Genomic DNA, 188,772 nt, shown 5'->3' with positions numbered 1-188,772 from the left:
TGGCAGTAAATGTTAACGATCCGGGTACACCAACCACAACATCAGCTACACAGGATTTCTGTTTAGAAGATGCGCCAACAGTTGCCGATATTGCAGTAACACCAGCTACAGCAGTTTGGTACAGCAGTGCTACAAGCACTACGCCATTACTTGCTACGGATGCTTTGGCAGATGGAAATTATTATGCTACCATTATAGACGCTGTTACAGGTTGTGAGAGCGCAGTAAGATTGGTTGTAGCAGTAAATGTCAACGATCCGGGTACACCAACTACGACATCAGCTACACAGGACTTCTGTTTAGAAGATGCTCCAACAGTTGCCGATATTGCAGTAACACCAGCTACAGCAGTTTGGTACAGCAGTGCTACAAGCACTACACCATTATTAGCTACAGATGCTTTGGCAGATGGAAATTATTATGCTACCATCATAGACGCCGTTACAGGTTGTGAGAGCGCCACTAGATTGGTTGTAGCAGTAAATGTCAACGATCCGGGTACACCAACTACGACATCAGCTACACAGGATTTCTGTTTAGAAGATGCTCCAACAGTTGCCGATATTGCAGTAACACCCGCTACAGCAGTTTGGTACAGCAGTGCTACAAGCACTACGCCATTACTTGCTACAGATGCTTTGGCAGATGGAAATTATTATGCTACCATTATAGACGCTGTTACAGGCTGTGAGAGCGCCACCAGATTGGTTGTAGCAGTAAATGTCAACGATCCGGGTACACCAACTACGACATCGGCTACACAGGATTTCTGTTTGGAAGATATGCCAACCGTTGGGGATATTGCGGTAAACGAAAGTAATGTAGTTTGGTATAGTACCGTTACAGGAGGAACACCAATTCCAGCTACAACAGCTTTGGTTGCTGGATCATATTTTGGGGAGTTAACTTCTTTAGGGTGTGTAAGTGCTACAAGATTGCAAGTAACAGTTAATATTACAAATCCAAATACACCAACAACACCTTCAGCAACGCAAAACTTCTGCGCAGGACTTGCGCCTACAGTATCTAGTATTATTGTTAATGAAACTAATGTAGTTTGGTACAATACAGCTACAGGAGGAACTGCTATTCCGGGTTCAGATCCATTAACAGCGGGTGTATATTACGGAGCAATTTTGGATCCGGCTACTGGATGCGAAAGTGCAACACGATTACAGGTAACAATCAATTTAGGAAGTTCAAATAATCCTACTACAAATGATGCTACACAGAGTTTCTGTTCAATAGATAATCCAACCGTTGCAGATATTCAGGTAATTGAAAGTAATGTTAGCTGGTTTGAAACAGCAACAAGTACTACACCAATACCTCCTACAACTGCATTAACTTCAGGAATGTATTATGGAGCCATTTTAGATCCTTTAACAGGTTGTCAGAGTTTAGTTCGTTTAGAGGTTACGGTTACCGTTGGTAATCCTAGTCCAACGCCAACGACTAATGATGCTACACAGGATTTCTGTTTAACAAATGCACCTACAGTTGCTGATATTCAGGTTAACGAGGCAAATGTAGTTTGGTACAGTACTCCAACAGGGGGAACCGTAATTCTAGGCACCACTGCTTTAACAACCGGTTTGTATTACGGAGCGATTATGAATAATGAAGGATGTGAAAATCCAGTTCGTTTAGAAGTAGATGTAAAAGTGAATACAGAAGGTATCATCACAACAGACAAACCTATTCAGACATTTTGTTTATCAGCAATTCCAACAATTGCAAATATTGAAGTGAACGAATTGGATGTTGCCTGGTACACTTCTCCTTCTGGTGGCACAATGTTAGCATCAAATACACCACTTACAGCCGGAATTTACTATGCAGGAGCATTGAATAATACAACAAACGGTTGTGGGGCAGCTCCAAGATTAGCCATAGAAATTAATTTTAGCAGTGATGATGCGGTACAGATAACTTCAAATGATGATACACCTTGTGTATTCCAGGGAGTAACGTATTCAATCGCAAATGGAAAATCAGATTATGTTTGGTCAATTACAAACGGAACAGTTGTTTCCGGCGGTGGATCAACAGATGGATCGGTTACGGTTTCATGGTCTGATATTGGCTCTGGTACTATTTCAGTAACCTATATTAATACTTGTAATGACCTTACAACTAAAACATTAAATGTTACGGTAGCTACTTGTTCAGATTTAACAATAACCAATACGGTAAGTAATCCTTCACCAAATTTTGGAGAAGAGGTAGTATTTACAGTTGAAGTTAATAATGTAGGGGAAGGTAATTTTGTAAATCTGTTGGTAAGTAATTTATTGCCAAATGGTTATGAATTGGTTGGAGCATCTGTTACAACAGGTGTATATGATCCTGCAACAGGAATTTGGAGCATTCCAGCTTTAGGAGCTGGTTTGAGTGAAACTCTGGAAATCACTGGAACGGTATTATCTCCTTCAACATCTGGATTTGTAACTCCTGATTATACGTCTGTAGCAACCATAGAAATATCAACTCCTTTAGATGTTGATGCTTCTAATAATACAGCTACTGCTACTATAGATCCAATATGTTTGACAGTTTATAACGAATTTACTCCAAATAATGATAATGCCAATGATCTTTTCAGAATTGACTGTATCGAAAATTATCCAAATAATGAACTGAAAGTTTATAACAGATACGGTGCTTTGGTTTACAGCAAAAACAATTATGAAAATGATTGGGACGGAACTGCAAATGTTTCAGGAACAATCAATAAAGGAGATATGTTACCAACAGGAACTTATTTTTACGTGATAGACATTGGTGATGGAACGGTTAAAAAAGGATGGTTATCTATCATGAGATAATCAGATTTATTAATCATCTAATTAATTAAACTAAATAAGTATCGTTATGAAACTATATATAAAATCATTAGAAACGTATTTCATCTTAATATGTTCTTTTATCACGTATTGCGCAAATGCGCAGCAAGACCCTCAATATACACAATATATGTATAATACGATGGCTGTTAATCCTGCCTATGCAGGTTCGACAGGAACTCTCGAAGCCACTCTTTTACACCGTTCGCAATGGATTGGTATCGATGGAGCACCTACAACACAATCGTTTAGTATTCATTCGCCTTTAAGAAACGAAAAAATTGGTTTAGGACTGAGTGTAGTAAACGATAAAATAGGCCCTTCAAACGAGTTGTATCTAGATGGTAACTTCTCTTATTCATTACCATTAGGGTATGAAAAAAGATTAGCCTTTGGTTTAAAAGCCGGAATGCGACTGCTAAATGTTGATTGGTCAAAAGGACGATTTTACGATCCAAATGATGTATTGTTAAATCAAAACATCGACAATCAGGCAAAAATTGCCATAGGAGCAGGGGTATATTATTATACTGAAAAATGGTATGTAGGGCTTTCAGTTCCAAGTTTTATTAAAAACAACTATTATGATGACGTAAAAGAATCTATAGATTACGAAAGTTTACATTATTATTTAATGGGAGGTTATGTTTTTGATTTGAACATGAATTTAAAATTCAAACCGGCATTTTTAGTAAAAGCAGTGAGTGGAGCGCCACTTACTGCTGATCTATCAGCGAATTTTATGATTCAGGAAAAATTTGTCCTTGGAGCTTCTTACAGAACAGATGATTCGTTAAGTGCCCTGGCGGGTTTTCAGATCTCCAAAAGCTTTTATATAGGCTACGCGTTTGATTATACGGTAAGTGAGTTGAATAAATACAATGATGGATCTCACGAAATCATCTTGCGTTATCAATTTAATAAAGATCAAAGTAAAATTAAATCACCTCGATTCTTCTAAAAAATAAACCTATGAAAAAGATATATATTCTAGTTTTGGTATTTAGTTTTGCAACGCTTTTTGCCCAGAAAACCAATTTAAAAAAGGCTGATGCGTTGTTTAAAAACTACTCCTATGTTGATGCAGCAATCGCTTATGAAGAAATTTTGCAAAACATAGACAGTCCTTCGGCACAAACTTTAAAAAATGCTGCCGACTCCTATTATTTCACTTCAGATGCCAGAAATGCCTTAAAATGGTATAAAAAACTATACGAAGTACAAGGCAATAATCTGACTGATATTTATTATCTAAGATATATCCAATGTATGAAAGCTGTTATGGATTATAGTGCGGCTGATAAAATGACAAAGGAATATCTTAATAAAAAAGGCGATCAGAATGAAATTAACCGTTATGTGGCTCAAAAGACCTATATGGATAGTATAGCCAAAACAAAATCGCTGTATGATATAAAAAATTTAGACATCAATACAACCAAATCTGATTTTGGAGCTACTTTTTTTCAGGACAGAATTGTATATACTTCGGCTAGAGATACTACAAATTTTGGCGAAAAATTATACAACTGGAACAATCAGCCGTTTCTTAATTTGTACGTTGCCGATAGAAATCCTGCTGACGGAACTTTGTTTAACGAAACACTTTTCCTGCCGAATGTCATGACGAAATACCACGAAGCTACCGCAACTTTTGATACAAAGGGGAGTACAATCTACTATTCGACCAATATTGTAAAGAAAAATAAATTGGTTATAGATGAAACAAAAACCAATAATTTTCAAATCATCAAAGGCGATATTGTAGCAGACAAACTTCAAAATCCTCAAAAAGTGTTTTTTGACAGTGATGATTATTCCGTTGGACATCCTTCATTAAGTGCAGATGGAAAATGGCTTTTCTTTGCATCAGATATGCCGGGTGGTTTTGGAGAAACAGATTTATATGCAGTAAAAATTGCAGATGATGGGACCATGGGAAGCCCTGTGAATCTGGGTTCTAAAATTAATACTATAGGTAATGATCTTTTTCCTTTTTTCAGAAATGGAATCCTTTATTTTTCTTCTGACGGACATTATGGATGGGGCGATTTGGATGTTTACGAGAGCACACTTCTGGCTGACGAAACCTTTTCAACTCCCCGAAATTTGGGAGCTCCAATCAATAGCAATAAAGATGATTTTGCTTTTATAATTGATGATTCAGATAGTTTTGGCTATATATCTTCAAACAGAGCATTGGGTAAAGGTGATGATGATATTTATTCCTTTAGAAAAGGCAGACCAATCTGTAACCAAAGTATTTCAGGTATTGCTGTTGACAGAAAAACAAAATTACCATTGACAGATGTAACCATTGTTGCTTACAACCCATACAATGAAGTGCTTGCTGAAACAAAAACGAATTATGACGGAAATTACGCTATAACCGTTCCTTGTGATAATATGGTTAAAGTAGTAGCATCTAAACTGAATTACAGCAACGACGATAAAACCGTTCAGACTACCAAGGAAAACGCAGGCGAAATCAAAGATGTTAATTTCGAATTGAGTAATTATGATGACTTGGTTGTGAAAAAGAAAGGTGTCGAAAAAGTGGATGTAAAACCAATTTATTTTGACTATGATGAATATTTCATAACTCCTTTAGCGATTGAAGAACTGACTAAAGTGGTATTTATCATGCAGAAATTCCCTAACATCCGAATCAAAATTGAGTCACATACAGATTCAAGAGGTAAAGATGCTTACAACTTAAAACTTTCGGATAACAGAGCAAAATCAACCCGCGATTATATAATTGCACAGGGAATTGATCCTTCAAGAATCGAAAGTGCGATAGGATATGGCGAAAGCCGATTAATAAACAACTGTAAAAACGGTGTGAAATGTACTGAAGAAGAACATTTGTTAAACAGACGTTCAGATTTCATCATTATTCAGAAATAGTCTATTTTTTAAGCTAATGATTTCATTATCAGTTATAAAATTTAGAACTTAAAAAACCATTTGGAAGTTGGTTTTGGTTAATTTTTGTTAGATTAATGGGAATGGAGGAAATCAGGTTGCATCTTTTTGTAACCTGATTTTTACTTTTCAAAACTTATTGGATTTTCATTAAAATGAATAAAAAATAATTCTAATTTTGGGTAATATTTACTAAATTTATAATTCGCACTATTCCACTATTTTATGAATATTCAAGATACTATCCAGTCACTACGAGAAGAACTTAATCAGCATAATTACAACTATTACGTTCTTGATAATGCAACTATTTCAGATTATGATTTTGATAGTAAATTAAAACAGCTGCAGGATTTAGAAAATCAGAATCCGGAGTTTTTTGATGAAAATTCCCCAACACAAAGAGTGGGTGGTACGGTGACCAAAAATTTTAAAACCATACCACATCAGTATCGTATGTATTCTTTGGATAACTCCTATTCAAAAGAAGATTTGGCAGATTGGGAAACCAGAATTCAAAAAGTACTCGGAAATGTTACCGTACAATATACCTGCGAATTAAAGTATGACGGAGCTTCTATAAGCATCACTTACGAAAACGGAAAATTGACACAGGCACTGACCAGAGGAGATGGTTTTCAGGGAGATGATGTGACCAATAATATCAAAACAATCAAATCGATACCTTTAAAGTTGAAAGGAAATTATCCGGAAAAATTTGATATTCGAGGAGAAATTATTTTGCCTTTTGCCGGTTTCGAAAAAATGAATCAGGAATTAATAGAAATAGGCGAAACGCCTTATTCAAACCCTAGAAATACAGCTTCCGGAAGCTTGAAGCTGCAAGATAGTACTGAAGTAGCAAAACGCCCATTAGAATGTTTATTGTATTTTGTTACCGGTAATGATTTGCCTTTTTCGTCTCAGTTTGAAGGATTGGAATCTGCCAGAAATTGGGGATTTAAAGTTCCAAAAGAAGCTAAACTGGCTAACAATCTGGACGAAGTATTTGAATTTATTGATTATTGGGACATACACCGTCATCATTTACCGTATGAAACAGATGGCGTTGTCGTAAAAGTAAACAGCATTCAGCATCAGGAAGAATTGGGTTATACGGCCAAATCTCCTCGTTGGGCAATGGCTTATAAATTCAAGTCAGAACAGGTTTCGACAACATTAGAATCAATTTCGTATCAGGTAGGAAGAACCGGCGCCATTACACCTGTTGCAAATTTAAAACCGGTGCAGTTAGCCGGAACTATTGTAAAACGCGCTTCTTTGCACAATGCCGATCAGATTCAGAAACTGGATATTCGCATAGGCGATGACGTTTTTGTAGAAAAAGGAGGCGAAATTATTCCTAAAATTATTGCTGTTGATCTTACCAAACGTTCTGAAGATTTACAGCCAACAGTTTACATTACACACTGTCCGGAATGCCAGACAGAATTAGTCAGAAACGAAGGTGAAGCCAATCATTATTGCCCTAATTTTTACGGATGTCCTCCGCAAATTATAGGCAGGATTCAGCATTATATTTCAAGAAAAGCAATGGATATTGAAGGTCTTGGAGGAGAAACGGTTGCACTTCTTTTTAAGAACGGATTGGTTCATAATTATGCCGATTTATACGAATTAAAAGTAGAAGATATTTTGCACTTAGAAAGAATGGCGCAAAAATCTGCTGAAAATCTGGTAAATGGTGTTCAAAAATCAAAAGAGATTCCTTTCGAAAGTGTTTTGTTTGCCTTAGGAATTCGATTTGTAGGCGAAACGGTTGCAAAAAAACTGGCGAAACATTACAAAAATATAGACGCACTAAGTCAGGCTTCGTTGTTGGATTTAGTTTTAGTGGATGAAATCGGAGACCGAATTGCCAGAAGTGTAATTGAATTTTTTGAAAATGCTGAAAATAAAATTATAATTGAAAGATTAAAAAACCAGGGAGTTCAATTTGAAATTGTAGAAAAAATAAATCCAAATGCTACCGAAAAATTCATCGGGAAAACATTTGTAGTTTCAGGTGTATTTACGCAATTTTCAAGAGATGATTTAAAGAAAACCATCGAGGATAACGGAGGTAAAGTAGGTAGTTCAATATCAGCAAAAACTGATTTTGTGGTGGCAGGAGATAATATGGGACCCGCAAAATTAGAAAAAGCGACCAAGCTGAATATACCGATACTTTCGGAACAGGATTTTATAAACAAATTAAATGAAAGCGAATAGGCCATCATTAATTCTTTACTTTACAGCATTACTGCTCACTATAATTTTTGATTGTACAAATCAGGAATTTTTAGCAGTCTATGCCAAAGCAATTGTGGTGCCTTCTATCTTCTTTTATTTTTTTGTCAGTAATAATAACAAAATTGATAAAGTCAAATTTTTGATATTTTTCTTCTGTTTTGTAGGTCAGGTTTTTGACCTGATGGATATTGAAATTTCGAATATTGGAGAGTTGTTTAGCTTTTTAATCGTCTATCTTTTGTTATTAAAATTAATTATTGTTGATTACGAAAAGATAAAAATTAAAAAAAGCGATTTTCTTCCGGTAACAATGGTCATTATTTTTATCGTTTATCTATTAATATCTGTCCTGAATTTACAGTTTGATAATGTAGATGAATTCCATTTTGCGTATATTTTCTACGGAATTGTTTTAAGTATTTTAGGTTTCGTGTCTTATGTAAGTTATATAACAAAAGGAACTTATGTATCGTTATTGCTAACCTTAATGTCGAGTTGCTTTATTTTTTCAGATATCTTCTATATTTTTATTCAATTTTTTTCAGATTCCATTGCGCTTGTTTTGATTCAGGACATTACACAAATTGGCTCTTACTTTTTTATGGTAAAATATTTTCTGGAGAAAAAAAGTAAAAATACTGTAGCATTACACTATAATTGATTTTCCTACTGATGATTTTGTTTTGTCATTATCAAAATAAAAATCAATTCGGCCTAAATTAATGCCATAACAACCTACCTGATTCACCAAAAGATCTTCTCCCGCTTTATTTTTTACAATAGTGGGTTTGTCTAAAAAAGTATGGGTATGTCCCCCAATAATCAAATCGATATCCTGAGTTAATTCCGCTAGTTTTAAATCACAAATTTTCGAATCATTATCTCTGTATTTGTAACCCAAATGCGAAAGACAAATTACTAAATCGCATTTTTGTTCTTTTTTTAATAATTGCGTCATATCCTGAGCAATTTCTACAGGATCATTATAAACAGTTTCCTGGTACATTTTTTTATCAACCAAACCTTGAAGTTCAATTCCGAGACCAAAAACACCAATTTTAATTCCGCTTTTATTAAAAATTTTATACGGTTTAACCAGACCATTCATAACCGTATTTTTAAAATCGTAGTTGGAATTGATAAATTCAAAACTCGCATGCGGCATTTGAGCATACAAACCATCAAGGCCATTATCAAAATCGTGATTTCCTATTGTAGAAGCATCATATTTCATCATGCTCATGAGCTTAAATTCAAGTTCACCTCCATAATAATTAAAGTAAGGAGTTCCCTGAAAAATATCACCTGCATCAAGCAAAAGTACATTCGGGTTTTCTTTACGAATAGTTTCTATAAGAGCAGCTCTGCGCGAAACACCGCCTTTGTTAGGATTACGCGGATCATCTGCAGGAAAAGGATCTATGTGGCTATGTACGTCATTAGTATGTAAAATGGTTAAGTGTTTAATATCAATTTCACTGGTTTTAAAACTACTCAACGATATACCTAAGCTTAATAATGCAGTGCTGGCAGCTGTTTTTTCGATGAATTCTCTTCTTTTCATGGGTATATTTTTGTTCTGAAACGTCTTCTTTTTTTAATAAGGTCAAAATGCAATTACTCTTCCGTAATTCGAATGTCTTTTTTTACAGGAATAGTATCTACTTCTTTAAAATAATCAATAAGCACATTTCGCAGTTTGTAATTCAGGTCATAAGTTTGAACATTATTTTTAAAAAACAGCATATTATCACCGCCATTAGCCAAATAATCATTTGTTGCGACATAATAAATTTTATTTAGTTCCAAAGGTTTTCCCTGAATCAGAATATTAGTGGCAGTATTGTTTTTTGTGATGGTAAAAGTCATTCCGGCTAAAGGATGTGGTTTTTTCTCCTTAATAATATAAGAAGTCATTTCCTGAATTTGTTCTCCTTTCAAAGCCAGAACCACTAGATTATTTTCAAAAGGCATAATTTCAAAAGCAGTTCTTGTGGTAACATTTCCTTTTGGTAAAATGGCTCTGATACCGCCATGATTCAAAAGACAAATGTCAATATCTTTGTTTTCAAGGGTTTTAAAAACCTTATTTCCTCTTTCTAGACATACATCTCCCATAAGGTTTCCAATGCTGGTTTGCCATTTTCCTGAGCTTTTATCTAACGTTTCGGGACAATACGCTAAAATATTGTCTAAATCTTTATTGATGTGCTCTCTGTAGGGTTTTATAAAGTTTTCAATTTCAAGGGTTTCGGATTGTTTTTCAGTTACAGAAAGCTGTTTTCCTTCTATCTTCGAGAGGTGATATTGTTGCTTGCTGCAGGAAAAAAATAAAAAAAGTGTTAAGAATATAACAAAAAGTTTTAAAACTTCGTTATACTTTTTTAGTTTTACCATCTTTAATGCGACTTAAATAATTAATTTTGTAATCTAGTAAAAGTACTATGTTTTTAAATTATATAAAGGAATTTTTTGTAAAAAAAACATTAAATAAAAATTTACATAAAGTAAAAAACGAAGTCTTTACCAGTAAGATACAAACTGTTGGTTTACTGATTGATGAAAGTGATTTTAGACATTCAGAAAAATTAAAAGAAGTTCTTGTTTTGAATGGTATTCATCCGGAAAACATCAGTATTGTAGCGTACAGAGATAAATTAAAGAAGAAAAAAGAGTACAGGTTGCCCACTTTTAGTAAAAAACAATTGAGTTGGAGAGGGCAGTTTTCTGAAGTTTTTCTAAATGAATTTATAGAAACAGAATTTGATCTTTTGATTAGTTATTATGATATCGAAAAGCCAATTTTGATGTTGATGACACAGAAATCGAAAGCGAAATTTAAAGTAGGATTTGCTTCAGTTGATAAACATTTTAACCGCTGGATGATTAATACTTCTTTAGAAAATTATAAACTTTTCATTTCGGAATTGTTTAGGTATTTAAAAAACATAAAATAATTATACATTAGAATATGCAATCATTAATAGGAACTGGTGTTGCGCTTGTCACTCCATTTAAAAAAGATTTCTCCATTGATATTGAAGCCCTACAGCGAATAGTTAATTTTTCTGTCGATGGAGGTGTTGATTATCTTGTTGTTATGGGTACAACAGCTGAAAATGCGACTTTAACACAAGATGAAAAAGAATTGGTTATCAAGACTATAGTTGATACTAACAAAGGAAGATTGCCTTTGGTTCTGGGTGTTGGAGGTAATAATACTATGCAAATAGTTGAGGAATTAAAAACACGAGATTTTTCTGCATTCGACGCCATACTTTCGGTTTCTCCCTATTATAACAAACCTACTCAGGAAGGAATTTATCAGCATTTTAAAGCAATTGCAGAGGCTTCTCCAGTACCTGTGATTTTATATAATGTTCCTGGCAGAACGGCTAGTAATATGTTGCCGTCAACGGTAATTCGTTTAGCAAATGATTTTGAGAATGTTGTCGCCATAAAAGAAGCGGCTGGCGATATGGCTCAGGCATTACAATTAATAAAAAATGCACCAAAAGATTTTCTGGTAATTTCCGGTGATGATATGATTGCCTTGCCGATTGTTTTGGCAGGTGGAGCAGGAGTAATCTCCGTAATTGGACAAGGTTTTCCAAAAGAATTTTCAGAAATGATCCGTTTAGGACTCAACAGAAAAGTAAACGAAGCATTCAAAACACAATATTTATTATCAGATTGTATCGATATGATTTTCGAACAAGGGAACCCGGCAGGTATCAAACAAGTCTTTCAGGCCCTTGGTATTGCTGATAACACAGTTCGTTTGCCATTGGTTTCTGTAGATGATTCCTTAGCAAACAGATTAAATGAATTTGTTAAAAACAGTATCAAATAAAAGCAAGATTCTCTGTATTTTATTATACAAAAAAAATATTTTGTAGTAGCTAAATTAATAACTAAATTTGCCACCGAAACTTCGGTGTGATTTTGCTTAGGCACAATTGTCGCAAGAATCATAATAAAAGTAATAAAATGAAAAAAATAGTTTCTCTATTAGTTGTAGTTGTCCTTTTTTGTTCTTGTAGTGATTACCAGAAAGCCTTAAAAAATGAAGATGTTGCAGCAAAGTTTGAAATTGCTACAAAAATGTATGAAGCAGGGAAATACAATAAGGCAATTAGACTTTTTGAACAATTAGCTCCTACCTACAGAGGAAAACCTCAGGCTGAAAAGTTGTTTTATATGTACTCTCAGTCTTATTATAAAACAGAACAATATTATTTAGCCGGATATCAATTCGAAAGTTTTGTTTCAGGTTACCCACGTAGCGAAAAAGTGCAGGAAGCTGCTTTTTTAGGTGCTTACAGTTATTCAAAATTAGCTCCTGTTTATAGTTTAGATCAGGTTGATACAGTAAAAGCATTGGATAAATTACAGGCATTTATTGATATGTACCCAAATTCAGAATATATCCCTCAGGCTAATGAAGCTGTACAAAAATTAAACGGAAAGCTAGAGAAAAAAGCGTATGAAGTTGCAAAAGGTTACAATACAATTTCAGATTATAAGTCAGCATTGATTGCTTTTGATAATTTTATTGCTGATTTTCCGGGAACACCATTCAAAGAAGACGCTTTGTTTTACAAATACGATTCGGCATACCAATTGGCAATCAATAGTGTGCAGTCTAAAATGGAAGAGCGTTTAAATGTTGCCAAAGTAGCCTACAATAACTTAATAAAGTTCAATAGTGCTACAAAATACAAAAAACAAGCAGACGAAATGAATGCTAGAGTTGAAACAGATTTACAAAAATTTACTAAATAAATAAAGTCATGGATTTAAAAAAGACGAATGCTCCTGTTAATACAATAACTTACAATAAAACAGTTATTGAAGAGCCAACAGGAAATGTGTATGAGGCAATTACCATTATGGCTAAAAGAGCAAATCAAATTAATTCTGAAATCAAAAAAGAATTAACTGAAAAATTAGAAGAGTTTGCTACTTATAATGACAGTCTTGAAGAAGTTTTTGAAAATAAAGAACAAATTGAAGTTTCTAAATTTTACGAAAAATTACCAAAACCACATGCTTTAGCAGTTCAGGAATGGTTAGATGGTAAAACTTACCACAGAGGTTCAAACAAATAATATAGTACAATGTCAGTTTTAAACGGGAAGAAAATTTTGCTGGGAGTTTCTGGTGGAATTGCAGCCTATAAAACAGCTTCATTAGTACGACTCTTTATCAAAGCAGGTGCACATGTCCAAGTGATCATGACACCTGCTTCTAAGGATTTTGTAACGCCACTTACGTTATCGACTTTGTCAAAAAATCCTGTATATTCTACATTTTATAATGAAGAGGATGCTGATGCACAATGGAACAACCATGTCGAACTTGGCCTTTGGGCTGATTTGATGGTCATTGCTCCGGCAACTGCTAATACCTTGTCTAAAATGACAAATGGCAATTGCGATAATCTTCTTATAGCTACTTATTTATCGGCAAAATGTCCTGTTTATTTCGCACCGGCAATGGATTTGGATATGTACAAACATCCTTCGACGATTGCTAGTTTTACAGCTTTAAATCAATATGGAAATATCATGATTCCTGCTGAAAGCGGAGAATTAGCAAGCGGTTTATCTGGCGAAGGCCGAATGGCAGAACCTGAAAATATTGTGGCTTTTCTGGAGGCTGATTTAGAAAGCAAATTACCCCTTAAAGGAAAAAAAATACTAATTACTGCAGGTCCTACATACGAAGCAATAGATCCGGTACGTTTTATAGGTAATCATTCTTCAGGAAAAATGGGGTTTGATATTGCAAATGAAGCCGCAAATCTGGGAGCACAGGTTGTTTTGGTTTCTGGACCAACTCATTTTAAAACAAAAAACAGTTCGATTGAGGTAATAAATGTTGTTTCGGCACAGGAAATGTATGATGCTTGTCATTTGTATTATGAAAGTGTAGATGTTGCGATTGCTGCTGCTGCTGTTGCGGATTATAAACCAAAAGTAGTTGCTGTTCAGAAAATTAAAAAAGCTCCGGATGAGTTTTCGATTGAACTCGAAAAGACAAAAGATATTCTATTATCTTTAGGAGTGGCTAAAAAAAATCAGTTTTTAATTGGCTTTGCTCTGGAAACTGAAAATGAAATTGAAAATGCTAAGTTGAAAATTCAGAAAAAAAACTTAGATTTGATTGTTCTAAATTCATTGCAGGATAAAGGTGCAGGTTTTCAAAAACCAACGAATAAAGTTACTTTTATCGACAAATCTTTTAAGGTTGAACCGATGGAATTGAAAACAAAAGAATCAGTTGCGGTTGATATTTTAAACAAAGTGATATCGCATTTTTATGAAATCGCCAAATAATACTTTTGTTGCTCACAAACAGCAATAAACTTACAGGCGATATCATATATGATTACTAAAAAGCTTCAGCATATATGAAAAACAAAATAGTTACTTTTCTTGTATTTTTAATTTTTGGCTTTGCACAGGCACAACAGTTAAATTGTGTAGTTACTATAAATACAGAACGATTACCAAATCCCAACCTGCAAGTTTATAAAACCTTACAAACAGCTTTGTCTGAATTTATAAACAAGACAGATTGGACAGGAACGGCTCTTAAACAAAATGAGCGCATCAATTGTTCAATGTATATCACACTAGCTACAGCTACTTCGGATCAGTTTTCTGGGACCATTCAGGTACAATCATCAAGACTGATTTATAATTCATCGTATTCTTCCCCGGTTTTTAATTTTAACGATAAAGACTTTAGTTTTAGATATACTGAATATGAAAACTTATTGTTTAATCCAACGGTTTATGAGTCGAATTTAGTTTCTGTGATTTCCTATTACTGTTATATGATTTTAGGATTAGATGCGGATACGTTTCAGTATGGTGCTGGAAATTCTTATTTCGAAACAGCTCAAAACATAACAAATGTTGCCCAGCAAGGCGGCTCAAGAGGCTGGACCCAGGCTGACGGACTTCAGAACAGGTATTTTTTGATTAATGATATTTTGTCACCAACGTATGCTGATTTGCGTCAGACCATGTATGGGTATCACGCGGGTTTGGATGTTATGAGTCAGGATTTAAAAAGTGCCAAAGAAAAAGTTAAATCATCTCTGTTATTAATAGGGAAACTAAATTCAGTAAAACCAAATGCTTTTCTGACCCGGGTTTTCTTTGATGCAAAATCAGACGAAATTGTTTCTATTTTTTCAGGAGGACCGAGTATTCCGGTTACTGATCTTTCTGATGTTTTAAATAGAGTATCACCATTAAATGCTACTAAATGGGCTCAGGTTAAGTTCTGAGTTTTAGTATTGTCTCCATAATCTTCATTTACAATTTATTACTATGATTACTTCGTTGTCAATTAAAAACTATGCTCTGATTGAAAAATTAGCCATTGATTTTTCAAAAGGTTTTTCTATTATTACTGGTGAAACGGGTGCAGGTAAATCTATTATATTAGGCGCTTTAGGATTAGTTTTAGGAAAAAGAGCCGATTTGACTTCGTTAAAAAATAAAGAAGAAAAATGTGTTATTGAGGCTCAGTTTGAAATTTCTAAATACAGTCTGAAAGCTTTTTTTGAGGCTAATGATCTCGATTATGAAGATGAAACCATTATCAGACGTGAAATTTTACCCTCTGGAAAGTCACGTGCTTTTATAAACGATAGTCCTGTAAACCTTCAGGAACTACAAGAATTGAGTGTTTTTTTGATTGATATTCATTCGCAGCAGCAAACTCAGGAATTGTCTGATGAGGGTGTGCAGTTTCAGATAATTGATGCGATTGCTAATAATGCAGAGGTAATTTCATCCTATCAAAAGCTTTTAAAAACATACAAATCCGAGAAATCAAAACTGAATGCGTTGCTTAAAAAACAAAGTGATGCAGGAAAAGAGCAGGAATACAATACTTTTTTATTAAATGAATTAGTTGTAGCAAAGCTAAAATCTGGTGAGCAGGAAGAACTGGAAGCTGATTTTGAAAAACTTAATAATGTTGAAATTATCAAGGAATCTATCGATAAATCTTTGGCGATTGCCAATGAAGAGCAGTTTGGTGTTTTTCATAATCTGAATGAAATCAAAACAGCGTTACAAAAAATTGCTCCATTTTCAACAGAATATCAGGGGTTGTTTGAAAGAATTACAAGTGTAGCTATTGAATTTGATGATGTTTCAAGAGAATTGCAAAATTGTTCAGAAAAGTTATTGAACGACCCAACGCAACTAGAATTTATCAGTCAGAAATTGCAATTAATTTATAATTTGCAGAAAAAACATCAGGTAACTACGGTTGATGAGTTATTGCAGATTCAGACTAATTTAGAAAATTCAGTTTTAGAATTAGGAAATATCGAAGAAGAAATAGCTTCGTTAAATCTTTCCATTGAACAAAAAACAGCAGAATTAGATGCTTTTTCGGCTACAATTCATCAAAATAGAAATACTGCAATTCCGGTTTTATCAAATAAATTAATTTCGATTTTAGAAACTTTAGGAATGCCAAATGTGCGTTTTAATATGGAATTATTACCATCAGAAACGTATTTTCAAAATGGAAAAGATGAATTACAATTTTTATTTTCTGCCAATAAAGGAACTGATTTTGGATTGTTGAAAAAAGTAGCTTCTGGAGGAGAAATGTCTCGTATCATGTTGGCTGTCAAAGCAATTTTGGCACAATATTCTAAATTGCCAACTTTAATATTTGATGAAATTGATACAGGAGTTTCAGGAGAAATCGCTATTAGAATGGGTGAAATCATGAAAGAGATGAGTCAGACGATGCAAATTTTTGCCATTACGCATTTGCCACAAATTGCGGCCAAAGGCGAATCACATTTCAAGGTTTTCAAATCTACAATCGATGACGACACACAATCAGAATTGAAACTGTTATCTCAGGAAGAACGAATTACTGAAATTGCGCAAATGCTCTCAGGTGCCAATATATCAGACTCGGCATTGAACCATGCAAAACAATTATTAAATTAAGAAACTTAGTTTAAAGATAAAATGTCTATTTTTGAAAAATTAAAATAAAGCTAAAACACAATTAATTTCATAAACATTACAAGATGATTATAGAACCTAGAATGAGAGGATTTATTTGTTTGACATCTCATCCAACAGGATGCGAACAAAACGTAAAAAATCAAATAGCATATATAAAATCAAAAGGTGCTATTGCAGGCGCTAAAAAAGTATTGGTAATTGGAGCATCAACAGGATTCGGACTGGCTTCAAGAATCACGAGTGCTTTTGGTTCTGATGCTGCTACTATTGGAGTTTTCTTCGAAAAACCACCAGTAGAAGGTAAAACAGCTTCGCCAGGATGGTACAATTCTGCAGCTTTCGAAAAAGAAGCTCATAAAGCAGGTTTGTACGCAAAAAGTATCAACGGAGATGCTTTTTCTAACGAAATAAAAAGAGAAACATTAGACTTGATCAAAGCTGATTTAGGTCAGGTTGATTTAGTAATTTATAGTTTGGCTTCGCCGGTGCGTACAAATCCTAACACAGGAATTTTACACCGTTCTACTTTGAAGCCAATCGGACAAACATTCACCAATAAAACTGTTGATTTTCATACAGGAAACGTTTCAGAAGTTTCTATTGCACCAGCAAACGATGAAGATATAGATAATACTGTTGCCGTTATGGGTGGAGAAGACTGGGCAATGTGGATGGATGCTTTAAAAGCGGAAGGACTATTGGCAGAAGGAGCTACAACTGTTGCTTATTCGTATATCGGGCCATCATTGACAGAAGCAGTTTACCGCAAAGGTACAATTGGTCGTGCAAAAGATCATCTGGAAGCAACCGCTTTTACCATAACTGATAGTCTTAAAGAGATAGGTGGAAAAGCCTATGTTTCTGTAAACAAAGCGTTGGTTACACAAGCAAGTTCTGCAATTCCGGTTATTCCATTATACATTTCTCTTTTATATAAAATTATGAAAGAAGAAGGTATTCATGAAGGATGTATCGAGCAAATTCAACGTTTATTTCAGGACAGATTGTATAATGGTGCTGAAGTTCCTGTTGACGAAAAAGGAAGAATCAGAATCGATGATTGGGAAATGCGTGATGATGTTCAGGCAAAAGTGGCTAAACTTTGGGAAGAGGCTACTACTGAAACATTACCGGCAATTGGAGATTTGGCAGGTTACAAAAATGACTTCTTAAACCTATTCGGTTTTGCATTCGACGGAGTAGATTATGATGCCGAAGCAAATGAGGTAGTGGGTATCGAAAGTATCAGGTAAAACCATCAAAATATTATTAAAACCATCAATCAAAAGTTGATGGTTTTTTTATGAATATAACATATCTTTGTTAAAATTTTTACATAAAAAATAATTGCCACTTAATACGCATATTCGATTATGATTTTTTCTCTAATTATACCCGTGTATAATCGACCAGACGAAGTTGATGAACTTTTAGAAAGTTTATCAAAATCTGATTTTAATGAAGCTTTTGAAATTGTTCTGGTAGAAGATGGTTCTTCGGTTCCTTGTAAAGATGTGGTCATGACCTATCAGGGAAAATTGAATATTTCGTATTATTTTAAACCCAATTCAGGACCAGGAGATTCGAGAAATTTTGGTATGCAAAAAGCAGTGGGGGATTATTTTATCATTTTTGATTCTGATTGTATCATTCCGCCTCATTATTTATCAGAAGTCAGAAAAGCTTTGAATGAAGAGTATGTGGATTGTTTTGGTGGGCCGGATAAAGCATTAGATAGTTTTTCTAACATTCAGAAAGCCATCAATTTTGCGATGACATCATTTTTAACAACAGGTGGGATTCGCGGTGGTTCCGAGAAAATAGGCAAATTTCAGCCAAGAAGTTTCAATATGGGAATTTCTAAAAAAGCCTTTGAAGCCTCAAAAGGATTTGGAAATATTCATCCCGGAGAAGATCCGGATTTATCCATTCGTTTATGGAATTTAGGTTTTGAAACGAGATTGTTTTCAAATGCTTATGTTTATCACAAAAGAAGAATTGACTGGGAGAAATTTTCGCTACAAGTTCATAAATTTGGAATCGCAAGACCAATCTTAAATAGTTGGTATCCAGAACATAATAAGCTTACTTTTTTCTTTCCAACCGTTTTTATCTTAGGATTATTATTAGCCTTTATACTGTTAATTTTTAATTTTGATCTATTATTACAATTATATTTTGTATATTTCGTTATAATTTTTCTTACATCAACAATTCAGAATAAAAGTATCAAAATTGGATATTTATCCGTAATCGCAGTCTGGAAGCAATTTTATGGCTACGGAACGGGTTTTTTAGAATCATTTGTAAAAATTATTCTTTTAAAGAAAAAACCACAAGAGGCTTTTCCTCGTATGTTTTTTAAAGTATAAGATGATAAAAGTAATAGGTCTGACAGGAGGTATTGGAAGTGGAAAATCGACAATAGCTAATTTTTTTAAAGAGTTTGGAGTACCTGTTTACATTGCGGATGACGAAGCTAAAAAAGTGATGCAGTCCAAAGAAATTATTGAGGCTATAAAAACGACTTTTGGACCAGAAATTTTTGAAAATGATATTTTAAACAGAGGAAAACTAGCCGAAATAGTATTTAATGATAAAGATAAATTAACACAACTAAATGCAATTGTGCATCCAGCTGTCAAAAAAGATTTTGATGTATGGTTAGCACAAAATAAAGATCACCAATATGTGGTTTATGAAGCTGCAATTTTATTTGAAAGCGGTCGTTATAAAGACTGCGACATAATTATAACTGTTACTGCCCCAGAAGAAGTTAGGATAAATAGGGTTTTAAAACGTGACAATACCACCAGAGAGCATGTTTTAAGCCGAATGCAAATGCAATGGAATGATGAAAAACGAATTTCCAGAAGTAATTTTGTAATTAATAACACTAATCTTAAAAATGCTAAAGAAGAAGTTGTTAAAATTCTTAAAATTTTAAATTTTAAACAAAAACAGTCTTAAATGTTAATATTTGGTTAATGTATTATTTAGTATATTGTTAAAATATTAATTTTGTTTTGATGAATAAATTATTTTTTAGAATACTTGTACTGCTGATGAGTCTGTCTCTTATAGGGATAATTCTTGTTCAGGTGTATTGGTTCAATTCTTCGTTCAAAAACAATGACGAACAATTCAAATATCACGTAACACAAGTAATAGGTAATGTTGCGGACAAATTAGAAAAGCAGGAAGAATATGGTTTTTATGAAAAAATCAACCGCATAAAAGATAGTACAGGTAAAATTCCACAAAAAGAAGATTTGTTAGAAATTTTATTTGTTCAAAGAAATACCAAAACAAATAAAACAATAGTTTACAAGAATAGTATCACTTCGGAGAACTACGATATAAGCGGTTCATTGTTTGATAAAAAATTCAATTCAGACCGATTTAAAAGTTTCAGTTCAAAGCGTTTAACTGAAGTGTATGATAATAACAACGGAATTGATAATAACACATTAAATCAAAGTGTTATTCCGGATTTAAAGGTTGAAAAATCTGGAAATTTAGATATTTTAGGAAAAGTTCAGATGGAAATTTCTATCAAAGATGCAGCAGCCGCTTTGTCTATTGATGAAAGAATTTCTAAAGAAAAATTGCAGGGAATATTAAAAAAAGAACTTGCAGAATATGGTGTAAAGACCAAATTTGAGTTTGGTATCCTAAATAATGGTTTTGCAACAAAAATAAAATCTGAAGGATTTCATTACGATAAAGATGCTAGTTATCATATTCCGGTTTATACCGATAATGAAGGAAACAGCAAATACGAATTGTATATCACTTTTCCGCATAAGAAAAAGTTTTTGTTATCTGAGTTACTGAGTATCACGATATTATCAATAATTTTTACACTTATTATTATTGTAGCCTATACCAGTGCACTGAACCAGTTAATTCGTCAGAAACATATATCAGAAATAAAAACTGATTTTATAAACAATATGACGCATGAGTTTAAGACTCCAATTGCTACCATAAATTTAGCGCTTGATGCGATCAAAAACCCTAAAATTATAGAAGATAAGGAAAAGGTTTTCCGATATCTTCAAATGATCAGGGATGAGAATAAGCGAATGCATGCTCAGGTAGAAAACGTTCTTCGAATTTCTAAATTAGAAAAAAGAGAATTGGATATCAGCAAAGAACCTACAGCAATTCATGATATCATAGATGATGCTATTGAGCACGTAAATCTAATTTTAGAGGATAGACAAGGTACGGTTGTAAAACACTTAAATGCCGCAAGAACAACCTGTTTGATAAATGAAGTGCATTTTACAAACGTATTGGTTAATATTTTAGAAAATGCCATAAAATATTCGCCTGATGTTCCTGAAATCGAAATTTTTACAGAAAATATCAAGGATATGATTCTGATAAAAGTAAAAGATAATGGATTAGGAATGAGTAAGATAGCTCAAAAACGGGTTTTTGAGAAATTTTACAGAGAACATACCGGAGATTTACACAACGTAAAAGGTCACGGTTTAGGTCTCGCTTATGTAAAGAGAATAGTAGAGGACCACAACGGTCAAGTATATGTTGAAAGCGAAAAAGGGAAAGGTAGCACCTTTATAATAAAAATACCATTAATAAATTAAAATATGGAAAATACTAACAAAAGAATACTTTTAGTAGAAGATGACCTTAATTTTGGGGCAGTTCTTAAAGATTATCTAATGTTAAATGACTTTGAAGTTACTTTAGCTAAAAACGGTATGGAAGGTTTCGAAAAATTCAAGAAAGATGTTTACGATTTATGTATTCTTGACGTCATGATGCCTTATAAAGATGGTTACACTTTAGCCAAAGAAATTAGAGAAAAAAATAGCGAAGTGCCAATTATATTCCTGACTGCAAAATCGATGAAAGAGGATGTATTGAAAGGGTACAAAGCAGGAGCTGATGATTACCTGAATAAACCTTTTGATTCAGAAGTTTTATTGATGAAAATTAAAGCAATTATTCAAAGAAAATCGGCTGATACAAAAGCAGAGCAAGTTCAGTTTGAATTTAACATTGGTAAATTTCACCTAAATTCTAAACTTAGATTTTTAACTTTCGAGAATGACGAAGCAATCAAATTGTCTCCAAAAGAGAATGAATTGCTAAAAATGTTAATCCTTCACGAAAATGACTTAATGCCAAGAGAACTTGCATTAACAAAAATCTGGAGAGATGACAACTATTTTACTTCAAGAAGTATGGACGTTTACATCGCCAAACTTAGAAAATACCTGAAATCAGACGAAGATGTGGAGATTTTAAACATCCACGGTGAAGGTTTCAGACTTGTTGTAAAAAGCAAAGTAGCAGAATAACATTTCACTTAATAATATATAAAGCTCTGAGAAATCAGGGCTTTTTTTTATATCTAAATTTGAGCGTTAACTTGTTAATCCCGAGGAATCCCAGCAAAGTAATTCATTAAAGAAAGCACACAATCTTGTCATTCCGGAGGAATCCTAGTAAAGTAATTCAAGAAAGATTAGAATTTGGAATTTCAAAATTTAGAATTTACTACTTAAAAGATTTTAATTTTTTAGAAGCTATTCCTGCTGTACGCTTCAATCTTTTGTTTTTTAAAGAAAAAAACAAAAGGATTTCCACTTCCATCAGGGCTAGGGGATTTGTTTTCAGATAGATAGTTTTGTTTTTAATAAGAAAATAAAATGTAGAATATTTTTTTACACGATTTTTATCTAAAATAATTTGGAAAATCAAAAAACAATTCTGAATATTTGCAGACGAAAAAATAATAACCCTTTAATAACGAAGAAAAATGTTTGTATTTACATCATCATCTCAAAGCTTCACACCAAACGGATTTGGTGCAGCACTTCTTCGTGGCTTATTTCAATCTTAGAAATTAATTTTTTAGATATATAAAAGCCCGAAGCCATTTAGTTTCGGGCTTTTTTAATTCTAGACCCTCAAATTTTCCCGAAAAACAGTTCCATTATTTATTCCGAAAAGGGATAAAATATTCCGCACGCTTATGTTTCATTCTGAATTATTTCAGTTTGAACAGGAAATAAGCTTGGACAAAAAAAAGAATAATTAAAAAATTTATGGGAAATAAATTATCCGGAAAAGACCTGATTAAATTAGGCTTTCCTAAAAACAATTCAATAAATATTGCCTTAGGGCAAATAAACAGATATAGAAAAAGAGAGAAAAAAGAAGCGATTCTAACAGAAGCCAAAGAAGTTTTGCTCTTTCCCGAAAAGTTTGAAGGCCACGGAACCTGGGGAAAAGTAGCCGAAGGTTTGATAAAGCCAGTTCAGGTAAGGATGCACCAATTGAAAACAACCCGCGCTCCGTTTACCATTTTTGGGGAAAACGAAATCGATGAACAGGCAAAATTTCAATTATATGATTCGTTAAAATTACCAATTTCGGTAGCTGGAGCTTTAATGCCGGACGCACATTCCGGTTACGGATTACCAATTGGCGGTGTTTTAGCGACTGATAATGCGGTTATTCCATACGGTGTTGGCGTTGATATTGGTTGTAGAATGAGCTTGTCAATTTTTGATTTGCCAGCTTCATATTTCAAAGGAAAAGAACATCAATTAGAAGCGATTTTGAAAGACCATACTAAGTTTGGAATGAACGAAACGCATACTGTCAAAGCAGATCACGAAGTTTTTTACAAAAGTGAATTTCAGGATATTCCTTTGTTAAAGAATCTTTTGCCAAAAGCGTACAAACAATTAGGAAGCTCTGGCGGAGGAAACCATTTTGTAGAATTTGGAGTGGCTAAAATCGATAATCCTGAAAATGAGTGGAAGTTAGGAGCAGGCGAATATTTCGCTGTATTATCACACAGTGGATCACGTGGTTTGGGTGCAAATATTGCGAAGCATTACACTTATTTGGCAACCAAGCAATGTCCGTTGCCTAGAAATGTGCAGCATCTGGCCTGGCTTGATTTGAATACACATGATGGTCAGGAATATTGGCTGGCGATGAATTTAGCCGGAGAATATGCCAAAGCCTGTCACGACGACATTCATAGAAGAATTGCGAAAGCCATCGGAAAAAGAGTAGTGGTTACGATTGAAAATCATCACAATTTTGCCTGGAAAGAAATGGTAAATGGTCAGGAATGTATTGTGCACAGAAAAGGAGCAACTCCTGCGGCTGAAGGCCAGTTAGGAATTATTCCGGGTTCGATGACGGCACCAGGTTATATTGTAAAAGGCAAAGGAAATACAGATAGTTTAAACTCTGCTTCGCACGGTGCAGGAAGATTGTTTTCGAGAGCCAAATGCAAAAGCACTTTTACGCAAAGTGAAATTAAAAAGGTTCTGAAAGCACATGATGTTTCATTAATTGGAGGAAATATTGATGAAGCTCCGATGGCCTACAAAGACATTACAAAAGTTATGGCAAATCAAACAGATTTGGTTGAAGTTCTGGGAACTTTTACGCCAAAAATTGTTCGAATGGACCGTTAAAAAGCATTAAAAATGGAAAAAATAATTCAGATAACGGCAGGTCGAGGACCTGCAGAATGCACTTGGGTGGTTGCCCAGGTGCTTAAAAAAGTTTTGGAAGAAGCGCAAGAACAACAATTAGAAACTGTTTTACTGCAAAGAGAAGTTGGTCAGGAAAATGGTACTGTTGAAACAGCTACAATTGCTGTAAAAGGCAGAGAAGCTGAAAGATTTGTCAATTCTTGGATAGGCTCGGTTCAATGGATTAGGCAAAGTCAGTTTAGAAAAATGCACAAACGTAAAAATTGGTTTATTGGCATTTTCGAGATTGTGCCACAAAAGAATAATTCGATTTCAGAAAATGATATTCAGTATCAGGCGATGCGTAGTTCAGGAGCAGGAGGACAACATGTTAATAAAGTGAGTTCAGCCATTCGTGCAACCCATATTCCAACAGGAATTGCGGTTGTAGCAATGGACAGTCGCTCGCAACACCAAAACAAAAAACTGGCAACAGAAAGATTATTAAAAAAACTAGCAAATGAGACTTTGCAACAGCTTAAAAATCATGTGGGCAAACAGTGGGAAAATCAACTGAATATTCAGCGTGGTAATCCTGTCCGAACGTTTACAGGGACAGATTTTAAGAAAAATAAAGTAACGAAAAGTTACAAAGGAGTCCGGCAGCAATTAAAAACAGATTTACGAAATGAAAACAATTGATAAATACCTTTTTCAGGCTTTGGATAATTATCCGTATTCGCTTGAAGAAACGATAGAATCTTTAGATTATGCTTTTTCGTATGATTCCAAAAACACAATGGTTTTGTGTTTGTACGGAAGAATTCAGGCAGAGCAGCTTTGGAATTATGAAGAAGCAAAAAATTACTTTCAACAAGCTTTAGGCGAAAATATCAACGCACTTGAAGTATATTCATATTACATTCAGACTTTGATTTTGAACGAAGATTATGAAGAAGCGGAAAAGCTGATTGATTTTGCACTGACCCTAAAAGGAATCAACAGAGCTGATATTTTGCTTAAAAAAGCCATTCTTTTTGAAGTGCAGCTGGAGTTTAAAAAAGCTTTGAAAGAAATCAAAAAGGCAAAACTTTACTCCATTCATTATATATCAGAAGGGGATTGTACTGAAATTGAAAAAAGAATTAAGGCTAAAATTGATTTGACGGAGAAGAAAAAGAAGTCTAAAAAGCCAAAGAAATCTTCAAAAAAGAAATCAAAATAATTTTTGATTAAAATGCAAAAACGATGCAATTCAACCTGAACAGCATCGTTTTTTTTATTTTTTGGAATGAATTTACTGATTGATCAAGTTATGAATTGAAATAATAAATCAGTGTAAACCCGTTTAATCATTTAAATCCGAAGGCGATTTATTTCCAGTTCAGTTGCAGGGCAAAACAGCTTTTATCACCTTTTGTAATACTGAAAGTTACGGCAGAGTTGTCATCGTTTTCGCTTTCATGAATGACAACAACATCTTTCAGGGATAATTCTTTCATGAAATTCATTTCGAAACTTTTGACTTCTTGTTTCAGAATTCGTTTTTCATCAACATGATCCAGACACCATTCCAGATATTTTACATTATTTACGTGATTGACAATATCCAGATCTGATAAATAAACGACTTTTTCGAAAACTGCTTCTTTCTCGTGATTGATATTTATTTTAGAGAAACCTTCTTCAGTGGCTCTAATTTCCGGAAATAATTCAAAGTGTTCATAGGGCAAAGCCAAAGCTTCTGGACGACGTAATTGAGTATTAAAAACTGCCCAAAAAGTTTCGCAGCCTACTATTTTTTTATCCTTTACATACATTTCCAAAGCACGTACAGAACGCGAATTTTCAAGGCTGTTAATCCAGGTTTTTACGGTTACGGTATCTCCCCATTTTGGCAAAGCACTAATCTCAACCCGCATTCTACTTAAAACCCAAGCCTGATGGAATTCCTGCATATCATAAAAGCTAATACCGCCAACTTCAGAATGCGCGGCGGCGGTTAGTTGCAAAATATTACATAAGTCTGTATATTTTAAGGAACCATTTGGCGTACATTGTGTAAAATTGATTTCCCAGTCTTTACTTAAAACCGAAGTGAAATTTGGAGATATTGGCATTTTGTAATTGTAGATTTATGTCCCGATAGCTATCGGGATTAGATTAAATTTTGATATTATTTTTTGAATATCAAAATTGATATTTTTTAGCTCTGATATAAAAAATAATATAGCACCTCTTGGTTTTTATAATCTTATTATTGACCTATTTTAGTTTCTATATATGTAATAATTTTTCTTCTGTCAACTGAAAAATCAAACCATTTAGTGTCTTCATTTCGTTTAAACCAAGTCAATTGGCGTTTCGAAAAACGTCTGGTGTTTTTCTTAATTTCTTCGATGGCAAAAGGTAATGTGATTTCTCCGGCAAAATAACTAAATAATTCTCTATAACCCACCGTTTGCAGTGCATTTAATTCCTTATTAGCATATAATGTTTGGGCTTCTTCGAGTAAACCTGCCTTCATCATAATATCCACACGTTGATTGATTCGGTCATAAATTACCGATCTTTCAGCATCTAAACCGATCAAAATAGGAGTAAAATTTCGATTGTTTTTCTTCTGATTTAAAAAAGAAGAATAAGGTTTTCCTGTTCCGATGCAAACTTCTACAAAACGCATCATTCGTTGTGGATTTTGTAAAGTTTGTGGATTTTCAAGCGTTATTTTTTCAAAATAATCTGAATCTAAAAGTTGTAATTGTTCCTGCAAATAAGTGATTCCGAGTTTTTCATAATTCGAATTTACATCAGTACGAACTTCTGGATTGATTTCCGGAAATTCGTCGAATCCTTTTAAAATCGCATCAACATATAAACCAGAACCACCAATAAGAATGACGAAATCATCTTTTTTGAATAAGTCTTCTACTTTAAGAAGTGCTTCTTTTTCGTAATCGCCAACGGTATAATTTTCGAAAATGGATTTATTTTGAATAAAATGATGCGTGGCAGCTTGTAATTCTTCTTTGCTTGGAACAGCGGTTCCTATGGTCATTTCTTTAAAAAATTGACGGCTGTCACACGAAATAATCTCGCAGTTGAAATGTTGTGCCAAAGCAATACTCAAGGCGGTTTTGCCTATGGCTGTTGGTCCGACGATGGTAATTAGGTATTTCATATTTTTTAGCCCAGATGGAAATGGAAACCCCGGACTTATAGTTGTTCGTTTTTTTTGGGATAAAAGAGCGACTTTAGAAGCTCCTTTTATGCCTTAAAAAAACAACAAATATAAGGAGGAGTTGTAATGTACAGCTGGAAATAGCTCCTTAAATTAATTATTGGGCAATTCTGTTCCGCATTCATGGCAATATTTGGCATTGTCAAAATGTAGTTGAGAATGGCACTTTTTACATATTTTGTTGGTGTTGACCGTGTTGTTTCTAAGGCTTTTCTTGGCGAATTCAGCCGTTACGATTCCGGTTGGAACCGCTATAATTCCGTAACCCAATATCATGACCAAAGCTGCAATGAATTGTCCTAAAGGAGTTTGTGGAGATATGTCGCCATAACCAACTGTTGTCAGGGTTACAATGGTCCAGTAAATACTCATTGGGATGCTGGTGAAGCCACTTTCTTTGCCTTCGACCAAATACATTACGGTACCAATGATGATGGTACTGATGAGTACAAAGTAGATGAAAACCATTATTTTTTCTTTGCTGGCTTCCATGGCTTCCTTGAGCTGAATGGATTGTTGTGAGATTTGCGGAATGTGTAATATTTTGAACAAACGTAGAAAACGCAACGCTCGAATGATAGATAAAATACTCGCTCCTGGGAAAAATAACGATAAGTACATGGGCATGATGGCCATTAAATCGATAATTCCGTAGAAACTGAATATATATTTTACAGGTTTTTGAATCGAAATTATTCGTAAAATATATTCGATTGTGAAGAATCCTGTGATAATCCACTCACATATAATAAGTAAGGAATGGTATTTTTGGTCGATTCCTTCGACGGTTTCCATCATAACCAACAGTACACTTAGCAGAATTAGACCAAGTAAAACCAAGTCGAACATGCGTCCTAAAACGGTGTTGGTGCCGTATAAAACGATTTTTATTTTCTCTCTGAAAACTTCGAATTGTGATTTTGATCTTGTCATATCTACGAAGATAATGAAAGTTAGTTGTTTAGAAATGAAGTATTTTTATCGTTTTGCTTTTTCGGATGTAGCTTTGGATAATATTCTTGACATCGCGGTTGTTCTGCATCGGAATCAAGATATTTTTTAGGATTTCGATGTTGGTAATTTGATAGTTCAAATCATAAAAAGCATAGCCTTTGTAAAGCCCGTTTTCGATTAAAACAGCACTTCGCTCGTTTACATTTCGCCCTTTGTCAATCAGGATCATGCTTTTGTTTTCGAAGCTATTCTCCGTTATTAATTGTTGTACTCTTAGGTTGTAAATTTCAGGTGTAATTTCGCCAATGCAAGCACCATCGCATTCCTTGATTTTATATTGAAAACATTCTTTCTTTGTTTGATACAAACCCGTTAGTTTTTGGCACAAATGATATTTAGAGGTAAGTCTGAAAAGTGCATTTTTACCCTCTTGCAAAGTAGCGTACGAAGTAATTTCTTTTTTACGGCCATCCGCTTTTTCTAGTTTTAAATTCATGTACCCGTTAGCATCTTTTTCGGCATACAAAGCATACTGAAAAATTGTTTTTCGCTGCGATCGGTTATATCTCGGACGGTTTATTTTTATTTCTTCACTTTCTTTCAAAAGTGCGATTAATTCGCTTCCGGTTTCATCATAGGTAATGGTAAAAACTTCGGCCTGAATTTTTTTGCTTTTGGTCGTGATGCCGGTAAAATGCTGATTGACACGTTTTTTTATGTTTTGGCTTTTGCCGATGTAAACTAAAGTTCCGCCTTCGTTATGAATGTAATAAACTCCGGTTTTGGTTGGTAATTGACTTAAAATATCAAGCAATTTTGGTGCAATTCCTTTTTCGACTTCTAGTTTTATAAAATCTTTTACGATTGTTTTTTCTAGGTCCTTTTCGAGAAGCATTTTGAACAACTTGGTAGTTGCCATTGCGTCTCCGCTGGCACGATGTCTGTCTGCCATTGGGATTCCGAGTGCGCGAACCAGTTTCCCTAAACTGTATGAAGGTTGTTCAGGAATTAATTTTTTTGCCAATTCTACCGTACAAAGTGTTTTAGCCTCAAAATCATAACCTAAACGTCTGAATTCGGTACGTAAAATTCGGTAATCGAAAGAAGCGTTGTGAGCTACAATAATACAATCAGAAGTAATTTCGATGATACGTTTGGCAACTTCAAAAAACTTAGGAGCAGAACGCAACATAGCATTATTGATTCCGGTTAATTTCACCACAAAAGGCTGAATCGGAATTTCTGGATTTACAAGGCTAATAAATTGGTCCACAACCTCATGACCATCAAATTTATAAATGGCGATTTCGGTAATTCCCTCCTCATTAAACTGTCCTCCAGTGGTTTCTATGTCTAGTATTGCGTACAAATTCTGTATTCAGTGTCAGTTTTTAGTATTCAGTAATAATCTACAATCTTCAATCTAAAATCTACAATAATATCAACGACCGCCAAAAATACTGCTTCCAATGCGAACCATTGTGCTTCCGCATTCTATGGCAAGCTGATAATCGCCAGACATTCCCATTGATATTATAGAAAAATGATTTTCTGTAGAAATACATTGTTGTGCGTCTCTACATTGTGCATCTTTATTTTGAATTGAATCAAAAATAGATTTCAAATGTGTGAATTCTTTTTTGATTTGGTTTTGATCTTCCGTAAAAGTGGCCATTCCCATCAATCCTAAGATACGAATGTTTTTTAATTCTTTATATTCTGAAGAAGATAAAAGTGCTGTTAATTCTTTTTCATCCAAACCAAATTTAGTTTCTTCTTCGGCAATGTATATTTGGAGCAAACAATCTATAATTCGATCATTTTTTAAAGCTTGTTTGTTGATTTCTTGTAATAATTTCAAACTATCAACCCCATGAATCAAACTTACAAACGGCGCCATAAATTTGACTTTATTCGTCTGAACATGACCAATCATGTGCCATTGAATGTCTTTTGGCATTTGCTCATGCTTATCAGCCATTTCCTGGATTTTATTTTCTCCAAAAATACGCTGACCAGCTTCATAAGCTTCCATTAAATCGACCACAGGTTTGGTTTTTGAGACCGCAACCAAAGTTACATTTTCAGGAAGAGTTGCTTTTATAGTATTTAAATTTGATGTTATTGACATGCTATTTTTCTTTTTTATGAAAGAATAAATTGCTTAGAGATTTTCTCTGCTTTTTTACTTTCACTATAATCATAAAACCCTTCACCAGATTTCACTCCTAATTTTCCAGCTCTCACCATATTTACTAAAAGTGGGCAAGGAGCATATTTAGGGTTTTTGAAACCTTCGTACATTACATTCAAAATGGCAAGACAAACATCAAGACCAATAAAATCAGCCAATTGAAGCGGTCCCATTGGGTGCCCCATCCCTAATTTCATTACGGTATCAATTTCGTAAACGCCCGCTACTTTATTGTATAACGTTTCAATTGCCTCATTTAGCATAGGCATCAAAATTCTATTGGCAACAAAACCAGGATAATCGTTTACTTCAACAGGAGTTTTACCTAATTTTTCAGATAAATCCATGATGATTTTCGTTACTTCGTCGCTCGTATTGTATCCACGAATAATTTCGACCAATTTCATAATGGGCACCGGATTCATAAAGTGCATTCCGATAACACGTTCAGGATGTGCAACAACAGCCCCGATTTGAGTAATAGAAATCGAAGAAGTATTGGTCGCCAAAATCGTATTATGGGGGCAAGCTTCGTTTAATTGTTTGAAGATATTAAGTTTTAGTTCAACGTTTTCGGTTGCAGCTTCTACTACTAAATCTACACCTACAACACCGTCTTTTATATCTGTATAGGTTATAATATTGGTAATGGTTTTAGCAACATCTTCCTGAGTAATTGTTCCTTTAGAAAGCATTCTGTCTAAGTTTGCGGCAATAGTTGCCATTCCTTTGTCTAATGATTTCTCCGAAACATCAATTAATTTTACGGTAAAACCACTTTGTGCAAAAGTATGAGCGATTCCGTTACCCATTGTTCCTGCACCAATTACAGCTATAGTTTTCATTTTTCTTTGAATATTATATTTATGATTTTAGCCACGAATTCACCAATTAATTTGTGAATTTGTGGCTAATCTTATTTTTTGAAGTTACTCGAATTTTATTTGTCGAAACAGTCAATAATTTGATAGGCAACCCGTAAAGCATCTGTAGCTTGTTCTAGCGTAACAACAGGTGTAGTGTTAGTGTTTATAGCATTTGCAAATGATTCTAGTTCGTCCAGAATGGCATTATTTTGTTCTACATCAGGATTTGTAAAATAGATTTGTTTTTTTACACCTTCGGCATTTTGCAAAATCATATCAAAATCTCCAGGAACTTCTGGAGCATCTTTCATACGAACTACTTCGCATCTTTTCTCTAAAAAGTCAACCGAAATATAAGCATCTTTCTGAAAAAAACGTGTTTTACGCATGTTTTTCATCGAAATTCTACTTGCTGTTAAGTTAGCAACACAGCCATTTTCAAATTCAATTCTGGCATTTGCAATATCCGGAGTTTCACTAATTACAGAGACTCCACTAGCATTTATATTTTTAACTTTTGATTTTACAACACTCAAAATAGCGTCGATATCATGAATCATCAAATCCAGAACTACAGGAACATCTGTACCACGCGGATTAAATTCTGCCAAACGATGCGTTTCGATAAACATTGGATTTTCGATCATGTTTTTGGTAGCAATAAAAGCAGGGTTAAAACGCTCCACATGACCAACCTGACCTTTTACGTTGTGTTCTTTTGCAAGAGCGATAATTTCCTCGGCTTCAGCAACAGTGTTCGAAATAGGTTTTTCTATAAAAATATGTTTACCTGATTTGATAGCTACTTTGGCACATTTATAATGTGAAAGAGTAGGCGTTACAATATCAATCACATCAACAGCGTGAATTAATTTTGCAATAGTGCTGAAGTTTTTATAGCCAAATTCTTTTGAAATTCGTTCGGCATTTTCCTGATTTTCGTCGTAAAATCCAACCAATTCGTATTTGTCAGATTGTTGCAATAAACGTAAATGTATTTTACCTAGATGACCAGCACCTAAAACTCCCACTTTTAACATGATAATGTATTTTAAACAAAAATATAATTTATTTGTTGAAAGTAAAAGTTAATGCAATAAAGATTTAGCGATTTAATAATTAAAAATCAATATTTGATTTACTATTTACTTTCTTATTTTTGCTGAAATTAAACCAGCCAATTTTGAAAGATACTGCCAAACATCAAGGACTTCGTAATCAGTTAGTAAGCACTTTACAACAAAAGGGAATTACTGATAAAGCAGTTTTAGATGCGATAAAAAAAATTCCGAGACACCTTTTTTTAAATTCTAGCTTTGAAGATTATGCCTATCAGGATAAAGCTTTTCCGATAGGAGCAGGGCAAACTATATCGCAACCTTACACGGTTGCTTTTCAATCACAATTGTTAGAGGTAAAAAAAGAGCATAAAATCCTGGAAATAGGAACGGGCTCTGGCTATCAAACCGCAGTATTGTGTATGTTGGGAGCTAAAGTATATAGCATAGAAAGACAAAATGAATTATTTAAGCAAACATCTAATTTGTTTCCGAAATTAAATATTAGACCCAAACACCTTTCATTTGGTGATGGTTACAAAGGGTTACCAAGTTATGCGCCTTTTGACAGTATTATTGTTACGGCAGGAGCTCCATTTATTCCGCAGCCTTTGATGGCACAATTAAAGATAGGTGGAAGGTTAGTAATTCCGCTAGGAGAAGAGGTTCAGATTATGACTTTATTAATTCGAAAAAACGAAACACAATTTGAAAAACATGAATTTGGTGAGTTTCGATTTGTTCCTTTATTAGAAGATAAAAACTAAAAAAAATCCGCTCAATTGAGCGGATTTTTTTTATTGTGCAATAATATCGATATAGCGCTCTAAACTTTGTTTCTCAATTTGAGCAATAAAAAGAATAAAATCTTCTTTATTGTTCTTAGTTTGAGCCGTTTCTAATGATTGATAATATTGCATTCGGGTTTCGTAATCTCCTTTTATATTAGTAATTAAATATCCTTTTTGCATTAAAATCAAGTTCATGACCAAGCGGGAAGTTCTTCCGTTGCCATCAATAAATGGATGAATGGTAACCAATCTTTCGTGCATTTCGGCAGCTAAAATTACAGGATGTAATTTGTTTTTGTTGATTTCGTACCAAATAAAATAATCTTCCATTTCTTTAGCAACCATAAATGGTTGTGGTGGCATGTGACTGCTTCCTTTAATCATGACTTGTACTTTTCTATAGCGTCCTGCATCTTCTGGGATAATTCCTCGAAGGATCAAGTTATGAATAGACAAAAGATCTCGCTCGTTTAACGAATTGTTTTTTTGCATTAAATCTTTAATAAAACCAATCGCTTCATGATGATTGATTGCTTCAAGATGTTCGCGCATACTTTTTCCAGAAATGGTCAAACCTTCATTAATAACCATATCAGTCTCACGCAATGTCATCGTATTTCCTTCGATTCTATTGCTTTCAAATGTATATTCTAACTCTAGTGCTTGTGTAATTCTATAACTATCAAACTGACGATAAGTGTCTAACTTTGCTTTTAAAACATCGATTTCCTGAAGTAATTTTTCCAGAGAAGTCGAAATTTTAAGATTTGAAATTGTTCTATTGTATTTAATTTCTTCTTCAGCTACCATCAAGGCTTTCAACGCAAACTCATCATCACCAATTTCATAAAGGATTTTCTCTTTTAGCCAGGCAATCATCAGGGTTTCGTAATCAATCTCTAATAATCGTGCTAGTTTCGAAATCTGTTCTTTAGTAGGTTTTCTTGTTCCTGACTCAAATTTACTTATCAATGCCTGATCAATACCAAGAATTTGTGCTACTTCACGAGTTTTTAATCCTTTTTGCTCTCTAGCATTTTTAAGAAGTGTTTTCATTTTAGATTATTTAGGTTTGAAGTTAGAAGTCATATATTTCAAGTTTCAAACTTCCGACTTCAAACTTCCGACTTCTGACTTCTGACTTCTGACTTCTGACTTCTGACTTCTGACTTCTGACTTCTGACTTCTGACTTCTGACTTAATTTTGTCTTGACAAATTTAGTCATAATTTTTTGAATAAAAAAAGCAATACTCTAAAATATTGCTTTTTTTATATTATTTCGGAGGTAAAGATCCGTCTTTTCTCATTTCTTTTACTACAGTTTGCATGATTGCATCTACAGTTTGTCCTAAGTCAGAAGCGTATTCTGATTTTGTAGTTCCTGTCCAGATTAATTTATTTTCTTTTAACGAAAAAACATTCGTTTCTACCATATATGACACAGTTTCCTGATAATATCCTGGTTCATAGAAATTTGGAGAATACATTCCGTACCAGTTTCCAAAACCGTATCCGTACATTCCACCATACATTCCGCCCATACCTCCATAATATAATCCGGTATTGGTTCCAGGAACATAGTTTGTCTCTTTATCTTTGCTTACTAAACGCATCGTAACAACTCCATCAAAATTTTCATCTTGTAAAATTTTAAGTTTTTGTTCTTTAGTTAAGTCTAGATTAGTTCCGTTTAAGTATTGATAGGATGTTTTGAAGATAGGATTACTTGCTGCAATTCTATTTTCAGCAGTTCTTCTTGAGGCTTCATCTTTAACCAAAGCTACTACTAACACTTTTTTAAAATTTTCCTGAGCAACGGTGACTTGTGGGTCTCTCCAACTGTTTACAATTGCTGTATTGCTGCCGCAACTCGCAAATATAAGGACAGTTAATAAAATTAAATACTTTTTCATAATTACAATTAATTTTTTATTGTAGTAAAATTAAGTATAAATTATGGAAAAATACATTCTTTAAAATAAATTTAAAGTTATTTTTGTTAGTTATAAGCTTTTTTAATTCTATCTAAGTCACGCTTTGTATCTTGTTCTTTTAGAGATTCTCGTTTATCGTAGTTTTTCTTTCCTTTGCAAAGACCGATTTGAAGTTTGGCAAGACCTTTTTCGTTAGTAAAAAGTTTAAGCGGAACAATGGTTAATCCTTTTGCCTGAACGTTCTTTTGAAGCGTTTTCAATTCTTTTCTGTTCAAAAGCAACTTTCTTTCGCTTCTTGATTTGTGGTTAAATTGATTTCCAAAGGCATATTCTTCAATATAGGTATTGATAGCAAAAAGCTCATTATTGCTAAATTCGCAAAAGCTTTCCGTAATATTTGCCTTTCCTAAACGGATAGATTTTATTTCGGTTCCGGCTAAAACAATTCCAGCGGTGTATGTGTCGATTATTTCATAATCGAATCGGGCTCTTTTATTAAGTATATTGACTGATTTTTGCATAGGTTGGCAAATTTAGCAACAAAAATATGAAAGCGCAATTGTTTTTGAATAAATGATATAAATTTGCATTATGGAAAAACAACAATCAAAAGATCCTTTGCACGGAATTACACTTCAGAAAATAGTAGAGCAATTAGCAGATTATTATGGTTTTGATACCTTAGGTGAATTAATACCGATAAAATGTTTTACTGCAAATCCTAGTGTAAAATCAAGTTTGACTTTCTTAAGAAAAACAGACTGGGCTCGTAAAAAGGTTGAAGATTTATATTTAAAAACGCTTCCTAAATTTACTAAGAGCTAATTTAGTTTGTACGAAATCATAATTCCTCCTCTGTAAGGAAGCCATTCACCGCTTTTATTATAATCTTTTTTACCTTCATAACGACCCGGAGTTCCATCGTTATAATAGCCTTTATAAAAACCCTGATGCCAGCCCCCGCCAGCAAAAATATCCAGTAAAAATTTATCGTTTAGCTTTATATTATATCCTAAAGTAGCGCCAAGTCTGTAACCAACTCCTTTTTCATATTTGTTAGATTCCCAATAATTCCATTTTTGTAATTCGTATAGATCTGGACCTGCATGAACTCCAGCATAAAAGCCATTGTATTTTTCTTTAAAATGATAGCGTATTTCTGGAGTTAAAGTGTAAAACTTCATTGGTTTGTGACCATCAAAAGATTGCCAAAAAGAAGCCATAATGTCAACGCTAAAAGTTGTTTTTTCTCCAATACTTGTTTCAATTCCAATGTTCGGAATTAGAACCGCTGCTGTTGCTGCGTTGAATTTTATATAGGTTTGACTTTGTGAGTGAACAGAACAAAAAAGAACAATTAGAAACAATATTTTTTTCATAAATATAAATTTTATCAGCAAAAAAATATTTTAGAATTGCTGATTTTGCTGCAAATATAACGCAATACATTAATTTCTATTGCAATAATTCAAATGGATTTACCTTTTATTTTGAAGTAAAGAATAAACTACTTTGTCTAAAAAACGACCTTCATAAAAATCGGATTCCTTAAAATGGGCTTCTTTTATAAAACCACATTTTTGCAATACTTTTTCTGAAGCAAAATTTTCCGGATCAATTACAGCTTCGATAGAATGTAGTTTTAGATCCTCAAAACCATATTCAATCAAACGATTTACAGCTTCTGGAACAATACCTTTTCCATGATAATCAGGTAGTAACATATAGCCAATTTCAGCGCGATAATTCTCGGGTTGCATTCTGTAGTAACCGATTATTCCAAGTAATTTAGAATCTCCTTTAAGTGTAATTCCCCAATTAATCCCTACATTGGTATCTATTTTTTCGTCAATCATCGCAATGTGTTCTAAAGCATCTTCAGTAGTTTTTACCAATGGCCTTGGGATGTATTTCATTGTTTCAGGATTCGAACGTAGTTCAAAAACTTCAGCAACATCATCATTTGTGATTCTTTTTAAAACCAAACGTTCGGTTTCTATAATAGGAAATGGGGAAAAATTAAATGCTAACATTTTTATAAAATTAAAAAATTGTAATAGTAAATTTTGAATCGAAAGTTTGATTTTTATCCAAAATAATAATGCCTTCTTTTTCGAATAAATCACCTGAATTTTCATGAGTATCCGAATAGCCCAACCAAGGCTCAATACATACAAAAGGTGCTTTATCTTTGGTCCAAAGTCCTAAACTCGGAAAATCTTCAAAAGCTACTTTTACATAAGGTTTAGAGTTTTCAAGAATAGTCAACGAATTTGATTCTAAAGTTTTAAAAATCAAAGCGTCATTTTTAAATAATTCGTAGTCAAGTTGAACTTGTCTGTTGTTTGTTTCTAAAATTTTAGTTTTATCCGAAATTAAATCATTTTCTAAAAGGAAAAATTCAGGATTTTCATCTTTTTCAAATTCAAAAGCATAACTTTCAAAGGCATTTGGCAAAGCAATTGCAGGATGTGCTCCGATAGAAAAAGGCATTTTTGAGCTTCCTTTGTTAATGACTTTATATGCAATAGTTAAAGTGGTATTTTCTAAAGTGTAAATCAATTGCAATTCAAATTCGAAAGGATATTTTAAAAGCGTTTCTTTATTTGATTGTAATGAAAAAGTAGCGCTGTTTTCGGTTTTTTCAATCAATTGAAAATCCATATCACGGGCAAAACCGTGTCTTGGCAATTGATATTCGTTTTCATCAATAGTATAGATGTTGTTTTTTAAAGTTCCCACAATCGGAAAAAGAACAGGGGAATGCTTTCCCCAAAAAGCAGGGTTTCCTTCCCAGATAAATTCTTTGTTTTGACTGTTTTTTAGCGAAAACAATTCGGCTCCGGCGTGATTTATAGAAGCTTTTGCTACTGAATTTGATATTGTTGTATTCAAAATTTTAAAATTGAAATAGGTTAGTTTTTAAGAGATGTAAATATATTTTATAAATTTTAGTTTTTGGAATAAAAAAGTCTCAAATTATTTAATTGCTAAAATTCCGCTAAAATTAAAATTCTACTTTAATTTTTCTCTGTAAATAGCTTTTTTTTTCATTAATTTGCTACATAAACAGCTAAAAAGTATGAAAAAACAATCCTCAAAAGCCCTTTTAACCATGGCTTTGTTTGTCGGAATGTCTTCTGTTTGGGCGCAACAAACCCCAGCTACAACAGCAGGAACTCCAGTTAATAATTACGATTATCATGATGCCTTTGCACCGCATTTTTACACCAAAAATGGTACACCAACACGTTCTGCAAGCGGTCAGCCAGGTGTTGAATACTGGCAAAACAGAGCCGATTATCAAATCAACGTAAGATTAGATGATGCTAAAAATGAAATTATTGGTACAGACGAAATTACTTATACTAATAATAGCCCGGATAAATTATCATTTGTTTGGTTAAATTTAGATCAGAATTTATTTAAAGAGGATTCCAGAGGAAATGCTGTTGTGCCTTTGTCTGGAAGCCGTAATGGTGCTCAGGGGCAGATTTTTGATGGAGGAAATAAAATAAAATCGGTTACAGTAATTTCCGGAGGAAAGAAAAAAAAGGAAACCGAGGCTAAATACATTATAACCGATACCAGAATGCAGATTTTTCTTCCGGAAGAATTGGCTTCAAAGGGAGGTTCTGTAAAAATTAAAATCGAATTTTCATTCATTGCTCCTTTTGAAGGATCAGACAGAATGGGAGTTTTAGAAACTAAAAACGGGAAAATTTTCACAATCGCGCAATGGTACCCACGTATGTGTGTGTATGATGATGTAAGAGGCTGGAATACAAATCCTTATTTAGGTGCTTCTGAGTTTTATTTAGAATACGGAGATTTTGACGTAAAAATCACAACGCCAGCTAATCATTATGTGGTAGGTTCAGGAGATTTGGTAAATGCTTCTCAGGTTTTTTCTGGAGAGCAGTTAAAGCGTTATAATGAGGCGAAACAAAGTGATAAAACAATCATGATTCGTTCTGCCGAAGAAGTTGCTGCTACTGCCAATACGAATGCTACTGCTGAGAAAACATGGCATTTTCAAATAAAAAGTTCCCGTGATTTTTCCTGGGCATCTTCACCAGCCTTTATTTTGGATGGAGCAAAAATCAATTTGCCAAGTGGTAAAAAAGCATTAGCATTATCAGCATATCCTGTAGAAAGTGCAGGAAATGACGCTTGGGGACGTTCTACAGAATATACCAAAGCTTCAATTGAGCATTATTCAAAAAGATGGTTCGAATATCCTTATCCGGCAGCGACAAATGTGGCAGGAAACGAGGGCGGGATGGAGTATCCAGGAATTGTTTTCTGTGGATGGAAATCTAAAGGTGATGATTTATGGGGTGTTACAGATCATGAGTTTGGGCACATTTGGTTTCCTATGATTGTAGGTTCAAACGAGCGTTTATTTGCCTGGATGGATGAAGGTTTTAATACCTTTATAAATTCGTTGAGCACAGCTGAATTTAATAATGGAGAATACAAACAAAAACCTGCAGATATGCACGAAGATTGGGAGTATTATACAAGTCCAGAGTTAGAAACAATCATGAGTTCGCCAGATAACATGAAAGAAGCTAATATTGGAGTTTTATGTTATGCTAAGCCAAGTGCAGGATTGACAATTTTAAGAGAACAGGTTTTAGGAGCGGAACGTTTTGATAAAGCGTTACGTACTTATGTAGAGCGTTGGGCTTTTAAACATCCGCAGCCTGATGACTTTTTCAGAACTATCGAAAATGTTGCTGGAGAAGATTTAAGCTGGTTCTGGAGAAGCTGGTTTGTAAATAACTGGCGTTTTGATCAAGGTATAAATGCTATCAAATATGTAAAAAATGATCCTGCTAAAGGAGTTGTAATTACAGTAGAAAACTTTGACAAAATGCCAATGCCAATTATTTTAGATGTAAAAACCAAAAGCGGAAAAGTAACCAGAGTTAGTTTGCCGGTAGAAATTTGGCAGCGTAATAATGACTGGTCTTTCAAACACAATTCGACAGAAGAAATTGAAAGCATTACTTTAGATCCGGATCATGCTTTTCCAGACTATAACGACAGTAATAATGTATGGACTGCGGGTAAAGGTAAAGTAGAAAAAGATGTTATATTGGATGGCTATCTGGGGACTTATAGTACTGCTAAATCACCTTTGAAAATTGAATTTACTGAAAAAAATAGTGTTTTAAGTGCTGAAATTACTAATTATCCTAAGTTTGGTTTGACTCCCGTAGCTAATGAAAAAGACACGTTTGAGTCTCAGAGAGCAGGATTAAAATTCAAATTTAATGAAGCAAAAAATGGTTTTGATATGACGATTTTAGGTAATGGACAAGTAATGTCATTTACTAAAAATTAAATTCAAGTTTTTATAACCTATTTAACCCGACAAGTTTAACAGAAACTTGTCGGGTTTTCTTTTGGTTTTAAATAACAATAAGTAAAAAAAATGTTAGAATTTTATTTTTTTGTTTTGCGAATAAAAAAATAGTGTATTTTTGCACCGATGAATAAAATAAGTTTACATATAACTTCTTTGTCACGGACAAACTCTCCCGCTACTTCTCCCGAAGTACGGATACTATCTCTATAGTATTCACCGAGTTTTTCGCCGCGTATTTATTTATATTCATTTTTCATTTTGAAATCACATCTTTTGTCCTTAGGACAAACATATCCTAACAGTATTTTCTATATTCATTTTTCTAAAAATCAACTTCTTGATTCAGAATCTGTTATGTCTATTTTGATTAATTTTGTTGGATTTATTTCTGGATTTCAAACTAAACAATACGTTTTAATTTTTAACTCTAACTTCAACTATTGAAATGAAGATCTCTATTGTTGTAACTCAAGAAGAACATTATAAGTATGCGCAGGAAATTTGCGATACGATAGAATCATCTGCCTTGTTAAGAGGTACAGGGATTGCTAAAAGAACTCCTGAGTACATTCAGAAAAAAATGGCGAATGGTGATGCGATGATTGCTTTAGCAGATGATAAATTTGCTGGTTTTTGTTATATCGAAAGTTGGCAGCACGGAAAATTCGTAGCACATTCGGGTTTAATTGTACATCCTGACTACAGAAGTTTAGGATTGGCAAAAAAGATAAAATCGAAAGTTTTTGATTATTCTTTGCAAAGATATCCAGATGCCAAAATATTTGGTATCACAACTGGTTTGGCTGTAATGAAAATCAATTCAGATTTAGGCTATAAACCGGTTCCGTTTTCTGAACTTACTACCGACCCAAGTTTCTGGTCTGGTTGTAAAACCTGCACGAATTACGAAATTTTGCAAAGCAAAGAAAACAAAATGTGTCTTTGTACCGGAATGTTGTATGATCCAAAAGAAAAACAAAAAGATCCGCCAAGACATCCTTTTAACGAGGCTGTTTTAAAAAGATTGAAAAAAATTAAACAAGCCTTATTTTTAAGTAAAATCCTTTCGTTTAGTTTTTTGTCTTAAGAATTTGAAATTAAAAAGAACTCTCAAACTTGCTCCTTACGAAAGTATGAGCCTAAATTATATAAAATGAAAAAAGTTGTATTAGCTTATAGTGGAGGATTGGATACCTCGTATTGTTTGAAATATTTAAAAAACGAAAAAGGATACGAAGTTCACACCGTACTTGTAGATACAGGAGGATTTAGTGCAGAAGAATTAGATGCAGTAGAAAAAAGAGCTTACGAATTAGGAAGTGCACAACACGCCAACCTAACAATCGTAGATAAATATTATGATAAAGCAATAAAATATTTGATTTTCGGAAATGTATTAAAAAACAATACCTATCCATTATCAGTGAGTGCAGAGCGTGTTTTTCAGGCTATTGAAGCTATAAAATATGCCAAAAAAGTAGGAGCAACCGCAATCGCACATGGAAGTACGGGTGCTGGAAATGACCAAATTCGTTTCGATTTGATTTTTCAAACCATTGCTCCGGAAATTGAAATCATTACTCCAATTAGAGATTTAAAATTGTCAAGACAAGAAGAAGTGGATTATTTGTCTAAAAACGGTGTTCATTATTCTTGGGAAAAAGCACAATATTCTATCAATAAAGGACTTTGGGGAACTAGTGTTGGAGGAAAAGAAACGCTAACTTCTGGACAACCTTTGCCAAGTGATGCATATCCTTCACAATTGCAAAAAGAAGGCGAAGAAAAAGTAAGATTGCATTTTGAAAAAGGAGAATTAGTTGGATTAAACGGACAATTTGATAAACCTTCAAACAATATTGTAGCGTTAGAAAAATTAGCTAATGCTTTTGCAATTGGTCGTGACATTCACGTAGGTGATACCATTATCGGAATAAAAGGAAGAGTTGGTTTTGAAGCTGCTGCGCCTTTAATTATTATTAAAGCACACCATTTATTAGAGAAACATACACTTGGAAAATGGCAGCAATACTGGAAAGAACAATTAGGAAACTGGTACGGAATGTTGTTTCACGAAGGTCAGTTTTTGGATCCAGTGATGCGTAATATTGAAACATTTTTGCAGGATACACAAGCAACTGTAAATGGAGTTGTAACGGTTTCATTAAAACCTTATCATTTTTCGCTTGACGGAATAGAATCGGATAATGATTTAATGAACACAGGTTTTGGTCAGTATGGAGAAATGAACAATGCTTGGACGTCTGACGATGCAAAAGGATTTATTAAGATTTTAGGAAATGCACAAAATATATTTTCATCTGTAAATCATTTAGATCATGATTAATGTCGGAATAATTGGTGGTTCGGGCTACACGGCCGGAGAACTTATCAGAATATTAATGTATCATCCCAATGTAAACATCGATTTTGTTTACAGTACGACCAATTCGGGTAAACCGCTTTCTGTGGCACACCACGACTTGATGGGTGATATCGAAATGAATTTTACTGACACTATTAATCCTGATGTAAATGTGGTTTTCTTGTGTTTAGGTCACGGAAAATCGATTTCTTTTTTACAGGAAAATAAATTCGGAAGTCATACCAAAATCATTGATTTAGGAAATGATTTTAGATTAACTAAAGACTCCAATTTTGAAGGAAAACAATTCGTTTACGGTTTACCAGAATTGAATAAATCCGATATTAAAAAGGCAAATTATATAGCGAATCCAGGTTGTTTTGCAACTGCGATTCAGTTAGCATTATTGCCTTTGGCGAAAGATAATCTTTTAAAAAATGACGTTCATATTAATGCCACAACTGGAAGTACCGGTGCTGGCGTAAGTCTTTCTGAAACTTCTCATTTTAGTTGGAGAAACAATAATATGTCGCATTATAAAGCTTTTGAACACCAACATTTGGGCGAAATCAATCAAAGTGTGAATCAATTGCAAGCGGATTATTCCAATGAGTTAATTTTTGTTCCGAATAGAGGCGATTTTACTCGTGGAATTTTTGCGACTTTGTACACAGATTCAGATGAAAGTCTAGATAATTTGGTAGCTAAATACCAAGATTTCTATAAAAACGAACCTTTTGTAACCGTTACAACGACCAACATCAATATGAAACAAGTCGTTCAAACCAACAAATGTATCATCAGTTTATTGAAAAAAGGAAACCGGATTTTAATCACTTCAATTATTGACAACTTAACCAAAGGTGCTTCAGGACAAGCGATTCAAAACATGAATTTAATGTTCGGATTAGAAGAAACCACAGGTTTACATTTGAAACCAAGCGGATTTTAGGAATAGTAAAATGTTTAGAAGTTAGATGTTAAACGTCTGTACTTAAACTTCTAACTTTTTACATATAACATTTAACTTAGAAAAAATGAATTTATTCAACGTTTACCCACTTTACGACATAACGCCTGTAAAAGCAGTAGATTGCACGATTACAGACATCAACGGAGTGGAATATTTAGACTTATATAGCGGACACGGCGTGATTTCGATTGGCCATACGCAACCAGATTATGTAGCCAAATTGAAAAACCAATTGGAACATTTAGGATTTTATTCGAATGCTATTCAGAATCCTTTGCAGGTAGAATTGGCTCAAAAATTAGGAAAACTTTCTGGATTAGAAGATTACGAATTGTTTTTGTGCAGTTCAGGTGCTGAAGCGAATGAAAATGCTTTGAAATTGGCTTCTTTCCATAACGGAAAATCGAGAATTGTAGCTTTTGATAATTCTTTCCACGGAAGGACTTCAGCAGCCGTTGCCGTTACAGACAACAAGAAAATTGTTGCGCCAATTAATGCACAGCAAGTAGTTACTTTTTTGCCTTTAAACCAAATCGAATTAGTAGAAACAGAACTAGCAAAAGGAGATGTTTCTGCTGTAATTATCGAAGGAATTCAGGGTGTTGGAGGTTTAGACGAAGGAACAACGGAATTTTTTCAGGCTTTAGAAAAAGCATGTAAAAAGCATGACGTGGTTTTGATTTTGGATGAAGTACAATCAGGATACGGAAGAAGCGGGAAATTCTTCGCTTTTCAACATCACGGAATCAATGCTGATATTATTTCAGTTGCGAAAGGAATGGGGAACGGTTTTCCGGTTGGAGCAATTTTAATTTCGCCAAAATTTGAAGCAAGTTTCGGATTATTAGGAACTACTTTCGGTGGAAGTCATTTGTCTTGTGCAGCAGGAATTGCAGTTCTGGATGTAATCGAAAAACTGGATTTGCAGAAAAATGTAAACGAAGTTTCGGCTTATTTCTCAGAACAAATCAAACAAGTTCCTGGAATCAAACAAGTAAAAGGAAAAGGTTTAATGCTTGGAGTTGAATTTGATTTTGATGTTGCAGCTTTAAGAAAAAAACTAATTATCGAAAAACACATTTTCACAGGAAGTGCGAATAATAAAAATTTGCTTAGAATTTTACCTCCATTAACAGTGAAAAAATCTGATATTGATACTTTTATTGTTGCTTTGAAAGAGAGCTTAGAAGAGCTTAAAAATTAAGATTTATGAAAACAAGGTTGTTTATCAGTACTTTAATTCTTTGGATAATAAATGTATTAGTTTACTATTTATTTAATTATCCAGAGCGTTTTACTTTGACTGATATTCTAACGCAACATGTTGAATGGAGGGAGCTTATATTGATTTACGGCGTATTACTTTTAGTAGCTGTTTTTTTTAGCATGGTATTTTATAAGAAAATAAGTTTTTTGCTAAAATTAATTCGTTCAATGATCTTTATTAATGTTTTGTGTACGATTTTGATGGTATCTTATGGTTTATACAGATTTAGTATTAATAAGCAAGATTTGAATAAATCTATTTTATCTTTTCAAAATGAAGCAAGAGAAGATATTAAAAAAGATAAAATAAAAGAATTTGGTGGCGGTCTAGCTTTACCTCCGCAAGATGAAATTGAATATAAAAAGTTTTTAATACGTGATTCTATAAGAAAGAATTATGGTTTGATTAGTGTAAGTTATTGTATGATTTCTGAAAGTCTAGACATTTCTAAAAAAGAATACAGAAAAATAACTGAACCATATCTTGAAAAAAGAAACGGAAAAAACTGGAGAGAAAGAATGAAACGAGAAATTGAAAGCATAAAATAAACAACCAAAAAACCAACCAACTATAAATTATGAATCCATTATCAATTGAAAAACGAAATCTGGTTTTGCGCGCTATGGCAAAACTGGTTGAGCAGGAGCGGAGTCAGATTATTGAAATTAATAAGCAAGATTTAGCAGCTTACAATGGTTCTGATTTAGCGATGGAAGAACGCCTGAAAGTAGATGATAAAAAGGTTGACGCGATGATTTTGTCATTAAACCAACTAGCTTCACAAGAAGATCCTGTTGGAGTAGAGCGTTTTCATTTTGTTCATGATAATGGAATAAAAGTTATTAATAAAACGGCAGCATTCGGAACGATATTGATTATTTACGAATCTCGCCCGGATGTTACGATTGAAGCTGGTGGAATTGCTTTTAAATCCGGAAATAAAATTTTATTAAAAGGAGGAAAAGAATCTTTACAATCAAATTTGAAAATTGTCGATTTATGGCATCAGGCTTTAGAAGAAAACGGAGTTTCGAAAGATTGGGTGGAGTATCTGAATTATAATCGAATTGAAACGCAAGCTTTTTTAGAAAAACCAACCCAAAAAGTAGATTTAATCGTACCAAGAGGCGGAGAAAAACTAATTGAATTTGTCAAACAACACGCCACTTGTCCGGTAATTGTTAGTGGTCGCGGAAATAATTTCGTGTACGTTCATAAAGATGCTGATACTGATCTAGCTTTGAAAGTTATTTTGAATGCCAAAACATCAAAAATTTCGGCTTGTAATGCTGTAGATAAAGTCTTAATAGATTCTAAATTGCCTAATTTTGAAGGTTTCGCAGCTATTTTAATCGAAACTTTGGTCGAATCTAATGTAGAAGTTATAGTTGATAAATCTTTGGAGAATTTCGAAAACACCGAAACACTTCAAAACGAAGATATCTGGTACGAAGAGTTTTTAGATTATAAAATTGTAATTGGAACGATTGATTCTGAAGAACATGCAATCGAAAAAATAAACAAATATTGCGGCGGACATTCGGCTTCGATTATCACAAAAGATAATAAAATTGCACAGGAATTTATGGAAGCGGTTGATGCTGCGGCTGTTTACCAAAATGCGTCAACCCGTTTTACAGACGGAGGACAATTTGGTTTAGGCGGAGAATTAGCTATAAGCACCGACAAATTACACCAAAGAGGACCAATTGGATTACAGCATTTGGTGACCAATAAATGGTACGTTTACGGAGAAGGGCAGGTTAGGTGATTTTAGATTTTAGTCCCGATAGCTATCGGGATTAGATTGATGATTAACGATTTTTGATTTCTGATTATTGGAATTTGGAATTTAAAAGTTGGAATTTATTTAAAGATAAAGCTTTGCGTCCCGATAGCTATCGGGATTGCGTTTGTAAACACAAAGAATATAAAAAAAAACGTTGCGCCCTTTACGGTATAAAGAAACTTAGTGTCTTCGAGTCTTCATGGCAAAACCAAAACAAAATGAGTAAAAAAAGGATTTTATTAAAAATAGGAAGTAATACCTTAACCAAGGAAACCAATCATATTTCGCGGGGAAAAATTGAAGATTTAGGAATGCAGATTGCCGCTTTAAATAAAGAGTACGAATTTGTAATCGTAAGTTCTGGAGCAATTGCAGCCGCAAAACAATTTGTAAAACTCGAAAGTAAAGGCAAAGAAATAGCTTTAAAGCAAGCTTTGGCTTCGATTGGTCAGCCACATTTAATGCGGATTTTCCATGAGAATTTCAGTGATTTAGGATTATTGACTTCGCAATGTTTATTGTCGTATTCGGATTTTGAAAAAGAACAATCGAAAGTGAATATTGTCAATACGATAAACGTTTTGGTAGAGAACAATTATATTCCGATTATTAATGAAAATGATACTGTTGCCACGGATGAGATTCAGTTTGGAGATAACGATAAGTTGGCAGCATTGGCGGCCGTTTTATTAAATGTTGATATTTTAATCATTGCGACAAACACCAACGGAATTTACACCAAAGCTTCTATCAACAATGAAATTCCAGAAACGATAGCTTTGGTAAATGATTTGAAACTTTTAGAAAAAGAAATCGGAGAGTCAAAATCATCACACGGAACAGGAGGAATGCAGTCAAAAATAGAAGCGGCAGCAATTGCAAAAGCAGCCAATATCGAAACCTGGATTATCAACGGCTTAGGAGATAATTTTATTTTGAAAGCTTTGCAAAACGAAATTGCGTTCACAAAGATCGTTTAATTTTGACGCGGATGAGACGGATTCGCTATCGCGAAGACGCGGATAAAAACGAATTTTTATTTGTATATGAGTTTATTATATAAAGATTTGACAGATATCATTATAAAGACTTTTTATGAAGTTTATAATGAATTAGGACATGGATTTCTAGAAAGAGTTTACCAGAATTCAATGTATTTTGAGCTAAAAAATAAAGGTTATAAAGTCGAAGCTCAAAAGAAAATTAAAGTTTATTATAAAGGAATGGAAGTTGGAGATTATTATGCCGATTTGATTGTGGAAGATTTAATAATTTTGGAATTAAAAGCGGCAACTTGTATAGTTGAAGAATTCGAAAATCAAATTTTGAATTATTTAAAAGGAACAGATTGTGAAGTTGGTTTACTTTTAAACTTTGGAACAAAACCAGAATTTAAACGGAAAATTTTTGAAAATAGCAGAAAAATAAGAAAATAGAAAGAAAGAAAAAAATCAGTTTTTATCCGCGTCTTCGCGATAGCGAATCAGTTTTATCCGCGTCTAAAAAACACAATACAAAAAAGAATGAATTATATTTCAATACAAGATATCAACTCATTATCAAAATGGGTAAAAAGTGCGTTAAAAATCAAGAAGAACCCACTTAAAAATCAAGACTTAGGAAAGAATAAAACCTTAGGGATGTTATTCTTCAATCCAAGTTTAAGAACGCGTTTGAGTACTCAAAAAGCGGCTTTAAACTTAGGGATGAATGTGATGGTAATGAATTTTACCAACGAAGGATGGACGTTAGAGTTCGAAGACGGAGCTGTAATGAACTCTGGTGCTTCAGAGCATATTAAGGAAGCAGCAGAAGTGGTTTCACAATATTGTGATATCATCGCAATCCGTGCTTTTGCAGGTTTGGAAAACAAAGAAAAAGATTATGCTGAAACAGTAATTTCAGGCTTTTTGAAACACGCAACCGTTCCAATCGTAAATATGGAAAGTGCAGTTCGTCATCCGTTACAATCTTTGGCAGATGCGATTACGATGGAAGAGCACAAAACGAAACACAGACCAAAAGTGGTTCTTTCGTGGGCGCCACATCCAAAAGCTTTGCCTCAGGCTGTTGCCAATTCTTTCGTAGAAATGATGCAAATGCAGAAAAACATGGATTTTGTAATCACACACCCTGAAGGTTATGAATTGAGTCCGGAAATTACTAAAGATTCACAAATTGAATACGACCAAAACAAAGCGTTTGAAAATGCCGATTTTGTTTACGTAAAAAACTGGAGTAACTTTAACGATTACGGAAAAGTAACCAATTCAGATTCAAATTGGACGGTTACAGCCGAAAAAATGGCATTAACCAATAAAGGAAAATTCATGCACTGCTTGCCAGTTCGTCGTAATGTAATTGTCAGTGACGAAGTGATTGATAGTGAAAATTCAATTGTAATTGAGCAGGCAAATAACAGAACGTACTCGGCACAATTGGTGTTGCAAAAGATTTTGAAGAAATTGTAACTAAAGTAACTAAGGTTCTAAGACTCTAAGTTTCTAAGAAATTAGAAAAAAAACTTAGCAACTTAGCAACTTAGTAGCTTAACAACTTAAAGAAAATGAATGTACAAGTAATAAAAATTGGCGGAAATATAATCGATAATCCAGTAGAATTAGAAAAGTTTTTAACCGATTTTTCTAAAATCGAAGGAAACAAATTTCTTGTTCACGGTGGAGGAAAATCAGCTACAAAAATGGCAGAAAGTATTGGTTTGGTTCCACAAATGATAGAAGGCCGCCGAATTACCGATGCTGCAATGCTTGACGTTGTGGTGATGATTTATGCAGGTCAAATAAATAAAGAGATTGTTGCAAAATTGCAGTCAAAAGACAACAATGCAATTGGTTTTTCGGGAGCTGACGGGAATTTGATTCAGTCAACAAAACGAAATCACCCCACAATCGATTATGGTTTTGTAGGCGATGTTAAGCAAGTCAATACAACTTTATTAAAAACCTTGTTAGAAAACGGAATTGTTCCTGTTTTTTGCGCCATTACTCACGATAAAAACGGTCAGTTATTGAACACCAATGCCGATACGATTGCGAGTGAATTAGCGATTGCCTTATCAGAAGTATTTGATGTTACGCTAACGTATTGCTTCGAAAAACAAGGCGTCTTGCAAGATTCAGAAGACGATTCTTCAGTAATTACAGAAATAAATGAAGTTTTATACAAAGAGTTAAAAGAACAAAAAGTGATTCATTCTGGCATGATTCCAAAACTGGATAATTGTTTTAATAGTTTGTCAAGAGGTGTTCAAAAGATTAAAATTGCGCACCATAGCATGCTGCAAAATCCAGATATTTCGCATACAACCATTACGTTGTAAAAGAGTATAGCCACAGATTAAAGGATTAAAAAGATTAAAAAATCTGTGAAAATTCTTTTAATCTGTGGCAAAAAAAACAAAATTGCCCAAGTCTTTTAAATATTATTTTAAGAAATTTGCGCAAATTAAACTTTACACAAAGTTCCCATAAGTAGAAAAGTAAACTTTGTGACTTAGCGCCTTCGTGGCAGAGAACCAAACAAAATGAAAAACATAGAAACGCTTACCCAAGAGGCCATTACATTGTTAAAAAATCTGATTGAAACACCTTCATTTTCAAGCGAAGAAGATCAAACAGCACTTCTGATCGAAAATTGGTTCAATCAAAACGAAATTCCTTTCAAAAGAGAAAATAATAATGTTTGGGCGTTCAATAAATATTTTGACCAAAGCAAACCAACACTTTTACTGAATTCGCACCACGACACCGTAAAACCTAATCAGGCGTACACCAATGATCCATTTAAAGCCATCGAAAAAGACGGTAAGCTATTCGGTTTAGGGAGTAATGATGCGGGAGGATGTTTGGTTTCGTTACTGGCTACTTTTGTTCACTTTTATGAGAATCAAAACTTATCTCATAATATTGTAATTGTGGCTTCCGCCGAAGAAGAAAGCAGCGGAAAAAACGGTTTAAACAGTGTTTTAAAACATTTACCGGAACTGGATTGCGCGATTGTTGGAGAACCAACTCTAATGCAATTGGCTGTGGCAGAAAAAGGTTTGTTGGTTCTGGATGTAAAAGTAAAAGGAACCGCGAGTCACGCTGCGCATCAAAACGATGATAATTCAATTTACAAATCAATTCCGGTAATGGAATGGTTTAAAAACTATAAATTCGATAAAATTTCTGAGGTTTTAGGTCCTGTAAAAATGACCGTAACGCAAATCAGTGCAGGAAAACAGCATAATGTGGTGCCATCAGAAACCGATTTGGTAATTGACATTCGTGTAAACGATTGTTACACAAATACAGAAATTCTGGAAACTGTAAAAGCCAATGTAAATGCCGAAGTTGCGCCAAGATCAATGCACTTAAATGCTTCGTCAATCCCTATTGCACACGGTTTGGTACAAGCCGGAATTGCTTTAGGAAGAACAACTTATGGTTCGCCAACGCTATCTGATCAATCGGTTTTAAGCTGTCAATCGTTAAAATTAGGACCAGGCGAAACCCTGCGGTCACACTCGGCAGATGAATTTATTTACATCAACGAAATCGAAGAAGGAGTAGATTTGTATATAAAAATACTAACCGATTTCTTTAAATTATAAGAAAAGAAAAACCGCCACGAATTCACGAATTTATATTTTCAAAGAATATAAAAAATAATTTGTGAATTGCTTCGCCAGTTCGCTTGCGCTCGAGTCGTGTCAATAAAAAATATAAGCTATGAAACTTTGGGAAAAAGGAATTGCAACAGACAAACAAATCGAACATTTTACGGTTGGAAACGATCGTGAATTGGATTTGGTTTTGGCAAAATACGATGCTTTAGGTTCAATCGCTCACGCAAAAATGTTGGGACAAATTGGGTTGTTAACTCAGAAAGAAACAACTTCTTTGGTTGACGCGCTGAACGAAATTATTGCTGACATTGTGATAGGAAATTTCGAAATCGAAGACAGTTTTGAAGATGTTCATTCGAAAATTGAATATTTACTGACCGTAAAACTCGGCGATGCCGGAAAAAAAATCCACACAGCGCGTTCTCGTAATGACCAGGTTTTAGTAGATGTTCATTTGTATCTTAAAGACGAATTAAAAGCGTTAAAAGAACAGGTAAAAACATTGTTTGACTTGTTAATGGAATCGGCAGAAAAGCATCAAAATGTGTTATTGCCAGGATATACGCATTTGCAAATCGCCATGCCATCATCATTCGGAATGTGGTTTTCTGCTTACGCCGAAAGTTTGATTGACGATGTAACGATGTTAAACGCAGCTTCTAAAATTGTAGACCAAAATCCGTTGGGTTCTGCAGCAGGTTACGGAAGTTCATTCCCGATTAATAGAACATTTACAACGCAGGAATTAGGTTTCGAAACCTTAAAATTCAATGCTGTAGCAGCACAAATGAGTCGTGGGAAAGCAGAAAAAACCGTAGCTTTTGCCATGAGTGGTGTTGCGGCTACCTTGTCGAAATTCGCAATGGACGTTTGTTTGTATATGAGTCAGAACTTTGATTTTATCAGTTTGCCGGCGCATCTTACAACAGGTTCGAGCATTATGCCCCATAAAAAAAACCCTGATGTTTTCGAATTAATTCGCGGAAAATGCAATAAGATTCAGGCACTTCCTTACGAAATCACTTTAATTACAAATAATCTCCCAAGCGGTTATCACAGAGATTTACAATTATTAAAAGAAGGTTTGTTTCCAGCGCTTCAAAACCTGAAAGCCTGTCTGGACATTGCGATTTTCTCTGTAAAAGATATTACGGTAAAAGAGAATATTTTAAAAGATAAAAAATACGATTACCTGTTTACGGTTGACACTTTAAACGAAATGGTTGTGGCTGGAATGCCATTTAGAGACGCTTACAAAGCCGTTGCAGAACAATTGGAAGCTGGAACGTACCAATCTCCAAAAGAAACCAAACACACGCATGAAGGAAGTATCAATAATTTGTGTCTGGATGCGATAAAAGATAAAATGAAAGCTGCTTTTTAAAGATTTTATATTTTACAGAAAAGCCGATTTGAACTTTCAAATCGGCTTTTTTTATAAACTTTTTAGCTTTTTCATAAAGACAGGAAAGACTTCGTTTAATTCATCAAAAAGAGGATTATTGCGATGCTTTAATTTCATTTCGCTAAACAATTTCAATCCAATTACAAACTGAGTGGCTTCATTGGTATCTTCAAAAATGTTTTTGTCTTTTATTCTTTCTATGATACCAAAAATTTCATCATGATTGCTAAATTCTATTCCGAGTTCTTTTGCAGGAGCAGTTTCGCCATTTGCATATTCTTTTAGACTTAAAGTCAGGTAGTATTTATTTGATTTTTTTTCCATAAAATTTTATTTAAATTATTTCAACCATTTTTCAACGATGGTTTTAAAGGTTTCTTTATATTGTTCGCCAACCGTTATTTCGGTTTTGTTAATAAAAATGGAGTTTTTGCTAATCGAATTTATTTTATCTAATGGAACAATAAAAGAACGATTGATTCTCATAAATTTTGATGATGGCAATTTTTCTTCTAACGCTTTAAGCGAGATAAGCGACATTACAGATTTTTGATTGTCTTCAAGATGAACTTTTACATAATCTTTTAGACTTTCGACGTATAAAATATCTTTTAGGGAAATGCGAACCCATTGATACTCGACTTTCAAAAAGATAAATTCATCATCTAAAGTAAAAGATTGAGGTTGATTAGAAGATTCTTCAGATATATGTAAAACCTTATTTGCTGCACGCAGAAACTCTTCGTAACTAAAAGGTTTCAAAAGATAATCGACTGCATTTACCCGATAACCTTCAATTGCATAATGATTATATGCGGTTGTAAAAATAATTTTTGGTAGAGGCCCAGGTTGTTCATTAAGCAATCTTGCCAATTCCATGCCTGTTAGATTGGGCATGTTGATATCCAGAAAAACCACATCGGGTTGCTGTTCACGTATTAAGCCCATTGCTTCTACGGCATTGTCACAGCTGCATGATAATTGTAAAAAAGGGGTCTGTGCAATAAAGGTTTCTACCAATTTTAATGCAAGAGGTTCATCATCTACGGCTATACATTTTAATACGGTCATTGTTCTAAAGTTATTTTCAGATTTACGATGTAATTTCCATTTGGAGCAATCCCCGAAGTCATAATGTGTTTATTCGGGTAAATCAAATGCAATCTGCGTTTGGTATTCGTTAGTCCAATTCCTCCTTCGTTTGGAGTTGTATTGGTTTTTTCGAAAAAAGTATTTTCAACCTCAAATTCAAGATTGGTTTCCTCTTGTCTCAGTTTAATATGTATTTCACTTTTATCGGTAGCATTTACGCCATGTTTAAAAGCATTTTCTACTAAAGGTAATAACAACATCGGAACAATTGGATAATCGTTTAATTTTTCTGGAATATCTGTTGTAATGGTCAGTTTGCTGTTGGCACGAAGTTTCATCAAAGCGATAAAATCCTTCATGAATTCAACTTCTTTCAAAACAGTTGTTCGCTCGCCTTCGGTACTGTAAAGCAGATAGCGCATCATCCGGCTTAAAGTATGCAGTGCTCCACGGGAATCCTCGATATTAGTATAGGTAAGCGAATAAATACTATTTAGCGAATTGAAGAAAAAGTGCGGGTTAATTTGTGCCTTCAGCATGGCTAATTCCGCCATTGTCTTATCCTGTTCTAGTTTTTGTTTGTGTTGTGCTGCTTTTTGCCAATGATGCAACATAGCCCAACTCGTACTAATGCCTAATACCAATAAAGTTAACATTAAAACATAATTGTCAAAATAAGGATTTCTATATTTTTTAAATCCGAGTACTAATCTGACTTTGGTATGAAGATCGGTTTGCGACGTATAAAAATAGGCTATAAGCTGCATCGCAAAAATCGTGAGAAAAGCCCAAAATAAAAAAGGAGAAAGTTCATCTTTTATAATGGTCTTTGGCACTATGATTTTAGCATTAGAATAAAAAATAATAATTAGTAATACTAATACAATAATCTGCCATAACCAAAAGACAGATGGCAAAATTACATTCCAGGTTATCGGAATATAAAACAACATTATAAATCCTAATAATAACCAGGCAAGGATGTGTAATCCTGTGAACATGTATGGTTTAAAGAAATTTGTTGTCATTATAAGTATTAATTTTTGACAATATTACATTATATTTGAATAGGTTTTAAAATCAATCGCCCAAAATGGAATCACATCCCCTGAAAACCATTTGAGAGTCGATAAAAAAGTTTTAGAATCCCTATTCTCAAATCCTACTACTCAATCGGCTGTAAACGTAGCTTTGTCGATTCTTTTACACGTTACGTCTATCGCATCTTTTTGGTAAGCTACATTTTAGTTCTTTTGCACACTTATAATTAGATAATCTCACATTTGATCTTATGAATAAACAATCCTTTTTAAGTATTCTGGCTGCATCACTACTCATCGCATCGTGCGGTAAAAATGATAAATCGGCTCAGGCCGGAGGTGCACCACCCGTAAAAGAGTATAAAACACTGACTTTAGAGCTAAAGTCGGCGACTTTAAATACCGATTTTCCAGCCAGTATTCAGGGACAGGAAAATATAGAAATCCGACCGAGGGTAGAAGGTTATATTGATAAAATTTTTGTTGACGAAGGTGCCGTTGTAAAAGTAGGACAGCCTCTTTTTAAAATTAGTGCGCCAGAATATGAGCAGCAAGTTCGTACAGCAGCTGCCAGCATAAAAAGCGCTCAGGCTGCTGTAAGCTCGGCAAAATTAGCTGTTAACAAAGTAAAACCATTGGTCGAAAAAGAAATTATTAGCAAATACGATTTAGAATCGGCGCAATATTCTTATGAATCGGCTTTGGCTACGTTAGCGCAGGCAAATGCAGCTTTGGTGAATGCTAAAACTAATTTAGGTTATACTACCGTTACAAGTCCTGTGAATGGAGTTGTGGGGTCGATTCCGTTTCGATTAGGAAGTTTAGTAAGTTCTAACACAGCAGAACCTTTAACTACGGTTTCAAGTATCGGAAATGTCTATGCTTATTTTGCTGTTAACGAAAAGATGCTTTTAAATTTTCAAAGCACTGGTTCGGCAGGTACTTTAGCTCAGAAAATCAAGCAAATTCCAGCAGTTTCTTTATTGTTATCGGATGGTTCTGAGTATCCTGAAAAAGGGCGTATCGAAACCGTAAACGGATTGATTAATACCGAAACAGGATCGGTAAATATTAGGGCTCGTTTTCCTAATCCAAGAGGAATTATCAGAAGCGGAAGCAGTACCACTGTTCGAATTCCAAATGCGGTAAAAGACGCTATTATAGTTCCTCAAAGCGCAACATTCGAACTTCAGGATAAGATTTTTGCGGTTACTGTTGGAAAAGACGGTAAGACAAAAAATGTGAGTATCACTAAAATGGAAAGTACCGCAGGAAATTATTACGTTGTCACGGAAGGTTTAAAAGCAGGCGACCAAATTGTATTAGAAGGAGTAGCTTCTTTAAAAGACGGAAGCGAAATTAAAACTCAGAATCAGAGCCAGGAAACCGTTTATGCTGACTTAAAATAAGAAAAAAACATGTTTAAAAAATTCATACAAAGACCTGTACTTTCGACAGTAATTTCGGTTATTATCGTGATTTTGGGTGTCTTAGGTTTGGTTGAGCTACCAATTTCCCAATACCCAGATATTGCGCCTCCAACCGTAAACGTTTCAGCTAGTTATACTGGAGCCAACGCAGATGTAGTACTTAAAAGTATCGTAATTCCGCTTGAAGAGCAAATTAATGGTGTAGAAAACATGACCTACATGACTTCTACAGCAACTAATGATGGAAATGCTTCTATAAAAATATTCTTTAAAGTAGGAACAAATCCTGATTTAGCAGCGGTAAATGTTCAAAACAGGGTTTCCAGAGCCACCAGTTTATTGCCTGTAGAGGTAACACAGGCGGGGGTAACAGTAACCAAAAGTCAGAGTAGTAACTTGCTGATTTTCTCTTTATATAGTGAAGACAAGGCATACGACCAGACTTTTCTTCAAAATTATGCAAAAATCAATCTTGTTCCACAAATCCAGCGTGTTGTTGGGGTAGGAGATGTTACGGTTTTTGGAGCAAAAGATTACTCGATGAGAATCTGGCTAAAACCAGATATCATGCAGCAGTATAAATTGATTCCGAGTGATATTTCGGCTGCTTTGGCAGAACAAAATATCGAAGCCGCACCAGGTAAATTTGGTGAGAATGGCGATCAGGCTTTTCAATATGTAATCAAATACAAAGGACGTTTAACAAGCGCTCAGGAATTTGAAAATATTGTAATAAAATCGGTCGGTAACGGACAAATGTTACGATTAAAAGATATTGCCAAAGTAGAATTAGGATCATTAAGTTATGCTTCAACCATTAAAACAAATGGTGTAGAATCTGCGGCAATGGCGATTAGTCAAACTCCGGGATCAAACGCCCGCGATGTAATTAATAATTCGAAAGCCTTAATTGAAGAAGCGGCCAAAAACTTCCCAAAAGGAGTAAAATATACTATTCTGGTTGATGTTAATGAAAATCTGGATGCTTCTATCGAGAAAGTAATTCATACTTTGATTGAAGCTTTTATATTGGTTTTTATTGTTGTATTTATCTTTCTTCAGGATTTTAGATCGACATTAATTCCGGCAATTGCGGTTCCGGTGGCTATTGTAGGAACGTTTTTCTTCCTGAATTTATTCGGATTTACGATTAACTTACTAACACTTTTTGCGATGGTTCTTGCCATTGGAATTGTCGTCGATGATGCGATTGTCGTTGTCGAGGCAGTGCATGCCAAACTCGATCATGGTTACAAATCGTCTAAAAAAGCTACGATTGATGCCATGGATGAAATTTCGGGAGCGATTATTTCGATTACACTTGTAATGGCGGCCGTATTTATTCCGGTTACTTTTATTACGGGTTCTACTGGGGTTTTCTATAAACAATTTGGTATCACGTTGGCGGTTGCGATTATCCTTTCGGCAATTAATGCCTTGACTTTGAGTCCTGCATTATGTGCTTTGCTTTTAAAACCACATGCTGACGATCATAAACATAAAAGTTTTATTCAGAGATTTTATACTTCGTTTAACGTTGCTTTTGATAATGTTACGAATAAATATAAAAGATCCGTTCAGTTTCTTTCGGTTAAAAAATGGATAGTTTTAGCATCTATTATCATCGCTGGAGGAGCTTTATTTTACATGATGAAAACCACGCCTTCCGCTTTCGTTCCTGCGGAAGATCAGGGAACTGTTTTCGCTAATATTAGTTTGCCGCCATCGGCATCTATGGAGCGTTCTGATATTATTGCCAAGAAAGTAGATAGTATTGCCAAAACGATTCCGGGTGTTAAAAATACGCTTCGTATTGTGGGGCAAAACTTTACGGCAGGAGCGGGAAGTGCTTACAGTATGGTTATTGTAAAATTGTTGCCTTGGGATGAACGTGAACTAAATGTTAATGAAGTAATTGGTCAGCTTTTTGCCAAAACAAGCGGTATTCGAGAAGCCAATATTTTCTTTATTTCTCCGCCAACGATTCAGGGTTTTGGACAAAGTGGAGGATTCGAATTTCAATTACAGGACAAAGGAGGTCACACGACCGCAGAATTCTTTAAGGTCAATACTGATTTTCTGGAGAAATTGTCAAAACGTCCTGAAATTCAATATGCAACAACACCTTTTAATCCAGGTTTCCCTCAATATATGATGGATATTAATCTGGCAAAAGCAAAAGATGCAGGAGTTCCGGTAAACACGATTTTGTCAACCATGCAAGGGTATTACGGAGGATTGTACGCTTCGAATTTCAATAAATTTGGGAAACAATATCGTGTTATGATTCAGGCTTCACCAGAATTCAGAACGAATACGGAAGGTTTGAATAAAATTTTTGTTCGAAATAGTGCCGGAAATATGGCGCCAATAACGGAATTTGTAAAAATGACCAGAGTTTTCGGGCCAGAGTCTATTTCGAGATTCAATCTTTTTACTTCTATTTCAATCACAGGAGCACCAAATGCAGGGTATAGTTCTGGAGATGCGATAAAAGCAATTCAGGAAGTAGCAGCAGAAAATCTTCCTGCAGGTTACGGTTATGAATTTTCAGGATTAACACGTGAAGAATTAGCTTCAGGAAGCGAAACTATTTTTATTTTCATCTTGTGTCTGGTGTTTGTTTATTTCTTGTTAAGTGCGCAATACGAAAGTTATATTTTGCCTTTTGCAGTATTATTTTCAATTCCGTTTGGATTGGCTGGGGCGTATTTATTTTCGATTATTTTTAAATTGAATAGTAATATTTATCTGCAGATTTCCTTAATCATGTTGATTGGATTACTGGCCAAGAACGGTATTTTGATTGTTGAATTTGCTTTAGACCGAAGACGAAAAGGAATGCCAATTGTACAATCAGCTGTCGAAGGAGCTGTGGCACGTTTACGACCAATTTTAATGACGTCTTTTGCCTTTATTTTAGGACTTGTTCCTTTGATGTTTGCTTCAGGAGCTGGAGCGGTGGGTAATAAATCTATCGGTACCGGAGCGGTTGGCGGAATGTTAATCGGAACCATATTAGGAGTATTTGTTATTCCGGTATTGTTTATCATTTTCCAAACATTACAGGAAAAAGTAAGTGGGCCGGCTAAAGACGGTTATGATGAAGATGAGGACGAAGTGCCACAAATAGAAGCTCATAAGGAGTAGTAATTTAATTTAGAAGAAAATGACTCAAAGTTCAAATAAATATATTCTCGTACTCATAACGGCAGCATTCCTTAGTGCGTGCTCCGTGACCAAAAAGTACGAGCGCCCTGACACAATTTCGACAGATAAATTATACAGAGATCAGGCTTCCGCCGATTCTACTACGATCGCCACTATGCCCTGGCAGAGTGTTTTTAAGGATGATAAATTGAATGCATTAGTACAAAAAGGACTTGATCAGAATTTAAATCTGAAAAATGCTATTGAAAACATTGTTCAGGCTCGTGCGACTTTACAACAAAAGAAATTGGCGTATTATCCAACACTGAATATTGACGCCAATGCTACACATAATAAGCAATCAGAAGCGGGACTTAATTTTCCTGCCGGAATCAATATCAATACGCTTACAACTACTTATAAATTAGGTTTAAGCAGCTCCTGGGAAATTGATGTTTGGGGAAAATTAAGCAGTTCAAAGAGAGCTGCTTTGGCCAGTTATCTTGCAACAGATGCGGCCAAACAAGCCATTCAGACACAACTTATTGCTGATATTGCAAATAATTATTTTCAATTGCTATCTTTTGATAAACAATTAGAAATTACCGAAGCAACCTTAGCAAGCCGTATCAAAAACGTAGAAACGATAAAGTTGCTAAAAGAAGGTGCCGTAGTAACGGGAGCAGCTGTTGTGCAAAGTGAAGCCAACCAGCATGCAGCCGAAGTCTTGATTCCGGATTTGAAAAGAAGTATCCGTGAAACCGAAAATGTCTTAAATATTCTGATGGGACAGGCTCCAGGACCAATTGAAAGAGGAAAATTAGGCGATCAGAATATTCCAGAAAATATTGCTTTAGGAGTACCTTCTCAATTGTTGAACAATCGTCCGGATGTTCGTCAGGCGGAATTTAATTTCAGAACTGCTTTCGAAACGACAAATATGGCCAAAACCTATTTCTATCCAAGTCTGACATTGACGGCAAGTACTGGTTTTTCGAACCTTGAATTGAAAGATTTTTTCGTGAATTCTGTTTTTTATTCGATTATAGGCGGATTGACACAGCCAATTTTTAATCAGGGACTGAATAAAGCAAGACTTACAACGGCGCAATCCCAACAATTGCAGGCTATGAATAATTTTCAGCAAACTCTTTTGGTCGCAGGACAAGAAGTTTCGAATTCTTTGTACTCATTTCAGATGGCAGTCGAAAAAGAAGATTCGAGAGCAAAACAAATTGCAGCTCTGGAAAAAGCAGTCGATTTTACACAACAGCTTCTGGAGTACAGCTCAGCGACCAATTATACAGATGTATTGACATCGCAGCAAAATTTGCTTTCAGCACAATTGAGTGGGATAAATGATGAATTGCAAAAATTGCAGGCACTTGTCGATTTATACCGCGCTTTAGGTGGCGGTTGGAAATAATATTCGTTTCTTATACCGTCATTGAGAATGGCCCACAGGTGAAACTGATTTAACTGATTAACGCGGATTATATTATAGAAAGACCTATAAAAATCTGTTTTTATCGCTTCAATCAGTTCCATCTGTGGGCTATTTTTTTATTCATTTTGTATTAAAAATTTAAAACAACAAATAGCTTACAAATAATAAGATTTGTACTTCAAAAACACTATTTTTGGAATATAACTTTTAAAATCGACTATGAATAAATTTGACGAAGAATCTGTAAAATCGCTTCTGGAGAGAAATTTTATAACTGAAAATCAGTTCAATGAAATTAAAGCCTACCGCAGTCTGAATATCTTTTCGTTAAATGCCGAACTGAAATTATTTCTCTATCTGTCTGTTTTGATGTTTACGTCCGGAATCGGAATTTTAATTTATCAAAATATCGATACTATTGGGCATATCGCCATTCTTTCGATATTGCTGATTGCTATTGTAGTTTGTTTTTTCTATTGTTTTAAACATTCAAAAGGTTTTCAAAAAAACGAAACTATTTTTGAAAATCCTGTTATCGAATATTTGGTTTTGGCGGGGAGTATTTTGTCTTGTATTTTTATGGGTTACCTGCAATTTCAATACAAACCTTTTGGAGAACACTATGGTTTGGCAACACTTGTGCCCACCATTTTTAGTTTTTTTGTTGCTTATTATTTTGATAACAGAAGCGTATTAAGTATTGCAATTACGGGTTTGGCAGCTTATATCGGGATTTCAGTTACGCCACAGGATTTAGTAAATAATGATTTTCATACAACCCAAAATTTAAGTTATTCCGCCATTGCGTTAGGAGGTTTACTTGTTTTATGGACAATTTATAGTTCAAGAATAGCGTTGAAAACACATTTCAATTTTATCTATCTCACTTTTGCTTTGCATATTATAAGTATTGCGGCAATCAGTAATTTGCTGGATTCTTATGATTTAACCTGGGTTATATTTGCTGCGGTTTTGGCGTTGTCTTCTTTTTATTTTTATAAAATCAGTTACGAACTAAAATCAATTTCATTGTATGTTTTCATGATTATTTATGCCTATATTGGTGTGAATATTGTATTGGTTAAGTTTTTAAATTTTATTGAATTCTTCGATTTTTGGGAATTGTTTATTTTGATATTGCCAGCTTATTTTATTGGTTCGATCGTACTTTTTATCAAACTGATTAAAAAATTTAATAAAGAGAAATTATGATGGTACACGATACGAAATTATTAGAGGATTTGGCTTTACTTGAAGAAGCAAATTCATTGTTAAATGCTGGATTTATTAATAAAGAACAATTCAATTCAATAAAAAAGGAACTGCCAGACTTTAAGCAAAATTCTATTCTGGTACAAATAGGATTCTTTTTTTTAGGTGTTTTTTTATATTCCTCGATTTGTTGTGCAATTTCATTATTAGGAATTGATGGCAGTGAAGTTTTCTGGAAAATATGCTTTTATATTTTTACCATAATTGGAATTACTGGTGCTGAATTTTTAGCAAAAGAAAAATATTACCAACACGGTTTAGATGATGCTTTTATAGTAGGAACCATATTAAATTTCGGAATTGCAGTTGGTATAACCTCAGACGGATACGAATTGGTGATTGCTATTTTTGTAGCCTTGATTTCTTTTTTAATGTACAGAAGATACTTGTATACACCAGCGATGCTGATTTTTTGCTGCGCTTTTACGGCAGTTTTATTTTATGGTTTATTCGAATTTGGAGAAATCGGAAAGACAATTTTGCCTTTTGTAGCCATGTTGACTTCACTAGGATTTTACTTTTTTTCTAAAAAAGCAATTAAAGATTTAAAAGAAAAATATTATTACAATGGTCTTTTGTTAATAAATAGTTTCTGCCTGATTTTATTTTACTTGTCCTGTAATTATCTGGTGGTAAGAGAGCTTTCTGTAATGCTTTTAGATAATGAAATTCGTCCGGGAGAAGATATACCGTTTGCCTTTTTCTTTTGGAGTTTCACGGCAATTGTTCCATTGGTTTATTTATATCAGGCGATTAAAATCCATGATCGAATTATGTTGTGGATTAGTTTTTTGGCAATCGCTTTTTCAATTTTTACAATCCGTACTTATCATTCAGTTTTGCCAATAGAAATAGCTTTGGCTTTGGGCGGAGTGGCTTTATTTGCAGTCGCTTATCTTTCGATTCAAAAATTAAAGTACAAAGAAACAGGATTAACTTTTAAACCTGATAGAATCAATAATTCGAATGCAATTAATGCCGAAGCTTTAATTGTTGCTTCCACTTTCGGAATGAAACCTGAAGTAAAACCACAAAATTCTCCAATGGAATTTGGAGGAGGAGGTTTTAGCGGAGGTGGTTCTGATGGAAGCTTCTGAAATGTAAAATGTAAAATGTGAAATGTGAGTTGTAAAAAGTAAAATGTTTTTGGTGTATTTCACATTTCACAAATTACATTTCACTTTTTACAACTCACATTTCACAAAAAAATTATATTTTCTCTTTCAAAGCTACAGCATCAATATCGCTGTGCGAAACATCGTAAACTGCTTTTCCGTTTTTGATCAAGATTAGCTGTGGTGATTCGTGATAAACATTAAAACGATTCGCAATTTCGTTCGAAACATCACGGTGTGCTATTAAATCCAGAAAATAAGCATCAACAGTTTCATTCAAATCAAACTCGCGTTCAAATTGTTTCAGGGCCATACGGCTAATACTGCATCTTGTACTGTGTTTGAAAATCACTACTGGCTTTTCATTAGATATAGCTTCGATTTCCATTAATTGGGCTAAATCGGTCAATTCAGTCCAATTTATAGTGCTTTTTGAAGAATCTGTATTCTCTGAACTTCCGAAGATTGAATTAAAAAAACTCATATTTGGCTTGTTTTATGACTTTTTGACGTTTAAAAAGAGCTGAAAAGCGGTTTAAAACGCCATTTTGTCTGTATTTTTATAATGGAATATATTTTGTCTATTCATCTGCAAAGTTATTCATTTAATAATAAAAATTTAATTCAATAAATTCTAAATTTAATGGAATCGAGTTTTAAATAAAAAAAGCAAACCTAAATCGTATAAAGATGAACATAAATAAATTTACAACTAAATCGCAGGAAGCCATTCAGCTATCACAGCAACTGGCACAGCGATTCGGACAGCAACAAATTGAAAACGAGCACATTTTTAAAGCTATTTTTGAAGTAGATGAAAATGTAGCACCCTTTATTCTGAAGAAACTCAACGTAAATGTGCCGTTGTTTTTACAGATATTAGATTCGACTATCCAAAGCTTTCCTAAAGTTTCTGGTGGCGACATTACACTTTCAAGAGATGCCAATAAAGCACTGAATGAAGCCGAAATCATCGCACAAAAAATGAACGATGAATACGTTTCTATCGAGCATTTGATTTTGGCGATTTTCGATTCGAAAAGTAAAGTGGCACAAATTCTAAAAGATCAGGGAGTTACCGGAAAAGGGCTGAAAGCAACCATTCAGGAACTTCGTAAAGGCGAAAGAGTGACATCAGCTTCAGCTGAAGAAAACTACAATTCGCTGAATAAATATGCTAAAAACTTAAATGAACTAGCACGTACAGGAAAGCTGGATCCCGTTATTGGACGTGACGAAGAAATTCGTCGTGTGTTGCAGATTCTGACAAGAAGAACCAAAAATAACCCGATGCTGGTCGGTGAACCAGGAGTTGGTAAAACCGCCATTGCAGAAGGATTAGCGCATAGAATTGTTGATGGCGATGTGCCTGAAAACCTTAAAGATAAAATCGTTTTCTCGCTGGATATGGGAGCGCTGATTGCGGGTGCGAAGTACAAAGGAGAATTCGAAGAAAGATTAAAATCGGTTGTAAAAGAAGTGACAGCCGCAGAAGGTGATATCGTATTGTTTATTGATGAAATTCACACACTGGTAGGCGCGGGTGGAGGAGAAGGCGCTATGGACGCAGCAAATATCCTGAAACCAGCGTTGGCTCGTGGAGAACTGAGAGCTATTGGAGCCACGACTTTAGATGAATATCAAAAATATTTTGAGAAAGACAAAGCTTTAGAACGTCGTTTCCAGAAAGTATTAATTGATGAGCCGGACACCGAAAGTGCGATTTCTATTTTGCGTGGAATCAAAGAAAAATACGAAACACACCATAAAGTTCAGATTAAAGACGAGGCAATTATTGCTGCAGTTGAACTTTCGCAAAGATATATTACGAATCGTTTTTTGCCAGACAAAGCCATTGATTTAATGGATGAAGCGGCTTCGAAATTGCGTATGGAAATTAATTCAAAACCAGAAGAATTAGATGTTTTGGATCGAAAAATCATGCAGCTCGAAATCGAAATTGAAGCCATCAAACGCGAAAAAGAAGAGAACAAACTCAAACTTTTACGCATGGATCTGGCGAATCTTAAAGAAGAGCGCAACATTATCTACACCAAATGGAAAACGGAAAAAGATGTTGTAGATGGCGTTCAGGCTGTAAAATTAGAAATAGAAGATTTCAAACACGAAGCAGAGCGTGCAGAACGTGATGGCGATTACGGAAAAGTTGCTGAAATTCGTTACGGAAAAATCAAAGAAGCGCAAGAGCGTCTGGATGTTTTGCTGAAACAATTACAAGAATACCAATCGGGCAATTCTTTGATAAAAGAAGAAGTTACTCGTGAAGATATTGCAGAAGTGGTAGCCAAATGGACCGGAATTCCGGTAATGAAAATGCTTCAGACCGAAAGAGAAAAATTATTGCATCTGGAAGACGAATTACACAAACGTGTGGTAGGTCAGGAAGAAGCGATCGAAGCGGTAAGTGATGCTGTTCGCAGAAGCCGTGCCGGATTGCAGGACATGAAAAAACCTGTTGGAACCTTCTTGTTTTTAGGAACAACGGGAGTGGGTAAAACCGAGCTGGCAAAGGCATTAGCCGAATATCTTTTTGATGATGAAAGTGCCATGACGCGTATCGATATGAGTGAGTATCAGGAACGTCACAGTGTGAGCCGTTTAGTAGGTGCGCCTCCGGGATATGTGGGGTATGACGAAGGTGGTCAATTGACAGAAGCCGTTCGTAGAAAACCATATTCTGTGATTTTGTTAGACGAGATCGAGAAAGCGCATCCCGATACCTTCAATATTTTATTGCAGGTTTTAGACGAAGGACGTTTGACGGATAACAAAGGACGTCTGGCTGATTTCAAGAACACGATTATCATCATGACCTCGAATATGGGAAGCCAGATTATTCAGGAAAAATTTGATAATCTTAAAGGCAGTATCGAAGCGGCAACAGAGGCTGCAAAAGTCGAAGTTTTAGGATTACTAAAACAAACCGTTCGCCCGGAATTTATCAACCGTATTGATGAAATTGTAATGTTTACGCCATTAACTGTCGAAAATATTTCGCGAATCGTGAGTCTGCAATTAAAGAGCGTAACCAAAATGTTAGCGCTTCAGGGTATCACGATGGATGCAACTCCGGAAGCAATCAAATATCTTTCAGAGAAAGGTTATGATACACAATTTGGTGCAAGACCTGTAAAACGTGTGATACAGAGAGAGGTTTTGAATCAGCTTTCAAAAGAAATTCTGGCTGGCAAAATTACAACAGACAGCATTATTTTGATTGATGCTTTTGATGGTCATCTGGTTTTCAGAAACCAATCAGAAGAGTTAGTAAATTAAGTTTTTTCATTTTATATTAGTTAGAAAACACCAGTTTTAGCGCTGGTGTTTTTTTTGTTCAAAAGAATTCAGAATCAGTAAATAATGAAACTATTTCAGAAAGTAATATAAAACTTCCTTAAAATTAAATGTTGAATTTTACATTACAATAAATAATTAAATAACAACTTAAAAACCAAAAACATGAACAACATTTTTAGAGGATTAATAGCAGGTTACGGTGCCAAAAAATTAGGAGGAGGCTGCTTCGGAACTATTTTAGTTTTTGTAATTATCTGGGTGCTTTTAGGACAATGCAGCTAAAAAATAATATTATTTTTGCCGAAATTCAGTACTAAAATTCAATCAAAAAGTAGTAGCTTCGCATAAATTAAAAACAATAAAATGGCATCAGGTTTTTTTATACTATTAGATGATATAGCGGCAATTATGGATGATGTTGCTGTAATGAGTAAAGTTGCAGCAAAAAAAACAGCGGGAATTTTGGGCGATGATTTGGCAGTAAATGCAGAGAAAGCCTCAGGATTTATTTCTTCAAGAGAATTACCCGTTTTATGGGCCATAGGAAAAGGATCTTTTGTAAATAAATTAATTATTTTACCAATTGCCTTTTTATTAAGTTATTATTTGCCGACTGCTATTATTATAATTTTAGTATTGGGAGGTCTGTTTTTAGCCTATGAAGGTGCCGAAAAAATTTACGAATATTTCTTTCCGCACGAGCATCATGACGAAAACGAAATGATCGACAAACCTTTCTCTGAAGAAGAAATTTTAGCAGCCGAAAAAGGTAAAATAAAATCAGCCATTTTAACCGATTTTATATTATCTGTCGAAATTGTAATCATTGCCATGAGTACCGTAATCGGCAAGTCACTATCATCTCAAATTATGGTAGTTTCTATCATAGCCATAATTGCAACTGTAGGTGTTTACGGCATCGTAGCCTTAATTGTCAGAATGGACGAATTTGGAGTAAGACTAATTCAGTTAAGCAAAAAAGAAAGCGGATTTTTATATACTATCGGAAATATACTGGTACAGGCACTTCCAAAAGTCATCAAAGCTTTGACCGTTATCGGTACATTGGCTTTAATCTCGGTATCTGGCGGTATCTTTGTTCATCAGATCCCTTTCTTACATCATTTATTTCCACAAATTCCATCTTTCATCAAAGAGTTTTTAGCAGGACTTATATTTGGCTTCGTGGTTTTATTACTCGTAAATTTGGTCAAGAAGATTTTCGCAAAAAAGAAATAATAAATACAAACACCAGTTTTACAGCTGGTGTTTTTTTTTGGAGCAGAACAATCGTTTTCATCAGAAACAGTTGTCCCGCTATCCGCTTCAATCTTTTACTTTTTAAAGAAAAAAGTAAAAGGATTTCCACTATTATCGGGGCTAGTTTAGGAAGATTCTTTTCTATAAAGAACACTTTTTTCTAAAAAATTATAGCGATTTTATTTATTTGACTGTCAATAGTTTAAAGATTTTATAAAAACATTTAACATTTCTTATAAGCAACTATATCGGTTCAAGGCTGTCTTCATTATAATTAACAATAAATAATTTTTTATGAAAACATTCAAATTAAAATCGGTTTTAGTAGTTTTATTTTTAGCAGCAGCTTTTGTATCATGTGATAATGATGACGATGATGAAGTTTTTGAACCCATCATAAAAGTAGCCTTCGCCACAGAAGTAAAAGGGCTGGACAAAGGACAAGTAAATCAAGATGTCGATATCGAAGTATTTTTTAATGTAGATAATCCTTGCGGAAAGTTCGACAAATTTGTTGAAACCACCATCGGAACCGATAAAGGTTTTCAAATACAAACCAAATACGAATCTGAAGTTTGTATCGAGATGGTTCCTGAAGTACAAAAAGCCATCTACAAATTCAAATCTGCTGATAAAGGAACTTTTAATCTAAAGTTTAAAAAATCAGAGACCGAGTTTATCACCAAAACAGTTATTATAGAATAAAGTAAAATAATGCGTTGGTAACAATTCATTAAAAAAATGATTTTATAGATAGAAAAACAAAAGCTGAAGTGCAAACTTCAGCTTTTGATAATACATTCTAACCTGCCGTTTTTTATTGGCTGTTAAGTTTTCCTCTATTATATTTCAAAAACTTTCTCCAAATGTTTCGGATAATTTTCTAAATCGCCCACAATGTTTCCATCTTTAAATATGTCGAAGCAATTATAGTCAGCGACAATTTCAACACCACAAAAACGATAGTTGTTTGTTATGTGCATTAAAAAATTTGCGGAACTTATGCCTTGAAATAATATTTGTTCGGGATTTCCAAAAGCTTCTTTTGGTGCGTTCCAAGTTGAAGAGACCATAAACTTTTTGCCTTGCATTTTTCCACCAGTTCCATATTGTCGACTTGAGTCTTCACGAGTTCTACCATCGCCTGCAAGAAATTTGGCACTGTGAAGTCCGCTGTTAAAAACTTCGTCCACATATTTTTTGTAAATCCAGGGAGCCCCAAACCAATTAATCGGTGTCTGTAAAATGATGATATCTGCTTTCAAATGTTTTTCTACTTCTTCGTCTGCGTTATAGCCGTCTTCCACTTTTGTTTCTAAAACTTCAAAGTTTTTGGCTGTAAAAAAATCTTTTGCTTTTTGATGAAATGCATCATTTAATAATCCTTCTGACCAGTTTGGATAGGTTAGATGCGTATTGATTAAGAGTACTTTTTGAGTTGAATTCATTTTGATCCTATTAAATATTTTTATTTGATGTTAAACATTTTTTGTAAATAAGCAGGGTAATTTTCTAAATCTTCTTTAATATGTCTGTTATGATACACATCGTAGCAATAATGTCCAGGAATGACTTCAAAACCCGTAAACAAGTAATTCGCAGCTATATTAAATAAAGCATCATCGGCTGTTTTTCCTTTCCAAAGCGGATTTTCAGGATTGTTGAAACTTTCTTCTGGTGCATTCCAAGTGGCAGAAATCATGAATCTTTTGCCCTGCATTTTTCCGCCCATTCCATATTGCTTAAATCCTTCTGCTTCCGAACGTCCATCGCCAGCAAGAAATTTTTTGCTTTTCAATGCGCTGTTAAAAACTTCATCTACATATTTTTTGTAAATCCAAGGTGTATTTTCCCAATTTACAGGTGTTTGCAAAATGACAATATCTGCTTGAAGATGTTTTTCAACCTCTTCATCGGCATCATAGCCATCTTCTACTTTTGTTTCAATGACCTTGTAGTTTTTGGAGATAAAAAAATCCTTTGCTACATTGTAAAACGAGGCGTTCAATTTTCCTTCCGACCAGCCAGGATAGGTCAAATGTGTATTGATAAGTAAAACAGTTTTAGTTTCAGAACTATCTTTTTTTGATGGGTTTTGTGCCGTTACTCTATTGCCAAATGATAACATCATTAGTAGGGTCATCAAAGTTATTTTTGCTTTCATTGTTTTGTTTTAAAATGATAAGACAAAATTAGAACCTTGAATTGCAACCAATTGAAACAGACTACTATTTAAAAAGAAACAAATTACTGATTACAAAAAAACGCCTTGAAAAAGGCGTTTTGTATCATTAATTTAATTGTTGACGATATTCTTTCGGACTTAAGCCTACTTGTTTTTTAAAGAATTTTGAAAAGTAGTTAGGGTATTCAAATCCCAATTCATACGCTACTTCTGTTGTATTGAGTTTTTGGTTTTCTACAAGCAATTGTTTCGCTCTTTTGATAACAAAATCATGAATGTTTTCGAGTGCAGATTTTTGGGTAAAATGTTTTACAATGTCGCCCAAATAATTGGCCGTCAAACCCAATTTATCAGCAAAGTATTGCACGCTTGGAAGTTGAGAAACAGGTTGGTTGTAATAATCAATGATGCTTTGTTGAAAATCACGAACGATATGATTGTACTGTTTTGGGTCAGTTAAAAACTGTCTTTTGTAAAACGCTTCCACCAAAGAAACGATCACATTTACATACGATAAAAGCACATTGAAATTTCGTTTTTCGCTTTCGTAATACTTCATCATCAACTTAAAAACAGCAGAAATTTCTTCGATTTCTTCCTCTGTCAAATACAATGCTTCGTGTTGTCCGTAATCTAAATACGTTTTGAATAAATATCTGTTTTCTTCGATGAATTTCTTTGAAAGTTGTAGATACATTCCTTTGTAAGTCGGTTCAATATCCCAACCAGCAGGAACAATTAAATTAGGACTGTTAAAAAACACTGCAGTAATTGGTTTTCTTTTTGGGGTCGTTTTATTGACAAAATTTATTTTGATAGAAATTCTGTAAAAGTCAACCGAAATAGGTTCAGATTTCGACAACATATTTGGCGGATCATAAAAACCAACGTCAATGTTGTTGTCCAGAGGTTTGTCCAGGCCTAGGTATTCGTTATAGGATTTAAAGTCTGTAAAATGTATCATTTATTCGTCTGTTCTTTGTTGTGATGGTCGATTCGGTAAAAGGAATTTAACGTACTCTGTGAAAAACTTTCGTTTGATTAGAAACAAATAGTATAAAGCGGTTTTATATTTTCATAGTTTTTTAGAGTAGCATTTTTAAGGCAATATAAAACGGAAGAATAATCAATCCGATATAAAAAATGTTTTTTCCGTGGTTTCTATCTTTCTCATTATAAGAATATACGCTTTGACCATTAGGCAATGATTTTTTGGATGTCCATAAAGAATATCCAATAAGAATTCCTAAAAAACCACCCAGTAAAGCAAAAATATAACCTGCAATAATCCAGGGTTTTTGATTCTCTTCTGGTTTAGCCAAGGATTCCAGACGTTGTTTTTTCAAAGCTTTGATTAAGTCTTCATCAATGGGTTTACCTCTTTTAATCAATATTTTTTGTGCCAGTTTATAATCAAATTCGTTCCATTCATCTGCTTTCAGAAGAATATCGTACAATTCCTCATCCGAAAATTCAAATAAGTAATGGTCTTTAGAAACTTCTTCAATTAAGTTTTCGGCATTTTCATCCAGGATTTTTTCAGCTTTTTCAAAATCCGAAAATTGAATTTTTACTTCATATTGATTTTGCAACGTACTTCCTGAAAACGAAGAATCAACAGGCGGAATATTATCCGTTAGTATCGTTTCAATAGCATGCTGTTGTAATAAACCTTTCAGTTCTTTGGCTTGTGCTAATGTGGGATATTTTCTAAAAACAGAAAAGGTTTCGCTCATATTTGAGGTATTTTTAATTGGATTTTAAAACTAAATGATTACTTTTTAAATTGGAATATTAAACACAATCTTGTTGTTTGTGTACCAATTAGTACTGTAATAATATTTACAAAAAGGTTAATCCAATCCTTTTATTTAATCCTAATTCAAAAATTCTGATTAATGTTGAAAGTTGAATATTTCCTTTTCCGTTTTCAATTCTCGAAATGTAGCTTTTTTTTGTTCCAGTTTTTTCCGCCAATTGCTCTTGAGTTATATTAGCTTCTTTTCGAGCGTGTTTAAGCATTTCGCTTATGATAAACATCTGTGATTTTTCTTCGTAGCTATTTCTACTTTCTGTGCCGATTTTTCCGTGTTCAACCTCAATAAGTTGATCGAAAGTTTTTATGGTTTTATAATCTTTCATTTTAAATGTTTTTTTGTTGAAAATACTCGTTCATTAAATTCAATGCTTTTTCTAATTCGTTTTTTGGTGTCTTTTGTGATTTTTTCTGAAAACCATTAAAAAGAACGACTAATTTTCCTTTATCAAAACAGCAAAATATTCTGTAAATATTTGACTGATATTCAATTCTTATTTCATAAAGCCCATTTGTTCCAGTTAAATGTTTTAAAAATTTCTCGGGAACTTTATCGACTTGTTTTATTAATTCAAGAACATATTTAATTTTTTCTTTTACCTTTTCGTCTTGGTTTTGGTAAAACTCAATAAAATGATTTTCATAAAATATAATTTCTCTACCCATTCGGCAAAGTTATCTTAAAAGTTAACAATGTGCAAGTTTTTATAAAGTAATTTTGGGTTGTTATGTAGGATTATACGGTATTATAGTACACAACGTTCTGGTATTACATCTGGTTTGGGACTAAATTAAGCCCATTCTTGGATTTGCCACCCGAGCGATAGCGAACAGGCGAAGCAAATCATCCAAATGCAAAAACAACTTTTCATTAAAGCATATTGCCCAAATCCGTTGTATTAGCTGTTATGTGCTGTGTTTTTTGCTTCGAAGAATATTTAAACTACTTGGGATTAATATAACTAAGATAAATAATTGTAAGGTTCTGAAAGTAATATAACCATTAGTGAAATTTTCCGTTTTGTATATCATTGTATCTTTTTTTATTGTAAGTTGATATGAGTGACTATTATGGGAAAATATATTGAAGTAAAACATAAGTATTAGACCAAGAATAATTAAAATTAGATTTGGGTAATAACTTCTAAATTTCAGTTTTATTTGTCTACTTAGTGTGATTAAAAACATAAAAATAAGCCAAAAATATATTAGGCTTTGATTATTTGACATTTTAGTATAAGAGAGTTTTAGTGATAATTCTTGGAGTGAAAAAGCCAAGCCATAAAATAAAATAAACACGAATAGAAGAATAAATGATAATATAAAATAATATATTTCAGTGATTTTGGATTTATTCATAATCATTTAGTTTGTTTGGTAGCATAGCACATAACCTTCCTGCGCTTGGCGAGGTTGCGAGCTTCGGAACCAATTATTTTCTGTTAAAGATAAAAATTCTTGCTAAACGTAAACGTAAATTTATTACAAAATTCGCAATCTTGCCAAGCTGTTAGCAGTAGGTTTTATTTCAAACCTTCACCTTCAACTAATTGATATTCTTCTCGACTTCTATTTCCGTTTATCAAGCTTTTTGACTTTAACTTTAAAATCCCTTGGCTTGTTAAACGTCCACAATATTTAACTGTTCCTATCGGACTTGTTGTCGAGAATTTTATTCTTTTACCTTTAATTTTATAATCTCCGATGGATTTATTCTCCATTTCCATGTTGAACCAACTTTTTAAATCATTAACGGTTGCGTCACATTCTGTTCCAACACTCAATACTTTCTGATTTGAATAAAATCTTAGAAATGATTTTTCTCCTTCTTTGTCATCGTCTATGAATTCACATTTGGTTTCATAGATACCTTCAAGGCTTAATTTTCCATTTTCTTTTTTCTGTCCACAAGCAAATGAATAAACAAATAGTAATAAAATTATAGTTTTCATGTAGTTTATAAGGGTTTTAAACTTGCTGCCAACTTGTATATATGTATGATAAAGTCATACATACCCACCCCTATAAGTATAGATATGTATGACAAAATAATGGTATAGTATCTAAAAACAAATATCAACAATTATTTATTATTTCCCTTACGGAAAACCAAAATCGTCAAATATTTGTACAGGGCAAGTATAGCTATAATCTAAGATCTAAATACAAGTAGTTTTACGGTATTTCAGAAAAGTTTTTAAATAGTATCACAGAACTTTTAGGTTATATCATAAAATGTTTGGGAGTTGTCATTATCGGTTAAAACAAATTGCTAACAATCGTAATCCTGCATTTTTTGGTTGCCACAAAATGAAAATAAAAATAATTTTGCGCCGTTTCTTGTGACAAAAAAATAATTTTAAAATAAAATCACAATAGTTGCAACAAAATAAAATTTTAGAAAAAATTGCCACGCATTTTGTGGCAAAATGAAACTAAAAATATAATTTGCCACACTTTCTGTGGCAAAAAATAAATAAAAATAAATTTGCCACAGAAAGCGTGGTAAAATAAAAAATCAAATATAATTTGCCACAACAATAAAAATAATGACTAAATGAAGTGTGAGTAATAAAAAAAAAGGCGCAATAGCCTCTTGAAATTCCTGTAATTCTTCTGGTGTTGTTAGAATTTTCATAGGTTAAGTGTGCAGGTAACGTTTTGGCACTACAGCGGGTTTAGGATTATAAATGCGTAATCTTTCGGTTATGCAAATCATCCCAAATACAAAACCAACTTGCCAATAAGCCTTTTGCCCAAATTCATAGGAGTAGCTGTTGGCGGTAGTACTTTCTATTTATTGTCTTTAACTTTGTTTATAAATTCAATATAGTTTTCTAAATATTCGGTGTTGATTTCTGCTTTCCAATTTGGTTTATTTTGAATAAACTTTAGCCAATTTGTTTTGTGCCTGTCAATTAAGTTACTGTTATTTATTTTGTCGATGTAAGCTAAAGCTTCCATAGCTTCACTTTGGTCAAACCAAAGCTCGCTTTTGGATAAATAATAATCTAAATAATCATCTAAATATTCTGTTGATTTTTTGTCGTTTAAACTAGCAAACATATAAGCGTAAATTCGTCCAGCGTAACAAACTTCACTTTTTAGGAAGTGTATACCAATAATGTCTATTAAATCTGTATAGTTATTGATTATCGCAAAGAATGCTCCAGTTTGTCTTGTTCTCCAATTAAAATCTCCAAGCAATTTTATAACATCTTCTTTGGTTATTTTCTTTTTTGCATCTAATAATAATTCAAACCATTCTTGATTAGTTTCTTCAAGATTCATATAAAAAGGAACAGCCCACTCTTTAATAAATTCAGGGGTTAATTTTTCTTCGTTTTGGAAAGAAATTAAGTTTTCAAAAGTAGATTTATGCCTTACAGTTGCACCAAGTGAATGAAGTCTGATTTGTTGGTTTAGATTTTCCATTGATTATTTCAATTTTGTTGGATTTTTCATTTGGATATTTTGGGCTAATATTACCGCCAACGTGTCTTGGCGCTACAGTAGGTTTGTGACTAAATTAAGCTCTATTTTCGGATTTGCCACCCGAGATAGCGAACAGGCGAAGCAATTCTTCCAAATACAAAACCAACTTTCAATTAAGCCAGTTGTCCAAATCCGTTGTAGCTGTTAGTGGTTGTTTTTTTGTGTTATATATTCGTAAATATATATGATAAAGGGAAAAGTCACAAACACAATCCAAATCGCAATATGTTTTGGAACAATTTTGTAGTGAAAATTTAAATAGAAAATCCCACTAGTGAAGATAATACAGTATAAAGAATGTAAAATATCAATTTGTTGCATAGAATATCTTTTTATATGATCACTTTTCAACTCTTTTAAATCTTTGTAGTATTGTTTATTGAAGAAAGTTCCTTTTCCGGGTAAAAAACCAATTAACATAAAATAGTTTTGAACAATATAGACGCTAGATACTCCTAAAAGAAAATATTGAAGTCCAATATAAAATCCACTGGTTATATTTTCAGTGTTTTCGATTTGTTCATTTTGAAAAATTCGAATTATATTTTCAGTAGCAAGTAAAACAAATATAATTGTACTCCAAATACTCAACGTTAATCTGCTTGTTCGTGTCAATTCTGTGCCTGTGAATGCATGAAAAAAAGAAAAAAATGAGAAAAGTAAACCTAAACACAATAAAATAATTAAAAATAAATTATCCGTTGTAATTAAGCCAAAATCTACAACCCAATATATAATAACTATCGACTGAAGTAATGTAATTCCTTCGGTTAATTTTGGAATTATTTTGTCTTTGTTAAAAGCAATTGTAAATATTAAAAAGAAAATAAGAAAACAGTATGGCCAAATTTGAATATGATTTTCAAAATCATAATGATGTTCTCGCTTACCTGGAAGAAAGGCTAAGAAACTGAAGAAAAATGAACCAAGAGCTGTTGATATAACAATCCACCATTTTTTCGTTAAGCGTTTTGTTTCAAAAACTGCTCCTGCAATTAAAGCAAATATACTTACTGGAATTAAATTTCGTTCGGTAACATACATTCTATATGAAATGTACAAAAGTAAAATCAGTGATAAAACTCCAACAGCAACCATGTATGGTTTCAAATCAGTCCCTTTACTTTTTGGTTTTATTTTTTTTGGTTTCTTTTCTGTTGTCAACTATATGTGCTTTGATTAGTTCAAAATTACCGCTAACGTTCCGCCTCTTCACGACAGTTACGAACTTCGGAACCAATTATTTTCTGTTAAAGATAAAAATTCTTGCGAAACGTAAGCGTGAACTTACCACAAAATGAGCAATTGCGTGAAACGACTGTGAGCTGTTGTTAATATACGTATTCAGATATTCGTTCTTCAAATACATTTCCACTTTCTGCATCGACTGATATTGAATTGCAATGGTTACATTCTTTGGTTATTTCCCAATAATAAAGAATAGAATTTTTTGATTTGTATTTCGGACTTGATTTGGGATATTTATAAATCTTAAAGAATATATTTATATTTTCTCCTGAAATTTCATATTTTCTTGCGATCTCTAGAGCCGTTTGTCTATTTATTTTAATTTTATTGTCTGCAAACCGACGTAAACCTTTCAGTAAATCTGTATTTATATTAATTTGCCTATTCAAAGAATCAAAATCAATTTCGATTGTTTCTTGGAAGTTATTTTCAAAACTAAAATCATAGGAAATTCTATAAAAGTTTGGTTTGCAATTTACAGAATCATTTAATCGAAATTTATTTTCTCCACATCGTAAATAAGTTTCTTTAGAGTTAAGTTTAAAATATTTTTCGAATTCTTTTTCTGAAAAACTTTTAAGAAATAACTCTTCACATTTTTGATTTAGCAAACTAACATTATTTAAAATATTTCGATCTTTTGTTTTAAATTCAAATTCTGTTGCACTTTTTTTACAACTAATAAACATAATCATTATAATCAAAAATGTCTTTTTCATACGAGTTCGAAATTAATGGTTGCTAACGTTCCGGCGCTTGGTGAGGTTGGGGAATAAAGAGGCGAGATTTTTCGGTTAAACACAAATTTTCCAAACACAAAACCATCTTTAAATTCAGCCTAAAACCCCAATCACGCCAAACGGCTGTTAGCAGTAGTTCTTGGGTGTTTAATCTTTTTTTGGTGGTTCGTAATTCCAAAAATCATTTCTATTTAGAGCACCTAACAATTTTCCTATTCTACCAATTCCTAGTTTTTCAGCAGGGATACTTTTTTCGATTCCTCCACCTTCAGGTCTCGCTTTTAAAAAAAAACCACCGTCTTTCAAAATTTCAGGTTTTTTTTGAATTGCATTTTCACCAAAAAAATAATCATCACTTAAAACAACGATAACACTATCCATTCCATTTCTAATAACTTCATAGGCATAGAAATTATCAATTTGAATAGATTTAACTTCCTTAACTACATGATGATGCTTAAGTGCATTTTCAATAAATGGTCTTATTGAGTAGTGTAAATCTTTTCCCATTACTTTTTTATTTTTAGCGGATTTTTCTCTGAGAAACTTATAAAATCTAGTACTTCTGTATTTTCGAATATTGATACATGAAGGTCTTTTTTAAATTTGATTTTGAAATCAAATTTGAGTCCCTCAATATACGTACTAAGTTGGTCAAAGTCATTTTCTTCATGCATTAATATTGCTAAGTCAAGATCACTTGCTTTTTCAGGTGTAAAAACTATGGATCCAAAAATTATCCAATCTAAAACGTATTTTTCATTAATATTCTTTCTTATCCATTCATGCTTTTTTACTAAATTCTTATTAGTTTTTGCGTACTCAAAACTCTCGGCAAATATAACTTCGGCAAATTGTTTTGGAAATTGAAATTCAGAATAGTCAAAATTAGGATTTTTGACGTGTTTCTTAAAAGCATCTATATGTAACAACATTTTATTAAAAAGCGCTCCATATTTTTCAGGTACTAATTGAAAATTATTTTTTATTAATTTTTTTATTGCCTTATTATTTGGGAGTATTGCTTTCTTTTTTAATTTTTCCCAAACGGTTAAATCTGTTCTTAACGGCCCTAAGTCGTTTGAGCAAGTTGGGCCAGTATTCAAAAAAATATATTCGTTATCTTTTAATATTGGAAGTATCTCTTGACATAGATTTCCAAAATAAGTAAACTTAATGTACTGCACCTCTTGGAATGCAGGCTTACTTTTAGATTCATGTTCTAAATCAAGTTTTCTGTGATATGTGTTGTAAATTAAGGCTATTATAATAATTACTAACCCTAATAACCAGTCAAATTCTCCAATGATTGATAATTTTAATCCACCAAGAAAAAGATTCAGTATGTCAAGCCATACAGGTTTTGAGAGTAAAGCAATTCCACTGACAACCAGTAATCGCGTCAGTCTATTATAATACTTTGGTCTAATTAATTTTATAAAATCTTCTATTGTCAAAGTTCTTGTTTACTTAAATGTTGTTTTAGAATTACTGCTAACTTATATATATGTATCATAAAGTCATACATACCCACCTCTATAAGTATAGATACGTATAACAAAATCATCTAAACAAATATCAACAATTATTTATTATTTCCCTTACGGAAAACCATAATCGTCAAATAGTTGTACAGGGCAAGAATAGCTATAATTTAAGACCTAAGTACAAGTAGTTTTACGGTATTTCAGAAATTTTTTTAAATGGTTCGGCTACTATAACAAAATTAGTAATTTAAAATTCCAGACTCTTACTTATGAAACCAATGGCCCTAGCCCAGATGGTAGCGGCATCCTTTTGTGCTGGGGTTCGGCACAAAAGATATAGCGGACAGCTGGACACGAGCGATAGCGAACTGACGAAGTAAATAGCTCCTTATCAAAAAACAAACTTATAGCAACAAAAAAAGCTGTCCGAAAATTACTTTCGGACAGCCTTTTTAGCTTTCTTATCTCAGTTGAATCAGATTTTAGACAGCGGCAAACGATCTGGATTATCTAATTCGGTTACTGGGATATTACCAGTTTTTACTCCATGGACCATAGTTTTTGTATGCCGGTCCAGTTAATTTTTGTTTTTCAGAACCACCTATTTTTACCTGAACCAGGTTTTCTTTTGGAGTAACCACGGGTTGTTGGTTTTTAAATGCCGGTCCTTGCAGCGCTGTTTTATTCTCTTCAGAATATATTTTGACAGCCACTGTTTCGTGCTCCCAATGTTTATAATTTTTAAATGCCGGACCTTTTAAATCACTCTGTTTTACATTCGGCTTCTCTTCTTGTGCAAATGCACCAAAAGAAAATAATAAAACGCCTAAAACCAATACTATATTTTTCATGACTGTTACTTTTTATTGTTTTTTCAAAGTTACAATCAGTAATAGGGTTTCGGGATTATGTGAATCTACCCAATCTGCATCCGTATTTATACGGATAGCGTTGTTTATAATTTCGCTATATTAAATTCATTTTGGTTGCTTTTTTTATGAGTTCGGCGGTATTTTTTACTTCTAATTTTTTTAAAATATTGGCGCGATGAGTTTCTATGGTGCGTGAACTCACAAATAGTTTAGCCGCAATTTCTTTGGTGGTTAACCCTTTAGAAATTAATCCTAAAACTTCGGTTTCCTTATTAGACAAAATATCTTCGCTGATACTTTGTGTGGACATGAAGTTGATCATTTTTTCGGAAATTTCAGCACTAAAATATTTTTTTCCGCTATTAACGCTTCTTACGGCAAGGATTAATTCCGCTTCGTCTGTGTTTTTTAAGAGGTATCCGTAAGCACCCATTTTGGCACATTTTGCGATGTAATTGCCATCATTGTGCATCGAAATCACAATAGGTTTTATAGCAGAATTTGCAGCTTTTAATTCTTTCAAAACCTGAAAGCCATCCATATTGGGCATCGTAATGTCCAGCAATACAATATCGGCCTCAAATTGGTTTTTGATAAGCTCCATAAACTGTAAACCATCACCAACACTTTTAACTACTTTTATATCTTCATGCTTTCTTAGCAGTTCAGCAAGTCCGTTTCGAAAAAGCTCGTGATCATCAGCTATTATTAATTTAATTTCGTTCATAATTCTATGGGTAATTCGATTTCAAAAGTGGTATTTCCGGGCACTGCATGGATGGTAATGGTACCATTGCAAATCTCTACCCGTTCTTTGATGTTGATAATTCCTAAACCTAATTTTACAGTCCTGATATCAAACCCAATTCCATCATCAAAATAAAAAAGAGAAATAAATTCATCAAATTCTGAAAGTGTAATTCGGATATTTTTGGCATCAGCATGTTTTAAGGAGTTATTTATTAGCTCCTGCGTTATTCTAAAAAGATTAATAGCCTGATGGTTGGTAATATTAGAACGTTCCTGTTGGGTCAAATCTTCATATTCAATAGTTACGGTGGTCGATTTTTTCAGGCTTTCGATAAAGTTGGTTAGGGTAACTCCAATTCCAAAATCATCTATCGAAGCAGGCATCAGGGCATTCGACATCAATCTGATTTCAGAAATGGTGTCGTCCACTATTTTTTTCATTTCTGCTTTCTTTAATTCATTTTTAACCCGGTTTTCAATATAATGTTTTAAAGAGGTTAAATAGGGGCCAACACCATCATGAAGCTCTCGCGAAAGTCTGCGTCTCTCATCTTCCAAACCGTTAACCAGCATCCTTTTGGATTGTATTCTGGTATTTTCTTCATTATTTCTAAACTCTATCAGTTTGTCTCTCATCGCCAAAAGGCTTTTTCCCAGGAGATCATTGGAACTTTTAGGTTTAAAATCGGTCTGTAAATTCATTTTACCAATATCATCAGAGAATTTTACGGCACCCTGCAAAGAAGCTTTCAGATTGGCCAAAGCATCAAACATTTCCTTTATTTCCTTAGAATTTTTTATAAATTCATTGGTTTGGTTATAGTCTCCTTCAGCCATAATCCGGAGACTTTTTTGCATATTCTTAATGGGGTTGGTAATAAATCTGGTTAGAAAAAGAGAAAGCATAACAGCCAGTAAAAAAATACCCAGCGTTAATCCTACCAATCTTTCCTTCAATTGTTTTAAGGGAATAGTTACCTCCTCAACATCTATTTCAGACAGAATAACCATCTTCATTTTTCCAACTATTATGAGACTGTACACGCTATATACCTCAATACCTCTGTAATCCTCAAAAACACCTCTGCCATTTATGCCTTTAAAAGCATTGGTCACGCCTTTGGTTTTAACATATAAGGTGTAAGGGGTTTTATTGGGATAAAAACGGGATTGGGAACGCATGTGGAAATCTTCGCCCACCAGATAGGATTCGCCGCTGTCACCCATTCCGGTACGTTCAAGGAGTATTTTTTTAATTTTATTGTAATCGAAGATTTTAATTCGTGTGCCCTTTGTAGAATTGGAGATAAAACCTATTGTTGTTTTTTTATCCACATGGTACGCGGTAAAATCGTGAATTCCGTTACTTTTTTTAATACTATCCGGAAGTATTAATACGGTAGTGTCAATGTTTTGGCTGTACAATTCGGAAGCCTCAAACCGCTCCCAGTCTGATTTTAATATATGTTCAATCTGGTTTTGCTTGAGTGTTTTAATAGAATTTAACTGCAGTAAAATACGATCGTTTAAAACGTTTGAAAACTGCTTGTATGAAGAAAAAGATAATAAAGCAATTACCAGTGCAATTAAACTATTAATTATAATGAGTATTAATGTTTTGATGTTCATTACAATCTATTTTAAAGATAAAGTGGTTGAGCAGGACTGATTCAAGTTATAAATATAACTTTTTTTCAGGTTTCTTATTGATGTAAATATACTGGGTTTGGAGTTTGGTTGCCACAAAATGAAAATAAAAATAATTTTATAGTATTTGGTGTGACATAAAAATAGTTTTAAAAAAAATCACAGCAGTTGCAACAAAATAAAATTTTAAAAAAAATTGCTACACTTTCTGTGGCAAAATGAAAAGCAAAAAAAAATTGCTGCACTTTCTGTAGCAAAAAATTAAATTAGAATAATTTTGCTACGTTTTTTGTAGCAAAATTATAATTAAATAAAAACTTGCTACAACAATGAAGCTAATGACTAAATAAAGTGTGATTGATAAAAAAAGAGGCATAATAGCCTCTTGAAATTCCTGTAATTATTTATCGAAAAACCTATAAGGGTTGGATGTAGAGCGGTTTGTTCAACTGGAGTTTCATTGTTTTTGTTATGTACACAACGAAATTTTAGCTGTTAGGAGAAGCTTTTTTCTAAATCTATTTTGGCTAATTTTATAGTTGGTTTATTTATTTTTAATAGTGATGCTTTAATTTTAGTTCTATCTTTTTGAGGTATAATTGTAGGAATTAGATTTTCAAGTTTAATTTGAAATAAGCGATGAATAATTATTAAATCTCTATTGTTAAAAGGGCTAATTCCATTCATAAGTTCTGACATATAAGATTTACTATGGCCTAAAATTATACCTAAATCTTGTTGATTTATACCATGTTCTGAAATCTTATCTTTAATTACATTTTTTCGGTTTTCAACAAATCTTCTTTCTTGTTCCGCTATAAACTCTGCAAAATCACTTTCTTGTATTTTTTCATCAGAAATAATGGAATCTTTACTCCAATGTTTATTTTCATATTCTTTGATAATTGCTCGAAGTTGTTTTCTCTCGTCAGCTAATTCAGGGTTTTCTTTAATGAGTAGTCGAAGTTTTCTATCTAGAATCATTGCTCTTTCAAGACCAATTTCATCAGAAATATGTCCTTTTTTTAATATCTGTTTTAAATCTATTTGTGTTTTCATTTTTTTTTTTAAAGTTGTTTATAAAAGAATTTATAAAATGTATCCTTTATTTTTTAACCATTTCTTGATAGTACTTTTATTGTTTTTAAATGTGGTTTCATAATCATCATGATTTCCACACCATATTATTGTTGCTTCATCGTCTTCAAATTCTATTAATATAAAAACTCTATGAATATTAATGTCAAAAAAATAAAAATCATCATAAACGCAATCAGCATCTGGTCTTTCATTAATAACATCTAATTTATTGTCCCAATTGCTATCCTTTAAATCATCAAATAATTTATCTATTGCATGGTGTAATAAGATGTTTCCCTTGTTTTTACTTTTCAGCTTTTCTAAATGCTTTTTTCCTATTATTTCCATTACGAGTACAAATATATGTATAAAAGTTCTGATTATTTCAGAACTTTTAAGTTCTGTTATTTTATATTGACGAGTTTTTTTTGAGTTAGACTAAAGTTCTGTCTAGTGTTAGTCTGTGAAAAAAACTCTGTTTTGTTGTAAACAAATATAGGAAAGTATTGTTTTTAAAATAAGATTTTTCGTATTTTAAGAATGCAACTTTGCATAGGTGTTTCTTGTCAGTAAATGTGTTTTTCAGGTTTAGAAGACGTCTCTCCAAAAAAAAGAGGCGTAATAGCCTCTTGAAATTTCTGCAATCATTTATCGAAAAACCTATAAGGGTTGGATGTAGAGCGGTTTTGTCGTGCTACCCACGAAACGAAACTTTAGATGTAAGTGGTAGTATTTATTTCAATTTGTTTAAATGCATTTCATAATTTCCGGGGGATTTTGAATCTGTTTTTGGTGCATAGACCATTTTTCCATTTTCAATAGATTTAATTACGCCGATTACATTTTCATTTTCTATCAGTTCGATAATTTTTTTTTGTCTGTCATATTTCCAAGTACCTTTTGCTGACTTTTCAGTTTTTGGAGTTTCGAAAAATGTACCATCATTATGAAATTTGAGACGATTAGTTGAAAATGTTTTTGTAAGTTCATTATTTTCTCCATCTAACATGACTTTTTCAACTTGCCAAGTTCCTTCTAATATTCCATAAATTTCAATGTCTTCAAAATTTACTATTTGTATATATGCTTTTTTAAATTGAATGTTATTGCATTTATTTTCTTCGTACCATTTAATCCAAAGTTTTTTATCATTTTCGAAAATGCCACCTGGATATGTTCTTGAATAATTAGCCATTGATTCGTAAGAAACATGAGAATATTGTGAAATGAATTTTAGCGAATTATGGAATGATTCATTTTGTTCTTTATAAATCAAATTTTCTACATTTTTGATATTCTCAAAGTAGGTGTTTTTAAAAGCTATATTTTCATTACAATCTTTAATTTTTGACTGTGAATAGCCAAAATTTATTTCAATTAAAGTCAACAATAAAATTGAATATTTTATAAAATTTATTTTCCTCATTTTTGGTTGGATATTTTTTGGGAGAACACAAATTTACAAATACAAAACTAATTTTAAATTAAGCATAAAACCCAAATCTTGCCAAATCTGTGTTAGCGGCTATTTCTATTGTAACCGAACATATCCGTTTTTGAAATACTTAAATTGGGGATATCTAACAGCAATTTTTTTATATTCATCATTTGAAAGTATTAAACCATCATAATACCTTTTTGCGACGTAATATTCTTCTTCGAAATATGGAGAATTTGGATCGGACATTTTGATTTCTCCTAAACCTAATGTCAATATATCTTCAACAATGTCATCGTGCTCTAAGTAATCCGCAGCTTCGAATTCAAAGAAAGCTATATTAAAGTCTGTTTCCAAATTCAAAACGATGTCATTCAATTGGACTTTAATATCTTGAAAAAATGGATGAGAAAACAACTTTTTTCCGTCACCAAATTCCATCCCTTCTGGATAAATTGTCAGAACATGAGTTTTTAATTTTGCATTAAAAACTATATGTTTTTTCAAAGCAACGAATGTATTATCGCTTAGTATTAAATTTCCAATGTTTGAATTAGCTTGTTCAGCAAGTTCTATGTTTTTAAAGCTAATACCCATTGACCAAAAATATCCCATATTGTCTCGATTTGTTTTTAGTGAAAAAGCCGCTAACATCCCGCTAATACAGCGGGTTTTGGACTAAATTAAGCTCTCTTCGGATTTACCACCAAAGCAATAGCAAAAAGGTGAAGCAAACCATTATAAATTCAATCAGTAGCTCTTATTAGGTAGTTCTTATTTTGCCTTGCCTAAAAGTCGCTGTGCACAGTCTGATGCACAAATAAGCCCGGCAGTCATCATTATGACGTCTTTTAATACTAATCTGCCTGCACCTGATAAATATGGAAAACCAAATTCTGGTGTTGGGAAGTCTCCGCCCAGATCTGGCACATAAACTTCTGGAGTAGTAATTAAAAATGTCAATGTAACGAGTGACATTCCAAATGTTAATAGTCCGCCAAATAGTCCAATCTTAGAATACCAAATTCCAAGTAATGTTAAAACCCCTATAATTACAATCACCGTTCCCAAACCATAAGCAAAAATATATGTTTTGTTTTCCTTGTGCCAGTCAATGTTTTTTTGAACTACTTTCCCTTCGGGGTTTTTATAATCGTTATATTCAGGTGCTTCATTCGCATAAAAGAAAGACATAAATGGACTATTTGCCACAAACGGAACAATTCCGTCTGCTTCATATTGATAGGCTTTTAGTCCACCAATCCAAGTCATTACTATAAATATTGATATGCGTGCCAGATTGATAAAATGCCTCTGACTATTTCCTAAAATATTAATTAATGTGTTCATTGTCTTTTTATTTTATTTTTTTCTGTTTGTTTAGAATTACTAATATTTAGCAGTTACACGCAGGTGGAGGTTTTTTGCACTGAACTTCATTAAAAGAAAAGATATTGGATTAAGCACTAAACTTTCATAGAAAAGTGAATCCTAACTTGCGTATAGTTGCTGTTATGCCCAGTTTTATTTTTCTGTCCAATATTTTTCTTTTAAATATTCTGTCTTTTTAATCTCGCAACCTAATACAAACACTCTATAAACAGGTCTGTCTATTCCGTAATATGGTATTTTGTCTTCAAAGAAATCTGTTTCGTTTGTCTGTAATATGTTTTTCAAATTATTGATTTTATTTAAGTCAGTCGAAAAACCAATGCAATGTGTCTTTGCCCATTTGTCAGACTTAATTTGATTAAAAGCATATTCAACAATTTCAGTTTCTGACTTGAAATATTTCAAATTGTCTTTTTGTCCACGTTCTGTATAATACCAAATATAAAGTTCACCTGATTTGTCAATTCCAAAACCTTCATAAATACTGCTTCCATTTATGGAATAACTATTGAAGTTGAAGCAGTTTTCTTTCATCCAATTTTCAAGTTCGATTTCTGTCTTGGGTATATAAAAGTTATCCATTTGTCAGTTTCTTGTATGTAAATTGTCTCAACTCAATTTGTGCCTTTAATTTTTCAAATTCGTTGTCAAAATATAATTTAAAGAAGTGTTTTACGTCATCCCAATTGTCAAGTTTAGTTTGAATTTGCTCATCTTGATTTTCTCCATAAACAAAAAATAGGTCAAGGTTTTTGTTGACCTCAAGGATAAATTCGTTCTCCATGTGTCCAACCTAAAAAACTCCGTGTTCTTTGTCCATTCGTATTGTTTCTTCAATTGCGGATTTTATGTCGTCAAATGTTGCGTGCTCAACTGAGTCGCCCCAACCTTTTTCTATCCAAATGTTTGTTGTCATACGTGTCGTTCTAAAAATGGGCATAACTTGTATATACAAGCCATTAAACAGCTCCCATCTACCACATATTAGCTAGCATTGTGCCATAAAGCTGTATTTTAATACTGTTTGTTTATATACTAATTCTAAGGCTCCAGAGTGCTCATTTTCTTTCTGAAAAAAGCAATTTGTACAAACAGCGATAGTAAAATCGTTAACATTGCACCAATAAAATTCAGCCACAAATACCCCAGTTTTTCCTGACCGCTTGGGTAAATGTAAATCATGAAATAATAGATGACGAAAATGGTTAACTGACTTACAATGGCACTATAAAACATGGCTTTTGCCTGAACGCGTCGCAAATAAAATCCAACCAAAAAGATACCCAAAACGGTTCCGTAGAAAATAGAACCAATGATGTTTACCAGCTGAATCAGGTTCTCGAACAATGTTCCTACGCAGGCGAAAAGGATTGCGATGATTCCCCAGAAAAGCGTGAAAAACTTAGTGGCATTCAGATAATGTTTATCTGATTTTTCGGTTTTGAGATTTCGTTTATAAATATCAATTGCCGTTGTCGAAGCCAAAGCATTCAATCCGGAAGCAGTAGATGACATGGCTGCGGATAGAATTACAGCCAATAATAATCCGATAAGTCCTTTGGGTAAATAATGCAAAATAAAGTGAAAAAATACATAATCTTTATCGTTCGTCTCGCTGTTGCTATCGGCTTTTGAGATAATTTCTTTAGCACGGTCGCGCAGGTCTTTTTCTTTATTCGATAAAGCTACCAGTTCTTTTCGTAAAATAGGATTATCATAATCGAGATTCAGCTGTTCGATATACAATAAATTAATTACTTTTTTATCTTCGGATAGTTTCTCTAGTTTGGTTTCTAAAGCGTGATATTCCTCTTTGTAAGCCGATTTTTCAATGACAATTTTATTATTCGGATTGAAGTTCAGCGGAACAGGATTGAACTGAAAAAACACAAATACCATTACACCGGTCAACAGTATAAAAAACTGCATAGGAACTTTTAAAAGACCGTTCATAATCAATCCCATTTGGCTTTCTTTCACCGACTTTCCGGACAAATAACGGCCAACTTGTGATTGATCGGTTCCAAAATAGGCGAGAGCCAGGAAAAAACCTCCTGTAATTCCACTCCAAATAGTGTATTTTTCTTCAGGATCAAAAGAAAAATCTACGATATTCATTTTATCATTGGCTCCTGCGATATGCATGGCACTCGAAATGGTCATGTCTTGCGGTAAATAATGTAAAATCAGAAAAAACGTGATAAACATTCCGGACATGATGACAAACATTTGCTGCTTTTGGGTTACGTTTACCGCTTTGGTTCCACCAGAAAAGGTATAAACGATTACCAAAAGACCAATTATAATATTCATAAAAGTAAGGTTCCATCCCAAAAGTGCCGACAAAATAATTGCTGGCGCATAAATGGTCAATCCGGTTCCTAAACCTCTTTGTACCAAAAATAAAATGGCTGCTAAAGAACGTGTTTTTACATCAAAACGTTTTTCTAAAAACTCGTAAGCCGTATATACTTTGGCTTTATGATACATCGGAATAAAAGTCACGCAAATGACAATCATGGCAATCGGCAATCCGAAATAAAATTGTACAAAACCCATTCCGTCGTGATACGCTTGCCCTGGTGTTGACAAAAAAGTAATCGCACTCGCCTGAGTTGCCATTACCGAAAGTCCAACAGTGTACCAAGGAGTTTCGTTATTTCCTAAAATAAAGTCTTCGACACTTTTACTTCCTTTCGTTTTCCAGGAGCCGTAAACTACAATGAATAAAAGGGTTACGATAAGAACAATCCAATCAAATAATTGCATAGGTTATGAGTATAATTGCATGATTAAGAAAAAAATCAGAATATAAATGGCATTGGCTACCAACACATAGGTGTAGCTCTTTTTCCATTTTTTAGTTTTTTTGGGTTCCATTTTTTTTGTGATTTAGCGCTTAATTTCTGGTTTAGGAGCTTCTAGAGGTTGTTTCAACGAAATCATATTAGATAATAATCGGTAAGCTCCGGAAACACCTTCGGGTAATTCCCTGAAGAAACTCAGCCCTGTGTAAATGTAGTATCCTTTTCCGTAGGGAGCCACTAATAAAGCACCTTTTTTAGCCGATTCGCCTTTGTCATGCGAGGAAATAATAGGAGTGAAGGCTTCGTCATAATCATTAGGATAATACAAACCCTGCTCTTGTGTCCAGCCCTGAAAATCTTTCTCGCTAATTTTGTTTGGCGAATTCAAAATCGGGTGATTGGGTGCCAGAAAAGTAATTTTTGCATTTTCTTCGGTCACACGATCATTAGAAAGTTTTAGAGCATAAGGCGCAATATGATCGGTTATCAGTCTTCCGTTTGTATTGTATTGTACAATCATATTTTTGCCGCTTTTTACAAAATCAAACAAAATATTTTGCTTGTTTGCCAATGCGTTTACGGTGTTGTAAGCACGGACTCCCGTAATTACTACGTTGAACGCATCTAATCTTTCAGGCGTAATTTCTTCAGGTTTCAAAATCGTAACTTTATAGCCCATTTGGGTGAGACTTTCAGGAACTTCATCGCCGGCTCCCATAATGTAGGCAATGGCATCACCATTGGTTTTTAAATCTAGTTTGATACATTTTGACTCGGCTGGTTTCAGAACCATTTGTTTGGTAATGTGGCTGTAATCAATGATAGTCAGGTCTTTGTCAAAACGTTTTCCATCAACAATAGCAATCGATTTGGCAACCGTTTCTTCGGGTTGTGATGGCGCAATTACTTCAAAATAAAAGGTTTGTTCTGTACCTTTTTTATCTAAAACAAACGGAATTTGTTTTGGCGAAACCATCCAGCTATTAGGCAATTCGAGTTGCAGATTTCCTTTGATATTATCTTTCCCGGCACGAACTTTTACCGGAATCATTTTGGTTCGATTGCCATTAAAAATTAAAACTTTCTCTAAAATAGAAGTGGTAACTTCAGGAACAATATCCAGAAAATTATACATTTCGCCTTTTACACCGTCATTGTATTTGTAAACAACGGTGCGTTCAAACGGAATTTCAATACCATTAATTTTAATATTAAAGATCACTTTTACTTCCCTTATAATATCTGGAATCCCAATATTTTCCTGATTCGAAACAGTGTACATTCCCACAGAGGCTTTTTCTTTCAGCCAATACGGTTGTGTATATTCTAAATTAGAAGGAAGTTGTATGGATAGCTTTGTTTTCTGGTCGCTGTTATTGTTTAAATCACTATTTTGAACAGTAGTTTTGTTGTCAGGCAATGAAGTTACACTGACTAACTGCATCTCAATTGCACTACGATTGATGGTTTCTAATGTAAGCTGAATAGTACTTCCAGGCGTTGCTTCCTGTTCCTGAGCAACCGCTTCAAGATACAAACCAGCACTAGCTGCAATAATATTTTTTATAGCTGTAGATTTTAAAGTTTTCCAATGATCATCTTCTAAAGACTGCATCATCGAATAGGCTTTTACCAAATCAGGAATACTTGCAGATGGGTTATTAAAATCATATTTTTCGATAATTTTAGAGATTAATTCGCCAACAGGTTTTCCGTTTTTCACACGGTTCCAGGAGGTGTCAATTCCGTCAAATAAATGATCTCTTTCTTTTGGATCTTCTCCTTTTATCAATTCTAAATATTCGGTATCATCACCACGGCTTCCGGTACTGCCAAAACCTTGCGATTGATGGCGACTGCGGCTTAACGCTGCGATTTCCTGATTCGATTTTCCAATTCCATTATAATAAACGCCTGTTTCCAGTTTGGTGAATTTAGATTTATTGGCAGCATCGAATTTTTCCTGACTGCCGTAAAACCACCAGGATGGATTAAAAAATTCCCGTTTTACCTGCCAGGGTTTTACATATTTTAATTGTTCCGGAAATACTTTTGGATCATTGGTTAAATCAAAAATTTCTACACTCAGCATGGCCGAAGAGGTGTGATGTCCGTGTGTGGTTCCAGGCGAGCGATGATCAAAACGATTGATAATGATGTCGGGTTGAAATTTTCGAATCGTCCAGATCATATCAGCCAAAACTTTGTCTTTATCCCAGATTTGTAACGTTTCATCCGGATTTTTTGAAAAACCAAAATCATTGGCACGAGAGAAAAACTGTTCTCCACCGTCTATTTTTCTGGCTTCTATTAATTCCTGCGTACGAATTACGCCCAACAATTCTCTCAGTTGCGGTCCAATTAAATTTTGCCCTCCATCACCACGGGTTAGCGATAAATAACCAGTTCGTGCGTTCATTTCACTAGACAAATACGAAATCAAACGGGTATTTTCGTCATCAGGATGTGCCGCCACATACAAAACAGAACCCAGAAAATTTAATTTTTTGATTTGATTGTAAATTTCTACGGAACTTGGTTTTTGAGGTTGCTGCGCAAAGGAAAAGGAGAGTCCTATTAAAAAAATAAAGAAAGATTGTATGGCAATTTTTCGCATAATTTGGTTTATAGTTTTTGAAAGTGCTTCAAAAATACTAATTATATTCTTGAAGCGTATTTAAACAATATGTTAATGTTTAGCTTTTATTTCTTAATGAAATTATTTTTTAACCACAGATTTATAGGATTTAAAAGATTTTTAAATTTTTCTTTTGTGAAAACCCGTGATCTAAATTTACTTCTTACTAGAGAATGGATTCAAAAGTTGTCATTGTCATTAACGTTTAGTTTGTCATTCCGCAGGAATCTCTAAACTTGCTAATAAGCATAGGCAGAGATTTCTACGGATGACAAGATTGTGTTTGAAATAAGAAGAAAAATCAATCTGTAAAACCCCGTTTCATCTGTAAAATCGGTGGTCCATAAAAAAAGCCACTAGAATTTCTAGCGGCTTCATCAAGAATGATTTGTAAACAAACCTTGTGGTATTCTTAGGATATAAAATTTATTTTAACTTGTTTTCCGTATCGGTATAGTTTCCTGTAATGGTAATATTGCTTCCTTTGGTTACTTTTCCGTAAATTGTGATGGAAGAATTATTTCCTATAAAATTAATTTTCGCACCGCTATTCAATCGTAAATCTCCCCAAATCACAACTGTTCCTTCAACTTGCAAAATAGCATTGCTGTTGATGATAAGTTCTGTCGGGTTTGACTGTTGGTATTTACCTTGTGCCAAAGTTCCTCTCATATTAAAAGTTCCTCCGCTATTCAAAATCAAATTATTTTGAACTGTAATTGAACCACAATGATTTAAAATTCCACCCGAATTTACAATTATCGAATTGATTGCTGTTGAGCCTGAAAAAGATTTTACTTCGTTAGAATTTAGGATCAAATCCTGTCCTTGATTGTAGGCAGGGTATGATTCACAATTTAAAAAATTACTGTCTGGTTTTTCCATTTTGATGATTTTCAAACCACCTTTTCCACTGGCAACATAAATAAAGTCGCCACTAGATTTTACGTAGTTTGAAGAACCTTCGATAGCGACAGTTCCTAATAAATTAAGCTGAGTACCTGTTTCGTAAACATTTAAACCCGCTGCACCATTGGCTACAAAAACATAACCTTCGTTTACAGAAACAGCATTGGTTACATTATCTCCTCCAGCATTTACTAACGGAATGGCCTGCAATTTTGAACCACTGTTGATATCATACGCACCTAAACCATTATAGCCTTCAGCTACCAAAAGTTTTTGTCCGTCAAAATCAATCGTTCTTTTCGCACCGCTAACATCGGTAGAAGTAGTGAAGCTTTTTTGTAAATTAAGTGTTGTTGAGTTGTAAATATTAATTCCTTTGGTACCACTTAAAGTCACGATTTTATCTCCATTAATTGCTAACGAACGTAAATCTTCAAGAGTTGTTTTTCCAATAACTTGTTTCGAATTAGCATCGATTTTAAACAAACTTCCAGCATCTCCGGTTACCGCAAAATACGAAGTAGAATTAGCAGCAACATCAGTAGTTACCTGGCCTTCCAGCTGATTTACAGTATAATTTTCTGTTAATACACCAGAACTCAATTGCATATTAATTACAATTGAAGGGCTCGTTAATGTTGGATTTTTATCCATACTTGTCGCGCCAGCAATAATTAGTTTTCCGTTTGAATAGGTTAGTGAAGTGATATCAGTATCAGTAATCAAAGCTGAAGTGATTAATTTGGGTTTGTAAGGATCTGAAACATCGATAACATCTATTGCTCCAGAATACACATTTCCTTTCATGGTGTAGGCAACATAGGCAAAGTTTCCGTTTACAGCTACGTGATTGGCTTGCAGCGTTCGGCCGTTGCTATCTGTGGGAGGATTTACTTCGGCAATTTGAACTAACGGAAAATCGTTTGCCGTTGCTGAAGCCATTTTTCTTGTTGAAGAAGAATTTACTATCGAGATTACTCCTGAATTTGTATAATCAAGTCTTTTATTCAAAGTGGTAACATCGTTACTAATTTCGATATTGTTATCAGTTTGTGATTGATTGTCATCCGTAAGGTCATCATTTTTTTCACAAAATGTAAATAATGATAATGATAAAAATGATAATAAGTAAATTCTCTTCTTCATAATTCTTCTCTCTTTTATTAAGCGTGCAAATTTACGTAATTCTTATCTTTGTTTCTTGTTGGTTATCATTATTTTAACACTGATTGTCTTAAAAGGATGATTTTTGTTAAAACAGTAAATAATTGACTTTTTTTAATTGGTTTGATCCATAAAAAAAATCGAGTATCATATTGAATGAGTACTCGATTTTATCTAATTTTTAGAAAATTATAATTTATCTTCTACCAGGATTGTAAGGTCCGTCATGTTTATGCCCTTTTCCATGTCCTTTTCCATGTCCTCTGTCGTGGTCATGATGATCGTCATGATGATGTTTATGACCTTTTGGTTTATAAGGTCTTTGTGGTGCACCATGATACCCTTTATAATATTTTACTCTATGTCTGTCAAAATATGCGTAAGGTGTTCTACCATGATAATCGTTTAGTACCACTTTGTATCCACCATACAAATCATAATTTCTGTATTGTCTTGGCAAACGGCTGGAACGAATCCATTTTCCACCGCCAAAATAAATAAACTGAGTAGCACGAACATCATAATACGCCTCGATATCCGGCAAATAATAATATTCCATTTTTGTGTATCCAACAGGTCCCCATTCAGGAGGCGAACCAATATTTACATTAATAGAAACCTGAGCTTGTGTGGCATTTGCAACCAAAAGAAATATTCCGAGGATTGTTAATTTTAGCGTTTTCATTTTAATTGTTTTTTTATGTTAATCTGGATATGAATATTCATATACTGTGCCAAAAATAAAAAAACAAATACCGTTCCTCTGTAAAAAAATGCACTTTGTCGATTTTTATTTTTGTAGTTAAAAATAAAATCATTGATTTTCAGAATATTATGTAAAGTGTACGGTTGAATATTTTTTAATAAAAAAAATCAAAAAACTACTCGCAAAAAGTTATCGGTATTCTACAATTCGGGGTTTTGCTAATTCAAAATTAGGTAAACCAAAGTCGGTTGTCTGAAAAGTATTGGTTTTAAAAGCACTATCGCCTTCAAACGGAATAGAAGGATAGTAAGAAAGCGATAACTGAAAGGAACTAAAAACCAAATAGTCATTGCTAATCAAAAGTCCGAGACTAATTTTAGAATAGTATTTGTTTTGAAGCAATCCAGACTCACTATTTCCTAAAACGGCTATGGCATAATTAAAAAACGGATTTATCCTAAAACCAATAATTTCTTTAGGGCTATAGGTTTGGGTTTGCAACGTCAGGACCATTTTGCTCTTTCCGTATAGAGCTTCATTGAATCCCTGAATCCCATAATTTTCATTTATCGTTAATTGATCTCCTATAGATTTGGCTCTATTAATCCCGATAATCATTTCTGGTTTTATAAATTGTCTTATTTTCCAGTTTCCCACTTCTAGCAAATTGGTAAAGTAAGTCGCCTCAAAGGCAAATGAGGTCTGATAGGTTTTGGATTGATGAAAAAACGTACCCGCTTCAAAATTGGCACTCAGATATCCCCAGTCAAAATATTCTCCAAACGAAGCCTGAGCTCCTGCATAAGGCCGCCAGATTTTGTTTTTGTATTGATAACCAAGTGTGATTCCGTATATTTTTCCGATTGGAACGTCTTCCGTATTCCCGTTCCGAAAAATATAGCTGTCCTTGATAAATTCGCGGGTATTGACACCAAAGCCGGCTAGCATTAACTTTTCATCTGAAAAAAAATGAATAGAATCAAATTCGGCTGTTGGGCTTTCTGTATAATCAATATCGAGGAATCTTCCAGAAGCAATAAAATTGGTTACTCTTTCTTTTTTAGGATTACTACTGGTTATATTAAAGGCTTTTGCTCCCCAAAAATCATGTGTATTATATTTGAAATTTTGAAATTCGTATCGTAAATCGGGTGCCTGCAAACTATCACTTCTAAAATCCTGCCCTAATACAACGCCTCCGGCCCATTTAGTCAATGGAGAATAAAAAGGACGTTCTACGGCAATACTTTTACTGTAATTGTTATCTAAATCGATTCGGTAATTTAATCGTGTACTAATAAAAGTGTTTAGTATATTCGGAACAGTATAAGTTCCATCATGACCATCTCTGCCATCTTCAAAGCGATTTGTGAAGCGGTATTCTAATTGCTGTCCGGTTCCTAAAATGTTTCGGTCATTAAACCCAGCTGTAACTTTTGAACTCGAAATTGCAAACCTCGGCAGTAAGCTCCAGGCATCTAAAACACGTACAGAGACATCGATAGAATCTGATTCGGGAGCTATTTCCTGAGGCCTGATGATGACTCTGCTAACAAATCGCTGCGATCTGATAATACGTTCTGACTCCTGAATTTTAAAACCATCATAAATACCGTTTCTTCGGAATAATAGTAAATTTTTTATAGCAAACCTCTTGGTTTTAAGGTGCAGTTTGTTTCCGGTGCGTTCTCCCCAGTTTTTAGGAACAACGGTTGTATCTGTATCAGACTGACCAAAAGGATCTAAAGTGGTAATATTAATATTTCGGATTATTTTTCCGTCGTATTTATTAATGTCTTTCGGTGTTTGCTGTACTTGTCTGTCTCTGGTTCTTTTGGATCTAAAAAAAGCTTTCTGAAAAAGATTTCCTGCTTTACTTCTTTTTGCGGCTTCTTTTATACCTGAATATACTTCGGTACTATCCTTTTTAGTGTTTTTATCTTGCGACAATACCTTGTTCTGGCTTATGCAAAGCAAAATGAAAAACAGTATTTTTAGATTTCGAAACATTCAAATAATTTATTTTGGTAAAAGAAGCAATTCTTTAATTAAATATAAGTCAAATAATACAAAAAATCATCAAAAGAATCTTTTTTAATTTTCAGTTTTAACTTTTCGAATTCGCCAGATAAATCTTTTGGGAACATGATTACCCATGAAATATCCCCAGGGCTCTAAAGATTCTATTCGGTCAAAAATAATCTTTAGAATTGCTAAGAGAGGTATAGCTAAAAACATTCCTGAAATCCCTGCTACAGCACCACCTATAATGATTCCGATGATAGAAACCATTGCGTTAATTTCTACTTTAGAATTAATAATTAAAGGTACCAAAATATTATTATCGATCAATTGTACAATAAGGTTTACTATTAGAATACTTAAAATCACGGAAGTTTCAGGAGTTCCGGTAAGAGATGCAAAAATCGTAATAATACCAGCAATCAGAATACCTATATAGGGAATAAGATTCAGGATTCCGGTAATTAAGCCTAATAAGATGAAATATTTTACACCAACAATCCAAAGTCCTAAACTGGTTAGTACCGAAACCACAATCATTTCGAAAATAAGACTTACGATATAATTGTTGATCGAAACTTTTATTTGAGATAAAATATCCTTTAGAACAGCATGATTTTCCTTGTTTATTAATTTTGCAAAGAAAAGAATAAAATGATTTTTGTAAAGTAAAAACAAAAAGGTATAAATAGGGATGATGGTACAATCTAGTAACAAATCGGTAACGGATATAAGGGCAGAACCTATATTAGCATTGCCATTTTTAACAGAATCCTTAGCTACATTATCAATGTATTTTTTTTGTTCTCCAATGCTAATATGAAAATTTTCACGAATAAATTTCTGAATGTCTAATATAAAAGCATTCGCATTCTTTTTGATAGTTGGAAAGTCGTTGGCAATATCGGTTACCTGATAGGAAATAAAAACTAAAATACCGATTATGAACAAAGCGAAAATCAGCACACTTATAATAGCAGCCAAATGGCGCGGAAATTTTAATTTTAAGTTTAAAAAAGTAAAAACCGGCATTAGTAAAACCGCAAATAAGAAGGCCATCAGAACCGGTGTGATAACATCCTTGCCAATGCAAAAAATAAATCCTATAGCAAGAAAAGTGACCAAAATAAAAGCTATTTTGGCATAAAAGGGCAATTCAATTGGCTTAATCATGTTTCTGGATTTAGTGTAACTAAAAAATGGTTAAGCAAATTTGATTCTTTATTTAGAGTTTATTGTTTTAAATTTTGAGGATTAGTTTATAAAATTCCCATTATCATTTTAATCAAAAAAATCTTTTTCTTCATGAAAATGAGCCGGAATAATCGAAATACCCTTTTGCAGTAAAAGGTTATTGGGAAAAATGATTTTTTCGCCTTCTTTGGTTTTTAAATTGACATGGAAAGCACTAATATCTTCGATTTCGGCTTCGATAGGAAAGTCTTTGTCGTGTATTTTGATGGTATCTCCAATTTTAAAAGGAAAATTAAAAAACAAAATCATTCCTGAAGTGATATTACTCAGAATAGACCATTGGGCAAACATCGCCACACCAATGACAGTTGCAATCGACGAAATGGTAATAAAAAGGTCTTTAGTATCAACACCCCAAATAACAATGAGGGAAATTAAGACCAAAATATTCATCAGTATATGAACATATTTAATAATTAAATTAGTTCTGTGTTCGAGTCTTTCGCTCGTTTTAGCAAATTTCCGAATGAGTTTGGCCACGATAACTCTGAGTAACATTAGTATTATAAAAAGTACTATTGTGACTACTATTTCCCGTGAATATTCTTTGAAAGAAAACATAATTTTAATTTTATTCTAAAGTACTGAAATATTCGTAAACTTTTGCAGTAGGAAGTCCCATAACATTCGTATAAGAGCCTTCGACTTTGGCAACAGCCATAAAACCAAACCATTCCTGAATACCATAAGCACCGGCTTTGTCGTAAGGTTTGTAATTTTCGATATAATATAAAATCGCTTCGTCTGATAAAGCATTGAAAGTTACCTTTGTAATATCATGCAAAAGGGTAGAAGCAGTGCTTGTTTTAAAACAAACCGAAGTAATTACTTCGTGCGTTGCATTCGACATTGATTTAATCATGTCAAAAGCTTCTTCGGCATTTTTTGGTTTCCCCAAAGCTTTATTTTGATGCCAGACAATAGTGTCACTGGTTACTAAAATTTCGTTGGGTTGCAATTCTCCTTCAAAAGCACCTGCTTTTAATTCTGCCAGAAAATCAGTAATTGCTACGGCTTTTAGTTCCGGCGGATAGATTTCTTCGACATCTTTTAATCGGATTTCGAAATCCAAATCCAAATCTTTGAAAAACTGTTGTCTTCTGGGTGAGCCCGAAGCCAGTATTATTTTGTATTTTTTTAATTTTTCTTTAAGCATTGTACTGAATATTTAAGGCAATAACCACAATTGATAAAATTCCGAAAAGCAAAATCAGTTTTAGAACTGTACTCAAATGATGGAAATCTTTTTGAGATTTTGCGCCATATATTTTAACTATGAAATATAATAATGGAGCTAATACAAAAGCAAAAGCATAAAAGGTAACGATAAAAAGATTGTTTTCTACAAAATAGGCATTGATGTATAAAAGCAATAAAATAAAAGCAATTATGGCAATGACTAAAGCAATTATAGCCGCGCGGCTTTTTCCTATTGCAATGGGTAAGGTATTCATGCCCTGATTATAGTCGCCATCTACATCTTCGATATCTTTGATGATTTCGCGAATAAAATTAATCATAAAAGCAAACAAAGCATAATCTGTCAGAATAGAAAAAAAGCTCGCCATTTGCGCTCGATTTTGAGAATCAGTAGCCGGAAATAAATCAAAAACACCAATAATTAAGACACTTGCCGAAAGTAATAAAGCTACGGCAATATTCCCTAAAACCATAATTTGTTTTAAAGTTGTACTGTAAAAATAAAGCAACGAAGCAATCAAAATAAAAAGAACTGCAAAACCAGGTCGCATGATCACATTTGATAAATAAAATCCAATGGCGACACCGGTAATATTAAGTGCAATATAAATATTGTAAGCAGCGGCCTCAGTGATTCCTTTGCCCACTACAACATCCTGAGGTTTATTGATCGTATCTGTTGCAACATCAAAAACATTATTGATTGCATAACCTGCCGCTGCTATCAGAACGGTGCTTAAAACCAATAATCCGTATTGCCAATCGGTTAAAGCTAATGGAATATTTTGCTGTTTTAAAAAAGCATAACGAAACAAAACCTGCATAAAAGCAAGCATCAGTAGGTTTTGATATCGAATGAGTTTGAGGTATTTCATTTTTTTATGAGGTTCTGAGGAACTAAGTTATTAAGGTTCTAAGATTTTATATTGTAAAAGTTTTTTTACCACAAAGTGCGCAAAGCAAAATCTAAAATCTGCAATCTACAGTCTAAAATCTAGAATTTTCTAATCCAGTTTTCCGTTAAAATCCTGCATCCATTTCCCTTGTACTTTCATGATTTGTTCGATTACATCACGAACGGCACCTTTTCCACCTTTAATGTGCGACACATAACGGCAAAGCGTCTTGATTTCAGGACTTGCATCTTGCGGACAGGTTGGTAATCCTACCAATTTCATGACATGATAATCCGGGATATCGTCTCCCATATACAACACTTGTTCGGGTTTGATATTGTAAGTTTCAGTATATTCTTTAAAAGTTTTAACTTTATCAGGAGTTCCTAAATGAATGTCGGTAACGCCCAGATTTTGAAGTCTAATGCGAACACCTTCGTTGCTTCCGCCAGAAATAATACAAACATTGTAACCGCTCTCTACCGCCGCTTTCAGGGCATAACCATCACGAATATTCATGGTGCGAAGCATTTCTCCTTCATTGGTTACAAAAACTGATCCGTCTGTAAGTACGCCATCTACATCAAAAATAAAAGTGGTGATGTCGTTCATTATTTCTTTAAAATGTTTTGCCATTATGCTGTATAGATTGTGTTAGGAGTTTATAGATATTTTTTTGATTTTCGTTGGTTAAATATTCCAAATGTGTTTCGATTGTATTGGAATCATTGCGTTTTGCAGGTCCGGTTTGTGCCTCAGCAGGATTTAGAATATTTATTTTTTGGGCAGTTTCCTGAATTAAAGGTTTCAGAATTTCGAAAGGAACCTGATGTTCATCACAAATTTCCTGACCAATCTGATACAAATGATTGGTAAAATTATTCACAAAAACGGCCGAAACATGCAAAGCTTTTCGCTGTTCTGAACTAATCGGGAAAACCGAATTCGAAATACTTTTGGCAACAGTTTCTAAAATTGCATAATCAGACTCATTTTCAGTTTCCAGACAAAACGGAATCCCTGAAAAATCGACTTCCTTATTTTTAGAAAAAGTTTGCAAAGGATAAAAAACACCACGTCGATTTTTACTGTCTAAAGTATCCAAAGAAGCAGTTCCCGAAGTATGAACAACTAATCTATTCTGAAAAGGAAATTGTTTTGAAACTTCTGCAATAGCATTGTCAGAAACTGCAATGATATACAAATCGGTTTCTTTTAAATTAGAAAAATCAGTGGTAATTGTATCCGAATCGAGTAGGTGAGTTAATGCTTCTTTTTGTCTGGAAAAAGCTTGTACCATTTCGATACTTTCACTTTTAGCGAAAGCTTTTATCAAATGCTGCGCGACATTTCCGGAACCAATTAGCGTTATTCGAATCATATCGCAAAATTAGCATTATTTTTTATATGAAACCAAGAATAGCAATACGTCTTTGTGTTTTAAGAAACTTTTGATTGAAAAGGAAATCGTAAGGATTTCATAAAATTTGTCATTCCGTAGGAAAGTTAACAGAGTAGTTCTACGAAGTAAATCTCAGCTAGTGTACATCAACACATTCAGTGATTCCTACGGAATGACAAAAATGAGGTTGTTTTTAGAACTTCACCACTCCTTTAGAAACGGTTTCTCCAATAGTTGTTTTTTTAGATAAATCGAAATTTTTAGAAGAATTTAATTCAATCTTTTTACTTTCAGCACCGTCAATTGTGATCGCTTTTTCCGATGTAGAGTTGAATTCGATGTTTTTGAAAGACATATTTTTACCGTTATAAATTTGAAATACCGTTGGACTTTCGATGTCTAATTTTGCATTAGTGATTTTAATTCCGTTGGCGTCAATGATTGAAAATCCTTTTTCGGCTTTAGCAATCAAATTCGAAATTTCGATATTTTCCAGATTCATTTCAGGCAAACCTTGTAAAAATACGGCCTGATAAGCGCCTTTAATGGTAATGTTTTTTATCGAAATATTTTTAAACTGAGGCGTTTCTTCGTTTACGGGAACCGCTTTGGTACTAATTTTATTTCCGCCTTCGGCCAAAGTTTCAGCTATTGATTTTCCTCCATAATAAAGGTCAAAAGAAATTGCCTGTGATGGAATATCTGTCATATAAACATCAGAAATAAAGATGTTTTCTACGATTCCGCCACGTCCTCGTGTGCTTTTGAAACGCAAACCAACATCAGTTCCCATAAAAGTACAATTCGAAACATGCAGATTTTTTACGCCACCAGACATTTCGCTTCCCACTGTAACGCCACCGTGTCCGTGATAGACAATATTGTTTTTTACTATAATATTTTCGCAAGGAACACCGCGCTCACGGCCATCTTTATCTTTTCCAGATTTAATACAAATCGCATCGTCACCCACATCAAAACTAGAATTTTCGATAATAACATTTTTGCAGGATTCTACATCAAGACCGTCACCATTCTGAGAATACCAAGGATTACGAACGGTTACATTACGCACAATCAAATCTTCAACCATCAAAGGATGAATGTTCCAGGCTGGGGAATTTTGAAAAACCGGACCATCAAAAAGGACCCGTTTACTATTCTGAATACTCACTAAAACCGGACGAAGAAAATCATGATTTTTTTCAAATTCTTCTTTGGTTTTCAAATCCAAACGTACATTTTGATCGGCTCCAACAGAAGCTTTCATAAATGTTTCAGACGGATACCAGCTTTCTTTTTTTTCGTTTAAAACACCACCCGAAGCAATAACTTTTTTCCATTGGCTTTCGGTTAATTTGCTCTTTTTTACTTGTCTCCAAACTTCGCCAGAACCATCCCAAACACCATTTCCTGTAAAGGCAATATTTTCTAAATTTTTCCCATAAATAGGAGAGATGCAACGCCAGGTATTCAGACCCTCAAAACTGGTTTCGATAATCGGATACAAACTTTTGTCAGTCGAAAATTTAATTAAAGCACCCGTTTCAGCATGCAATTCTAAGTTACTTTTTAGGATAATGGGACCCGTAAGCCAGATTCCTGGAGGGATTATCAATTTTCCACCGCCTTTTTTAGATAAAGCATCAATGGCATCGGCAAATGCTTTTGTATTTAAGACGTAACCACTATTTACAGCGCCAAAATCTTTAAGATTTACACTATTATTCGGGATTACAGGTTCCTGTACTTTTGGCATTTTAAATTCGATATTGGCATACGTATCATAACTATTCGAATTTTGAGCTGCAATTTGATTTGAAAAGCCAGTAGCCAAAATGGCAAAAGCGAGGCATAAAAGGTTCGTTGGTTTTGTTTTCATTCTTTTAAATTATATTCGGTTGGATAGTAAAGTTTTAAATAGGTATCGTGATTTATTATTTAAAGCATAAAATTAGCTCTTTTTAATTTTTAAATCAATAATGTAATCGATTACACAAATCTATAAAAAATTAATTAGAATTCGAAAAATAATACACTTTCTGCTTTTGTAAATTTATACTGATAATTTAAGCCGTTCTCGTAAAACCGAATGCCCTTTTTTAGTTTTTATTAACAAATATCAAATATTGGAACTCAACATTTTTAAGTACTTTTGTGCCACTTTTATACAATGTAATTCCTCAGAAATGGATAAAAAAATATTCTCTTTTTTGTTTTCTACACGATTAATGGCCGTTCTTTTTTTAACATTTGCAATCGCAATGGGTGTCGGAACTTTTATAGAAAGCAAGTACAATACAGATACAGCCCGAATTTTAATTTATAATACCTGGTGGTTCGAGGCAATAATGGTTTTCTTTTTAATTAATTTCTTCGGAAACATTAAACGTTATCAACTATTAAAAAAAGAAAAATGGGCAACGTTTATACTGCACATTGCCTTTATTTTTATTCTGTTAGGCGCTTTTATTACACGCTATATTAGTTATGAAGGTGTAATGCCAATTCGAGAAGGAGCGGCAGAAAACCAGATTCTTTCTGAAAAAACATACTTAACCGTTTTTGCTGATGGGGAATATCAAGGTCAAATGAGAAGAAGATCTTTCGAGAAAAGTCTTTTGTTATCTCCAGTTACCAATAATGATTTTTCCATGTCTGGAAAATTTGACGAAACGCCTTTCGAAGTAAGTTACTCAAACTATATCATGGGTGCCAAAGAAATAGTAAAACCAGACCCAAACGGAATTTTATACATCAAATTGGTAGAAGCAGGTTCTGGCGGACGTGAAGAACATTTCCTGAAAGAAGGAGAAGTTCAGAATATTCACAATGTTTTATTCGCTTTGAATAAACCAACTGCGGGTGCTATCAACATTAATACAACGGGTGAAAAATACACCATTCAAACTCCTTTTGAAGGAACTTTTATGCGAATGGCAGACAAACTTCAAGGTGATGTAACCAAAGATAATATTCAGCCTCTGATGATGCGTTCGTTATACAGTATTGGCGATATCCGAATCGTTTTTCCTGATCCAGCCATGCGCGGAACTATTACTTACGAATCGGATAATGATTTTAAAGCAAAAAACCATAATGATGCTTTGATTGTAAAATTGAAAGCGGGCGGAGAAGAAAAAGAAATTACACTTTTGGGTTCTAAAGGAAGACAAGGAGAACCAAAATCGGTAAAAATTGGTAATATCGATTATACTTTATTCTTTGGAAGTAAAGCTTATACAACGCCTTTTAAAATCAGATTAAACGATTTTATTGCGACCAAATACCCGGGAACAGAGAAAAGTTATTCGGCTTTCGAAAGTAAAGTTACCGTTCAGGATTCTACTGAAACTTTTGATGCTGATATTTACATGAATCACGTTTTAGATCACAAAGGATACCGCTTTTTTCAGTCAGGATTTGATCCGGACGAAAAAGGAACAATTCTATCCGTAAACCATGATTTCTGGGGAACTTCAATCACATATTTTGGATATTTTATGTTATACTTGGGATTGATGGCCATTATGTTTACCAAACATTCTCGTTTTGCCGATTTGAAACGTAAATTAGAAAAAACTAAAATCAAAAAGGAAAAACTGATTACGATTTTGGTTCTAATGTTCAGTTTGAGTGGTTTTGCGCAATCACCTCACGTACACGAACATGACCACAAACACAACGAAGACCCGAACGATCACGCCAATCACGTGACGCGTCCGCCAAGTCAAAAACAAATCGATTCTTTATTAAATGTTTACAAAGCACCGGAAGCACATGCGGCTAAATTTGGCCGTTTGATTATTCAGGATGCGGGCGGTAGAATGAAGCCTGTTAATACTTTTTCGTCGGAATTGCTTCGAAAAGTAAGCCACAGTGATACCTATAACGGAATGAATTCTGATCAGGTATTTTTGTCGATGACACAATACGGAGATATCTGGATTCAGGTTCCAATTATTCATTTGCGATCAGGAAATGATAGTATTCGTAAAATTGTTGGAGTAGATAAAAAAGCAAAATTTGCTCCTTTTGTAAAGTTTTTTGACAGCAACGGAAACTATAAATTAACGAAATATCTGGAAGAAGCTTACAAAGCGGCAAATCCAAATCAGTTTGAAAAAGACTTTATCGAAACCGATAAAAAAGTAAACCTGATGGAATCTGCCCTGAGCGGAAGCATCCTGAAAATATTCCCGGTCCCGAACGATCCAAACAACAAATGGATTTCGTATCTGGAAAGAGGAAATGTTAACTTAAAAGGAATGGATTCTACCTATGTAAAGCAAATTCTGCCTTTGTACTTTAGTGCACTCAACAGCGGTTCTATCGAAAAAGATTTCAAAAATGCTGATGAATTAGTAGAAAGTATCAACGGTTTCCAAAAGAAATTCGGAGCTAAAGTGCGTCCAAGCGAAGATAAAATAGATCTTGAGATTGCTTATAATACCTATGATATTTTACCAAAAATGACGTATTGGTATTCAATGGCGGGGATTTTAATGTTGATTTTTACAATATTTACTATTTTCTTCGATAAAAAATTTTTACGCATTATAGTAAATGGTTTCCATATTTTAATCGGATTAATATTTGCACTTCATACACTTGATTTAATTGCCCGTTGGTACATTTCAGGTCACGCACCCTGGAGTAATGCCTACGAATCTATTGTTTATGTAGCTTGGGCAACCATGTTCTTTGGTTTAGCATTTGATAGAAAATCAAAACTAACTGTAGCTTCAGCGGCTTTTGTAACTTCAATGATTTTTATGGCTGCAAATCTAAACTGGATCGACCCGGAAATTGCCAATTTACAACCTGTTCTTAATTCGTATTGGTTAATGATTCACGTTGCGGTAATCGTTGCGAGTTACGGACCGTTTGCACTTAGTTTTATTCTTGGTTTTGTGGCTCTGTTGTTGATTTTCTTTACCAATAAAAACAACAAAACCAAAATGGATTTGAACATCAAAGAAATCACCTATATCAACGAAATGTCACTTACCATTGGTTTAATCATGTTAACCATCGGAAACTTCCTTGGAGGACAATGGGCCAACGAAAGCTGGGGGCGTTACTGGGGTTGGGATCCAAAAGAAACCTGGGCATTAATCTCGATTATGATTTATGCGTTCGTAATTCACGCACGTTTTGTACCGGCATTGCGCAACAAATGGGTTTTTAATCTAATGAGTATGTTTGCCTTTATTTCAATTTTATTTACATATTACGGAGTAAACTTTCACTTAGTAGGATTACACTCTTACGCAAGCGGTGAAGCACATTCATTAGACTGGATTTATTATTCACTTGGAACCATTGCCGTAATTGGTGCTATAACATATCCAGGTTATCGCAAGCATTTCAAAAAATAAAAAACATATTATTAATTCACATCAAAAGGTTCAGCTTTACAGTTGGACCTTTTTTTATTTTAGAGTTTAGAATCTAAAAAATGTAATTTTAATTAGGAGCTATTTCCCGCTATCCGCTTCAATCTTTTGTGCCGAACCCCGGCACAAAAGGATTTTCGCTTCTATCGGGGCTAGGGCTTTTATTTTTATAAGAAACAACTTCGGTGTAATTTGACTGTTGTCATTCCTTTAAAAAATTACTATTTTTGCACTCTAAATTTTATGTCATGCCGAATAGAAAATACAAAATAGCCGTTATTCAGTTGAATCTTAACGACGTTGCCGAAAATAACCTTAAAAAATGTATCAGTTGGGTAAAAGATGCCGCTGCCAAAGGTGCAGAAGTAATCTTATTACCGGAATTGTACAGCAGTCATTATTTTTGTCAAAGCGAAGATGTAGATAATTTTGCATTAGCAGAACCGCTTTACAGTACTTCATTTATTGCTTTTAGTGCATTGGCAAAAGAATTAGGAGTAGTAATCATCGTTCCTTTCTTCGAAAAAAGAATGGCAGGAATTTACCACAATAGCGCCTATATCATTGATACAGACGGAACAGAAGCTGGATTATACCGCAAAATGCACATTCCGGACGATCCGCATTTCTACGAAAAATTCTATTTTACACCGGGAGATTTAGGTTTTAAAGCTATCGAAACTAAAAAAGGAAAAGTAGGAACGCTTATTTGCTGGGATCAATGGTATCCGGAAGCAGCTCGTATTACTGCCCTAAAAGGTGCTGAAGTATTGTTTTACCCAACCGCAATTGGATGGCATCCTAAAGAAAAAGAACAATACGGAGAAAATCAATACGGTGCCTGGATGAATGTTATGAAAGGACACGCTGTAGCCAACGGAGTTTTCGTGGCTGCTGCTAACCGAATTGGTTTAGAAAAATATATCGAAGGAACTGAGGGGATTCAGTTTTGGGGAGCTTCGTTTATCGCAGGACCTCAGGGTGAGATTTTAGCACAGGCTTCTCACGATCAGGAAGAAATTCTAATTGCCGAAGTAGATTTGGATCTACAGGAAAATGTACGTCAGAACTGGCCATTTTTCAGAGACAGAAGAATCGATTTCTTCGGAGATATTACCAAAAGAGCTATTGACTAATTCAGTCGATTTTTTATAAAAACAAAAAAGGACAAAATGTACATTTTGTCCTTTTTTTATTGATAGTATTCAGAATTTTTATTTCACCTGAAAAGTAACTCTTCTCACGATTTGACGTGCTTCTTTCGAATTTTTATTCACAGAAGTATCTTCACCGTTAGCAATTACATTCAGTCTTGAAGCATCAATTCCTGCATTTATAGCTACGTTTTTAACCGCTTCAGCTCTTTTTCTTGATAATTCAGTATTATAACCCGAACCTCCAATTTCATCAGAATAACCAATAATATCAGCAGATTTACCAGGATTGTTTTTCAAATATTTAACTAAGAAGTCAACACCTGACAAAGAAGCATTCGTTGGTTTCGAAGAATTAAAATCGAAATACACATTTACATATCCACCGTTAATTAATTCTTCAACAGTATTGTTTGTTGCACCTTTACCATTTTGTCCGTATGTTTTTTCAAGGTAGCTTTCTAACTCATCCGGAACACCATTTTGGTTGGTATCAACTGCTTGTCCTTTCGTATTTACAGCAACTCCGCCCACAGTATTTGGCTCTAAGTCATACAAATCGGCTACACCGTCTTTATCAGTATCGATAAGATTGGTTTCGATTGTTGTCACTCTGTCTTCTAAGTTATTCAGTCTTTCATTTTCTTCTGAAAACCAGTCAGCATGTTTTTCGTTTTTACCTAAGTAGAAAGTCAGACCAACAGAAGCGTTTAATAATACTCCATCAAATGAACCGGTAGTTGTTGGTGCCATTCCATCAAAGTTGTGGTTTTGTTTTCCGTTAACAATTCCGGTTAAATCTCCAGTCAAAGCAACACTGTTACTTAATTTGATTTGTCCTGTTAAACCAAGAATTCCATGTCCCATATAATCTTTTCCATCAAAACCATTTTCAGCTGTTAATTGAGAAACTCCAAATCCACCATGTGCCAAAAGACCGATCGTATTAGTCCAGGTTTCAAAATTTAATGCTCTTCCAATATTTACAACACCTTGCAAACTTGTTCTAAGCATTCTGCTTTCAAATTCTGGAGTGTCATCTCTTTCCTTGAATTGATCATATCCAAAATCCATTTTTAAACCAAATTTAGGATTGAACATATAACGTACACCTAAATCAGCGTGGAAAGGGTTAAATGTTGCAGTAGCGTAACCAGGAGTCATTGTTTTGGTAGGTTTGTTGATACCGCCATTCAATTCAATAGACCATTTGTCGTATGTAGGTTTTTCAATAGTAGTTTTAGTAGAGGTAGTGGTCATGTTTTGTGCATTTGCAGCAAATGTAAATAATAAAAATGATAGGGATGCTAATTTCTTTTTCATGATATCTGTTTAATTAAAGTTTGGTTTTAAGTTGTTTTAAACTTGATACAAACTTACTTTAATGATTTAGCAGAAATGTTCCATCTATTTGGTGATATATTATATAATTGCCATGTAATTACTGTTTTTTATGGTGTTTGTGTAAATAACTGTTATAGGTGTAATAAAAAAAGGACCAAATTTACATTTGATCCCTTTTTGCAAAAAAAATAAAAAAAAACACACTATTTTAAATCCGGCTGATAGATTTTTATAACACCATCACCTTCGCTGCTTACCACAATCAAACTTCTTTTGGTTGGACTTTTAGAAGCAGGAATAAACAATAATCCTTCTGGTGCATCACCCGTTTTTACGGTTTGTAAATATTGTGGAGAAGCTGGATTTGTAACATCATAAGTCATGAAAGCATCAGTTCTTTCTAAACCAACAAACAGGATATTTTGATTCCCCATTTTAGCCACTACAACCGCTTCTGGCTCAGCACCTTTATCATCACTACGTTTGTCATCATACGTTCCGAAATCCTGCGATTTTTTGTCTAAGTCATTTTTGCTATCGTAAACAATTTTTCCGGTAGTCCCGTTCCAGATTGTGAAAGAACGTGCGCCAAAACTCACCATTTCGTCTAAATCTCCATCTCCATCTTTGTCGCCCATATCAGCCACAAGATTCAATCTTCCTAAATTAGTTTCTAATTTTAATGTAGCTGCATCAGGAAACACAGTTGCATCCAGCGTATAATCTTTCATTCTCTCAATGTCTGTGTACGCGTCGTATTCTCTGGCATCACCTTCATTTGCAGTAACAAAATAAGCTGTACTATTTGAAGAAAATTGACTGATCGCATCTGGCATAAACATTCCTTTAACTTTCCATGGTGTAAAGGCAACTTTGTCATCTTTATCACTTACATCAATTCCGTTTTCAGCCGTATTGAAATCTTTAAATCCTAAAGGAAAGATTTCAGTAATTTTTTTAGTTACTAAATCTACTTTGGCAACACCATTGTTTTCTTGCAGGGTTACCCAGGCTGTTTTCGAGTCATCAGAAATCGTTACATATTCTGGTTCAACATCCTGAGCGAAAGATTTTGCAAAGCTTGAAATTCTAAAACCATCTTTTTTCAGAGTCGCTGCCTGACCGCTGAAAGAAGCGAAATCCAAAGTAGTAACAGCATAATTATTAGCTACTTCAATAATAGAAATCGTTCCGTTTGGATCTTGCGAATAATCGGTATTGGGTTCACCTTCGTTAGCTGTCATAATATATTTTCCGTCAGGAGAAAAAGTAACCATATCCGGTAGCGCACCAACCGTGATTTGTTTGATTAGACTATAATCTGTAGTATTAAAAACAACAACTTTTCCGTTTGCTTGTTTGTTAACTGTAGATTCTAAAGCCACAGCTAATTTTCCATCAAAAATTGAAACACTGTTTGAAGCTCCTTCGTACGGAGTTAAATCGATTTTTCCAATTTTGGTTGGTTTTGTTGGATCAGTCAAATCAATAACATCAATTTGGTTTGTTCCGCTGTTATTTACTGTAAAAAGTTTTTTTGTTTTTTCGTCATAAGCTGTTATTTCAGCTGCAGCTTCACCACCAATTGTGATGGATCCGATTTCTTTAAAAGTGGCAGGATTTTCATTAACAACAACTTCTGGTTCTTCGTTGTTTGAATTTTCATCATTATTGCAACTTGCAAAAAGCATCATTAAGGTTAATAACGAAATACTTAATTTTTTCATTTTCTTTTAGTTTTTAGTTTTGCCAAAAGTAATTCGTGGATTTGGAGCGAATATTAAGTAGGTATTATTTAATCTTTAACTTAATTTTTAGAAGTTAATCTTTATAAATTATGATTTTGAAGGCGTTAAGCTATTTTATAATCCTATTCGAATGATTATCTTTGTGCTCTTTCTAAATTTAGAACCTTTTTATGACAACAAATAATAGAAGATTTCCGGCAGAATGGGAGAAACAACAAGGAATTGTATTGTGTTTTCCGCATAATGGTAATGACTGGCCGGGAAAATACGAGGCTGTGCAATGGGCTTTTGTAGAATTCATTAAAAAAGTAGCCACTTTTGAAACGGTTTTTTTGGTTGTAGCCGATGAAAAACTAAAAGAAAAAGTAGCAGGAATGCTTGAAAATGCTCGTGTAAATCTTGCAAACATTTCTTTTATCGTACATAAAACCAATAGAAGCTGGATGCGTGATTCGGGACCTATTATTGTAAAAAATGGTGATAAAAGAGAAGCCTTGAATTTTAATTTTAATGGCTGGGCGAAATATAAAAACTATCAATTAGATAAATTTGTTCCGTCTAAAATTGCCGATTTTATTAATGTTCCCTTAACACAAGTGATCTATAAAGGAAAACCTGTTATTGTTGAAGGTGGCGCCATTGATGTAAACGGAAGAGGAACTTTACTGACTTCTGAAGAGTGTTTAATGCACCCAACGATTCAGGTTCGAAATAAAAATTTTACCAAAGAAGATTACGAAGCAGTTTTTAAAGAATATTTGGGTGTTACCAATGTAATTTGGTTAGGCGACGGAATAGAAGGCGATGATACGCATGGCCATATCGACGATTTATGCCGATTTGTAAACGAAGATACCATCGTTACCATTGTGGAGACCGATAAAAACGACTCCAACTATAAACCGTTGCAAGACAACTTGAAACGTTTGCAAAATGCAAAATTAGAAGATGGAAAATCGCCTACAATTGTAGCGTTGCCAATGCCAAAACGTGTCGATTTTGAAGATTTAAGATTGCCAGCAAGTTATGCTAATTTCCTGATTCTGAATAATTGTGTTTTGGTTCCTACTTTTAATGATAGCAACGATAGAGTTGCCTTAAATATATTATCAGAGTGCTTTCCAGACAGAGAAGTAATCGGTATTAGTTGTATCGATTTTATCTGGGGATTCGGAACTTTACATTGCTTGAGTCAGCAGATTCCGGCTTAAAGTTTTTGCCACGAAGTCGCGAAGTCGCAAAGTTTTATTAAAGCGAATAAGTAATAATACGAAATGATAAAAAATCATTTTAATCCTTTTAATCTGTGGCAAAAAAAACATAAAAAAAAACCTTGGCGATAAACCAAGGTTTTGTGTTTTTATATCTGTTAAGCTATTTTATCTTCTCTTCAAGCTCTCACAAAAGGAGGTAATAATTGGCTGGAAACTTCTCCAAAACCAATACGAACTTCTTTGCTTTCGCAGAAACCTCTAATAATAACAGTATCATTATCTTCGATAAATTTACGTTCGCTGCCATCTTTTAGTTTAACTGGGTTTTTTCCGCCCCAGGTAAGTTCCAGCATCGAACCAAAACTATCAGGAGTAGGCCCAGAAATCGTTCCGGAACCCATCATGTCACCAGAATTTACACGGCATCCGTTTGAGGTATGGTGTGCCAATTGCTGTGCCATTGACCAGTATAAATATTTAAAATTAGATCGGGAAACAACCGTTTCTTCTTTGTTTTCAGGCTGAATCGAAACTTCTAAATGAATATCGAATGCTTTTTTTCCTTTTGTTTGAAGGTATGGAAGTGGAGACGGATCTTGTTTTGGTCCTTTTGTTCTAAAAGGTTCCAAAGCATCCATCGTTACAATCCATGGAGAAATTGAAGTTGCAAAATTTTTGGCTAAGAATGGCCCAAGTGGTACGTATTCCCATTTCTGAATATCGCGAGCACTCCAGTCATTCAATAAAACCATCCCGAAAATATAATCTTCTGCTTCATGATTTGGGATGTTTTCTCCCATTACGTTTACATCTGTTGTGATAAAAGCAGTTTCTAACTCAAAATCAACTGAACGCGAAGCACCAAAAACAGGTAACTTTTCACCATTTGGTAAGGTTTGTCCCATTGGTCTGTGAACCGGAATCCCAGACGGAACTATGGTAGAACTTCTACCGTGATACCCAACCGGAATGTGTAACCAGTTTGGTAACAAAGCATTTTCAGGATCACGGAACATCTTTCCTACATTAGTTGCATGTTCTTTACTGGAGTAAAAATCTGTATAATCACCAATTAATACGGGTAATTGCATCTCGACATCATCTATCCTAAAAATAACAATATCGCGATCTTTTGTGGAATCTCTAAGTTGCGGGTTGGTGGCATCGAATATATCAGCGATACGATTTCGAACTAAACGCCACGTTTTTTTTCCATCAGAAATAAAATCATTTAGCGTGTCTTGCATGAACATATCATCAGTTAAATCTATTCCTTCAAAATAGTTTAATTGTTGTAAAGCACCTAAATCAATGGCGAAATCACCAATTCGTGTTCCAACGGTAACGACATTTTCTTTGGTAAGAAAAACACCGAAAGGAATATTCTGAATAGGGAAATCACTATTTTCTGGTACTTCTAACCATGATTTTCTTTTGGTATCGTTAGCGGTTATTGGCATGTGGATGTTAATTATTTGTTGAAAAATTCTATGTCAAATATATCATAATCTTACAGTATGACAAACGTTTTTTTGTATTTTTGCAGGAAATTAACGAAAAACGAAAAAATGCAACGCGACGAACAAATTTTTGACCTTATACTAGAGGAACAAGACAGACAAATTCACGGATTAGAACTTATTGCTTCGGAGAACTTCGTAAGTGATGAAGTAATGGAAGCAGCTGGTTCTGTTTTAACTAATAAATATGCTGAAGGATATCCTGGCAAAAGATACTACGGCGGTTGCGAAGTAGTTGACGTTATTGAACAAATTGCAATTGACAGAGCCAAAGAATTATTTGGTGCTGAATATGCAAACGTACAGCCTCACTCAGGTTCTCAGGCAAACACTGCTGTATATCACGCTTGTTTAAATCCTGGTGATACTATTTTAGGTTTCGATTTATCTCACGGTGGTCACCTGACTCACGGTTCTCCGGTAAACTTTTCTGGTCGTTTATACCGCCCGGTTTTTTATGGTGTAGATGCTGAAACTGGTCGTTTAGACTATGATAAAATTCAGGAAATTGCAACAAAAGAACAGCCAAAATTAATCATCGCTGGAGCTTCGGCTTATTCTCGTGATATGGATTTTGCACGTTTCAGACAAATTGCTGATAGCGTAGGGGCCATTTTATTTGCTGATATTTCTCACCCAGCTGGTTTGATTGCAAAAGGATTATTGAGTGACCCAATTCCACATTGTCATATAGTTTCTACAACAACACACAAAACATTGCGTGGACCACGTGGAGGTTTGATTTTGATGGGGAAAGATTTTGAAAACCCAATGGGATTAAAAACACCAAAAGGAGAAATCAGAATGATGTCTTCATTGTTAGACTTAGCTGTTTTCCCTGGAAACCAAGGTGGACCATTAATGCACATTATTGCTGCTAAAGCGGTTGCTTTTGGTGAAGCGTTAAAAGATGAGTTCTTTACTTATGCCATGCAATTGCAAAAAAATGCTACTGCTATGGCAGATGCTTTCGTAAAAAGAGGATACAACATTATCTCTGGCGGAACTGATAATCACATGATGCTTATTGACTTAAGAAATAAAAATATTTCTGGTAAAGAAGCTGAGAATGCGTTGGTAAAAGCGGAGATTACTGTAAATAAAAATATGGTTCCATTTGATGATAAATCACCATTTGTAACTTCAGGAATTCGTGTTGGAACAGCTGCAATCACAACTCGTGGTTTAGTTGAAGAAGATATGGAAACGATCGTAGCACTTATCGATAAAGTTTTAACTGATCACACAAATGAAGCAGTTATCGAAGAAGTAGCTAACGAAGTAAACGAAATGATGAGCGAAAGACCGATTTTCGTATATTAAAAATATGATTTGAAACTTAATTGTTTCAAGTTTAAAGTTTCAAGTTTAAAGTTTTGTAACGCGTAAAAAATACGTAGAACAGAACTTTAAACTTTTTTCGTTCCTAAAAGAACGCAATACAGAAACTTGAAACCTGAAACTTGAAACAAAACAAACAAAACAAAAAGACCATGGGTGTACTAAGATTACAACTGCCAACCGATCCGCGATGGGTAAATATCGTTGAGAAAAATATTGAAGAAATCCTGACGGATCACGCCTGGTGTGAGCAAAAAGCCGCTACAAATGCGATTACCATTATCACCAACAACTCAGAACATCAGGATTTGGTGAAGGATTTATTGGCTTTAGCCAAAGAAGAAATCGACCATTTTGAGCAGGTTCACAATATCATCATCAAGCGTGGACTTAAATTAGGACGTGAGCGCAAAGACGATTATGTAAATGAGTTGTACATGTACATGAAAAAAAGCATTGACGGAAGCCGTGTTTCTGGTTTGGTCGAAAGATTACTTTTTTCAGCGATGATTGAAGCCAGAAGCTGTGAACGTTTTAAAGTGTTATCTGAAAACATTCAGGACGAGGAATTAGCAGTTTTCTACAGAGAATTGATGGAAAGCGAAGCTGGACATTACACCACTTTCATAACCTACGCTCGTAAATATGGAGTGGGGATTGACGTGGAGAAACGTTGGAGAGAATGGCTTGCTTATGAAGAATCTATTATAGCCAATTACGGAAAAGGAGAAACGATTCACGGGTAATGTTATTAAATTCCAATTCTGAAATTCCAAATTCCAAAAAGTAGTGTAAACTTTGTGAATCTTCGCGCAACTTTTGTGAATCTCTGTGAAACAAAAAAAATCCGTATAAATCCGCGTTTTCGCGATAGCGAATCAGTGTCATCCGCGTTCAAATTTACCCGCAAAGTTTTAATAATCTAAAATCTGCAATCTAAAATCTAAAATTCTTACATTTGAAAGTAACCAAAAACAATTACCATGAGAATAGAAACTGATTTGAAATTAGGGTTTAAAGATGTTATGATTCGTCCTAAAAGATCCACTTTAAAAAGTAGGTCTGAGGTTTCTCTGGAACAGAATTTTAAGTTTTTGCACAGTACTTCAAACTGGACAGGTATTCCCATCATGGCAGCCAATATGGATACCGTGGGTACTTTTGAAATGGCTCAGGTTTTAGCAAAAGAAAAACTTTTTACCGCCATTCATAAACATTATTCTCTTCAGGAATGGAATGATTTTTTAGTCAAAGTTACGCCTGATTTCTACGATTATATTGCGATAAGCACAGGAACAGGAAAAGAAGATTTTGCTAAAATTGGTCAAATTATAACCGCCAATCCTTTACTAAAATTTATTTGTATTGATGTTGCTAATGGGTACTCAGAACATTTTGTTCAGTTTTTGAAACAAACCCGCAAACAATATCCTGACAAAGTAATTATTGCCGGAAATGTAGTGACTGGCGAAATGGTCGAAGAATTACTTTTGGCTGGTGCCGATATTGTAAAAGTCGGAATTGGACCTGGTTCTGTATGTACGACCCGTGTAAAAACCGGTGTTGGTTATCCGCAGCTTTCTGCGATTATCGAATGTGCCGATGCTGCTCACGGTTTGGGCGGTCACATCATTAGCGATGGCGGCTGTTCGACTCCGGGTGATGTGGCAAAAGCTTTTGGTGCAGGTTCTGATTTTGTCATGTTGGGCGGAATGTTAGCAGGACACACAGAAAGTGGAGGAGAACTGATCGAAATCAATGGTGAAAAATTCAAACAGTTTTACGGAATGAGCTCTACAACTGCCATGGAGAAACACGTTGGTGGAGTTGCAGAATATCGTGCCAGCGAAGGAAAAAACAGTTCAGGTTCCGTTTAAGGGAAAAGTCATCAATACGGTTTTGGATATTTTAGGAGGTTTACGCAGTACGTGCACCTATGTTGGCGCTTCACGACTAAAAGAACTTACCAAACGCACGACTTTTATCCGCGTAAGCGAGCAGGAAAATCAAATTTTTACAAAATAAAATAGCATACATTAAATGATTACCATTTCAGAAGCTTCTTTGAATGATATTCAATCTATTCAGAGTATTGTAAATATTACCTGGCCCATTACTTATGGTGCAATTTTATCGAAAGAACAATTGGATTATATGTTGGGGCTTTTTTATTCTACTGAAGCTTTAACGGAACAATACGACAAAAAAGTTCAGTTGTTTTATATGATTTATGAAGAAGAAACTATTATAGGTTTTATCGGAATTGAGCATCATTATAATAGTAAAGCTTTAACTAAAATTCACAAAATATATCTTTTGCCTGAAACACAAGGAAAAGGAATTGGTAAAAAAGTAATTGATAAAATTGAAAAATTAGCTTTGGCAAATAATTCAAAAGCATTGTTATTAAACGTAAACCGATTCAATTCGGCTTTAGGGTTTTATAAAAAAATAGGTTTTGAAATCGTTGATGAAGTTAATATCGATATTGGAAATGGATATTTGATGGAAGATTATGTGATGGAGAAGAAGTTAATATTATAATTTTCATCGTAATCTTGTCAATGACAAAATAAACGAAAACGCTCTTAATGGAAAAGATTGCCCTAGCCCCGATAGGAGTGGAAATCCTTTTGTGGCGGGGTTCGCCACAAAAGATTGAAACGGATAGCGGGATTAGCTCCTGAAAAAAAAGATTTGTTTTATCATAGAAATCGGAATGACAAACTATATGATTACTCAACTCACCAAAACATCATGCTTAAACAATAATCCTTTTACTTCTCTTAAAGAAAAAATAGCTTTCTTCAGTTTGGTTTTGGAGGGATCGATGGTGTAATTGAAACTGGTTTTAAAATCGGCTTTGTTGGCGATGGCTTTGTCGAATTCTGATCGGTATAAATCGCAATTATCGAAGAGGACACTGGTGAGATCTGTTGCCATAAAATCGACGGCAACTAAACTGCAATTGGTAAACGTTGTTCCTTTTATTTTTAAGGTGTAAAACTTCGAAAAATCCAGGATGCAATCCTTAAAATGTACTTCGAAAATCAGTTTATCACACATAGCAAAATTCACTTCCTTAATGGCACAACGGTTAAAACTGACCGTTCTAAAAGCCACATAATTTATTTTGGCTTCGCTAAAAATACAATCATTAAAAACACAATCGATAAAAGTAACGGCCAGAAAAGTACAGGCCGAAAAATTACAATTATTGAACGTACAACATTCGAAATCCTTAAAGTTCACATCGTCCCGACCATATACAATGGTATCGTATTCTTTATCAAGGAAATATTCAGACTCTTTTTTCAAGGTGATAGCTGCTGTTTTTTGCGAGGCAAAAGATAATCATTACGCTTTATATTTCAGTGTTTTCAGCTCGACTTTTTATTAATTGGCACAATAAAAAGCAGCAAAACACTCAGGAAATCTTCTTGCGCTTTCTTGTCATTCTTGTGGATTTAGTATTTTAAAATGATTTGGGTGTCGTTTTATCAAACATTTAATTAAATCATTGCAGTATCTGTTAGCTTTTTAACTTTCAATATTTTATTGTCATCTTAAATTGATGTAGCTTTACGTGACCAATTTAGATTTTACCCAACACTTTTAATCGTATGGAATCAACAAGAAAAGAACATGATTTTTTAGGAGAATTAGATATTCCTAATCATTTATATTACGGAATTCAGACCTTCAGAGCCGTAGAAAATTTTAATATTACCGGAATACCCATTTCAAAAGAACCTTTGTTTATCAAGGCTTTGGGCTATGTAAAGAAAGCTGCTGCATTGGCCAATAAAGATTGTGGCGCGCTTGATCCTAAAATTACGGAAGCCATTTGCTATGGCAGCGATCAGGTTATTGCTGGTAAGTATGATCAGGAGTTTGTAAGCGATTTGATTCAGGGTGGTGCGGGAACCTCAGTCAATATGAATGCCAATGAGGTTATTGCCAATATTGGTCTGGAATATCTAGGACATAAAAAAGGAGAATATAACTATCTGCATCCTAATAATCATGTCAACTGCTCGCAATCTACGAATGATGCTTACCCATCTGCGTTTCGAATTGCGCTTTATATGAAAATGGAAAGCTTTATTACCACTTTGGCAGGCTTAGAAGTTGCTTTTGCTAAAAAAGGTGTAGAGTTTAATGAGGTCTTAAAGATGGGAAGAACGCAATTGCAGGATGCGGTTCCGATGACTCTGGGACAGGAGTTTAAATCTTATGCGACTACAATAGGAGAAGACATCATAAGATTGAAAAATGCGCAGGAGCTGTTGCTCGAAATCAATATGGGAGCCACCGCTATCGGAACGAAAGTGAATGCTCCGCATGGGTATCCTGAAATATGCGTGGCGTATCTTGCAAAAGAGGTAGGGATTCCGCTTACGCTTTCTCCGGACTTAATAGAAGCAACGGTTGATACGGGTGCTTACGTACAAATTATGGGCACCCTGAAACGCTCTGCGGTTAAGATTTCGAAAATCTGTAATGATTTGCGTTTGTTGAGCTCCGGACCAAGAACGGGTTTCAACGAAATCAATTTGCCTGCGCGTCAGCCTGGTTCTTCGATTATGCCTGGTAAAGTAAATCCGGTAATTCCGGAGGTGGTTAACCAGACTTGTTTTTATGTAATTGGTCAGGACTTAACGGTTACGATGGCTGCAGAAGCCGGACAATTGCAACTGAATGTTATGGAACCCGTAATTGCTTTTGCGATGTTTACTTCGCTGGATTATCTGGCAAATGCCATTCAGACACTGATTGATAAATGTATCAACGGAATCACTGCGAACGTTGACCATTGTTATCAGATGGTGATGAACAGTATTGGTATCGTAACACAATTGAATCCTATTTTGGGGTACGAAGAAAGTGCGAGCATTGCCGGTGAAGCCTTAAAAATGAATAAAAGTGTTCATCAGATTGCGGTGGTTGAGCGAAAGTTGATCACTCAGGAAAAATGGGATGAGATTTATTCGTTAGAGAACTTAATCAATCCTAAGTTTATTACTAAATAATTTATTTTCGATAGTAAAAAAAGAAGATTGTGAAACCCTTTTTCTTTTATTAAATTACAATCTATCTGTTTTATACAAAGGCCATTCTGTTTTAGAGTGGCTTTTTCTTTGGATACTTATTCTCTTTCTTAAATGTAGAAGGGCGATGCTTCTACAACTGCCGCAGTTTTTTAAATGAATATACTTCTTTCATTAGATACAATAACAGTTTTGCAAATGCAGAAGCATCATTTTGAAAATACATCATCAGTTTCAGAAGTACAACTGCTTCATACTATAAGCACATTGCCAGTTTCCTAAATGGAGGAAGGCTAACGCCAAATGTTTTTGCCTGTTTCCTAAACGGAGGAGGTCTAACGCCAAATGTTCTCGCCTGTTTCCTAAACAGAGGAGGTCTAACGCCAAGTGTTTTCGCTTGTTTACTAAACGGAGGTGGTCTAACGCCAAATGTTTTCGCTTGTTTCCTAAACGGAGGAGGTCTAACGCCAAGTGTTCTCGCTTGTTTACTAAACAGAGGAGGTCTAACGCCAAGTGTTTTCGCCAGTTTACTAAACGGAGGAGGTCTAACGCCAAATGTTTTCACCTGTTTACTAAACGGAGGAGGTCTAACGCCAAAATACATAGTGAGTTTTTACTTTGCAGACGCTTCCTTTTAAAAATACATAGCTAGATTTCTAAAGTCAGTAACTAGTTTTTTAAATGTGATAGCGAGTTTTTAAAATGCAGAAGCTTCATTTTAAAATCATACCGCTGGTTTTATAAATGCAGTAGCGAATTTCTTAAATCATACAGCAAGTTTTTATAAGGCAGAGGCTTCATTTTTAAAATTGGTCAGGTGTTTTTTAGATGGAGAAGGTATAACACAAAAAGAGGTTACGAGTTCTATAAATGTACAAAGAAGCGTAGTAGGTGCTATTTGTAATTTTATGTTTAATTAGTGAATGTGCTAAAGTGATATTATTAAATTTATATCTAATAAAATAATATCTCTTTGTTGTATGAATGTTGTTTTGGTTTGAGAAGGCTTGTTATAAAAGGCTTCCGTGATTTTTTGGAAGTAAAAAAAGACTTTATATGAGGTAAAATTTAATACACTAAAGGCATTTTAGCGAAAGCGAAAAAATTTTAATTCTTCGGGTATATGATTCAGGTTTTATGCTACAGCTTTGAGCCAAAATAAAAACGATTGCCTGTGAAGCAATCGTTTTTTGGGTTGTGGTATTATTTGTTTTTGGAATTGTATGGCTTTGGTTTTATTGTAACTATTATAAAAAAGTGTAAGTATGCTGTATGCTGCTTTTATGATGAATTATGGAGGCTGTGTTTAGGAATTTTCCGGATACTGCATCATATTGCAGCGCAATAGTATGTTGCTTTTTGCTACATTTTATTTGTGTTACGGGCGAACTAATAGGGGTAAGTACCGTGTTGCCCATAACCTGAGATGCTAACCAAATATGAATAGTATCAGGAGGTTTGATATACAATGTTTCTGACATTGAAACGGCTGTAGCCGAAATGGCATTTCCGGTACATTCAGATTGGTTTATAACTGCATTCAGATACAATCCAAAAGTTAAAAAATCTTTTGACGTTATATGATTGGCAATTGCAAAACTGCCAGACTGCCCTCCGGTTATGGGGCCTAAAATAGCAGAGCTGTTTTGTAAACTATATAAATTGCCTACGGGAATTCCAGCAGGAGTAGCTGCCAACTGGTTTAATACAGTCCCGTTTGTTATAGGAGAATGGGAGGCATAAATACCATACTGGTCATTCCAGGAAATTAAATTATTTTGCTGTGGCAGAAAAGCCTGCCATACTACATTAGGATTTGACCCTTGTGAAGTTTTTGCAAGTACTACTTTTGTTTCAGATGCTAAAAGAGTTTTTAACTGATCGCTTGTAAATGTAATTTTTAGAGTATAATTTGGCATATTATCCTGGCTTTTAGCTTTTAAATTACTGTATTTTCTTTTTGTTGTTTCAGCTGTTATGATTTTTTAAGGAGCTTCAATATGCTCAATAGTACCTTCAGACAAATTGCTGCTACCTGCATTGATGAAACGCCCTGTATAAGAATCATATACTACTGAAATTCTAAATAAACTACTGCTAAAACTTAACCTAGTTACAGGTGATGTAATACGGGTTATAATGCTATTACTTTGTACTTGCGATTGGATCCAGATATAAATATCGGTAGCAGGATCCATCAAAGCTGTTGACTGAAATAAAACAGGAATAGCCGAAATCGCATTTCCACTTCTATAATTTCCATTTATAATGGCATTCTGAAACAAACCTGTTGTCAGGTAAGGGGCGTTTGAATAGTTATTCCGTAGTGCAAATGTATTACGCTGACCGCCAGTTGTTGGGCCTAAAATTACCCCATTGTTTTCTAAGGTATAAAGCGTATTGGTATCTATCCCAATAGGAGTATCTGAAAATGGAATTATTTGGGCATGATTTACTAATTTGGTATTCGAACAATAAATACCATATTCATCATCCCAGGAAATCTGATTGCTTTGAAATGGCCTGAAAACCTGCCAGGCCACATTAGAGTTTTGTCCTCTTGTACCTTTTGCCAACACTACATTTGATTCGGTAAAGTGTAAAATTTGTAATTGTTCCGTTGTAAAACCAACTTTTAAATCATAATTTGCCATGATGTTTACATTTTAAAATTTCTTCGGATAGTTTTCGTAACCTTCAGAACCGATAAACTTTCCGGTGTTTTATTTTGATAGCTTCTCAAAATAACAAAATAATGTCCTACAGTTTTAGCGTATAAATACGCATTTTTGTGTTGCAAAGCTGTTTATTGATTTTTTGTAAAACCATATAAGTGATGTTATTAAGAACTGTTTTATTGCTTTGAAAAAGGTTTTCGATCCTAAAACAATTGATAATAATATCATAATTTGAGGGGTTGTAATTTATATTTAGATTGCAATGCTTATTTTTGTTACTTATACACTTATATACATGAAGTTATTAATAGTCGAAGACGAGCCTAATTTGTTATCTATCCTCAGAAAAGGATTTGCCGAGAACAACAACGATGTGAGTGTTGCTCTTGATGGCAAGACTGCACTCGAAATGCTGCTTAATTATAATTTTGATGTAGTTATCTTAGATGTAATGCTGCCGGATATCAACGGAATTGAAGTGTGCAGACGTGTTCGGGCGGCTAAAAATTTTGTCCCGATTTTGCTGTTAACAGCATTGGGAACCTCAGAGAATATTGTTACAGGGCTTAATGCCGGGGCCGATGATTATCTGGTAAAACCTTTTAAGTTTGGCGAATTAGAGGCACGTGTAAATGCCTTAAACCGTCGTGCCCATCAGGAAACAGAAAAGGTTGACATTATTACGATTAGTGATTTAGAGATTAATGCCAAAGCCAAGACCGTTAAAAGAAACGGTGAATCTATTGTACTCACGGCCAAAGAGTTTAAACTATTGTATTATCTGGCTAAAAATAAAGATATTATTGTGTCACGCGACCAGATTCTGGATAATGTCTGGGATATTAACTTTGATATGAATACTAATGTCGTGGATGTTTATATTAATTATCTGCGAAAAAAGATAGACAAACCTTTCGATACAAAATTAATTCACACTATAAAAGGCTTAGGGTATGTTATTAAATAGTAAAATGAACATAAGAAAAAGAATTGCTTTTACTTATGTAGAGCTTTCTACTCTTAGCACTTTGTTGTTATGTGTTGTCGTATTTGTATTGTTTAGGGATAACAACCGCTATCATTTCCTGAAAAGATTAGAAGACAGGGCAAAAATTGTGTCTTCGATACATTTTCAGAATGATCCTGAAAAAAGTAAATATTATAGTGAACTTAAAAAAAATGGTTTAGAAGAACTGATTGAAGAAGAAGAATATGTTCTTAAAATAAACAGCGCCAATAGTTTTGAGTATAATACCAATTTGAATCTTCCGAATGATTTTTACACCAATGTTTTAAATACCGGAAAAGATTATTTTGAAGTAGATAGCAAATATTATTTAGGTCAGGTTTTTACAGAAAACAAACAAAAATATATTGTAATCGTTGGTGCGAGAGACAGACGTGGTAAAACAACAACTGTTTATATTGTCAAAATATTATTGTTTGGAGGTATCGGATTTGTTCTGTTGGCTTTCTTTTTGGGTAGGTTTTTAGCAAAACGCGTTATAGATCCGGTGGCCAGAATTACCAAAGAAGTAAAAAGAATTAGTGCTTCTAATCTTCATAATAGATTGCCAGAAGTAAAAAACTCTGATGAAATATCCGATCTTACGGCTACTTTTAATGATATGCTGGATCGTTTGGAAACCTCTTTTGAGATTCAGGCCAACTTTATCAATAACGCTTCGCACGAACTGAAAACCCCTATAACCACTATTATTGCCGAGGCCGAAATTATGCTTCTGAAAGAAAGAGAAGTGTATGAGTATAAGGAGTCGCTTGCCAATATTTATAGTCAGGCCTCCAGATTAGGAAACTTAACCGAGAGTTTGCTCAAGCTCACGCAAACTGGTTATGACGGCCAAAAACAAGTACTGGATATTGCCCGAATAGACGAACTGTTGATGGATGTAAAATCAGACCTTGACAAGATTTTTCCGGACAACAGGGTGAGTGTTAAGCTTAATTTTGCACCAAACGACTCAAACTTATTATTGCTTCCGTGCAACAAGCCCTTACTGGAGCTTGCCATCAATAATATTATTACCAATGGAGTAAAATACTCTGATAATAATGAAGTATTTGTGACCCTTTCGGCAAGTTCAGAGGCGATTAAGATTTCTATTAACGATATCGGGATTGGTATTCCGCCAGAGGATATTCCGCATTTGTATGAACCCTTCTTCAGAGGAAAAATTGCTACTAAATATATAGGTTATGGATTGGGGCTTCCTTTGGCTTCCAAAATAATCCGCATGCACGGGGGAGAATTACAAGTACAATCGGAACAAAATAAAGGAACTATTGTAACGATTATTTTTAAGAAGACAGAAATTAAAAAGTAATATTAGAAATTCTAATATTGAATCTTAGAAAATTCTAATTTTAAATTAAGACCCTTCTAATATACAGGATGTTACTTTGTAAGTATAAATTAAACAATTATACTTATGAAAAATTTCCTTATACCTACGACTTTAAAAGAAGATACAATTAGTGCAGTAAAATCTGCAGTTCATCAGGCCAAAGAAACGCCATGCGAGATTATTTTGATGATGGCTGCCGAAACGCCGGACAGCTTTTCTTCGTCACAATTTTTGCGCGAAATGCGAGTTGGACTTACTACAAGCCAACAGGAAGTTCTGGAAACCTGCCGTTATATAGTGGATCATACGGCTAATTGCAAAATTAAAATTCACAATCAATACGGACTTTCGTCTCCAATTTTCAAACACATCATCGATACTTTTTCGGTAAAACTGGTTATCCTGACACCTTCTTATAAACAGGAAACCAAACGAATTCATCAATATGCAGTACAATTAGTAGGGAACCAAAGATGTCCTATCCTGCATTTAGGTACAGAGCAATTTAAAGAGGATTTTAATAAAGCACTTTATATCGAAAACGCGAGTGCCAATATGCACGTAAAAGATATTCAGCAGTTTTTAAGCAATAATTTTTCGTTTGAAATCGTGAGCCAAACATCAAAAAACGAAGACAATTACGAAGCGATGGCACCTTATCTTAATGAAGCCATTACGAAATACGACATCGATCTGCTGGTAGAAACCCGTAAAGGCGAAAAGATCAAATTCAAAAAAAATAAAAAAGAAAATATCAACGACAAATTAGGACTACCGGTTTTGTCGCTATACGAAGAGTTGGTTTAAGACCAATTGCTTCCAGAAAAATAAGTTTAATCTAAAACGAAAAGTATGTTATTAAAGAAAAGGATTCCGATGAAATATGTTCTCGGAAAAATTAAAGTAGAGTTGGGGCTGGTGTTGGCTTATACCATATTGTTCGAGATTTTTCATCATTTCTTCATCAATGTATCTGTAGATATTCCGATTGCGATACCTACAATGATTGGTACAATCATCTCCTTGTTATTAGCCTTCAAATCGAATCAGGCGTATGACAGATGGTGGGAAGCCAGAATTGTCTGGGGTGCCATCGTAAATGATTCCAGAACCTTGGTAAGACAGATGATTACCTTTTATAAAGACCCTGATTTTTCGGTACAGGCCAATGATTTTAAAGAAAAATTTGCCAAAAGACAGATTGCATGGTGTTATAGTTTAGGACAGTCTTTGCGAAACAGAGATCCTCTAAAACCGATAAAACATTTGTTGAGCGAGGATGAATTGCGATTTGTAAAAAACCATCAAAATGTTCCCAATGCGATATTGATGCTCCATGCAAAAGATTTAAGCATAGCTAAAAAAGATAAGCGTATCAACATGTATCAGCAGGTAGAAATAGACAATACCATTACGAGATTATGTGATGCTATGGGGAAATGCGAGCGTATTAAAAACACTATTTTTCCGACTACTTATAGTATGTACATAAGATTTACGCTTTGTTTGTTTATTTTATTATTGCCTTTTGGAGTGATTAGTTTGTTGAGTTGGTTTGCGGTTCCGTTGATTACGACGATTGCTGCGGCTTTCTTTCTGATCGAAAAAATGGCGATTCATTTGCAGGATCCTTTCGAAAACAGACCAACAGATACTCCGGTTACGGCAATTTCGAATACAGTAGAAAAGAATTTAATGCAAATGGTAAACGAATACAGAAATGAGTTTGCTGTTGTTAACGAGCCAGTGATGAAACCAGAAATGGTGAAAGCTGAAAAAGATGCTTACTTTGTTTTGTAAGTAAGCATATTAATTAGTTATGAAAAGCCAGATCTATGTGTCTGGCTTTTTTATGAAATTAATTTGCCTAAAGTCTGTATGGATTGTCGCAATTCATTGGTCCAGGGTAAACCAAAACTCAAACGCATACAGTTTGAAAACTGATCCTGTAACGAAAAGATACGTCCAGGAGCAATGCTAATCTGGTGTTTCATGGCCAAGTGATATAAATCGGCAGTGTCAATTTTAGAATCGAGTTCTACCCAAAGAAAAAATCCGCCCTGAGGCTGGCTCACTTTTGTTCCCTTAGGAAATGATTCTAATACCGTATTGATATAATTATTGCAGTTATGATTCAGTATCTGGCGTATTTTGCGAAGATGGTTTTCGTAGCGTCCGTTTTTAAGAAAATCACCAACCACTTCGTGTGTAATAGTAGGAGAGGAGATGGTATGATATAATTTGGTACGCAAGATCTCTTTTTTGAATTTCCCCGGAGAAACCCATCCCACGCGATAACCCGGAGCCAATGATTTCGAAACCGAACTGCAGCACAACACTATACCGCTTTCGTCATAGGTTTTGCAATTGGTTGGCCGGCTGGAGCCAAAGTACAAATCGCCGTGAATATCATCTTCGATAAGCGGAATGTTGTAAAACTCCATTAACCGAACGACTTCTATTTTATGTTCATTAGGCATCATACTTCCCGAAGGATTACTAAAATTGCTCATCAATACACAAGCTTTTACTTTTTTGGTAGAAAGAGCTTTTTTCAGCGCGTCTAATTCTATACCGGTTGTCATATTGGTGGGCAGTTCCATGACATATAAACCTAATGATTTTGCCAATTGCAGAACACCAAAATATACAGGGCTCTCGGTAATAATGGTGTCTCCGGGCTTGGTTAAAGTCATTAAACAATGAGAGATCGCAGTAATGCAGCCCGGAGTGGTAATAATATCCTCTTCGGTAAGAGCACCGCCCCAGGTAAAAGACCAGCGGGCAATTTCTTTTCTTAAATTGGTATTCCCCTGTATTTCTTCATAACTGGTTCCGCTATTGGGCAGCTGCCGCATGGCCTGAATCATTCCTTTATTCAGTTTGGCAATCGGGAGCAATTCATTTGACGGAAAACCCAAGGAGAGCATGGTGACGTCTTTGGCTCTCATATCTCCATACACTAAATCGATCAGATCTTCGCGTTCGATATTCGCGCTGCTTAAAATAGGACTACTAGCTGAAGGTTCACTAATCGTTCTTGCCGAAATATTACTTACATAATACCCGGATTGCGGTCTTGATTCTATAAGCGAACGGCTTTCTATTTCGTAGTAGGCTTTACTTACCGTACTCATGCTGTAACCCGTCTCGGCACAAACTTCACGAATAGACGGAAGCTTATCACCAACGTTTAAAACGCCTGACTTTATTTGTTTCTCGATTCTATCGGCAAATTGCAGGTAGAGGTAGCTGGAATTTTTCATGTAAAAAATAAACTGTTGCGGTGCAATTTACAAAAACTGTATCTGTATTGCTGTTTTATTTTTATGAAATTTGCCCTATCAAATTATAATACACAAAGCTACTTTGAAAACAACAAAATATTATCTCGCCGCTATTTCAGCCTATACTATTTGGGGATTTTTTAGCCTTGCGCTAAAACCTTTACACGATTATAATTCGTTAGATATTTTATTCTTTCGTGTTTTTAGCTGTAGTATTTTGATGTTGCTGATTGCTTTTGCTTTTAAAAGAAAAATGATTAAGGAAACGATAGCCACTTTTAAGGCACTGCCTGCAGCTAAAAAAAAGAAAACCATTTTGCTGAATATAGGAGGAAGTGTTTTTTTAACCTCAAACTGGTTTATTTTTATTTATGTAATGAATCATGTGAGCGTTAAGGCAACTTCACTGGCATATTTGGTTTGTCCGATACTTACGACGCTGCTGGCGTATTTTCTGTTGCATGAAAAGCTTTCAAAAACACAATGGATGGCAGTTGGACTAAGTATTTTTGGATGTTTACTGCTGTCGTACGCTGATATTATGGATATGTTTTTTAGTATCATTATTGGTTTTACCTATGCTTGTTATCTGGTGAGTCAGCGTGAGAATAAAGGTTTTGATAAATTCCTGGTGCTTACTTTTCATATTACTTTAGCCGCTTTGTTTTTATTGCCTTTTTATCCAGCTTACAGCGGACCATTTCCTACGGAGTTTAAGTTTTATTTTTGTATTGAAACCATCGCGATAGTCTTTACGATTATCCCTTTGTTTCTAAATTTATATGCGTTATCAGGAATCAATTCCTCTACGGTAGGAATGTTATTAAACATCAATCCTATGATTGCTTTTGTACTGGCTAATTTTGTTTATCACGAAAAAATAAGTCCTTTGCAAATTGCGGCTTACGGTATTATATTTATGGCCGTTTTAGTGTTTAATTCGCATCATATTTTTGCTATAAGAAAAAGAATGATAGGAGAAACTATTGCCAAATAATAGTCTTTTTTGTTTCAAAATTGTATTACAGCCAATACATTATTTATTGGCTGCAATATAATCTGAAGGAGACATAGAAAAGTGTTTTAAGAAATTGCGGCCAAAGCTGGTTTGCGATTTATAACCTACCATTTCGGCAATTTCATACATTTTATAATTTTCGTTTAATAGCAGTTCAGCAGCTCTTTTGAGACGCACAATATTTATTAACTCGTTTGGACTTAAATTTGAAATATCCTTTATTTTTCGGTATAAAGTCGATCGGCTCATGTTCATTATCTCGGCCAGCGATTCTACACTTAAATCCGGATCGGTAATGTTTTTTAATATTTCTTCATCCAGTTTTTTGAGAAACTTTTCATCTGTCTTATTGTGTGCGATACTTTTGATGTGCGAAAGCGGAGAGCTCGCATAATAATTCATGATTTGTTTTCGGTTTTCGATTAAATTATTCGCCTGAACTTTTAAATAATCCATCGAAAATGGTTTTGCAATATAAGCGTCCGCACCCACTTCCAGTCCGTCAATCTGAGATTTAAGCGAATTTTTTGCTGTTAATAAAATAACCGGAATATGACTGGTTTCTAAATTAGTTTTGATTTGTTTGCAAAGCGTAATACCATCCATAATGGGCATTTGTACATCGCTAATAACCAATTGAATATTTTCGTTATGGATGATTTTTAACGCTTCTTCGCCATTTTTGGCCTTTAGTATAGTATAAGTAGCCGTCAGCTCAGAAGTAATAAAATTCAGTAAATCTTCATTGTCTTCCACGACCAGAACCTGCGTTTTCTCGTTTTTGATTTCTATTTCGATTTTTTCTGTTTCTTTCAGGTCTTTTTCGCCTTCAGCATCGATATAAAACATAAATTCTTCTTCCTGATGCAAAGGCACAATAAGCTCGAAAATATTCAATTGTTCATCTGCAACCAGCTGTAAACTTCCGTTGTGTAATTGTGTTAAAGAATGAGCCAAAGAAAGCCCAATTCCGGTACCAGAAGTCGAATCCATATTGTCAACTCTGAAAAAAGGCTCAAAAATTTTATCTTTTAATGGATACGGAATTAAATTTCCATCATTTTTGACTACTATCGTTAGCTTTTTTTCATCACGAAATAAGGCTATCGAAACTTTATCTTTAGAATATTTAATGGCATTATTAATCAGATTACTTAAAATTTTCTTGAAAGCTTCTTTATCTACAAAGGCAAAAATATCTTTTTCGCCTAATTCCAGTTCAAATTCAATTCCTCTTTCTTCAATCAGCTGGCTGAATCTCAAATGTAAATTCCGAACCTGAGAAGAAATATTGGCCTCTACGAAAGTAAGTTTTAAACCTCCAATTTCTGATTTTCTAAAATCCAGCAATTCGTTGACCAGTTTTAGTAGTCTCGAAGTGTTTTTTTTCATAATCGAAAGATTCTGAGGCACTTCAGGAGATACGTGTTCGATGGTTAAGAGCTTTTCTAAAGGACCTTTGATTAGCGTCAGCGGTGTTCTGATTTCGTGTGCAACATTGGTAAAAAAGTCAATTTTGGCCTGATAGATTTCTTTTTCTTTTTCGTCGTTAAGATGTTTTATTTTGCGGTTATTTTTAATCTGAGTCAGATTTTGCGAATACCGAATGATGTAATAAAACGCCCCGCAAATCAAAAGAAAATAAAAAATATAAGCGTAAGAACTTGCCCAGAAAGGAGGCAATATTTTAATTTTTAATTTCACTTCTTTGCTCCAGACACCAAAGCTATTTAATGATTTTACTTTAAAAACATAATCTCCGGGAGCCAGTTCTGTAAAGAAAACTTTGTTGTTGCGTTCCAGATACACCCAATCCTTATTTACGTTTTCGAGTTTGTACCAATATTCTGTTAGTTCCGGAGCGGTAAAATTTAAAGAAGCAAATTCCAGATTAAACGAGGACTGATTATTGGTTAATTCCAGTTCGTCGAGATGCGAAATAGATTGTTTAATAGGGGAGTTGGTTTCGTTTGCATCTACCTCTTTATTGTTGATTTGCAGACTTGTAATATAAATAGAAGGCGTGTATTTATTTTTGGTAAAATTCTTCGGATTGAAACTGATCATTCCGTTTAAATTTCCAAAATACATATCACCATTTGAGTCTTTAAAAGCAGAACTGTAATTAAACTGATCGCTTAGTAAACCATTGGCAGTCGTAAAAATTTTAACGTTTTTATGATCTGGACTGAACTTTACAAGTCCTTTAGAAGTCGTTAACCATAAATTTTTAGTGTCATCTTCTAAAATAGAATAGACAACATTGCTTGGTAATCCTTTTTTGGTTGTGAATTTAATGAAGCTCCTGTTTTTCTTATCAAAGAGATTCAGGCCATTTTCGGTAGCAATCCAAAGGTTTTTGTGACTGTCTTCGAAAATAGAGTTGATAGAGTTATTGCTGATTCCGTTTTTGTTTTTATAATCAAAGAGAAAAACTTCCTTTTTTCTGGTTTTTGGATTATAAAAAAACAAACCATCCCGATAACTTCCGGCCCAGTAATTTCCGTTGCTATCTTCTTTAAAATAGGTGTAATGTACCGTTTCCGGAAACATTTTTAGTATTTTGAAATTGTCATTTTGTTCATCATAGCGATAAATTCCTAATGTAGTAATCACCAGAAGCTCCTTTGCTTTTGTTTCATAAAACGAAAAGATGAAATTACTATGCAAGCCGCTGGAAGGATCATTAGCACTATAATGTTTGATGACATTTCCGGTTTTTTGGTCCAGGACATCCAGCCCATGTTCAAAAGTACCTACCCAAATTTTATTTTTTCGGGGTAATAAAGCATGAATATTATAGTAAGAAACAGCACTTTTGCTTCCGTTTGGCAAATACGAAGTGAATTTTTGTGTTTTAGGGTTAAATCTGTTCAGGCCTGCATCTTCGGTACCAATCCAGAAATCACCATAATCATCTTTGTGAATTTCCCTGATGGCACTACCGCTAATCGAATTTTGATTTTTTTGCGGAAAATATTTTTTAACCTGCGTGTATTGTTTCTGATGGTAATTGATACCGCCAAAATACGTTCCGATCCAGATTCCGTTTTCTTTATCAATGGTTATCGAATAGGCTGCATTATCAGAAATCGCATACGGATCATTATAATTTTTTTTAAGATTGATGCTGTTTTTTGTCTTTAAATTATAAACGTAAACACCGGATTCACTGGCAATCCAGAGTTCTTCGTTTCCTTTTTTCTTGAACTGGCGAATAAAAACAGGTTCTTTTATAGTAAATTCTAATGTTGAGGTTTGTTTTGTTACTTTATTATAGACCAATACACCATGATCTTGCGTGCCTATTAAAATGGTTTTTTGATCTAAAGCATAAATGATGGTTATTCTAAAGTTGGTTTTATTCGCTGGCGGATTTAGCGTTAGGTTTTCAAAGGATTGGCTTTCTTCAGAATAATGGTATAATTTGTTTAAGGAGGAAGCCCAGATTTCACCTTTAGCATCCTTTGTAATAGATGTCGCTATAAAATATTTATTGGGATTAAAAGTGGTCGTTTCTTTTTTTGCAGTAGCATATTTATATAAAATATTGCCTGAAATAAACCAGATATTTCCTTTTTTATCATGGTTGATATCGTTTATTCGGTCATTAATAGCTTCATTTAATATAGTAAACTGGTCCCGTTTTTTATCGTAGTGATACAAGCCTTTATCAGTACCTACCCAAATTGTTCCTTTGTATTCGTGCAGAGACTGAATATAATTGCTTCCTAAGCTATGAATGGGGTCGGTATTGCTTCTGTAGGTTTTAAATCGGTATCCGTCGAACCTGTTCAAACCATCTTTGGTGCCAAACCACATAAAACCATCTGCATCCTGAATTGAGGTGATAACGGTATTGTTCGACAGTCCTTCTTCGACCTGAAAATGCTTGAAATAATATTCCTGAGCCTGAATAAAATTTACAGAAAAAATTAAAAAAATATTAAAAAGAAAGAATTTACGCATTGTTAAAAATTTTATAGTAAAAATGAGTTTCTACAAATCGTCTCAATTTTGTTCATAATGTTGCAAGCCTTTGTTTTTAAGCTGAAATTAATACAATTTGAATCATTTGCGAGACATATTGACACAAATGAATCATTTTATTTTGAATTAAAATCGCCTACTTTGAATTTTCAAATAAATGATATTGATAATTTTTAGCACAAAAAAATAATGTATCAATAAAATAAACTTTGAAAAAATACACCTTTTATAATTTTGAATTAAAATGAACACATTATTATTAAAGAGCAATATTAATTATTTTTTTGTTCGAATTCCGGATGACTGAATTTTTTGTATTGTATTTACAAACCAACCAAAAAAAAATAAAACTATCTAAAAATGAAAACTCAATGAAAACAAAATTCACTCAAATTTTAAAGCAGAGATATTACCTCTTGTTTTTCTTTAGTTTATTACTTCAGCAATCGTATGCGCAGCAGCAAATTACGGTTAAGGGAAAGGTAACTTCGGCAATAGGAGAATCGATTCCTTTTGCAAATGTGATTATTAAAGGTACAACCAATGGTGCTGTAACCGATTTCGATGGAGGTTATACTATTGCGGCCAAATCGAATCAGGTTTTGGTGTACAGTTCACAAGGCTACAAATCAAAAGAAGTATCGATTAACAATCAAACCACCATTAATGTTACACTAGAAGAGGATATTAAGTCACTGAATGAAGTGGTTGTGGTAGGATACGGTTCGCAACAAAAGAAAGATTTAACAGGAGCCATCTCTGTTGTAAAAGCAGAGCAAATCCAGAAAAGAACAGTAACCACTGTTGCGGAGGGAATGCAAGGGCTTGTTACCGGTGTTAAGGTTCGTGGTGGCGGAAGACCGGGTCAGGAAGCGAATATTGAAATTCGTGGACTTAAAAACCTTCAAAGTGCCAATCCGCTTTATGTAATTGATGGTTTGGTAACTACTGCCAATAGAGATTTTAACCCGAATGATATCGAAAGTATTCAGGTATTAAAAGATGCTTCGGCAGCGGCAATTTACGGATCCAGAGCCGCGAATGGTGTTGTCATTATTACAACTAAAAAAGGTAAAAAAGGGCCACTTCAGGTAGAAGTTTCTGCAAAAACCAGTTTTACAAGCATGCCTACTTATGATTTAATGGGAACCGAAGAGTTTGCCAAACTGAATAATCAGGCGTATGATAATGCTGGACTGCCTAGACAAAACTTAAACATGGCCGTAGATACAGACTGGCAGAAAGCGGTTTTTAAATCGGGTTTAATAAGAGATTATAATGCCAGTGTTTCTGGAGGAGGTGATAATTCGACCTTTTTTATGTCTGGAAATTATTTTGGAAACGAAGGAACCGTTGTAGGAACTGATTTTGACAGAGTTTCATTCCGAGTAAATTCAAGTGGCTCAAAAGGAATTTTCAGTATTGGAGAAAATCTGGCCATCAGTAATGCAAAAACAGATGAAATGGCTGGAAATCCAATTATAGATGTGTACAGAATGACACCTACAATTCCGCTTTATGATGCCGCTAATCCAGGTGGTTATGGCTACGGAAAACAAGGAGTTGCAGATACTTTTGGTACCAACCCGCTAGCAATTTCTGATTTTGCCAATACCATCAACGAGAATTTCAGAATAAGAGGAAATATCTGGTCTGAATTGAAATTTGCTTCCTGGTTAAAATACCGTTTCAATTTTGGATATGAAACCAGTGTTGACTCGTATAGCTTTTTAAGAAAAGTGGGTAACTGGAGTTTAAATCAGCCAATAGATCCTTCAAGAATAAATCAAAACAAAGGAAGATCGCAAACCAAATTATTTGAAAACACTTTGACTTTCAAAAAAGAATTTGGTAAACATGATCTAACAATTTTAGTGGGTCAGACTTTTCAAAAAGACAATTATGACCAGATTTATGGTGAAAAACTAAATGTTCCAATTAATTCAGGAACGGGAGATTATTATGATGTTTTAAATCAGGGAAATAATCCAGTTGTTGGAGGTTTTAGAAACGAAGCAACTTTGGCTTCTTATCTAGGAAGATTAGAGTACAATTATGATAACCGTTATTTGTTTAATGCTGTTATGAGACGTGACGGATCATCAAAATTTAGCGATGCTAATAAATGGGGGAATTTCCCTTCTGTTTCTGCTGGATGGAGAATTAGCAACGAATCTTTCTTTAAGTCAGAATTTATTAATGATTTAAAATTAAGAGCAAGTTACGGAGAGTTAGGCTCAGGAAATATTGGAAACTACGAATACAAAAGTTTCATCAATAATTTTGGACAAATTGTTTTAGGAAATACACAATCCTTATATCCATCTGCTACAGTAGTACGATTATCAAATGAGGATTTGAGATGGGAAAAATTAAAACAAACCAATATCGGACTGGATTTCGCAGTGCTTAACAATGATTTGCGCTTAACTGCCGATTATTTTATTGCGCGTACGGAAGATGTATTGTTTGGTTTTCCTCTTTTATTAACGACAGGTAGCGATGGTGGTGAACCTATTTCTAACGCTGCAACGGTAGAAAATAAAGGTTTTGAGTTAGAATTAGCCTACAGCAAAAAAATTAATGATTTTTCTTTTAATGCTTCCATCAATTTTACAAAAATCAACAACAAATTAGTAGAATTGGGTAATGGTCAAAACGAGTTTTTTTCTGGTAATACAATCACCAGAGAAGGTTCTGCAGTAGGAATGTGGTACGTTTTGCAAACAGATGGTTTGTTTCAGAACCAACAGGAAATTGACAATTATAAAAATGCTGATGGAAAAGTAATTATGCCAAATGCAGTGCCAGGAGATATTCGTTTTAAAGATATTAATGGTGACGGAGATATTAATAACAATGATAAAGAGATTGTAAGTAGTCCATGGCCAGAATTTGAAATGGGTCTTAACGCAGGAGCAGAATATAAAGGTTTTGATTTTTCTATGAACTGGATTGCTTCTCATGGTGCTACTGTTTATAACGGTTTTAGAAGTACTGTAGATCGTTTTGATGACAACAGTAATTACAGAGCTGGAATACAGCCCTGGACACCAGAAAATCCAAATACAGATTTCCCTAGAATTACAAAAGGTTCCAATTTAAACTCCAGAGGAGACAGCGATCGTTTCTTAGAAAGCGGTGATTTTATCCGACTTAAATACATTGGATTTGGATATAATATTCCAAGAAGTGTTTTAGAAAAAGCTGGAATAGCAAGAGCGAGATTAAGTTTGTCCGCACAAAACGTAATTACTATTACCAAATACCAAGGTTTAGATCCGGAGTTCAGCAACGGTAATATTTTCGAAAGAGGTGCTGATATTGGTGCATTCCCGAATCTTAAAACCTATTCATTTGGTGTTGAATTTGCCTTTTAATTTTAAAAAATAGCATAATGAAAAAAATAATCATAATAACCGTAGTTTTTCTAGGTCTCTTTTTTGCATCATCTTGCGAAAATGAATTGGATCAGAACAGCCCAAATGATTTAACAGAAGATCAATATTGGAAAACAGAAAGTGATGCACAAGCAGGTGTAAACTCCATTTATGCCATGTTTTATAAAGATGGTTTGTGGGCAAGATGGATTTATTTCCGTCTGGACTTAACTTCTGACGAAGGATATAGTGTGAGCCCATGGACAGAATTGGCAGACTGGACAAGATTCAATTATGTCAATTATAATTTCTGGGAAGGAAACGTAGTAACCTGGAGAGATACTTATAAAGCCATTTTTAGATGTAATCAGGTTTTGGCAAATGTTCCGAATATTACTTTTCAGAATGAAGAGGATAAAAAGAAAATTATAGCGCAGGCTAAGTTTTTTAGAGCATTACATTACTACTATGCAGCGATTCTTTGGGAAGATATTCCATTGGTTTTAGAACCATCAAAAACAACAGATAATCCTGCTCAGGTAAATGTTACCGAAGTTTATGCTCAAATCGAGAAAGATTTGAACGAAGCGTTTACTGATTTACCTCCATCATGGGGAGATGATCAGACAGGAAGGCCAGATAAAGGGGCAGCAAAAGCGTTTTTAGCAAAATTATACATGCAGCAACACAAATGGCCTGAAGCCAAAACTGCTTTAGAATATTTAATCACAGGTCCAGGTGCAAAATATAGTTTAGTGTCTAATTACAGAGACAATTTTACTGATACGAATGAAAATAATAACGAATCCGTTTTCGAAATTCAGTTTGGAGATCAAAGAAAAGGAGGGACAGGAGAAGATCAAAACGCTGCGGTTTCTAGTAATCGTGGTCAGTTTTTTGCTCCAAGAGGAATTGGATGGTCTGATGGTCAAGCACGTTTTTGGTTAATCGATGCTTTTAAACAAGAAAAAAATAAAGATGGAAACCTGGATACCCGTTTAAGATGGACTTTGTATTATCCTGATTTATTGGCTGATTTTGGAGATAAAACCTACGGAAGAAACTGGGAATGGAATAATAACGAAGCCTGGTTCAGAAAAGGAAGCCGTGATTATTACAGAGATAACGAAGATTATTACAGCCAGGTAAACTACAGACTAATTCGTTATGCTGATATTTTATTGCGTTACGCTGAGGTTTTAAACGAAACAGGAAATACTGCCGCAGCTTATCAATATGTAGATATGGTGAGAGCGCGTGTCAATATGAATACTTTGGCAACAGCGCATCCTGAAATAGGAAACGACCACGATAAATTTTTAGAGCGTCTAAAAACAGAAAGAGTTTTAGAATTAGCTGGAGAAAGCGTTCGTTGGGAAGATTTGAAGCGTTGGGGAGATTTAAATTCTCAGGCAGCTGTTGATAAAATAGCACTTCGTGATCCTGATTTCAACAACTTTGTAGTAGGTAAAAATCACAGATTGCCTATTCCTCAAAATGATGCGAATAATAATCCAAACTTAGAGCAGCACCCAGAATATTAAAATAATTTTTTTAAGGGAATTAGTTGAAGACTAATTCCCTTAATCACCAGGAACCTTTGTTCTATTTAAGAAAACCGATAAATGAAAAAGATAAAATTATGCCTGACATTCGTGTTAGCAGGAATGTTATTGTTAAGTTGTAATAAAACAAAAAACAACGCTGAAGAAAATAAAAAAGAGACAACAGTAGTCGAAAAAAGAGAAATCTGGACAAAAGACGAAGCCAATCAATGGTACGCTAATCAACCGTGGATGGTAGGAGCCAATTACAATCCGAGCACTGCTATCAATCAGTTGGAAATGTGGCAGGCAGAAAGTTTTGATCCAAAAAGAATCGATCAGGAGCTAGGCTGGGCCGAAGGTATCGGAATGAATGTAATGCGTGTTTACCTTCACGATTTGTTGCACAAGCAGGATGCAGCAGGACTTTACGAACGTATGGATACTTTTTTAGGCATAGCCGAAAAACACCATATCAAAATTCTTTTTGTATTGTTTGATTCTTGTTGGGATCCTTTTCCGGCATTAGGAAAACAGCGTGCGCCAAAACCACATACGCATAATTCGGGCTGGGTACAAAGTCCGGGACAAAAAGTATTACAAGATGAGAAAGAATATCCTCGTTTAGAGAAATATGTTCGCGAAACGGTTTCGAAATTCAAAGATGATCAACGTGTTTTAGGTTGGGATGTTTGGAATGAGCCGGATAATATGACAGGTCCTTCTTATGAAGCGATAGAAATTAAAAACAAAGTAGATTTAGTTTTGTCACTTCTTCCTAAAGTTTTTGTTTGGGCGAGAGAAAGTAATCCTTCGCAGCCATTGACTTCTGGAGTCTGGATGGGAGATTGGAGCGATGAAGCCAAAATGCAGCCGATGCACAAATTGCAAATTGCACAATCAGATGTTATTTCGTTTCATAACTACAACACACCGCAGGATTTCGAAAAAGTAATCAAACAATTGCAGCGCTACGGAAAACCGTTATTGTGTACCGAATACATGGCCAGACCAAACGGAAGTACTTTCGAAGGCTTTTTGCCAGTGGCCAGAAAATACAACGTAGCCATGATCAACTGGGGATTAGTTGACGGAAAATCCCAAACGAAATATGCCTGGGATAGCTGGACTAAAAAGTATGACGCGGCACCAAAAGTATGGTTTCACGAAGTATTTAACAATGATGGAACGCCTTACATAAAAGCTGAAACAGATTTGATTAAGAAACTGACTTCAGAAGCAAATAAGAAGAATTAGATAATTAGATAATTAGAGAATTAGATAATTAGAAAATTAGAAAATTAGAAAATTATTTTTTGTCACAGATTTCACAGGTTTAAGGGATTTGTTTACTTATAAAATAGCCACGAATTCACGAATTTTCATGAATTATTATGCGCAATTATTCGTGAATTCGTGGCGAAAAAAAATCATTTTTAATCCTTTAATCTGTGGCAAAAAAAATTTGATAACTATTTATAAGTTTTAAGGCATTATCTAATTATCTAATTGACAAATTATCTAATTGAGGCACATTACATTAATTTAAAACCAATAAACATGATAAGACAACTTGTTTTTCTAGGAATATTGTGGGTTGGGTTTTCAGCAAATGCACAGCAGCCAGATCCACCAGGACAGGTAAAAGGCAACGCAAAAGCCACCAATGAGGCCTATTTATTTGCCCACATGACCCATAACGACTACGGAAGATTATATTATTCTGTTAGTCTTGATGGGTTGCATTGGAACAATTTAAACGATGGTAAAAGGGTTTTTGAGGATTATAAAGGTCATCCGGACATTTGCAAAGGGCCTGACGGAAAATATTACATTGCCGGAAATACGGGCGACGATGCAAAAGCCATTAATATTTGGGTTTCGGATGATTTAATCAGCTGGAAAAAACACTCCGATTACACACCTGATTTAAAAAGCACTCCGGATTATAGTAACGCTTTGCAACGAATTGGCGCACCAAAATTATACTACGATAAAGATTCGGAAAAGTTTATTATGACCTGGCATACACCGCATCAGGAAGGTTCTAAGGAAGATCCGGAGCGTTATTGGGCGAGCCAGCGAACGTTGTATGTTTTATCAAAAGATTTAAAAACTTTCGAAGGAACTCCAAAACGCCTTTTTGATTGGGATATGGGGACTATTGATGTTTTTATCCGAAAAATTGACGATTCATATTATGCCATTATAAAAGATGAAACCTATCCAACATTATACTGGACAACAGGAAAAACCATCCGTATTGCCAAATCGAAATCACTTTTAGGACCTTATTCTTTACCCCAGCAATCTATCAGTCCCAATTTTAGGGAAGCACCAATGTTAGTGCCTTCGCCAGATGACAAAATCTGGTATATGTATTACGAACAATATCCGGGAGTTTCGTATGGTTTATCAATTGCTGATAATTTAAACGGGCCTTGGTATCAGGCTTCTGGTTATACTTTTTTCAGCGATTGGGATAAATACAGTTTTCCTGAAAAAGTGCGCCACGGCTGTATGATTACGATTTCTAAAAAAGAGTATGACAGTTTGGTAAATAAATTTGGTTTAACCAAAACTGAAGCTAATCCAAAAAAACAATAATGAAAAATATACACTATTTGTTTCTGGGAGCAATCCTCATTCCATTGCTATCCTGCAGCGATTCATCAGACGATGCGGTAGAGCAGGAAGACCCAATTGAACAGGAAATTGCATCCAAACCTGCAATAGAAGGCATCAGAATTGCGTGGGATTATAGTTCTTTAACTCAAATTTCGGATAAAAACAGCACAGCGTATAATGGATATGCGAGAATCATTCAATTAAATGATAAAAAATTAATTTGTACGTATGAATCTGCAGGCTCTATTTTGATTAAAATAAGTACTGATTTCGGCAGTACCTGGGGCAACCCCATACAGGTTGTTTCAGGAAAAACGGGGGTGAATATGACAACTCCGGATATTATTCAATTAAAAGACAATTCCATTTTGATATGCTACAATCCAAGACCTGGAGCTGGTACAGCAGATAAATTTTCGATAAATACCATCAAAAGTTACGATGGAGGAACAACATGGAAAGAAAATCAAATAATCTATGAAGCAGCTTCAGAGTTCGAAAATGGCTGTTGGGAGCCTTCGGCAATCCAGCTTCCAGGTGGAGAAATACAATTATTTTTTTCTAATGAAAATGTATATCGCAACTCAAACGAGCAGAATATTTCACTTCTTCGTTCATCAGATAATGGATTAACATGGTCAGCGACTCCTGAAATTGCAAGTTTCAGAGCGGGACAAAGAGACGGAATGGCATCGCCGATTTTATTGAAAAATCAGTCAGATATCGTTTTTTCTATTGAAGATAATGGTACCAACAATCAATTTAAGCCTTATACAATTCGCAACTCAATTGCAGAGAACTGGCAGCAAACGGTTTCAGGAAGCAGTCCTAACAGGGCTTATGCGTTGCAGGAACAAATAAATAATGCTGTTTATGCCGGTGCTCCGTATTTAGCGCAATTAAGCACAGGTGAAGTTTTGATGTCGTATCAGGGAACAGAAAACAGAGGTACAAACGATCTTGATAATGCAGATATGAAAGTGGTTATAGGTAACGATCAGGCGCGGGATTTCAACAGAAAATCGACACCATTTATTCTTTCTAATGGAAAATCTGCTTTATGGAATAGTATTTCGGTCTTAGATGATGATACCGTTATTGCTGTTGCAACAACCAATCAGTTTGCGAATGCCTCTCAAGTCTGGATGATAAAAGGTCATGTTATACCTGAAATCAATGCTTCGAAAGAAACTGCAATTATTGACGGTCAAGCAAATGAAACGGCCTGGAAAAGCGATTTACCCATTTTTATTGGTCAAAAAACGGCCACGAAATTACAGGCAAATTTCTCTTACGATGCTGAATTTTTGTATGTTTTTGCTAAGGTGAAAGACAATCAAATTGTTAATAGCAACAATGTTGCAGAAAGCGACGGGATGAATTTATATTTGGATCCAAAGAATAAAAATCTGGTAGCACCGGGGAAATCAATTTTTAAAATGGAACTAGGGCAATCCGCTTTCACTATGTATGAAGGCCAAAATAGTAGTTGGAAGAAAATCGAAAATCCAAAAGATGCTTTGGTGAAAACCATAAAAACTGCTGACGGTTATTTGATAGAAGCTAAAATTTCATGGACTTCTCTGGGCGGAATGCCGGCAAAGCAAACCAGAATTGGGTATCAGGCAGAACTTAGGGAAAGAGGAACAAGCACTTATCTGGAAGGTATCGCACCAAATGCTTCAGATAAACCTTACTCATGGTCAACATTAAGATTAAAAAATTAAAAATATAAACAAATATGAGTCTCTAAGCTCATGAAAAGTGGTTAGTTAAGTTAGTTTTGCAATTACCAGGCTGTATGGGCGTACAGTCTGGTAATTTATTTAGGAAGCTGAACTCGATTTGCTTTTTTTTGGATTAAAATCTCTTCTAATCACTAACTAATGAAGGATTAGATAAAAACTAATAAACATTATTTCAAATGAAAAAATACTTCATATTGTTTTTACTGGTTGCAGTAAGTTACGCACAGGAAAAAACATTCTCAAATCCGATTTTACCTTCTGGTGCAGATCCGTACAGTACCTACTACAAAGGCTATTATTACTACACGAACACCCTGCAAAACCGATTGGTATTATGGAAAACCAAAAGTCTGGCCGATTTAAAAAATGCCGAAAGCAAAGTAATCTGGGAAGCTCCAAAAGGAACCGATTATTCGTCAGGTATCTGGGCTCCGGAGTTTCATTTTATTAGAGGAAAATGGTACGCTTATTTTGCAGCTGATAATGGTAATAACAGCACACATCGTATGTATGCACTTGAAAATAAATCGAAAGATCCTTTTAAAGGCAATTGGGAATTTAAAGGAAAAATAGCCGCAAAAACCGATAAATGGGCTATTGACGGAAATGTTTTCGAATACAAAAAGCAATTGTACATGATTTGGGCCGGATGGGAAGGAGATGCAAACGGACAGCAAAATATTTATATCGCCAAAATGAAAAATCCACTGGAAATTGAAGGCGACAGAGTACAGATTTCTGCTCCAACACACGATTGGGAAACACATGGGGCTTTATTTGATGCGAATAACCCGCCACAGGTTAATGTGAATGAGGGACCACAGTTTTTGGCCAATGGCGATAAAATTTTTATTGTATTTTCAGCAAGCGGCTGCTGGACAGATTATTATGCTTTGGGATTGCTGACTTTTCAGGGAAGAGATGATTTATTGGATGCAAATTCGTGGCAAAAAGCAGATTTGCCTTTGTTTAAACAATCTGCTGAAAATAGAGTTTATGCGCCTGGACACAATTCGTTTTTTAAATCTCCTAACGGAAAAGAAGACTGGATTTTGTATCACGCCAATTCGAATCCGGGTGAAGGCTGCGGCAATAAAAGGTCACCAAGGATGCAAAGAATTACTTGGGATGCCAATGGTTTGCCTGTTCTGGGGGAGCCAGTTAGCGAATCGGAAAAACTTGCCATTCCTGCGGAATAAATAAAATTTAAATCTTAAAAATAGAGTAATGAAAAACATACAAATGGGAGCAGTTGTGTTGCTGGCTCTTTTTCAATTTAGCTGTAAAGAAAACAAGAAAGAAGCCGTCTCTTCAAAAGAAGCTGTTTCGGAAATTAGTAAAGATTCTGTTCAAACGTATTTGGAAACTAAAAATTTTGATACGATTATTGATGGTAAAAAAGTCAATTTGTACTGGATTCAGAACAAAGGCATCAAAGCAGCTTTTACCAATTATGGCGGAAGGCTTGTTGGGCTGTGGGTTGCCGATAAAAACGGAAAAGAAACAGATGTAGTAGTCGGCATGAACAGCGCGAAAGGATTTAAGACTTCAACAGAGCCTTACTTTGGTGCTACCATCGGAAGAGTTGGAAATCGAATCGCTAAGGGACAATTTTCTTTGGAAGGTAAAGAATATCAAATTCCGATAAATAATGGCAAAAACGCCTTGCATGGAGGTGTAAAAGGATTTCAGGATGTAGTTTGGGATGCAAATAAAACAAATGACAATACTTTGGTGTTGACTTATACTTCGCCAGACGGAGAACAGGGCTTTCCAGGAAACTTAAAAGTTAAAGTAACCTACACGTTAACCGATAATCAAACGGTTAAAATGGAATACGAGGCCACTACAGATAAAACGACTGTTGTGAATTTAACCAATCATGCTTTTTTTAATCTGAATGGAGAAGGAAGCGGTTCGATTTTAAATCATCAATTACAATTGTACGCAGATCAGTTTACACCGGTTGATGAAGGTTTGATTCCTTCAGGAGAATTAAAAGCCGTAAAAAATACCCCTTTCGATTTTACATCAAAACACACCATTGGAGAACGTATTGAAGCCAACGATCAACAGTTGAAATTTGGTAAAGGATACGATCATAATTATGTACTTAGCGGACCGAAAAAAGACGGTATGACTCATGCTGCTACTATCTCGGGTGACTTATCAGGTATTACTTTAGATATTTATACGCAAGAACCTGGTGTGCAATTTTATAGTGGTAATTTTATGCAGGGTAAAAATGTGTTTAAATCAGGAGCAAGAGATGATTTCAGAACCGCATTTGCTTTAGAAACACAACATTTTCCAGATGCTCCAAATCAGCCAAAATTTGCTTCTATTATTTTGAAAAAAGGGCAAAAATACCATACCGTTTCACTATATCAATTCTCGGTAAAGTAGTATAATTTAATATTTTTACAAGATGAAAAACGTTTTTATTATAATGAGTTCGTTCTGTTTGTTTACTTGTTGTTCGCAGGAAAAGGAAAAGGATTCAAGTGTTCCTGAAGAAGTAAAGCCACAAGCTCTTTTATTAGCTGATCCTACTATTTTTTATGATAAAGGAAATTATTATCTCTATGGTACTACCGGCGGAGATACGCCTTTAAACGGGCAGGGATTTATGGTGTATACGTCTTCTGATCTGAAAAAATGGACAGGGCCTGCCGGAACTCAAAACGGACTGGCTTTAAAAAAAGGAGATTCTTTTGGCGATAAAGGGTTTTGGGCACCCCAAATTATAGCCTACAACAAGAAGTTTTATATGATTTATACAGCCAATGAAAACATTGCGGTTGCTACAAGTAATAGTCCGTTAGGGCCATTTAAAAACGATTCGAAAGAGCCGATTATTAAAACAGGAAATCAAATCGATCCGTTTGTTTTTATTGATGATGATGGAAAAAAATACCTGTATTACGTGAGATTGACCAATGGAAACCGAATTTTCGTAGCCGAAATAAATGATGATCTTTTGAGTATAAAACCGGAAACCTTAACAGAATGTATTTCAGGTACATTGCCTTGGGAAAACACAGAAAACACAAATTGGCCTGTTACGGAAGGTCCAACTGTTATAAAACACAATGGTTTGTATTATCTGATTTATTCCGCAAATGATTTTAGAAATCCGGATTATGCGGTTGGGTATGCAACCAGTACCAGTCCGTTAGGGCCTTGGGAAAAGTCAAAAACCAGTCCGATAATTAGTCGTAATAATGTTCCTCAAAACGGAATAGGGCATGGGGATGTGTTTTTTGATAAAAATAATAAAATGCATTATGTGCTGCATACGCACTACAGCAGTTCAACAGTTGCTCCCAGAAAAACCGGAATTATTGATATCAGTTTTGAAGGGAATGAGATCAAAGCCGATCCAAAAAGCTTTCATTTTTTAGTGAATTAGTTTTAAATAATACGCATAAAAAAAATCCATTTTACACAATCGTAAAATGGATTTTTTATGTTTTTTAGAATAAGAATTAATTTATATAACTAATTCTCCCAGAGCTTCTTTGCTGAATCCAATTAACTGATCAGTTTTACCTTCTTTTATTTTAGAAACCCAGTTTGGATCTGATAATAAAGGTCTTCCAACAGCAACTAAATCAAAATCACCTCTGTCGAAACGTCTGTTCAATTCGTCTAACGAAGTGGGCTGTGAACTCTCACCTGCAAAAGCACCAAAGAAATCGCTAGAAAGACCAACAGAACCTACGGTAATCGTTGGAGCTCCTGTAACTTTTTTAGCCCAACCCGCGAAGTTTAAATCAGAATCTTCAAATTCAGGTTCCCAGAAACGACGTTGCGAGCAGTGCAGAATATCGACACCTGCATCAACAAGAGGCGTAAGCCATGCTTCAAGTTCCTGTGGATTTTTAGCCAGTTTATAATTGTAATCAGATGGTTTGAATTGAGAGAAACGCATAATTACTGCGAAATCATTACCTACCTGTCTTCTGATTTCCTTCACTACTTCAATAGCAAAGCGATTGCGTTCCGGCAGTGTTTTTCCGCCATAAATATCAGTACGTAAATTCGTTTCGGCTCTAAAGAACTGATCGATTAAATAACCGTGGGCACCGTGAATTTCAATAGTATCAAAACCTAATCTTTTAGCATCTGCAGCAGCTTTACCAAAAGCAATAATAGTATCCTGAATATCTTTTTCAGTCATCGTGTTACCATTACTGAAATCAGGACGGTTTAGTCCGGACGGTCCTTCAAAAGGAACAGGAGGAACCCAGCCCGAGTGATGATTGTCCATAATTCCCATATGCCAGATCTGCGGTCCCATTGAACCTCCGGCAGCATGAACTTCATTAATTACTTTTTGCCATCCTTGCAGGGATTCATTTCCATAAAAATGAGGCACATTTGCATCATTGGAAGAAGAAGGTCTGTCGATAACAGTTCCTTCGGATAAAATTAATCCCACTTCACCTTCTGCTCTTTTTTGATAATAAGAGGCTACAGCGTCAGTTGGGATTCCGTTTGGAGAGAATGAACGCGTCATTGGCGCCATTACAATTCTATTTTTTAGATTTAACGTCTTTAGGTTAAATGGCGAAAATAAGTTGTTTGTACTCATAGTAATTTACAAATTAGATTGAATTAATTTACTGAGTGCTTCAAAGGCACCTTCGTTGCGTTTGTAGTATGTCCATTGTCCAACGCGGGTTGCTTCGATAAAACCGGCACGTTGTAAAATAGATAGATATTCAGAAACAGTCGATTGGGTAAGGCCTGCTTTGGCTTGTATTTGCCCTACACAAACTCCATGTTCAAATCCTGCATGCTGGAGTTGTTCCGGAAAGTTTATTTCGGGTTCTTTTAACCATTCCAGCATTTGTAATCTGGACTTATTGGATAAGGCTTTAAATATTTCGATCTGTTCCATGGTGCAAATATATCGACTTTTCCCGATATACCAATTTAATTAAAAATATTTAGGTTTTTTTTAAGAGATACTAAGCTTTTAAGAGGGTAAGTTGCTGAGATATTATGGAAAATCATTTAGTGATTAAATATCCTTGATTTGCTTTATAAACTTGATTTTTGTCTTTGATTTTGATGCTATTATTGAAGTTTTGTATTTCCCATTCAGGCATAAAAAAGCCTTTCAAAAGCAATGACTTTGAAAGGTTTTTAGCTCATTAGGTAAAAAAACCTCTCATACTGGTGGCTGATGAGAGGTTTAACTAAAAGCAGTAGGTGAATTTAGATTTGGTAACTGCTTATTTTTTGAGATCTATTACTTTTTTGGGCTATCAACAGCAAAAGACCATACAAATGGCCTGCCTATCAAAAAGTAAAGAGTATGTTTTACGAGTTTTCTTCGATGATGTTTTCGACAGTTTGGATAAACGTTTCCGTATCTCTGATGACATGCTTGATAGCCTCGTCATGTTCTGACAGTTTAAACTGTTCCATCATGTCTTTTTTCAGGTATTTGATCATCGATTCAATACTTCGGGTATCGCTATCGCTGTTTCTTTTCAATTCACGCTGTTTGCTTTCCAGATACTTTAAAGTCTCCTTTAATCTTTGAATGTTTATCTTTTCCAATTTGCTGTCTTTTTAAAGATTGATAAAAAAAAACGATAATCAGGAATCTGAAGTAACTCAAGATGCTCCAAAAACTTATTTTCATTCGAATTATTCTCATTCGAGACCATCGTTTTTTGCATATACGATGAAAAAGAGATTGTGGTTTTATTGTTTTAAAAAAAAATGAAAAAAGAATGTTTTTTATATCATCAAAAAAAATAAAATCCATTTTAGAAGCAAACAGAAAAGTTTATATTTGCTCTTATTCCAATAAACGAACTAACTATATGAAGAAATTATTTTTTGCCCTAATCGTAATCCTTTATTCGTTAACGAGTGCGCATGCACAAAGAGTAGGTGTTGAAATAGGAGATATTGCTCCAGATATTGAACTTCCGGATGCTAAAGGCAACGAGGTATCACTGTCTTCCCTGACCGGAATGGTGGTTTTAGTAGATTTTTGGGCTTCCTGGTGCCCTCCCTGTATGAAAGAACAGCCTGAACTGGTGAAATTATACAAAATGTACCCGGATAAATTTTCTATTTACGGAGTTTCTTTGGATACAAAAAAAAATTTATGGCTGGGAACTATTGCCAAATACAAACAACCGTGGATTCAGGTAAATAATCTTAATTTCTGGAAGTCGCCTGTTCCTGAAAACTATAAAATGGAAGCGGTTCCTTTTAATGTACTGATTGATGCCAACGGAATTATCATTGCCAAGAATGTTCATGGCAGCGCTTTGAACGAACTGGTGAAAAATGCTGTTGCTCAATAAGGGAAATCTTTTTATAAAATAAAATGACTATCCGTTGCTTATACCCATCATTAATAATGACAACACTGATGACACTGATTTTAGCGGATTAGCGCTGGTTTTGATTTAAAAAGAGCTAAATAAAAATCAGTTTTTATCTGTTCAATCGGTGTAGCCTGTGGTCTGTCTTTTTATTTAGTTCACTAGCTTAGCGGACAGTTCTGTAAAACAATATGCTTTCAGGTCCAATTCAAACGAATTGGGCTTTTTTTTTTTTGTCAGTCTTATTAAGTCTGAATGTCTTTTGCAGCTGAAACTGCGTATATTTTGATAAAATATTATTGATTTGCTTTCTACAAAATGAATATTTTTATCGCCATTAAAATTACTACTATCTATCAACCACTATTACTTATGAAAATTATTTCCTATCCAAAAGCTTTATGGTTTGCCGCATTACTGATTTCGAGTTGTTTGTTTGCTCAAAACAAAACCGGAAGAGATTTGGTTTTGCTCGACAAAGGCTGGCATTTTTCATTTGGTCATTTATATGATACCAATAAGGACTTTGGTCATGCCACCGGATATTTTTCGTATTTGGCCAAAACAGGTTATGGAGACGGCCCTGCGGCAGCGTCATTTGATGATCGTGCCTGGAGACAGCTGGATCTTCCGCATGATTGGGCAGTTGAGCAGGGATTTAGCGAAAAGGCAAGTTTTAGTCACGGCTTTAAAGCAGCCGGTAAAGGGTTTCCGGAAAAGAGTATTGGCTGGTACCGAAAAAAAATAACCATTGATAAGGAGGATTTAGGCAGGGTGATTTCGATTAAGTTCGATGGAGTTTTCAGAAACTCGAAAGTATGGTTTAACGGACACTTTTTAGGTACAGAAGAGAGCGGCTATAACGGTTTTGAATATGATGTAACAGCCTATGTAAACTATGGAGGCGAAAATACCATAGCAGTACGAGTAGATGCCTCGATGGAAGAAGGCTGGTTTTATGAAGGAGCCGGAATTTACAGACATGTGTACCAGCAAAAGACAAATCCGTTGCATGTAATTGAAAATGGTACTTATGTTACCTCTGTAATCGAAAACAATACTGCACAGGTAACCGCCGAAGTAACGATTGAAAACAAAGGAAACTACAAAGGAGCTATAGAAATAGTGCAAACGATAGTAGATGCTTCAGGAAAAACAATCACTACAGCAAGTGAAAAAGCTACAGCACCCAACTTTTATAAAACGGGTTTATATCAATCAGTATTACAAGTAAATAATCCTTTGCTTTGGGATGTTGATGCGCCTAATTTGTACCGTTTACTAACCGATATCAAACAAGAAGGCAAGGTTGTGGACCGTTATGAAACCACTTTCGGAATCAGAACAATCAAATTTGATGCAGAGCGAGGGTTTATTCTGAATGGTAAAATTTTAAAACTAAAAGGAACCAACAATCACCAGGATCATGCAGGCGTAGGAGCTGCTCTTCCGGATGAATTGCAGTATTTTAGAATAAAAAAACTAAAAGAGATGGGGTCTAATGCCTATCGCTGTTCGCATAACCCGCCAACACCAGAGTTATTAGAAGCTTGTGATAAGCTGGGCATGCTTGTAATTGATGAAACCCGATTGATGGGAATCAATAAGCTGCATCTGGGTAACGTACAATATTTGATAGAAAGAGACCGTAATCATCCGAGTATCATTTGCTGGTCTGTAGGAAATGAAGAATGGAATATTGAAGGCAATATCACCGGAGAGCGTATCACCAATACTATGCAGGACTTTGCAAAAAGCATTGATCCTACACGTCCTGTTACGGTAGCGATCAGCAGCGGTTTTAGAAGTGGTATCTCCTCTGTAGTAGAAATCATGGGCTATAATTATTTAGGAAATGGTGATGTTGATGCCCATAGAAACGAGTTTAAGCAACAGCCAGGTATGGGTACTGAAGAAGGATCGACGTTTGCCACACGTGGTATTTATTTTACGGATGATGCTAAACACTACCAAAGTGCTTATGATAAAAAACCACGCCCTTCTTTTTATAGTATTGAAGAAGGCTGGAAGTTTTATGGTACACGACCTTATATGGCGGGAATGTTTATCTGGACCGGTTTTGATTATCGCGGCGAGCCAACACCTTATGGATGGCCATCGGTTACGTCTTATTTTGGGATGATGGATAACTGCGGTTTTGCGAAAGACAATGTATATTATCTTAAATCATGGTGGGGTAAGGAACCCGTGCTTCATATTTTGCCACACTGGAACTGGGAAGGTATGGAAGGGAAAGAAATGGATGTATGGGTGTATTCGAATTGTGATGAAGTAGAACTCTTTTTGAACAAAAAAAGTCTTGGCAAAAAGAAAATGGAAACCTTAGGCCATCTGGAATGGAAAGTGGTTTATACTCCCGGAACTCTTGAGGCGATAGGATATAAGGACGGTAAAAAGATCCTGACCGAGGTTCAGAAAACAACAGCCAAGGCTGAAAAGATACAGCTTACCGCACACAAACCATCATTAGACAAAGACAATGATGCTGTCGTGATAACGGTAGAAACAACCGATAAAAAAGGACTGCATGTTCCTACTGTAAATGACGAAATTACCTTTGCAATAAAAGGAGGCGGCAAGATAATAGGAGTTGGTAACGGTGATCCGACCTCCTTAGAAAAAGATGTTTTTCTTGACGAGATGGCTTTTGCCGCTATCACTAATCTGGAAGAGCAGGCACTTACTGCAACAGCGTTACCTTCTGCATTACCAGCCTATCCCGAGGCTGACTGGCAGGAAGCTTTTAAAAATAGAGATTATAAAAAACAAGCGGCATCGTATGTGTATCGTGGGGTGTTTGATTTAGAAAAAGTTTCACCAAATGATGTAGTAAGTTTCTTTTATCAGAAGATTGGAACTACTTCTGCTGTGTTTGTAAACGGAACTAAAGTAACTGCAAGTGCTGAAGATGCTCAAAAATACGTGTTTGATTCGGTTATTCTAAAACCAGGAAAAAATACGATTACGATTGTTACCACGCCATTAGTACGATTACGCGACTGGGATGCCATGAATACCAATCCGGGAACGATTCAGATTGTTACAAAAGCAGAAGCATGGAAACGTAAGCTGTTTAACGGTTATGCGCAGGTGATTGTACAGGCTGACGGCAGTAATAGTGATATTGTTTTAGAAGCTTCGGGGAAAGATTTAAAGGCATGTACATTAACGGTTAAAGCAACAGCTCCTAAAAAGTAGTAAATACTTACTGAATAAAGAATAGTAGGGTTTGTTGAACTTTATTATGGCTTTTGTCTGAGTTTTGTTTGATTTTCTTAATTTTGCGTTATGGAAAATCAAACAGTTACCGGAACAATCGATTTCAATACCAGCGAATTAAAGCTAAAAGGCTTTAAGGTTTATGAGATTAATAATGATCTTAGTACCATTCCTACCTATAACCGCAGGGATTTTTATAAAATTTGCATGCATACAGGCCAAAGCTTTATACATTATGCTGATAGAGGAATAGAGGTTGATGGTACAATTTTGTTTTTCGGAAATCCTTATATTCCCTATTCTTGGGAGAAAAATTCACCTGAGTTTTCAGGATTTGCCTGTGTCTTTACAGAAGAGTTTTTGAGGGTTAATGATCGTTCTGAGAGCCTTCATGAATGTCCTTTGTTTAAAATAGGAGGAACTCCTGTATTTTATTTATCGGCTGAACAAAAGCAGTTTATCTCAGGGCTTTTTCGGAAAATGATTGAAGAGCAGGAAACCGATTATGTTTTTAAGGATGATTTGCTTCGGAACTACATCAACCTGATTATTCATGAATCGATGAAGATGCAGCCGTCTGAGAATTTTTTTAAACATAAAAATGCTTCATCAAGAATCACTTCTTTATTTCTTGATTTGCTGGAAAGACAGTTTCCGATAGAGGCAAAAGACAATCCGCTCAAATTAAAAACCGCTCAGGATTATGCACAAAGCCTTTCGGTACATGTAAACCACTTAAACCGTTCGGTAAAAGAAGTAACCGGTAAGTCAACAACAGCTCATATTACAGACCGAATTATCAGCGAAGCAAAAGCTCTCTTGCAGCACACTGACTGGAGTGTTGCCGATATTGGGTACTCGCTTGGCTTTGAATACCCGAGTTATTTTAATAATTACTTTAAAAGACTTACCGGAACGATTCCGAAATTGCTCAGAACGTAAATTGTTTGATATTCATACTTTTTTGTTTGATATTCATTATTTGCAATGGTTTAAACTAAGGTACATTTGCAGTGCAATACGGTTTATTCTTTTCTGAAGAATAGTTTTAGTGATGTGTTTGTCACCATTTTGCACAAGTACAGAAACCTCAATCCGCTACTTTACTCTTTATTTTGTAGCATTGTTTTATGAGGTTTTTTAGAAATAACAAAAAGCAAAATAAAAAGTTGCCTTTACCTTTACTATCACTAACAAACTTTAGTGATACTCTATAAAAATTAAATCGAATCAGTAACTTAATAAATAATCATTTTATGAAGACATTCAACAGTACCGTAATCGAAGAAGGAAAAATCCCGAATACTTATATGACAGGAGATGTTTCTTATAAAAAACAAACCAGTATCATTCATCCGGATAATACGGTTGTTAAAGAAGTGGTTTTTGAACCCGGTTCGAGATGTAACTGGCACATTAATCCGAGTCTGCAATTATTTGTTGTAACAGCCGGTGTAGGTTACTTTCAGGAAAAAGGACAACCGATACAACTCATCCAAAAAGATCAGGTGCTTACCATATTACCCGGGATTGAACATTGGTATGGCGCAACACCTTTCAGCCGATTTTCGCATATCAGTATCATAACCGAAATTGATAAAGGAAAAGGTATCTGGCTGGAAAGCGTTACGGATGAAGAATATAATGGTTATGGGGGTTAAATTTTAATCTCCAAATTCCAAATTCCAAACTCCAAACTTCAAACTCCAAACTTCAAGCTCCCAACTTCCAACTTCCAACTTTCAAATTCCAAATTTCAACTCCATGCTTTTTTTTTGAGTCTTTAAGATTTAAATTAAAAATTTGTGCCTTAGTGTCTTTGTGGCAAAAAAACATACAGCCACTTCGTTACTCCCAACTCCCAACTTCCTGGCATAACAAGTCGCTATAACTTGGTGTAAATTATACATTTTTAATTGATTTTTAACGGCCAAATTTTCTAATTGATAATTTATTATAAATTATAATAGCAAATCTCTAAAATATTTTTTTATATATTTGAATTTGCTAATTGTTTTTTTGTGACCTTAAAACGCTGATTTTTATTGATTAGATATTATAAGAAAACAAGTTATCCGACCTAAAACTAACGCCCCAAGCCGTTGTTTTAGGATTGAATTTTAACCTACAGCCCCGATACAAAATGATGAAATTTATAGTCCGACTAATTTTTATATCCATTTTATTTACCCATACGCTCCTTAACGCCCAAATTAAGAAAGTAGGAGTTCCTTTTATCACCAATTATACTCCAAAAACCTATCAGGCAGCATCAGAAAACTGGGATGTACTGCAGAATTCGAAAGGCATGCTGTTTTTTGCGAATCATTTTGGTGTCATGCAATTTGATGGTGTGCGCTGGAGCATTGTGACGCAGCCCGCCAACAAAAGTATGGTTCGTTCTCTGGCGATTGATCAGAAAGACAAAATTTATCTGGGCGCCCAGGGTGATTTTGGTTATACCGAACAACAGCAAAACGGACAATATCACTATACTTCTCTGGTCAACTTACTTCCGAAAGGGGCAAAAAACTTTGGCGATGTTCTGCATACAGTGGTTCTTAAAAACGAAGTTATCTTTTTCTCGAATGAAGGCGTTTTTCTTTACAAAAACAATAAAATCAAGGTTTTAAAGCCAAGTTCTAATTTTGATAATTTTTATGAAGTGAATAAGGAATACTTTGTATTAGACCGTCAAAAAGGATTGATGCAAATAAAGAATGAAAGTTTAGTTTCTGTGGCCAATACTAATAAGTTTGCGGGAATAAATATCAGGAAAATCTTTAAAACAAAAGAAGGTTTGTTGTTACTGACTCAAAAAGAAGGTTTGTTTATCTATAAAAACAATCAATTAATGCCTTTTGTAACCGAAGCGGATTATCTTTTAAAGCAAAATCAGATTTCAGTAGGTATTTCACTTTCGGGTGGTTATTATGCGATAGGGACACGTCAGACTGGAATAATTATTATTGATAAAAAGGGGCAGTTGATTCAGCATATCGACAAACAAATGGGTTTGCAGAATGAATATGTAACCAACCTAAAAGTAGATAAAGAAGGTAATTTGTGGGTAACCCTGAAAGAAGGTATAGCACTTATACAGATTTCATCAGCCTTATCGAGAATACTGGACAGCAGCAATGCCGAGACTAAAATATACTGCAGTAAAATATACCAGGATAAATTGTATATCGCGACCGATAACGGCTTGTATTGGCTAAACTGGCAAACGTACAAACAAGGACATCAGAAAGTACATTTTAAATACATTTCAGGCATGTCTGAAAACGTTTGGAATTTAGGTGTTTATGATGGTGTACTGCTGGCTTTTGAAAAAAACGGCATCTTTGAAATCAATGGAGATACTGCTAAGATGATTGCCAAAACAGATGGTGCGTGGCAAGGCGTGGTTTTGCCCAATCATCCGGATTTGTTATTGGTAGGAAGTTATTCCGGTTTGTATTTGTTAAAGAAAATCAATCAGTCCTGGGTATATCAATATAAAATTAAAGGGTTTCGCGAAAGCAGCCGCGTGATTACCATTGATAAAAATGAAAATATCTGGGTGGCTCACGGTTATAAAGGTATTTTTAAATTAAAACTGAATAAAAACTTTCAAAGTGTTTCTAGCATTGAGTTTTACGATCAGGAAAAAGGTTTTCCGTCGAGTTTGTTTCTGAATACCTTTAAAATAAAAGACCAAATATTTTTTGGTACAACAAAAGGAGTTTACAAACAGGACGTTTCATCCAAAAAAATGGTTTCAGACCCATTCTTTAAGAAATATTTAGGGATGCAAAATCATATACGCTTACTGAAATCGGATGATAAAAATACGATTTGGTATGTTTCCGGAGAGAATACAGGGAAAATCAATTCGACTAAAGACGGAAAATTCAGAACAGAAGAATTGCCCTTTAGAAAACTCCGTTATATGTATATTCCGGGTTTCGAAAACATTCAGACCACAGCGGAAGGCGATGTTCTTTTTGGAACTCAGGACGGGTTGATACATTATAACAGTTCGAAAAAGAAAAATTACCAATCGAAATACAAAGCCGTTATTTCAGAAGTTAAAGCTATTTTTCCAAAAGACAGTTTGTTGTTTTCGAGCCGGTACGATGTGCTGCCTTCAGATTTAGAACCCGCAGAAGAGGGACTCTATCCTGTATTATCACATTCGAATAACGCTTTGCATTTTTCTTTCTCCTCTTTATGGTATGATGATGCCGATGCTACCAAATACGAATACTGGCTGGAAGGTTTCGAACCTACATGGTCTGACTGGACTATTCAGACAGAGAAAGAATATACGAATTTACCGGAGAATGAATACGTTTTTCACATAAGAGCCAAGAATATATATGATGTAGTAAGTGAGGAGGCTGTCTTTAGATTTGAAATCCTGCCACCCTGGTACCGAACCAAATGGGCTTTTTTATTGTATTTGATGCTTTTTGGGGTTTTGATTTATGCGATTATCAAATACCAAAAAAATCTTGCCGAACAAGAGCGTGATCAATTGATATTGAAACAGGAAAAAGAACTTTTGCGAAGCCGCGCCGAACTAAACGAGCAAAAATTAGTACTGGAGCAGCAGAATATGGCTATTGTACGCGAAAATCTGGAAGCAACCATTAATCTTAAAAATGCCAAAGTAGCTTCGAATACCGTCAATCTGATTCATTTGAATGAAATACTATTATCCATAAAAGAACTCATCAGTCAGATTGATAAAAAGAATGATCCCAATACTAATTTTGGTTTACTGACCAAAATTAACCGCATTATCGATCACGAATTGCAGGGTGATAAACACTGGAATGAGTTTGAAGAAATTTTCAATCAGCTTCATGATAATTTCATGCAGCGACTCAAAGCAAGCTTCCCGGAACTGACTCCGAGAGATATGCGATTGTGTGCTTATTTGCGAATGAATTTTAATACCAAAGAAATTGCACCACTTTTAGGAATTTCTGTTCGTGGCGTCGAAGATACCCGTTACCGCATACGAAAAAAACTTCAGCTTTCATCAGAAGCAAACATTACCGAATTTATTCTTAATTTTTAGTTTTTAATTATTAAGTAAAATCGCATCCCGTATTTAGGGGTTTGTCTATGGTTTACTACATAAATTTACGAACACCGTAGTCAAACCGTATTGATAAATAGGGGTCTCGCATAGTTTATTTGTTAATATTGTATGTTATTAATAAAATGATATACTGTTTTGTAAGGATAGTATTTTTATTCTGTTAATAATTCTTTACTAACAAAAAAACACAAAAAAAATGAAACAAAAAGACTCTTTTTCCGATCAACCAACGGAAAGAAATTACTTATTTTTAAAGAGGTGCGTTATTCTGATGATTTTAATGCTTTCGCCTTTTTTGAAAATGTATTCCCAATGCAATACGCTCGTTTGGGCAGATGAGTTTAACGGTACTACAATTGATGGTGTGAAATGGCAGAGTATTACCGGAAACGGCTGTCCTAATTTATGTGGTTTTGGTAATGCCGAAGCCCAGCGTTACGATCCTAATCAGGCAACGATTGTCAAACAGGGAGCAGACAGTTATTTGAGTATTGTGGCTAAATATGAGCCAAGTACACAATTTCCGCAACAGCCGTACTCTTCGGCTAAACTTACAACAGAAGGAAAATATGCAGTAAAATACGGAAGAATCGAAGCCCGTATGAAGTTGTCAACCGGAATGGGAGCCTGGCCGGCCTTTTGGATGTTACCCGATGGTGGCGCAGGAACCTGGCCATATACCGGAGAGATTGATATCATGGAAACCAAGCATAGAAACCCAAAATCTGTAGATGGAACGATTCATTATGACGCAGGAGGTTATCATTATACCGGAAGAAGTTATACATCACCAACCGATTTATCTACAGAATTTCATGTGTATGCTGTAGAATGGGGACCAAATATCATAAAATGGTTTATCGATGGCAATTTATTTCATACTGCGACACCTAATACTACCGCAAATGGAGGATGGCCTTTTAATGACAGACAATTTTATATTATTTTAAACTTGGCTGTTGGTAGCTTAGGAACTCCATATACCAGTGTAAACGGAGCAGGAGTAGAACCTATTCCTGGTGATTTTCCGGCAAGTTTATTAGTAGATTATGTTAGGGTTTATAGTGGTAGTTTTAGTTATGGTGTAACCGGTGATGCGAAAGTATATACTAATGAAACCAATAAAACTTATTCTGTAAATACTATAGCAGGCGCTACTTACAACTGGACAGTGCCAGCAGGTGCTACGATAACTTCTGGACAAGGAACCAATACGATTACTGTAAACTGGGGAACAACCGGTGGTGATGTAAGCGTAGCAGCTGTTGTAACAGGTTGTGCAGATAAAACATATAAACTAGCAGTAACGACTGAGCCGCCTTTGCCGGTAGAAAGAATATATGAAGATTTTCAGACGAACCGAAATATTGTATATCTGAATAAAACAGGTGTTCTGACCGAAGCTGTTGCAAATCCTTCGGCTACGGGAGTAAATACTTCCGCTCTTGTCGGAAGGTATGTTCGTAATGCTTCGGAGTTGTATGATGTTATGAATATCAAAAATGTAGTCATCAGCAATGCAAATGATTATGTGTATGGAAGGAAAAAAATCTCTTTTGATATTTATACTTCAGCACCCGTTGGAACCAAAATTTCGATGCAATTAGAAAACAGCCTGGTAACAACTGCTATCAATTATCCTTTAGGAAGACACAGTTCTTATAAAGCAGCAACAACGGTTCAGAACAAATGGGAAACTATTGAATTTGAATTCGAAAAAGTGATAGACGCCAATACCAGTGCTTTGGCAATTAATAATGTTGTGTTTTTGTTTGAATCCAATTCGAATTCGAATGCCACGTATTACTTCGATAATTTACTGACCAAAGCAGCTCCTGAAAAACCAGTTATTTCGACTACGGTTTTAGAAAACTATGACGGTACAAGCAAAATTATTAAAGGAACAACTACAGGAACCTATTCTGTGGTAGCCAATCCTGGAGCAAATTCGGTAAACGGATCTGCTAATGTGGCACGTTATGTACGTAACGTTACCGAACAATATGATGTATTGTTTTTTAATACCCAAAATAATATTGAGGACGCCGGTTTGTTGAAAAACCAAACCAATAAAATCATGATTGATGTTTATACTACGGCACCAATAGGAACTGTAGTGAGCATGAATTTAGAAAATAGTGCAACGTCGCTTCCAACGAATTTTCCAACAGGAAGAAACAGTAATTATGTAGCAATTACCACCAAACAAAATCAGTGGGAGACGCTTACTTTTTATTACAATTCCAGTCCAGATGGCGGAACTTCGAATTTAGCAATCAATCAGATGGTATTGTTATTTAATTCAGGTTCTTATACTAGTGATACTTATTATTTTGATAATGTTAGAATTGGTGCTACAAAACTTCCTGACACTTTTACGCCAGGCGTAGTATATGAGGATTACCAAACGATACATAATATTACGTTTAGAGATGCTATTGGAACCTATACTGCCAATGCAGCGAATCCTAATGCGAGCGGAATCAATACTTCGGCAAACGTTGGAAGATACGTTAGAAAAGCAACAGAATTATACGATAACTTCTCGTTCAATTCGACTATAACGAATATTGGAGATTTCAAAAACGGAACAAAAAAGTTTGCGATGGATGTTTATACTTCAGCACCTGTTGGGTCTATCATTTCATGGCAGGCAGAAAGCAGTGCTTCGATTCCGTCTAATTTTCCTGCCGGAAGACATAGTGTGTATCAGGGCGTTGTAAAACAGTCGAATGCCTGGCATACGGTTACGTTTACCTATGCAAGTTCTCCGGATGCTTCAACTTTGGATAGCGAAGTAAACCGTTTTGTGTTTTTATTCGAACCAGGAACCAGTTCAGGGAATACCTATTATTTTGATAATATCAGAAGCTTAAATTTAGTTGGAACAGAAGAACCTACAGGTACTTTACCAGCTCCCTGGGTAAGTGCTGATTTAGGTGCTGCTACACCAGCAGGATCCGCTACTTATTTAAGCGGAACCTTTACGGTAAAAGGAGCAGGAAACGATATTTGGGAATCTTCGGATCAATTTCAATATGTGTATCAGCCTATTACAGGAAATGCTGAAATTATAGCCAAAGTTAATTCATTAACCAATACCAATACGTACGCTAAAGCAGGTGTTATGTTCCGTGAGACACTTACACCAACATCTAAACACGCGATGACAGATGCCAGTGCAGGAGCAGGGATTGAGTTTTTATCAAGAGATGCTACTTCAGGAATAACCATTTTTGAAGGTCTTGGCGGAGCAGCTCCAAAATGGGTTCGTTTGGTACGTTCAGGAAATGTATTTACGTCTTATGCTTCGGATAACGGAACAACATGGACACAAATTGGAACACCAAGAACAATTGCAATGGCCAATACTATTTATGTAGGTATGGCAGTTACTTCTCACGCAAACGGAACCCTGACTACAGGAGTTTTTAGTGATGTTATTGTTCGAAATATTACAGTGAATACAAATGTGAATTTGGCTTTATCCAAACCAGCTGTAGCTTCTACAGAAGAAAACGCAACCTACTCTCCAACAAAAGCAACTGATGGTGATATCGCAACAAGATGGGCGAGCAGTTTTGCTAACACAAGCGAATGGATTTATGTGGATTTGCAAAGTAACTACAATATCAACAGAGTCGTTTTAAAATGGGAAGCCGCTTTTGCTACACAATATAAAGTGCAAATTTCTACAGATGCTACGTTTACAGAAAATGAAACCGTAAACACACAAACTGCCAGCGATGGTGGTACCGATGACCTTACTGTAAGCGGAACAGGAAGATACATCAGAATCTTATGTACTACCAAAGCTCTAGCACCTTACGGATATTCATTGTTCGAAATAGAAGCTTACGGATCTCCATCGACTGCTAAATCAGCATCGGCTAAAAAAGAGATATCCGAAGAAGGAAGCGCTGAAATCGCGATGTATCCTAACCCTGCAAGCAGTTTTGTTCAGCTTTCATTACCGGGTAAATTAGATAATAAAGTCGTTACGATTTATGATTTATCAGGAAAAGCAGTTCTGCAAACGAAACTGGACGCAACAACTCAGGAAAGCCTTGTTGATGTGAGCCAGTTAGCCAAAGGAGTTTACATCATCAGTGTAAATTCTGATCAGAAAAACTGGACTAAAAAATTGGTTAAAGAATAATATAAGCCGCTGGGTGTAGCTGAATTTAAAAATAAATTTTCATGGTTTGTAAAATTTAGATTTAAAAAAGGATAGCTCTAAATAGTTACACCTGGCGGATTAGTATCATCATGGTCTATTAGAAGAATGTTTTTTAAGAATCTATTTAATAACAAAACGGGTTTATCCGCTAAACGGGCTAAATATAGAAATGGGCCACAGATGACACCGATTGAACAGATATAACAGATTTTTCATAGCCTTTATATCACAATCAGCGTTAATCAGTTAAATCAGTTTAACCTGTGTGCCATTCTTAATGGTTGTCATAAGAAGCGGATAGTCAAATAACAAAATAAAATTAGATATGAAAAAAATGAAGTTTACCAGAATTTACTTTCTGACAGGATTACTGTTAGTGTTATCAAATTTAATGTACGGACAAGGAGCCATTCCTTTTACGATAAGCAATACTTCGACCTTTAATGACAACGAATTGTATGTTGCCATTGTAGGTATCGATTATACCACAGGAAACCACGTTTGGGTAAATGCCAAAACAAGTCAGGTGTTGCCAATGAGTTCTTCTTATAATACGGTTACAGGACCAACAATTGGTGGAAACACAGGTCCGGGACAAAACTCAAAATATGCCAATTGCTTTACGAAATTAAGCGAAATTCCAAATAAGACTTTCACCTTGCCGCTTATTGCAGGCTGTAGAGTTTTTATAGCTAAAGGGCAACAGTTGTATTTTTACTTTTTTGGTGCCAATGGCGCTCCGTCAGGATATACTTCGCCAAATCCTTTGAATGCAACCGATCCGAATCAGGGAATTTTATATGAAATTATAGAATTAACGAACAATCAATACGGATTCTTCGGAAACCCTTCAAGAGTTGATTCATACAAATACCCAATGGGACTTGAATTGTTTGGAGCCAATGGGTATCAAAAACGTGTAGGTGAATTGAAAAAACACGCTGATATTGTGGCGGCTTTTAAAGCCAATGTACCATCAGAATTTCAGGGATGCGTAAACGATGCGACAGGAGAAATTACAGCACCATCAAAAACACCAGCTTTTGCAGATGGAACAGGCGGAACTTCAGTAGGGCCTCATGCTAATTATCTAAAATCATATATTGATGCCATCTGGAATAAATATAAAAACGAAGATTTGATATTCTACGCAGGTGATGCGGGAGTTTTTAAAGGAAGAGTAATTGGAGAACAACTGGAAGTTGTAGGACAATCAGGAGGTTTTACTGGTCGTACCGGAAGAGTACAAAGCAGACCTTCGACTCAGGAAGCTTTGGAAGGAAAAGGTGTTTTAGACCGAAGATTAGTTGACGGCGATCTGGATCTTGTCGTTCAGGCACAATTAACAGCTGCAATCAACAGACACATGGTAAATGTTACAACCACTAATCCTGGACAGCAAAACTGGTACAATGCTTCGCAATTCTATCAGGCGAATCCAACGAATCACTACTCAAAATTCTGGCATTTACCAGGAATCAGTGTTGATAATCTGGCTTACGGATTTGCTTACGATGATGTGGCCGATCAGTCACCATCATTACATTCACCTCAACCAACTAAAGTAATTGCTGTTTTTGGAGGTTATGCAGGAACAGTTCCTTCAGTACCGGCTTCTACAGATGTAATTACGGTGTATAAAGATTGTAATTATGGAGGTTTTTCAGGTGGATTAACGATTGGCGATTATAATTTGGCACGTTTAAATACTTTAGGGGTTTTAAATGATGATATTTCGTCACTTAAAGTAGCACAGGGTTTTCAGGCGATTTTATATCAGGATGATAACTTCACTGGAGCTTCTACAGTAATCAATTCGGATAATACCTGTCTGAATACGACATGGAATGATAAAGTTTCGTCTATTCGTATTCTTGCTAATGGAACAACGACTTTAGGAAATGTAACGTACTATCTGCAAAACAGAAACAGCGGATTAAACATGGATGTCTGGAATGCCAGTTCAGCCAATGGTGCGAATGTGGCGCAGGGAACTCCTAATACCAATAACAATCAGAAATTTGCATTTACCCATTTAGGTGATGGTTTGTATAAAATCGTTGTGAATCACAGCGGACAATCATTAGATGTAAATAATTTCAATAAAGCTAATGGTGCTAACGTAGAGCAATATCCATACAATGCAACGACTAACCAACAATTTATTCTGGTTTCTACAGGAGATGGTTTTTACAAAATTATCGCCAGACACAGTGGTAAATTAGTTGAGGTAACAAATGCCAGTATGGCAAATGGAGCGAATGTACAGCAATGGGAAAATGTAAACCAGACTTGTGGTCAATGGAAACTGATTCCGGTTACAACAACTCCTGTTTCTACTTTAATTCAGGCAGAAAACTACTCAGCTATGAGCGGAATTCAGGTTGAAGCAACTACCGATACTGGTGGTGGATCGAATGTAGGTTATACCGAAACGGGCGACTGGATGGCTTATAACGCTATTAATTTCCCAACTTCTGGTTCTTATACAATCGAATATAGAGTAGCAACTGCAGTATCTGGTGCCAAAATATCATCAGACTTAAACGGAGGAGCGATTGTATTAGGAAATGTAGATATACCAAACACAGGAGGATGGCAAAACTGGCAAACCGTAACACAAACGGTAAATGTTACAGCTGGAACTTATAATTTTGGGATATTCATCCAAAATACGGGTTTAAATATCAATTGGATAAGAATTACCAAATCTGGTGCAGCAAAAACGGCTAGTGAATTAAAATCAGAAAATGCAATGGTGACAGAAGATCAGGCCATTGTTGATGATAGCGCTTTTACTATTTATCCAAACCCGGTTGAAAGTACTCTTTTATTTTCAAAAGATATAACAGGATCAGTAGTATCGATTGTGGACTCTCAAAGTGGCGCTTTTGTTTCGCAGAAAAAAATCAATAACAACAGTCTGGATGTTTCCCAACTAAAAGGAGGTATTTACTTTGTTGTTTTGGAGAAAGATGGTTCCAAAATAATAAGACGTTTTATAAAAAAATAATTTTTAACTAATAAAAGCCTTGAACATTCTAATAAAACGGAATTGTTTGAGGCTTTTTGAATTTCGCCCCATTTATTAACCTTTTAAATTATTAAAAAAAAAATCTACTATGAAAAAAAACTATCAGAAATTAAATCTAAAATGGACCCTCATTTTAGTACTGGGTATTTTTAATCTTTCGATTTCGATGGCACAAAAAAAAGTCATCGCTTACATACCCAACTGGATTGACCTGAATGCGTTTTCAGGCAGCATTCAATATGGCAAATTAACGCATATCAATATTGCGTTCGAAAATCCGGATGCCAATGGGTATTTGACCTTTAATTCAGGATCGAATGCGATTATTCAGGCGGCTCATGCTCAAAATGTAAAAGTTTTTGTATCACTTGGAGGAGGTTCCGTTTCTGAAGGAGGCGCCATCAGAGATAATTATTTTAATCTGATTACGGCTGGAAACAGAACCGCTTTTATTCAGAAAATATACGACTATGTTGTGGCTCATAACTTCGATGGTGTCGATATGGATTTAGAAGGTCCGGCTATCAACGGAGATTATGGCGGTTTCATCAATGAATTAGGGATTAAATTGCATGCGAATGGTAAATTGCTTTCGGCAGCTCTTTCAGAAGGATATGGTGGAGGAAATGTTCCTTCTTCTACTTTTTCTACTTTTGACTGGATTAATATTATGGCGTATGATGCTACAGGACCTTGGGCACCAGGAAATCCGGGGCAGCATTCTCCTTATACGATGGCGGTAAATCAATTTAATTACTGGACAGGAAGAGGTTTGCCTGCAGCTAAAGCCATTATTGGTGTACCTTTTTACGGATATGGTTTTGGAGCTTCTGCCAATCAGGGAATTTCGTTTGCCAATATCGTAAATCAATATCCGGGTGCAGAAAATGTAGATCAGGTAGGAAGTACGATTTATTATAATGGAATCCCAACCATCAAACAAAAAGCCACTTTTGCAAATCAGAATGCAGGCGGAATTATGATTTGGGAGTTGTCGCAGGATGCTACAGGTTCTAAATCATTGTTGAACGCCATTAGCGAAGTAATCAGTGTAAATCAGCCACAGGTTCCTGCTTCTACAGATGTAATTACAGTGTATAAAGATTGTAATTATACTGGTTTTTCAGGAGGTTTAACGATTGGGGATTATAATTTGGCGCGATTAACTTCTTTAGGAATTCAGTCAGATGTTATTTCGTCGCTTAAAGTAGCACAAGGCTTTCAGGCGATTTTATATCAGGATGATAATTTCGGAGGAGGTTCAACAGTAATCAATTCAGATAATACCTGTTTAAATACTACGTGGAATGATAAAGTAACTTCTGTAAGAGTAATTGCGAACGGAACCACTACTTTAGGAAACGCTACGTATTATTTGCAAAACCGAAACAGTTCTCTAAACATGGATGTCTGGAATGCCAGTATGTCTAACGGTGCCAATGTTGCGCAGGGAACTGCTAATACTAATAATAACCAAAAATTCACATTCACTCATTTAGGTGATGGTTTGTATAAAATTATCGCCAATCATAGCGGGCAATCCTTAGATGTAAATAATTTTAGCAAAGCCAATGGTGCCAATGTAGAGCAATATCCATACAATGCTACAACCAATCAGCAATTTATTCTGGTTTCAACAGGAGATGGTTTTTATAAAATTATCGCCCGACACAGTGGTAAATTAGTTGAGGTGACCAATGCTAGTACTGCAAACGGTGCGAATGTACAACAATGGGAAAATGTAAATCAGACTTGTGGCCAATGGAAGTTAGTTCCGGTTACAGGAACACCGCCACCGGTTTCAACGTTAATTCAGGCAGAGAGTTATTCTTCTATGAGTGGCATTCAAACCGAAGCAACAACAGACACAGGAGGAGGTTTGAATGTAGGATATGCTGATACAGGTGACTGGATGGCGTATTTCAATATCAATTTTCCAACTTCAGGCTCTTATCTGATCGAATACAGAGTAGCAAGTGCGATGTCAGGTGCCAAGATATCATCAGATTTAAACGCAGGAACGATTCAGTTAGGATCTGTTGATATTCCGAATACAGGTGGATGGCAAAACTGGCAAACGGTATCTCAGACTGTAAATGTAAATGCAGGTACGTATAATTTTGGTGTTTTTATTCAAAATACAGGCGTAAACCTAAACTGGATCAAAATTACAAAATCGGGTACTGCTAAAACGGCTTCAGCAGATGCTAAAAAAACAATTGCTTTGCCTTCGATTACCATTTATCCAAATCCGGTTGAAAACACCCTTTCGTTTTCTACTGAAGTATCAGGAACTAAAGTTTCTATTGTAAATTCTCAATCAGGTGCTGTGGTTTCGGAACAAAATATAAGCGCTAATAGTCTGGATGTTTCGCGTTTGAAAGCGGGTATTTATTTTATCGTTTTTGATAAAGAAGGTACGCAGACAGTAAGACGTTTTATTAAAAAATAAGTTTTTAAAAGAGTGCTGTTTCTTCTTTTGTTTAAAGAAGAAATAGTGCTCTTTTTTTATGGAATAGTAACTTATCAACCCCCAAATAAATATGAAAAATAATTACAGATTTAAGTTAAGTGTATTGGTATTTCTGGCGTTTAGTGGTTTTGCAATAGCACAAACGTCATTAGGTTCAAGTAGAGCTTTTTTGAGTAAATTAAAAACCGAAGCCAACAAAAGTACCGGAAAGAGTACTGAGAAAACAGTTTTGCTTCAGGTTTCGGAAGCTAAAAACTTCAACGGAAAAATCAATTACAAAAAATCAGATGTGACAAGTGAGTTTTTGATTGGAGAAATTAAAAACATTTCAGAATCTTCTTTTTTTATTAAAGTTGAAGAAAATTCACTGGAAGGGCACATTATCCTGAAAGCAACTAAAGAAGCGTATAAATACTATTCCGATAAACTAGGAAATGCTTACGTTTCAAAAGTTGATATCAATACATTAGTATGTCTTGATTATCGAAATGTACCCACCAAAAAAGCCAGTACAGCAAAAAGTGCAGCAGCTGCGATTGCGCCGGCGTTGCTAAACCTGCAAAGTTTACCGGGAGCAGCTGGTTGTGTACTATTGGATTTTGATGGTTATTATATGGCTCCTGGAAATTTATGGAACAATGGTAATGCCATCAACGCGGCGCCATCCGGAATGAGCGATGCCGATGTACAGCAGCATTGGGAGGTTGTATCAGAAGATTACAGACCTTTTAACCTGAATGTGACTACTAGCGAAGCAGTTTTTAATTCTTACCCAAGAACCCGCAGAATGCGCGTTGTTGTTACGCCAACCAATACAGCTGCTCCGGGAGCTGGAGGTGTGGCTTATATTGGTTCTTTTAATTGGGATAATGATGTGCCATGCTGGGTGTTTATCACTTCGGGTAAATCGGGTGGTGATGCGTCGTCACATGAAGTAGGACATACTTTTGACTTAGGTCACGACGGAAGAACGACACCTAACGAAGGTTACTTTTTAGGAATTGACGGTACATCCTGGGCACCAATTATGGGAGCAGGGTATTACAGACCTGTTGTGCAATGGAGTAAAGGAGATTATAATTTTGCCAATAACCTACAGGACGATGTGGCGATTATAGCCAGTGCTAAATTTGGAGTAGGGTACAGAGGTGATGATCACGGAAATAACACGGCTTCTGCTACCAATCTGGATTACAATGCAGGCGGAGCCATCAATCAGAAAAATGGTATCATCGCCAGCGAAGCAGATTATGATTTTTTTACGTTTACAACAGGCGGAGGAAATGTTTCGATCAATGCCAATACGGTGGGCAGAGACGGGAACTTACACCTTTTGTTAAGGCTTTATAATGCCGCAGGTGCTGAAATGGGTACGTATTGGAATTCAGATCCTTTTGCTCTGAATGCTTCGATGAATGTAAACTTGCCAGCCGGTAAATATTTTGTTGGCGTTGATGGTAATGGAGCAGGAAATGCAGGTTATGGAGGATATCCGGCGTACGGATCTATCGGAAGTTATAGTATCACAGGTACTATTCCGCCAGGTGGAGCCATAAATTCTTCTACAGATGTGATTACGGTTTATAAAGATTGTAATTATACTGGTTTTTCAGGAGGGCTGACCATAGGTGATTACAATATGGCACGTTTGAATTCTCTTGGTGTATTAAATGATGATATTTCGTCACTTCGGGTTGCGCAAGGCTATCAGGCTATTTTGTATCAGGATGATAATTTTGGAGGAGCTTCAACGGTTATCAATTCTGATAATAGCTGTTTGAATGGCACCTGGAATGACAAAGTAACTTCTATCCGTATTTTGGCTAATGGAACGACTACTTTAGGAAACTTTACGTACTTTTTGCAAAACCGAAACAGTGGACTCAATATGGATGTCTGGGGAGCCAGTTCAACTAATGGTGCCAATGTAGCCCAAGGAACGCCAAATACAAATAATAACCAAAAATTTACTTTTACGCACTTAGGTGATGGTATGTATAAAATTATTGCCAATCATAGCGGGCAATCTTTAGATGTAAATAATTTTAGCAAAGCTAATGGTGCCAATGTAGAGCAATATCCGTACAACGCAACCACTAATCAGCAATTTATATTGTTTTCAACAGGAGATGGTTTTTATAAAATTATCGCCAGACATAGTGGTAAATTAGTTGAGGTGACCAATGCAAGTACGGCCAATGGCGCTAATGTACAGCAATGGGATAACAACAATCAGACTTGTGGACAGTGGAAATTAATTTCGACTACATCATCCGTAACATCAACATTTATTGAAGCTGAAAATTACTCGGCGATGAGCGGAATTCAAACCGAAGCGACTACTGATGCCGGTGGCGGATTGAATGTAGGATATACGGAAACAGGTGACTGGATGGCGTATAACAGTATTAATTTTCCAACTTCAGGATCGTATGTAATCGAATATCGTGTAGCCAGTGCTGTAACAGGTGCTAAAATATCCTCGGATTTGAATGGAGGAACTATTTTATTAGGAGCAGTTGATATTCCGAATACAGGAGGATGGCAGAATTGGCAAACGGTATCACAAACCGTAAGTGTTACTGCCGGAACCTATAATTTTGGGATATTTATTCAAAATACGGGTGTAAACATCAACTGGTTCCGAATTACTAAAGTTGGCGCCGCAGCAGCAATCCCGCAAACTGCAACAGCTTCTTTAGAAAAAGAAAATCAGGAAGATGTTACCCTTACTGTTTATCCTAATCCGGTAGAGAGCACACTTTCGTTTTCAAAAGATGTAACAGGTTCTCAGGTGAGTATTGTTGATTCGCAGTCAGGAACGTTTATTTCGCAGAAAAAAATCAGCGAAAACAGTCTGGATGTTTCACAATTAAAACAGGGTATTTATTTTGTAATCTTCGAAAAAGAAGGCAAAAGAACGATACGACGTTTTATCAAAAAATAATTTTAAACATTAAAAAGGCCGTCTCAAAAAGACGGCTTTTTTGTTGAATTTAGTAAGCAATTTAGAATTTTAATAAAAAATTCCAGTTCATTTAGAATTGGATTTTTTTATGAGTTTAAACTAAACTGTATAGATTTAGTAATATGACTGTCTGCAGCTAAGAAAATAGACCTCAGATGACACTGATTGAACAGGTAAAAGCAGATTTTTTATTGAAACACAATGAGATTAATCCGTTAAAATCAGTTTTGTCTGTGTGCCATTCTCAATGATTGTTATAAAAACGGATAGTCATATTTAGTAAAATTTTGAGTTTGGTAATGTAATAAGCAAGTAATCGTTATTTTTTTGGCGAATTTGATTTCTCAAAAAAGCCATTAAAGAACCCTTTTTTAACCTTTTGTTTGTCGTCTTTTCCGGTTGCTACAAGATGATCTACATATTCCATATAGGTTTTATTGCGCTCTTCCAAAAAACCAATCAGATATTCTTCTGATGCTCTAAGTCCACTGGCTTCTTCTATGTGTAATAGTTTTTTGTACAGCGGCTCAATAAATTTGGTTATTATTTCTTCAGGAACTGATTTTCTGGTTCCAAAGAATCCTGCAATTTCACCATCAGAATCAGCGATTATTTTAAAGTCGGTAATAACCCAGTAATAGCGGCCTGTTTTAGACATGTTTTTTATAATTGCATGAATGTTTTTATTGGCCTTGATGCTGTCCCATAGGAATTTGAAAATCACTTTTGGCATATCAGGATGTCTAATGATATTATGAGGCTGACCAATCAGTTCAAACTCATCATAACCGGATACGTCAATAAAAGCTTCATTAGCATATAAAATAGTTCCTTTAGTGTCTGTCTTACTTAATAACACTTTACTTTTATTCCAATCGACTTCTCTGTCGGATGGAGTAGGGCGAGTAATTCGTATGTCCATAAATATTTTATTTTAAATTAATAAGTAAGTTTAAATTTGTTCTGTTTGTAAAGAGGTGTTTAATTCAATGTTTTTTCCAGAGATGCCAGTAAGTCTTTTATTTTCAGAAAAACTGTTTCTAATTCATCTTCCAGCCAGTCCGGCAAAGTTTCATCGTTTATTGATTTTAAATGGTGAATGTCATTGGCAATCTGAATCATTTTAAGATATTGAAAATTCAGGTTTTTTATATTTGAGTCCGTATTGTTTTCTTCATGGATCTTCGTTATTATCTGACCAATGGCGGTATCAGCAGCTATCAAATGTTTAGGATTCAGCGCGGCATTGCTCTTTAAATAATCATCGAAAGAATTTTTCCAGGTCACCAGCATTTCTGTTGCTAATTGAAAATCGTATTTTGACATATAGTGAGGTTAAGTTTAGTACTAGATTTGGAGCTACGTGATGGTAAACTTTCTAATTAGAAACTCTGGCTGCTGATTTTCCGTGGATGTCATTAATCAGATCATCAATTTTTTGGGTATTCTCTCTCATCATTTCAAAATAGTTTAATAATTTTTCATTATCGGTATTCTCTTTCGAAACATCAATTAATTTTAGTACTGAGTTTAAAGGCATTTTTAAATCCTGAGCCGTTCTGTAAACAAAAACATTGAACTCTTTATTAGAAGCTAATGAACTGTATTTTGCCGATGCCAGTTTCATGTTCTCTAATTCATATTCGCCAGAAATTTTAGAAATATGATTTTCGCTATGTTCCTTAAAATAGTACGACCAGTAACCATTCATAAAAAACACAACAGCGGCTAAAACCACGTGTATGATTAGGGTTTCCAGATCAATGTTTACCTGCGAAAAATAGATTTGAAGTCCTGTTGGATTGGTATAAATGAAGTTTTGTACATAAGCTAATCCAATGTGATGTAAAACCACTAAAAGAGTAAGCGGAATTTGCAGTTTCCAGTTTTGATAAATAATCAGGATCGTGCTGGCGATAAAAACGGTAAAGTGCATTTCGAACAAACCGTGCATCTGATAGATGTACTGCGCCATAAATATGGCTAAAACCACAGCCAGCATATACTGGTAAAACTTAGAATTTTTCAGGAAAAATTTAGCCGAATAATAAAGAATCAGATTCAAAGATCCAACACCAATTCCGATCTCCCAGGTATCGTATTTAAAGGCTAATGCAATTCCGAGAAGGAAATAAACCGCAAGAACATAATTGATAATCGTATCCGATTTTTGAGTCATTGTTGACATAAAACTGTGCAAGTAATCTTGCTCATTCAAACTCGCTTTTGTTTTCATAATAGGTAGGTTTTGGTTAGGTTTTTGGTTTTATTTAGTACATTTTGGTAAAGAACATCCGTATGCCTGCAAGGCCAAAGCATCAAATAAGGGTTTGTTGTGGTTTTTACTAAGTAAAGAATCTATTGCCATTTCAGCATAATTGCTGTCAGGATTGGTGCAGTATCTTGTTTTATTGTAGTTGCCTCTAAAGTATAATTTTTGTGAGCCGTCAATCAAAACGGCTTGCGGAGTAGAGAAAACGCCACATTTTTCAGCAATACTCTCATCGAAGAATACAGGAATTTTAGCGTCGAATTTATCCTGAATTTCGGCTTCTGTAAAGTCTTTGTCTTTATTAATAACGACTACTTTAAAACTTATTTTATCACCATATTTTCGGATTAAATCATTTACATGAGGAATATTAAACCGCGAACATGGACAATCGGGATTAAAAAAATGAATGAAAACCGGTTTGTCTTTAATGGTGTAAATTTTTCCTAAATCTAAAGGAGTTCCCATTGCAACAGCTTGATAATCTTTTGGAACCGGAGTCGGGAGGGTGTATTTATATTCGTTTTGCCAAAACAAATAGGAAATAGCAAAAAAGAGCAAAGAAATCCATAAACAAAGTAGTAGTTTTTTCTTCATAATTTTAAATTATTTTAAACTGTGTTAAAATGATTAACAATTGTTAATTATTTAGATAAAAATAAAAAAATGATGTTTTATAATAAAAATAAATCTATTTTGTATTGTTTAATGTGTTATATATTTATTATAGAGTTTCGTTTTTTGTTATTTTTGTTGAATCAATATTACAAAATAAATCGATAAAACGAAAAATAAATCGGATAAAATACTCTTTTGTTGTATTTATTTAGGAATTAACTTTGATTTTTACCCTGTATTTAATTATTATACCATATTTGAGTGTTTTTTCTTTCTTTTATTGAATTTTATTTAAAATTAATTAATAAACAAATGTTAAATAAAATATAAAAAAGAAGTTCAGACTTTTAATTTTTTTATCAGTTCCAAATCGGAAAGGCTTTAGTAAAATGGATGATTTTTGTTTTTAGAAGTTTTTGTTTGTTAAAAAAAACGTTTGTTGAAATTTAATGTATTACAAATATTTAAAATTTAGGAAACATTATGCTAAGTATAAATACCTGTTTTATAATTAATATTATTTTTAAAGTGCTGATAAAATTGTAGTTGCAGAAAATGTTTCTCAGTAAATAAGAAGAAGAAGGTAGGAATTGTAGGAAATTGTTAATTGTATTTTTAACAACCACAATTGTTTTAATTATATTCAAATTTAGTTTATAATTGTACTTTTTACACACAACAAAAGGTTCTAATCCTCTAAATATTTTTGCCTTGAAATTTTACATACAGAATTTCTTATTATTTATTTTTCTTTCGGGTTATTCACAGGAATATCCTGTAAAGTTTCTTGATATCTCTAACGGATTGTCGAATAATTCGGTGACAACAATTTTTCAGGACCGCGATGGTTATATGTGGTTTGGTACTTATGATGGTTTAAATAGATACGACGGGTATAGTTTTAAAGTATTTCGTAACCGTATTAATGATAAAAAATCCCTGGCTTTTAATACCATATATAATATTGAGGGCGATGCTAAAAACAATATCTGGATAGGAGGTACAAAAGGGGTATGTATTTATGATAAAACTACTGCTGCATTCCATAGTGTAGCGTATGTCTCTGTTCCGAATCGCAAGCCTAAGGTATTAAAGGATATTATCCATCAAATTAAGTCGGTTTCGGATAGTCTGGTAATAGTAGCTTCGCAAAATTCAGGCTTGTTGATTTTTGAAAATGGTTCTTTTGTTGGGAAGCATATAGTATTACAATCAAAAAGCAATCTGGTTACTATTACTAATTATGATGCTTCCGTTTTGCAGGAAGATGCTAAAAATGCCCGCTGTTGGGTATATGTCAGAAATATTGGTTTATGCAGTTATAGCTACAGGACGAAAAGCCTAAAACTGATTTATCCCTTGTTTATGGCGGTAAAATGTATGGCGCTTTCTAATAATGGTAATGTTTGGCTTGGAACTGATGAAGGGGTTTATTTGTTTAATCCTAAAACAAATCTGCTGTCTGCTAATTATTTTATAAACAAATGCAGTGTTACGGATATTTTGATTGATAATAAAAACGAAATCTGGCTAACAACGGATGGTTGTGGTATTTACAAAATTTCCGAAAACACCAAAACAGCCATTCCTTATACTTTTGCAAAAGAAAAACAATTGGTCAAAAGTAACTCGATTATGAGTTTATACGAAGACGTATCAGGCAATAAATGGATTGGAACTTTGCGTGGCGGAATTAGTATGCTTAGCAATACGCCAAAATACTTTAAAAACATTAAATACCAGGCAAAAGATAATGATCCTGCAGAAAATTTTATTCTGTCTTTTTGCGAAGACGAAAAGAAAAATGTATGGGTCGGTACTGATGGTGCTGGCTTAAAATATTGGGACAGAAAAAACAATACTTATACAACTTATGGTAATACAGGTACTGCCGGTAAAAAACTTACCAGTAACTTTATTACCAGTATTGTACGGGATACAAATAACGAAATCTGGCTTTCTACCTGGGCTGGTGGTGTTAATCGTATTGATCCTCAAAACAATACAATACGTTATTTTTCGTGTTATAATCCGTTTACGAAACAAGTCGAAAAGAATATATGGTTTGTTTACAGAGATTCTAAAAACAACATTTGGGCCAGTGCTACAAACGAAGGAACCTTGTATGTTTTTAACAGAGCAAAAAACAGCTTTACTCTTTTTGATAAATCAATCAGTAACTTACAGTGTCTTACCGAAACAAGTGACGGGAAATTATGGGGAGGTAACTATAATGCGTTGTATTCTATAGAAAAAGAAGGTAAAAAAATCAATAAAATAAATATCGGAAATCCTGTTAGGTGTATTCATGAGGATAAGGATAAAACACTTTGGTTGGGGACTCAGGAGGGAGGTTTGTTGTTGTTGGATCGTAAAACCAATAAATTCAAAAGGCTTACGACAGATGACGGCTTACCATCCAATACCATTTTAAGATTACTGGAAGACAAAGAGGGAAATTTATGGATGAGTACCTATAATGGTATTTGTCGTTTTGATAAAAAGCGCAAAACCTTCCGTAATTTCTCGGTAAATGATGGTTTGCAAAGTAATCAGTTTAGTTTTAATGCGGGTGTCGAATTAGCTTCAGGGGAATTTCTTTTTGGTGGAATAAATGGGTTCAATTTGTTTTTTCCGGAAGCCATTAAAGGATTCAATCAGGATAATAACTTATTGCTGACGGATTTTTATGTAAATAATCTTCCGATAGAAGAAAATAAAAACGAACTGATTGCACAATGGGATGCCAGTAAAATCAAAATAGTCCGACTGCCTTATGATCAGACTACTTTATCGTTAGAATTTGTGGCAGTAGATTATAATAATGCGGATAAAATAAACTACGCTTATTATTTAGAAGGCTGGGATGAACAATGGAATTACGTTGGGCAGGCCCGAAGAGCGAATTACGCCAGATTAGCCGAAGGGAAATATGTGTTTAAAGTAAAAACAACAAATTTTAAAGGAGGCTGGAACAAAGAGGTTGATCTGGTTACGATTGTCGTTTTGCCGCCCTGGTACAGAACATGGTGGGCTTATACCTTGTATTTGTTAGGCGGTATCGCGGCTATATTTGCTTATATTCAATACAGTAAAAACAAGGAACAGCTTAAATATAAAGTAAAAATTGCCGAATTAGAAAGCAAGAAAGAAAAGGAAATTGCAGAGAAACAATCTTCCATGTTTACCTATATTTCGCATGAGTTCCGTACACCGCTTTCGCTGATTATAAATCCGTTAAAAAAAGCCGTTCGGGAAGAAAGTGTACAAAATGGTTCTTCGGGCAGTGATTTGGCCATTGCGCACCGTAATGCCAGAAGGTTGCTGAGTCTGGTAGATCAGTTATTGCTTTTTCGCAAGGCTGAAAATGACGCTGATATACTGCGACTGTCAACTATTAATGTAAACAGTCTTTGCAATGAAGTCTATCAGTGTTTTGTGAGTCAGGCAAAAGAAAAAAATATCACGTACAATTTTGATATTCCCTCACACCATGTTGAGATAATTGGAGATTATGAAAAAATCGAGATTTCGTTATTCAATTTAATGTCGAATGCTTTCAAATACACCCCTGTTGGAGGCGAAGTCACACTTAAACTAACCGAAACGGAGCACGATATTCTCTTAGAAATATCAGACAGCGGTACCGGAATCAAAAAGAGTGATATCGATTTTATTTTTGAAAAATTCAAACAAGTCAATTCGAAAGCTTCAGTAGGGACGGGTTTCGGAATCGGACTTTTTATTGTGAAATATTTTGTCGATAAACATAAAGGAACCGTAAGCTGTGAGAGCGAAATTGGAGAAGGAAGTATCTTTAAACTCACTTTTCTCAAAGGAAATACTCATTTTGAAGATATTGAAATTTCAAACGCGGTACCGCAAAGAAGCCAATTGTTTGATGAGCTTATAATTGAGGATTCCGAAGAGAATTTACAGCTTTCCAGTACTAGTCTTGCTGAGGATGATTTTAATAAATTACTACTGACAGAGAAACGCAGTGTGTTGATAATTGATGATAATGCGGATATACGAGGGTATTTGATTAAATTATTTTCGAATGCTTATATCGTGTACAGCGCCGAAAATGCTGAAGAAGGTTTAAAACTAACGAAAAAGCACCTGCCGGATTTGGTCATCAGTGATATTACCATGGAAGGAATGGATGGTATAGAATTGTGCCGAAGAATAAAAGAAAACAACAGCCTGTCGCATATTCCGGTCATCTTATTAACCGCATCCAAAAATCCGGAAACGCACCTTCAGGGTATCAGTGATGGGGCTGATGATTATATCACGAAACCATTTGACGATGACATTCTGGTAGCCCGTGTAGATTCGCTGCTAAAAAACCGAAGCAATTTGCGTAAATACTTTCTGGATAGTATTACACTTAAAGAAAACACCCATAAAGTTCCCTTAGAATACCAGGAAATCCTGAAAAAGTGTATCGCTATTGTCGAATCGAATATTCATAAAAGAGATTTTACAATCAAAAACTTTGCTCTGGAAATGGGTATGAGTCACAGAACACTTTATACCAAAATTAAAATCATATCCGGGCAGACCTTAAACGCTTTTATTCGTTCGGTTCGGATAAGAAGGGCGGCCATGCTCATGCTTACCGAAGAAATGAATATTGCTCAGGCAAGTGCAGAGGTAGGATTTGAGGACCCGAAATATTTCAGACAGCAATTTGTGAAATTATTTGGTATGACACCTTCGGAGTACATCAAAAAATACAAAAGTTCCTTTAACGCCGACCTGAATATTATTAAATAAAAACAATCAATTTGATTCAGTATATTTTTCTCAAAATCACTTTTTTTTAAATAATAAAGAAGGTGATTTTGAAGAGCTACATCGATATATTGATTTATAATGCTGTTAAATAGAAATTGTGTTATGTGTAAAAAAAAGATGTTATTTTTTTATAGTATTCATTTTTAAGCTTAAAATAACCTGTAATTGCAAATTTGACCTCCTTTTTTTTCCATTTTACCCCTCATTGAAAATTCAAACTAGACATTACTTTGCATATCTGATAACATTTGAGTGGTGTTACAGTATCATTATTAAGTGTTTATTTTTTTGATGAGTTTTAGAATCTGTTTGCAGGAGTGGTTTCCTTAAACAGAAGAATTGTGAGAGTTGGTTTTACACATTACTTATCAGACCCGCAGTTTTCATACGCTGCGGGTTTAAATAAAATTAAAAAGGATTTACAGCTGAGAATCAAAATAAAAAATAGCTAACCAAAAAAAAGAAAAACATGATAAATAACCACAAAAGGAAAAGCGGTATTGCAGTTCAATAATGACTAACTATCGCTGTAACCAAATCTAAATTATTTTAGATACTATCTTAAAAACAATCAAACTAACTAACCTAACCTTAAAATTAAAGAAATGAAAAAAAATGTATTTTTATTTTTTCTTGCCCTCTTTGCTGTCCTTTTTTCAGGATGTCAAAACGATGAATCTGATTTTCCAAGTTCAGATGACCCAACAATTGCAATAGCAACCAAAGAAATTTACGGAGCGCCTAATCGTAAATTTGAAATTAAAGCTGCTTTAGAAGATGATTTAGGACTAAAATCGGTACGAATCCAGATACCGGAATTGTCTTTGGATAAAATCATTACATTCAGTACAGATCCGCTACTAACTGCTTACGATTTAAGTTATTTCTTTGAAGTACCTGCTGACAGAGGTACATCTGAAGCTTTAAAAATAAAATTAACCATAACAGATGTTTCTGAAAACGCTATCGAAGACGAAATTAATTTGCGTTTGGACGGTGAATTTGCTGCGCCTTTAATAAGCATGATAACTCCTAAAGAAGGTGCTGTTATTTTGTTGTCATCAAGTAATGAAATGCCTGTGAATTTTGTCGTAAATGACGATTCCGGAATTGATTATATTCAGATTCAGTGTGCCGCTCTGGGCATTGATGAAATGGTTCAGTTGCCAGATGCACCACAATCTTATACGTTCAATAAAACCTATACATTACCGGTTACGGCTGCGAATTATGTATTGACCATTACAGCAAAAGACAAATTTGCAATCCCTAATACAGGTACTTTAAATATAAATGTGGTGGCTACCAATGAATATCCGGCCATTTATTTATGCGATCAGCCAAAAGGAACAAGTCTTACTACAGATGCTGTTGGGGTTCCTATGTATTTCCATGACAAAAACGGACAGGATTTTGAGTTTAAATACTATGCAGACAAAGACAATAAAGAACTTTATTTCTTAGGTCAGGAATCAGACTTTGCCCCACATTGTTTCGGATTGGATGCTTCAGGAAATTTAATTGATGATGTAACCTCTACACCAATTATTCTGCCTACAAAAGGATATTACACTATAAAAATAAACCCGAATACATTAAGTTATAGCGTTGCAAAATATACACCTTCAAGCAAAGTCTGGGCTGATATTGCAAATGGTTTATGGCATGATGATGAAGCGCAGCGAAGACCTTTTGTAAGTGTTTGCGGAGGCGGTATTCAGGGAGCGGATTGGGATACCTGGACAGCATGGGTTCAAACCGGATTGCATTTGGCCAATAACCCTGAAAATCCGTATCAGTTAGTGGGCGAATACACCCTTACCGGAACTTTGGAAGCCACTTTTACAGGCCAATGGTGGAGCCCGTCATGGAGATTAATTCAAAACGGTATCGGAACAATGTCACCGGGAGAAAATGGCAATGCTAAATATCCAGCTGCTCCGGGAGTTTATAAAGTGATTCTGGATACCGAATTAGAAAGAGTCTTTATCACAAAAAAATAGTTTGTTGTAGCGCTGGTTATAACATTTAATTAAAAAACATCATAAAATGAAATATAGATTTATATGGTTATGTATTGCCATGTTGTGCACCGTTGCAACATTTGGGCAGCTAACAGTAAAAGGAACTGTTAAGGATAAAGGCGCTGTGCCAATTCCCGGAGTAAACGTAATTGTAAAAGGAACAACAGTTTCTACAGCAACAGATTTCGACGGAAATTTTTCGATAACAGTACCCAATAAAGAGTCACAAATCGAATTTTCCTTCATTGGTTTTACCAATAAAACGGTAAAAGTTGACGGACAAACCACATTAAATATTGTTTTGCAGGAAGCCAATCAAACTTTAGACGAAGTAGTGGTAGTAGGTTACGCAACCGTTAAAAAGAGCGACGTAACGAGTTCTATAGCTTCAGTAAAAGGAAAAGAACTGCAAACCATGACGGTAGGTAACGTAACCGAATCTTTGCAGGGTAAAGTGGCCGGAGTTCAGGTAACTGGAGCCGGAGGGCCTGGAGCTCAGCCAAGAGTATTGATTCGTGGTATTTCTACAGTCAATCTGGATACGGATCCTCTTTATGTAGTAGATGGTATTCCGATGGGTACCAGTATCAACTTTTTAAGTACCAACGAAATCGAATCTATGGATGTTCTTAAAGATGCTTCTGCAAGTGCTATTTACGGTTCACGTGCTTCGAATGGAGTTATCCTTATTACAACCAAAAAAGGAAAAGTAGGCAAAACAAGATTCACTTTTGATTTAAGTACAGGGATTCAGGTAATGAATAATCCTTATAATATGGCTGATGCCGAAAGCTATGCCACGATTATGAATAAGGCTTACACGAATTCCGGTTATACCGAATATTTGCCTAATCCAGAGCAATACCGAGGAAAAACTACCGATTGGTGGAGAGCAGGAATTAAACAAAGCGCAACGATACAAAATGCTTCATTAGGAATTTCCGGAGGTTCAGAAAAACATACGTTTGCCGTAAGTCTTAACTATTACAATTCTGACTCGTTTTATGGTATTGGAGGATGGGAAAGAATTACGATGAGAATCGCGAATGATTTTAAGTTTTCTGATAAATTCTCAGCTGGTGTTACTTTAAACCCTCGTTATGAAACCTGGGGTGCTCCTGGAAACTGGGCCGATTTTGATAAAATAGATCCTATTACACCTATTTACAAACCGGCTGATCAATTAAACGGAACTGAAAACGAATACAGCATTTATGCACGTTCACCATCGTATGTGTGGAATCCGGTGGCTGCTGTGGCACGATTCGATGATTATACAGATCAGTACAACCTGAATACGAATGGTTATTTGCAATACATCCCTGTTAAAGGGTTGGTATTCCGTACGCAGGGGTCTATCGAAGTAGGTGATAGAGTATGGAGTAAATTCAGCCCTGATTTTGTCATTGATGCGGCACACGAAAAAGCCGAAATCAACAGTATCGAAAGAAGAGCCACTACAAATGTGGACTGGACCTGGCAGACTACAGCCACTTATTCTAAGTCATTTGCTGAAAAACACAATACATCTCTGATGGTGGGGGCAACTATGGAAGAATACAACGGCTCTGATGTTTGGGGTTATGGCGAAGGGGTTCCAAACAATTCTGATTCTATGAGAGAGTTGAATGCTGCGACCAAGAACCGTAATAGCGGCGGAAACAGCTGGTCTAATTCTCTGATGTCTTATATTTCTCGTCTTTCGTACAATTATGATAATAAATATTACCTGACGGGTACATTCAGACGTGATGGTTCTTCGAAGTTTATGGCCAATAATAAATGGGCTAATTTCCCATCAGTATCGGGTTCCTGGAGAATTTCAAATGAAGGGTTTATGGAAAGTACAAAATCGGTCATCAGTGACCTTCGTTTTAGAGCAGGTTGGGGTAGAGTAGGAAATCAAAATCTTCCAAATGCGGTTTATCAGTCGAATATCGGGCAGGGATTTTACCCAATCGGAGTGGATATCGTAGATACGGCTTTTCCATCAACGATGGCGAATAAAGATATTAAGTGGGAAACGGTTGAAGATATCAACTTCGGGATTGATTTTGGCTTATGGAAAAACAAACTTTCTGGTTCGATTGAATATTATGAAAAAGAAACAAAAGACATGTTATTCCTGAAACAATTTGCTACCTATAGCGGTTTTCCGGCTTATTCAACCATCTGGACCAATGTTGGTTCAATGAGGTCTAATGGTGTTGACTTATTAATTTCGTATAAAGACAAAAAAGGCGATTTCTCGTATGGTGCTGATCTTACTTTTACAACAGTAAACATAAAAATGGTTTCGTTATCTTCTGAAGATGAAAAACTGTACGGATCCAGCAACAGAACCCTGACGGTTAAAGACGAGGAACCAGGATATTTTTATGGATATGTTGCCGATGGTTTGTTCCAAAATCAAACAGAACTGAATTCGCATACAGACGAGCACGGAAACAAATTACAGCCTTATGCAAAAGCGGGTGATATCCGTTTTAAAGATGTAAACGGTGACGGAAAATTAGATGACAAAGACAGAACTAAAATTGGTTCGCCATGGGCAGATTATAATGTGGGTCTTAATTTGAATTTTGCTTACAAAAACCTGGACTTACTGGTTAACTTTTATTCCAGTATTGGAAATGAAATTGTAAACCAAAACATATCCGACTTATACAATGGTGCCAGTTTAACCAATAAAGTAAGCGGACTGGATCAAATGGCATGGCACGGAGAAGGAACTTCTAATTCGGTTCCGCGTTTGTCTAAAGACGATAACAACGAAAACTTTACAAAATTCTCATCTCTTTATGTTGAGGACGGTTCGTTCCTTCGTATGAAAAACATTCAGTTAGGGTATTCTTTTTATAACAAATTTGGATTTGAGAAACTCAGATTGTCTTTATCAGGACAAAATTTATGGACTTTAACCAACTATTCAGGTGTTGAGCCAGAAGTTGGTGGAGGTGATCCTAATAATGGCGACAGAGTGAAAGGTGCTGGATTTGGAGGATGGAATTATCCGGTTCAGCCAACAGTTTTGATGGGTCTTAATTTAGCATTTTAATACAAAACGGACATGAAAAAATTAATATATTCAATAATAGCTTTTTCTTTATTGGCAGTTTCCTGCGATGATTTTATCGAAAAAGAACAAAGAGGGACACAAACCTTAGAAAACTATTTTCAGACAGCACAAGAGTGTGAAAAATACGTAAACGAATTGACACGCAGACTGTTAATACCAAATGACTGGTGGACTCTGGTTGCGCCAAGAGTAACCAACGAAATGGCCACTGATGACGCCTGGATGGGAAATACCGGTCAGGACAGCGGCGCTCACAGACCTGCTTCGCAATACCTTATTACACCGGATAATATGGGAGATATGAACAGTATTTATACCGCTCACTTTTATACGATTCAATCGGCAAATATTGGTTTGGAGAAAATGATTGCTTCGCCTATCACAGAGGAACAAAGAAATCAATATATGGGAGAAGCTTTATTTGTTCGTGCCTATTGTTATTACGAATTGGTAAACAGTTTTGGAGGTGTTCCGGTATATACAAAATCTCTTGGAACTAATGATTTAGTATTAGAACGTAATTCGGCCGCAGAAGTTTATGCTCAGGTAGAAGCCGATCTTAAAGAATCAGCTTCAAGATTAGAAAACACTCCTGTGGCCAGAAACGGAAGAATAAACAAATGGGCAGCTTATGCCTTATTGGCTCGTGTTTCGCTATTTCAGGAAAAATGGGCTGAAGCAAAACAATACGCAAACAAAGTAATTACAGAAGGGCCTTTTACGCTGGAAACTGATTTTCTAAAAATCTGGGATGTTAATAATCATAACGGAGTAGAATCAATTTTGGAGGCACAATCGTCTAGTGTTCAGGATAAAAGTTTAGGAAGTGCTTTGCCAACTTTGGCAGGAGCCAGAGGCGAAGACAAAAAGAATTTCCCAAGCAATGATGCGGGAGATGTTTTGGATGGCTGGGGCTGGTGCATGCCAACCAGTGATTTAGAGAACGCTTATCTTTCTGAAAATGACGAAATTCGCCGTAGAAGTACCATTACAAAATGGGGCGATGCAGCTTATGGTGATGAAACACTCAATCCAACACACAAATTCAGTTTAAACGATAATAAATCAGGGCGTATTTGCCGTAAATATTACATTCCTATTGCTACACGCCGTGCTTTAGATAAAAAAGACGGACACTTGCCATTGAATATACCGTTGATTCGTCTGGCCGAAATGTACTTAACAAGAGCGGAGGCTAATTACCATTTGGGAGGCGATGCTTTAGCTGATATCAACATTATCCGTAACCGTGTAAAACTGGATCCTAAAGTTGGTTTGGCAGGGCCAAATTTACTCAGACACATCTATAAAGAACGCCGTTTAGAACTGGCTTTCGAAGGATTGCGTTTGTTCGATATCCGTCGCGAAAAAGATCCATCTACCGGAAGACCGGTTATCGAATCGTTGATGGGACCAAACGGAACTTTTGTACAATACAACCTGAATTCTACAGATCCTTACGAAACCACTAATTTAAGAGAACCACAGGACAAAGGAATCAACTTTAATCCGGCTAAAAATTTGGTTTGGCCAATACCGCAGCTGGAAATCGATTTAAGTGGAGGATTAATCAAACAAAACCCTAATTACTAATATGAAATTTAGGAACACAAACAAAGTAGGTCTGCTATTGGCAGGCTTACTTTTCATCAACTTCACAAGCTGTCAGTCTGATGACAATAATGATTCAGGAACACCATCTTCTACAACAAGAGATTTAACTGTAAATCTGGATATGAATCTTCAGACAATGGAAAGTTTCGGAGCATCGGATGCCTGGCAATGTAATTTTATTGGAAAAAACTGGCCGGCTGAAAAGCGTAATCATATAGCCGATTTATTATTCAGTAAAGAATTGGATAATGAAGGAAATCCAAAAGGTATCGGATTATCATTATGGCGTTTCAATCTGGGTTCAGGAAGTGCAGAACAGGGAGAAGCAAGTGATATTACAGATGAATGGAGACGTACCGAATGTTTTACTACTGATGGTGTAATTTACAACATGAATAAACAAGCCGGACAGGTATGGTTTATGAAAGCGGCAAAAGAACGTGGTGTCGAAAAGTTACTGGCTTTTGCCAATAGTGCTCCTGTTTACTTAACCGGAAATGGTAAAGCACATGCAACCATCAAAGAATTTTATAATCTGAAAGATGGTAAAATGCCTGAACTCGCTGATTTTTGGGTGAATGCTATTGATAAATTAAAAACAGAACACGGTTTAACAATTGATTACATCAGTCCTTTTAATGAGCCACAATACGAATGGGATGGTTCAGGACAGGAAGGTTCACCGGCTACGAATGCTAATATTTACAGTTTCGTAAATGTTTTGTCTCCAAAATTACAAACAAAAGGGATTAGTTCTCAGATTGTTGTGGGCGAAGCGGGAGCTTACGAACCCTTGTATAAAACAGTTTCAGGTAAAGAGAACAGATCCAACCAGATCGATTATTTTTTTGGAGTGAATTCGGCTAAAAATATTTCAGGATTAAGCAATGTCAAAAAAACAATTTCGGCACACAGTTACTGGCAGGCTTGGCCATTAAGCGAAATGGTTTACTCAAGACAAACTGCAGCAACCAGAACACAATCAGTACCGGGACTTAGTCTTTGGTCTTCGGAATATTGTATTTTAGAAAGCCCGGGTACCAGTGAGTTACCTGGAGGAGCAGGACCCGGAAGAGACTTAGGGATGCAGACCGCTCTTTGGGTGGCCCGTATTATTAGTACCGATATTAGTATTGGAGGCGTTACATCGTGGCAGTGGTGGACAGCCATTAGCCGTGGCGATTATAAAGATGGTTTACTCCACGTGGATGATGGATCCAGCAATGGAGCTGGTGATGCAAATTATTGTAAAAATGATGGATTTGTACGTGATGCCAAAACACTTTGGGCTTTAGGAAACTTCTCCTTCTTTGTAAAACCGGGAATGGTAAGAGTTCAGATACCAAGTATCGACAACGCCACTTCTACAACTGATGTGATGTTAACAGCTTACAAAGATATAGCGACTAAAAAACTGGTGATTGTAGCGGTTAATTACAGCAAATCTGCCAGAACTTACCAATTGAATCTTTCAGGAGGAACACTTTCGAACAATCAATTTACGCCTTATACGACTTCTGAAACTTTAAGTCTGAAAAAAGGAGCTGCCGTGAAAGCGGATAATATGGTGATTGCACCACGATCGGTTGTGACTTTTGTTGGAAATTATTAATAGTAATTAAAACAAATTGACACGTTGAGACACATTCATTAAAAAACGATTTAACACATAGAAACATAGCTTATTGAACTCAAAAAAGGCGTTTCACTTGCATTAAAAGATGTGAAGTAATGATTTCCTTTTTTTCAAAACCATAAAATCTATGCTTTCTATGTGTTAAAATCAATTACGCTCAACAATTCAAATGAATCAATACAAATGAATGGTTTCAAATTATTTTAGAAATCAAATACATTATTAGAATGAAAAAAATATACATCTCACTTTTATTGCTTGCAACACCCTTCTTTTACGGACAACGGACTGCCGTAATCAGTACTGATAATGTCGTGCAGACGATGGACGGTTTTGGGGGTTCAGATGCCTGGAGATGTCAGTTTGTTGGTAAAAACTGGCCCGATCAAAAAAAGAACGGAATTGCTGATTTGCTTTTTAGTAAAGAAATAGACAATCAGGGAAATCCAAAAGGTATCGGACTTTCGATATGGAGATTTAATCTTGGAGCAGGAAGTATGGAACAAGGCGAAAATAGTAAGGTTTCGGATGAATGGAGAAGATCTGAATGTTTTTTGAATGCTGACGGAACCTATGATTTTTCGAAACAGGAGGGTCAAAGATGGTTTTTGCAGGCTGCCAAAAAGAGGGGAGTAGAAAAGTTTTTGATTTTCACTAACAGTCCGCCGGTTTTTTTGACTAAAAACGGATTGTCTTTTGCTTCGGAAAAAAACAAACTGAACTTAAAAGAAGGTGCTGTTCCAAAATTTGCTGATTTTTTAGTACAAAGTATTCAGGGATTGGAAAAGAACGAAGGAATTAAGTTTGATTATGTGAGTCCGATAAATGAACCGCAATGGGAATGGATGGCGAACAAAGAAGGTTTTAACAGTCAGGAAGGAACGCCGGCAACCAATCAGGAAATTTACGATTTAACAAAAGCACTTTCGGGTAAACTCAAAGCAAAAAAGATGAGCACCGAAATTGTGATTGCCGAGGCGGGACAAATTAACTATTTGTATGAAAATGTAAATGGTGAAAATCGAGACAATCAGATTGAATATTTCTTTGGCAATGCAAAAACCAATATTTCAAAGTTACCCAATGTAAAAAATACCATTCTGGGGCACAGTTATTTTACAACATGGCCCGTGGACAGACAGGTTTTAAGCCGAAAACTGATTGCAGCAAATGTAAAACAACGTCCGGGACTGACGTATTGGCAATCTGAATATTGCATACTGGAAAACCCCGGTGAAGCTGAAATTCCGGGAGGAGCAGGAGGCGGAAGAGATTTAGGAATGCAAACAGCATTGTATGTAGCGCGCCTGATTCATAACGATATTGCTGTGGCTAATGCAGCTTCGTGGCAATGGTGGACGTCTATTACCCGTGTGGATTATAAAGACGGTTTGATTTATCTCGATGACGGAAAAAGCAATGGAGGAACAACCCCTGATTACGTTAGGAATGATGGTGAATTTAGGGATTCAAAAACACTTTGGGCTTTAGGAAATTATTCGCTGTTCGTAAGACCAGGCATGTTAAGAGTTGATGTTCCCAATCAGGATGATTTGGCTGCAGCCAATGATGTAATGCTGACCGCTTATAAAGATGTTGCCAATAAAAAACTAATTGTGGTAGCAGTAAATTGTGGAAAAGCAGCACAGAAATACAAATTGGAACTCAGCAAAGGAATCGTTAAAAATAATGAAATGACGCCGTACATCACCGCCGAAGCTACCAATCTAAAAAGAGGCAATATTCAGAAAATCGATAACCTTGAAATTCCTGCTCGCTCAGTGGTAACTTTTGTGGGGGAATTACAATACTAAAAACCCTTTTTTAAAAAGAATAAAACATTCAAAATCAAAAGAATATTTAAAATTATATATAGTGGTTACAAAAAAAATCTTATTACCCGTTTTAATTTTCTCCTGCTTTTCTGCTTTAGCTCAGATATCGTTTGGAGATTCCAAAAAAATCAATGACAATTGGAAATTCACACTTCAGGATGCACCAAATGCGCAAAGCGTAACGCTAAATGACAGCGATTGGCAATCTGTAAATGTACCGCATGACTGGAGCGTAAAAGGACAGTTAAGCCCAACTCTGGCAAGCTGTACGGGTTATTTGCCCGGTGGTATTGGCTGGTATCGCAAATCATTAAATATTCCGCAAAGCAAAAGTGGCGAAAAAGTGTATTTGTATTTTGAAGGAGTTTATAACAGAAGTGAAGTATTTATTAACGGGCATTCTTTAGGAAAACGCCCTAATGGATACATTTCTTTTGCTTATGATGCAACGCCTTTTATAAAATACGGAGCCGATAACATTATTGCGGTACGT

At 34.9% G+C, this 188,772-nt stretch carries 147 protein-coding genes and 1 pseudogene (1 of these 148 only partly in view); 80 read left to right on the top strand and 68 right to left on the bottom strand.

All coding sequences use genetic code 11. The features are described 5' to 3' along the window. From GON26_RS07825 to GON26_RS07805, 5 genes are all read left to right on the top strand, one after another. Nucleotides 1-2,828: Ig-like domain-containing protein (locus GON26_RS07825; protein ID WP_160374270.1), on the top strand; the 2,828-nt coding region annotated here is incomplete at its 5' end. Nucleotides 2,829-2,874: 46 nt separating this feature from the next. Beyond that, nucleotides 2,875-3,807 carry a PorP/SprF family type IX secretion system membrane protein gene (locus GON26_RS07820; RefSeq protein WP_160374269.1) on the top strand — a complete coding sequence of 311 codons (933 nt, stop codon included), beginning with the start codon at nt 2,875-2,877 and terminating at the stop codon, nt 3,805-3,807. Between the two features lie 11 nt (nt 3,808-3,818). Then, the gene (locus GON26_RS07815; RefSeq protein WP_160374268.1) at nt 3,819-5,756 is read left to right on the top strand and encodes an OmpA family protein; all 1,938 of its coding nucleotides are present in this window, start codon (nt 3,819-3,821) and stop codon (nt 5,754-5,756) included. A gap of 243 nt (nt 5,757-5,999) precedes the next feature. Next, entirely contained in the window at nt 6,000-8,006 is a 2,007-nt protein-coding gene (ligA, locus tag GON26_RS07810) for an NAD-dependent DNA ligase LigA (protein WP_160374267.1), read from the top strand. Then, nucleotides 7,993-8,688, top strand: a complete 696-nt coding sequence (locus GON26_RS07805) for a hypothetical protein (protein ID WP_160374266.1) — start codon at nt 7,993-7,995, stop codon at nt 8,686-8,688. Before ligA ends, GON26_RS07805 begins: the two co-directional genes overlap by 14 nt. On the opposite strand, the gene GON26_RS07800 is transcribed toward GON26_RS07805, so the two are convergent. Further along, nucleotides 8,674-9,591: a bifunctional metallophosphatase/5'-nucleotidase gene (locus GON26_RS07800; RefSeq protein WP_160374265.1), complete on the bottom strand. Its 918-nt coding sequence runs from the start codon at nt 9,589-9,591 to the stop codon at nt 8,674-8,676. The genes GON26_RS07805 and GON26_RS07800 overlap by 15 nt on opposite strands. Before the next feature lie 53 nt (nt 9,592-9,644). Then, nucleotides 9,645-10,424 carry a 5'-nucleotidase C-terminal domain-containing protein gene (locus GON26_RS07795; RefSeq protein ID WP_160374264.1) on the bottom strand — a complete coding sequence of 260 codons (780 nt, stop codon included), beginning with the start codon at nt 10,422-10,424 and terminating at the stop codon, nt 9,645-9,647. A 47-nt stretch (nt 10,425-10,471) separates the two neighbouring features. On the opposite strand from GON26_RS07795, the gene GON26_RS07790 reads away from it, so the two are divergent. From GON26_RS07790 to GON26_RS07720, 15 genes are all read left to right on the top strand, one after another. Then, a complete protein-coding gene (locus tag GON26_RS07790) occupies nt 10,472-10,984 on the top strand; it encodes a DUF6913 domain-containing protein (protein ID WP_160374263.1) in 513 nt (170 codons plus the stop codon). 14 nt (nt 10,985-10,998) lie between these two features. Further along, complete coding sequence (dapA, locus tag GON26_RS07785; protein ID WP_160374262.1) at nt 10,999-11,880, top strand: 4-hydroxy-tetrahydrodipicolinate synthase; 882 nt, start codon at nt 10,999-11,001, stop codon at nt 11,878-11,880. A gap of 137 nt (nt 11,881-12,017) precedes the next feature. After that, the gene (locus GON26_RS07780) at nt 12,018-12,812 is read left to right on the top strand and encodes an outer membrane protein assembly factor BamD (protein ID WP_160374261.1); all 795 of its coding nucleotides are present in this window, start codon (nt 12,018-12,020) and stop codon (nt 12,810-12,812) included. A gap of 8 nt (nt 12,813-12,820) precedes the next feature. Beyond that, nucleotides 12,821-13,138 (top strand): DNA-directed RNA polymerase subunit omega, encoded by a 318-nt coding sequence (locus GON26_RS07775; protein ID WP_007807938.1) that lies wholly within the window; start codon nt 12,821-12,823, stop codon nt 13,136-13,138. Between the two features lie 9 nt (nt 13,139-13,147). Next, entirely contained in the window at nt 13,148-14,368 is a 1,221-nt protein-coding gene (gene coaBC / locus GON26_RS07770) for a bifunctional phosphopantothenoylcysteine decarboxylase/phosphopantothenate--cysteine ligase CoaBC (RefSeq protein ID WP_160374260.1), read from the top strand. A 74-nt stretch (nt 14,369-14,442) separates the two neighbouring features. Beyond that, nucleotides 14,443-15,330: a type IX secretion system protein PorD gene (gene porD, locus GON26_RS07765; RefSeq protein WP_160374259.1), complete on the top strand. Its 888-nt coding sequence runs from the start codon at nt 14,443-14,445 to the stop codon at nt 15,328-15,330. A 43-nt stretch (nt 15,331-15,373) separates the two neighbouring features. Next, nucleotides 15,374-17,026, top strand: coding sequence for a DNA repair protein RecN (gene recN / locus GON26_RS07760; protein ID WP_160374258.1), 1,653 nt, complete (start codon nt 15,374-15,376; stop codon nt 17,024-17,026). Between the two features lie 83 nt (nt 17,027-17,109). Continuing rightward, on the top strand, nt 17,110-18,300 hold the full coding sequence (gene fabV, locus GON26_RS07755) for an enoyl-ACP reductase FabV (protein WP_160374257.1): 1,191 nt from the start codon (nt 17,110-17,112) through the stop codon (nt 18,298-18,300). 120 nt (nt 18,301-18,420) lie between these two features. Then, a complete protein-coding gene (locus GON26_RS07750) occupies nt 18,421-19,419 on the top strand; it encodes a glycosyltransferase (protein ID WP_160374256.1) in 999 nt (332 codons plus the stop codon). A 1-nt stretch (nt 19,420) separates the two neighbouring features. Next, complete coding sequence (gene coaE, locus GON26_RS07745; RefSeq protein WP_160374255.1) at nt 19,421-20,017, top strand: dephospho-CoA kinase; 597 nt, start codon at nt 19,421-19,423, stop codon at nt 20,015-20,017. A gap of 59 nt (nt 20,018-20,076) precedes the next feature. After that, nucleotides 20,077-21,663: a sensor histidine kinase gene (locus tag GON26_RS07740; RefSeq protein ID WP_160374254.1), complete on the top strand. Its 1,587-nt coding sequence runs from the start codon at nt 20,077-20,079 to the stop codon at nt 21,661-21,663. A 3-nt stretch (nt 21,664-21,666) separates the two neighbouring features. Beyond that, complete coding sequence (locus GON26_RS07735; protein ID WP_160374253.1) at nt 21,667-22,383, top strand: response regulator transcription factor; 717 nt, start codon at nt 21,667-21,669, stop codon at nt 22,381-22,383. A gap of 750 nt (nt 22,384-23,133) precedes the next feature. Further along, a complete protein-coding gene (locus GON26_RS07730; RefSeq protein WP_160374252.1) occupies nt 23,134-24,525 on the top strand; it encodes an RtcB family protein in 1,392 nt (463 codons plus the stop codon). 12 nt (nt 24,526-24,537) lie between these two features. Beyond that, entirely contained in the window at nt 24,538-25,227 is a 690-nt protein-coding gene (gene prfH, locus GON26_RS07725) for a peptide chain release factor H (protein ID WP_160374250.1), read from the top strand. After that, the gene (locus GON26_RS07720; protein WP_160374248.1) at nt 25,214-25,750 is read left to right on the top strand and encodes a tetratricopeptide repeat protein; all 537 of its coding nucleotides are present in this window, start codon (nt 25,214-25,216) and stop codon (nt 25,748-25,750) included. Before prfH ends, GON26_RS07720 begins: the two co-directional genes overlap by 14 nt. 148 nt (nt 25,751-25,898) lie before the next feature. Here GON26_RS07720 and GON26_RS07715 read toward each other — a convergent pair whose 3' ends face one another. The 7 genes from GON26_RS07715 to GON26_RS07685 all read right to left on the bottom strand — a co-directional run bounded on the left by GON26_RS07715 (nt 25,899) and on the right by GON26_RS07685 (nt 32,820). Beyond that, nucleotides 25,899-26,645 carry an acyl-[acyl-carrier-protein] thioesterase gene (locus tag GON26_RS07715; RefSeq protein WP_160374246.1) on the bottom strand — a complete coding sequence of 249 codons (747 nt, stop codon included), beginning with the start codon at nt 26,643-26,645 and terminating at the stop codon, nt 25,899-25,901. Between the two features lie 137 nt (nt 26,646-26,782). Then, nucleotides 26,783-27,706 (bottom strand): tRNA (adenosine(37)-N6)-dimethylallyltransferase MiaA, encoded by a 924-nt coding sequence (gene miaA / locus GON26_RS07710; RefSeq protein WP_160374244.1) that lies wholly within the window; start codon nt 27,704-27,706, stop codon nt 26,783-26,785. Between the two features lie 153 nt (nt 27,707-27,859). Continuing rightward, complete coding sequence (locus GON26_RS07705) at nt 27,860-28,699, bottom strand: ion transporter (RefSeq protein ID WP_160374242.1); 840 nt, start codon at nt 28,697-28,699, stop codon at nt 27,860-27,862. Between the two features lie 28 nt (nt 28,700-28,727). Continuing rightward, nucleotides 28,728-30,089 carry an exonuclease domain-containing protein gene (locus tag GON26_RS07700; RefSeq protein WP_160374240.1) on the bottom strand — a complete coding sequence of 454 codons (1,362 nt, stop codon included), beginning with the start codon at nt 30,087-30,089 and terminating at the stop codon, nt 28,728-28,730. Nucleotides 30,090-30,161: 72 nt separating this feature from the next. After that, nucleotides 30,162-30,851, bottom strand: coding sequence for a YggS family pyridoxal phosphate-dependent enzyme (locus tag GON26_RS07695; protein ID WP_160374238.1), 690 nt, complete (start codon nt 30,849-30,851; stop codon nt 30,162-30,164). A 14-nt stretch (nt 30,852-30,865) separates the two neighbouring features. Further along, entirely contained in the window at nt 30,866-31,759 is an 894-nt protein-coding gene (locus GON26_RS07690) for a 3-hydroxyacyl-CoA dehydrogenase family protein (protein WP_160374236.1), read from the bottom strand. Between the two features lie 95 nt (nt 31,760-31,854). Next, nucleotides 31,855-32,820, bottom strand: a complete 966-nt coding sequence (locus GON26_RS07685) for a Gfo/Idh/MocA family protein (RefSeq protein ID WP_160374234.1) — start codon at nt 32,818-32,820, stop codon at nt 31,855-31,857. A gap of 143 nt (nt 32,821-32,963) precedes the next feature. On the opposite strand from GON26_RS07685, the gene GON26_RS07680 reads away from it, so the two are divergent. Beyond that, nucleotides 32,964-33,605, top strand: a complete 642-nt coding sequence (locus GON26_RS07680; protein ID WP_160374232.1) for a protein-L-isoaspartate(D-aspartate) O-methyltransferase — start codon at nt 32,964-32,966, stop codon at nt 33,603-33,605. 30 nt (nt 33,606-33,635) lie between these two features. Here the strand turns inward: GON26_RS07680 and GON26_RS07675 are convergent, their stop codons facing one another. From GON26_RS07675 to smpB, 3 genes are all read right to left on the bottom strand, one after another. Beyond that, nucleotides 33,636-34,685, bottom strand: a complete 1,050-nt coding sequence (locus tag GON26_RS07675) for a Fic family protein (RefSeq protein ID WP_160374230.1) — start codon at nt 34,683-34,685, stop codon at nt 33,636-33,638. A gap of 219 nt (nt 34,686-34,904) precedes the next feature. Beyond that, on the bottom strand, nt 34,905-35,543 hold the full coding sequence (locus GON26_RS07670; RefSeq protein WP_160374228.1) for a DUF4136 domain-containing protein: 639 nt from the start codon (nt 35,541-35,543) through the stop codon (nt 34,905-34,907). Nucleotides 35,544-35,629: 86 nt separating this feature from the next. Next, on the bottom strand, nt 35,630-36,085 hold the full coding sequence (gene smpB / locus GON26_RS07665; RefSeq protein ID WP_160374227.1) for an SsrA-binding protein SmpB: 456 nt from the start codon (nt 36,083-36,085) through the stop codon (nt 35,630-35,632). Nucleotides 36,086-36,155: 70 nt separating this feature from the next. Between smpB and GON26_RS07660 the strand changes: the two genes are divergently transcribed. Next, on the top strand, nt 36,156-36,389 hold the full coding sequence (locus GON26_RS07660; RefSeq protein WP_160374225.1) for a VF530 family protein: 234 nt from the start codon (nt 36,156-36,158) through the stop codon (nt 36,387-36,389). On the opposite strand, the gene GON26_RS07655 is transcribed toward GON26_RS07660, so the two are convergent. The 3 genes from GON26_RS07655 to GON26_RS07645 all read right to left on the bottom strand — a co-directional run bounded on the left by GON26_RS07655 (nt 36,386) and on the right by GON26_RS07645 (nt 38,459). Beyond that, nucleotides 36,386-36,943, bottom strand: coding sequence for a DUF3575 domain-containing protein (locus GON26_RS07655; protein WP_160374223.1), 558 nt, complete (start codon nt 36,941-36,943; stop codon nt 36,386-36,388). The genes GON26_RS07660 and GON26_RS07655 overlap by 4 nt on opposite strands. Before the next feature lie 99 nt (nt 36,944-37,042). Then, the gene (locus GON26_RS07650) at nt 37,043-37,597 is read right to left on the bottom strand and encodes a GNAT family N-acetyltransferase (protein WP_160374221.1); all 555 of its coding nucleotides are present in this window, start codon (nt 37,595-37,597) and stop codon (nt 37,043-37,045) included. A gap of 10 nt (nt 37,598-37,607) precedes the next feature. After that, nucleotides 37,608-38,459 (bottom strand): aldose 1-epimerase family protein, encoded by an 852-nt coding sequence (locus GON26_RS07645; protein ID WP_160374219.1) that lies wholly within the window; start codon nt 38,457-38,459, stop codon nt 37,608-37,610. 187 nt (nt 38,460-38,646) lie between these two features. Between GON26_RS07645 and GON26_RS07640 the strand changes: the two genes are divergently transcribed. The 13 genes from GON26_RS07640 to argH all read left to right on the top strand — a co-directional run bounded on the left by GON26_RS07640 (nt 38,647) and on the right by argH (nt 53,349). Then, nucleotides 38,647-40,917 (top strand): M1 family metallopeptidase, encoded by a 2,271-nt coding sequence (locus GON26_RS07640; protein ID WP_160374217.1) that lies wholly within the window; start codon nt 38,647-38,649, stop codon nt 40,915-40,917. A 469-nt stretch (nt 40,918-41,386) separates the two neighbouring features. Further along, nucleotides 41,387-42,028, top strand: a complete 642-nt coding sequence (locus GON26_RS07635) for a GNAT family N-acetyltransferase (protein WP_160374215.1) — start codon at nt 41,387-41,389, stop codon at nt 42,026-42,028. Between the two features lie 66 nt (nt 42,029-42,094). After that, entirely contained in the window at nt 42,095-43,288 is a 1,194-nt protein-coding gene (locus tag GON26_RS07630; RefSeq protein ID WP_160374212.1) for an argininosuccinate synthase, read from the top strand. Continuing rightward, nucleotides 43,281-44,258, top strand: coding sequence for an N-acetyl-gamma-glutamyl-phosphate reductase (gene argC / locus GON26_RS07625; RefSeq protein ID WP_160374210.1), 978 nt, complete (start codon nt 43,281-43,283; stop codon nt 44,256-44,258). Before GON26_RS07630 ends, argC begins: the two co-directional genes overlap by 8 nt. 85 nt (nt 44,259-44,343) lie before the next feature. Then, nucleotides 44,344-45,483: an aspartate aminotransferase family protein gene (locus GON26_RS07620; protein ID WP_160374208.1), complete on the top strand. Its 1,140-nt coding sequence runs from the start codon at nt 44,344-44,346 to the stop codon at nt 45,481-45,483. A gap of 5 nt (nt 45,484-45,488) precedes the next feature. Beyond that, on the top strand, nt 45,489-46,094 hold the full coding sequence (locus GON26_RS07615; protein WP_160374206.1) for an FEKKY domain-containing protein: 606 nt from the start codon (nt 45,489-45,491) through the stop codon (nt 46,092-46,094). Between the two features lie 29 nt (nt 46,095-46,123). Next, complete coding sequence (locus GON26_RS07610) at nt 46,124-47,317, top strand: glutamate-5-semialdehyde dehydrogenase (protein WP_160374205.1); 1,194 nt, start codon at nt 46,124-46,126, stop codon at nt 47,315-47,317. 236 nt (nt 47,318-47,553) lie between these two features. Next, the gene (gene proB / locus GON26_RS07605) at nt 47,554-48,315 is read left to right on the top strand and encodes a glutamate 5-kinase (RefSeq protein WP_160374203.1); all 762 of its coding nucleotides are present in this window, start codon (nt 47,554-47,556) and stop codon (nt 48,313-48,315) included. A 66-nt stretch (nt 48,316-48,381) separates the two neighbouring features. After that, nucleotides 48,382-48,771, top strand: coding sequence for a GxxExxY protein (locus tag GON26_RS07600; protein ID WP_160374201.1), 390 nt, complete (start codon nt 48,382-48,384; stop codon nt 48,769-48,771). Nucleotides 48,772-48,858: 87 nt separating this feature from the next. Then, a complete protein-coding gene (locus tag GON26_RS07595) occupies nt 48,859-49,806 on the top strand; it encodes an N-acetylornithine carbamoyltransferase (protein WP_160374199.1) in 948 nt (315 codons plus the stop codon). Nucleotides 49,807-49,901: 95 nt separating this feature from the next. Beyond that, on the top strand, nt 49,902-50,675 hold the full coding sequence (gene argB / locus GON26_RS07590; RefSeq protein ID WP_160374196.1) for an acetylglutamate kinase: 774 nt from the start codon (nt 49,902-49,904) through the stop codon (nt 50,673-50,675). A gap of 204 nt (nt 50,676-50,879) precedes the next feature. Further along, nucleotides 50,880-51,950, top strand: coding sequence for a M20 family metallo-hydrolase (locus GON26_RS07585; protein WP_160374194.1), 1,071 nt, complete (start codon nt 50,880-50,882; stop codon nt 51,948-51,950). Nucleotides 51,951-52,068: 118 nt separating this feature from the next. Beyond that, nucleotides 52,069-53,349, top strand: coding sequence for an argininosuccinate lyase (gene argH, locus GON26_RS07580; protein ID WP_160374192.1), 1,281 nt, complete (start codon nt 52,069-52,071; stop codon nt 53,347-53,349). A 51-nt stretch (nt 53,350-53,400) separates the two neighbouring features. Here the strand turns inward: argH and GON26_RS07575 are convergent, their stop codons facing one another. Genes GON26_RS07575 through GON26_RS07565 form a run of 3 tightly spaced genes read right to left on the bottom strand, consistent with a single transcriptional unit; the run spans nt 53,401 to nt 55,490 of the window. Continuing rightward, complete coding sequence (locus tag GON26_RS07575) at nt 53,401-53,694, bottom strand: DUF3861 domain-containing protein (protein ID WP_160374190.1); 294 nt, start codon at nt 53,692-53,694, stop codon at nt 53,401-53,403. 15 nt (nt 53,695-53,709) lie between these two features. Further along, nucleotides 53,710-54,441: a LytR/AlgR family response regulator transcription factor gene (locus GON26_RS07570; protein WP_160374187.1), complete on the bottom strand. Its 732-nt coding sequence runs from the start codon at nt 54,439-54,441 to the stop codon at nt 53,710-53,712. Then, complete coding sequence (locus GON26_RS07565) at nt 54,438-55,490, bottom strand: sensor histidine kinase (RefSeq protein ID WP_160374185.1); 1,053 nt, start codon at nt 55,488-55,490, stop codon at nt 54,438-54,440. The genes GON26_RS07570 and GON26_RS07565 overlap by 4 nt, the downstream gene beginning before the upstream one ends. 263 nt (nt 55,491-55,753) lie before the next feature. Between GON26_RS07565 and GON26_RS07560 the strand changes: the two genes are divergently transcribed. The 5 genes from GON26_RS07560 to GON26_RS07540 all read left to right on the top strand — a co-directional run bounded on the left by GON26_RS07560 (nt 55,754) and on the right by GON26_RS07540 (nt 63,898). Then, the gene (locus GON26_RS07560; protein WP_160374183.1) at nt 55,754-56,911 is read left to right on the top strand and encodes an efflux RND transporter periplasmic adaptor subunit; all 1,158 of its coding nucleotides are present in this window, start codon (nt 55,754-55,756) and stop codon (nt 56,909-56,911) included. 9 nt (nt 56,912-56,920) lie between these two features. Then, nucleotides 56,921-60,082: an efflux RND transporter permease subunit gene (locus GON26_RS07555; protein WP_160374181.1), complete on the top strand. Its 3,162-nt coding sequence runs from the start codon at nt 56,921-56,923 to the stop codon at nt 60,080-60,082. Nucleotides 60,083-60,101: 19 nt separating this feature from the next. Continuing rightward, nucleotides 60,102-61,508, top strand: coding sequence for an efflux transporter outer membrane subunit (locus GON26_RS07550; RefSeq protein WP_160374179.1), 1,407 nt, complete (start codon nt 60,102-60,104; stop codon nt 61,506-61,508). Between the two features lie 240 nt (nt 61,509-61,748). Continuing rightward, on the top strand, nt 61,749-62,741 hold the full coding sequence (locus GON26_RS07545; protein ID WP_160374177.1) for a DUF2157 domain-containing protein: 993 nt from the start codon (nt 61,749-61,751) through the stop codon (nt 62,739-62,741). After that, the gene (locus tag GON26_RS07540) at nt 62,738-63,898 is read left to right on the top strand and encodes a hypothetical protein (protein ID WP_160374175.1); all 1,161 of its coding nucleotides are present in this window, start codon (nt 62,738-62,740) and stop codon (nt 63,896-63,898) included. The genes GON26_RS07545 and GON26_RS07540 overlap by 4 nt, the downstream gene beginning before the upstream one ends. A 112-nt stretch (nt 63,899-64,010) precedes the next feature. Here the strand turns inward: GON26_RS07540 and ytxJ are convergent, their stop codons facing one another. After that, a complete protein-coding gene (gene ytxJ, locus GON26_RS07535) occupies nt 64,011-64,400 on the bottom strand; it encodes a bacillithiol system redox-active protein YtxJ (protein WP_160374173.1) in 390 nt (129 codons plus the stop codon). 206 nt (nt 64,401-64,606) lie between these two features. Between ytxJ and clpB the strand changes: the two genes are divergently transcribed. The 3 genes from clpB (at nt 64,607) to GON26_RS07520 (ending at nt 69,199) form a co-directional block, all read left to right on the top strand. Further along, complete coding sequence (gene clpB / locus GON26_RS07530) at nt 64,607-67,213, top strand: ATP-dependent chaperone ClpB (protein ID WP_160374170.1); 2,607 nt, start codon at nt 64,607-64,609, stop codon at nt 67,211-67,213. Between the two features lie 384 nt (nt 67,214-67,597). Further along, nucleotides 67,598-68,473 (top strand): DUF808 domain-containing protein, encoded by an 876-nt coding sequence (locus GON26_RS07525; RefSeq protein ID WP_160374168.1) that lies wholly within the window; start codon nt 67,598-67,600, stop codon nt 68,471-68,473. A gap of 315 nt (nt 68,474-68,788) precedes the next feature. Continuing rightward, on the top strand, nt 68,789-69,199 hold the full coding sequence (locus GON26_RS07520; RefSeq protein WP_160374166.1) for a hypothetical protein: 411 nt from the start codon (nt 68,789-68,791) through the stop codon (nt 69,197-69,199). 137 nt (nt 69,200-69,336) lie between these two features. Here GON26_RS07520 and GON26_RS07515 read toward each other — a convergent pair whose 3' ends face one another. From GON26_RS07515 to GON26_RS07355, 34 genes are all read right to left on the bottom strand, one after another. Further along, on the bottom strand, nt 69,337-69,942 hold the full coding sequence (locus GON26_RS07515) for an NAD(P)H-dependent oxidoreductase (protein WP_160374164.1): 606 nt from the start codon (nt 69,940-69,942) through the stop codon (nt 69,337-69,339). A gap of 20 nt (nt 69,943-69,962) precedes the next feature. Further along, entirely contained in the window at nt 69,963-70,658 is a 696-nt protein-coding gene (locus tag GON26_RS07510; protein ID WP_160374162.1) for an NAD(P)H-dependent oxidoreductase, read from the bottom strand. Between the two features lie 127 nt (nt 70,659-70,785). Then, nucleotides 70,786-71,643, bottom strand: a complete 858-nt coding sequence (locus tag GON26_RS07505) for a helix-turn-helix domain-containing protein (protein ID WP_160374160.1) — start codon at nt 71,641-71,643, stop codon at nt 70,786-70,788. A 121-nt stretch (nt 71,644-71,764) separates the two neighbouring features. Continuing rightward, nucleotides 71,765-72,415 carry a hypothetical protein gene (locus GON26_RS07500; protein WP_160374158.1) on the bottom strand — a complete coding sequence of 217 codons (651 nt, stop codon included), beginning with the start codon at nt 72,413-72,415 and terminating at the stop codon, nt 71,765-71,767. Between the two features lie 106 nt (nt 72,416-72,521). Continuing rightward, a complete protein-coding gene (locus tag GON26_RS07495) occupies nt 72,522-72,821 on the bottom strand; it encodes a helix-turn-helix domain-containing protein (protein WP_160374156.1) in 300 nt (99 codons plus the stop codon). 1 nt (nt 72,822) lies between these two features. Continuing rightward, nucleotides 72,823-73,161 carry a type II toxin-antitoxin system RelE/ParE family toxin gene (locus GON26_RS07490; RefSeq protein ID WP_160374154.1) on the bottom strand — a complete coding sequence of 113 codons (339 nt, stop codon included), beginning with the start codon at nt 73,159-73,161 and terminating at the stop codon, nt 72,823-72,825. Between the two features lie 857 nt (nt 73,162-74,018). Continuing rightward, complete coding sequence (locus GON26_RS07485) at nt 74,019-74,447, bottom strand: hypothetical protein (RefSeq protein WP_160374152.1); 429 nt, start codon at nt 74,445-74,447, stop codon at nt 74,019-74,021. An 841-nt stretch (nt 74,448-75,288) separates the two neighbouring features. Then, nucleotides 75,289-75,930: a DUF6000 family protein gene (locus GON26_RS07480; RefSeq protein WP_160374150.1), complete on the bottom strand. Its 642-nt coding sequence runs from the start codon at nt 75,928-75,930 to the stop codon at nt 75,289-75,291. A 204-nt stretch (nt 75,931-76,134) separates the two neighbouring features. Further along, nucleotides 76,135-77,154 carry a hypothetical protein gene (locus tag GON26_RS07475; protein WP_160374148.1) on the bottom strand — a complete coding sequence of 340 codons (1,020 nt, stop codon included), beginning with the start codon at nt 77,152-77,154 and terminating at the stop codon, nt 76,135-76,137. Between the two features lie 167 nt (nt 77,155-77,321). After that, nucleotides 77,322-77,957 carry a hypothetical protein gene (locus GON26_RS07470; protein ID WP_160374146.1) on the bottom strand — a complete coding sequence of 212 codons (636 nt, stop codon included), beginning with the start codon at nt 77,955-77,957 and terminating at the stop codon, nt 77,322-77,324. Between the two features lie 168 nt (nt 77,958-78,125). After that, nucleotides 78,126-78,488 (bottom strand): hypothetical protein, encoded by a 363-nt coding sequence (locus GON26_RS07465; RefSeq protein ID WP_160374144.1) that lies wholly within the window; start codon nt 78,486-78,488, stop codon nt 78,126-78,128. Next, nucleotides 78,488-79,435 (bottom strand): hypothetical protein, encoded by a 948-nt coding sequence (locus GON26_RS07460; RefSeq protein ID WP_160374142.1) that lies wholly within the window; start codon nt 79,433-79,435, stop codon nt 78,488-78,490. Before GON26_RS07460 ends, GON26_RS07465 begins: the two co-directional genes overlap by 1 nt. Nucleotides 79,436-79,995: 560 nt before the next feature. Continuing rightward, the gene (locus GON26_RS07455) at nt 79,996-80,316 is read right to left on the bottom strand and encodes a hypothetical protein (RefSeq protein WP_160374140.1); all 321 of its coding nucleotides are present in this window, start codon (nt 80,314-80,316) and stop codon (nt 79,996-79,998) included. Nucleotides 80,317-80,431: 115 nt separating this feature from the next. After that, nucleotides 80,432-81,064 carry a response regulator gene (locus GON26_RS07450; protein WP_160374139.1) on the bottom strand — a complete coding sequence of 211 codons (633 nt, stop codon included), beginning with the start codon at nt 81,062-81,064 and terminating at the stop codon, nt 80,432-80,434. Then, nucleotides 81,061-82,716 (bottom strand): sensor histidine kinase, encoded by a 1,656-nt coding sequence (locus GON26_RS07445; RefSeq protein ID WP_160374137.1) that lies wholly within the window; start codon nt 82,714-82,716, stop codon nt 81,061-81,063. The genes GON26_RS07450 and GON26_RS07445 overlap by 4 nt, the downstream gene beginning before the upstream one ends. A gap of 513 nt (nt 82,717-83,229) precedes the next feature. Further along, nucleotides 83,230-83,793 (bottom strand): transcriptional regulator, encoded by a 564-nt coding sequence (locus GON26_RS07440; RefSeq protein WP_160374135.1) that lies wholly within the window; start codon nt 83,791-83,793, stop codon nt 83,230-83,232. Between the two features lie 30 nt (nt 83,794-83,823). Next, nucleotides 83,824-84,162, bottom strand: a complete 339-nt coding sequence (locus tag GON26_RS07435; protein WP_160374133.1) for a type II toxin-antitoxin system HigB family toxin — start codon at nt 84,160-84,162, stop codon at nt 83,824-83,826. A gap of 385 nt (nt 84,163-84,547) precedes the next feature. Next, a complete protein-coding gene (locus GON26_RS07430) occupies nt 84,548-85,240 on the bottom strand; it encodes a lipocalin-like domain-containing protein (RefSeq protein ID WP_160374131.1) in 693 nt (230 codons plus the stop codon). 105 nt (nt 85,241-85,345) lie between these two features. Then, nucleotides 85,346-85,867, bottom strand: coding sequence for a hypothetical protein (locus GON26_RS07425; protein WP_160374129.1), 522 nt, complete (start codon nt 85,865-85,867; stop codon nt 85,346-85,348). 159 nt (nt 85,868-86,026) lie between these two features. Then, entirely contained in the window at nt 86,027-86,602 is a 576-nt protein-coding gene (locus GON26_RS07420; protein ID WP_160374127.1) for a DUF417 family protein, read from the bottom strand. 174 nt (nt 86,603-86,776) lie between these two features. Further along, on the bottom strand, nt 86,777-87,226 hold the full coding sequence (locus GON26_RS07415) for a hypothetical protein (RefSeq protein ID WP_160374126.1): 450 nt from the start codon (nt 87,224-87,226) through the stop codon (nt 86,777-86,779). A gap of 211 nt (nt 87,227-87,437) precedes the next feature. Next, nucleotides 87,438-87,560: a hypothetical protein gene (locus GON26_RS21770; RefSeq protein WP_262885433.1), complete on the bottom strand. Its 123-nt coding sequence runs from the start codon at nt 87,558-87,560 to the stop codon at nt 87,438-87,440. Nucleotides 87,561-87,685: 125 nt separating this feature from the next. Beyond that, entirely contained in the window at nt 87,686-89,413 is a 1,728-nt protein-coding gene (locus GON26_RS07410; protein ID WP_160374124.1) for a sodium:solute symporter, read from the bottom strand. Between the two features lie 123 nt (nt 89,414-89,536). Beyond that, on the bottom strand, nt 89,537-92,068 hold the full coding sequence (locus GON26_RS07405; protein ID WP_160374122.1) for a PIG-L family deacetylase: 2,532 nt from the start codon (nt 92,066-92,068) through the stop codon (nt 89,537-89,539). A gap of 447 nt (nt 92,069-92,515) precedes the next feature. Beyond that, on the bottom strand, nt 92,516-94,144 hold the full coding sequence (locus GON26_RS07400) for an outer membrane protein assembly factor BamB family protein (protein ID WP_160374121.1): 1,629 nt from the start codon (nt 94,142-94,144) through the stop codon (nt 92,516-92,518). 214 nt (nt 94,145-94,358) lie between these two features. Further along, entirely contained in the window at nt 94,359-94,847 is a 489-nt protein-coding gene (locus GON26_RS07395; protein WP_160374119.1) for a hypothetical protein, read from the bottom strand. A gap of 210 nt (nt 94,848-95,057) precedes the next feature. Beyond that, on the bottom strand, nt 95,058-96,878 hold the full coding sequence (locus tag GON26_RS07390; RefSeq protein WP_160374117.1) for a BamA/TamA family outer membrane protein: 1,821 nt from the start codon (nt 96,876-96,878) through the stop codon (nt 95,058-95,060). 84 nt (nt 96,879-96,962) lie between these two features. Then, nucleotides 96,963-98,063, bottom strand: a complete 1,101-nt coding sequence (locus GON26_RS07385; protein WP_160374114.1) for an AI-2E family transporter — start codon at nt 98,061-98,063, stop codon at nt 96,963-96,965. 108 nt (nt 98,064-98,171) lie between these two features. Further along, nucleotides 98,172-98,705, bottom strand: coding sequence for a mechanosensitive ion channel family protein (locus tag GON26_RS07380; protein WP_160374112.1), 534 nt, complete (start codon nt 98,703-98,705; stop codon nt 98,172-98,174). 10 nt (nt 98,706-98,715) lie between these two features. After that, entirely contained in the window at nt 98,716-99,300 is a 585-nt protein-coding gene (locus GON26_RS07375) for a Maf-like protein (RefSeq protein WP_160374110.1), read from the bottom strand. Further along, on the bottom strand, nt 99,293-100,219 hold the full coding sequence (locus GON26_RS07370; protein WP_160374109.1) for a geranylgeranylglycerol-phosphate geranylgeranyltransferase: 927 nt from the start codon (nt 100,217-100,219) through the stop codon (nt 99,293-99,295). The genes GON26_RS07375 and GON26_RS07370 overlap by 8 nt, the downstream gene beginning before the upstream one ends. Before the next feature lie 129 nt (nt 100,220-100,348). Continuing rightward, nucleotides 100,349-100,876, bottom strand: coding sequence for a KdsC family phosphatase (locus tag GON26_RS07365; RefSeq protein ID WP_160374108.1), 528 nt, complete (start codon nt 100,874-100,876; stop codon nt 100,349-100,351). Further along, nucleotides 100,860-101,621, bottom strand: coding sequence for a Rossmann-like and DUF2520 domain-containing protein (locus GON26_RS07360; RefSeq protein WP_160374106.1), 762 nt, complete (start codon nt 101,619-101,621; stop codon nt 100,860-100,862). Before GON26_RS07360 ends, GON26_RS07365 begins: the two co-directional genes overlap by 17 nt. 214 nt (nt 101,622-101,835) lie before the next feature. After that, nucleotides 101,836-103,524 carry a glycoside hydrolase family 28 protein gene (locus GON26_RS07355; protein ID WP_160374105.1) on the bottom strand — a complete coding sequence of 563 codons (1,689 nt, stop codon included), beginning with the start codon at nt 103,522-103,524 and terminating at the stop codon, nt 101,836-101,838. Between the two features lie 307 nt (nt 103,525-103,831). On the opposite strand from GON26_RS07355, the gene ccsA reads away from it, so the two are divergent. Together ccsA and GON26_RS07345 are read left to right on the top strand one after the other, a co-directional pair. Next, entirely contained in the window at nt 103,832-107,023 is a 3,192-nt protein-coding gene (gene ccsA, locus GON26_RS07350; RefSeq protein ID WP_160374104.1) for a cytochrome c biogenesis protein CcsA, read from the top strand. 266 nt (nt 107,024-107,289) lie between these two features. After that, nucleotides 107,290-108,177, top strand: coding sequence for a carbon-nitrogen hydrolase (locus tag GON26_RS07345; RefSeq protein WP_160374103.1), 888 nt, complete (start codon nt 107,290-107,292; stop codon nt 108,175-108,177). 78 nt (nt 108,178-108,255) lie between these two features. Here GON26_RS07345 and GON26_RS07340 read toward each other — a convergent pair whose 3' ends face one another. Both GON26_RS07340 and GON26_RS07335 read right to left on the bottom strand, forming a co-directional pair. Further along, a complete protein-coding gene (locus GON26_RS07340) occupies nt 108,256-109,518 on the bottom strand; it encodes an OmpA family protein (protein WP_160374101.1) in 1,263 nt (420 codons plus the stop codon). Between the two features lie 224 nt (nt 109,519-109,742). Beyond that, nucleotides 109,743-111,266: a choice-of-anchor I family protein gene (locus GON26_RS07335; protein WP_160374100.1), complete on the bottom strand. Its 1,524-nt coding sequence runs from the start codon at nt 111,264-111,266 to the stop codon at nt 109,743-109,745. Between the two features lie 191 nt (nt 111,267-111,457). Here GON26_RS07335 and GON26_RS07330 point away from each other — a divergent pair, with 191 nt between their 5' ends. Further along, the gene (locus tag GON26_RS07330) at nt 111,458-112,498 is read left to right on the top strand and encodes an agmatine deiminase family protein (protein ID WP_160374098.1); all 1,041 of its coding nucleotides are present in this window, start codon (nt 111,458-111,460) and stop codon (nt 112,496-112,498) included. A 179-nt stretch (nt 112,499-112,677) separates the two neighbouring features. On the opposite strand, the gene fahA is transcribed toward GON26_RS07330, so the two are convergent. Beyond that, nucleotides 112,678-113,961: a fumarylacetoacetase gene (gene fahA, locus GON26_RS07325; RefSeq protein WP_160374097.1), complete on the bottom strand. Its 1,284-nt coding sequence runs from the start codon at nt 113,959-113,961 to the stop codon at nt 112,678-112,680. 108 nt (nt 113,962-114,069) lie between these two features. Here fahA and glyA point away from each other — a divergent pair, with 108 nt between their 5' ends. From glyA to GON26_RS07305, 4 genes and pseudogenes are all read left to right on the top strand, one after another. Further along, entirely contained in the window at nt 114,070-115,344 is a 1,275-nt protein-coding gene (gene glyA / locus GON26_RS07320; RefSeq protein WP_160374095.1) for a serine hydroxymethyltransferase, read from the top strand. Between the two features lie 170 nt (nt 115,345-115,514). Then, nucleotides 115,515-116,108 carry a tRNA-(ms[2]io[6]A)-hydroxylase gene (gene miaE, locus GON26_RS07315; RefSeq protein ID WP_160374094.1) on the top strand — a complete coding sequence of 198 codons (594 nt, stop codon included), beginning with the start codon at nt 115,515-115,517 and terminating at the stop codon, nt 116,106-116,108. A 237-nt stretch (nt 116,109-116,345) separates the two neighbouring features. Beyond that, nucleotides 116,346-117,387 (top strand): annotated as a pseudogene (locus GON26_RS07310) (GMP reductase). A 15-nt stretch (nt 117,388-117,402) separates the two neighbouring features. Next, nucleotides 117,403-117,906, top strand: a complete 504-nt coding sequence (locus GON26_RS07305; protein WP_160374092.1) for a GNAT family N-acetyltransferase — start codon at nt 117,403-117,405, stop codon at nt 117,904-117,906. 195 nt (nt 117,907-118,101) lie between these two features. On the opposite strand, the gene GON26_RS07300 is transcribed toward GON26_RS07305, so the two are convergent. Next, nucleotides 118,102-118,680 carry a pentapeptide repeat-containing protein gene (locus GON26_RS07300; protein ID WP_160374091.1) on the bottom strand — a complete coding sequence of 193 codons (579 nt, stop codon included), beginning with the start codon at nt 118,678-118,680 and terminating at the stop codon, nt 118,102-118,104. Nucleotides 118,681-118,985: 305 nt separating this feature from the next. On the opposite strand from GON26_RS07300, the gene aspA reads away from it, so the two are divergent. Further along, a complete protein-coding gene (aspA, locus tag GON26_RS07295; RefSeq protein ID WP_160374090.1) occupies nt 118,986-120,395 on the top strand; it encodes an aspartate ammonia-lyase in 1,410 nt (469 codons plus the stop codon). 1,265 nt (nt 120,396-121,660) lie between these two features. Here aspA and GON26_RS07290 read toward each other — a convergent pair. Together GON26_RS07290 and GON26_RS07285 are read right to left on the bottom strand one after the other, a co-directional pair. Then, on the bottom strand, nt 121,661-122,332 hold the full coding sequence (locus GON26_RS07290; RefSeq protein WP_160374088.1) for a hypothetical protein: 672 nt from the start codon (nt 122,330-122,332) through the stop codon (nt 121,661-121,663). A 66-nt stretch (nt 122,333-122,398) separates the two neighbouring features. Next, nucleotides 122,399-123,067, bottom strand: coding sequence for a hypothetical protein (locus GON26_RS07285; protein WP_160374087.1), 669 nt, complete (start codon nt 123,065-123,067; stop codon nt 122,399-122,401). A 319-nt stretch (nt 123,068-123,386) separates the two neighbouring features. Between GON26_RS07285 and GON26_RS07280 the strand changes: the two genes are divergently transcribed. From GON26_RS07280 to GON26_RS07265, 4 genes are all read left to right on the top strand, one after another. Next, nucleotides 123,387-124,058, top strand: a complete 672-nt coding sequence (locus GON26_RS07280; protein ID WP_160374085.1) for a response regulator transcription factor — start codon at nt 123,387-123,389, stop codon at nt 124,056-124,058. A gap of 4 nt (nt 124,059-124,062) precedes the next feature. Beyond that, nucleotides 124,063-125,436 carry a HAMP domain-containing sensor histidine kinase gene (locus GON26_RS07275; RefSeq protein ID WP_202110849.1) on the top strand — a complete coding sequence of 458 codons (1,374 nt, stop codon included), beginning with the start codon at nt 124,063-124,065 and terminating at the stop codon, nt 125,434-125,436. Nucleotides 125,437-125,541: 105 nt separating this feature from the next. Next, on the top strand, nt 125,542-126,264 hold the full coding sequence (locus GON26_RS07270) for a hypothetical protein (RefSeq protein WP_160374084.1): 723 nt from the start codon (nt 125,542-125,544) through the stop codon (nt 126,262-126,264). A 45-nt stretch (nt 126,265-126,309) separates the two neighbouring features. Continuing rightward, nucleotides 126,310-127,257 (top strand): bestrophin family protein, encoded by a 948-nt coding sequence (locus tag GON26_RS07265; protein ID WP_160374083.1) that lies wholly within the window; start codon nt 126,310-126,312, stop codon nt 127,255-127,257. A gap of 50 nt (nt 127,258-127,307) precedes the next feature. Here the strand turns inward: GON26_RS07265 and GON26_RS07260 are convergent, their stop codons facing one another. Continuing rightward, nucleotides 127,308-128,723, bottom strand: coding sequence for an aminotransferase-like domain-containing protein (locus tag GON26_RS07260; protein ID WP_160374082.1), 1,416 nt, complete (start codon nt 128,721-128,723; stop codon nt 127,308-127,310). Nucleotides 128,724-128,826: 103 nt separating this feature from the next. Between GON26_RS07260 and GON26_RS07255 the strand changes: the two genes are divergently transcribed. After that, nucleotides 128,827-129,741: an EamA family transporter gene (locus GON26_RS07255; protein WP_160374080.1), complete on the top strand. Its 915-nt coding sequence runs from the start codon at nt 128,827-128,829 to the stop codon at nt 129,739-129,741. 39 nt (nt 129,742-129,780) lie between these two features. Here GON26_RS07255 and GON26_RS07250 read toward each other — a convergent pair whose 3' ends face one another. Continuing rightward, complete coding sequence (locus GON26_RS07250; protein WP_160374079.1) at nt 129,781-133,731, bottom strand: hybrid sensor histidine kinase/response regulator transcription factor; 3,951 nt, start codon at nt 133,729-133,731, stop codon at nt 129,781-129,783. 392 nt (nt 133,732-134,123) lie between these two features. On the opposite strand from GON26_RS07250, the gene GON26_RS07245 reads away from it, so the two are divergent. The 8 genes from GON26_RS07245 (at nt 134,124) to GON26_RS07210 (ending at nt 146,464) form a co-directional block, all read left to right on the top strand. Further along, a complete protein-coding gene (locus GON26_RS07245; RefSeq protein ID WP_160374077.1) occupies nt 134,124-137,132 on the top strand; it encodes a SusC/RagA family TonB-linked outer membrane protein in 3,009 nt (1,002 codons plus the stop codon). Between the two features lie 17 nt (nt 137,133-137,149). Further along, nucleotides 137,150-138,676 (top strand): RagB/SusD family nutrient uptake outer membrane protein, encoded by a 1,527-nt coding sequence (locus GON26_RS07240; protein WP_160374075.1) that lies wholly within the window; start codon nt 137,150-137,152, stop codon nt 138,674-138,676. A gap of 81 nt (nt 138,677-138,757) precedes the next feature. Beyond that, nucleotides 138,758-139,933 carry a glycoside hydrolase 5 family protein gene (locus tag GON26_RS07235; RefSeq protein WP_160374074.1) on the top strand — a complete coding sequence of 392 codons (1,176 nt, stop codon included), beginning with the start codon at nt 138,758-138,760 and terminating at the stop codon, nt 139,931-139,933. A 303-nt stretch (nt 139,934-140,236) separates the two neighbouring features. After that, complete coding sequence (locus GON26_RS07230; protein WP_202110848.1) at nt 140,237-141,283, top strand: glycoside hydrolase family 43 protein; 1,047 nt, start codon at nt 140,237-140,239, stop codon at nt 141,281-141,283. Continuing rightward, complete coding sequence (locus GON26_RS07225) at nt 141,283-143,031, top strand: sugar-binding protein (RefSeq protein ID WP_160374072.1); 1,749 nt, start codon at nt 141,283-141,285, stop codon at nt 143,029-143,031. The genes GON26_RS07230 and GON26_RS07225 overlap by 1 nt, the downstream gene beginning before the upstream one ends. Nucleotides 143,032-143,228: 197 nt before the next feature. After that, complete coding sequence (locus GON26_RS07220) at nt 143,229-144,251, top strand: glycoside hydrolase family 43 protein (protein ID WP_160374070.1); 1,023 nt, start codon at nt 143,229-143,231, stop codon at nt 144,249-144,251. Between the two features lie 28 nt (nt 144,252-144,279). Continuing rightward, nucleotides 144,280-145,458: an aldose epimerase family protein gene (locus GON26_RS07215; RefSeq protein WP_160374068.1), complete on the top strand. Its 1,179-nt coding sequence runs from the start codon at nt 144,280-144,282 to the stop codon at nt 145,456-145,458. Between the two features lie 22 nt (nt 145,459-145,480). After that, on the top strand, nt 145,481-146,464 hold the full coding sequence (locus GON26_RS07210; protein WP_160374067.1) for a glycoside hydrolase family 43 protein: 984 nt from the start codon (nt 145,481-145,483) through the stop codon (nt 146,462-146,464). An 81-nt stretch (nt 146,465-146,545) separates the two neighbouring features. Here GON26_RS07210 and GON26_RS07205 read toward each other — a convergent pair whose 3' ends face one another. The 3 genes from GON26_RS07205 to GON26_RS07195 form a co-directional block, all read right to left on the bottom strand. Then, nucleotides 146,546-147,649 carry an NADH:flavin oxidoreductase gene (locus tag GON26_RS07205; protein WP_160374065.1) on the bottom strand — a complete coding sequence of 368 codons (1,104 nt, stop codon included), beginning with the start codon at nt 147,647-147,649 and terminating at the stop codon, nt 146,546-146,548. Nucleotides 147,650-147,655: 6 nt separating this feature from the next. After that, on the bottom strand, nt 147,656-147,958 hold the full coding sequence (locus tag GON26_RS07200; protein WP_160374064.1) for an ArsR/SmtB family transcription factor: 303 nt from the start codon (nt 147,956-147,958) through the stop codon (nt 147,656-147,658). 425 nt (nt 147,959-148,383) lie between these two features. Continuing rightward, nucleotides 148,384-148,626 carry a hypothetical protein gene (locus GON26_RS07195; RefSeq protein ID WP_160374063.1) on the bottom strand — a complete coding sequence of 81 codons (243 nt, stop codon included), beginning with the start codon at nt 148,624-148,626 and terminating at the stop codon, nt 148,384-148,386. 269 nt (nt 148,627-148,895) lie between these two features. Between GON26_RS07195 and GON26_RS07190 the strand changes: the two genes are divergently transcribed. The 9 genes from GON26_RS07190 (at nt 148,896) to GON26_RS07150 (ending at nt 170,377) form a co-directional block, all read left to right on the top strand. Then, on the top strand, nt 148,896-149,387 hold the full coding sequence (locus tag GON26_RS07190) for a TlpA family protein disulfide reductase (RefSeq protein ID WP_160374062.1): 492 nt from the start codon (nt 148,896-148,898) through the stop codon (nt 149,385-149,387). 393 nt (nt 149,388-149,780) lie between these two features. After that, nucleotides 149,781-152,627 (top strand): beta-galactosidase GalA, encoded by a 2,847-nt coding sequence (gene galA, locus GON26_RS07185; protein ID WP_160374061.1) that lies wholly within the window; start codon nt 149,781-149,783, stop codon nt 152,625-152,627. 90 nt (nt 152,628-152,717) lie between these two features. After that, nucleotides 152,718-153,590 (top strand): AraC family transcriptional regulator, encoded by an 873-nt coding sequence (locus tag GON26_RS07180; RefSeq protein ID WP_160374060.1) that lies wholly within the window; start codon nt 152,718-152,720, stop codon nt 153,588-153,590. A gap of 314 nt (nt 153,591-153,904) precedes the next feature. Next, entirely contained in the window at nt 153,905-154,309 is a 405-nt protein-coding gene (locus tag GON26_RS07175; RefSeq protein WP_160374059.1) for a cupin domain-containing protein, read from the top strand. A 482-nt stretch (nt 154,310-154,791) separates the two neighbouring features. Next, nucleotides 154,792-157,719, top strand: a complete 2,928-nt coding sequence (locus tag GON26_RS07170; RefSeq protein ID WP_160374058.1) for a triple tyrosine motif-containing protein — start codon at nt 154,792-154,794, stop codon at nt 157,717-157,719. A gap of 220 nt (nt 157,720-157,939) precedes the next feature. After that, on the top strand, nt 157,940-161,902 hold the full coding sequence (locus GON26_RS07165) for a family 16 glycosylhydrolase (RefSeq protein ID WP_160374057.1): 3,963 nt from the start codon (nt 157,940-157,942) through the stop codon (nt 161,900-161,902). A gap of 346 nt (nt 161,903-162,248) precedes the next feature. Then, nucleotides 162,249-164,936 carry a beta-1,3-glucanase family protein gene (locus tag GON26_RS07160; protein WP_160374056.1) on the top strand — a complete coding sequence of 896 codons (2,688 nt, stop codon included), beginning with the start codon at nt 162,249-162,251 and terminating at the stop codon, nt 164,934-164,936. Between the two features lie 109 nt (nt 164,937-165,045). Then, nucleotides 165,046-167,409, top strand: coding sequence for an RICIN domain-containing protein (locus GON26_RS21655; RefSeq protein ID WP_230407906.1), 2,364 nt, complete (start codon nt 165,046-165,048; stop codon nt 167,407-167,409). Nucleotides 167,410-167,500: 91 nt separating this feature from the next. Further along, nucleotides 167,501-170,377, top strand: coding sequence for a carbohydrate-binding protein (locus GON26_RS07150; protein WP_230407905.1), 2,877 nt, complete (start codon nt 167,501-167,503; stop codon nt 170,375-170,377). A gap of 340 nt (nt 170,378-170,717) precedes the next feature. Here the strand turns inward: GON26_RS07150 and GON26_RS07145 are convergent, their stop codons facing one another. From GON26_RS07145 to GON26_RS07130, 4 genes are read right to left on the bottom strand one after another with little or no spacing between them, the layout of a single operon-like run. Further along, on the bottom strand, nt 170,718-171,320 hold the full coding sequence (locus GON26_RS07145; RefSeq protein ID WP_160374055.1) for a PAS domain-containing protein: 603 nt from the start codon (nt 171,318-171,320) through the stop codon (nt 170,718-170,720). Nucleotides 171,321-171,379: 59 nt separating this feature from the next. Further along, on the bottom strand, nt 171,380-171,724 hold the full coding sequence (locus GON26_RS07140) for a hypothetical protein (RefSeq protein ID WP_160374054.1): 345 nt from the start codon (nt 171,722-171,724) through the stop codon (nt 171,380-171,382). Nucleotides 171,725-171,776: 52 nt separating this feature from the next. Then, nucleotides 171,777-172,634, bottom strand: coding sequence for an ATP-binding protein (locus tag GON26_RS07135; RefSeq protein WP_160374053.1), 858 nt, complete (start codon nt 172,632-172,634; stop codon nt 171,777-171,779). A gap of 30 nt (nt 172,635-172,664) precedes the next feature. Beyond that, on the bottom strand, nt 172,665-173,267 hold the full coding sequence (locus GON26_RS07130) for a peroxiredoxin family protein (RefSeq protein WP_160374052.1): 603 nt from the start codon (nt 173,265-173,267) through the stop codon (nt 172,665-172,667). A 732-nt stretch (nt 173,268-173,999) separates the two neighbouring features. On the opposite strand from GON26_RS07130, the gene GON26_RS07125 reads away from it, so the two are divergent. The 7 genes from GON26_RS07125 to GON26_RS07095 all read left to right on the top strand — a co-directional run. Further along, nucleotides 174,000-178,070: a hybrid sensor histidine kinase/response regulator transcription factor gene (locus tag GON26_RS07125; protein WP_160374051.1), complete on the top strand. Its 4,071-nt coding sequence runs from the start codon at nt 174,000-174,002 to the stop codon at nt 178,068-178,070. Nucleotides 178,071-178,696: 626 nt separating this feature from the next. Then, nucleotides 178,697-180,094 (top strand): hypothetical protein, encoded by a 1,398-nt coding sequence (locus GON26_RS07120; RefSeq protein ID WP_160374050.1) that lies wholly within the window; start codon nt 178,697-178,699, stop codon nt 180,092-180,094. A gap of 46 nt (nt 180,095-180,140) precedes the next feature. Next, the gene (locus tag GON26_RS07115; protein ID WP_160374049.1) at nt 180,141-183,173 is read left to right on the top strand and encodes a SusC/RagA family TonB-linked outer membrane protein; all 3,033 of its coding nucleotides are present in this window, start codon (nt 180,141-180,143) and stop codon (nt 183,171-183,173) included. 12 nt (nt 183,174-183,185) lie between these two features. After that, nucleotides 183,186-184,787: a RagB/SusD family nutrient uptake outer membrane protein gene (locus GON26_RS07110; protein ID WP_160374048.1), complete on the top strand. Its 1,602-nt coding sequence runs from the start codon at nt 183,186-183,188 to the stop codon at nt 184,785-184,787. Nucleotide 184,788: 1 nt separating this feature from the next. Continuing rightward, complete coding sequence (locus tag GON26_RS07105; RefSeq protein ID WP_160374047.1) at nt 184,789-186,420, top strand: glycoside hydrolase; 1,632 nt, start codon at nt 184,789-184,791, stop codon at nt 186,418-186,420. Between the two features lie 251 nt (nt 186,421-186,671). Then, the gene (locus tag GON26_RS07100; RefSeq protein ID WP_160374046.1) at nt 186,672-188,258 is read left to right on the top strand and encodes a glycoside hydrolase; all 1,587 of its coding nucleotides are present in this window, start codon (nt 186,672-186,674) and stop codon (nt 188,256-188,258) included. 61 nt (nt 188,259-188,319) lie between these two features. Next, nucleotides 188,320-188,772, top strand: the 5' end (the start) of a protein-coding gene (locus tag GON26_RS07095) for a sugar-binding domain-containing protein (RefSeq protein ID WP_160374045.1). 1,968 nt of this gene lie beyond the right edge of the window; 453 of the gene's 2,421 nt are visible here — the first part of the coding sequence; its start codon is at nt 188,320-188,322; its stop codon lies off the right edge, out of view.

The sequence above is a fragment of the Flavobacterium hydrocarbonoxydans genome (assembly GCF_009789235.1).
Taxonomy (GTDB): Bacteria; Bacteroidota; Bacteroidia; order Flavobacteriales; family Flavobacteriaceae; genus Flavobacterium; species Flavobacterium hydrocarbonoxydans.
The sequence above is the reverse complement of the archived record's forward strand: the minus strand, read 5'-3'. Positions and strand labels throughout refer to the sequence as shown.

What these genes read in the sequence shown, in the direction of transcription:
- GON26_RS07730 (WP_160374252.1), top strand. Translation starts at nt 23,134, where the DNA reads ATGGGAAATAAATTATCCGGAAAAGACCTGATTAAATTAGGCTTTCCT.
- GON26_RS07100 (WP_160374046.1), top strand. Translation starts at nt 186,672, where the DNA reads ATGAAAAAAATATACATCTCACTTTTATTGCTTGCAACACCCTTCTTT.
- GON26_RS07275 (WP_202110849.1), top strand. Translation starts at nt 124,063, where the DNA reads ATGAACATAAGAAAAAGAATTGCTTTTACTTATGTAGAGCTTTCTACT.
- GON26_RS07210 (WP_160374067.1), top strand. Translation starts at nt 145,481, where the DNA reads ATGAAAAACGTTTTTATTATAATGAGTTCGTTCTGTTTGTTTACTTGT.
- GON26_RS07345 (WP_160374103.1), top strand. Translation starts at nt 107,290, where the DNA reads ATGCCGAATAGAAAATACAAAATAGCCGTTATTCAGTTGAATCTTAAC.
- GON26_RS07775 (WP_007807938.1), top strand. Translation starts at nt 12,821, where the DNA reads ATGGATTTAAAAAAGACGAATGCTCCTGTTAATACAATAACTTACAAT.
- coaE (WP_160374255.1), top strand. Translation starts at nt 19,421, where the DNA reads ATGATAAAAGTAATAGGTCTGACAGGAGGTATTGGAAGTGGAAAATCG.
- recN (WP_160374258.1), top strand. Translation starts at nt 15,374, where the DNA reads ATGATTACTTCGTTGTCAATTAAAAACTATGCTCTGATTGAAAAATTA.
- GON26_RS07360 (WP_160374106.1), bottom strand. Translation starts at nt 101,621, where the DNA reads ATGATTCGAATAACGCTAATTGGTTCCGGAAATGTCGCGCAGCATTTG.
- GON26_RS07660 (WP_160374225.1), top strand. Translation starts at nt 36,156, where the DNA reads ATGGAAAAACAACAATCAAAAGATCCTTTGCACGGAATTACACTTCAG.
- GON26_RS07550 (WP_160374179.1), top strand. Translation starts at nt 60,102, where the DNA reads ATGACTCAAAGTTCAAATAAATATATTCTCGTACTCATAACGGCAGCA.
- GON26_RS07390 (WP_160374117.1), bottom strand. Translation starts at nt 96,878, where the DNA reads ATGTTTCGAAATCTAAAAATACTGTTTTTCATTTTGCTTTGCATAAGC.
- argC (WP_160374210.1), top strand. Translation starts at nt 43,281, where the DNA reads ATGATTAATGTCGGAATAATTGGTGGTTCGGGCTACACGGCCGGAGAA.
- GON26_RS07485 (WP_160374152.1), bottom strand. Translation starts at nt 74,447, where the DNA reads ATGAAAACTATAATTTTATTACTATTTGTTTATTCATTTGCTTGTGGA.
- GON26_RS07135 (WP_160374053.1), bottom strand. Translation starts at nt 172,634, where the DNA reads ATGAAAACAAAAGCGAGTTTGAATGAGCAAGATTACTTGCACAGTTTT.
- GON26_RS07620 (WP_160374208.1), top strand. Translation starts at nt 44,344, where the DNA reads ATGAATTTATTCAACGTTTACCCACTTTACGACATAACGCCTGTAAAA.
- GON26_RS07790 (WP_160374263.1), top strand. Translation starts at nt 10,472, where the DNA reads ATGTTTTTAAATTATATAAAGGAATTTTTTGTAAAAAAAACATTAAAT.
- GON26_RS07330 (WP_160374098.1), top strand. Translation starts at nt 111,458, where the DNA reads ATGACAACAAATAATAGAAGATTTCCGGCAGAATGGGAGAAACAACAA.
- GON26_RS07150 (WP_230407905.1), top strand. Translation starts at nt 167,501, where the DNA reads ATGAAAAATAATTACAGATTTAAGTTAAGTGTATTGGTATTTCTGGCG.
- GON26_RS07800 (WP_160374265.1), bottom strand. Translation starts at nt 9,591, where the DNA reads ATGAAAAGAAGAGAATTCATCGAAAAAACAGCTGCCAGCACTGCATTA.
- GON26_RS07610 (WP_160374205.1), top strand. Translation starts at nt 46,124, where the DNA reads ATGAATCCATTATCAATTGAAAAACGAAATCTGGTTTTGCGCGCTATG.
- GON26_RS07705 (WP_160374242.1), bottom strand. Translation starts at nt 28,699, where the DNA reads ATGACAAGATCAAAATCACAATTCGAAGTTTTCAGAGAGAAAATAAAA.
- miaE (WP_160374094.1), top strand. Translation starts at nt 115,515, where the DNA reads ATGGGTGTACTAAGATTACAACTGCCAACCGATCCGCGATGGGTAAAT.
- argH (WP_160374192.1), top strand. Translation starts at nt 52,069, where the DNA reads ATGAAACTTTGGGAAAAAGGAATTGCAACAGACAAACAAATCGAACAT.
- GON26_RS07820 (WP_160374269.1), top strand. Translation starts at nt 2,875, where the DNA reads ATGAAACTATATATAAAATCATTAGAAACGTATTTCATCTTAATATGT.
- GON26_RS07425 (WP_160374129.1), bottom strand. Translation starts at nt 85,867, where the DNA reads ATGGGATATTTTTGGTCAATGGGTATTAGCTTTAAAAACATAGAACTT.
- GON26_RS07285 (WP_160374087.1), bottom strand. Translation starts at nt 123,067, where the DNA reads ATGGCAAATTATGATTTAAAAGTTGGTTTTACAACGGAACAATTACAA.
- glyA (WP_160374095.1), top strand. Translation starts at nt 114,070, where the DNA reads ATGCAACGCGACGAACAAATTTTTGACCTTATACTAGAGGAACAAGAC.
- GON26_RS07450 (WP_160374139.1), bottom strand. Translation starts at nt 81,064, where the DNA reads ATGAACGAAATTAAATTAATAATAGCTGATGATCACGAGCTTTTTCGA.
- GON26_RS07205 (WP_160374065.1), bottom strand. Translation starts at nt 147,649, where the DNA reads ATGAGTACAAACAACTTATTTTCGCCATTTAACCTAAAGACGTTAAAT.
- GON26_RS07470 (WP_160374146.1), bottom strand. Translation starts at nt 77,957, where the DNA reads ATGAAAAAGACATTTTTGATTATAATGATTATGTTTATTAGTTGTAAA.
- GON26_RS07490 (WP_160374154.1), bottom strand. Translation starts at nt 73,161, where the DNA reads ATGGGTAGAGAAATTATATTTTATGAAAATCATTTTATTGAGTTTTAC.
- GON26_RS07215 (WP_160374068.1), top strand. Translation starts at nt 144,280, where the DNA reads ATGAAAAACATACAAATGGGAGCAGTTGTGTTGCTGGCTCTTTTTCAA.
- GON26_RS07170 (WP_160374058.1), top strand. Translation starts at nt 154,792, where the DNA reads ATGATGAAATTTATAGTCCGACTAATTTTTATATCCATTTTATTTACC.
- GON26_RS07245 (WP_160374077.1), top strand. Translation starts at nt 134,124, where the DNA reads ATGAAAACAAAATTCACTCAAATTTTAAAGCAGAGATATTACCTCTTG.
- coaBC (WP_160374260.1), top strand. Translation starts at nt 13,148, where the DNA reads ATGTCAGTTTTAAACGGGAAGAAAATTTTGCTGGGAGTTTCTGGTGGA.
- ccsA (WP_160374104.1), top strand. Translation starts at nt 103,832, where the DNA reads ATGGATAAAAAAATATTCTCTTTTTTGTTTTCTACACGATTAATGGCC.
- GON26_RS07720 (WP_160374248.1), top strand. Translation starts at nt 25,214, where the DNA reads ATGAAAACAATTGATAAATACCTTTTTCAGGCTTTGGATAATTATCCG.
- GON26_RS07265 (WP_160374083.1), top strand. Translation starts at nt 126,310, where the DNA reads ATGTTATTAAAGAAAAGGATTCCGATGAAATATGTTCTCGGAAAAATT.
- GON26_RS07695 (WP_160374238.1), bottom strand. Translation starts at nt 30,851, where the DNA reads ATGTCAATAACATCAAATTTAAATACTATAAAAGCAACTCTTCCTGAA.
- GON26_RS07750 (WP_160374256.1), top strand. Translation starts at nt 18,421, where the DNA reads ATGATTTTTTCTCTAATTATACCCGTGTATAATCGACCAGACGAAGTT.
- GON26_RS07635 (WP_160374215.1), top strand. Translation starts at nt 41,387, where the DNA reads ATGAAGATCTCTATTGTTGTAACTCAAGAAGAACATTATAAGTATGCG.
- GON26_RS07585 (WP_160374194.1), top strand. Translation starts at nt 50,880, where the DNA reads ATGAAAAACATAGAAACGCTTACCCAAGAGGCCATTACATTGTTAAAA.
- fahA (WP_160374097.1), bottom strand. Translation starts at nt 113,961, where the DNA reads ATGCCAATAACCGCTAACGATACCAAAAGAAAATCATGGTTAGAAGTA.
- prfH (WP_160374250.1), top strand. Translation starts at nt 24,538, where the DNA reads ATGGAAAAAATAATTCAGATAACGGCAGGTCGAGGACCTGCAGAATGC.
- GON26_RS07385 (WP_160374114.1), bottom strand. Translation starts at nt 98,063, where the DNA reads ATGATTAAGCCAATTGAATTGCCCTTTTATGCCAAAATAGCTTTTATT.
- GON26_RS07675 (WP_160374230.1), bottom strand. Translation starts at nt 34,685, where the DNA reads ATGAAAACACTTCTTAAAAATGCTAGAGAGCAAAAAGGATTAAAAACT.
- clpB (WP_160374170.1), top strand. Translation starts at nt 64,607, where the DNA reads ATGAACATAAATAAATTTACAACTAAATCGCAGGAAGCCATTCAGCTA.
- galA (WP_160374061.1), top strand. Translation starts at nt 149,781, where the DNA reads ATGAAAATTATTTCCTATCCAAAAGCTTTATGGTTTGCCGCATTACTG.
- GON26_RS07525 (WP_160374168.1), top strand. Translation starts at nt 67,598, where the DNA reads ATGGCATCAGGTTTTTTTATACTATTAGATGATATAGCGGCAATTATG.
- GON26_RS07305 (WP_160374092.1), top strand. Translation starts at nt 117,403, where the DNA reads ATGATTACCATTTCAGAAGCTTCTTTGAATGATATTCAATCTATTCAG.
- GON26_RS07370 (WP_160374109.1), bottom strand. Translation starts at nt 100,219, where the DNA reads ATGAAATACCTCAAACTCATTCGATATCAAAACCTACTGATGCTTGCT.
- GON26_RS21770 (WP_262885433.1), bottom strand. Translation starts at nt 87,560, where the DNA reads ATGACAACAAACATTTGGATAGAAAAAGGTTGGGGCGACTCAGTTGAG.
- GON26_RS07465 (WP_160374144.1), bottom strand. Translation starts at nt 78,488, where the DNA reads ATGGGAAAAGATTTACACTACTCAATAAGACCATTTATTGAAAATGCA.
- GON26_RS07110 (WP_160374048.1), top strand. Translation starts at nt 183,186, where the DNA reads ATGAAAAAATTAATATATTCAATAATAGCTTTTTCTTTATTGGCAGTT.
- porD (WP_160374259.1), top strand. Translation starts at nt 14,443, where the DNA reads ATGAAAAACAAAATAGTTACTTTTCTTGTATTTTTAATTTTTGGCTTT.
- GON26_RS07415 (WP_160374126.1), bottom strand. Translation starts at nt 87,226, where the DNA reads ATGGATAACTTTTATATACCCAAGACAGAAATCGAACTTGAAAATTGG.
- GON26_RS07670 (WP_160374228.1), bottom strand. Translation starts at nt 35,543, where the DNA reads ATGAAAAAGTATTTAATTTTATTAACTGTCCTTATATTTGCGAGTTGC.
- GON26_RS07685 (WP_160374234.1), bottom strand. Translation starts at nt 32,820, where the DNA reads ATGTTAAAAGTGGGAGTTTTAGGTGCTGGTCATCTAGGTAAAATACAT.
- GON26_RS07365 (WP_160374108.1), bottom strand. Translation starts at nt 100,876, where the DNA reads ATGGCAAAACATTTTAAAGAAATAATGAACGACATCACCACTTTTATT.
- GON26_RS07260 (WP_160374082.1), bottom strand. Translation starts at nt 128,723, where the DNA reads ATGAAAAATTCCAGCTACCTCTACCTGCAATTTGCCGATAGAATCGAG.
- GON26_RS07595 (WP_160374199.1), top strand. Translation starts at nt 48,859, where the DNA reads ATGAATTATATTTCAATACAAGATATCAACTCATTATCAAAATGGGTA.
- GON26_RS07780 (WP_160374261.1), top strand. Translation starts at nt 12,018, where the DNA reads ATGAAAAAAATAGTTTCTCTATTAGTTGTAGTTGTCCTTTTTTGTTCT.
- aspA (WP_160374090.1), top strand. Translation starts at nt 118,986, where the DNA reads ATGGAATCAACAAGAAAAGAACATGATTTTTTAGGAGAATTAGATATT.
- GON26_RS07270 (WP_160374084.1), top strand. Translation starts at nt 125,542, where the DNA reads ATGAAAAATTTCCTTATACCTACGACTTTAAAAGAAGATACAATTAGT.
- GON26_RS07545 (WP_160374177.1), top strand. Translation starts at nt 61,749, where the DNA reads ATGAATAAATTTGACGAAGAATCTGTAAAATCGCTTCTGGAGAGAAAT.
- GON26_RS07510 (WP_160374162.1), bottom strand. Translation starts at nt 70,658, where the DNA reads ATGAAAGCAAAAATAACTTTGATGACCCTACTAATGATGTTATCATTT.
- GON26_RS07640 (WP_160374217.1), top strand. Translation starts at nt 38,647, where the DNA reads ATGAAAAAACAATCCTCAAAAGCCCTTTTAACCATGGCTTTGTTTGTC.
- GON26_RS07815 (WP_160374268.1), top strand. Translation starts at nt 3,819, where the DNA reads ATGAAAAAGATATATATTCTAGTTTTGGTATTTAGTTTTGCAACGCTT.
- GON26_RS07615 (WP_160374206.1), top strand. Translation starts at nt 45,489, where the DNA reads ATGAAAACAAGGTTGTTTATCAGTACTTTAATTCTTTGGATAATAAAT.
- GON26_RS07175 (WP_160374059.1), top strand. Translation starts at nt 153,905, where the DNA reads ATGAAGACATTCAACAGTACCGTAATCGAAGAAGGAAAAATCCCGAAT.
- GON26_RS07480 (WP_160374150.1), bottom strand. Translation starts at nt 75,930, where the DNA reads ATGGAAAATCTAAACCAACAAATCAGACTTCATTCACTTGGTGCAACT.
- GON26_RS07165 (WP_160374057.1), top strand. Translation starts at nt 157,940, where the DNA reads ATGAAACAAAAAGACTCTTTTTCCGATCAACCAACGGAAAGAAATTAC.
- GON26_RS07375 (WP_160374110.1), bottom strand. Translation starts at nt 99,300, where the DNA reads ATGCTTAAAGAAAAATTAAAAAAATACAAAATAATACTGGCTTCGGGC.
- GON26_RS07190 (WP_160374062.1), top strand. Translation starts at nt 148,896, where the DNA reads ATGAAGAAATTATTTTTTGCCCTAATCGTAATCCTTTATTCGTTAACG.
- GON26_RS07340 (WP_160374101.1), bottom strand. Translation starts at nt 109,518, where the DNA reads ATGAAAAAGAAATTAGCATCCCTATCATTTTTATTATTTACATTTGCT.
- miaA (WP_160374244.1), bottom strand. Translation starts at nt 27,706, where the DNA reads ATGAAATACCTAATTACCATCGTCGGACCAACAGCCATAGGCAAAACC.
- GON26_RS07440 (WP_160374135.1), bottom strand. Translation starts at nt 83,793, where the DNA reads ATGAAAACACAAATAGATTTAAAACAGATATTAAAAAAAGGACATATT.
- GON26_RS07395 (WP_160374119.1), bottom strand. Translation starts at nt 94,847, where the DNA reads ATGAAAACGCTAAAATTAACAATCCTCGGAATATTTCTTTTGGTTGCA.
- GON26_RS07115 (WP_160374049.1), top strand. Translation starts at nt 180,141, where the DNA reads ATGAAATATAGATTTATATGGTTATGTATTGCCATGTTGTGCACCGTT.
- GON26_RS07250 (WP_160374079.1), bottom strand. Translation starts at nt 133,731, where the DNA reads ATGCGTAAATTCTTTCTTTTTAATATTTTTTTAATTTTTTCTGTAAAT.
- GON26_RS07445 (WP_160374137.1), bottom strand. Translation starts at nt 82,716, where the DNA reads ATGAACATCAAAACATTAATACTCATTATAATTAATAGTTTAATTGCA.
- GON26_RS07690 (WP_160374236.1), bottom strand. Translation starts at nt 31,759, where the DNA reads ATGAAAACTATAGCTGTAATTGGTGCAGGAACAATGGGTAACGGAATC.
- GON26_RS07180 (WP_160374060.1), top strand. Translation starts at nt 152,718, where the DNA reads ATGGAAAATCAAACAGTTACCGGAACAATCGATTTCAATACCAGCGAA.
- GON26_RS07400 (WP_160374121.1), bottom strand. Translation starts at nt 94,144, where the DNA reads ATGAAGAAGAGAATTTACTTATTATCATTTTTATCATTATCATTATTT.
- GON26_RS07290 (WP_160374088.1), bottom strand. Translation starts at nt 122,332, where the DNA reads ATGCCAAATTATACTCTAAAAATTACATTTACAAGCGATCAGTTAAAA.
- GON26_RS07570 (WP_160374187.1), bottom strand. Translation starts at nt 54,441, where the DNA reads ATGACCGTATTAAAATGTATAGCCGTAGATGATGAACCTCTTGCATTA.
- GON26_RS07220 (WP_160374070.1), top strand. Translation starts at nt 143,229, where the DNA reads ATGAAAAAATACTTCATATTGTTTTTACTGGTTGCAGTAAGTTACGCA.
- GON26_RS07420 (WP_160374127.1), bottom strand. Translation starts at nt 86,602, where the DNA reads ATGAACACATTAATTAATATTTTAGGAAATAGTCAGAGGCATTTTATC.
- GON26_RS07280 (WP_160374085.1), top strand. Translation starts at nt 123,387, where the DNA reads ATGAAGTTATTAATAGTCGAAGACGAGCCTAATTTGTTATCTATCCTC.
- GON26_RS07495 (WP_160374156.1), bottom strand. Translation starts at nt 72,821, where the DNA reads ATGAAAGATTATAAAACCATAAAAACTTTCGATCAACTTATTGAGGTT.
- GON26_RS07410 (WP_160374124.1), bottom strand. Translation starts at nt 89,413, where the DNA reads ATGCAATTATTTGATTGGATTGTTCTTATCGTAACCCTTTTATTCATT.
- GON26_RS07130 (WP_160374052.1), bottom strand. Translation starts at nt 173,267, where the DNA reads ATGAAGAAAAAACTACTACTTTGTTTATGGATTTCTTTGCTCTTTTTT.
- GON26_RS07120 (WP_160374050.1), top strand. Translation starts at nt 178,697, where the DNA reads ATGAAAAAAAATGTATTTTTATTTTTTCTTGCCCTCTTTGCTGTCCTT.
- GON26_RS07560 (WP_160374183.1), top strand. Translation starts at nt 55,754, where the DNA reads ATGAATAAACAATCCTTTTTAAGTATTCTGGCTGCATCACTACTCATC.
- GON26_RS07505 (WP_160374160.1), bottom strand. Translation starts at nt 71,643, where the DNA reads ATGATACATTTTACAGACTTTAAATCCTATAACGAATACCTAGGCCTG.
- ytxJ (WP_160374173.1), bottom strand. Translation starts at nt 64,400, where the DNA reads ATGAGTTTTTTTAATTCAATCTTCGGAAGTTCAGAGAATACAGATTCT.
- GON26_RS07655 (WP_160374223.1), bottom strand. Translation starts at nt 36,943, where the DNA reads ATGAAAAAAATATTGTTTCTAATTGTTCTTTTTTGTTCTGTTCACTCA.
- GON26_RS07335 (WP_160374100.1), bottom strand. Translation starts at nt 111,266, where the DNA reads ATGAAAAAATTAAGTATTTCGTTATTAACCTTAATGATGCTTTTTGCA.
- GON26_RS07740 (WP_160374254.1), top strand. Translation starts at nt 20,077, where the DNA reads ATGAATAAATTATTTTTTAGAATACTTGTACTGCTGATGAGTCTGTCT.
- GON26_RS07500 (WP_160374158.1), bottom strand. Translation starts at nt 72,415, where the DNA reads ATGAGCGAAACCTTTTCTGTTTTTAGAAAATATCCCACATTAGCACAA.
- GON26_RS07200 (WP_160374064.1), bottom strand. Translation starts at nt 147,958, where the DNA reads ATGGAACAGATCGAAATATTTAAAGCCTTATCCAATAAGTCCAGATTA.
- GON26_RS07575 (WP_160374190.1), bottom strand. Translation starts at nt 53,694, where the DNA reads ATGGAAAAAAAATCAAATAAATACTACCTGACTTTAAGTCTAAAAGAA.
- GON26_RS07795 (WP_160374264.1), bottom strand. Translation starts at nt 10,424, where the DNA reads ATGGTAAAACTAAAAAAGTATAACGAAGTTTTAAAACTTTTTGTTATA.
- GON26_RS07515 (WP_160374164.1), bottom strand. Translation starts at nt 69,942, where the DNA reads ATGAATTCAACTCAAAAAGTACTCTTAATCAATACGCATCTAACCTAT.
- GON26_RS07540 (WP_160374175.1), top strand. Translation starts at nt 62,738, where the DNA reads ATGATGGTACACGATACGAAATTATTAGAGGATTTGGCTTTACTTGAA.
- GON26_RS07380 (WP_160374112.1), bottom strand. Translation starts at nt 98,705, where the DNA reads ATGTTTTCTTTCAAAGAATATTCACGGGAAATAGTAGTCACAATAGTA.
- GON26_RS07805 (WP_160374266.1), top strand. Translation starts at nt 7,993, where the DNA reads ATGAAAGCGAATAGGCCATCATTAATTCTTTACTTTACAGCATTACTG.
- GON26_RS07735 (WP_160374253.1), top strand. Translation starts at nt 21,667, where the DNA reads ATGGAAAATACTAACAAAAGAATACTTTTAGTAGAAGATGACCTTAAT.
- proB (WP_160374203.1), top strand. Translation starts at nt 47,554, where the DNA reads ATGAGTAAAAAAAGGATTTTATTAAAAATAGGAAGTAATACCTTAACC.
- GON26_RS07240 (WP_160374075.1), top strand. Translation starts at nt 137,150, where the DNA reads ATGAAAAAAATAATCATAATAACCGTAGTTTTTCTAGGTCTCTTTTTT.
- GON26_RS07235 (WP_160374074.1), top strand. Translation starts at nt 138,758, where the DNA reads ATGAAAAAGATAAAATTATGCCTGACATTCGTGTTAGCAGGAATGTTA.
- smpB (WP_160374227.1), bottom strand. Translation starts at nt 36,085, where the DNA reads ATGCAAAAATCAGTCAATATACTTAATAAAAGAGCCCGATTCGATTAT.
- GON26_RS07405 (WP_160374122.1), bottom strand. Translation starts at nt 92,068, where the DNA reads ATGCGAAAAATTGCCATACAATCTTTCTTTATTTTTTTAATAGGACTC.
- GON26_RS07230 (WP_202110848.1), top strand. Translation starts at nt 140,237, where the DNA reads ATGATAAGACAACTTGTTTTTCTAGGAATATTGTGGGTTGGGTTTTCA.
- GON26_RS07455 (WP_160374140.1), bottom strand. Translation starts at nt 80,316, where the DNA reads ATGAAAAATATAGTATTGGTTTTAGGCGTTTTATTATTTTCTTTTGGT.
- GON26_RS07430 (WP_160374131.1), bottom strand. Translation starts at nt 85,240, where the DNA reads ATGAGGAAAATAAATTTTATAAAATATTCAATTTTATTGTTGACTTTA.
- GON26_RS07145 (WP_160374055.1), bottom strand. Translation starts at nt 171,320, where the DNA reads ATGGACATACGAATTACTCGCCCTACTCCATCCGACAGAGAAGTCGAT.
- GON26_RS21655 (WP_230407906.1), top strand. Translation starts at nt 165,046, where the DNA reads ATGAAAAAAAACTATCAGAAATTAAATCTAAAATGGACCCTCATTTTA.
- GON26_RS07715 (WP_160374246.1), bottom strand. Translation starts at nt 26,645, where the DNA reads ATGCCAATATCTCCAAATTTCACTTCGGTTTTAAGTAAAGACTGGGAA.
- GON26_RS07140 (WP_160374054.1), bottom strand. Translation starts at nt 171,724, where the DNA reads ATGTCAAAATACGATTTTCAATTAGCAACAGAAATGCTGGTGACCTGG.
- GON26_RS07650 (WP_160374221.1), bottom strand. Translation starts at nt 37,597, where the DNA reads ATGTTAGCATTTAATTTTTCCCCATTTCCTATTATAGAAACCGAACGT.
- GON26_RS07565 (WP_160374185.1), bottom strand. Translation starts at nt 55,490, where the DNA reads ATGACAACAAATTTCTTTAAACCATACATGTTCACAGGATTACACATC.
- GON26_RS07435 (WP_160374133.1), bottom strand. Translation starts at nt 84,162, where the DNA reads ATGGAAATAATAGGAAAAAAGCATTTAGAAAAGCTGAAAAGTAAAAAC.
- GON26_RS07600 (WP_160374201.1), top strand. Translation starts at nt 48,382, where the DNA reads ATGAGTTTATTATATAAAGATTTGACAGATATCATTATAAAGACTTTT.
- GON26_RS07555 (WP_160374181.1), top strand. Translation starts at nt 56,921, where the DNA reads ATGTTTAAAAAATTCATACAAAGACCTGTACTTTCGACAGTAATTTCG.
- GON26_RS07630 (WP_160374212.1), top strand. Translation starts at nt 42,095, where the DNA reads ATGAAAAAAGTTGTATTAGCTTATAGTGGAGGATTGGATACCTCGTAT.
- GON26_RS07160 (WP_160374056.1), top strand. Translation starts at nt 162,249, where the DNA reads ATGAAAAAAATGAAGTTTACCAGAATTTACTTTCTGACAGGATTACTG.
- fabV (WP_160374257.1), top strand. Translation starts at nt 17,110, where the DNA reads ATGATTATAGAACCTAGAATGAGAGGATTTATTTGTTTGACATCTCAT.
- GON26_RS07355 (WP_160374105.1), bottom strand. Translation starts at nt 103,524, where the DNA reads ATGAAAACAAAACCAACGAACCTTTTATGCCTCGCTTTTGCCATTTTG.
- argB (WP_160374196.1), top strand. Translation starts at nt 49,902, where the DNA reads ATGAATGTACAAGTAATAAAAATTGGCGGAAATATAATCGATAATCCA.
- GON26_RS07105 (WP_160374047.1), top strand. Translation starts at nt 184,789, where the DNA reads ATGAAATTTAGGAACACAAACAAAGTAGGTCTGCTATTGGCAGGCTTA.
- dapA (WP_160374262.1), top strand. Translation starts at nt 10,999, where the DNA reads ATGCAATCATTAATAGGAACTGGTGTTGCGCTTGTCACTCCATTTAAA.
- GON26_RS07520 (WP_160374166.1), top strand. Translation starts at nt 68,789, where the DNA reads ATGAAAACATTCAAATTAAAATCGGTTTTAGTAGTTTTATTTTTAGCA.
- ligA (WP_160374267.1), top strand. Translation starts at nt 6,000, where the DNA reads ATGAATATTCAAGATACTATCCAGTCACTACGAGAAGAACTTAATCAG.
- GON26_RS07225 (WP_160374072.1), top strand. Translation starts at nt 141,283, where the DNA reads ATGAAAAATATACACTATTTGTTTCTGGGAGCAATCCTCATTCCATTG.